Genomic DNA, 228,274 nt, shown 5'->3' with positions numbered 1-228,274 from the left:
GTGCGTTGGCGTGGCCGTGGCCCATGCCGTGTTCTTCCTTCAGGAACGAAACCAGCTCCATGTGCCTGGCCGGCAGACGCTCTTTGATGAGCGCCTGCCAGTGGCCGATGGGCTGGCCGTACTTCTTCTCGATGGAAGGGAAGTAGGACGCGGGGCCTTTCACTTTATCGGTCATGGACGATCCGTCCCTCAATCGTGTTCGCGGTCGCCCTGCCCCATGTAGAGTTCCGAGCCGGTTTCCTTGAAGACCTTGCTCATCTCTTCCATGCCCTTCTCCGCTTCATCGACGGATGCTTCCGCAGCGATGAACTGGTCTGACGGCTGGTTCTGCCTGGCGGCGAATTCGCGGACTTCCTGGCTGATCTTCATCGAGCAGAACTTCGGACCGCACATCGAGCAGAAGTGCGCGGTCTTCGCGCCTTCGGCGGGAAGCGTCTGGTCGTGGTACTGCTCTGCCGTGTCGGGATCGAGCGACAGGTTGAACTGGTCGCGCCAGCGGAATTCGAAGCGCGCGCGGCTCAGCGCGTCGTCGCGCACCTTGGCGGCCGGATGCCCCTTGGCAAGGTCGGCCGCGTGGGCAGCCAGCTTGTAGGTCACCACGCCGACCTTCACGTCGTCACGGTCGGGCAGGCCAAGGTGTTCCTTGGGTGTGACGTAGCAAAGCATCGCCGTGCCGTACCAGCCGATCTGCGCCGCGCCGATGCCGCTGGTGATATGGTCGTAACCCGGCGCGATATCGGTGACGAGGGGCCCGAGCGTATAGAACGGAGCCTCGCCGCACGCCTCGAGCTGCTTGTCCATGTTCTCCTTGATCTTGTGCATCGGCACGTGGCCGGGGCCTTCGATCATGACCTGAACGTCTTCCTTCCACGCACGCTTGGTCAGCTCGCCCAGCGTGTAAAGCTCGGCAAACTGCGCCTCGTCGTTCGCGTCGGCGATGGAACCGGGGCGCAGGCCATCGCCCAGCGAATAGGCAATGTCGTAGGCCTTCATGATCTCGGTGATGTCGTCGAAGTGCTCGTAAAGGAAGCTCTCCTTGTGGTGGGCAAGGCACCACTTCGCCATGATCGAGCCGCCGCGGCTGACGATGCCGGTAACGCGCTTGGCGGCCAGCGGCACATAGGGCAGGCGCACGCCCGCGTGGATCGTGAAGTAGTCGACGCCCTGCTCAGCCTGCTCGATCAGCGTGTCGCGGAAGACTTCCCAAGTCAGGTCCTCGGCAATGCCGCCGACCTTTTCCAGCGCCTGGTAGATGGGAACGGTGCCGATGGGCACGGGGCTGTTGCGCAGGATCCATTCGCGGGTGTCGTGGATGTTGCGGCCCGTCGACAGGTCCATCACGGTATCCGCGCCCCAGCGGATCGACCAGACCATCTTGTCGACTTCCGATGCCACGTCCGACGCCACGGCGCTGTTGCCGATGTTGGCGTTGATCTTGACGAGGAAGTTGCGACCGATGGCCATCGGTTCGGATTCGGGGTGGTTGATGTTGTTCGGAATGATCGCACGGCCACGCGCGATTTCGCTGCGGACGAATTCCGGCGTCACGTATTCGGGGATTTCGGCGCCCCAGTCCTGACCGTCGCGGACGTGATCCTTCATCATGGCGCGGCCAAGGTTCTCACGCTCCGCCACGTATTCCATTTCGGGCGTGATGATGCCCTTCCTGGCGTAGTGCATCTGCGACACGTTCATGCCCGCCTTGGCGCGCAGGGGACGCTTCACGACGTTGGGGAACGCGGGCACGCCGCCGCTGCGGTCGGGGCCGAGCTGGCCGTTGTCTTCCGGCTTCACCATGCGCGCGTCGTATTCCTCGACATCGCCGCGTTCCATGATCCACTGGCGGCGCAGCGCGGGCAGGCCGGCAGAGATGTCGATGTTCGCGTCGGGATCGGTGTAGGGGCCGCTGGTGTCGTAGACGCGGACCGGAGCCTCTCCGCTCGACGGTTCGAGGCTGATCTCGCGCATCGCAACGCGGCGGTTGCCCACGTAGATCTTCTTCGAACCACGGATCGGCCCGGTGGTTACGCCGATTTCGAGCTTGGAATTGATGTCGGCCATGAGGGGGTCAGCCTTTCTGCTGCTATGATACGGTGTTGAGGTGGAGCGCGCCCGCAACCGTCAGCACCACGCCGACGGCAAGGCTCACCACGGCCCAGCCGCGGTGGAAGACTGCAAGATTGCGCAGCCAGAAGTGGAAATAAATGTCCGAGAAGCCGACGACGACCAGCGCCTCCAGCATCATGATCCCGCCGATCACCCGCATGGCGATGGCCAGCAGGTCGGACGGCACCCACGGATTGACGAGATAGATCGCCGCGCCCGCCGCCAGTTCGGCAACGCCCGATATCATCTGCAGCGCGGGGCTGGCCTCCACCTCCTTGATCAGCGTCTGCCAGATACCCGGCTTGCGCAGCGATCCGACGGCGGCAAAGATGGCGAACAGGCCCAGCAGCATCGCTGTCCAGGCGGTGGCGTCGATAACAGGCATGACTTTCCCTCCTTCAATAGCATTGCCGCGCCGCTGTTCCGGGTAGGCTGGAGGGGGATAGCGCCCGGATTGGAATTATGGCGCGGTTCCCTTCCCTCCGCCCGGATTAACGGGTTCAGGTTCGACGGGTCGGATGGCGCTACCCATCCCTCTCAGCGAATAGCTCGCTCCCCGGGGTTCGCGGCGCAACCTAGGCGCAAGTTGCAACTTCGTCCAGCGGTGAACGCTGCACTTGCCGACTATTCCGGATCAATCCGCATTCCGCCGCGCGTGATGCACACGCCAAATGTCTGCTCGCGCGGCAGGTAGAGAAAATCGGCCTCGTCACAGAGGTCGATCACGATCTCTCCCATCGGCTGCCAGACATTATGAGGCATAGCCCGGTCGCGATAGAGCAGAACTGGACCGTGCCGCACCGCAAGCACTCCCTGTTGCGCGGCGACAGCACGATCCAGCCGTTCGAACTCGATGCGCGCTTGGTGTGTGCGTTCGTAATCAAACGGCCATTTCATCCAAATCGCAAGTGCCAGAAAGGGCAATACGCCCCAACGCAAATGCGTTGCGGCGATCGACAAGGGCAGTATCGCCGGCAACAGGTAATGCGGGTAATAGTTAGGGATGGCGAGAAAGCTCAGGATCGTAAAGCCGATCCATCCGCCGAGAAATGCCCGGTTTTTCGCCAGCAGCAGCCCACCGAACCCTGTGACAACCACCGGGAACGCTTCGATCAAGCGCTTCAGACCAAGCACTGGCGACTGCACATCGTTGTCGAGCGGAGCGCTGATCACGCAATCCCAGAATGTCTGCAAATGCCCGAGAAACGGAAGAACAGTCAATGCGAAGGGCAAACAGCCCAGGGCCACCATTTTAGGCATGTAACGCCATGGCCGCGTGCGCATCGCGTAGAGGCCCAGCCAGATACTTTCGAACACCGCGCTGTGCTTGATCGTGATTGCAATTCCGCACAGCACCATCGCCATTAGGACATGGCGGTCCCGGCGCACCATCAAGGCCGCGACGGCAATGAGCAGGTTGTAGAAGACAGGCGATTGTCCGCCGTTTCCGAAAACGAGGTTCAGCCCCGCCAGATAGAGAAAACCTCCCAGAACCCCGTACCGATCCGGACGGAACAGATAGATGACGACAGCCGTCGCCCCGGCAAATAGTGTGGCCACGATCTGGTAGCCGGCAGGTTGTTCGGTAACGAAGGTTATGAGGTAGTAGATGACAAACAGGCCGAACGGCTTGCGATCGTAAATATCGACGTAGGGCAACAGCCCGTCATGCATCTTTATCCCGACGAGGAGGTAGAAACTTTCGTCAGGTTCCAGCGTCGGATTGCCGAACGTGGCGTGGCGGACAAGAAAAGCGAAACCGAAAAGGGCCAGTACCGCCAGAAAATCGTTACGTCGCATGACGCGAATTAGATCGCGCGCGAACAATAACGCAAGTTTTGAAAACCGGTGCCTGCCCGTCAGAACACGTAGCCGATGCCCGCCAGCACCGCGAACTGGTTGTGGCTCCCCCGCATCGACACGATCGGCGTTTCGGCGGCGCTGTTCACCAGCCGTTCGTAGCTGATGGCGGCGGCGATGCCGAAGCCGCCGTTCCGGAAATTTCCGTCGAGGTCGATGCCGTAATAGGCTCTCGCGTCCCAGCTCTTCATCCCGCCTTTCGCGTCATAGACCGGCAATGCGCCGCCCGTTGCCGCGCTGCCTTCGGGCGTGATGGAGTAGTAGTAATCGGCGTATTTTCCGTCGTGCCAGCTGGTGCCGACCGACAGGCCCGCGCCCATCCCCTGCGACAGGGCGGTGAAGTAGGAAACCTGCGCGCTGATCGACTGTCCGCCGCCATGGCCGGAAATGTCCCACCGCGTCCCGCCGCTGAGCGAGATGGAATCGAGCGGGGTCAGCACGTTCTTTACCGAAACGCCCGCGCCAAAGCCCAGTTCGACAGTGCTTTTCAGCTTCGGCAGCAGATCGACGACGGCATCGTCGACCGATCCGGTGCGAACCTTGCGATAACGCAGGTCCGGCCCGAAAGAGACGTCGATGTCGCCGGGAAGATCGGGCATCACGTCAAGTTCGATACCGATGCCGCGCGTGGCGAAACCGATGCCGGATACTTCACCGCGCACCGCCCCGCCGAACTGGAAGCCGTAATCGTCGGACCCGTCGTAATCGGGCACATATCCCGCGCCCACGGCCACGATCGCGTAGTCCCCGTCGAAGGCATCGTCGAGGTTGGGCTGCGCAAAGTCGCCCGCCTGCGTATCGGAAGAGTTGGCGAATGCGGGCGTGGCAGCGCAAAGATAACCGGCAAGGGCCGCTGCAAGGGCGCATGATTTTGCCGCGTCCGGCCATACCGTCTGCCGGACTGTCGCGAAAATTCGGGCGGCATCGTTCAAGCGTTCGTCCCCATGTTACATCCTACCCCCAGCCAACGCTTGCGCGGCGGTCCCGTTCCGTGGGCAGGCATCGCCCGTTTACCGCGCCAGTGCGGTTCGCGCGGTACTGGAACGCTTGCACCAACCCGCAAGCCGTGCAAGCAGTCTGCCCGATGACGCAGCGTTTCGACATCGCGATAGCAGGCGGAGGGCTTGCCGGATCCCTGATCGCACTGGCGCTGAAGGCACGCCGCCCCGACCTTTCGGTGGTTATCGTGGAGGCGGGCGATGCGATCGGCGGCAACCACGTCTGGTCCTTTTTCGCCAGCGACATCGCCCGCGCAAACCGTACACTGGTCGATCCGCTGTGCGCCGCACGCTGGGACGGCGGCTACGAAGTGCATTTTCCGGCGTTTTCGCGCATGTTGAAGACGCCCTATCGCAGCGTCACTTCCGAAAATCTGGCCGCCGCCGTGGCAGAGGCATTGCCCGCAGACGCGATCCGGCTGCGCCAGTCGGTCAGCGGCGTGGAAGCAGGCGGCATCGCGCTTGACGATGGCTCCCGCATAGAGGCCGATGGCGTGATCGACGCACGCGGCCTTTCGCGCGACCTTTTGTCCAACCTCAACGGCGGGTGGCAGAAATTCGTTGGCGCAATGCTGGAATGCGACCGGCCCCACGGCATTTCCCGGCCAGTGGTGATGGACGCAACCGTCGACCAGCTTGACGGATACCGCTTCGTCTATGTCCTGCCCTTTTCCGACCGGCATGTCTTTGTCGAGGATACTTATTACAGCGACGCGCCGGATCTGGAGCGTAATGCCCTGCTGGACCGGATTGCCGCCTATGCCGATGCGCAAGGGTGGCAGATCGCGGCAACGACGCGGGTGGAAACGGGCGTCTTGCCCGTCGTCACCGGCGGCGATTTCGATGCGTTCTGGCGCACCGGCAATGCAGGGGTGGGCCGCGCGGGCGTGCGGGCGGGCCTGTTCCAGCCGCTGACCAGCTATTCCCTGCCCGATGCTGTGCGCTTTGCCAGTTCGCTGGCCGACCTGCCGAAGCTGGACAGCACCAGCCTTGCCCGCTTTTCCCGCCGCTATGCAGAGCGGCACTGGCGGCGCGGCATGTTCTATCGCACCCTTGCGAAAATGTTGTTCGGAGCTTCTGCCCCGCAAGAGCGTTACAAGGTGCTCCAGCGGTTCTACGGGCTTGACGAAAGATTGATTGAACGGTTCTACGCAGGCCTAAGCACGTTTGCCGACATGGCCCGCGTACTGGCCGGGAAACCCCCGGTGCCCGTAACGCGGGCCGCGATGGTGCTTGCCGGAATCGGCGCGCCGGGCGCACTGGAAGGAACCCGATGACCGACCCTGCACAACACCCTGCGCGCGCCGCCGTGATCGGCGCCGGATTCGGCGGCCTTGCCCTTGCCATCCGGTTGCAGTCCGCAGGGATTGCGACAACGGTGATAGAGGCGCGGGACAAGCCCGGCGGGCGTGCCTATGTCTGGAACAGGGACGGCTTCACGTTCGATGCCGGGCCGACCGTCGTTACCGATCCCGACTGCCTTGCCCAGCTTTGGCGGCTGACCGATCATGACATGGCGGACGATGTCGAGCTGATGCCGGTCATGCCGTTCTACCGCCTGCAATGGGATGACGGAACGACTTTCGACTATTCGAACGACGCGGCGAAGCTGGCGGCGGAAATCGACCGGCTGAACCCCGAGGATGTGGCCGGATATGCCGAGTTCTCCGCCTATTCCGAAGGGGTCTACAAGGAAGGCTACCTGAAGCTGGGGCACGTGCCGTTCCTCAGCTTTTCCGCCATGATAAAGGCCGCGCCCTCGCTGGCGAAGTACCAGGCATGGCGCAGCGTCTATTCCATGGTTTCCCGCTTCGTGAAGAACCCGAAGCTGCGCGAGGCGCTGTCGTTCCACACGCTGCTCGTCGGCGGCAACCCGATGACGACAAGCGCGATCTACGCCCTGATCCACAAGCTGGAGAAGGACGGCGGCGTGTGGTGGGCGAAGGGCGGCACCAACCGGCTGATCGCGGGGATGGTCAAACATTTCGAGCGGCTGGGCGGCACCGTGCGGCTGGGCGATCCGGTTTCGCGCATCGAAACGGTGGGCAACCGCGCCACCGGCGTCACCTGTAACAGCGGGTGGAGCGAGAAATTCGACGCGGTCGCCACGAATGCAGACCTTATGCATTCCTACCGCGACCTGCTTTCGGCCAACCGGCGCGGACCGGCGATGGCGAAAAGCCTTGCGAAAAAGCGGTGGAGCCCGTCGCTGTTCGTCGTGCATTTCGGGGTCGAAGGCGCATGGCCCGGTATTCCGCACCACATGATCCTGTTCGGCCCGCGCTACAAAGGGCTGCTGGACGACATCTACAAGTCCGGCGTGCTGCCGCGCGACTTTTCCATCTACCTGCATCATCCCACCGTCACCGATCCGTCGATGGCGCCAGAAGGGATGAGCACGTTCTATGCCCTTGTCCCCGTCGCCCACATGGGCAAGCTTTCGGTGGACTGGGACGTGGTTGGGCCGCAGCTGGAAAAACGGGTGCTGGACGAAGTGGGCCGCCGCCTGATCCCCGACATCCATTCGCGGATCGTGACGAAGTTCCACTATACACCCGCCGATTTCGGCACCGACCTTGCCGCGCACATGGGCAGCGCCTTCAGCCTTGAGCCGATATTGACGCAAAGCGCGTGGTTCCGCGCACACAACCGCGACGATGAGATCGGCAACCTCTATTTCGTAGGCGCGGGCACCCATCCGGGCGCGGGTATTCCCGGTGTCGTCGGTTCCGCGCGGGCAACGGCGCGGCTGATGATCGCCGATCTCGCTAAAGGCTGAACCGCACTTGCAGGACCGTTCGCAACTCGTTGCCCATGCCCGCGATACCATCGCGCGCGGATCGAAAAGCTTTGCCGCTGCATCGATGCTGTTCGACCGTACCACGCGCGAACGGGTCTGGCTGCTCTATGGCTGGTGCCGCGCTGCGGACGATCTTGCCGATGCGCAGGAGCTGGGCGGAGCGCTGGGCGACCAGTCCGACGCCGCCGCGCGCCTTGCCACCATCCGTGACAAGACCGCGCTGGCACTGGCCGGAAAGCCGAGCGGCGACGCCAATTTCGACGGGCTGGGCGTGATGGCGCGCGAATGCGGGCTGACGGCGGAGATGTGCGACGACGTGATCGCGGGGTTCGCGATGGACGCCGACGACTGGCGACCGCGCAGCGAAGCCGACATGCTGCAATACTGCTACCACGTGGCGGGCGCGGTCGGCGTGATGATGGCCAAGGTGATGGGCGTGCCCGACGGGGACGATGATACGCTCGACAGGGCATGCGACCTCGGCATCGCGTTCCAGCTGGCCAATATCGTGCGCGATTTGTGGGAAGATGACGCGGCAGGCCGATGTTACCTGCCCGTCGAATGGCTGGTGGAAGCGGACATCGCGCCCGGCCAGCACATGAAGCCGATGTACCGGCCCGAACTCGTCGCGATGGTCCATGATGCCTGCGCCATGGCCCGCGCTTACGAGGCTTCGGCCCGCATCGGCGCGGCGCGGCTGCCGCTGCGTTCCCGCTGGGCGATCCTGTCGGCAACCGGCATCTACGGATCGATCGCGCGCAAGGTGGAAGCCGCGGGGCAGCACGGCTGGGACCACCGCGCCTTTACCGGCAAGTTCGAGAAACTCGGCCACGTCCTCGGCGCAGGCGTAGCCTGCCTGCGCCCCGTGCCCCCCACTTGCGAGGAAGAGTCCAAGGGACGCCCCCTCACCCGCCGCGATTTCGCCGCCCGCGCGCGCATGGTTGCCCAAACCGCGGGCGCCGCTTAAAGCTGCGGCCATCATGGCAACGATCACCATCCTCAACGGCCCGAACCTCAACCTGCTGGGCAAGCGGGAGCCGGAGATTTACGGCCACGCCACGCTGGCCGACGTGGAAGCGCTGTGCCGTGACAAGTGCTCGGCGCTGGGCCATGAAGCCGCGTTCTTCCAGTCCAACGCCGAACACGAACTGATCGACGCCATCCACGCCGCGCGCGAAACCAGCGCCGCGATCGTCATCAACCCCGGCGCCTTCACCCACACCTCCATCGCGCTGCGCGATGCGCTGTCCGCATTCGACGGTCCGATTGCCGAAGTGCACATCTCGAACGTCCATGCGCGCGAGGAATTCCGGCACAAGAGCTATATTTCCGGCATCGCCACGGCGGTGATCTGCGGCGCGGGGATCGCGGGTTACGGCTTCGGGATCGAAACGGTCGCCGCGAAGCTCTAGTTTCTCAGGCGAGACACACTGACCCCGCCCGCGACCAGCGCGGCATAGGCGGCGGCCATCCACAGCGCGATACCGTCCACCGTTACCCAGACCAGCGCCCCCAGTGCGCCGCCCGCGACCAGTCCGCCCCACAGCAGCAGGTAGGGAAACCAGTTCCAGCGCGGCCCGCCGGTCAGTGCCTCCGCCACACGGATGCCCAGCTTTACCAGAGTGCCGGTCATGTACGTGATGCCGACGCGCACATCGCCGTCGACTTCAAAGGCAAGGTTCATCGCACCCATCGCGGACGCGATCAGCATCATGGCGACAAACCGGTCGGCCAGCGCGAACGTCGCCGCCGCCAGCATCAGCACCGCGGCCACTGCCACCAGCACCGCCGGCTCCTTCGCCGCAGGGCGAACGCAGCGCCGCAGCAGCGCGCCGCCCACCGTGCCGGACAGGAAAGACAGGATCAGCAGCAGCGCCAGCCCCACGGCCCGCGTCCCTTCGCCAAGGCCGACGCCCAGCCGCGTGGAATTCCCGCTCATGAACGACACGAAGTACCCGCCGCTGGACAGGAAGCCCACGGCATCGACATAGCCGGCAAGCCCGGCCAGAAGCACGGCGAGGATCCCTACATGGTGCGGGCGGTGCGGCATCGGGCAAAGGCTTAGCCGCGATAGCGGCCCATGCGCAATCGTGCGCGAAAGGTCCGTAATGGTGCCGCCTTCGTTACCGGACAGCGTCCACCGCTCCTAGAATGCCTGTCAGGCATTGGGGGCAGTACGCGCACATGGGCGGCAGGCGAAAGGCGATTGGCGGTTTGATCGCGCTGGCACTGGCGGCGGGCATGGCCGCGCCCGCCCTGCCCGCGCGCGCAGAAGATGCATCCCGCGAACGCGAAGTCGCGGCCATTATCGCCGGATCGGATCGCACCGCCGCGCCCGTGGCGCGCAATGTGGACAAGCTCTCTTTCGCATCGCTGGATGCCGACACTGCCGACATGTCGATTTCCGACCGGGGGGGATGGGGCATTCCTCTGCCTTCCATTCGCATTCCCGCCGGTCGGGCGCTCTCCGCGCTGGTCGTTCACGTGAAGCTGGCACCTGATGCCGACGATTTGCCCGCCGTGGCGACCGTCGCGCTGAACGGCCGCCTGCTGGCTTCACGCACGATCCGGCCCGGAGAGCGCAGCACCATCCGCGCCGCCGTGCCCGACGGGCTGGCCGCGACGGTGAACAACATCGACGTCAACGTGCTGACTCGCGAAAGGGTGGATGCAACGGGCCAGCCGGAGCTTCGCCGCATATCGCTCCTTCCCGAAAGCCATGCCGCCTTCGAAGCGGCGGGGGGAATCACCGACTTCAGCGACCTGCCCGCCGCCTTTGCTTCGGGTGTAACGCTGGTCCTGCCCGAGGTAATGCGCGGCAACGATGCGCAGATTGCCGCGCTGTCGCGCCTGCTGTCCGGCATGATCCCGCCTGCCGCGTCGATAACGGTGCGGTTTGGCGCGGTATCGGCGACCGGACCGCAAATCCGCGTGGCGGACCGCGCTCCGCCCGGCCTGAAAGCTCCGATTCCGATGGATCGCCACGATGCCCGCATCCGCGACGCGGAAGGGCAAACCCTGTTTTCCGGCGAGACCCTGGCGCGGCTTACCGTGGCACAGCTGCTGGACGATCGTGGCCATCCGGTGGTCTGGATTCGCCCCGGCACCGGTTTCGAACGGCTGGCCGACCTGCCCGCCGGGGCCGAGCTGTCCTATGGCGACGTTGCCCTGTTCGATGCGGGAAGCCGCGCCTTTGCCATGCATTCGCGGCGTGAACGGTTGGTGCGGATCGATCATGCTGGCGATTTCCACCCCGCCCGATGGCTCGATGCCAATCGCGCGTGGCTAGTGCTGGGCGCATGGGCGCTGGTGACGGCGCTGTTCGGCTGGCTGCTGCGCCAGACGCGCCGGGCGCGGCGCGAGGCTTCCCCCATCAAGGCAAAGGCGGACATTCATGCCTGACCTGCACGTCACCGATTCGTGGACCGGCGATCACCTCGTCGAACAGGGCATCATCACGCTGGACCAGCTGGACGGCGCGGCCATGCTCGCCCAGCGCTGGCAACTGCCGCTGACCGATGTGCTGATGTCGCGCAGCGTGCTGGACGGGCGGACGTTCTACGGCTCGCTCGCCGACCGTTTCGGCCTGTCCCACGTCGACCTGATGGACCAGCCGCCAGAACCCGCCCTGCTGCATGAGGACGAGGTGGACGACTACATGCGCGAGCTGACCGTGCCGTGGCGGCGCGGGGAAAGCGGGCGGCTTGTCGTCGCCACGGCGCGCCCCGGTCCGGAAGCGATGCTGCATATCCGCCGCCGCTATGGCAGCGCGGTCGATGTCGTCGTCACCTCGCGCCGCGCGCTGCGCCATGCGGTGCAGGACCGTTTCTCTGCCAGCTGGACCCACCGCGCGGTTTACGAACTGGACGAACGCGACCCGCAGATGAGCGCGCGCACCGTGTTCACGCCGTGGCAGCTTTTCGCCATGTGGATCGCGGCCAGCGCCTGCGCGGCGGGGGCCGTCGTCGCGCCGATCGCCACGCTGATCGCGCTGAACGCGCTGATGAGCGTGTTCTACCTCGGCAACTTCGTCTTCAAGGGTGTGGCGATCTGGGCCGGCGGGGTCGACCTTGCCGCCCAGCGCCGCGAAATCGATGCCGCCATCGGCCTGCTGCATGACGAGGATCTGCCGATCTACACCGTGCTCGTCCCCATGTTCCGTGAACCCGACGTGCTGCCGATCCTTGCCGCGGCGCTGCGGCGGCTCGACTATCCGGCGGCGAAGCTCGACATCAAGATCGTGCTGGAGGAAGGCGACACCGCCACGATCGATGCGGCCCGCGCCTTGCGGCTGGAAGAGATCTTCGAGATCGTCCTTGTCCCGCCGTCCCACCCGCAGACCAAGCCGAAGGCATGCAACTACGCCTTCCGCCTTGCCCGCGGCGAATTCACCGTGATCTACGATGCGGAAGACAAGCCGGAGCCGGACCAGCTGAAGCGCGTGGTGGCCGCATTCGCCCGCGCGCCGAAGAAGGTGGCCTGCGTGCAGTGCCGCCTGAATTACTACAACCGGAACGAGAACTGGCTGACCCGCCTCTTCACGCTCGACTATTCGCTGTGGTTCGATCTGCTGCTGCCCGGCCTGGAACGCATGGGCGTGCCGATCCCGCTGGGCGGTACGTCGAACCATTTCCGCACCTCGGTCCTGCGCGAACTGCACGCATGGGACCCGTTCAACGTGACCGAGGACGCGGACCTCGGCATCCGCATGACGCAGAAGGGCTATGCCACGAAGCTGGTGGAATCCACCACGTTCGAGGAAGCGAATGTCAGCGTGGGCAACTGGATCCGGCAGCGTTCACGCTGGATCAAGGGGTATATGCAGACGCTGCTGGTTCACATGCGGCGCCCCGTCCGATTTACGCAGCAGGTGGGGCCGATGGGCGTGCTGGGCTTTGTCATGTTCGTGGGCGGCACGCTGCTTTCGGGCCTGCTCAACCCGGTGTTCTGGGCCGTGTTCATCGTTTGGGCCGCGACGCAGGCGGCAGGGTTCGACATCTTCTTCCCGCCGGTGCTGCTCTATCTTTCGCTGTTCAACCTGCTGGCGGGCAACGGTCTCCTCATCTTCCTGATGATGCTGGCCCCGTTCCGCCGCAACTGGCTGGAACTGACGCCATGGGCACCGACGGTCGTGGCATACTGGGTATTGCTGTCGATTGCGGCGTGGAAAGGCCTGTTCCAGCTGGTGACCAATCCGTTCTATTGGGAAAAGACCGAGCACGGGCTTTCGAAACACACGGCCGGCGAACTGGCAGCAGCGCTGGAAACCAGCGGGGAAAGCGCATGAACGCCCGCACGTGGCCGATGCCGGAAGCCGGCCCTTCACTGCCCGATCTTGCCCCGTCGATGCGCGCGCCGGAACGGCAGGGCGACCTGTTCCGCCCGGTCTTCGTCCTCTCGCTGGCATCGGGCCTGCTTGCATTCCTGCTGCTGCTGGATGCGGGGGGCTATGCCTCGCTTTCCTCGCTGGAATTGTGGGGCCGCACGCTGCTGGCCGCTGACGGGGCGGTGCGTGCGCCGTCCGTCATCGCCGCCTTTCCGCCGCTGCCCTATCTTGCCGCGATATCCACGCAGCTTGCCCTGCCCGGTTTCGGACCGGTGTTGCTGCCGATACTGTCGGTGCTGTTCTTCGCGCTGATGCTGGCCGGCTGGTGCCGCGCGTTCCGGCAGGAAGGAATGCCGCGCGGCGCATCGCTGGCGGCGATCGGCCTGCTTGCGGCAAATCCGCTGATGCTGCGATCCGTGGCAGAGGGGCCGGGCTGGGCCGCGCTTCACGCCGGGATGTCGATGCTGGCCATCGGCCTGTTCAACTTACGCCGCAACACGCGGGTGAACGATGTCATCCTTGTCGCGCTGTCGCTGCCGGTGGTCCTACTGTCGGACCCGTTCGGGCTGGTCATCGCCTGGGCGGCCATCCCCGCCATCGCGCTGTGTGTGCCCGGTGCGCAAATGCGCCGGTCCCCCGCAGGGGTGATGATGACGCTGCTGTTCCCCGCCGCGTTCATCTTCCTTGGCTTTGCCTACTCCAACTGGATCTTCAACGGCGATCCGTGGAGCTTCCTTGGCGGACTGGACCGGCTTTCGGTCGCGCCGCCGCCGGGCCTTGCCGATCTCGGCCTTGCCGTTGCGGGGATGCTGGCATCGGCGCCGATCCTGTTCGCGATCCTCGTGCGCACGCGGCGGCAAAGCGGGTTGCGCCGTGCAACGCTGGCGGTCACATCCTGCGCATTGCTGGCCGCCGCGCTGGGCTGGCTGACGAAGCAATGGCCCTCGCCCGCGCAAGTCGCGTCGCTCGCCCTGCCGCTGGCGATGGCGGCGGCAACCCGCTGGCCGCGCAACCGGATGGGCGACGAAAAAGGCATCATCGCCCTGCTCGCGATGGGCTGGCTGGGCGCGGCATTCTTCGTGTGGAATGCGCCCGATGCGGAAAGCGAACGCCTGCGCGCCGCGCTGACCGGCGCGCCGATCGCGGCGGCGGATGCGGAGATGGCCGCACTCGGCCTTGCACTTATGGGGCAGAACGACGTGCTGTTCGATGCAGAGGCTGCGCCTGCCGCCATCGCCTATCGCGGCAATGCGGACGGCATCTGGGCGGCCAGCACTATGCGTTTCCGCCTTGCCGGAATGCGCCAGTTTGCAGGTGCAAAGGTGCAGGTAGTGCGCAGCAGCCGCGCGGCAACCGGGGCAGACGCGATGGGACGCACCTTTCCCGCGCTGCACGAACGCGGCCTGCCGGGATACCGGCTGCTGCACGACGGGCCCGACTGGCGGGCATGGATCAAAGAGGACGAGCGATGAGCAACCTGACCGTAGTTTCCACCGGCGAGAACTCTGCCAGGACCGGCCCGCGCATCCTGATCGTGGATGACGATCCCGATTCGGCGGAGATTACCGCACGCCTCATCTCGTCGGGCGGCAGCTACCGCCTGACTTGCGTGCACGATGCCGAAGCCGCCTATACCGCCCTGAAACTGGCGGACGATATCGATCCGGACAGCGCACGGGCATCGTTCGATCTGGTGGTGATGGACATCATGATGCCGGGCGTCGACGGGATAGAGGCAACCGCCGCCATTCGCACCACCCGGCGCGGCGCATCGGTGCCGATCCTGATGCTGTCGGGCCGCCGCGATCTTGCGCTGCTGGGGCAGGCGTTCATGGCCGGTGCCAGCGATTTCGTGGCCAAGCCGGTGGAGGCGGTGGACCTGCAGGCCCGCGTACGCACCCTGCTGCGGCTGAAGCGGGAGCAGGACCGGCGGCAGGCGCGCGAACGACAGCTGGTCGCATCGAACCGCGAACTGCAGCACGCCGTGATCGACGGAACGCTGTTCGATTCCGGCTGCGGATTGCCATCGCGCGCATGGGCCGAACTGGTCCTGCGCGATTGCCGCAAACAGGATCGCCCCGTTGCCGCCGCGCTGGTGCAGGTCGATGAACTGGATGCCTATATCAACCATCACGGCACCCGCGCTTCCGAAAGCCTGCTACGCGAAATCGCGGGGCGGCTTCGCGAAGTGCCCGCGCCGCTGTGCGCATCGATCGCGCTGTGGGACGATGGCCGCTTCCTCGTGCTCGCCCCCGGCCACCGCGATGCCGCGCGGCTGGGCGAACTGTGCGCGAACCTGCAACGCGCGGTGGAATATCCCGCGATACCCCACGGCAATGCCCTGCATCACGATCGGGTCAGGATCTCCACCGCCAGCGCATGGCGGCCGGCATTGCAGGCGGCGGACCTGCCATCGGCCCTGATCGCCAGCCTCGGCCTCGAAAATTTCCAGGGCCGGCGGCACGTCGAACTGGCGTGGGCCAGACCGGACTAGACCGAAGACTAGCGCCGCCTTGGCGCAGGAGTGGACGGCGCAAGGCTGGAGCGGGAAAACCGGATCGGCGTGCGGATGCCGGGGATGGCCTGCCCGTCGTCCCCCACGCTCTCGATCCGCATGCCCCGGCTGATCACCTGCGGATCGGTCAGCGCCTGTTCCACGGTGTTGATCGGCCCTGCCGGCACGCCTGCCTCCTCAAGCGTCGCGAGTATCCCGGCGCAGCTCCATTCCCGCGTTGCCGCCGCGATGATCGCGGACAAGTCCTGCCGGTTCGCGACGCGCAGGGCATTGGTGGCGAAACGCGGCTGCGCCTCCATCCCGATGACGGCACAGAAACGGGCGAACTGCGCGTCGTTGCCCACGGCAAGGATGAACCAGCCGTCGCTGGCGGGAAACGCCTCGTATGGTGCGATGTTGGGATGGGCATTACCCATCCGGCAGGGCGAGACGCCGGAGGTGAGGTAGTTCATGCCCTGATTCGCCAGCGTGCCGACCATCACGTCCAGCAACGCCATGTCGATGTGCTGCCCTTTGCCACTATGCTCCCGCTCTGCCAGTGCGGCCTGTATCGCGATCACGGCGTAGAGGCCGGTAAGGATATCGGCATAGGCGATGCCGATCTTCTGCGGCGCACCGTCCGGCTCTCCGGTCAGGTCCATCACACCGCTCATCCCCTGCACGATGAAGTCGTATCCGGCGCGCAGCGCATAGGGGCCGTCCTGCCCGAAGCCGGTGATGGAGCAATAGACGAGGCGCGGGTTCACTTGCGCCAGAGAGGCATGGTCCAGCCCGTATTTCGCCAGCCCGCCCACCTTGAAATTCTCGATCAGGACATCCGCTTCGGCGGCCAGTTCGCGCACGCGGGCCTGCCCCTCCGCAGTGCGGAAATCGACCACCTCGCCCCGCTTGCCGCGATTGGCAGCGTGGAAATAGGCGCCATCGTGCGTGCCATCGGGATACTCGACGAAGGGCGGACCCCAGCCGCGCGTATCGTCACCGTCCGGCCCCTCCACTTTCACGACTTCGGCACCAAGATCCGCCAGCACCTGCCCCGCCCAAGGGCCGGCAAGGATGCGGGCCAGTTCCAGCACCTTCAGCCCCTTGAGCGGCGGATCGTCCGTCAAAACGCCGGTATCCCGGTGATCGCACGGCCAAGGATCAGGGCATGGACATCGTGCGTCCCCTCATACGTGTTCACGGTTTCAAGGTTCACCATGTGGCGGATCACCTGATACTCGGCCGAAATGCCGTTGCCGCCGTGCATGTCGCGCGCCATCCGCGCGATGTTCAGCGCCTGCCCCACGTTGTTGCGCTTGATCACGCTGATCATCTCCGGCGCGAACGTGCCCTCGTCCATCAGCCGCCCGACGCGTAGCGAAGCCTGTAGCCCCAGCGCGATCTGCGTGACCATGTCGGCCAGTTTCAACTGGTAGATCTGTTTCGACGCCAGCGGCACGCCGAACTGCTTACGATCAAGACCATATTGCCGCGCCGCGGCAAGGCAGAATTCGGCTGCCCCCATAGCGCCCCACGAAATGCCGTAGCGCGCGCGGTTGAGGCAGCCGAACGGCCCTTTCAACCCTTCGGCATCGGGCAGCAGGGCATCTGCGCCGACTTTCACATCGTCCATAACGATCATGCCGGTGGTCGATGCCCGCAACGAAACCTTGCCCTCTATCTTCGGTGCCGACAGTCCCTTCATGCCCTTTTCCAGCACGAAGCCGCGGATCTTGCCGCCATGCGCCTCGCTCTTCGCCCAGACGACGAAGACATCGGCGAAGGGGGAGTTGGAAATCCACGTCTTCGATCCGTTCAGCACAAATCCGTCGCCATCCTTGCGCGCCACGGTCTTCATGCCGCCGGGGTCGGAGCCGGCATCAGGCTCGGTCAGGCCGAAGCAGCCGATCAGGTCGCCGCCGGCAAGGCCGGGCAGGTACTTGCGGCGCTGATCTTCCGAGCCATAGGCGTGGATCGGATACATCACGAGGCTGGACTGGACCGACGCCATGGAACGGTATCCGCTGTCCACCCGCTCGATCTCTCGCGCGATCAGGCCATAGGCGACGTAGCTGGCCCCCGCTCCGCCATATTCCGTCGGCAATGTCGCACCAAGCAACCCCGCCCTGCCCATCAGCGGGAACAGTTCGGGCGCGTCCACCTCGTTCAGGAAGGCATCGGTGACACGCGGTTGCAGTTCCCCTTGCGCAAAGGCTCGAGCCGCATCGCGGATCATCCGTTCATCCTCGTCCAGCTGGTCGTCCAGCCGGAAGGCGTCATCCCATGCGAAAGTCGGACCGGTTTCCATTATTACTTCTCCTCGTCAGTGGCATAACGCCAAATGGCAGCCACAACCAAGGGGAGAGATGCTGCAACTCCGCCGAAATGCCGCGCGTCGCAATGGCAACGACACGATCTGCGGCAACCCGCTTGCCAGCGGCGCAGACATTCCTGCACAAGGCGGGCAATCTGTGCCATGCGCACCGGCAGAACGGGCCATATCGAGGAGCAGTAATGTGATTTTCCATGTCGGCAGGCTTCGCAAGGCCGCATTTCTCGCCACGGCATTGTTAACCGCAGCCTGCACGGCGGCGGCGCAGGCTGCGCCCTATGTCATGTTCCGCGATCCATCGTGCGGATGCTGCCACAAATGGGCCGAACATGTCCGCGCCGGGCTGGATGCCGAAGTCACGGTGCGTGAAGACCTGCCGATGGAGCAGGTAAAGGCCGGAATGGGTGTGCCGATGGCACTGGTTTCGTGCCACACGATGCAAGTCGACGGCTACGTGATAGAGGGGCATGTCCCGGCCGAACAGATCGAACGCCTGCTGCGCGAAAAGCCGGAAGGAGTGAAGGGACTAGCCGTGGCCGGAATGCCGATGGGTTCGCCCGGCATGGAAATGGGCGACCATGTCGAGCCATACGAAGTCATCGCGTTCGGCGATTTCGGCACGCGGGTCTACGCCAGCTATCCGTAAGGGGCTGCATCAAGCGCCTGTCCCGCCGATGTCGGATGCGGTGCCGACCGAAGTGTTGGCTGGGGCGGCAGGATTCGAACCTGCGCATGGCGGTACCAAAAACCGCTGCCTTACCGCTTGGCTACGCCCCAACACGTTCGGCCATGGGAGGCCGGTGGCTGCATATAGCGCGACGGGCGCGGATGAAAAGGGGGCCTGTGCCGGAACCGCAATGGCGCTTGCATCGTTTTCGTGTCCATCATGGCAAGTCGTTCGGATCATTCGGGAAAACGCAGGCCCACTTCTGCCGGCCTGATCTTCGTCGATGATTCGCTTCCCGGCATCACCCGCAGGCGCTGCGGGCGGGGCTGGTCCTATCGCGATGCGCGCGGGCGCCGCATTGCCGACAAGGCAGAGATCAAGCGGCTGAACGCCATCGCCCTACCGCCCGCCTATACCGATGCCTGGTTCTGCCCGGCGGCCAACGGCCACATCCTTGCCACCGGCATCGATGCGCGCGGGCGCAAGCAATACCGATACCACCCGCAGTTCCGTGCCGAGCGGGAGAGCGAGAAGTTCGACCGCACCGTCGCTTTCGCCAAGGCCTTACCCCTGATCCGCGCGCGGGTTCAGGATGACTTGGCGCACCGGGGACTCGTTCGCGAACGGGCGATCGCCAGTGTCGTGCGCCTGCTCGATCTCGGCAGCGTGCGGGTGGGTAACGAAAGCTATGCGAAGCGCAATCGCAGCTTCGGCGCCACCACCTTGCGGCGCCGCCATGCAGAGATGAAGGGGCACCGCCTGATCCTGCGTTACACCGGCAAGTCGGGCAAGCAGCGCGAAGTGACCCTGACCGATCGCAGCCTGTCGCGCTTTGTGAAACAGGTTCAGGGCCTGCCGGGGCAGCATCTGTTCCAGTATCTGGACGACGCTGGCGAGGCGCATGCCGTACGGTCATGTGACGTCAACGAATACTTGCGCGAAACGATGGGCGCGGATTTCAGTGCCAAGGATTTCCGCACCTTCCACGGCAGCGTTCTGGCGCTGGCGACGCTGACGGACGGCGAAGGCGCATTGCCGTTAAAGGAAGTGCTGGCCGCCGTCTCGCAGCGGCTGGGCAATACGCCCGCCGTGGCGCGGCGCAGCTATATCCATCCCAATGTCATCGCGCTTGTCGACCGGCAGGAGGAATGGCGCCAGACGCTGGCGCTACCGCGCAAGACCCGGTGGCTCAGCCGGCAGGAAAGAGCCTTGATCGCGCTGCTTGAAATTAGCGAACAGCGCAAAGTAGCCAAAGCGGCGTAAGTTACCTCCAAAACGGATCATCGCGCATATTGTTGCTTGCGTCGCGAACCGGCCCTGAATATCCCTTGGTTGCTTCAGGGGGACATCAGTATACCAAAACTCGCGTCTAATCTGGTTCTTGCATTGGGACTGTTTCTGGCTTTGGGCCTTTCGGCCTGCGGCGGGCAAACAACCAAAGCGGACCAGGCGGCACAAAACGGCATTTTGATCATAGGCAACGGTGCCGATCCCAAAACGCTGGACCCGCACCTCCTCATCGGCATGCCGGAAGCGAACATCGTCAGTGCCCTTTCCGAAGGACTGGTGGTGCCCGATCCTGACAGCGTGAACGAAGTGCGACCCGGTGTCGCCGAACGCTGGGTCCATTCCAGCGACTTTCGCCGCTGGACCTTCCACCTTCGCAAAGATGCCAGGTGGAGCGACGGGACGCCGGTTACGGCGCAGGATTTCGTCTACGGCTTCCATCGGATGCTGACGCCCGAACTGGGCGCCGAAGGCGCGGACCTGCTTCACGTCATTCGCAACGCCCGAGCCTTCAACCGGGGGGAGATCGACGATTTCGGGCAAGTCGGCGTTGCCGCGCCCGATACGCACCGGCTGGAACTGACGCTTGAATATCCTGCGCCCTATCTCTTGCCGATGCTGGCCGGAACGAACTTCTTCCCGGTCAACCGCGCCGCGGTGGAGGCCGGGGGCGATATGGGCGACAGCCAGAACCGCTGGGCCAGCGCAGGCAACTATGTCGGCAACGGGCCGTTCCTGCTGAGCGAATGGCATGTGAACCGCTTCATCCTGCTGGAACGCAATCCGCAGTACTGGGACGCGGCCAATGTCGCGCTCAACGGCATCCGCTTCGTGCCGATCGAAGACCCTGCCGCCGAAGTCGATGCCTTCCTGAAGGGCGAACTGCACGTGACGCAGACAATACCGGAGGGTTCGGTCGCGGAATTGACCCGGACCCACCCTGACTCCGTCATGCGCGAAGACATGCTGGGTGCATACGTCTACACCCTCAACGTGCGCTCCCCGCCGTTCGACGACTTGCGCGTGCGCAAGGCACTGGCGCTGGCGATCGACCGCACGAGTCTGGTGAACGAGTTGAAGTCGGGGCAGAAACCGATCGGCGGGTTCGTGCCCCCCGGCATCCCCGGATACGACGCCGTGCCCGCCCCTGCCCCGAACCTTGCCGCCGCGCGCGAGCTGCTGGCGCAGGCCGGATATCCCGGTGGACGCGGCTTTCCGCGACTATCGGTGCTGGTGAACCGCTATCCCTTCCACGAAACTGTCGCCCGTATCGTCACCCGGCAATGGCAAGACGGGCTGGGCATCAAGGTCTCGGTTCAGGCCGAGCCGTGGAAAGACTATCTCGACAGCACCGGCGACGGCGATTTCCAGATCGCGCGATCCGGCTGGGTCGCGGGCTACTACGATCCCGGCACCTTCCTCGACATCATGGTGACGGACGGTCTCAACAACGAAAGCGGTTGGTCCGACCCGGCCTATGACGCCCTCCTCGCCAAGGCGCGGCAGACCGCGGACCGGCCAACCCGCCTTGCCCTGATGCGTGAGGCGGAGGACATGATGCTGGCGCAGCAGCCAGTTATCCCGCTGATGAACTATTCCCAAACCTACCTGCTCGATCCGCGGGTGAAAGGCTGGGGGAATTCCATAAACGGCAATCACGTGTACAAGTTCATTTCGTTTGCAACGAATTGACTTGATCGGGATTCGCATGACCACATACCTCGGCCGCCTGTTCATCGCCCTTGCGATGGCATTTGCGCTTGCCGCCTGCGGCAGCCGGGAAACGCCCGCCGACATCGGCGTGAAGGAAGGCATGCTGCTCACCGGCAACGGGGTCGAGCCGCGTACGCTGGACCCGCAGCTCAATACCGGATCGCCCGACGGCCGGGTTATTTCCGCGCTGAGCGAGGGTCTGGTCACGCAGCACCCGACCGATCCTTTCGACGTGATGCCCGGCATGGCCGAAAGCTGGGAGCATGACGACGATTACAAGACATGGACCTTCCATTTGCGCCCGGGCGCGAAGTGGAGCGATGGCAGCCCGTTGACGGCAGAGGACTTCCTCTACAGCTATCGCCGCGTGCTGACGCCGGCGCTGGGTGCGGAACTGGCCGAACTGTTCTACGGCATCCGCAATGCCGAGGGGTTCAACAAGGGGCAGATCGTCGACTTTTCCCAGGTCGGCTTTTCCGCCCCCGATCCACAGACTCTGGTGATCGAGACAGAGGCGCCGATGCCGCATCTGATCCAGATGCTGGCGACCTATACGTTCTATCCAGTACAAAAGGCGGCGGTGGAAGCGAACGGCGGAATGGCCGATCGCAACAACGGCTGGTTTGAACTGGGCAAGTACGTGGGCAACGGCCCCTTCGTGCTGAGCGACTGGAAAACCAACCAGTATATCGAGGTGAAGAAGAACCCGAACTACTGGGATGCGGCCAACGTGAAGCTGAACGGCATCCGCTTCTTCGCGATCGAGAACCAGAAGAGCGAGCTGAACGCCTATCTTTCGGGCCAGCTGCACATGACCAACACCAATTCGATTCCCGTCGAACGGATCGCGGACCTCAAGAGAAACCACCCGGACGAACTGAGAACCGATCACCAGCCGAACGCGAACTACTATGTCTTCAACATCGAGCGGGAGGCGCTGAAGGACGTGCGGGTGCGCAAGGCGCTGTCACTGGCGCTGGATCGCAAACTGCTGGTCGATCGCGTGTTGCTGGGCGGGCAGACGCCGACCGGTGGCCTCGTGCCGCTGGGTTTGCCCGGATACGATGCCGTTCCCGCACCTGCCGCCGATCCCGAACAGGCACGCAAGCTGCTGGCCGAGGCCGGCTATCCGGGCGGCAAGGGGTTTCCGCCGATGGAAATCCTGATCAACACGCTGGAGGCGAACCGCAAGCTGGCAGAGGCGATCCAGGCGATGTGGAAGCGCGAGCTTGGCATCGAGGTCGGCATCTACAACCAGGAATGGAAGGTCTTTCTCGATACCCGCAAGGCGCGTGATTTCGATCTCGCCCGGTCCGGCTGGTACGGCTTCTATCCCGGACCCGGCGCGTACCTGACACTGATGACAAGCGACAGCCCGAACAACGATACCGGCTGGTCGAACCCGCGCTACGACGCACTGGTGGCACAGGCGCTGGCAACCGGCGACATCGCCAAGCGCAACACCCTGTTCGGCGAGGCTGAGGGTATCCTGATGGCCGAACTGCCGATAATCCCGCTCTATTCCGGCGCGCAGAACTCGCTGGTCGATACCCGCGTCAAGCATTGGGGCCGCGACGGGGCCGGCGGCTTCAAGTGGGTGTCACTGGAAGAATAGGGCAAAGGGGCGCAGAAACGCCGCCCCTTCCTGCACGCCTCAGTCGAAGCGCTTTACCCAGCCGTGGCTGTCGGCGATTTCGCCGCGTTGGATGCCGGTCAGCTTGTCCTTGACTTTGCCGGTCAACTGACCCGGACCGCCGGTGCCGATGGTGAAGTCCAGATCGCGTCCGGCGACCCGGCCCACGGGCGTGACAACCGCCGCCGTGCCGCAGGCGAAGCATTCGACCAGCTTGCCGCTCTTCGCATCGGCTTCCCAATCCGCGATCGAATAGCGTTCCTCTGCCACGTCCAGCCCTTCCTCGCGCAGGAGCTCCAGCAGGCTGTCGCGGGTGATACCGGGCAGGATCGTGCCCGACAGGGGCGGAGTGATGACGCGCCCGTCATCGAACACGAAGAACAGGTTCATGCCACCCAGTTCCTCAATCCACTTGCGCTCTACCGCGTCGAGGAAGACGACCTGGTCGAAACCGCGCTCGATCGCTGCGGCCTGCGGCACAAGGCTGGCCGCATAGTTGCCGCCGCACTTGGCAGCGCCGGTACCGCCGGGCGCGGCGCGGGTATAGTCGCTCGACACCCAGATCGACACGGCAGGCGCGCCGGACTTGAAGTAGTTGCCGGCGGGGCTCGCGATCAGCAGAAACTTGTACTGCTTGGCCGGACGCACGCCCAGAAACGCCTCGTTCGCGAACATGAAGGGGCGCAAGTAGAGCGATGCACCCGCGCCTTCCGGAATCCAGCCGCCGTCCTTTGCCAGCAACGCCTCTATCGCGCCAAGGAACAGCTCCTCCGGCAGGTTCGGCATGGCCAGCCGATCGGCCGATGCGTTGAAGCGGCGGGCATTCGCCTCCGGCCGGAACAGCGCGGTCGTGCCGTCGGGGTGGCGATAGGCTTTCAACCCTTCGAAGATTTCCTGCGCGTAATGGAGAACCGCTGCGGCAGGATCGAGCATGATCGGACCGCGCGGACCGATGGTGGCATCATGCCAGCCCTTGCCCTCGGTCCAGTCGACGGAGACCATGTGGTCGGTGAACGCCGTGCCGAAACCGGGGTTCGCGAGTACTACCGCACGGTCCGCATCCGAAGTCGGTGCGGGGTGCGCAATCTCGCGGAACGCGATGGTATCGGCGGTGTTCGCCATGGTCTTCCTTGTCCTTTCAGGCATTGCTTGAAGGCAAGCCGGTTAGGCGTTCGGGCGGCGGCGCGCAAGACTTGTGAAAACCCCGCAGGTGCGATCAGACCCAACCTGTCACATGTGCAACAAGCGCGAATGCAGCGAGGATCGAAAGGACCGCGCCCGCCCCGCTCAACCACCGCATCCGGATGCGGGCGCGCCATGCCAGTACGTTGACCAGCGCAAATACGCCAAGGAAGACGAAGCTTGCCCCTTCCACCAGTTGCGCGATGCCGCCGATCACCGCCAGCACCATCGCTACGCCCGAAATCACCAGCACGCCCGCCCACGGCACATTGCGGGCATTGGTCCTGCCGAACAGGGCGGGAAGCTCGCTGTCCTGCGCGGCCGATCCGGCCAGTCGCGCGGTGGCGAAGACAGTGGCGTTGATGGCAGATGCGGTCGAGAACGCGGCGGCGACAGAGACGGCATAGAACCCGAAACTGCCCAGTGCGGCCCGTCCCGCCTCGGCCAGAGCGACTTCTTCCTTCGCCACGATTTCCGGCGCGCCGGCCAGCATCGTCGCCCCGATCGCGACGAGGATGTAGGTGACGGCAGTGGCAATGATCGCAAGGCTCATCGCGCGGCGGATCGTGCGCGGCGGGTCCTTCATCTCGTCATAGTCGTAGGAGAGGAGCTGGAACCCCTCGTAAGCCATGAACACCACGCCCACGCCCGCCAGCGCGCCCAGCGGTCCGATCGGATCGCCGCGTTGCAGGACCAGATCCTCCGGCGCCCAGTGCCACAGGCCAAGCCCCGCAAGGCCGAGCAGGATGACCAGCTTCGCCCATACGGCGACCAGTTCCATGATCGTCGCCTGTGTCGCGCCCATAAGGTTCACGCCCGCAAGGATCGCGATCGCGCCCAGCGCGCAGGCATGCGCCACCCAGCCCGGCGCGCCGAAGGCATTGGCCGCATAGGCCCCGAAAGTGAAACCGTAGACCGCGACCGTCAGCGTATAGCCGGCGATCAGCACCCACATCAGGTATCGGGCAAGGCTGACCTGCCCGATATCGCGCAGGAAGCCATACGACCCGCCCGGTTCGCCCCGCCGCACGGTCAGTTCGGCATAGGAATGGCCCGAACACCACGCGATCAGCCCGCCGATGAAGAAACTGGCCGCCGCCCACTCGCCCGCGACCTGGATGACGACGCCAAGGGTGGAGAATATCCCACCCCCGATCATGCCGCCAACGGCCATCGCCCATGCACCGGGGAGGCCGAGAGCTTTCCTAGCTTGGCGTTTGGGGCTCAAATTGCGCCTTAAACATTGAAAACAAAACGAAAAAATGTTATGAATGACTCGACCATAAAATAGTCGAGGACCGGATCAATGACCCTTATGCAAGCTACCAAAACTTTCGTGCGAAAGCTGAAAACCGCGAACGCAAATGCCCCCGTAGACTTCAGCAAACTTGCCCGGCTTACAAACTTTCTTCGAAAAGGTCGGGCAAGTTTGCTGAAGTCTACGGGAAGATAACGTTGCGTTGCTCCGAGTGTATCTTAACGCCGAACCTCGTCAAGAACAAACCGGAAACAATCCCCAACTCTCATACGAAAAAGGCGGCTCCCGAAGGAACCGCCTTAACCGTTTCACCTGCTTCGCGGCGATTACGCGTTCTCGCGAACCGTCTTGCGCTCTGCGATGCGGGCCGACTTGCCGGTGCGGCCGCGCAGGTAGTAAAGCTTCGCACGACGCACGACGCCGCGGCGAACCACGGTGATGCTGTCGATATTGGGCGAATAGAGCGGGAACACACGTTCCACGCCTTCGCCGAACGAAATCTTGCGAACCGTGAAGTTCGAACCCATGCCGCGGTTCGAACGGGCGATGACGACGCCTTCGTAGTTCTGCACACGCTCGCGCGTGCCTTCGACGACGCGCACGCCGACGCGCACGGTATCACCCGCGCGGAATTCCGGAATATCCTTGCCGAGCGACTGGATGGCTTCGGCTTCGAGCTGCTGGATCAGGTTCACTGGTCCAAGTCCTTTTTCTTTTGCCGCGCGCCAGAGGCAGACTGGGCCCGAGCGCCGACATGACGCTCCCAAAGGTCCGGCCTGCGTAACCGAGTATCGTCTTCGCTGCGTTGCTTGCGCCACGCCGCGATTTTTCCGTGATCCCCCGATCGCAGCACTTCAGGGATCATACGGCCCTCCCATTCCACCGGGCGGGTATAGTGCGGATATTCGAGGAGGCCGCTTTCGAACGATTCCTCGACTCCGCTGGAAGCCGCGCCCATTACGCCGGGAAGCAACCGAATGCAAGCGTCGAGCAGCAGGAGCGCGCCGACCTCTCCGCCGGACAGGATCACATCGCCGACACAGACTTCCTCGACATCGCGCCCTTCGAAGATCCGCTCGTCGAACCCTTCGAACCGTCCGCACAGGATCGTGACGCCCGGACCTGCCGCCAGTTCGCGCACGCGCGCCTGCGTCAGCGGCTTTCCGCGCGGGGTCATCGCCAGCACCGGCGCATCGGGGCTGATGCCGCGCGCATGGTCGATCGCGGCGGCCAGAACGTCCGCCTTCAGCACCATGCCCGCGCCGCCGCCCGCAGGCGTATCATCGACCGTGCGGTGCTTGTCAGCGGCGAAATCGCGGATCTGCACCGCGTCGAGGCTCCACGTCCCCGCCTCCATCGCCCGCCCTGCCAGCGACACGCCTAGCGGGCCGGGAAACATCTCCGGATAGAGGGTCAGGACGGTCGCGGCGAAAGTCATGTCCGCGCGGTTAGTCCAACAATGCGAAACTTGCTAGGTTGTTCGCCAGTGGCCTTGGGCGTGAGCGAGGGTGGCGCTGCCGCACGACCCGGCGCGCAGCGTGCTTGCGGCACGTGAGCACCGGAAGCGTGCGGAAGTGTCGTCCGCAGCCGCGCAAAAGGCCGCTGGCGGACAACCTAGCCGCCGCAACCGCCGCAGCCGCCACCCCCGCAGCCACCACCATCGGAAGAGCCGCAACCACCGCTGCCGCTGTCGGAACGCAGGGTGTGGAAACCGGCAAGGCTGGTCCCCGCCAGCACCGTCGTGCCGTAAAGCGCCACTGCCATGCCCGTTTCCTCTGCGCGCGGGGCGCGGCGCAGGCGATCCTTTGTCGCCCGCAAAGACGCGAGTTCGGACTTTGCCGAGCGCGTCGCGCGGTCCAGCTTGCCCAGCGATGCAAGCATCAGGATCGCGGCAATGGCCATCATGACGATCAGGAAGCCCACGTCCTCTTCCCGCGCCACGCCGACTTTCCAGCGTATCCAGCCGAAACCGAGCAGGAACAGGAACGGGACGATCGTCAGGAAACGGACCTGCAGCGCCTCTGCGCTATCCATGTAAATTCCGCGATCTGCCAGCCGTTGTTCGACTTGCGCGGCATGCCCCTTCAACACACGGCGAAGCCCGGACCAACGGCTGCGTGTGCCCGCGGCGATCACCGCCCGTTCGGCAGGGGTGGCATGCCCGCCCCGCTGTGCGACCGCGAACTGCCCCTTGGCGGGCATCGTCAGCATGCCGCTTGCCAGCATTCGGGCCGTCACCGCCTCTGCAAAGCGGTTCGGTCCGCCTGCCAGAATCGCGATCTCCTCCTCGTCGCGCAGGGTCGCGCGTTCGCCCTCGGGTCTCAGCCAGTTGGCGATCACGCCGCGCAGCACGATCGCCGCGACGATCAGCACGCCATAAAGGATCAGGAATTCCGTCGCGTCCCAGTCCAGCGGATTGAGGCCGTGCATGCTTCCCCCTGTTTCAGCCCGACAATTGCCAGGCCGCGATGATAGCGCCGACGAGTGCAAGAACAATGACCGGGATCGCAAGCCGTTTCGGCACGATCAGGTGGTCGCGCGGATGGACACGGCGGGCAAGCGGATCGCGATAGAGCCGCCGGTTCGCATCGGGCCAGATGTCGGCGGGAGATGGACCGAACACGCGTTCGTAACTGGCCAGCGTCTCCGCATATTGGCGGTAGTACCGGTCACGCTCCACCTCACCGCCCGCCGTGGGGCCGTGATGCAGCGGCATTTCAAGAACGTCAGGGCAGAAGCGTTGCCAGTAATCGCGGCTGTAGGTGAGGTGCAGGTGCCATGCCTGATCGACCGCATCGGACGGCGTCACCTCGTGCCCGGCACGCATGGCGAGATAGCAGAAGCGGCGATATTCATCGACCACGCGGCCGGCATGGGCCTCGCTCCACCCGTTTTCGCGGGCAAGGCGCTGTTCGAAGGAGAAAGCGGCATCGGGCGGGCCGACGCGGTATCGCGCCAGCCGCTGCCACAGCGGATCTTCGCGGTAATCGGATGCCCCCTCACCCATGCGGGCGGGATAGCAGGTGATCAGGGTTCGGCAAAGTCGGCAGTGACGGTCAGCGTGCCTTCATCCCAGCCGCTGACGGCTTCGGCATGCATCGGCACCATGAAAGTGCGCGGTTTGCTGCCTTCGGGCCGTTCGATCTCAATCACGTCGCCCGCGCCGTAGTTCTCTACCGCGATCACGGTGCCGAGCGGGGTGCCGTCTTCGGCCACGGCGGCAAGGCCGAGGAGGTCGGCGTGGTAGTATTCGCCCTCTGCCAGTGCAGGCAGGGCATCGCGCGGCACGGTCAGCAGGCTGCCGCGCAGCGCTTCGGCAGCGTTACGGTCGGCCACTTCGGCAAAGCGCGCGATGGCGCCGCCCTTGCCGTCGTCGCGGACTTTTTTCGGAGTGAGGATCTCGCTCTTTCCCGAAATGCCGAAGGCGCGGAACCCCTGCAGGGACTCCACGCCTTCACCGAAAAGTTTCAGCCGGACTTCGCCCGTCACGCCATGCGCGCCGGTGACTGCCGCCAGCGTGATCGGCGCTGGCGTGACGGTCTTGTCCGACATGAAAGATCAGCCTTCGGTCTTCTCTTCAGCAGCTTCCTCGGCCGGAGCTTCGGCAGCAGCTTCCTCTGCGGGAGCTTCTTCGGTCGCAGCTTCTTCAGCAGGTGCGTTGGCTTCTTCCTCGGCAGCCTTCTTGGCTTCCTCGGCTTCACGCAGCTTCTCGGCCTTTTCCTCGGCGCGTTCCTTGGCCTTTTCGCCCGGTTCGGCCTTCTTCGGGTTGTTACGGGCAGCACGTTCAAGGATGCCGGCGGCATCGAGGAAGCGGGCAACACGGTCGGTCGGCTGCGCGCCGACGCCCAGCCAGTAACGGACGCGGTCTTCGGTCAGCTGGATGCGCTTTTCATCGTCCTTGGCGAGCAGCGGGTTATAGATGCCGACCTGCTCCAGATACTTACCGTCGCGCGGGCTGCGCACGTCCGAGACGACGATACGGTAGTAGGGACGCTTCTTCGCGCCACCACGGGCGAGACGGATTGCAATTGCCATTGTTCGGTTACCTTTCGTTCAATTCGTATTCGTTCAAATTCGGTATTTTCGTGAGAATCATTTCTTGTTCAGCAGGTTGGCGAGATCCGGCGGAAGGCCGCCTGCGCCGCCGCCCATGCCGCCGCCAAGCCCCGGCATGCCGCCACCGGCGCCACCACCAAGACCCGGCATCGCGGCATCCAGACCGCCCTTGCCGAACAGGGCGCCAAGGCCCTTCAGCCCGCCCATCTTCTTGATCTGCTTCATCGCCTTGGACATTTCCTGGTGCATCTTCAGCACCTTGTTCACGTCCTGCACCTGCGTGCCCGAACCTGCCGCAACGCGCTTCTTGCGCTTGGCATTCAGCAGCGCGGGATTGGCGCGCTCCTTCGGCGTCATGGACGAGATGATCGCGTCCATGCGCAGCAGCACACGGTCGTCCATGCCGGACTGCGCCATCGCGGCTTTCGCCTTCTTCATGCCCGGCATCATGCCCGCGATCGCGCCCAGCCCGCCCATCTTGGTCATCTGCTGCAGCTGCATGCGCAGGTCGTCGAGGTCGAACTTGCCCGCCGCCATCTTCTTGGCGAGCTTTTCCGCATCCTCTTCCTTGACCGTGGCGGCGGCCTTTTCGACCATGGAGACGATGTCGCCCATGCCGAGAATGCGGTTGGCAACGCGCGAAGGCACGAACGGCTCGATCGCGTCCAGCTTTTCGCCCGTGCCGGCAAACTTGATCGGCTTGCCGGTCACGGCACGCATCGACAGCGCCGCACCGCCGCGGGCGTCGCCGTCCATGCGGGTCAGCACGACACCGGTCAGCGGCACTTCGCCGGTGAACGACTGCGCGACGTTGACCGCGTCCTGACCCGTCAGCGAGTCGACGACGAGCAGCACTTCCTTCGGCGCGGAGACGGCGGCAACCGCCTTCATCTCGGCCATCAGCGCTTCGTCGACGTGCAGGCGGCCCGCGGTATCGAGCATCAGGACATCGAAGCTCTGCAGCTTGGCCGCGGAAAGCGCGCGGTTGGCGATATCGACCGGCTGCTGCCCGGCGATGATCGGCAGCGTCGCAACGCCCGCCTGTTCGCCCAATACGGCAAGCTGTTCCTGCGCGGCGGGGCGATTGACGTCGAGCGACGCCATCATGACCTTCTTGCCCTCGGTCTCCTTCAGCCGCTTCGCGATCTTCGCGGTGCTGGTGGTCTTGCCCGAACCCTGCAGGCCGACCATCATGATCACGACCGGCGGCTTGGCCTCAAGCTCCAGCTTGGCCTGCGCCGCGCCGTCTTCTCCGCCCAGCATTTCGACCAGCGCGTCGTTGACGATCTTGACGACCTGTTGCCCCGGCGTGACCGAGCGCAGGACTTCGGTCCCAACCGCGGCTTCGGTAACCTTGTCGATAAACCGTCGCACGACCGGCAGCGCCACGTCTGCTTCCAGCAGGGCGATGCGAACCTCGCGCATCGCGGCGCGGACATCGTCCTCCTTCAGCGCTCCGCGACCGCGCAGCGAATCGAAGACGTTACCAAGCCGGTCAGACAGGCTGTCGAACATCGTTTTCTCCTCTTGCGCGCCGCTTGCGTGGCGCCAAAGTGTTCGGATCACGCGATAAAAGCGAAAAACGCCGGTGGGCGAAACCTCGCCGACCAGCGTGCCGCGTTATCACGGACCCATGGATTTGTGCCGGATGGACAGCCCCTGGGCCGCCTGTCCTGCCCGCGCCATTACCTGCGCACACCCGCTTTTGCAAGCGCGCGACTTTTTAAGCACCCGCATCAAGCGTTTAACCCGATGTTTAGAGCCATGGCCTAATCCTCGGCCAAAGGCCATTTCCGGCCACGCACGAAGGAACCCAAGGGCCGATGAGCGAGTCCGATCCAGGGCTTGAAAAAGAGGCAGCGCAAGCCGGGAAAGTGCTTCCCGGCGAGCGCGACATCATCGCCCTTGGCATCATCGCCGCCGCGCTCATCATGTTCGTCGGCCACGCCGCCGCCGCCGTGCCCGGCGTACTGCGCTTCATCGAAGGCAACGGCGACGGCCCCGCGGCCTACCTTGCCAGCGCGCTGCTGCTCAACACCGCGCTCATCCTGTTCGGCTGGCACCGCCACAACGAACTGATGAAGGAAATCCGTTCCCGCCGCAAAGCGGAGGAGCAGGCGCGCGAACTTGCCTTTACCGATCCGCTGACCGGATCGCTCAACCGCCGCTCGATCGGGCCGGAAGTCGACCGCCTCGTGGCCGAAGCGAAGAACAGCGGCAACGAACATGCCGCCGTCGCCTTCGTCATGCTCGATCTGGATCATTTCAAGCAGATCAACGACCTCAACGGTCACCGTGCGGGCGATACCCTGCTGGTGACGATGGCCGATCGCGTGCGCGACGTGCTGCCGGATGCGGCATGCCTTGCCCGCCTTGGCGGCGACGAGTTTGCCTGCGTCATCCCCTATGACGGGCGCGATGCCGCATCGATCGACCGGGTGGCCTGCGCGATCATTTCCGCCGCGCGCCAGCCGTTCGAAGTGGCAGGCGGAGAGCTGGCTGTCAGCCTGTCGGTCGGCATCGCCTGTTCCAGCGGCTTGCCCGAAGCCTGCGAAAGCGCGGCGGAGGAAATGCTGCACATGGCCGACATGGCGATGTACCATGCCAAGAAGAACGGCCGGAACCGCTACGACTGGTTCGAGCCCAAGATGGAACATGACCTGCGCAGCCGGGCCGAGCTGGAAAACGGCATCCTTGCCGGCATCACGCGGGGCGAGTTCGTGCCCTTCTACGAACAGCAGGTGGACATCGCGACGGGCGAGCTGACCGGGTTCGAGATGCTGGCCCGCTGGAACAGCCCGAACCTCGGCCTCGTCTCCCCCGACAGGTTCATCCCTGTGGCCGAGGAGTTGGGCGTCATCGCAGACCTTTCCGAAGGCGTGATCGCACAGGCCCTGCGCGATGCGCGCGACTGGGACCCGCGCCTGACACTGGCCGTCAACATCTCGCCAGTGCAGATGCGCGACCCGTGGTTTGCGCAGCGCCTGCTGAAGCTGATGGCCGAAGCGAACTTCCCGCCCGAACGGCTGGAGATCGAGATTACCGAGATGTGCCTGAACGAGAATATCGGCCTCGTCCGCTCGCTCGTCACCAGCCTGAAGAACCAGGGCGTGAAGGTCAGCCTCGACGATTTCGGCGTCGGCTATGCAACGCTCGCCCAGCTTCGCGCCCTGCCGTTCGACCGGATCAAGATCGACCGCCAGTTCATTTCCCGCCTTGCGCGCAGCGAGGATACCGCATCGGTCGTATCGACTATCGCGTCCATCGGTGAAGGCATGAACCTGCCCGTCACGGCAGAGGGGATCGAGAACGAATCATTGCGCGATTCGCTGCGCCGGATCGGCACGTTCAAAGGTCAGGGCTATTTCTATGGCCGGCCCGAAACCGCCGAACAGGTCCGCGCCCGCCTGCGCAGCGAGGCGCGCCTTGCCGTCGACGGACGCGAACGGCTGGCCCTTGCCGGCACGGACCTGCGCGCCGCCGGGGCCTGACCGGGGCGCTGACGGCGCGCGAAACAAGGTCGCCGGCACTGGACGCGCCGCCCTGCGGTGCATAGATGCGCAGCTATGCGTATCGCCTTTTCCAAGATGCATGGCCTCGGCAACGATTTCGTCGTGCTGGACGCGCGCGAGCATCCGCTGCCGCCGCTGACCGGCGATGTCGTCGCGGCACTGGCCGACCGGCACACCGGCATCGGTTGCGACCAGCTCGTGCTGATAGAGCCGAGCAAGGTGGCCGACTGGCGCATGCGCATCTTCAATTCCGACGGCGGAGAGGTGGAGGCCTGCGGCAACGCGACCCGCGCGGTCGGCCTGCTGATCGGCGGAGAGGTATCGCTGGAGACGCTGGGCGGCACGATCACCGCGCGGCCCGATCCGAAGGGCATTGCGGTCGACATGGGCGAACCGCGCTTCGGGTGGGACGAGATTCCGCTGGCCTATGCGATGGACACGCTGCGCATGCCCGTCGGCTGGCCGCTGGACGAGCAGGAACTGAGCCAGCCGGTCGCCGTGAACGTCGGCAATCCGCATGCGGTGTTCTTCGTCGATGACGCCTATGCCATTCCCCTTGCCGACATCGGCCCGGTGATAGAGACGGACCCGATCTTTCCAGAGCGGGTCAACGTCAACATCGCCGCCGTGACCGCGCGCGATGCGATCACCTTGCGCGTGTGGGAACGCGGTGCGGGCATAACCCGCGCCTGCGGTACCGGCGCCTGCGCCACGGCCGTTGCTGCGATGCGGCGGGGGCTGGTGGATCGCGAGGTTACGGTGAACCTGCCCGGCGGGCCGCTGGTGATCGCGTGGGGGCCGGACAACAGGATCACGATGACCGGACCGGCATCGGTCAGCTACACCGGATCGTTCGACTGGGGCGACTACGCTTGAGCGCAGCTGACGTCATGACGTCCGAAGTGATTACCTTGGGCTGCCGTTTGAACGCATCGGAAAGCGACCGCATCCGCGCCATGCTGGACGGGCGGACCGACACCGTCGTCGTCAATTCCTGCGCCGTGACGGAAGAGGCCGTGCGCCAGACCCGCCGCGCCATCCGCCGCTTGCGCCGCCGCCGCCCCGATGCGCGCCTGCTCGTTACCGGATGCGCCGCCGATATCGAAAGCAAGCAGCTGGCCGCCATGCCCGAAGTCGACGCGCTGGTGCCCAACACGGCCAAGCTGTCGCCCGAAAGCTGGGGAGCGGGCCACAATGCCGCCGCCCTTCCCCCGATCATCGCCCATCGCGGCGTCAGCACCGAAACGACAGCCCGCACCCGCGCCTTCGTCGCCGTGCAGAACGGATGCGACCATTCCTGCACCTTCTGCGTGATCCCGCAGGGGCGCGGGCAGAGCGTTTCGCTGACCGCGCCGCAAGTGCTGGGCGAAATCGCGGCGCATCTGGAACAGGGCGCGCCCGAAGTGGTGCTGACCGGCGTGGATGTGACAAGCTGGGGCCATGACCTGCCGGGTGCGCCGCGCCTCGGTTCGCTGGTGGGCGAAGTGCTGCGGGCCTTCCCGACGCTGCAACGCCTGCGCCTTTCCTCCATCGACGGTGCAGAGATCGACTGCGAACTGGAGGAGCTTCTCGGCGGAGAGGCGCGGGTCATGCCGCATATCCACCTCTCGCTCCAGCACGGGCACGACCTGATCCTGAAGCGCATGAAGCGCCGTCACAGCCGCGCCGATGCCATCGACCTTGTCGCAAGGCTGAAGGCACGCCGCCCCGATATCGCTGTCGGGGCGGACCTTATCGCCGGTTTCCCGACGGAGGACGACGCGATGCACGACGCGAACCTTGCCATCGTTCGCGAATGCGGCGTGGTTCACGGCCATGTCTTCCCGTTCAGCCCGCGCCCCGGCACGCCCGCCGCGCGGATGCCGCAAATCGATCCCGCCACCATCAAGGCCCGCGCCGCGACCCTTCGCGCCGCCGTTGCCGAAACCCGCGCAGCCTGGCTCGCCTCGCTTGTCGGTGAGAGCTTCACCGTGCTGGGCGAGAACGACGGCACCGGCCACACACCCCATTTCGCCTCCGTCCGCCTGCCCGACGGCATGCGCGGCGGCGACATCGCCCTCTTGCGCATCACGCGCGTCGAGGACGGATTGCTTATCGGAGAACGAGTATGAGCGAGAGCTGGTCGGACCGGCTTTTCGGAGGGTTCCGCAAGACGAGCGAGAAGCTGACCGGCAACCTTGCCGGCGCAGTTGGCTCCTTGGGGGGCGGAACCACGCGGCTGAGCGAAAACCAGCTGGACGAGCTGGAGGACGCGCTCGTCATGTCGGACCTTGGCCCGCGCGCCGCCATGCGCATCCGTGAGGCCATCGCCCAGCGCCAGTTCCCGCGCGATGCGGACGAGCGTGCGATACAGGAAGCCGTCGCCGCAGAGATTGCCGAAATCCTGCGCCCCGTTGCCAAACCTCTCGAAGTCACCGCTTTCCCGCGCCCGCATGTCGTGCTGGTCATCGGCGTCAACGGCAGCGGCAAGACCACCACGATCGCCAAGCTGGCCCACCTGTTTCAGGAAGACGACTACGGCGTGATGCTGGCTGCGGGCGACACGTTCCGCGCCGCCGCCATCGGGCAGTTGAAGGTCTGGGCAGACCGGCTGGGCGTGCCAGTCGTTACCGGGCCGGAGGGCGGCGACCCGGCCAGCGTCGTGTTCGACGGGGTCAAGGCCGCGACCGACAAGGGCAGCGACGTGCTGATCGTCGACACGGCGGGCCGGTTGCAGAACCGCAAGGAACTGATGGCCGAATTGACCAAGATCCGGAAGGTTCTGGGCCGTTTGAACCCCGAAGCACCGCATGACGTCGTCCTCGTCCTCGATGCCACGAACGGGCAGAACGCATTGCAGCAGATCGATGTGTTCAAGGAAGTCGCAGGCGTCACCGGCCTCGTCATGACGAAGCTGGACGGCACCGCGCGCGGCGGCGTTCTGGTCGCGGCGGCAGAGCAGTACGGCCTGCCCATCCATGCCATCGGCGTGGGCGAGAAGATCGACGACTTGCGCCCATTCGATCCCGACCTTGTTGCGCGCGTGATCGCAGGAGTCGCATGATGACCGACAAACCGGCACCGAAGAAGAAGAGCGGCTGGCTCAACATCGCGATCGATTACGGGCCGCTGCTCGTCTTCTTCGCGGTCTACAAGTATTTCAGCCCCGCAGAGGATGGCGACGCGATCGGTCAGGTGCTGGCGACGGTGAAGGGCACCGGCGCGTTCATCGTGGCCGCGCTGGTCGCCGTTGCCGTGTCGAAGTGGAAGCTGGGGCACGTCACCCCGATGTTGATGCTGTCGACCGCGCTGATCGTGTTCTTCGGCGGCCTCACCATCCTGTTCCAGGACCCGGTCTTCGTGCAGATCAAGCCGACGATCATCTACGTCGTTTTCGCAGTGGCGCTGCTGGGCGGTTACTGGCGCGGCAAGGCGCTGCTGAAATACCTGCTCGACGCCGCGTTCGAGGGGTTGTCCGACATTGGCTGGATGAAACTGTCGCGCAACTGGGGCTTCTATTTCATCGCGCTCGCCGTGCTGAACGAGGTGCTGCGCGCCACGCTGAGCTTCGAATCGTGGCTTGCTGCAAAGCTCTGGGTATTCCTGCCGCTATCGTTCCTGTTCACCTTTACCCAGCTGCCGATGATGCTGCGCGAAGGGCTGGGCAAGGAAGAGAAGGACGAAGCGGTGACGGAGCATCCGCCCGCCTGACCGGAACTTGCCACGGGTTATCCACTGCCCCACGGTGACATTTTGTAACAATTGCGCAAATGTCGCGCCGCGGGTCGCACCGGGACTGGCCAGATGGCCGGGGGAGTGGACATGGCAAAGCTGTTTGGAAACCTGCATCTCGTACTCGCGATCGGTCTGGTCGCGGCACTTGCGCTGATGGTGGCATTCGCGCCCAGCGCACCGATCGACATAAATTCCGTTTCGCGCTGGCTGCACCTGTTCTTCGGGGTGCTGTGGATCGGCCTGCTCTATTACCTGAACTTCGTGCAGGTGCCGACGATGCCGGCCATTCCTGCCGAGCAGAAAGGCGCGATCACCGGGCATATCGCACCCAAGGTGCTGTTCTTCTTCCGCTGGGCGGCGGCGCTGACGGTGCTGACCGGCCTCACCATCGCGATGGTCAGCGGCTATCTGGTCGAGGCGCTTACGTTCAGCGGCGAAGGCGCGGTGAACCTGATCGGCGCCGGCATGTGGATGGCGCTGCTGATGGCATTCAACGTCTGGTTCATCATCTGGCCGGCGCAGAAGAAGATCCTTGGGCTGGTAGAGGCAAGCGCCGAAGCCAAGGCCGCCGCCGCACCCCGCGCGCTGATCGCCAGTAGACTCAACACCCTGCTGTCGATCCCGATGATGTGGGCGATGGTCAGCGCGAATCTGGGCTGACGGGGCCAGACCGGAAGGGGCGCGCCGGACCGGACCCGGCGCGCCCCGTTTATTTGCGTAGGGCAGCCGTGGTCAGATCAAGGCCGCAGCGGCTGCAGGTCTTCGCGGGCCAGAACACGCTCCACATCCCGCGCATGAAGATGGACTTGCCGCATCGCGGACAGGCGATCAGCAGGCTGCGCACACCGAATGCGATCACCCATATCAACAGCAAGGGCAGGACGATCCAGTCCAGTGCCCCGCCGTCCGCAAGGCCCATGGCCGATGCCAGCAGGGGAATGCCCCAGACTATGAACAACCCGCTGCCAAGGCCCATCGCTATGTGCATGCGGCCGATTTCGTAGATGGTTCGATCGGTTCGATTGCTGATTGGCATCACGCCGGTTGGATGAACTATCGGCCGGAACCGATCAAGGACTCAACGACGACACCGGGATGTGGCCAAAGTCCACGTTGTAGGAGTGCCGTCTACAATGGCGCGAACCTACAGGCACGTTGCGAATCGATTTATCAAGATCTCAAGACAAGGAGATCGTATGTTCGAAGAGTTTCACACAATCGTGAGCATCGTGGCAAAACTGTGCGGCGCCGGCGCAGCTTGCGTGAGAGTTTACCTAACACTTTGCAAGTGGCGGGGGGTATTGGATGGGAAGACGGCCCCCGGGGATTATCGACATTCAGATGATGGCCTGCCGAAAATGGTGGGTTCGGGTGAACCGGAGCGCAGCGACCTCTACGGTCGTGAGCACCGGAAGCGCACGAAACCGCCGTTTGCAGGCGGTCAGGGCTGAATGTCGATGATCCCTAGATCCGGACTTGCGAGCCCAGCTCGACCACACGATTCGTCGGCAGCCTGAAGAATTCCATAGCCGTCGCCGCATTGCGCAGCATCCAGCTAAACACCTTTTCACGCCACAGCATCATCGCCGGCTTTTCGCTGGGCAACAGCGTCTGGCGCGACAGGAAGAAGCTGGTCTGCATCATGTCGAACATGCCGCCGCACTTGTCGATCAGCTTCAGCGCGGCCGGAACGTCGGTTTCTTCCATGAAGCCATAATGCAGCACAACGCGGTAGAACCCGTCGCCCAGATCCTCGATCTCCGCGCGTTTGGCCGCGTCGACATATGGCTCTTCCGCGATCTGCACCGTCAGCACCACCACGCGGTCATGCAGCACCTTGTTGTGCTTGATGTTGTGCAGCAGCGCCGAAGGGACCCCCGCCGTGCTGGATGCCATGAAGATGGCCGTGCCCGGCACGCGGGTGGCCGAATTGGCCGCGCTCTTGGCGAAGATCTCGATCGGCAGGGCAACCTCTGTCATGCGCTCGCGCATCAGCTTGCGGCCCTTGGCCCATGTCGTCAGCAAGGTGAAGGCAGCAGCGCCGACGAGCAGCGGGAACCAGCCGCCGTCGGGAATCTTGGTGGCGTTCGCGGCGAAGTAGGCGCCGTCGACCACGAAGAACAGAACGATGACAGGCACGGCCCACCACCACTTCCACTTCCACACCGCGAGCAGCAGCACGGCCATGAGGCAAGTGTCGATCACCATCGCGCCGGTGACCGCGATGCCATAGGCGCTGGCAAGATTGGACGAGTTCTGGAAGGTCAGCACCAGCAGGATCACCGCCACCATCAGCGCCCAGTTGATGAACGGGATATAGATCTGGCCCGCCTCGGTCTCGCTGGTGTGCAGGATCGACAGGCGCGGGATGAAGCCCAGTTGCATCGCCTGATGCGTTACGGAGAACGCGCCCGAAATCACCGCCTGGCTGGCGATAAAGGTCGCGGCCATGGCAAGGATGACGAGCGGCAGGCGGAAGATGTCGGGCGCCATGATGAAGAACGGGTTCTGGATCGCCTCTGCCGCTTCGGCCCCGGTCAGGCTGGTGACCATCGCGGCCTGGCCGAAATAGTTGATCAGCAGCGCGGGCATGACGAACCCGAACCACGACATGCGCAGCGGCCCGCGCCCGAAATGGCCCATGTCGGCATAGAGCGCCTCCGCCCCCGTAACCGCCAGCACGACGGAGCCGAGAGCGAGGAAGGCCAGCGTCTTGTCGACCATGAAGAACTGCAGCGCGTACCACGGGTTCAGCGCCACCAGCACGCCCGGATTGTAGGCGATCTGGATGAGGCCGAGCACCGCGAGGACGACGAAATAGAGGATCATCACCGGCGCGAACAAAGCGCCGACCTTGGCCGTGCCGCGCCGTTGCAGCAGGAACAGGAAGATCAGCAGCGCCAGCGCGATCGGGATAACCCAGACCTCGAACCGCTTTTCGACGACGGTTAGACCCTCGACCGCAGAAAGCACCGAGATCGCGGGCGTGATCATCGAATCGCCGTAGAACAGCGAAGTCGCCAGCACGCCCAGCAGCACCGTGATCCAGCCGTATTTCGACCGGCCGATATGCCGCGAGATCAGTGCGAGAAGCGCAAGGCTGCCGCCCTGCCCCTTGTTATCCGCGCGCATCAGGATGGTGACGTACTGGATCGCGACGACCAGCGTCATCGACCAGAAAATCAGGCTGACCACGCCAAGGATGTGCAACCGGTCCAGCGCCAGCGGATGCGGCCCGACGAACGTTTCGCGGAACGCATAGAGCGGGCTGGTACCGATATCGCCGAAAACGATGCCGATGGCGCCAGCCGCCAGCTTCAGCTTGGCGTTGGTGCGCTCGTCTCCGGTAACGGAATGACTCATCCGCGAATGGTGCCTTCTGCGACGGCCATGGTCCCAAGCCCTCCGGTAATCGGGGGACTTCCTCCGGCCAACGGGCGCTGGCGATTAGCAGTGCTTGTTCGCACCTGCAAGAAAAGCCGTTCGGCTGTCATGTTCCGGGGCGGTCGGACGCAGGGGAATCCGCCGTTTCCTGCTCCACCGGCACTGGGCCGGACGGCATCTGCGCATCGCCCGATGGAGCGCCGGTCGCAGGGGTCCGACCGTTCTGACCCCCCTGTTGCTGGGCAATGATCGCGTCGAGTCGCGCAAGCCGTGCGGCAAGGTCAGCCCGCCACGGTGCGTCTTCCTCTCCGGGCCGGTCCAGCAGCTTCTGCCAGATTGCGCGCGCATCCTCGAACTGGCCGGACTGGGCCAGCGCAAGGCCGGTGAAGAACGGCGGGCCGGGATGGTCGGGCGCGATGTCGGCCGCCTTCTGAAACGCATAGAGCGCGGCAGGCGTGATGATCCCGTCGGCATGGCCGACCAGCGCATTGCCCAGCGCCAGCCAGACATCGGGATCGTTCGGGGTCTTACGTGTCGCCCCGCGCAGCAGGGTTGCCGCCGCGCCGAACTGCCCCGCGCGGGCAAAGGCATCGGCAGTTATAAGGTAATTGCGCCCTTCACCGAATTCGTCGCCCATCGCGCGGCGCGCCTCGATCAGGGCGGCCTGACCCGATTCGGCGTTTTCACGCGGTGCGGTGGGAGAGCCGGGCTCTGACGGGCTGCCTTGCAGGGCATAGCCGGACAGGCCCAGCAGCAATGCGGCACCGGCAAATTCGCGCCCGCCGCGCGGCAGTTTCAACACGAAGACGAGCGCGGCGAAAGTCACGCCCGCCAGCACGAAAGCGATGGCCCAGCCCATCATGCCTGTTCCCCCGCCGGCGCATCGGGTCTGCGCACGAAACGCTTGCGCAAAAGCAACAGGGCCAGCAGCAGCAGGACCAGCGGCGCGGCGAACAGCGGCCATGTCAGCGTGGTCAGTTCCGGTTTGTAACTGACGTAATCGCCATAACGCTCGACCAGCCACGCGCGGATCGCTTCCGGCTCCTCGCCTGCCTTTATCCTCTGCCGCACCTGATTGCGCATGTCGCCCGCCATCGAAGCATCGGAATCTGCGATCGACTGGCTCTGGCATTTCAGGCAGCGCAGCGTTTCCATCAGCGCCTGCGCCTTTTCCTCCTGCGCCGGATCTTCCAGCTGGCGATAGGCATAGGGCGCGGGCGGCAACTGGTCCTGCGCCATGACGGGCGCGGCAAGCAACAGCGCGAGGAAGGCGATCAGGCGGGTCATAGCGGCTCTCTCGCCTTGTCGAACTCGACGAGGATGGTCTTCACGTCACCCTCCATGATCGGGCCGATGTGCTGGTAGCGGATGATCCCGTTGCCATCGATCACGAAAGTTTCGGGCACGCCGGACGAACCGATGCCCAGCTGCACTTCGCTGATATCGTCCTTGCCGATGCTGGCAAAGGGATTGCCATATCGGGCGAGGAAACGGGCGATATCCTGCTCCCTGTCGCGGATGGCGACACCGTCGATCGGCACCTGCACACGGCGCAACTCGTCAAGCTGCGGGGCTTCTGCGGCACAGGGCACGCACCAGCTGGCAAAGACGTTGAGGAGGCGCGGTTCGCCCTGCTTGAAATCGGCAGTGGCAAGGCCGGGCAGATCGGGCGTGGCGGCAGGCAGCGCGAATTCGGGCAGCGGTTTGCCGACCATCGCGCTTTCCACATCCCGCGCGGCAGGGCGGATCAGGCCGTTCATGACGAGTACGAAGAACCCGCCGAACAGTACCAGCGGCAGCCAGATGGCCCACTTCCTGCCCTTCGGCTTTTCGTCTGGCGCGCTCATTCCGCAGGCTCCGGCACGGCGCGGGAATGCGGGCGTTCGTCACGGCGCATGGCGATGCGGCGGCGCTGGTAGCCGCGGCGAATATCGCCCAGCACGCGGCCCAGCAGCGACAGCGCGCCGCCGAATGCGATCAGCAATCCGCCCAGCCAGATCATCGGCACGAACGGTTTCCACCACAGCCGCAGCTGCCAGCGCCCGTCCAGCCCCTCTTCACCGACGACCGCATAGAGCTGGCCGTTCCAGCGGGTCGACAGCGCCGATTCGCTTGTCGTCTGCGGCGGCTGGGTGAAGTTGCGCGATTGCGGGTGCAGCGTGACCGGCGCGCCGTCTTCGTAACGGGCGGTCATCGTCGCTTCCAGCGCGGTCCAGTTCGGGCCGGCGACCGGTTCGATCGCCGTCAGCTCGATCGACCATGGGCCGACCTCCACCACGTCGCCGACGTTGGCCGCGACCAGCTTCTCGGTAGAGAATGCACTCTCGCTCGCCATGCCGAACAGCGCGACGGCAAGGCCGAGGTGCCCGAACACCATGCCCCATGTGGGCAGCGGGGTGCGGCGCAAATCACGCCCGAGCAGCGGCAGGATACTCGCCACGCCCAACCCCAGCGACAGGCCGAGGCCGAGCAGCGGCAGCAACCCGATACCCGGTGCCAGCAGCACCGCGCCTGCCAGAAGCGCGGCGGTCAGCACCGCGGGTAGGATCAGTGCCTTGGCAATCCGGTCGAAACTGTCGCGCCGCCAGCGCAGCAGCGGGCCGACGGCCATCACTACGATCATCGGAATCGCGAACATCGCGCCCACCGGATTGAAGTAGGGCGGGCCGACCGAGACCTTGGTGTCGAACGCTTCCGTCAGCAGCGGATAAAGCGTGCCGAGCAACACGATGCCGAGGATCGCGGACAGCATGACGTTGTTGAACACCAGTCCCGCCTCCCGGCTGACGAGGGAGAACTGCTTGCCCTCACTCACCGTGCTGGCCCGCGCGCCGAACAGGGTGAGCGCGCCGCCGATGTAAATGGTCAGCAGCGCAAGGATGAAGGTGCCGCGTTCGGGATCGACGGCAAAGGCGTGAACCGAGGTGAGAATGCCCGAGCGTACGAGGAACGTGCCGACCATGGACATCGAGAAGGCGACGACGCCGAGCATGATCGTCCACGTGCGCAGCGCATCGCGCGAAGCGAGGACCGAGGCTGAATGCAGCAGTGCTGTCGCCGCCAGCCACGGCATCAGCGAGGCGTTCTCCACCGGATCCCAGAACCACCAGCCGCCCCAGCCAAGCTCGTAATAGGCCCAGTAGGACCCCGCCGTGATGCCGATCGTCAGAAAGATCCAGCTGCCCAGCACCCACGGCCGCATCGCGCGGGCGAAGGCGGGGCCGACCTCGCGCGTCAGCAGCGCGCCGACCGCAAAGGAAAAGGCCACCGAAAGGCCGACATAACCGATGTAGAGCGTGGGCGGATGGAAGGCGAGGCCGATATCCTGCAACAGCGGGTTGAGGCCGTTCCCTTCCGGCACCGGCGTCGGCAGACGCTCGAACGGGTTGGAGGAGAACAGCAGGAAGGCGTAGAAACCCAGCGATACGAAAGCCTGCGCCGCCAGCGTCGCGATCATCGTGCGTTCGGGCAGGCGCCGTTCGACCAGCGCGACGAGCGAGCCGGACAGGGCCATCACCGTCACCCACAGCAGCATCGAACCTTCGTGGTTGCCCCATGTGCCCGCCAGCTTGAAGATGAACGGCTTGGCACTGTGCGAATTGGCGGCGACCAGCAGCACCGAAAGATCGGTGCGGATGAACAGCCACATCAGCATCAGGAATGACAGGGCGACAAGCGGCCCCTGCACGATGGCGCTGGGGCGAACCACACCCGCGTATTCCGACGAACCTTCGCCGCCGCGCAGCGCCATGATGGCGGCAAACAACTGCAGCAGCGCCATAGCAGCGGCGAACCACAGCAGGGCAAGGCCGGCTTCCGCAATCATTGCGCGGTCGTTTCCGCAACCACGGCCTTGGCCTGTTCCTTGCTCATGTCTTCCAGTTCGCGCGGCATGTAATTCTCGTCATGCTTGGCCAGCAGGCTGTCGGCAACGAATGTGCCATCGGCATCGAGCCGCCCGTCGGCAACGACGCCGCTACCCTCTACGAACAGGTCGGGCGTGATGCCGGTGTAGCGGACGGGCACGGTTGCCTTCCCGTCGCCGACGACGAAGGCGACCGTCACGCCATCGGGCAGCGTCTGGATCGACCCTTCCTGCACCATGCCGCCCAGCCGCACCGCGCGGCCCGTTTCGGGCGGATCGGATGCGATGTCGCTAGGCACATAGAAATAGCTGGCCTGTCCGCGCAGGCCCCATATCGCCAGCAGCACCGCGCCGATCAGCACGGCAAGCGCAAGGACGACGAGCACCAGCCGCTGGTGCTTTGGCTTCATTGCAGTGCTCATTCCTGTCCCTTGGTTCTTTCGCCCCGCGCGGCATCGCGGCGGGCTTCGGCGCGGCGCATCGCGATCCAGCTCCACCCCGCCATGCCCAGTGTACCCACCACGCCTATGACATAGGCCGCGATGACGAAGGGCCAGTGGGATAGTCCCTCGCTCATGTCGTCACCTGTCCCAACGCTTCGCTGCGCATCGCACGGCGGCGCAGCCGCGCTTCCGCCTGGAAATCGGCGAGGATCGCGCGCATCCGCGCCAGCACGACCCCGCCGAACAGCAGCGAAAAGCCCAGCGCCGCGATCAGCAGTGGCCAGAGGAAAGCAGGGTCTATCGCCGACTTGCCCATCGTGATGCTGGCCGGCTGGTGCAGCGAGTTCCACCACACGACCGAGCGGTTGATGATCGGCACGTTGATCGCGCCGACCAGCCCGAAGATCGCGGTAACGCGGCTGCCACCGGTTCCGGCTGCGCCCACCCCGTCCTTCTGCGCCGCATTGGCCAGCGCGAGATAAGCGAAGTAGAGAAACAGCAGCACCAGCATGGATGTCAGCCGCCCGTCCCACACCCACCATGTGCCCCATGTCGGGCGGCCCCAGATCGATCCGGTGGCAAGGCAGATGGCGGTAAACACCGCGCCGGGAACGGCAGCCGCACGCGCGGCAATCGTCGCCAGCGGATGCCGCCAGACGAGTTCCACCAGCGAGGCAACAGCGATCGTCGTCCAGCCGCCCATGCCCAGCCATGCGGCGGGAACGTGGATGTAGAGGATGCGAACCGTATCGCCCATCAACCGGTCGGCAGGCGCGAAAAACAGGCCGTAAACCAGCGCCCCGCCAGCCAATAGCAAGCCGGCCACCAGCAGGAGCGGCGTCATCCAGCGTGCGAGGCGCAGGAACCGGGCGGGATTGGCGAAACCGTGCATATACCGTGGCTTTCGCCAACCGCCATGGCAGGGGCGGCGATGCGCTTCAAGTCAAAGACTCGGGTTCAATCGCCTCTACGCCGGATAATTGGCCCAATGGACGAGAGTTTTGCCGCCCTGCGGGCAGTTCAACGCCCGATTGCGCGCCTTGCCATGGCATCGGCAACGCGGTTGGCCGCTTCGCCGCTCGCCTCGCTCCCCACCCAGATCTGTTCAAGCCGATCGGGAATCTGCGCGATGCGGGCGTTCACGTCGTCGATGGTCGCAGACACCGATCCGTCGCGCGACAGGTATTCCACGGCGACCGATATGATACCGCCCGCGTTGATCACGTAATCCGGCGCCCAGAGGATGCCGCGCGCGTTCAGTGCATCGCCGTCGCCAGCCGTCGCCAACTGGTTGTTCGCCCCGCCCGCGATAACCGCACAGTCCAGCCGTGCGATCGTGTCGGCATTGAGGATCGCGCCCAGCGCGTTCGGGCTGAACACGTCGCAAGGCACGGTCATGATCGCATCGGCGTTGACCGTCTTTGCGCCCAGTTCGTCCGCCAGCCTTGCCGCGCGGGCCTGATCGACATCGGCCAGCGTCAGCACCGCGCCGTCCTCTGCAAGATAGCGGGCAAGGCCGGAACCCACACTGCCCGTGCCCTGTACCGCGACATGCACGCCCGCCATGCTGTCCTTGCCCAGCTTGTGCTTCACGGCCTGTTTCAGGCCGAGATAGATGCCGTGCGAGGTGAACGGGCCGGGGTCCGTGCCGACTTTCGATTCGCCTTCTTCTGCCGACAGGCCGGTGACGTGGGCGGTGCGGCGGTGGACGATGTCCATGTCCGCTTCGGTAATCCCGACATCTTCCGCCGTAACGTATTCGCCGCCCAGCTTTTCGACCGCGTCGCCGAAAGCGAGCATCATCTCTTCCGGCTTCGTGCGATTCGCGTCGGCAAGGATAACGGCTTTGCCGCCGCCCATGGGAAGACCGGCCAGCGCGTTCTTGTAACTCATCCCCTGCGACAGGCGCAGCGCATCGGTCAGCGCGGCGGCAGAATCGGCATAGTGCCAGAACCGCGTGCCTCCGGCCGACGGGCCGAGATGGGTGGAATGGATCGCGATGATGGCACGCAGGCCGCTGGCGCGATCATGGACAAGGGTGATTTTTTCGTGGTCGTCGAACGCAGGATTGTTCCACATGCGAAATCGCGCCGCCTCTTCCCGGTACAGACGTGGGAATGCGTGGATTTCGCCCCTGTCCGACAGTGAAAGCTGGGGCGACCGATGGGGTTCGAACCCACGACCTCCGGTACCACAAACCGGCGCTCTAACCAACTGAGCTACGGTCGCCACAAAGCCATTCTGGACCCTGTCTGATGACAGGAATGATGGCCTGTTTTCACTGCCGCAACCTCGCGTCAAGCGCTATCGGCGGCGGGCTGCGCCTGTTGCACAAGCGAGGCGATAAGGGAAGCAAAAAACGAACGGCCACGCGTGATGCGTAATATTATTACGCGGCCCTAATTCGCCTCGCCCCAGCTTCGCGCCATGACACGCGCCGGTTCGAGCTGCGCGTCGATCAATGCGCGTTCTTCCAGCACCACCGAGTCGACCCGCACAACCAGCTTTGCCTCGAACCAGCGGCTGGCAACGCCAAGCTGGCGAAGCTGCGCCGGGCCAAGCGGAGAACCGGAGCGGGCGAGCGGTGCGATCGCCTCGTTCAGCGTTGCCCATCCTGTTGCCGGACGCGCTTCCAGCAAGGCGCGAACCTGCTCTGCATTCAGTGTGCCGGGGGTCAGTGCGGTGACGAGCGGGGCCTGATCGGGGCGCAGGGTGTTGAGGTTGATGACCGCGCGTTCGCTGCCCGGCAATGCGCAGAGCCATGGCAGCAGGCGCTGGTACGTCGGTTCGTCCATGCCGCGCACGGCGCGCAGTTCCGACAGGTCGACGATGCGCTGGCCCGGCGTGCGATACGGCACGTCGAGCGTCTGGTAATAGCTGTCTTCCGCTCCGTTCACTTGCGGATCCTGATCGGCATCGATCCAGTCGGCCAGCGAATCGCTGACGATGACCGCCTTGTCGACCGGAACCTGCAGCGAATCCATGAGGCGGCGGAACTGGTCGAGCGAGGGGATGTTGAGGCGCGCACGCTCGCCTTCACCCACGACCAGCGAATTGACGTTGAAACAGTTGCCACGGTCGATCACGGTCACCGTCACACTGCCGCGCGACAGGGGCAGCGGCGTTTCGCTGTCCAGCAACCCGCCGGGATCGACCGTCCGTTTGCGATCGATCGCGACCAGCGCGCCAAGGCGGGAGGCGACGATGTTTTCCGCGCTCAATGCATAGAGCCGCGCCTGCGCCATCGCTTGCGAATTCGCGGCCAGCCGCGTGGCAAGGTTCAGCCGCTCCAGCATGACAGCCGCGATCACCGCCATCACGGCGACAAGCAGCAGCACCGACAGCAGCGCCGCGCCGCGATCTTTCGCGCGCATCCAGCTTTGCGACACGCGCCTCACTGGTAATTCGCCCCGACCAGCGCGACCACCCGCAGCGTCGTGCCGTCGTCCTGCGGCACCAGCAGTTCGACCGCGGTGGGCAGGTCCGTTGCGCGCTCGCTTTCCCAACGGTCCAGCCAGTTTCCTTCCGGCGCGCGAAAGCGCAGGCGCGGTGTGCCTGCAATGCGGAGCATCGGCGAAGGCTCCGGCGGGGTCGCGCCATCGGTAAACGGCAGGCCGACGCGAACCAACCGGTCGCCGTCCACCCGCCAGCTGACCCGCTGCAACGATGATCGCGCCTCGCCGGTCAGGTTGTCCCAGCCGCTGCGGGTCAGGTCGATCAGGGCCCCGTTAGCCCCCTGCTCCATCGCCGGATGGGCCGCGCCGTTTTCGTCCCGCACCGGCCTTGCGGCGGCTTGCGCAAGATCGGCCGTCCACACCGCGATGAAGCGGCGCTGGTCGGCGATCCGTTCTGTCACTTTCCGCCCGCCGATCTCCGCATCGACGGAAAAGCGCAGCAGCCCGATCGCCCCGCCCGCGATGACCGCGAACAGGACAAGCGCGACAAGCATCTCGACAAGCGTAAAGCCGTTGGCGCGGACGCGGGGCTTGCCTGTCATGACGGGGCGATCCGCAGAAATTCGTATGTGACCGCGCTCGATTCGCGACCCGGCGTCACTTCGCGAACGGAAAGCAGGATGCGGATCGTGCCGGGATATTCGGGCGGTGCTTCCACCACACGGTTCCACGCGAACTGGCGCCCGGCATTTTCCACCGCACCCGAATCCTCGCCCAGCGCGGGCGGCATCGGATCGGTCAGCCATTCGGCGGCAAGGTTCTGGGCCGTAACCTCGCGCAGCAGGCGCTGTTCCAGATCGGCGGTGCGCGCGATCGACTGCCCCTCCATCCGCATCAGCGTCAGCCCCGCCAGAGCAAAAACCGCCAGCGCGACCAGCAGTTCGATCAGGGTGAAGCCGTTCGGCCTTGGTTTACGGGGAGCCATCGTCGTCAGTTCGCAGACACGGCAACCTCGCCGTTGCGGCGCACGGTTACGACCATCGCGTTGCCGTCATGTGACAGGCGCAGGCGCAAGTCCTCGCTCGCCAGCCCCAGCGGATCGAAGACGACGCGGCGGTTGGCGGGCGCGCCCTCGCTACGCCCTTTCACCGCGGCGATCGTCCCGTCTTCCCAGTCCGCGGCGTCGAGCGTTCCGTCAAGCGGTGCCCACCGCCCGTCGACGCGGCGTTCGTAGTAGTAGCCCGCCGGACCGACGACCGTGGAAACCGATGCCGAAGTGGCGATCGCCTCGTCCCGCGCGGCCATGGTGCGGGCGGCGAATCGCTCGGCCTCCCGCCTCAGGTCGCCGCTGCCGTCGGGCATCGTCAGCACGGCCGCCCCCGCCATCAGCGCGATGACGAAAAGCACGACCATCAGCTCGACAAGGCTGAAGCCGTTGCGTGGCTTTCTACGGGTGGGGCGGGGCTGCATGGCGGGGCGCAGCTATGCGCCAGCGCGGTTCAGGCTGCAAGCGCCGTGCTGCATGGTTGGCGCGGGCGCGCGGATTGCCTATCTCCGCAGCCATGAAAGATCTGGACGAGCAGGATTTCGGCGAAACGGTATCGGCCCGGCTACGCGCCTGGCCCGGAATGCAGCGGGTGCCCTCACCCAAACTGGAACTGTTCACCCTGCGCGATTTCGTGCCTGCGGCAATGCGCAGCGAATTGATGGCGCTGATCGATGCGAACCGGCGGCCCTCGACCATCGCCGATCCCAACGGCGACGACTATTTCCGGACGAGCGAGACCTGCGACCTGTCTCCTGACGAACCCGTTGTGCAGGATCTGCGCGCCCTGTTCACGCAGCTTTCGGGCATCGACCCGCGCCATGCCGAACCATCGCAGGGGCAGCGATACGAAGTGGGGCAGGAATTCAAGAACCACACCGACTATTTCGAACCGTCAGGCGCCGACTACCAAAAGTACTGCAGCGTCGCGGGCCAGCGGACGTGGACCTTCATGGTCTACCTGAACGAACCGGAAGCAGGCGGGGCAACGCGGTTCAAGGTGGCGGGCAAGATGTTCCAGCCGGAAGCGGGGCGGCTGGTCTGCTGGAACAACATGCGCGCCGACGGATCGCCCAACGCCGCCACCCTGCATCACGGGATGAAAGTGCGGAAGGGCATGAAATACGTGATCACGCAGTGGTACCGCGAGAAGGAATGGAAGTGACCGGCACCGGGCGGTGCGGGATCAGTGCCCGCCCTTCCCGAACAGCGCCAGCACCTTGTGCAACGCCAGCGCGATGATCGCGCCCAGCACCAGGCCAACAATGGCCGAACCAATGGCATAAGTCAGCCAACCCAGCACGCCCGACAGCGCACCGGTGGCCAGTTCGACCGAATGCTGGAGCGTGTGCACCAACTCGGCAGGGCCGTGAACGCCCAATTCCTCCAGCCCGTGCAGCACGATGCCGCCGCCAACCCACAGCATCGCCGCCGTGCCGACGACCGACAGGAAGATCATCAGTTTCGGCATCAGCCGGATCAGGAACGCGCCTACCGACTTGGCCGCGGCGGACGTGCGATCGAGGAGGTGGAGGCCGATATCGTCCATCTTCACGATAAGCGCGACCGCTCCGTAGACCAGCACAGTAATGCCAATGCCCACCACGGCCAGCGCCACGGCGCGGATCAGCAGCGACTGGTCCGCCACTTCGTTCAGGGAAATGGCCATGATCTCGGCCGAGAGGATCAGGTCGGTGCGGATCGCGCCGGAAACACGCTGCTTCTCGAACTCGGCAACGTCGGTGATCTTGTCGTCCACCGTCTTGCCGTGCTTCGCGCCGCCCAGCTTCTCCATGATCTTTTCCGCCCCTTCATAGGACAGGAACAGGCCGCCCAGCATCAGGATCGGCGTGATCGCGATCGGCAGGAACTGGCTGAGCAGCAAGGCCGCGGGCAGCAGGATCAGCAACTTGTTGCGGAAGGAACCCTTGGTGATCTTCCAGATGATCGGCAATTCGCGCTGCGGGGTAAAGCCGGTGACGTAGGACGGGGTCACCGCCGCATCGTCGATCACGACGCCCGCCGCCTTCGATCCGGCCTTGGCGGCACCGGCGGCGACATCGTCCATGCTGGCTGCCGCCGCGCGGGCGATCAGCGATACGTCATCCAGAAGCGCGACAAGACCAGTGGGCAAGGGATTTCCTTTCGAACCGTAAGCAATGCAGACGGTTCGCCCCCGTCGCTTGTTCCCGAATAGCGGCCCGTCCCCCCAACGCAAAGGGCAAGCCGCAAACGAAAAGGGCGGCCCGAAAGGACCGCCCCGTTATTCGTACAAGCCGCGAAGGGATTACTTCTTGAGCTTGAGACCGCCGAAGCGCTGGTTGAAGCGGGCGACACGGCCACCTTCGTTGACCACGCGGTTGCCGCCAGTCCATGCCGGGTGGCTGGTGGGATCGATTTCCAGCGCCAGCGTGTCGCCTTCGCTGCCCCAGGTGGAGCGCGTTTCGAACACGGTGCCGTCGGTCATCTGCACCTTGATCATGTGGTAGTCGGGATGGGTATCGGCCTTCATGGCGGTATCTCCGTTGATGCTCCGGTTCCGACCGGAAACACGGGGGTTGTTCGTGAAAGCGGCGCGCTTAGCGGCGATTCCGCCAAAAAGCAAGCGAAGGGGCCGCTCCTGAAATAGTGCCGGAATTTGGTTCAGGGCGAGTCGAGGGTGGTGATCCGTCATGACCCGGCGCGCAGCGCACATCAGTACGTGAGCACCGGAAGCATGGCGAATCGCCTTCCGCAGGCCGCCATGAAGCGAATTACGGTGCTATTTCTCGATCATGGCGGTGAACTCGCACTCGCAAGTCACCGTATCGCCGATGGACGCGGTGCCGGCGAACTTGCAGATGCGGGCACGCTTGTGCACGAAGCTGACTTTCAGGTCGAGCAGGTGGCCGGGTTCGACCGGCGCACGGAACTTCGCGTTGTCGATGGCAAGGAAATAGACCAGCTTGCCCGAACCTTCGAGGCCCAGCGCCTTGACCGCGAGAAGCCCCGCGGCCTGTGCCAGCGCCTCTACCTGTAGCACGCCCGGCATGATCGGACGGCCGGGAAAGTGGCCCTGGAAGAAGTCTTCATTGAACGAGACGGCCTTGACCGCATGGATCTCCTTTTCAGGGTCCAGCGAAACCACCCTGTCGACCAGCAGCATCGGATAACGATGCGGCAGCAGTTCAAGAACCTTCGTCAGGTCAAAGCCGGTCTCGTCCATATGTGCCCCCTTGTCCCGACTTAGCGGCCGCCGGCGGCGGCAGCATTGCCTGCCTGTGCGGCCTGCGCTGCCTCGGCCTCGCGCTGGGCGCGCGGCTTCCAGTCAGCGGGCGGCACCAGCTGTGCCTGCGGGATCATGCGGTTCAGCTCGGTCAGAACGTCCTGGTTCAGGTTATAGGCCTGATCGGCAGCGACGACCGATGCCGGGTTCAGCACCAGCGTGATCTTGCGCTTCTGCTGGGCTGCGGTCATCGCCGCTTCCAGCTTGTCGCTGATCTGTTCGAGCACATAGGCGCGCGACAGGGCGACCGGCTGCAACATGCGGTTCAGTTCGGCTTCGCCCGACTGCTGGATGCGCTGGATCTGCTGGGCCTGCTGGGCCAGCGAAGCCTGGTTCGGCGAAGCGACCTGGCTGTCGGTCTGGTACTTGGTGACCAGCGGTTCCAGCTGGGCCTGAAGCTGCGCACGGCGGGCTTCGGCCGCGTCGAGCTGGGCCTTGTACGTCGTCGGGCGCTGCTGTTCGGCCAGCTTGAAGGCGGCCGAATTGGCGACGATGGCGTCGGGGTTGGCGATGGCGATGCCCGGCGCGACCTGCGCCGAAGCCGCGACCGGAAGCGCCACGGGCGCGGCAGCGGCCAGCGCGGCGGCGATAAGCTTGTGCGAAGTCTTCATCAGAATTGTGTTCCTACGTTGAAGCTGAAGGTCTTGGGATCGTCCCCTTCTTCCTTCAGCAGTGCTTTCGAGAAATCGAGACGAAGCGGACCGAATGGCGAATTCCAGCTGATACCCACGCCCACGGCGACGCGCGGCTTGGGTGTGTCCCCAAGGTACTCCTCGACATAAAGAAGGGTGTTTTCGGTAACGCCGTCCGCCGCGATCGGATTCGTCGTCAGCACACTGCCCGTGGTGTTACCTTCGTCGTCGGTCGAGGTGATCTCGGAATAGATATTGTTGACGACGGGATCCTTCAGCCCCCAGACCGCGCCGATGTCGGCGAAGATCGACGGGCGCAAGCCCATTTCGCGCGCGCCGGAACCGAGCGGGATTTCAAGCTCTGCACGGCCCTTGTAATACATGCGGCCGCCCAGCGCGTCGTCGGTCCAGTTGCTGCGATCCTCGCTCACCACCCCGTCGATCACGCGCTTGCGCACCACGCGCGGGCCGATGCCGCGGATGTCGAAGCCGCGCAGGTCCGGTTCGCCAAGGAAGAAACGGTCGGTCAGGCGAACATCGTCCGTGCCCTCTACATTCCGGTCCTTCAGCGACTTGATATAGCCACCCTCTGCCTGAACCGAGAAGATGAAGCCCTTCATCACGTCCCAGTACTTCGCGGCGTTGCCGCGAACACGGCCGTAATAGACGTCGCCGCCAACGCCCGCATAATCGACGTTGCCGACAATGCGCGTGCCGCGGCTGGGACGGATGCGGTTGTTGAGGTTGTCGAATACGAGGCTGGCGCCGATGATCGAGCTCGTCCGCTTGCCCAACGCGTCACAAAGGTAGCGTCCGGCAACCAGCGGATTACACTCAAACGTGCCGTCGTTGTCGAAGTCGGAGAAATACTGGCTGCCCAGCGTCACATCCTCAAGATTGAGGGTGTAGCGGCCGATCAGCGTCATGTATTCGCTGAGCGGGGTGCCAGCGCGGAGCGAGAAGCCGGTGGTGCTGTTCTCGTAAGTCCGGTTACGGTCGGAATTGAAGTAGTTGAAGCTGTTGTAGTCGCGCCGGTAGATGTCGGCACCGAACGAAATGTTCGAATCGAACATGTACGGTTCGGTAAAGCTGATCTGCGCCGACTTCGAATAGCGCGAATAATTGAGCGACAGGCCGACCGTCTGGCCACGCCCGCGGAAGTTGCGCTGCTGGATCGAGCCTTGCAGGATGAAGCTTTCAAGGCTGGAGAAACCGGCAGAAAGCTGCAGTTCGCCGGTCGCCTTTTCCTCGACGTTGGCGATCAGCTTCACGCGGTCTGGCGCGCTGCCCTGCGCCTGTTCGACCTCGAAGTTTTCCTGGAAATAGCCCAGCGAGTTGATGCGCGCGGTCGACCGCTTGACCTGCAGCGAATTGAACGCGTCGCCCTCAGTCAGGCGGAATTCGCGGCGCACGACCTTGTCCTGCGTCAGCGTGTTGCCGTTGATGTCGATCGATTCGACATAGACGCGCGGGGCGTTGGCGATGCGGAAGTTGACCGACATGGTCAGGTCTTCCTTGCTGCGCCGGTATTCCGGATCGACCTCGGCAAAGGCATAGCCGAACGCGCCGATCGTTTCGGACAGCCCCTCGATGGTGTTTTCCACCATCTCGGCGTTGTACCAGTCGCCCTGCTTCATCGACAGGCTCTTGGTCATGCGCTCTGAATCGAAATCGCGGATCTCGCTCTCGACCGTGACGTCGCCGAACTTGTAGCGATCGCCTTCCTCCACCACGTAAGTGATGATGAAGTCCTTCTTGTCCGGCGTCAGCTCCGCAACGGCGGAAACAACGCGGAAATCGGCATAACCCTCGGTCAGGTAGAACTGGCGCAGCTTCTGCTGGTCGAAGGCCAGCTTGTCGGGATCGTAGCTGGTGCCGCCCTTAAGGAACGAGAGGAAGCCGGTCTGCTTCGTCAGCATCTCTCCGCGCAGTTCGCCGTCGGAGAACTGGTCGTTACCAATGATGTTGATCTGGCGGACCTTGGACTTCGGCCCTTCCTTGATCTCGAACACGATGTCGACGCGGTTCTGATCCAGCGTGACGGATTTGGGCTCCACTGTGGCGGCAAAGCGGCCCTGCCGCTTGTACAGCTCGATGATGCGGTTAACGTCGGCGCGCACCTTGGAACGGGTATAGATCTGGCGCGGGGCGAGCTTGATCTCGGGATAGATCTTGTCGTCCTTGAGCCGCTTGTTCCCTTCCAGGATGATGCGGTTAATGATCGGGTTCTCGACCACCTGGATCACGACATTGCCGTCAGCCTCGCGGATCTTCACGTCAGAGAACAGCTCTGTCGCGTAGAGTTCCTTCAGCGCGGAGTCGGCCGCGGCAGCATCATAGACGTCGCCGGGGCGCATCTTGATGTAGGAAAGGATCGTCTGCGGCTCGAGCCGCTGTGCGCCGGCCACCGCGATCTGGCGGACGATCGTTGCCTGCGGCACCATCGGTGCGGGCTGCGCCGCATCCTCTGCTGCTACAACGTTCTGGGCCAGTGCGGGCGCGGGCACGAGAGCCGTACCGGCCAGCAGCGCCGCCAAGAGGCCCGCGTTCCGGCCATCCGGACGGATCAGTCCGGAGTTACGCTGCGATCCAAGTGCCTTTACGGCCATCCACGTGCCTTCCCGTACAAACATGCCCGCGCAAGTGCACGCGGGCTGCGGAAAAATGTCCCCGCCCTGCAGGCCCGTTGGCGGCCTGCCCCGGCGTGTCGTGCCCTGTGCCCGATGGCTGCTCCACTATCAACCCGAAGCCTGCGATTATCCGCGATTCCCGCCCGCAAACCGGCCATCGTCAGGCCATCGCGAGAACGCTGGCGCGATCAGAAATTGACGAGTGATGAAATGTCGAGGAGCGTCACGAATACCATCAGGCCCAGAACCAGTGCCAAGCCGGTGCGAAAGGCAAGGTCCTGACCCCTTGCCGACACCGGCCGGCGGCGGACCGCCTCGATCGCATAGAATGCGAGGTGACCGCCGTCGAGAACCGGAATTGGCAGGAGGTTAATGAATGCCAAGTTAATTGAAATCATGGCGACAAAAGCGATGTAGGCATACCAGCCCTGCACCAGCTGTTCGCCCGAGTATTTCGCGATCTTGACCGGCCCGCCCAATTCGTCGAGCGAGCGGCGCGCGGTGATGATCTGCCACAGGCCGATGGCCGACATCTTCATGATCGAAATCGTCTGCCGCGTACCTTCGGCCACCGCTTCGAACGGGCCTGCATCTTCTGTCCGCACCGCATCTGTCGCGATGCCGAGGCGGCCCATGCGGAATTCATTGCCGAAGCGATCGCGCTCGACATGGGTTTCCAGCTTCACATCGGCGGACATTTCGCGCCCGTCGCGCAGCCACACGATGCTGATCGTCTCTCCCGGATAGGGAATCACGTATTCGCGCACGTCGTCGAAACTGTCGATCTTCGTCCCGTCAACCGAAACGATGCGGTCGCCCAGGTCCAGCCCTGCGGCGGCGGCGGGCGAATCCTCGACGATCTCTCCGATGACCGGATCGGCCACCAGCTTGCCGAAGGCCATCGTGAAACCCGCGATGATCAGGATCGCGACCAGCATGTTCGTCAGCGGCCCTGCCGCCACGATCGCGGCGCGCGCACCAAGGCTCTTGGCCTGAAACGTCTGCCGGCGCTCTTCTTCCGGCAGGGACAGCCACTCGTCCGTCGGCTGGCTGGCAGGGTTCATGTCGCCGGCGAACTGGACATAACCGCCCAGCGGCAGCGCGGAAATCTTCCAGCGCGTGCCCCGCTTGTCGGTAAAGCCCCAGACTTCCTTGCCGAAACCGACAGAGAACGCCTCTGCCTTCACGCCGAACCAGCGGCCGACAAGGTAGTGGCCCAGTTCATGCACGACGACCAGTGGCGCAAGCACCACGATGAAGCCGAGGATGGCAGTGAAGAGATTGGGATTTTCGAACATCGTGTGCGTTTATGCCCTTCTCAGGCGCGAAGCAGAAGCCCCTCTGCCTGCCGGCGCGCTTCGGCATCGGCAGAGATTACATCCTCCAGAGAGGCGGGCGCGGGCGGAATGCCGCGGGCCAGCACTTCCTCGCACTGTGCCACGATATGGGTGAACCCGATCTTACCGGCAAGGAACGCGGCCACGGCCACCTCGTTCGCGGCATTCAGCACGGCAGGCGCCGCCCCGCCCGCCTGTGCGCATTCGCGCGCGACGCGGGTGGCGGGAAACAGCACTTCGTCCGGCGCACGGAAAGTGAGCGTGCCGATAGCGGCAAGATCAAGCGGCGCACACGGCGTATCCATGCGGCGCGGCCAGGCGAGCGCACTGGCAATCGGCACGCGCATATCGCTGGGGCCAAGCTGCGCCAGCGTGGAACCGTCGCGGTATTCCACCATCGAATGCACGATGGACTGCGGGTGGACGATGATGCGCAGCCGATCCAGCCCGACGGGGAAGAGGTGATAGGCCTCGATGAACTCCAGCCCCTTGTTCATCATAGTGGCCGAATCGACGCTGATCTTCGCGCCCATGTCCCAGTTCGGATGGGCCACGGCCTGCGCCGGCGTCGCGGCCTCTATCTCTGCGCGCCCGCAATCGCGGAACGGCCCGCCGCTGGCCGTCAGCGTGATCCAGCGGACATCGGCAAGATCTTCACCGTGCAGGCACTGGAAAATGGCATTGTGTTCGGAATCGACTGGCAGCAACGTCGCGCCGTGGCGGGCGACGGCGGCGGTCATCACTTCGCCCGCGCTGACCAGCGCTTCCTTGTTGGCAAGGGCAATGGTGCCGCCCTGCTCGATCGCGGCCATCGTCGGGGCAAGACCCGCGCAGCCGACGATGGCGGCCACCGTCATGTCCGCCCCGCGCGCCGCCGCATCGACCAGCGCCTGGGCCCCGCCAGCAGCCTCTATCCCCGATCCGGCCAGCGCATCGCGCAATTCCGGCAGGCAAGCCTCATCGCCGACGCCCGCCACTTGCGCATCGAACTCGCGTGCCAGTCGTGCCAGTTCGACCGCGCTGCAATTGGCCGTCAGCGCCACGACACGCCACTTGTCCCGCTCCCGCCGGATCAGATCCAGCGTGGACGCGCCGACAGAGCCGGTGGCGCCGAGAACCGAGATACTGCGCATCAGGAAGCTACCAGCGTCAGCAGGCCGACAAGGATGGAAACCGGCAGCAGCCCGTCGACACGATCGAACACGCCGCCATGGCCGGGGATCAGGGTAGAGCTGTCCTTCAGCTTGGCATGGCGCTTCATCCAGCTTTCGAAGAAATCGCCCGCCTGCGCCACGATGGCCAGTACCGCACCTGCCGCAAGGGCGGAAATCACCAGTTCAGGCCCGCCGAACACGACGAAATAGGTATCGTGAACCTCCGCCGCATTGTCGAACATGCCCAGTTGCCACGCATGGGTGGCCCACATGAACAGCAGCAACGCCACCGTCGCACCAACCACGCCGCCGCCCAGCCCCGCCCATGTCTTCGACGGGCTGATCGCAGGCGCGATCTTCGGCCCGCCGATGGTGCGCCCCGCGAAATAGGCGAAAGTGTCGACAAACGCCGTCACGAGGATCGCGAAAACCACCATCTGCGCGGGCATGTTGACCAGCAGCCACGCCGCTGCGCCCATGTAGAGCGCGCCTGCCAGCATCCAGACGAGCACTTTGCCCGTGCCCAGCGGCGTTTCCGCCGCCATGCGCCGCACGATGCGCTGCCATTCCCAGTATGCCGTGCCCGCGACGAGAACGACCAGCAGATCGAGCAGCCAGCCGCCGCGCCACAGGCAGAATGCGGCAACCGCGACCATGACGATGGCCGATCCTATACGCGTCGGCAGGTCGGTGTTGCGCGGCCCTTCCGGCCTGACATGACCCGGTTCGACCGGCCCCGGCGCTTCTGCGCCCGCCGTGTTATCGTCCGCCATAGCGCCGCTCCCGTCCCGCGAAGTGGTCGAGAGCCTCTGCAAAGTGCGCGGGCGTGAAATCGGGCCAGAGCACGTCGGTGAAATAAAGCTCTGCATAAGCCGCCTGCCACAGCAGGAAATTGGACAATCGCACCTCTCCGCTGGTGCGGATCAGCAAGTCCAGCGGCGGCATGTCCGCCGTGTCGAGATGGCGCGCGATCGCCTCCTCGGTAATCTCGCCTTCCGCCGCAGCGGCACGGGCCGCGCGCACGATTTCGGCCTGCGCCCCGTAATTGAGCGCGATGGCCAGCGTCGTGCCGGTATTGCCCGCCGTGCGGGTAACCGCGCCGTCGATCAGGGCCACGGCCTCCTCGTCAAAGGCGGAATGGTCGCCCACGATCTTCAGCCGGACGCCTGCCTCGGCGATCTCGTCCAGATCGTTGCGGATGAAATGCTTCATCAGCGCGGTAAGATCGGCAATCTCGTCTGCCGGGCGGCCCCAGTTTTCCGTGCTGAAGGCATAGAGCGTCAGCGCCTCTACCGGATTGTCGCGCAGGCTGCGTACAAGCGCGCGCACCGCCTCCACGCCCTTCTTGTGCCCCATCGCACGCGGCAGGAAGCGCTTCTTTGCCCAGCGCCCGTTGCCGTCCATGATGATGGCGACATGACGCGGGTTGGGGCGCGGCCCGCGCCCCCCGCGCGACCCCTGCGCCGCTGAAGGCGCAGCAGCGGTCACTGGCTCAGGATTTCCTTTTCCTTCGCCTCTGCGGCCTTGTCGGCCTCTGCGACGTACTTGTCGGTCAGCTTCTGGACCTCGTCTTCCGACCGCTTGCGATCGTCTTCGGAGATTTCCTTCTTCTTCTCGTCGTCCTTCAGCGCTTCCATCCCGTCGCGGCGCACGTTGCGGATCGCGATCTTGGCCTGTTCGGCATACTTGCCGGCCAGCTTGGCAAGATCCTTGCGGCGCTCTGCCGTAAGGTCGGGCATCGGCAGGCGCAGGGTCTGTCCGTCGATCATCGGGTTAAGGCCGAGGTTGGCGTGGGCAATGCCCTTTTCCACCGCGATCACGTTCGACTTGTCCCACACCTGCACCGACAGCATGCGCGGTTCCGGTGCGGAGACGGTGGCCACCTGGTTCAGCGGCATCATCGCGCCATAAACCTCGACCACCACAGGATCGAGCAGCGAGGTGTTGGCGCGACCGGTGCGCAGGCCCGAAAGATCGCCCTTCAGCGATTCGACGGCGCCGTTCATGCGGCGTTCGATATCGGCCTTATCGAATTTAGCCATGGTTCTTCCTCTCTGATGCGTCAGCTCGCGCCCGGCCCTGCCGTGCGCACGATGGTCTGGGTGCCTTCCCCTGCCAGCACGCGGGCAAGGTTGCCACGTTCGCGGATGGAGAAGACGACGATGGGAATTTCGTTATCGCGGCACAGGGCCACGGCGCTGGCGTCCATCACCTTCAGGTTTTCGGCCAGCACGGTATCGTAATCGATGGTGTCGAAGCGCGTCGCGCTCGCATCCTTTTTCGGGTCGGCGTTGTAGACGCCGTCGACGCTGGTACCCTTGAACAGGGCGTCGCACCGCATTTCGGCGGCGCGCAGGGCGGCGCCTGAATCGGTGGTGAAATAGGGCGCGCCGACACCGGCGGCAAAGATCACCACGCGGCCCTTTTCAAGGTGGCGTTCGGCGCGGCGGCGGATCACCGGCTCGCACACCTGGTCCATCTGGATCGCGCTCTGCACCCGTGTTTCCACGCCCAGCTTTTCCAGCGCGGACTGCATGGCCAGCGCGTTCATCACGGTCGCCAGCATGCCCATGTAATCGGCCTGCGCGCGGTCCATGCCCTTGGCTGCGCCCGCCATCCCGCGAAAGATGTTGCCGCCGCCGATGACGAGGCAGATTTCAAGGCCGGTATCGCGGGCCGCCTTCACCTCTCCGGCCAGCTTGGCGACGAAGTCGGTGTCGATGCCGAACTGCTGGTCGCCCATCAACACCTCGCCCGAAAGCTTCAGGAGGATGCGCTTGGTATCGGCGAGGAGCATGAAAGGGTGCGAGTCCGGTTTGGTTTGCGACTAAGCCCGCGTCCCTAGCGCGGCCCGCGCGCGGGGGGAAGGGGGAAGGGACCTCCCCGAATATGGTTTCGACGGTAATCCCGCCCGCGCCCCATCACTCCTCCCGGCTATCTACCAGATCCGCGACCAGCCACAGGATGCCGAGATTGATCGCCGGGGCCAGCAACGTCACGAAGAATCCAAACGTGTCGTCGCCTTCGAAGAAATGGTTCCACGGCAGGCCGAGCGGGATCAGGAACACACCCGCCAGCGGGTCAGGCTCCTGCCCCACCCAACCGAACGTACCGACAAGAAACAGGCCCAGCGCAATCACATAGGCCAGCGTGAAAATCCGGAACACCCACTTCATCGCAGTCCCCCCGAACTGCGCGACCCGATCGGCAGGATAGCGCAAACAAAGGGAATGCGCACGAAAAAGGGCGGGAAGCCGAAGCTGCCCGCCCTCTTCACGCGGCCGGTTGGCCGCGAAACCCTTGCGAAGGATCAGCCGCCGACGGCAGCTGCGACTTCTGCTGCGAAGTCGCTTTCTTCCTTCTCGATGCCTTCGCCCAGCTGGAAGCGGACATAGTCCTTCAGCACGATCTTCGTGCCTGCATCCTTGCCGGCCTGGGCAACGACCTGCTCGATCGGGGTCTTGTTGTCCATGACGAAGACCTGCGACAGCAGTGCGTTTTCCTTGGCGTACTTGGCTACGGCGCCTTCGACCATCTTTTCCTGCACGTTCTCCGGCTTGCCGCTTTCGGCAGCCTTTTCGCGGGCGATCGCACGCTCGCGCTCGATCACCTCGGCGTCGAGGCCCTCGGCGGTCAGCGCCTGCGGGAACGCGGCGGCGATGTGCATGGCCAGCTGCTTGCCCAGCGATTCCAAAACGTCGGCCGAAGCATCGGATTCAAGCGCGACGAGAACGCCGATCTTGCCGAGGTTCGGGGCAGCGGCGTTGTGCATGTAGGGGACGACGACGCCATTGGCGACTTCAACCGTCTTCATGCGGCGAACCTGCTGGTTCTCGCCGATGGTGGCGACATTGTTGGTCAGCTTGTCGGCAACCGTGCCGCCGGTCGGGTAGGCAGCGGCCTTCAGCGCCTCGACATCGTCGCCAGCAACGCCCAGCGCGACTTCGGTCGTGCTGCGAACGAAGTCCTGGAACTGGTCGTTCTTGGCAACGAAGTCGGTTTCCGAGTTCACTTCGACGGCAACGCCCTTCGTGCCCGAAACGGCAACACCGACAAGGCCCTCTGCCGCGGTGCGGCTGGACTTCTTGGCAGCGGCGGCAAGGCCCTTGGCGCGCAGGAAGTCTACAGCGGCCTCAAGGTCGCCGTTGGTTTCTTCCAGTGCCTTCTTGCAATCCATCATGCCCGCGCCGGTCTTCTCGCGCAGGTTCTTCACGTCAGCGGCGGTGTAAGCCATCGCGTCGTTCCTCTTTAAAATTGTCGTGCTGCCGGGCGGCAGCGTTTGCGGCCCGGCGCACTGAACAGCAAATCATGACATGCCCAAGACAAACGGGGGCGTGACGGTCACGCACCCCGTCGGGGCCGCAAGGCCTCAGGCAGTCGCTTCTTCGGCGGCCGGTTCGTCCATGGCGCCGATATCGGCACCCGAATCGACAACGCCCTTCTGGCCGCCCTGACGGGCTGCGTCGGCGATCGCGTCGCAGTACAGGCGGATGGCGCGCGAAGCGTCATCGTTGGCCGGAACCGGGAATGCGATGCCCGAGGGATCGACGTTGGTGTCGAGGATGCCGACGACCGGAATGCCCAGCACGTTCGCTTCCTTGATGGCCAGGTCTTCCATGTTGGCGTCGATCACGAACATCACGTCCGGAATGCCGCCCATGTCACGGATACCGCCAAGCGAAAGCTCGAGCTTGTCCCGCTTGCGGGTCAGGTCGAGGATTTCCTTCTTGGTCATGCCCGAGATTTCGCCCGAAAGCTTTTCCTCGATCGTCTTCAGCTTCTTTATCGACTGCGAGACTGTCTTCCAGTTGGTGAGCATGCCGCCCAGCCAGCGATGGTTGACGAAATGCTGGCCGCACGAAAGCGCTGCTTCGCGGATCGGGTCCTGCGCCTGGCGCTTGGTGCCGACGAACAGAACCTTGCCGCCGGCCTGCGTGGTGGCCGAAACGAAGTCGAGCGCGCGCTGGAACAGCGGCACGGTCTGCGACAGGTCGATAATGTGAACGCCGTTGCGCGAGCCGAAGATGTATGGCTTCATCCGCGGGTTCCAGCGGTGGGTCTGGTGGCCGAAGTGTGCGCCGGCCTCGATCAATTGCTGCATGGTGACGCCAGTGGACGCCATAAGTCATTCCTTTCCGGTTTGGCCTCTGGAAGACGGATGACCGAGGCAAGTGCCTGCGTGGCACCGGCCAAAGCACCGGGATATGTGCCTTCCATGTGGATTTGCCCGGAAGGAACGCGGCGGAATTGCCGAATCCCTACACGGACGAGCGGCCCCATAGCGGCCCTGCGCGGCAAAGGAAAGCCCTTGCTGGCCACGGCTGCGCGAACGGAATGCTTGACAATTTAGAACAAAAAGAGAACAACGCGAATCAGGAATTGTACCTGATGCTGTTCTTCACAGGGCGCGCTTCGAACTCGTGCTTTCCTTCATAGCGGAAGGAACGCTGGAACAAAAGGGGGTCATTGCCATGCTGTCGAGCCTGATTTCGGTCGCAACGCTGTTCTTCTTCGTCGCGGCTGCGATGGTCGCATGCGGATTGGTCGGCAGCCTGCTGTTCGATCTTCTGCCGGTGCTGCGCGACGGCGACGATCGCCTGCGCCACAATCTGGTGTTCCCGCAAGTCGCCGAACGGCCCGCCGTGCGCCAGCCGGCCCGGGTCTACCGGATCACTCCGCCCGCGCGTCCGGCGATGCGCGAAGCGCCGCTGCGCGCTGCCGCCTGACCTTGGCATAACGCAGCCAGCCATATGGCAGCAGCGCAAGGTACCCGATCGAGATCACGGCCAGCGTCCACCACGGTTCCAGAAACAGAAACGCGCCGAACAGCCCGACAACGGCAATGACCTCGATCCGGATTGAACGGCCCGGTTTAAGCGAAGTCCAGCTCAGCGTCGCAAGGTTGGAAATCATGAGGAAGGCAACCAGCACGACCCAGGGCCCGACCAGCAGGGGATCGCGGAAGATCCCTTCGCCCGTCGCTTCCCAAAGATAGAGCGGCAGAAAGGCAACCCCTGCCCCAACCGGCGCGGGAATGCCGGTCAGGAAGCCGGCGGACTTGTGCGGCTGATCCTCGGCATCGATATCGATCTGCGCGTTGAAGCGGGCAAGCCGCAACATGCAGCAAAGCGCCAGTGCCAGCGCCGCGAACCAGCCAAGGCGCGGCAGGTCCTGCAACGACCAGAGAAACAGGATGAGCGCAGGCGCGACGCCGAACGATAGCGAATCGGCAAGACTGTCGAGTTCGGCGCCGAACCGGCTCTGCGCCTTGAGCAATCGGGCGATGCGCCCGTCGATACCGTCGAGGCAGCCGGCGACCAACACGGCAAGGATCGCACGATCGAAATCGCCGCCGATCGCGAAACGGATACCGGTCAGCCCGATGCAGAGCGCCGCTGCCGTAATCGCATTGGGCACGACCGCCCGCATCGTCAGGCCGCGTGAACGCCTGCGCGGAACGGCCCTTTCGCCATGCATGACTCGCGGACCGACGTCACCGGGTTCGGCAAAACGGTCGTCGAGCGGCTCGTTCACAAGCGGATACCTTCCAGCATCGGCGCGCTGCCGATTTCCGCGATCACGGTTTCACCGGCGATGGTTTTCTGACCCTTGAGCACCTTGGGCTCGGTTCCGGCGGGCAGATAGATATCGACGCGGCTGCCGAAACGGATCAGACCCACGCGCTGTCCTGCGCCGACGATGTCGCCCGGCTTCACGAAAGGCACGATGCGGCGCGCGACAAGGCCCGCGATCTGCGTAAAGCCGATCTTCGTCCCGTCCTGCCGTTCAACCATGAAATGCTGGCGCTCGTTATCCTCGCTAGCCTTGTCGAGATCGGCATTGAGGAACTTGCCGGGGATATAGACAACCCTGCGCACCGTACCCGCGATAGGCGACCGATTGATGTGGACGTCGAACACACTCATGAAGATGGAAACCCGTGTGACCGGCTCGGTTCCCATGCCTGGCGAATCCGGTCCGTCGTCGAACTGCAGTTCCGGCGGCGGCGGCACTTGCGCGATCAGCGTCACCAACCCGTCCGCCGGGGCAACGACAAGGTTTTCCCCCTGCGGCACCACGCGTTGCGGATCGCGGAAAAACGCAAGCACGCCCAGCGTCAGGAATCCCAGCGGCCATGCAATCGTCTCCCACGCAAGGAACGCGAAGACCAACGCGGCGGCTGCGGTGATGAGGCCGAACTTGCGGCCTTCGGGGTGGATCGGCGGCCAGCTCCAGCCAGCGTCGCCACGCCCACGGTTATCGAGTATTTCTCCTGCCATCGCGGCTATCTAGGCGCTGACAGCAAGGGCGGCAAGGACAAGCGCGCAATGATGCGGCGGACAATTTCCTAGAACGAGCCCTTCACCAGCAGCCGAAAGATCGGTCCGATCAGGCGATCCCCACTCTCGCGAACCAGCACCGGATCCCGCAGGCGACGACCGTCCCACACCGTGCGTTCCAGCCGGTTGCGCGCGCCGGCGACATTGCCCATTTCGCCGCGAACGGTCATGCCCAGCACGTCCTTGTGCTCGGCAAAGACCTGCATGAAAACCGGACCTTCCCATTCCTCGCGCACTTCGGTCAGGTAATAACGCGGTCGTTCGCGCGAAGATTGCAGGGTCACGCCATAAGCGACGTCGGTGTTCGGAATGTCGTGCCGGAATTCCGCCTTGGCCGTATACCAGTCGTTACCGCTGATGTGGCGCTTCTCTCCCGAAAGGGGATCGCTAACCGAGCTATCCTCATAACTGACTTCCAGATCGAGCCTCGCGCCCTGCGCCCCCAGCGGAGCCAGTTCCAGCGTGCCCGTCCAGCGCGCGCCAAACTGGTGGGCACGCGGCAGGTTACCAACCGATTCTCCATCGTCGCCGATCGGGACGATGTCGATGATATCGTCGATCCGCCGCGCCCAGATGGCCATCCGCGTCTTCCCCCACTTGCCCAGCGAGCGTCCGCCCTCGACGTCGATCTCCCAGCTTTGCGGCGGCACGAGATCGGGGTTGCCGCTATCCTCACGGTCTTGCTGCAAGTCCTGTTGCGCGAGGAAATCGTAGAAACTGATCTGGCCCACCCTGCGGCGCAGTTTCAGGCTGAAATCCCATGCCTTATCCGGGCGCCACCCCAGCGTGATGCTGCCTTTGGGGCGCACGAAACGGCGCGTTTCCACCTCGCCGGTATCGCGGGATAGCTGCGAATATTCCGCACCGCCGTCGATCTGCAGGTCGAGCTTGGCAGAAAGCGGACGGCTCAGCGTCGCGATCCCTTCGTACCGTACCTCGTCGACTTTGCCGCTGCCCCCGGGGAAGTCTATTTCCTCGTAATCGCCATCTTCGAGCAGTGTGTAGAGCGAACCTTCCTGATCCAACGAGTTATAGGCGCGCTCCACCGAAAGCTGCCAGTTGTTCGCGCCGCTCTTCCATTCGTATTCGCCGCGCAGCACCGTCTCGCCGATCAGGCTGTCGCGCACGAACAACACGCCGGCATCGGGCGAACCGTCGCCAAAGCGCGATGTCTGCCACGTGTCGATCGGCTCGTCATCGAAATGCCTCAGTCCGATGAACTTGAACCGGCCGGGGCCGAGCCGGAATTCAAGATCACCGCTCATGTCGAACTGATAACCGTCGTTGACCTGTTTAAGGTCACGCTCGAACGGCATCGAACCGACAATCTGGCGATCCTGGTCAAGAGTCAGTTCGTACCAGTAGGGCGTGATCGCGACGGTCAGGTTGCCCTTTGAACTACCGGGTCCATCAACTGCAACCTGCCCCTGGATCTTGGCGAAATCGATGCCGATCTGCAGCACCTCCCGCCTGTTTTCGAGGAGTGCGCCATCCGGCCCGACGATCCGCAATGGCCCGCCAAACGCGCCCCGGCTGCCGTAATCTTCCACCGACAACGTGTAGTCGACCGGCCCGGCCTTGTCGGAATAGCTGACCTGCCCGCGAAACCAGAAGGGGCGGGCATAGTGCGCGCGCCATTCGGGATTCCACTCGAACTGGCCGACAGCGGCGCTGCGCTCTGCCAGCACGACGTTGGCGACCTGACCTGTCAGGCCGGCAATACCCAGCCCGGATGCGTCGCGAATCTCGATGCGCAGGACTTGTCCGGCGGTGATGCGCTGCAGTTCGCGCACTGCGCCGCCCGACTTGTTGGCGATGCGTTCGCCATCGATCAAAACATTTTCTGACGCTTCGCCAAGCCCCCGCTCCTGATCTGCCTCGCGGATCGAGAAGCCCGGCACGCGTTCCAGCATGTCATAGGCGGTGCGCGGACCGAAATGTTCGAAGTCGGCCGCCTCGAATATGCGGGCATCGCCCTCCACGCGCGCCTCAGGCGCATTGCCCTCGGTAGTTTCAGACATTTCGGCACAGGCGGGACGAGGCATGCAGCCCAGGCAGAGGGCAAGCACCCCAATCCAGCACAGTCGTCCATGCCGGTCATGTGCGCCGATAGCACCCCACGTCATACCAGTAGGAATAGTCGTGACCCTCTCCCTGCACCGCGCGACAAGATGCACGGCATCACCGTCGCCGTGTTCCGGACCTCCGCTTCCGGCCGCCACCCGACTTCGACCGGAAGCCGATCCTGTTCGACCAGCAACTTGTCACACTTGTAACCATTCAAGCTCAATTCGTCACAGGTTTTTCCGCGTCCTGCGGGCGGCTTTCGAGCAAGCCCGGCTCAGGTTGATCGGCAAGAACGACGGTGGTGGACAGTGATGGATTGTGGCCTGCGGCCACGTCTCCGCGGCGCTCCGGCTCCGAACCAACTTTCCAACTGCGTTCGAATACGTTGATTCACACTGCCGTGACAGCTGCAAGCTTGTGCTGTTCTGTCGGTGGCGGCGGTGGTGGACAGGGCTGGATTCGAACCAACGTACGCTTGCGCGGGCAGATTTACAGTCTGCTGCCTTTAACCACTCGGCCACCTGTCCACACCGGTGCCGCAAAGTGTCTGGAAAGCCACTTCTTCGAGCGGGGCAATGGTGCCCCGTCCGGCCGAGAGGCGCCCCTTTGGCGAAGCGGCGCTTGCCTGTCAATGGGGGTCATGGCTAGAGCGCTTGGAAATTGGAAAGGCAAAGCTGGCAATGGCGAAAAAGGGTGAAAAACGGGTTCTGCGCGGTCGTGCGGGCCGGATGCAGGGCGGACGCGGCAGCGGCCGTGCCTCCAAAGGCGCGGTGCGCCTGTGGGGCCGCCATGCGGTGACGGCGGCGCTGAACAACCCGGATCGTGACATCAACAAGATCTGGGCCGTGCGCGAAACGCTGGAAGAAATGGTCAACGCGGGAGAGATCGAGCTGCCCGAAGGCGTGCGCGTCGAATATGCCGACGGGCAGGATCTGGCCCGTCTCGTATCCCGCGATGCGCCGCACCAGAACATTGTCATCGAATGCGAGCCACTGCCCGAACTGTTTCTGGTAGACGTGGCCGAAGGCGATCCGGCAGCGCCCATCGTCGTGCTCGACCATGTGACCGATCCGCACAACGTGGGCGCGATCATGCGTTCGGCAGCCGCTTTCGGCGCGGCCTGCATCGTGACGCAGGACCGGCATGCACCGCCCGAATCAGGCACGCTGGCAAAATCGGCGTCGGGCGCGCTTGAAACTCTGCCGTGGATTCGCGTCGTGAACCTGTCCCGCGCCTTGGAAGAGATGGCGGAACTCGGTTACTGGCGCATTGGCCTCGACGGCGATGGCGAGGCCACGCTTGCCGAAGCCCTGCCGACCGGGCCTGTCGCGCTGGTGCTTGGCGCCGAAGGGGATGGCCTGCGCTATCAGGTCGGCCAGCACTGCGACCAGATCGCGCGCCTGCCGATCGCGGCTGCCGTCGAAAGCCTCAATGTCTCTAACGCAGCGGCCATTGCCCTTTACGCTTGTGCAATGCGCGGCCAGTAAGAACGGACGGGATCTTGAGGAGGGAACCATGGGGAAATCGTTCACGCTGAAGCGCATGGCATGCGCCATGCTTGCCGCATCATCGCTGCTGCTGTCGGGCTGCCTGCTGACGCCGGGCAAGTTCACGTCCGAACTGACGCTGAAGAAAGGCGGCGGTTTCGCTTACACCTACGACGGCGAAATCTCGATGATGGGCCTGACCCAGCTGGCGAAGATGGACGGCAAGCAGACCTTTGAGGCCGAGTGCTACGACGACGATTTCGAGGAAACCACCTGCACCGCCGAACAGGAAGCCGAACAGCGCGCCGAGTGGGAGGCCGAACAGGCCAAGGAAGCCGCGGAAAAGCAGCAGTTCGTAAAGATGATGGGCAGCCTCGATCCCTCCGATCCGGAAAGCGCGGAAAAGCTAGCCGAGACCCTTCGCAAGCAACGCGGGTGGAGCAAGGTCACCCATGTCGGGGAAGGCCTGTTCGTGGTGAGCTATGCGATCAGCGGCAATCTGACCCATGGTTTCGTTTTCCCGATGGTCGAGAAAATGCCGATGGTCTCTCCCTTCGTCACTGCCCTGCCCCGGGCCGACGGCAGTGTGCGGGTAGAGGCCGATGGCTTCGGCGGGGAACAGATGTCCGGCATGGGACCCGGCCTTGGCATGATGAGCATGATGGGTGCGGCCGGCAAGAAGGACGACGATGCGCCCGCCCCTGTCCTGCCGGACGGTACGTTCACGATCGTGACCGACGGACGCATCCTTGCCAACAACACCGACGAGGGGCCGGAAATCCTTGGCGGCGACATGCAGCGGCTGAGCTGGAAGGTCGATGTTTCGCGCAAGTCGGCGCCGATGGCGCTGATCGCGCTGAACTGATCGGCGAACATTTCGCGGGTCGCCGTTAACGGCGGCGACAACCGGGCAAAGAAAAAGCCGCGCGGGGCATCAGCACCGCGCGGCTTTTCATGCGACCCCGTTAAAGGGGGGTAACGACAAGCGCCTTAGTTGACGGCGTCCTTCAGGCCCTTGCCCGCCTTGAACTTGGGCTGGGTCGAAGCCTTGATCGTCATCGGCTCGCCAGTGCGCGGGTTGCGACCGGTCGATGCCTTGCGCTTTGCAACCGAGAACGTGCCGAAGCCAACCAGGCGAACTTCGTCGCCCTTGGCCAGCGAAGCAGTAATGGCATCGAAGACACTTTCGACAGCTTTGGTCGCGTCATTGCGCGAAAGACCGCTGGTGTCCGCCACGGTCCCGATCAGTTCGTTCTTGTTCATGTGACTTGAAACCCCCTTGATGGATCATTCATTCGAAATTTCGGGAAGCGAGACCGACGAGAACCGCCGGTTCGCAATCGCTGTTCGCGAGTTGCGGGAATGGAGACGTTTTTCCCTGCGCTGTCAAAGCCAAATTGCCGCAGGAACGGTTGATTTCCGCCCTTTTTAAGACAAATCGAGCTCGTAATCAGACCTGATGCGCAGCGATCTTCCAATCGCGCGCAACATGCCGCATCGCAACATCGGATCCGTTGCAGGCGCAACCGGTTCCCGTGTGCGATTCGAAACCCGTCAGTGGGCGGTCGGCGATACCTCGCCCGTGCCTTGAAGCGGTCCGGGCTGGCTGGCGATGTCGTCCTCCTCGCTCCACTCGATCGGGACCAGCGGTTCGGACAACGCGCGGGCCAGAACCTCGTCGACGTGGGCGACAGGGATGATCTCCAGCCGCTCGACGATGTTGGCCGGAATCTCGACGAGATCCTTCTCGTTCTCTTCCGGGATCAGCACCGTCTTGATGCCGCCGCGAAGCGCCGCCAGCAGCTTTTCCTTCAGCCCGCCGATGGCCAGCACGCGCCCGCGCAGGGTGACTTCACCGGTCATCGCAGTGTCGGCGCGGACCGGAATGCCGGTGAGCGTCGAAACTATGGAGGTGACCATGCCCACACCCGCGCTCGGCCCGTCTTTCGGAACGGCGCCTTCGGGCAAGTGGATGTGAATGTCCTTGCGGTGGAAGATCGACGGCTTGATGCCGTAGGCTGGCGCGCGCGCCTTCACGAACGAGAATGCGGCCTGCACCGATTCCGTCATGACTTCGCCCAGCTTGCCGGTCGTGCGCACCTGCCCCTTGCCGGGCACGGTCACGCTTTCGATCGTCAGCAGTTCGCCGCCCACCTCGGTCCATGCAAGACCGGTAACCGCGCCCACCTGGTTCTCTTCATCGGAAACGCCGTGGCGGAACTTACGGACACCCGCGAAATCGCCAAGGTTTTCGGGCGTGATGGTGACGGTTTCGACCTTGCCTTCAAGAATCTTGCGCAAGCTCTTGCGCGCCAGTCGCGCAACCTCGCGCTCCAGCGTACGGACGCCGGCTTCGCGGGTGTAGTACCGGATGAGGTCGCGAAGCGCGGGTTCGGTCAGTTCGAACTCGCCCTTCTTCAACCCGTGCAGTTCGACCTGCTTGTCGACCAGATGGCGCTGCGCGATCTCGACCTTTTCGTCCTCGGTGTAACCCTCCAGCCGGATGATCTCCATACGATCCAGCAGCGGCTGCGGCAGGTTCAGGCTGTTCGCCGTGCAGACGAACATGATGTCCGACAGGTCGTAATCGATTTCCAGATAGTGGTCCTGGAACTTCGCGTTCTGTTCGGGGTCCAGCACTTCGAGCAGGGCCGAGGCCGGATCGCCGCGGAAATCCTGACCCAGCTTGTCGATCTCGTCCAGAAGGAACAGCGGGTTACTCGTGCCCGCCTTCTTCAGGTTCGACACGATCTTGCCCGGCAGGGAGCCGATGTAGGTGCGGCGGTGACCGCGGATCTCCGCTTCGTCACGAACGCCGCCCAGCGACTGGCGCACGAATTCGCGGCCGCAAGCCTTGGCGATGGACTGGCCGAGCGAGGTCTTGCCAACGCCCGGCGGGCCGACGAGGCACAGGATCGGGCCTTTCAGCTTCTTCGTGCGGGCCTGCACCGCAAGGTATTCGACGATGCGGTCCTTCACCTTGTCCAGCGCGTAGTGATCGGCATCGAGCACTTCCTGTGCCTTGCCGATATCCTTCTTCAGCTTGCTCTTCTTGCCCCACGGCAGGCCAAGGAGCACGTCGAGGTAATTGCGGATGACCGTTGCCTCTGCAGACATCGGCTGCATCGAACGCAGCTTCTTCAGCTCCGACTCCGCCTTCGCCTTCGCTTCCTTCGAAAGCTTCGTACCCTCGATCTTCGCGGCCAGTTCGGCCAGCTCGTCGCCGCCTTCGTCACCGCCGCCCAGTTCGTTCTGGATCGCCTTCAGCTGTTCGTTGAGGTAATATTCGCGCTGCGTCTTTTCCATCTGCCGCTTTACGCGGCCACGGATCTTGCGCTCCACCTGCAGCACGCCAAGCTCGCCCTCCATGAAGGACATCGCCATTTCGAGGCGCTTGAGCGGATCGCGCTCGGTAAGCATCGCCTGCTTGTCGGAAACCTTCGCCGCGATGTTGGAGGCGACAGCATCGGCAAGGCGCGAGGCATCGTCGATCTCGCCCAGTTGTTCGCCCGCATCCGCCGACAGCTTCTTGTTCAGCTTGGCATAGTCGTTGAACTGTTCGACCACCTGCCGCATCAGGGCCGAAACCTCGGTCCCGCTGGCGGTGATCTCGTCCATCGGCTCTACCGCGGCGACCAGCATGGGGCCGCGTTCGTCAAGCGTGCGCATCGTGGCGCGGTGCTGCCCTTCCACCAGCACGCGAACGGTGCCGTCGGGCAGCTTCAGCAGTTGCAGCACGCTGGCAACGACACCCACATCGTACAGATCGTCGGAACCCGGATCGTCACAGCCCGGATCGAGCTGCGATACGAGCATGATGTCCTTTTCCCCCGCCATCGCGGCTTCCAGCGCCGCGACCGATTTCTCGCGCCCCACGAAGAGGGGCACGACCATGCCGGGAAACACGACAATGTCGCGCAGGGGCAGGAGAGGATATTCGTTCATATGCTTCTTTTCCGTCCAGGAAATACGATCACCGTGTCACCCTGATAGGATGATGGGGCCGGCACCGGTCAATCATCTGCCGCGCCGTTTGCGCCGATATGGGGGTTTTCTGCGCAACGACAAGCAATGTGCGTACCCGTCCGGTCAGAGGCCGAGCTTGGAAAGATCAAAACCGGGGGGAAGTCCGGCGCCCTGCTGCACGCGGGCCATTTCCTCGCCCGCCTTCTGGTCGGCGCGCCCGCGCGCATCGTTGAAGGCGGCCGTGATCAGGTCTTCCAGCATCTGCTTTTCGGACGGGACCATCAGGCTGTCGTCGATCGACACGCCGAGAATGCGGCCCTTTGCGGTGCAGCGGATCTTCACCATGCCGCCGCCCGACTGCCCTTCGACCTCGATCGCGTCGAGCGTGGCCTGCGCCTCGTTCATCTGCTTCTGGATCGTCTGGGCCGCGGCCTGCGCTGCCTGGATCATTTCTTCCATCGACTTCATCTTCGTATTCCTCGTGTGGGCGGGCGCTCAGGCCCGCCGGATTTCCTTGTCGGTTTCCAGCAGCTTCGCGTCGGGAAAGGCTTCCATGGCGGCCTTCACCATCGGCGAATTTCGGACGATGTCGGCTTCCTGCTCGGCCTCCGCCTTGCGGCGTTCCAGCACGGTAGGTGTACCCTCCTCGCCCGAAGGTGCACGTTCGACAAGCCAGCGTTCGCCCGTTGCGCGGTAGAGTGCGTCGCGCAGGTCCTGCCCCACGTCCTCGTTGAAACCGGGGGCGAGTTGGTATGTCAGGCTGCCGGATGCAAGGGCGACGACGCGCACCCAGTCGGTCATCACCTGCCCTACGCGCAATTGTCCCGCGGCCTCCACTTGCGCGATCAGCGCTTCCCACACCGGCGGCGGACCGGCCACGACCTGCGCGGCGGGTGCATCGACAGGTGCGGCAGGCGCGTCACCCGTGGCGGCAGGGGGCCGCGCGGCAATTTCATCCAGCTTGCGGATCAGGGAGCCGGGATCGGGCATGTCTGCGGCATGCATCACGCGCAGCAGCGCCATCTGCGCAGCCACGATCGGTTCGGGCGCGGTGCGTACTTCCTCGTGCCCTTTCAGTAGCAGCTGCCACAACCGGTGGACTTGCGCCGCACCCAGCTTCTGCGCCCAGCCGGCGATGGCCTCGCGCTCCTCCGCGCTGGGCGCATCGGCCTCGCCTTTCCCAAGCTGGCACAGCGCGATGCGATGGACGAGATCCATCTGCCCACGCATTACCGCTACTGGTTCGACACCCAGCGAATACTGCCGGTTCAGCACGTCGAGCAGTTCAACACCATTGCCGGAAATGACGGCTCTCAACAGCTCGCGCTGGACGCCCTTGTCGGCAAGGCCCAGCATCTCGCGGACCTGTTCGGCAGTAACGTGCGTGCCCTCGCCCGCGCTTGCCATGTCGGCATGGGCGATGGCCTGATCGAGGATCGACAGACCGTCGCGCACCGAACCTTCGGCAGCGGATGCCACCATGGCCAGCGCCTCGTCCTCCGCCGTCACGCCCTCCGCCTCGCACACGCGGGCGAAGTGTTCGCGCAGCATCGGCGCGGTGATGCGGCGAAGATCGAACCGCTGGCACCGCGACAATACCGTGACCGGCAGCTTGTCCACCTCGGTCGTCGCGAACAGGAACTTCACATGCGCCGGCGGTTCCTCCAGCGTCTTGAGGAGCGCGTTGAACGCGTTCCTCGACAGCATGTGAACCTCGTCGATGATGTAGATCTTGTAGCGCGCGGAAACGGCGGCATAGCGCACCGCCTCGATGATTTCGCGAACGTCGTCCACGCCGGTATGGCTTGCCGCGTCCATCTCGATCACGTCGATATGCCGCCCCTCGGCAATCGCGATGCAGGGTTCGCACTTCCCGCAAGGATCGATCGTCGGCCCGCCAGTCCCGTCGGGGCCGATGCAGTTCAGCGCCTTGGCGATCAGGCGTGCGGTGGATGTCTTGCCGACCCCGCGAACGCCGGTCATCAAAAAGGCATGGGCCAGCCTGTCGCGGCGGATCGCGTTGGCCAGCGTCTGGACCATTGCGTCCTGCCCGATCAGTTCGCCGAACGTCTGGGGCCGGTACTTGCGCGCCAGCACGCGATAGGGCTGCGCGGCTGTCGGCGCAGGGGCAGCGACAGGCGGGACAGCAGCCGCAGGCGGCGGCTGAGCAGGGGCCGGATCGCCGAACAGCGCGTTCTGGCCGGCAGCCTCAAGCTCCGCAGCGGTGGGCTTCGGGTCTTCGCCTTCAGGCTCCTGCGAGCCGAAAATGTCGGGTGAATCGGACATCGCTTGCCAATCTAGGGACCACTCACCCGCATGTCGAACCTGACGGCGGGTTGAATCCGCCGAAATCTGTGCGCGATCGCATGGCGCCGCAAAACACCCGGTCAGCCAAGGGCAGAAATCCAGCGATGCGAAGTGAAAAAGGAGCCGGGCGACCCGCTGCCATCCGTTGTGGCTGCTTCCTTCCGGACCTGACCAGGTTGGCGGACGCGAACGTCCACCCGACTCCCGATGCGCGATATGGCGATGTTCGCGGCCAATGACAAGCCCCGCCGGCATGTGCCGAACGGTCCCGCAACGGGACGCCCGTTACCACGTATGGTTACCGCGATTGGCCGGTTTCCGCGCGAGTGATAGGGATACAAACACGGTTTCGAAGGTTAATCGCATGATGAAAGAACGCATCCTTACCGCTCCGCTGATCGCGCTGGCACTGGCCACCACGCCGGTCATGCCCGCGCAGGCGGGATCTTTTGACGGGATCGATTTCGGCGATGATGCGGGCGATTTCGCGAATGACGGGGAATGCGACGACTTGCGCTTCACCGGCGAAGGGATGACCGAAACGCCGCTGCTGCCCGACGATATCTTTCGCGACGCCAGTGATTGCCGCGCCGCGTTCGGCACCGGCAAGATCACGCTCGCCCCGCTGTTCATCCGCCTGTCCGGCGAAGCGGAAATCATCTGGGGTGACGATACCAGCGACTTTGCCCGCGACGGGGAATGCGACGATCTTCGCTTCGAAGGGCCGGGCCTGACCGATACGCCGCTGATCGCGGAAGACATCGGCCACGACGCGACCGATTGCCGCGCAGCCTATAAGAAAGGCAAGATCACCTGGCGCATGGGGGCGATCAGCGCCCTTCTGTCGGACGCCGTGATCGCCTGATCCGGCGCAGCTGTTTAACGGAAATTGTCGGCGTAGGCCTGAAGCTTCAGGCGGCGGGGCGGCGTTGCCACAACGTGCGCCTCTATCCCGTATTTCGCGGCATAGGCTGCGGCCGCTTCGGCATCGGGGAAGCTCAGCTGAACCTGCTGCTGCGTATCGCCCGATCCGGCCCAGCCCATCAGCGGATCCGGCTTTTTCGCTTCGGCAGGCACGAAATCAAGCACCCAGTCGGACGTGCGGGCGCGGCCGGACTGCATGGCATTCTTCGGACGCTGGTAGATACGGGCAGGCATGTTTTCAGTGTCCCTCAAACGCCGGACGGGGCGCATCCGCGCCCCTTGGCTTCCTCGCAATAAGCTCGGGCGGCCATTCGGCCTTGCGGCTCTCGCTTCGCGGGCCGGATAAGCGATTCTCCTGCTTGGCTCAAGTGCGCAACGCCCTTCACGAGCCCTTGGCGAAGGCATTCTTGGTCTTCAGGCTGGGTTTTTCTTCCCACGGACGCTCCGGCCAGCGGTGTTTGGGGTATCGGCCCTTCATATCCTTGGCGACATCGGCCCAGCTGCCGCGCCAGAATCCGGGCAGGTCGCGCGTTGCCTGGATCGGGCGGCCCGCCGGGCTGGTCAGGTTGAGCAGGAGCGGCGTGGTGCCGATCATCGGGTGCGAATCCAGCCCGAACAGTGCCTGCACCCGCACTTCGACCGAAGGGGCACTCTCTCCCGCATAGTCGATGGCATGGTGGGTGCCGGCCGGGCTGGCGAATTCGCGCGGGGCCAGCCGGTCGAGCCGCTGGCGCGTATCCCAGTCGATCCGCGCGAGCACCGCATCTGTAACCGTGCCCTTGCCTATATCGAGATCGCGCCGACCGTGCAGCAGCGGCAACAACCAGTCAGCCGCGCTTTCGGCCAGCGCTTCCACGCCCAGTTCGGCAATATCGACATGCGCCGCGCGAGCCAGCAAAGCACGGGGTACGATGGCATCGATCCGGTCGACGGCCTTTTCCAGCAGAAGCGCGGCCACAGCATCGGGATCGGGCTTCGGGTCCGGCCCGCTGGCCAGCGTGATCGCGCCCAGCCGCCGTTGCAGGCGCGCCTCTACACGCCCTTCGCCATCGTTCCAGTTCAGAACCGAACGCCGCCCGATCCGGTCGGCGAAAAGGGCCTCGACCTCGGCTGCGCCCAACGATGCCGCCGCCGTGATCCGCGCGCCTTTCGCCTGACCCTGCGCATCTCCGATGGCAAGCCACTCCTCCCGCGCCAGTGGCGATGCCGGGTCCAGCGTGAAGCCGCGCCCCGATGCGGAAAGCCAGTTCTCCCCGCTCGCATCGCGGCGGCGGGCAACATTGCCGGGGATGGCCAGCGCCACAAACGCGACCGCACCGCCCCCGTCAGTTGCGCCACCGGCCAGTTTTTCGGCCCGCTTCGCCCAGCCGTCGGCCAGACGCCGCGCGGCATCGGCACGGCGGCCCCGCTCTCCATCCAGACGCGACAGGCGCTGCAAAAGGTCTTCCCCTCGCCCGCCAAGTCCGCGTTCCTGCAACAGCAGCGCCATGCGCGCGGCAATCCGTGCTTGCCCGGCCCGCGCGCCGAACAACACCATCGCGGCATGCACAGGGTCCATCGGCAGCTCGGACAATTGCTCGCCGAACGGGGTGATATGCCCCGCCTCGTCCAGCGCGCCCATCGCGGACAGCCGCTCCCGCGCACCGGAAAGCGCAGATGCGGGCGGCGCATCCAGCCACGGCAGGCGCAGCGGGTCCGCCTCTCCCCAACGGGCCAGCGACAATGTCAGCGGCGCAAGATCGGCGGTCGCGATCTCCGGCGGATCGAATTCCGGGCGGCCGGCATGGCCCGCCTCTTCCCACAGGCGATAGGCAACACCGGGGCCCTGCCGTGCGGCGCGGCCCGCGCGCTGGGCGGCGGCGGCGCGGCTGGCGCGGCGGGTGACAAGGTGGCTGGTCCCCGCCGCGATGTCGAATTCAGCATGGCGCGACAGGCCCGCATCGACGACGACCGATACGCCATCCAGCGTCAGCGAAGTTTCCGCAATCGCGGTTGCCAGAACGATGCGGCGGCGCCCTTCCGGATCTCGCCGGATGGCGAGCCGCTGCGCCGCCGGTTCGACTTGGCCGTGCAGGGGCAGGATCGGCACGTCCGGAAGTCGCTGCTCCAGCCGCTCGCGCACGCGTTCGATCTCGCCCACGCCGGGCAGGAAGGCGAGGATGTCGCCCTCTTCCTCGCGCCAGGCGGTCAGTACCGCGCTTGCCACTTGTTCGTCGGTCCGCTGCTCCGCCTTTGCGCCCAGCCATGCGATGCGCAGCGGCCATGCCTTGCCCTCGCTTTCGATGACCGGCGTGCCATCGCCCAGCAGGCGGGCAAAGCGGGCACCGTCGATGGTGGCGCTCATAACCAGAATGCGCAGGTCCTCGCGCAGCACGGCGCGGCTTTCGATGGCGAGTGCAAGGCCGAGATCGCTGTCGAGATGCCGCTCGTGCGCCTCGTCGAACAAAACCGCGCTCACGCCCGGCAAGTCCGGATCGGCGACAATGCGGTTCACGAAGATCGCCTCTGTCATGACGACGATGCGCGTGTCCTTGCCGACGCGGGTGTCCATGCGGGTGGCGTAGCCGACAGTCTCTCCCGCCTTCTCTCCCCGCATCTCGGCCATGCGTTCGGCGGCGGCGCGTGCGGCCACGCGGCGGGGGCTGAGGAGGAGGATCTGGCCGTCGCACCAGCCCTCGCCAATCAGCGCAGGGGCGACTGCGGTCGTCTTGCCGGCACCGGGCGGCGCGATCAGGACAGCGCCGGTCTGCCCGCTCAATGCGGCCAGAAGGTCGGGTAGGACAGCTTCGACCGGCAGGCTCATTGCCATACCGGAACTCAGAAGCGGCGGGAAACCGCGAACTGCGCCGCTTCGATCATCGCGGCCCGCGCCTCGTTGGCGGGGAAGCCGGAAATGGCGTCGATCGCGCGGTTGGCAAAGTGCTTCGCCCGTTCGCGCGTGTCGGCAACGGTGCCGTGCTTGGCGATCAGCGACGTGGCATGGGCCAGATCCTCGTCAGAGGAACGCTTGCCGCGCATCGCATCCTGCCAGAAGCTGCGCTCTTCCGCGTTGCCGCGCGCATAGGCAAGGATCACCGGCAGGGTCATCTTGCCTTCGCGGAAATCGTCGCCCTTGTCCTTGCCGCTTTCGCCGACTTCCGAATCGTAGTCGATCGCATCGTCCACCAGCTGGAACGCGATGCCGAGGTTGCGGCCATAATCGTCCAGCTTCTGTTCGATCGCGGGGTCGCGTTCGGCCACCACGGCGGCGATGCGGCAGGCGGCGGCGAACAGGGCGGCCGTTTTCGCGCCGATGATGGAAAGGTACTGTTCCTCGCCCGTTTCCACGCGGCGCTGGGCGGTCAGCTGGTCGACCTCGCCCTCTGCGATGATCGCGCTGGCGCCCGACAGGATTTTCAGCACCTTCAGGCTGCCATCCTCAACCATCAGTTCGAAAGACCGGCTGAACAGGAAATCACCGACCAGAACGGCGGCGGGATTGCCGAACACGACGTTCGCCGCCTGCTTGCCGCGCCGCATGTCCGATCCGTCGACGACATCGTCGTGCAGCAGCGTCGCGGTGTGGATGAATTCGACAGCCGCGGCCAGCTTGTGATGTCGGCTGCCTTCGTATTCCAGCAGCGCCGCGCTGGCCAATGTCAGCATCGGGCGCATCCGCTTGCCGCCGCCCGCGATCAGGTGGCCGGCGAGTGCCGGAATCAGCGGAATCTTCGACTGCATGCGATCGAGGATGATCTGGTTCACGCAGTTCATGCCGTCCGCCGTCAGGTCGAGGACAGGGGCCAGCGAAGGCGCGTTGCGGGGCATTTGATGTACGGTCGCGTTCACGCGCGACCGTTTGGGCGTTGCGGCGCATCATGGCAAGCCGTTTTCCGGCGATTCGACCAATATCACAGGGTATCGCCAGCGATCAGCGTTTGCGCGCAGCCGATCGCCTTTGCTAGGGCCTGCGCCCATGAACGGATCGAACGACACCATGGGCGAAAATACAGCAACCGGGCCGGATGGCGTGCTCGCAGGCTATCGCAAGAGCATCGACAATATCGATGCGGCGCTGATTCACATGCTGGCCGAACGCTTCCGCATCACCAAGGCGGTGGGCGAGTACAAGGCGACGACTGCCCTGCCGCCAGCCGATCCGGGCCGCGAGGCAAGCCAGATCGCGCGCCTGCGCAAGCTGGCGGAGGACGCCGATCTCGATCCGGAATTTTCGGAGAAATTCCTGCGCTTCATCATCGACGAGGTGATCCGCCACCACGAACGGGCACGCGGCGCCTGATCCTTCCGCCGGATCGAGTCGAGAGCCCGGTCAGTTCGTGAAAATCGCCTGCGCGGCGTAGAACAGCACCACCGTCACGGCGAGGAATACGATCAGCAGGACCAGCGCGCGGGTCTCGTCGTTACGGCCGTGGTGTTCCATCACCATCCTGCGGCGCGCTTCGGGCTGGCGCGAAGGGTGCGAACGGTTGCGGCGAGAGGCTGCTTCCGCGGCGAAGACGACCGATTCGGGGATCGGCTGCATGAACTGGCAGCCATATTCGTCGGTATCGCTCCACATCACTTGCGCCGTGGTCGATCCGATTTCGGGCAGTTCTACCTGCACCTTGTCGCCCACCCGCAACGAACGCGGGCTGCTGAGCAGCATGCCGGTGGTGGATAGGTTGAGCAGGGTCAGCGGATAGTTGCCGCCGTCGTGGGACGTGACAAGCCTGACCGGTACACGGTCCGCCCGGCGCTGATCCTGTACTTGAGCCATTGCCATGCCCACGTTTCCAACCCCTTCAAGTCGGCAATTCCAACCGGGGTTTACGCCAACAATATTAACGACCTGTAGCGACTTCGGCAAATCCGGGACGATAGCGGCGGCATTATGCGCTGGCGGTGCGCGGCAAGGACAATTCGATCAGCAGGCCGCCAAGGTCCTCGCTTTCACCAAGCGCGACCGAACCGCCATATATTTCAACGACATCCCGTACGATGGCGAGGCCAAGGCCGGTGCCCGGCTTGTTCGTATCGAGCCGCGCGCCGCGATCGAAAATTCGTTGCCGCTCTACTTCGGGAATGCCCGGTCCGTCATCCTCTATCCACACCTTGCACATCCGGTCTTCCGGCACGGCATCGACCGTCACGAAAACACTGCCGCCGCCGTATTTCGCCGCGTTCTCGATGCAGTTGCCAAGAATTTCGTCGAGGTCCTGCCGCTCCAGCGCGACGAGCGCGTCGCCTTCCTTTGCGCCCGCAAGGTCGAACCGTACATGCTGGTATAGCCGCGATACCGCGCGCTCCACCGCCTCTGCCGCTTCGCGCACATCCGCGCGGGCAAGGCCGGTCGCCCGTCGGCCCACGGCGCGGGCGCGGGCAAGGTGATGGTCGACCTGCCGCCGCATCGTCGCCGCTTCGCGCTGGACCAGCTGGTCGAGATCGGGGTCGTGCGCGGCAGCGGCATTGTTCAGCACTGTGAGCGGCGTCTTCAACGCATGGGCTAGATTGCCCGCATGGGCGCGCGCTTCTTCCGCCTGCTTTTCCGAATGGGCGAGCAGCGCATTCAGTTCCTCCACCATCGGCTGGACTTCCAGCGGCAGCGGTTCGGTCACGCGGTTCTCGCCCGTCAGGCGGATACGCTGGATCGCGCGGCGCACGCCTCGTAGCGGCGACAGACCGAGCCATGTCTGCAGCGCCGCCATCATGATCAGCCCGCCGCCCAGCACCACGAAGCTGTAGGCAAGGATAGAGCGGAAGCGGGCGATCTGCGCGTTCAGCTCCTCGCGACTGGCGGCGACAACGAACCACCACTGCGTATCGCTGCCCGGAAGCAGGATCGGCCGCTGCATCACGCGCAGCGGCTCTCCGCCGAACTGTCCGCTGTCGTAGACCATCGGCTCGACATGATCGGCAGGCTTCACCTGCAAGGTGCGATCCCACAGCGAGCGGGATGGAAAATCCTCGTGCCCCTCACCCGTGATCTGCCAGTAAAGGCCGGAGTTCGGTTCGAGGAAACGCTGGTCGCCAAGCGGGCGGGAGAAGAACACTTCGCCATCGGGGCCGATCTCTGCCGAAGCGACCATCGCCGTCAGCATGTATTCCAGCTGTTCGTCGAAATTGCGGGTAATGAGGCCCGACAGCGTGCGATCGAGGGCAAGGCCGCCGATCAGCAACAGGAACACGATCCAGCCGATCGCGATCAGCATCATGCGCCGCGACAGCGAACCGGTGTGACCGGCGCCCAGCAGCCTGTCCGGCAGCACCAGCCGGCGCGCGATGGTCAGGCGCCGTTTCGACAGGCGTGAGGCAGACGCGCGGGAGGAGGACGCAGCAGCGCCCTCTTCCCTTCCGGTCGCGTCCGGCTCAGCCGCGCGGCTGGTCGGCGGGGTCGTCGAGGCTGTATCCAAGGCCACGTATGGTCGTGATCACGTCCGCGCCCAGCTTCTTGCGGATGCGGGTGACGAACACCTCGATAGTGTTCGAATCGCGATCGAAGTCCTGATCGTAGATGTGTTCGATAAGCTCTGTGCGGCTGACGACCTTGCCCTTGTGGTGCATCAGGTAGCTCAGCAGCTTGTATTCCTGCGCGGTCAGCTTGACCGGCTCGCCGTTCAGAGTGACGCGGCCCGAACGGGTGTCCAGCCGCACGTCGCCCGCTGTCAGTTCGCTGGATGCATTGCCGGTCGAACGACGGATCAGCGCGCGCAGGCGGGCGATCAGTTCCTCTGTCTGGAACGGCTTGGCAAGGTAATCGTCCGCACCCGCGTCCAGCCCCGCCACCTTGTCCGACCAGCTGTCGCGCGCAGTCAGCACCAGCACGGGGAAATTGCGCCCCTCGCGCCGCCACATGCCCAGCACGGTCAGCCCGTCGATTTCCGGCAGGCCAAGATCGAGCACGACGGCATCGTACTCTTCGGTGGAACCAAGGAAATGGCCATCCTCGCCATCGGTGGACAGATCGACGGCATAGCCGGTCTGCTCCAGCGTGGTCTTGAGCTGGTTGCCCAGCGTCGGCTCGTCCTCGACAATCAGGATACGCATATGCTCTCCGTTCCCGCGGGCGCTCCGGTCATGATGGAGCCGCCCCTGCTCGTTCATCTACATGAACAGATGGGAGCAAGAAAAGGTCCACACAAGATGAACGAAAGGTTTTGCTCCATGGCAAGGCTGCAAATCGCGAGCCAGCGACCTTCCGGTGCTCACGTACTGAAGTACGCTGCGCTCCGGGTGCCGCCGTCTCCCGATTTTCGCCTTGCCCTAAACCAAAACGGCCAGAGTCAGGTTTACTTCATGACATTTATAATGCGCCCTGTCCGCGCGTCGACGTCGACAAAGACGACGCGGCCGTCGCGGATGAACTTCAGGCGGTAGGTATTGGCCACGAACTCGTCCATGCCCAGATAATCCATGCCCTTCATCTGGGGCAGGACGCGATTCTCGATCTGCCGAAGCGTCTGCACGTTACCGGCACGAAGCTCGCGGCGGGCATCGCCCTGCCCGTCCCGCTTATCGTTACCGGCCATGGCGGGCGAACCCGTTGTCGCTACGGCAAGCGCGGCGAGAGCGGCGAATACAGGGCGGAGCTTGCGCGTCATGATGCGATACTGCCTAGGCGGGATGCATTGAACAAGGCGTGAATAGTGCGTTGTGTCGCCGGAAAGCACAGCGGTGTTGCACGCCGGCGACACTTGCGCGGCATCAGCGGACCAGTTCGAACTTCATCGTCAGGCCCACGGTGGTGGCCACCTGCCCCGGCCGCGTCGGCGTCATGGGCGGGGGTGGCGGGGCGGCATTGGTCTGGATTGCCATCGCCCGGTCGTACATCGGCTGCGAATAGCCCATCGATTCCTCGATCGCGAGCAGGCGGACGTTCCCGTATCCGGCCATCCGCGCATATTCCCGCGCCTGCGCCATAGCCTGATCGAATGCCGCCTTACGTGCCTGCGCCTTGCGCGAGGTATCGTCGACAACACCCCATGTCGGCCCGTTCAGGTTGTTCGCCCCGGCTGCGACAAGGGCGTCGAGCACCGGCCCCACGCGTTCGAGATCGCGCAGTTCGATGCTGACCGTGTTGGTCGCGTCGTATCCGAGGAAGCGCGGCTGCTGTGTCGAATTGTTGTACTGGTATTGCGGATTAAGCGTGATGCCGCTGGTCTGGATCCGGTTGTCCGGCACGCCGAGCGCCTTCAGTTTCTTCAGCACGGCATCCATCTGCGTCGCGTTCTGCTGCATGGCGGCAACCGCGGTCTGGGCACGGGTTGTCACCCCGGCACCGACCATGGCCTTGTCCGGATCGCCCATCACCTGCTGCTGCGTCTGGATTTCCACGACGGGGCCATCAACATCCACGCCAACCTCAACAGCGGCGGAAGCGGGGGCACTGGCCATGATGGCGGGCAGGGTAAGGGCGGCGGCGGCAAGCAGGCGTTTCATGCGAGAGTTCTCCCAGGAGTTCCTTTCCGAACCCCCTGCAATTGCATCCGGTTCCCTGAACCATCGCTTGCGGCCTCGTTCACCCGCCGCGAACTTTCGATGCCGCGATTTCGCAAGGCGCCGGATGAAGGCTTTCATCCGGCTCGAAATCGCTCTAGTCGCGCGGCGACATGGCACAACCTCCGATCCTTTCATGGGAAGGCCTCGGCCTGCAGCAGGGTGGCGGCTGGCTGTTCGGCGGTCCCGACAGCACCACCGCATCCGGCGGCCTCGACCTCCACATCGGCCCGCGCGACCGGCTGGCGCTCATCGGCCGCAACGGCGCGGGCAAGACGACGCTGCTGAAACTGATCGGGAACGAGATAGAGGCCGACCGCGGCAAGCGTTCGATCCAGCCCGGCGTCAAGGTCGTGATGCTGGAGCAGGAACCCGATGTCGCGAAATACGAAACGCTGATGGATTACGCGCTGGCGGGCAAGGATGCGCCGGCGCAGTACGAGGTGGAAGCGATCGCCGGACAGCTCGGCATCGACATGACCCGCAACGCGAAAAGCGCCAGCGGGGGCGAGCGCCGCCGCGCCGCGATCGCGCGGGCGCTAGCGATGGAGCCGGACCTGCTCCTGCTGGACGAGCCGACCAACCACCTCGACCTCGGCGCGATCGACTGGCTGGAAAGCTGGCTCAACCGCTTCAACGGCGCCTTCGTGGTTATCAGCCACGACCGGACCTTCCTCACCCGCCTTACCAACGCGACCCTCTGGCTCGACCGTGGCAACCTGCGCCGCAAGGAAGTCGGCTTCGGCGGGTACGAGGCATGGGAAGAACAGGTCTATGCCGAAGAAGCGCGCGCAGCCGAAAAACTGGACGCGAAGCTGAAACTGGAAGCCCACTGGCTGCAACGCGGTGTCACCGCGCGGCGCAAGCGGAACATGGGCCGGCTGGAAAAACTGCACGAAATGCGCGCCCAGCGTGCCGCCATGATGTCGCCGCAAGGCACGGCCAAGATGGCGGTCGTTGCCGACGACACCAAGACCAAGTCGGTCATCACGGCGGAGCATGTCACCAAGTCGTTCGGCGACCGCACCATCATCAAGGACTTCAACCTTCGCATCCAGCGGCAGGACCGCATCGGCATCGTCGGGGCCAATGGCGCAGGGAAAACCACGCTGCTTAAGATGCTGACGGGCGAGCTTGAGCCCGACAGCGGCACGATCACGCTCGCCAAGACGCTGAACGGCGTGATGATCGACCAGCAGCGCAGCTTGCTCAGCGACGAGAAGCGGATGCGCGACATCCTGGCCGAAGGCGGCGACTGGGTCGACGTGCGCGGGGTCCGCAAGCACGTGCAGGCCTACCTGAAGGACTTCCTGTTCGATCCTTCGCTGGTCGATGCGCGGGTCGGCACGCTTTCGGGCGGCGAACGCTCGCGGCTCTTGCTCGCCCGCGAATTTGCGCGCACGTCCAACCTGCTGGTGCTGGACGAGCCGACCAACGATCTCGACCTAGAGACGCTGGACATGCTGCAGGAAGTCATCGCCGACTATGACGGCACCGTCCTCATCGTCAGCCACGACCGCGACTTCCTCGACCGAACGGTAACGATCACGCTGGGCCTTGACGGCAGCGGCTCTGTCGACGTCATCGCGGGCGGCTATGCCGACTGGGAAGCGAAGCGCAAGAAGCCAACCGGCTCACCGAAAGAGGCGAAGAAAAGCGCAACCCCGACGCCCCCTCCCCCGCCGCAGAAGAAGACGAAGCTTTCGTACAAGGACCAGCGCGACTACGACCTGCTGCCCGGCCGGATCGAGGAACTGGAAGCCGCGATCATCGCGGACGAGGAAGCGATGGCCGATCCCGATCTTTACGCCAGCGACCCAGCGAAGTTCGCAAAGCTCAGCAAGGCGCTGGAAGACAAGCGCGCCGAAAAAGACGCAGCCGAAGAACGCTGGCTTGCGCTGGCCGAAGAGGTCGAGGCGCTGGAGGGCTAGGGTGACAAAAGTGACACCCTGTCACCCGCGGCAATAAGCCTCAAACCCGCAGAAAACCGCCCCGTCCGCCCCTTAACGACAGGGTGACAGGTTGTGCGCAGACACCACAATGGCAAAGAACAGCGCGCATGATGACGGGTCCGGCTCGTGTAGGAAAATGGTTTTGCCATCGTTCGATGCAAACCCGAGTCCGTCACCCCGGCTTGACCCGGGGTCCAGCCTCCCTCCAACCCCACCCCATGAAATCGAATGAAAAGGGCGGCTGGACCTACATCATGGCCAACCGCTACCGCGGCACGGTCTACGTCGGTAGCTTCAAAAGCGCACGCTGATGCCGCCACTCAGTTCCCCTGCCCGGCCTTCTCCCGCGCAATCCATGCATCGACCCGTTCGGAAAGCAGGCTGAGCGGCATTTCGCCTTCCAGCAGGATCCGGTGGAAACGGGGCAGGCTGAAGTTTTCGCCCAACGCCCCCTCTGCCTTGCGGCGCTCTGCCACCCATGCGTTCTGGCCGATCTTGTAGCTGCACGCCTGACCCGGCCCGGCGCAGTAGCGTTCGACTTCGCTCATCGTCTGGTTTTCCGGATAGCCGACGGTCGATCCGAAATAGGCGATGCCCTGCTCCCGGCTCCAGCGTTTGGCGTGCAGGCCGGTGTCGGTCACCAGCCGCGCCGCGCGGTAGAGCCATGACTGCAGCGCGCCCGCTTTCTCGATACCTTCGTACATGCCCAGTTCGTCTGCGACCAGTTCGGCATAGAGCGCCCACCCTTCGGAATAGGAGCCGATGTACTGGTTGCGCAGCAGCATCGGCAAGTCGTCGTTCCCGGCGGTAAGACCGGTCTGCAGGTGATGGCCGGGCATCGTTTCGTGATAGATGATCGCGGGCAGCGAATAACGCGGCCAGTCGTTCACGTCATAGAGGTTGAGGTAGAACGTACCGGGCCGCGAACCGTCGGCAGCGGGCGGCATATAATAGCCAAGGCTGGCCCCCTGCTCGATCTCGACCGGAACGCGGCGCACTTCCACGGGTGTGGACGGCACGGTGTCGAAAGCCGGCTTGATCTGCTCCCAGCTTTTCGCGACCCGTTCTTCAAGGAAGCGCAGCAATGCGGCGCGCCCCTTGTCGCTATCTTCGAAAACCTGCCCCGGCTGGGAGTTCAGGGCGATCAGCCGCTCACCCGGCGTGCCTTTCGTCAGGCCTGCTTCCTTCAGGATCGGATCAAGCGCAGCCTCGATCTCGGCGACTTGCTCCAGACCGATGCGGTGGATTTCATCGGCAGGCAGACCGGTGGTGGTAAAATAGGCAAGCGCGCGATCGTATATCTCTTCGCCATGCGGTACGCGCCAGATGCCGTCGCCCTTGCGCGCCGTGCCCGACAGTTTGCGCAGCAAAGCCGCCTGACGCGACAGCGCAGGATAGACCTGCTCCTCCACGATCCGCGTCGCGCGTGCTGCCCAGTCGCCCGCAATCCCCTTTTCCTCCGCGCGGCTGGCAAGAGACCGGACAAGTCCGCTCTCTGCCGCTGCCTGCGCCAGCATCCCTTCGCGCTGCTGCGCCGCCTTTGCCAGTGCCCAGCCCGGTGCGGCATATCCGCGCGCCGCTTCATGACGCTGCAACTCGCTCTCGTCATCCAGCGCATAGCCATAGGCCGACAGGCGCGAGAGGTAGCTTTCCGCATCGTCGCGCGTTGCGATCGGGTGGATCGAGGCGAGAAAGTCCGGCACCCGTCCGGCGATCCCGTCCTGCTGCGATATCACATAGGGCGAATGGACATGCCCCAGCCCGAATTCGCGCCCCGTCAGCCGCGATTCCAGCTGGAAGCGCAGGATGCCTGCATGGACGGAGCCGGTTTCGCTCAGTTCACCCGTGTCAAAACCATTGAGCGCGGCCAGCATGTTTTCCGCATGGTTCCATTCCGCCACGCGTGCCGCCATCCCCGGAGAACCGAGGCGCGAACGGGCCCATGCGTTCGCGCCGGTATCGATGCCGAGCGAGGTCATCTCTGTCGGGTCGAGCCGCATGTCGCCCCACTGCACCTTGTCCATCAGCGCATTGAGCCGCGCATCTGCAGCAGTCTGTGGCGGGGTCGGCGCATCCGCCGCGATCGCCCGAAGCGGCCGGGCAGACAACCCGGCCATCGCCGTTCCAGCAGCCAGAAATGTCCTTCTTTTCATCGCATGACCCGTTCATTTCAGTTTCTGATGAAACCACCTACACGAAGTCTGGCGCGGCTCAACCCCTTCGCCCCACACCATGCTACCGGATACGATAGTATTGCGCGACCCTGTCGAGCGCGAGGCCCAGCACCAGCTTGCCGCTGCGCGCCGGCCAGCTGAGCGCCTTTTCCGCATCGGGCAGGCTCTCCCCCGCACAGGCGACGCGCCACAATACGTCCGACAGGCCCGGACCCGCCTGTGCTGTCGCTTCATCGAACCGCCGTTTCGCTGCAAGCTGGCGCTCGGACGGGGATAGCCCGGCATCTGGCCCGCCCTTCACGCGCACCGGGTCCCACCGCATCGTGATCGACGGGGCAAGCTGTGCGCGTTCCCAATCCGCGCGCAGCCGTTCGCCCGCATCGAACTGCCGGTCGGTCAGGTGCCCGCGCGCATGCAGCCAGCTTAGCGGGCTTTCGCGCAAGTTGACGGTAACGCTGCGCCCCCGCTTTGGCGCACCGCCCTTGTAACGGGCAGAGGTGCGGCGCGGCCCCTCGCTCGTCAATTCGCGGGTTACATAGTGCGCCTTGCGATCAGTCTGCCCGGCGGTGTCGTCCATACGCGAATCTCCCTCTTGATAAGTACAGAGGGAGCCTTGCGCCGGTTCGATCTTGTAGGAAAATAACACCATATAGGTTCGTGGGTAAAAGGACGTCAGCCATGATCAATCGCATCCGCGCCATTCGCAAGGACAAGGGCCTGACGCTGGCGGACCTTGCCGAAACCTGCTCTCCGCCCACGACGCCGCAAACGATCGGCCGGCTGGAAACGGGGATGCGGACGCTTTCCATCGACTGGCTGAACCGGATTGCCGCCGCGCTTGGCGTAGAGCCGGAAGCATTGCTGGCAAGCGAGAGCCGCGCCGCACCGATGGTCGTGGCGAGACTAGGGCATGACGGGGCGGAAGCATTGCCCAAACCGCGCGAAGCCGTGCCGCCGGATGTGCTGCTGGGCGAAGACGCGATGGGCGTGCTGGAAATCGATGTGGCGCAGGGCGAATACCGGCCCGGCGACCGGCTGTGGCTGCGCGAACTGGCCGTGGCCGACACGCAGCAGGCCATGAACCGCGACGTGCTGGTTCCGCGCCCCGGCGGGCGTTTCGCGTTCGGGCGGCTGATAGACCGCAGCGATCAGTTCGTGGCGATCCTGCCGCCCGGGGCGGGCCAGCGCCAACTGGTGGTGAAAGACCCGCCCTGGGTCGCGCAGGGTGTGATGCTGGTCAGGATGCTGTGATCGACTGACGCGAGTCGGTCAGGCGTCCTGCGCCTCGACCATCTTGCGCAGCACGGCGACACGCTGGCGCGCGTCTTCGTGGTTGCGTTCGGGGTGGTCGCGCATTTCGACCAGCAGGTTCTTCAGCTCTGCGGCATAGCGGTTGTCTTGTGCCATTCTCGGCCTCCTTTCCTTGGGGACCGAGAATAACACACATGCCCGGCATCAGGAAAACCGGACCGGCGCGCAGGAGGGGCAGGCCGCCCCTCAGACTTCGCCGCGGGCGATCTTTTCCTGCTTGTCCGTCGCCGACTCGGTCGGCACGAAACTGTCCGCATTGACCCGCAGCCAGATCAGGATCGGCGCCGCCATGTAGATCGACGAATACGTGCCGACAAAGATGCCGAACGCGATTGCCGCCGCGAACCCGAAAGTAGAGGCAGGGCCGACGAACATGAGCGCAAGCAGGACCATCAGCGTGGTCAGCGAGGTCATGACCGTGCGGGCCAGCGTCTCGTTCACCGACAGGTCGAGCAGCTCTTCCATCGGCATCTTGCGATACTTCTTCAGATTCTCGCGGATGCGGTCGTAAACGACGATCGTATCGTTCAGCGAATAACCGATGATGGCAAGGATCGCAGCGACAATGTTCAGGTCGAACTCCATCTGTGTCAGCGCGAACAGGCCCAGCGTCAGCGACACGTCGTGGACCAGCGCAAACAGCGCGCCGATGCCGAACTGCCATTCGAAGCGGACCCAGATATAGATCGCGATGGCGACCATCGCGGCCAAGAGCGCAAGCATGCCGGTTTCGAACAGCTCACCCGAAACCTTGCCGGAGACCGAATCGACACCGTCGATCCGCACGCCGGGATAACTGGCTTCCATTTCGCCGACGATGGCATTCGTCATCTGGTCGGCAAGGTTCTTGACCTGCGCCGCGTCCTCACCTTCGGGCAGGCGCATGCGGATCGAAACCTCGTTCGGCTGGCCGAAACGCTGGATGATCGGCGCGCCGTAACCAAGCCCGGCGATGTCGTCGCGCAGCTCGGCAACGGGTGCCTCGGCACTTTCCACGAAAGTCGCGCGGATCATCTGGCCGCCGACGAAGTCGACACCGAGATTGAGGCCGTTGGTCGCCACCGCGCCCCAGCTTGCCGCCATCAGGATCAGCGAGACGATGTAGAACGGCAGGCGCCAGCGAAGGAACTTCACATTGGTGTCGTCGGGGACGAGCTTCAGGAGTTTCATGCGTCCCTCCTCAGATATTCAGGTCGCTGGGGCGGTGTTTACGCAGGTAACCTGCCACCCACATGCGGGTCATCGTCACCGCGGTGAAGACCGAGGTCACGATACCGATGATGAGAACGATGGCGAAGCCGCGGATCGGGCCCGAGCCGAACAGGAACAGCAGCACGCCCGCGATCACGTTCGTGACGTTGGCATCGATAATCGCGCGCTGTGCCTCGCGGTAGCCGACTTCGACGGCCTGTACCACGCGACGACCGCGCCTGCGTTCCTCGCGGATGCGTTCGTTGATCAGCACGTTGGCATCGACCGCGGTACCGATGGTGAGAACGAAACCGGCAATACCCGGCAGGGTGAGCGTGGTGCCCAGCACCGCCATGATGCCAAGGATGATCAGCACGTTCAAAAAGATCGCGGCATTGGCATAGAGGCCGAAGCGGCCATAGCTCACGAACATGAAGGCTAGCACGGCCGTACCGCCGATCATGAGCGCGAGCACGCCCTTGCGGATCGAATCGGCGCCAAGGTCCGGCCCGACGGTGCGTTCCTCCACGACCTGAAGGTCGATCGGCAGTGCGCCCGAACGCAGCGAAATCGCCAGCGCATTGGCGCTGTCGACCGAAAAGCCGCCCGAAATCTGCGCCGATCCGCCAAGGATCGGTTCGTTGATGTTCGGGGCCGACAGCACTTCGCCGTCGAGGATGATGGCGAATGGCTTGCCGACATTGGCTGTCGTCAGCGCGGCGAACTTGCGTCCGCCTTCCTGGTTGAAGGTGATGTTGACGACGGGCGAACCGTTCTGGTCATAACCCTGCTGCGCATTGGTCAGCTGGTCACCCTGAATACCGCCCAGCCGCTTGACCGCGATCGATCCCTGCCCGCGGCCGTCTTCGGCAAAGGGAAGGATCTGGCTGCCCGGCGGCACGATGCCCTGCGCCACGTCGGACGGCAGCGCCGTCTGGTCGACGAGCTTGAATTCCAGCTTCGCGGTCTGGCCCAGCAGCGCCTTCAGCTTCTGCGGATCGTCAAGGCCCGGCACCTGCACGACGATGCGGTCGTCACCCTGCCGGATGATGGTGGGTTCGCGCGTGCCCAGTTCGTCGATACGGCGGCGCACGACGTCGGTCGCGGTATCCATCGCGTTTTCGACCGCCTGTTCAAGGCCGGCATCGGTCGGTTCGAAAATGAAACGCTGGCCGTCCACCACGCGGATCGTCCAGTCACGCTGGCCGGTGAGGCCCACGCCCTCTGTCATCGGCAACAGGATTTCGCGCGCGGCATCGACCTGCGTTTCCTGCTCCACCATGAAGGACAGGCGCCCGTCAGCGGTGGAGATGTCGCCGATCTCGATGGCGGGATCGGCCTCGCGCATAGCGCGGCGCACGTCCTCTTCCATCGCCTCGATCCGAAGGTCGCGCACTTGCGCGGTATCGGCTTCGAGAAGGATGTGGCTCCCGCCGGCAAGGTCGAGACCGAGGTTGATCTCCGGGTCCGGCAGGGCCGACGGCCACGGCTGGCCCGCCAGCATGGTGAGGGAAGGAACGGCCGCGGCCACGCCGATCAGCGTGATCGCCCACAGCCACAGGCGCTTCCAGCGCGGAAAATCGAGCATTCGCTAAGATCTCAGTCGTTGGCCGGGGTATTGCCGCCCGGCGGGATCACGTCGCCGATGGTGGAGCGCACGGCTTTCACCTTTACGCCCTGCCCCAGATCGAGATCGACGTAGTGGTCTTCCAGCTTCACGATCTTACCGACAAGACCACCCGCGGTAACCACGCGATCACCCTTTTGCAGGCCTGCGATCTTGGCCTGATGCTCCTTGTGCCGCTTCATCTGCGGACGGAACACGAGGAACCAGAAGATCACGCCCATCGCAAGAAGCGGCAGGATCTGGACCCATCCGGGCGGGCCGGCGGCAGGGGCTGCGGCGGCGAGAACGAGCAGGGAGCTGGACATGGGCTGCTTTCGTCTTGTTGAAGCGCTTTGAATAGGATCGATCGGCCGCCAGACAAGAGCGAAAGGATCAGGGGCAACCGGTCAAGCCCGCGCGCCTAGCAGCATTGCCCAAGGGTGGCAATGTGCGGCTGGACCGGACGGCGCGGGGATGCGCAAAGCCAGAAGACCGGAGGGCCTGCCCGAAGTCCGGCGGTGTATATGGCCGATGTATCCGGAAGAGCGAGCCGCTTAGCCCCGCCCGGAAGTTTCTCCGCATTGAAGATCATTCGAGTTGATCTTTGGAGAAACTGGTCGGGACGAGAGGATTCGAACCTCCGACCCCCACACCCCCAGTGTGATGCGCTACCAGGCTGCGCTACGTCCCGACCGGAGCGCGCCCTATAGGCGGGCATTTCCGGCATTGCAAGCCGCTGCGAACCGACTGTCGCGCGGCAAATTACGCAATGCGATTGCGGCCCCGTTCACTATTTCGCGCAGCTTAAACTTTCCGCAATTTCCCGTCCGTAGAACCGGCCGACGGTCGCGCGATCGGAGTGACGATGAAGGGCATAGTCTTCAACCTGCTGGAGGAGGTGGTTACCGCCGACCTCGGCGCCGATGCGTGGTTCGAACTTGTCGAGGCAAGCGCGGTCAGCGGCGTCTACACCTCCGTCGGCAGCTATCCTGACGAGGACCTCTACAAGCTTGTCGAGGTCGCCTCGCAAGGTCTGGGCCTGTCGCCCGACGAGATCCTGCGCGACTTCGGACGCAAGGCGATGCCGCTGCTGGCAGCGCGCTACGGCGCCCTGTTTTCCGGCCACGAACATTCGCGCAGCTTCATCCTGTCGGTGAACGACATCATCCATCCCGAAGTGCGCAAGCTCTATTCCGGCGCGGCCTGCCCGCATTTCCATTTCCAGCAGGGCGCGAACGGCAGGCTGATGGTCGGCTACCGATCCCCCCGCAACTTGTGCCAGCTGGCCCACGGCTTCGTGCACGGCGCGGCCGACCATTTCGGCAACGAGGTCGAGATCACGCACGACCTGTGCATGAAGGATGGCGACCCGATCTGTCGCATGGCACTGGAATGGAGCCGGTGAAGTTCGATCCCAAATTCGAACCGTTCGGCCAGCCGCCCGACAATACGGAACGGATCGCCCGGCTGGAACGGCAGGTGCTGCGCGAACGCATGGCCCGTATCGAGGCAGAGGCGATTGCGGAAAAGGGCCTGCGCGACCTTTATGAAAGCAAACAGCGCATCAGCCTGCTGCAGAAGATCACCGACATCGCGAACAAGTCGAACGAGGTGCACACCTCACTCGTTTCGGCATTGGCCGAGATATGCTGCACGCTCGGCTACGATTTCGGCAATGCCTACCTGATCGAGGGGGCGCAGCAGAGCGCCTGCGCCTGCGAGGCATGGTTCGCCGAGGACGAGACGGATCTTGCCCTGCTGGTCGCGGCATCGGGCAATGCCAGCTTCGATCGGGGCAAGGGGCTTCCCGGCACGGTGCTGGAAACGGGCCGGATGGTATGGACCCGCGATCTCGATTCGATCCCCGGCTGCACCCGCGCGCAACAGGCCGACGCCTGCGGCATGACATCCGCCTGCGCCTTCCCCGTCAGGGTCGAGACCGAGATCGTCGCCGTTCTGGAATTCTTCGCGCGCAAGCCCATCGTGGAATCGCCCGAACTCACATGGGCCATGCAGCAGATCGGCACGCAGCTGGGCCGCGTGGTCGAACGCCAGCGCGCATGGGCCCTGTTGCAGACCGCGCGCCACGACGTGCTGACCGGCCTGCCCAACCGGGCGATCCTTGCCGAACGCTCGGCCGCCGCCTTTGCCGCGCTGCCGCCGGACGGAAAGGGCCTTGCGATGGTCGTGCTCGACCTCAACGGGTTCAAGGCGGTGAACGACCGCTATGGCCACCATTACGGCGACCAGCTGCTGACACTTGTCGCCACGCGGCTGGGGCGGGCGGTGATCAGCTGGCAGGAAAACCGGATCGCCACGGTAAAGACGCTGCTGGCCCGTACGGGCGGCGACGAATTCGTCGTCATGCTGCAGGGTCTGGTCGACTGGCCCAACCTTGCCAGCCTTGCCGAGGCGATCCACGAATGCCTCTCCCCGCCGTTCCGCATCGGCGACCAGTCGGTAGCGGTCGGCGCATCGGTCGGCATGGCCACCAGCGACGATGGCCACGACAGTTACGACCGCCTGCTGCGCGACGCGGACCTTGCCATGTACGAGGCCAAGCGGCTGGGAGCGAGCCGGACGGTATCCTTCACCCCCGAACTCGGCCTTTCGGTGCGCCGCGCGCGCGAACTGAAACAGGAAGTGCGCGAGGCGGTCGCGAAGAAACAGTTCGAGCTGTATTACCAGCCGATCTTCAGTCTCGACGCCGAACACACGCTCTGCGGGTTCGAGGCGCTGCTGCGCTGGAACCACCCGACACGCGGTGTGCTGGGGCCTGACGAGTTCATAGACTGTGCACAGGACGCCGGCCTGATGACCGCGCTGGGCACATGGGTGCTGCGGCAGGCCTGCGAAACGATCGCGCGGATGCCGCCCCTGGCTGCGGCGCGTACGCCCCCGTTCGTAAGCGTCAATGTCGCGCCCGAACAGTTCCTCCAGCCCAATTTCGCCGACATCGTTCGCGGCATGGTGATGGAAACCGCGATCAGCCCTTCCCGCCTGAAGATCGAGATTACCGAGAATGTCGCGATCATCGATGCGCAAGCAGCAGCGGAAGTCCTGCGCACGATCCGCGCTTTCGGCGTACAGGCCAGCCTCGACGATTTCGGGACGGGATATTCCTCGCTCAGCTACCTGCATAACCTGCCGCTCGATTCGCTGAAGATCGACAAGAGCTTCGTCGCCTCGATCCACGAACCCAAGAGCGTGAATATCATTCGCGCCATCGTCGACCTTGCCCGCGATATCGACCTTGTCGTCATCGCCGAAGGGATCGAAACGAAGCACCAGGCGCAGGTGCTGGCCGGCTTCGGGTGCAAGCAGGGACAGGGATTCCTGTTCGGAAAGCCGCGCCCCGAATGGAACGTGTTCGGCCTTACCGCTGCCTGAGGCTGGCCGTACTGGCGATGCTGGCCGCGCGCTGCGGCAGAACCGCGGCGCCGACCGCCTGCCCGATCAGGATCAGCGCCGGCCCGTCGCCCAGCGCCGTCTTTGCTGCGATCGGCAGCAGGTCGAGGCGGGTCAGGAATTCGCCGCCGGTCGGCAGGCTTGCCTGTTCCACCAGCGCGCAAGGCGTATCGCCGGGAAGCCCCGCTGCGATGAGCCCTGCCGAAACGTGGGGAGCCGCTGCCTTGCCCATGTAAACCGCCAGCGTCGCCTGCGGATCGGCCAGCGCCGCCCAGTCGAGGTCCAGCACCTCGCCCGCGCGGGCATGGGCGGTGACGAACGTCAGGCGGCGGGCAAGGCCGCGCAACGTAAGGCTCATGCCCAGATCGGCGGCAGCGGCGCTGGCCGCCGTGATACCGGGACAGATCGAGACGCGGATACCTTCGGCGCGGCAGGCTTCGAGTTCCTCGTTCGCGCGGGCGAAGATGGCGGGGTCGCCGCCCTTCAGGCGCACGACCTTTTCGCCTTCGAGCGCGGCTTCGACGATCAGGCGGTCGATGGAGGACTGGTCCTTCGAATGGCGGCCCGAACGCTTGCCGACAGGCTCCATGCGGACATGGGGCGGGACCAACGCAAGAACGCCCTCACCCACCAGCGCATCGTAGAAGACCACAGTCGCCTCGTGGATCAGGCGTTCGGCCTTGCGGGTCAGCAGGTCGGGATCGCCGGGGCCTGCGCCCACCAGCCAGACGTCGCCATTTGCAAAGTCGGTCATTCCGCTGCCTCCGCCAGATCGGTTTCCCGCAGGATTTCGGCAAGTTGCGGACGACATGACCCGCAATTGGTGCCGGCATTCAGCGCCTTGCCGATGGCCGTGACGCTGGAAAGGCGCTGATCGGCAATCGCGGCAAGGATGGTGTTGAGCCCGACATCGAAGCACACGCAGACTTGCGGGCCGGGATCGGGCATCGCCTCTGCCGGACGCGCCGCCAGCAGTTCGGCGGTCGTCACGTCGCGGTCGCCAAGCTGCGACGCGATCCATTCGCGCGAAGGCAGGTCGCCGTTGCAGGTGACGAACAGCGCGGCGGCCAGCCGGCCATCGCCGTCCAGTGCGGCAACGCGCTTCATGCCGCGGCGGACGTCCTCGGCCTCCATGTACCGTCCGCCGGGCATGAGCGCATCGACCGGAGCCTCGCCATGGCCTGCCAGTTCGACCAGCCAGCCCTTCGCCTGCCGCGCCTTCGTCCAGTAGAGGCAGTCGGGAAGGTCGGGTTCGGTCGCCGAGACGAGAAACGCGCGCCAGTCGGGCGTTACCGCTTCGATGGCGGCGCCGCAGTCCTTGAAGCCGGGCTGGCCGGAGACGGGATCGACATGGGGCGCGGTCAGCCGGTTGCTGCGCCCGCCGCTTGAGAACAGGTCGCTCCAGTGCATGGGCGAGAAGATCGTGCCCTTCGCCTGACCGTCGGTCACTTTTGCGCGCAGGACGGTGCTGCCGCGCGGGCTCGAGATGCGGGCAAGGCCGCCGTCCGTGATGCCGAAACTTTGCGCATCGGCAGGGTGGATTTCGACCTGCGGCTCGCTGCGGTGGCGGGCAAGGCGGGCGGAAAGGCCGGTCCGCGTCATCGTGTGCCACTGGTCGCGGTAGCGTCCGGTGTTGAGGCGCAGCGGGAACTCCGGATCGACAGCCTTCGCCTCCAGCGGCGCCACATCGACCAGCCGCGCACGACGGTCGGGGAAAGAGAAGCCGGTTGCGAGCAGCGGTTCCGCCCCGCCCCAGCGGAACGGCGCAAGCGCATCGTATTCCGCGTCCGAAAGCCCTGCCTTGTCGGTGAGGTCGAGCTGCAACCCCCGCTGTTTGGCCAGCAGCGTCATCGCCGCATATTCGCGGAATACGCCGCCAACGCTGTTCCAGCCGAATGCATCGCCAAACCCCATCGCGGCGGCGACGTCGGCAATGATGCGCCAGTCGGCACGCGCTTCGCCTGCGGCTGGTAGGAATGCGCGCTGGCGGCTGACCATGCGTTCGGAATTGGTGACCGTCCCGTCCTTCTCCCCCCAGCCCAGCGCGGGCAGGCGGACATGGGCCAGCCGCGCCGTGTCGGTATCGGCCATGCAGTCGGAGACGACGACGAAATCGCACTTTTCCAGTGCCTCGCGCACGAAGCCTGCATCGGGCATCGAAACCGCAGGGTTCGTCGCCATGATCCAGATCGCCTTGATCCGGCCATCGTGGACCGCGCGGAACATGTCGACAGCCTTGAGGCCCGGCGCGTTGCACATCGCGGGCGCCTGCCAGAAATCGGCGACGGCGTTCCGCTCCTCCTCGGAAAAGCCGAGATGGCACGCCAGCGTCGAGGCCAGCCCGCCGACTTCGCGCCCGCCCATGGCATTGGGCTGACCGGTCATCGAGAATGGGCCCGCGCCCGCCTTGCCGATGCGGCCCATGGCGAGGTGCAGGTTGATGATCGCGTTGCCCTTGTCCGTCCCGCGCACCGACTGGTTCGATCCCATGGAGAATACCGTGATCATGCGCGGATGCGCTTCGACCATGTCGGCCAGCGCCGCGAAAGTATCGGGCAGGTCCTCGTACGAAGCGCCGTCGAGGTTATCCCAGAAACCTTCGGGCACGTTGCAATGCTGCGCGACAAAGGCTTTGTCCACCGCGCCGCGCGCCTTCATCTCGGCCAGCAGGGCGCGGAACAGCGGGATATCGCCATCAGGCGCAATCGCGACGTGGAGGTCGGCCTCTGCCGCGGTTTCGGTGCGGCGCGGATCGATGACGACGATCTTGGTGCCGCGTTCCTTGCGCGCCTTTTCGATCCGCTGCCATACGACCGGATGGCACCACGCGGTGTTCGATCCGACAAGGACGATCAGGTCCGCCTCGTCCAGATCGTCATAGGTCACCGGCACGTAGTCCTCGCCAAAGGCACGGTTATGCGCGGCGACCGCGCTGGCCATGCAGAGGCGCGAATTGGTGTCGATGTTGCCGCTGCCGATGAAGCCCTTCATCAGCTTGTTCGCGGCGTAGTAATCCTCTGTCAGCAACTGGCCGGAGACGTAGAAGGCGACACTGTCCGGCCCGTGCTCGGCAATCGTGTCGGCAAAGGTCCTGGCGACAAAGGCCGTCGCCTCTTCCCATTTTGCGCGCCGGTTGCCGATGAACGGGGTTGTCATCCGGCCTTCCTGCCCGACCGTATCGCCCAGCATGGTTCCCTTGACGCAGAGCCTGCCGTGATTGGCCGGATGCGCCTTGTCGCCCGAAATCACCACCTGCCGCGCCGCCGCGCTATCGCCGGTATCGGCAATGACGCCGCAGCCGACGCCGCAATAGGCACACGTGGTGGCGATCTTCGTCATCGTATCAGGCTCAGGCCGCGGCCTTGGGCGCTTCGTCGGCCGGAACCTGCGGGTTCAGCACCGCCTCGCGCAGCAGGAAGATGCGTCCGCCCTCCACCTTGGTGGGGATCGTGGGCACGCAACCGTCATCGCCGCCCAGCGCGCGGCCGGTTTCGAGGCTGATGTTCCAGTTGTGCAGCGGGCAGGCCACGACATTGCCGTGAACGATGCCCTGCGACAGCGGGCCCTGCTTGTGCGGGCACTTGTTCACGATCGTGAAGATGTCGCCCCGCATCGTGCGGAACACGGCCAGTTCCTCGCCTCCTTCTACCGGAAGCGTGCGGGCCGTGCCCGGTTCGATCTGCTCCACCGGGCCGATGTCGAGCCACTTACCAACACGCATTATGCAACCTCCGAAACGATCTGTAGGGGACGCACCTCGGCGAGGTGGCTGTGCAGGTCCGCGCGGTCGCCACCGGCGCGCTGCGCCCACGGATCGTCCTGCGAGAAACGCTGCGAATAGCGGAAGCGGCGAGCCAGTTCCTTGACCGTGTTGGGGTCGGAGAACAGCGCCTCCTTGAGCCAGTCGAGACCCTTGCGCTCGATCCACGGGGCGGTGCGTTCAAGGTAACGCGCATCCTCGCGGTAGAGCTGGATGAAGGCGGCGCAATGTTCCATTGCCTCGGCCTCAGTCTCCACCTTGCAGAGGAGGTCGGTGGCGCGGACGTGGATGCCGCCGTTGCCGCCGACGTGCAGTTCGTAGCCCGAGTCCACGCAGACGACGCCGAAGTCCTTGATCGTCGCTTCGGCGCAGTTGCGCGGGCAACCGCTGACCGCGATCTTGAACTTGTGCGGCATCCAGCTGCCCCAGGTCATCCGCTCGACCTTGATGCCAAGACCGGTCGAATCCTGCGTGCCGAAGCGGCACCACTCGCTGCCGACGCAAGTCTTCACCGTGCGCAGCGACTTGCCGTAGGCGTGGCCCGAAACCATGCCCGCGGCGTTGAGGTCAGCCCAGATGCCGGGCAAGTCTTCCTTCTTGATCCCGAACAGGTCGATACGCTGGCCACCGGTCACCTTCACAAGGCGGGCCTGATACTTGTCAGCCGCATCGGCGATGGCGCGCAGTTCGCCGGGCGTGGTGACGCCGCCCCACATGCGCGGCACGACCGAATAAGTGCCGTCCTTCTGGATGTTGGCGTGAAGACGCTCGTTCACGAAACGGCTCTTCTGGTCGTCGACGTATTCGCCCGGCCATGCGCAAAGCAGGTAGTAGTTGAGCGCAGGGCGGCAGGAGGAGCAGCCGTCGGGCGTGGTCCAGTGCAGTTCCTGCATGACCTGCGGGATTTCCTTCAGCTCCTTTTCCACGATCCGCGCGCGCACGTCGTCGTGGGTGAAGCTGGTGCACTTGCACATCGTCTTCGGCCCGCTTTCGACCGCGTCCTCGCCCAGCGTCAGGGCCAGCAGGCTTTCGACCAGGCCGGTGCACGACCCGCAGGATGCCGAGGCCTTGCACCCCGACCGGACCGTGTCGAGGCTGTGCGCCCCGCCGGAAATGCACGCGACGACCTGACCCTTCGACACGCCGTTGCAGCCGCAGATTTCTGCGTCGTCCGAAAGGGCGGCAACGGCGGCGTTAGGGTCCAGCGAGGCACCTCCGCTGGCAAAGGCCTGACCGAAGATCAGCGCCTCGCGGATGTCGGAAATGTCCTCCTCCTTCTTCAGGAGGTCGAAGTACCAGTTGCCGTCGGCGGTATCGCCGTAGAGCACGGCGCCGACGATCCGGTTGTCCTTCACGACGACGCGCTTGTAGATGCCGCGGCTGGCATCGCGCATGACGATGTCTTCGCAATCCTCGCCGCTGGTGAAGTCACCGGCAGAGAACAGGTCGATGCCCGATACCTTCAGCTTGGTCGAAGTGACCGAACCGCCATAGCCCGAGGGAGTGTCGGTGGCGTAATCGGCAAGGGAACGGCACATGTCCCACAGCGGTGCGACAAGGCCGTAGCAAAGCCCGCGATGCTGCACGCATTCGCCGACGGCAAGGATGTCGGGGTCGCTGGTGACCATGTGATCGTCAACGAGGATGCCGCGCTCGACATCGAGACCCGCTTCCTTCGCAAGACCGGTCGCCGGACGGATGCCTGCGGCCATGACAACGATGTCTGCCGGAATGACGGTGCCGTCTTCCAGCAGGACTGCCGAAACCTTGCCGTCCTTGCCGACGATTTCCTTGGTGTTGGCGCTGGTCAGGATGGTCTGGTTACGGCTTTCCAGTTCATGCTTCAGCAGGTAGCCCGCCGCTTCGTCGAGCTGGCGTTCCATCAGCGTCGGCATCAGATGGACGACGGTAACATCCATGCCGCGCAGCGAAAGACCGTGCGCAGCTTCAAGGCCGAGCAGGCCGCCGCCGATAACCACTGCGCTGCCGCCCTTTTCGGCAGCGGTCAGCATCTTGTCGACGTCGTCGAGGTCGCGGAACGTGACCACGCCGTCGAGGTCCTTGCCCGGAACCGGAATAATGAACGGGTCCGAACCCGTGGCGATCAGCAGCGTGTCATAGTTCTCGATCCGGCCCGAGCGCGTGATGACGTGCTTCTGCTGACGGTCGATGCCGACGACGGGATCGCCCGATACCAGCTGGATGTGGTTGTCATCGTACCAGTCCTGCCCGTTGATGACGATTTCCTCGAACGTCTTTTCGCCGGCGAGGACGGGCGAGAGCATGATGCGGTTGTAGTTCACCCGCGGTTCTGCGCCGAAGATCGTCACGTCAAAGCGGGTGCCGTCGCGGGAGAGGATTTCCTCCACCGCGCGGCAACCGGCCATCCCGTTGCCGATCACGACCAGCTTTCGGCCACGCGAAAGGACACCGGTGGTCCCCTTCATGTCTGGTGCTACGGTCACGTTCATTTGCGTCCTCGTGTGACGCGCACGCAAAGAAGCCGCCTCGTTCCATCAAGGGGTCGATCCCTCGAAGGTTCGGGCGGCTTCGTTGCCACGCAATGTTGAAAAGGGTTGCAGCGAATTGCTTGGTTACGCCCCACGATGGGCGGGGCAATCCGTGCCTTGGCCTGACTATAGGCGATTCGTGTGCGGCGCGGCAAGACGTTTTTGCATTGCAGCAAGGATTGACGGATCAATCCGCCGCCGCGCCGTGCATGTCACCAGCTCTTGTAGGGCAGGAACTTGCCGGTCATCACGACTTGCACGCGGTCGCCCTTTTCATGGACTATCTTGTTGATCTCCATATCGAAATCGATCGCGCTCATGATGCCGTCGCCGAACTTTTCCTGCACCAGTTCCTTGAACGCCTCTCCGAAGACGCCGGTAATTTCGTACCAGCGGTAGATGCACGGATCGGTCGGCACCTGCTGGGCGAAAAGCTTGGTCGGATACTCGGCCAGAACGATCGCGGCTTCGGCAGGAAGGCCCAGAAAATCGACGACCTTGCCCGCCGCATCGGGCAGCAGGGAATTCATGCCAAGGCAGGCGGACGTGCAGAACACTTCGGACAAGCCCGCCACTTCCGCGATCTCGGCCCATCTCACGTTCTTTTCGCGCATCGCGGCGCGGATCATCGTGGTTACGTCGGCTTTGGTCATCATCGGGCATTCTCCTGTGCTGAATGTTCGATCGGGTGGGCGAGAAACAGGCCGACATCCGGCCGCGTTAGGATCGAAAGCGCCAGCGCCACTGCCAGCACGAGCGCGATCAGCCGCCAGTCGCGCGCCGATCCACGCTCCATCAGCGGGCGGCTATCGGCGACGAGCGAATTGTTGGGATGGGCAAGATCGTAAGTGAACTCGCTCAACTCGTCATAACGCTTCGCCGGATCGATGGCGCAGGCCCGCGCGATGGCGGCGTCCATCCACGCCGGAAAGTCGGGCACCTTGTCGGCGATGGAACGGTATTTCAGCTTGCCCTGCGCAGTGACCGTCGTGGCATTGGCCACGCGCGGGCCATAGGGAAGCTCGCCCGTCACCAGCCGGTATGCGATGACGCCCAGGGAATAGATGTCGCTCTTCGCGCTCGCCCCCGCACCGCGATAGACTTCGGGGGCGGAGAACTGCACCGTACCGGCAAAGGCCGCCTCTCCCGCCGTGCCGGGTGCGATCTCCTCCAGCCCCGCAACTTCCACCGAACCGAAATCGATGATCGTCACCGTGCCGTCGGCGTCGATCATCACGTTCTGGGGCCTCAAATCACGGTGGACCATCTCCTTGCGGTGCAGCGCAAGCAGGCCGCTGGCGATCTGGCGCACGATGTCCCGCACGGTGGCAAGGTCCGGCTCCGGATTGTCGTGCATCCACTCGTCCAGCGTCTGCCCCGCCACATAAGCGGCGACGGAATAGACGAAACCGCGCGGGCGATTGGTTTCCGGCGGGGCCGAAAGCAGGTTCTGGTGCGAAACGCGGCGCATGACCCACTCTTCCAGCAGCAGCGCCGCCATCTGGCCCGCGTCTTCGCCATGTTCGGTGGACGGAACCTTGATCACGACTTTCCGGCCGCCAACGGTATCGCGGGCGAGATAGACATGGCTGCGTGCCCCGCCATACAGCCGCCGCAGGATGCGATAGCCTTCGAAAGTCTGCCCCGCCTCCAGATGCGGCGCGGGCGGCAGCGCACCCTGCCCGCCAACCAGATCGGCGACATCGCCGGAGGGAAGCTCCTCTATCCGCACGATCTGCGCGGTCAGGTTGTCGGTGCTACCGGCTTCGCGCGCGGCTTCGCAAAGCACCATCGCCGCGTCGTCCAGAGAGCGGGATTCGCCGACGATCCGTGCGATCTGCGACGCGGTCAGCGCCTCGCTCACCCCGTCGGTCGTCAGCAGGAACAGGTCGCCCGGCTGGACCGGAACCTGCCGGTAGTCGATCTCGACATGGCGGTTCACGCCCATCGCGCGGGCAAGGTAAGTCTGCCCCCCGCCCGCCGAAACGCGATGCGGTTCGGTCAACACTTCCAGGCCGCTCCCGACGATGCGGGCCACCTGCCCGTCGCCGACGTGGAAGATGTGGGCGCTGCGCGATTTCAGCACCAGCGTCGTCAGCGTGCAGATCATGCCCGCTTCGCGCGTTTCATCGGTCAGCGGACCGGCCTGGCGGTTCTGCGCGTACATCCAGCTGTTCGTGGCCGCGATCACCCGTTGGCCCGAATTCTGCACCGACCATGCGCCCGACGTGCAGTAATAATCGGACAGGAAGCTTTTCACCGCCGTCTGCGCCGCGGTCGCGCCCAGCTTGCTGGTGGAAATGCCATCGGCGATGGCGACGGCAATGCCCTTGGTGACGAGATCGTCGCCCACCGGCAGGAGCATGCCGTGAAAATCCTGGTTTTCCGGTTTCACACCGGCGGTCGAATATTGCCCGACTGATATGGAAAGCCTGCCGGTCATGACGCGGTGTGCATCGTGAAACGAATGGCGGGGAAGGCCGGTTCGGAACATCCGGACTTCCCCGCCAAGCTTCACGCTGCCCCCATCAGGCCGCGATCTTCAGGTCGGCCGGAGTGCGGCTCTTCGACGTGCGATAGTGCGTCGAGTAGAGCATCAGGCCGACGAAAGTCAGGCCGCCGACAAGGTTGCCGAGGACGACAGGGATCTCGTTCCAGATGAAGTAGTCGAGGATCGAGAAGTTGCCGCCCATCATCAAGCCCGAAGGGAACAGGAACATGTTCACGATCGAGTGTTCGAAGACCATGTAGAAGAACAGCATGATCGGCATCCACATGGCGAGGATCTTGCCCGAAACCGAGGTCGAAATCGTGGCACCGACGACGCCGCTGGCAACCATCCAGTTGCACATCATGGCGCGAACGAAGATCGTCAACCAGCCGGCCGCACCATAAGCGGCGTAGCCGACGGTCCGCTGCTCGCCCATCGTCGCGAACTTCATGCCGACCTCATTGGTTTCCGCGGCAAAGCCATAAGTCCAGTAGATCGCCATCATGACCGCGGTGGTCAGCGCGCCTGCAAAGTTGCCGGTAAACACCAGACCCCAGTTGCGGAACACACCGCCCCATGTGCAGCCGGGGCGCTTGGCCCAGACGGCAAGCGGACAGAGAACCATCACGCCGGTCAGCAGGTCGTAACCCAGCAGGTACAGCATGCAGAAGCCGACCGGGAAAAGGACGGCCCCTGCCAGCGGCTGGCCGGTCTGGACGTTGATGGTAACCGCGAACGCGGCGGCAAGGGCCAGCGTGGCACCGGCCATATAGGCGCGGACCAGAGTGTCCTTGGTGGACATCATGATCTTGGTTTCACCGGAATCGATCAGCTTCGGCACGAATTCCGAAGGGGCAAGGTAGGACATCGTCAGTACTCCTTTGCTTTCAGTTTTCAGTAGGCGAAGCTCACCTGGATCCAGAGCTTCTCGGTATCGGTGCCGACGGTGTCGGCGTTGTAGTTGGCGTACTTCACGAGGAAGGGATAACCGCCGAGCTTGAAGCCCAGCGTGGCATCCCATTCCTCGCCATAATCCGCGCCGCCGACATCACTTTCGAACTTGTGATAGGTGAGGCTGGCATTGAGCCCCGGCAGGGCCTTTACGCCGGTGAAGGCGTAAGCAAGCGTGCCGTAGTAATCCTGCAGGCCGGCACCCGGCGTGTTGAGGAAGACATCGGCAAAACCGTTGAACTTGTGCAGCGTTGCCATCGGCGTGGAAAAACCGATGCCGTTGGCGCTGCCGAGCAGTTCGTAGCCGCCCGTGAGCTTCAGCCCCTTGAACCCGACGCCCAGTTCGCCGTTGATGTAATCGGCCGAATAGGGGGCGGTGTGCCCCTTGTAGTCGCCCTGCTTGGCATAGCTGGCGACGAAGCTGACCGAGACCGGCCCCTTGATCGGCAGCTTGCCGCTGGCGATCGCGCCATAAGTCTGGCTGGACGGGGCCGCTTCGCCCAGATCGTAATCGAGCAGATAGGCAAAGGCGGTCAGGTCGATCCCGGCCACCTTCGCGCCCGCGTTCACGAAGACATGGTCGCCATCGAATGCGGTTTTCGCACCGGCATCCATGCCGAAGATCGTACGCTGCGAGTTCGAATAGGTCGCGTCGACATAGGCCGGACCAAACTTCACGACGCCGCGAACCGCGTCGAAAGTCTGGATGTTCTGGCGCCAGCCGACATGGCCCACGAAGCGATGGTTACCCAGCGCAATGGTCTGGCGTCCGACGGTGAGCGAACCGAACTTGCCCGCATAGCCGACCTGCAGCCGGTTCAGCTCAACGTTTTCCGGATCGGCGACGATCGAATAGGGTTCGTTGCCGATGTAGCCGTTATTGCCAGAAATGGTGTCGTTGTAGTCGTCGATGATGGCCAGCGTGCCTTCGGCTTCGGCAAGGAACGAGAAACCGCTCGCCTTGACCTCGAATCCGGCCTCCATGCCGAGAGTCAGTGCATCGGCGTTTAGGCCTGCGTTGTCCTGATCCACCCCTTCGTAACGCAGCACGCCGGAGATGATCGGATCGATGGTGACGCCATCGGCCACTTCGACCGGATCGCCCGCCTTGGCCTGTGCAGTTCCGCTGCAAGCAAGAGCCGCACCCGAAACAACACCAAGCAGAAGTACCTGTTTCCTCATTGCACGTTACCTCCATGTTGCCGGGCGTTTTGATCCCTCTTGACCCGGCAGGTCCCTGAACTGGTTGCGCAGCATCGTTGCCCGCGCGGATGTCGGTGAAAGGCGGGCAGCATCGCCCGCTTGTGTCAGGGCCGCGTGGGAAACGGGCGCCGTTGCCCGTCCCTGCCCCGCGTGACGGGGCGCAGCATGGTAAGTCGGACCGCGCGGGAAACGACGCGGCCCGAAACCGGAGCGTGAAGCCCCGGACGGCATCCTCTGGAAAGGGCCGCCTTTGCGGCTGACCCTGTAAGGCAGGCCGCTTGCGCAGCCCGTTGGTTCAGGCAGCCGTCAGCCTATGCGGCCTTGGCTACCGGACCGTGATCGTATTCGGCGAGGAAGTGCAGCACCTCCTGCCGGTAGTGGTAGAACTGCGGATGCTCCAGCAGCGCCTTGCGGTCGCGCGGGCGCGGCAGGTCCACCTCCAGAATCTTGCCGATCGTGGCGTTCGGCCCGTTGGTCATCATCACCACGCGGTCGGCCAGCAGGATCGCCTCGTCCACATCGTGCGTGACCATGATCGCCGTCACCTTGGTGCGGTTCCACACTTCGACCAGCACGTCCTGCAGGTCCCAGCGGGTCAGCGAATCCAGCATCCCGAACGGTTCGTCGAGCAGCAGCAGGCGCGGGGAAAGGGCGAAAGCGCGGGCGATGCCGACACGCTGGCGCATGCCGTTCGACATTTCCGCCGCCATCTTCTCCTTCGCATCGGCAAGGCCGACCCGGTCGAGATAGTAGTCGACGATATCGCGGCGCTCGGCACGGGATGCATGGGGGTACACCCGTTCCACGCCGAGCGCCACGTTCTGCCGCGCGGTAAGCCATGGCATCAGGCTGGGGGCCTGGAACACCACGGCCTTGTCAGGTCCGGCTGCAGAGATTTCGCGGTTGTCGAGCACGATGCCGCCGCCGCTGATTTCGTTGAGGCCCGCGGCCATCGTCAGAACGGTGGATTTGCCGCAGCCCGAGTGACCGATGAGCGAGACGAACTCGCCCTTGTTCATGATGAGGTTGAAATCGTCGACAACCTTCAGCGGGCCGTTGGGCGTGGGATAGACCTTGTCGAGCTTGAAGAATTCCAGATAGCGGTTCTCGACATTGGTCTTGCCCGCTTCCTGATAGGCCTTTGGTGGGGGTGCGAGATCCAGCGGGGTAACGCCCGGAAGCTGCGTTACGCTTTCGCCCACGGTCGAGCTTTGCGCGTTCAGCGTCGACAGGTAGTTCACGATCCGGCCGCGCAGGGCCTTGAAGTGTTCGTCGTCGTTCACCGCTTCACGGTCGCGGGGGCGGGCGACATCGACTTCAAAGATCTTGCCGATCCGGGCCGAAGGCGCAGGCGTCAGCACGGCGACGCGGTCGGCCAGCAGAAGCGCCTCGTCCACATCGTTGGTGACAAGGATGATGGTGCGCTTCTCTTCCTCGCGGATACGCTCGATCTCGTCCTGCAGCTTGGCGCGGGTAAGCGCGTCGAGGGCCGACAGGGGTTCGTCCAGCAGCAGGATTTCCGGCTCCATGGCAAGAGCGCGGGCGACAGAGACGCGCTGGCGCATGCCGCCCGAAAGCTGGGCGGGCTTGCGATCCATCGCATGGCCGAGGCCGACGAGTTCGACCTTCTGCTTCACCAATGCGGCGCGTTCTGCCCGCGAACGGTCCTTGTGAACGGCATCGACGGCCAGTTCGACGTTCTGCTTCACCGTCAGCCACGGGAACAGCGAGTAGGACTGGAACACCAGGCCGCGGTCGCGGTCCGGCCCGTCGATCGGCTGGCCCTTCAGCAGGATGCTGCCCTCGTCCGGCTTCACCAGACCCGCGATGGATGAGATCAGCGTCGTCTTGCCCGCGCCGGAGAAGCCGAGGATGGCGATGAATTCGCCTTCGGCCACGTCCAGCTCGATACCGCCGAGGACATCGGTCGTGCCGCCGGTCTTGCCGGTATAGCTCTTCTTCACGCCCTGAAGCGAAAGGATCGGCTGTTGCTGCATGGCGATACTCCCTTTCCTGTCGCGATCAGATCGTGCGGTTCTTGGAAACCAGCGCCTGCAGGCTCATCATGATGCGGTCGAGACCGAAGCCGATGAAGCCGATGACGACAACGGCGAACATGATGCGGGCGAGCGACTGGGAAGAGCCGTTCTGGAACTCGTCCCACACGAACTTGCCGAGACCGGGGTTCTGGGCGAGCATTTCAGCCGCGATCAGCACCATCCAGCCCACGCCCAGCGACAGGCGCATACCGGTGAAGATGTAAGGCAGCGAGGCAGGCAGAACGAGCTTGGTCAGCTTGGCAAAGGTGCCCAGCTTCAGCACGCGGCCCACGGCCAGCAGGTCCTTGTCGATGCTGGCGGTGCCGACGGCGGTATTGATCAGCGTCGGCCAGAGCGAGCAGAGCATGACGACAAGCGCCGAGATCACGAAAGCCTTGGGCAGCATCGGGTCCGCGCTGGTGATCATGGCGGAAATCACCATCGTCACGATCGGCAGCCATGCCAGCGGGCTGACCGGCTTCATGATCTGGATCAGCGGGTTGATCGCGGCGTTGAATTTCGGGGAAAGGCCGGCGGCAAGGCCGATCGGCACCGCGACGAGCGTTGCGAGGACAAAGCCCAGCGCCACCGTCTTCAGCGAGGTGAAGATCTGGTCCAGGAACGTCGGCGGACCCGCGTACTCGAAATTGCGGACGCCGGCGGCATTGCCCGCCGCGATCTGCGCGGCGTTGCGGGCATCCTGATCGGCGTAGAACTGTGCTTCGGCATCCTTGGCCGCCGACCATTCCCCGGTCAGGGCGATGCCCTGTTCGAACACTTCTACCGGGCCGGGAAGCGCCCCCAGCGAGGTATCGACTTGCGGTGCGAGCACGGCCCACAGCGCAAGAAAGGCGAGGATGCCGAGGATCGGGGCCACCAGCCCCTTGCCGAACTCCGCCGCCTTGGAGAGGGCGGGGTTCGGCTTCTTCGGATCGGCCGTAGCGACTTCCGCTTCCGGCACCGCGACCTTGCCCGCGACCGAGCCTGCTGCGGCTTCGATGACGGGGGTCTCGGCGTCATGTGCGTCTGCGAATACGGTTGCCATGATCGATAACTCCTGGGGGTACTTGTCTTACTTCACGCCAGCGGCAGTGACGGTCTGGCCCTGCTTCAGGCCGATCGGGAACTTTGCGAGGTAGGCGTTGGGCGTCTTGCCATCGAAAGTGATGCCGTCGATGAAACCGCCCTGTTCGCCGCGGAAACCGTCGGTTTCGGGAACGGAGCCGGCCGGGATCACGCCGTCTTCCACCAGCTTCTTCGCAGCGGCGAGGTAGAGGTCGGGGCGATAGACGGCCTTCGCCTGGTCGAAGTACCACTGGTCGGGATGGTCGGTCGGAATCTGGCCCCAGCGGCGCATCTGCGACAGGTACCAGACCGCGTCGGAGTAGTACGGATAGCCCGCGAACTTGTCGAAGAAGATGTTGAAGCCCGGCGCATCGCGGGTATCGCCCGGCGCGAACGTGAACTTACCCGTCATCGAAGCGGCGATCACCGCCTCGTCCGCGCCGACGTAGTTCGGCTGCGACAGGATCTTCACCGCTTCGGCACGGTTCGCGCCGTTGTCGGCGTCAAGCCACTGCTGCGCCTTGATCATGGCGCGCAGGATGGCCGCGGTCGTGGCCGGATACTTCTCGGCAAAGTCCTTGCGGATGCCGAAGACCTTTTCGGGGTTGTCGTTCCAGATCTCGTCGTCGGTGATGACGGGAACGCCGATCTTCTTCTGGACGGCGGCCTGGTTCCACGGTTCGCCAACGCAGTAACCTTCGATCGTGCCTGCTTCCATCGTGGCGGGCATCTGCGGCGGCGGGGTGACGGACAGCTGGACGTCGGCATCGACAACGCCGGACACGTCGCCATCGGTGTAGTAACCGGGGTTGAGGCCACCGGCGGCGAGCCAGTAGCGAAGCTCGTAGTTGTGGGTCGAGACCGGGAAGACCATGCCCATCTTGAACGGCTTGCCCTGTTCGTTGCGGGCCTTGACGACAGGCTTCAGCGCGGATGCCGAAATCGGGTGCTTCACCTTGCCGCCTTCCATCGGAAGGTCGCCCTTGATCTCGTCCCAGACCTTGTTCGAAACGGTGATGGCGTTGCCGTTGAGATCCATCGACAGCGGGGCGATCAGGTCGGCCTTGGTGCCGTAACCGATGGTCGCCGCGATCGGTTGCCCTGCCAGCATGTGCGCACCGTCAAGCTGTCCGCCGATCACGCCGTCGAGCAGGACCTTCCAATTGGCCTGCGCCTCCAGTTCGACGTTCAGGCCTTCCTCTGCGAAGAAGCCCTTTTCCTTCGCGATGGCGAGCGGGGCCATGTCGGTCAGCTTGATGAAGCCCAGCTTCAGGTTCGGCTTCTCGATCGCGCCGTCGACGACGGCGGCTTGAACCGCGCCTTCGCCCGCGCCTTCCGATCCGCTGGACCCGCAACCGGCCAGTGCGACCGACGCCAGCATGGCCATGACGACACCGCGCCGTTTAAAGGAAACTGCCTTGAACCCGGACTTGCTCATTGCTCTATCGATCCCCGTCAGGCGCGAAACGAAAAAAGCCGCCACGATCCCTCCCCGAACGGGAAGATCGGGCGGCATCGTTGCCACGCAATGTCTGCAAAAAACTCGCTGCGAGGGTTCTTGATCAGCCCCCCATCCTTGGGGAGCGAACCGTCTCGCTGCACAGTATGACTAAGCGATTCGTTGCACCTGCGTAAAGCGGTTTTTGCACCGCAGCACGAATTTTGTTTCAGGCAAGAGAGGCCAGATAGTCCTCAAGTCTTTCGGGATCAAAGGTTTTCCCGTCAAAGAATTTATCCGGCGACATGACCAGTGTACCCTGCTGCGCGCCCACGCCGAGCGGAGAGCCGATGCCGCCCTCCACTTTCGAGCTTGCGCCGGGCAGCGGGGAATCGCGACCGGCAAGCGCGGCGCGATAGACATCGGGGCGGAACACGCCCATCGCCTTCTTCGCCGCGTCCGGGTCGAAATGCGGCGCGTCCCAGCGCACCATCTGGGCATAGAGCCAGCCCGCCTGACTGACCCACGGGAAGTTCGCCGCTTCCCGGAACTGGAACATGAAATCGGGGAAGTGGACGATCTCGCCGCCCTTCACCAGCCGCAGCCTGTCTGAAATCGCGCGCAGGATAAGCTCCTTGTCCGCGCCCACGTAATGCGGGCGCGACAGGATGGCGGCGTTGACGTCCCAGTTGGCCGGATCGACGAAATGCTCGCCCGCCTTGCGCATGGCGATGATCAGCCGCTCGAACGAACCGCGCCGCTCCTCCAGCTTGGCGGTCGGCACGGCGAGGACTTTCTCAACGCCCCTGCGCCAGATCTGCGCCGTGGTCAGCACGATCCGGCCGACTCCGCGTTCGACAGCGACCGAATTCCACGGCTCGCCCACGCAGATGCCGTCGATCTCCCCCGTTTCCAGCGCATCGGCGGCAAAAGGCGGCGCGACGGTCACGATATCGACGTCGCGTTCGGGCTGCACCCCGCATGCCGCCAGCCAGTAGCGCAGCATGTAGTTGTGGCTGGAATGGCGGTGGACCACGCCGAACACCGGCTTGCGCCCCATCTGCGCCACCGTTTCGGCCAGCCGCTTGCCGACATCCGCCGCATTGCCAAGCCCGCCTTCGGGCTGGATCTTGCGGGCCAGGTCGTTCGACACCGTGATCGCATTGCCGTTGAGGCCCAGCACGAACGGCACCGACAGATCGCGCGCGGGCCTGCCGATGCCCAGCGTTGTCGCGATGGTCAGCGGGGCCAGCATGTGCGCGGCATCGGAATGGCCGTAAAGCAACCGGTCCAGCACCGTCGCCCAGCTGAGGTCGCGCACGAATTCGAGGTCAAGGCCCTGCTCGGCGGCAAAGCCGTGTTCCTGCGCAAGGATCGGCAGCGCCGCGTCTACCAGCGGCAGGAAACCTATTTTCAGTCGCTCGCTCAACGCGTTCCTCCCAGCAACTGGTCCGCCATTAGCAGCGCTTCGGCGACTTCGGCAATTCGCTTGCTAGATCGCATCGCCTGGCTGCGCAGTTCCTTGTAAGCTTCCGGTTCGGTAAGGCCGCGGCTGGTCATCAACAGGCGCTTCGCCTTGTCGACATTGGCGCGTTCGGCCAGTTGGCCGCGCGCTTCGGCAAGGTCGGTTTCCAGCCGCGAGAATGCGTTGAAACGCCGTACGGCAAGATCGAGCAGAGGCTTGATCCGCTGCTTGGCAAAACCGTTCACGACGTAGGCGGAAACGCCGGCGTCGACACTGGCGGCAATCGATTCCTCGTCCGATTCGTCGACGAACATGGCGATCGGCCGGGCCAGCGCCTTGCTGACGGCGAAGTATTCCTCCAGCACGTCGCGCGACGGGTTGCCAAGGTCCATCAGGACGATATCCGGATCGAACGCGGCGACGGCGGCGATCAGCCCGCGACGTTCGGTAATCACCAGCGTTTCGCAGTCGTCCATACCACCCAGACCTTCCTGGATGATGGCGGCGCGGGCCGCACTTTCGTCGACGATGGCGATACGCATGGATTGTGCAATGCAGCACGTTCCCAGCCAACGCAAGCGTCACGTGCGTTCAGGGTAGAGCCATCTCCGCTTTCACAGTTTCGTCGCCAGACCGTGCAATACCAGCGCCGGAAGGTTCCGGCTCTATTGGCTGGTTCCTCTTGGGGGAGATTGGAATATGGCAAGTCGATTGGCGCGCGCAGGCGCTATCGCACTGATGGCGGGTTGCGCCGCACTCGTTTCAGGGCCGGTTGCCGGCCAGAACGATCCGGGCAGCGACCCGACAGGCAAGAGCCAGCAGGGCGACGTGTCGGTCACCATTTACAACAACGGGCAGGCGCTGGTGCAGGATGTGCGCCAGCTGGCCATCGCGCGGGGGCGCAGCCGGATCGAGTTTCCCGACGTGTCCGCGCAGATCAGGCCGGAAACACTAAGCTTCGTGGCCGACGGCACCCGCATCGTGGAACAGAACTTCGATTTCGACCTGCTGACGCCGGGCAAGCTGATGGAAAAGGCGGTGGGCGAGACGATCACGCTGATCCGCACGAATCCCGCAACGGGCGCGGAAACGCGCGAACGGGCCAAGGTGCTGTCCGTCGCGGGCGGTGTCGTGGTGCAGATCGGCGACCGGATCGAGGTGCTGCGCGACGATGGCCTGCCGGTGCGCGCGGTATTCGATAAAGTGCCGGAAAACCTGCGCGCCCGCCCGACGCTTTCGGTGACGGTCGATTCCGGCACCGGCGGCAGGCGGCCCGTTTCGCTGCGTTACCTGACCCCCGGCCTTGGCTGGCAGGCGGACTATGTCGCGCTTTATGACGAGGCGAAGGGCACTGTCGACATGCAGGGCTGGGTCACGCTGACCAACAACACCGGCACGACTTTCGAACAGGCGAAGACCCTGCTGGTGGCTGGCAATCCGCAAAGCGAGAGCGTGCGCGGCAACCCGCGCTACGGTCGCGGCTATCCCGTGCCGCCCCCGCCGCCGCCGCGCGCCTATCGCGGCGACGTCGACAGCATGGGCACCGAAAGCGCGGATCGCGAGCGGCTGGGCGATTTCTATCTCTACCCGCTGGACGAGCGCACGACGATCGCCAACGCGCAGACCAAACAGGTCAGTTTCCTCGACACCAGCGGCGTTCCCGCATCGAAAATCTACACCCGCACCGTCGGCTGGATGCAGAGCGACAACGATCCAGTAAAGGCGTCGAGCGAGATTGCCTTCTCCTCGTCCCGCAATGGCGGCCTTGGCGATGCGCTTCCCGCAGGCACGGTGCGCTTCTATCAGCGCGATGCGCGCGGCACGCCGCAGTTCATCGGCGAGAACGCAATCGACCACACCCCGATGGGCAGCCGCCTCAGCCTCCGCACCGGCGATGCCTTCGACGTGGCGGTGGAAGCGACGGTCGTGAACCGCGTGAAGATTTCCTCAGAAGAGTTTGAGCGCACGTCGCGCTATCGCGTGATCGAGAACGGCAATGTGCGACAGGTCGAGGTGCAAGAGGCAAAGACCTTCTACCGCACCACGATGAAGTACCGCTTCACCAACGCGCGGCCCGTGCCGGTGAACGTCGAACTGGTGCAATCCGGACTGGACCACGGCTGGTGGAGCCACGATTTCCGCGTCGTGTCCGAACCGGTCAAGGGCGAGCAACTGAACGTCGACAGGCGCAAGTGGACCGTGCCCGTTCCGGCGAACGGCGATTACGAGATGACCGTCGTCTACGAAGCCCGTTATTGAGGGGCGATCCGTGCGGCGCATCCTGATCCTCCTGCTTTCGTGCGGCCTCGCGGCTCCGGCGGCGGCGCGCGATGTCGTGATGGCATCGGCGCCGGAGAAGATGTCGGTCACGGTCTATCGCGATCCGAACCGCGGCAACGACGCCATGAACCTTTCGTGGCTGAACGGCTTTGCGCTCGTCTCCGAAACGCGCACCGTCACGCTGCCCGCGGGCGAATCCACGATCCGTTTCGACAACGTGGCCGAAAGCATGGTCGCCGTCAGCGCCATCGTCACCGGCCTGCCCGGCGGTACGATCGAGAAGAACCGCAACGCGGACGTCCTCTCCCCCGCTGCACTGGTCGATGGCTCTTTGGGCAACCGCGTCACGATCACCCGCACCGATCCGGCAACGGGCAGGGAAACGAGCGAGCGGGCAAAGGTGATGACCCGCGCCGACGGCGGCATCGTGCTGCAAACGAGCGCGGGGTACGAGGCGGTACGCTGCGCCGGAATACCGGAAAAGCTGACGTTCGACCGCGTGCCCGAAGGGTTGTCGCCCAACCCCGTCTATACCGTCGACACCCGCAGCGAGAGTGGCGGGACGTATACTGTGACCCTGACCTACCTCGCCTCCGGCTTCGACTGGAATGCGCACTATGTCGCGACATTCGCCAAGGCAGGGCTGGAGCGGGAGCGCAAGTTGCGTCTCTCGGCCTGGCTGACGGTGGCGAACGGCAACGGGCAGAGCTTTGCCGATGCCGAGTTGCTGGCCGTGGCCGGCAAGCTGGAAGTGCGCAGCGATTATCGCGGACTGTCGCGCCCGCCGCGCGGGCAGCCGCTGCGCCTCACCTGCTACCCCATCGGCAGCACGGCGGCGGGTATGCCGGAGGGCAGCATCCTGTCACCCCCACCCGCCCCGCCACCACCGCCCGCAATGATGGCGCAGGAGATCGTCGTCACCGGCGCGCGCCGCGAAATGAAGGCGATGGCGGACGAGGCCGTATCCGTCATGGCGATAGAGGAAGCGCTGGGCGACCTGAAACTCTACCGCGTGCCGATGGCGGTAACGGTGGCGGCGAAGTCACAGAAGCAGGTCGCATTTCTCAATCTGGACAGTGTGGAGGGCGAACTGTTCCACCGCGCCGACTGTTCGCCGGATCACGGCCCGCGCGAACAATTGGCCGATGTTGTGATGCGCAGCCGGAACCTTGAAAAGAACGGCCTTGGCCGCGCGCTTCCCGCAGGCGGCGTCACTGTGTTCGAACCCAGCGCATACGGCCCGCTGTTGCTGGCGGAAGACGATGTCGAGGACTATGCCATCGGACAGGAAGTGGAGATCGGCGTGTCCGCTACCTCGCAAGTGAAAGTCACCTGCGCGCTCGGCCCGCGCGAGAACCCTGACGATTACGACCTATACGATGGCAAGGTCCACGCGCTGGAAGCCACCATCGTCAACGGCTCTGCCGAAGCCGCCGAAGTCGAGGTGCGCATCGGCAACCCCGGCCAATGGGAACTGACGAAGCCATCGCGCAAGGCCGCGATGCAGGACGGTTTCCGCATCATCCGTGTCCGCGTGCCCGCAGGCGGCGAACGCAAGCTGGCGTGGACCGTGCGCTACCCCGACTGACCGTTCATTCCACCGGAATGGCGGGGGACGTCTTGATATCCTCCAGCACGACGATCGATTTCACGTCGCGCACGCCGGGAATACGCACCAGCGTCTTCAGCGTGATCTGCGACAAGTGTTCGATATCCCGCGCGGTGACGTGCAGCAGGTAATCCATCTCCCCCGTCACCGCATGGCAGGCGATGACATAGGGGTTGTTCTTTATCTCGCCCTCGAACCCGTCGATGATTTCGTCGCTGTGTGCCTGCAGGTTGATGGTGATGTAGGCATCCAGAGGGAAGCCCAGCTTGCGCGGGTCCAGCCGCGGGGAATAGCCGGTGATGACGCCGTCTTCCTCCAGCTTCTTCAACCGTCTGCTGACCGGCGTGGCTGAAAGCGAAACCCGCTCCGCGATCTGTGCCACGGTCATCCGTGCATCTTCCTGCAGGGCGGCGATGATGCGCCGGTCAAAAATATCTAGAGCCATATTTTCGCTCAGTATGTCCCATGTTATAGTGAATCCATGCAGTGTGATGCATGATCGAGCGCGAATTTGCACGAACAAACCGGCGTCGCGATGATATTATGCGCACATGGAAAGACAGGCTACCATGAAGAAGCCCGGATCGGCACACAGCGATAACGAGTTGCGCGGCGATTACACGCAGGCCGCGCACGACTATACCGTCGCGCAGGATTGGGACGCCTATACGCCCGAAATGCACGAACGCTGGCGCAGGCTCTATGCCCGCCAAAGCATGCTGGCCGAACAATATGCCGCACCGGAATTCCTTGACGGGCTGCAGCGGCTGGACTGTTCCTATGGCGTGCCGCGCTTCGAATATGCGAACTCGGTGCTGGATCATGCCACGAAATGGCAGCTCGTCGCGGTCCCCGGTTTCATTCCCGACGAGGTGTTCTTCGAGCATCTGGCCAACCGGCGCTTCCCGGTGACGCGCTGGATCAGGGAAGAGAGGGAGCTCGACTATCTTGTCGAGCCGGACATCTTCCACGATTTCTTCGGCCATGTGCCGATGCTGCTTGACCCGCACGTCGCGGATTTCCTTGAACTGTATGGCAAGGCCGGTGAACGCGCGATCGCGATGAATGCGCTGCCGATGCTGGCGCGGATTTACTGGTACACGATCGAGTTCGGGCTGATCGCGACGCCAAAGGGTCTCAAGGCGTTCGGCGCGGGCATCGTGTCCAGTGCGGGCGAGACGGTGTTTTCAGTCACCGATCCGAACGTACTGCGCCTGAAATTCGATCCCGTGCGCATCATGAACACAGAATACAGGATCGACGATTTCCAGCCGAACTACTTCGTGCTGGACAGCCTTGGCCAGTTGCTGCGCGAACTCGTCGCGCTCGACTTCGGGCCGATTTACGAAACATGGCGTGACAAGACGCCGATCCCGCCCGGCACACTGCTGGAAGGTGAACGGCCATGGCACGGCAAGCTTGCGGAGAAACCGTCATGACCGACCTTTTCGAAAACCCCATCGGCCTTGACGGGTTCGAGTTCGTGGAATTTTCCGCGCCCGAAAAGGGCGTGCTGGAACCGGTGTTCAACGCGATGGGCTTTACCCGCGTGGCACGGCACCGGTCGAAAGACGTGGAGCTTTGGCGGCAGGGCGACATCAACCTTGTCACCAATTACGAACCGAAAAGCGCGGCCTGGTACTTCAGCCGCGAACACGGCCCGTCTGCCTGCGGCATGGGATTTCGCGTGCGCGACGCGCGCAAGGCCTATGCCGAACTGCTGGCGCGCGGGGCCGAGCCGGTGGAGACGCACACCGGCCCGATGGAACTGCACATCCCCGCCATTCGCGGCATCGGCAATGCGATCATCTACCTGACCGACCGCTATGATGACGGCGCAGGGTCGCTCTCGATCTACGACATCGATTTCGAGTACCTGCCCGGCATGGATCGCCATCCGGTCGGCGCGGGGCTGGCGCGGATCGATCACCTGACCCACAACGTCTACGGCGGCCGGATGGCTTACTGGGCCGACTATTACGAGACGCTCTTCAACTTCCGCGAAATCCGCTATTTCGACATCAAGGGCGAATATACCGGCCTCACCAGCAAGGCGCTGACCGCGCCCGACGGCAAGATCCGCATCCCCCTGAACGAGGAAGGCAAGAGCGGGGGCGGCCAGATCGAGGAGTTCCTGCGCGAATACAACGGCGAAGGCATCCAGCACATCGCCTTCATCTGCGACGATCTCTTGCAGACGTGGGACAGCCTGAAGGTCAGCGGCGTCCCCTTCATGACTGCCCCGCCCGCCACTTATTACGAGATGCTGGCTGAACGCCTGCCCGGCCATGGCGAGCCGGTCGGAGAACTCAAGTCGCGCGGCATCCTGCTGGACGGCACGACAGAGGGCGGACAACCGCGCCTGTTGCTGCAGATCTTTGCAGAGGCGACGATCGGCCCGGTTTTCTTCGAATTCATCCAGCGGCGCGGTGACGAAGGTTTCGGCGAAGGCAATTTCAAGGCCCTGTTCGAAAGCATGGAACGCGATCAGGTACGCCGCGGCACGCTGAAAGTGGACGAGACGGCCTAGCCACCGGAACATGGAACAGGACGGGGGCGTTCCGACGCATCCCCGCAAATGGCAGGCACGTGACCGAACGTGCCGCCATTTGACGCCGACGCGTCGGAACGCCTAGACGCCCACGGCGTTACTGCGGCAACCGCGCAGCCAGAGCCCCCTGTTACCCGGAGAAGCACGATCCTTTCCGTCCTCGACGTCGTTTCCATCATCCAGTCCGAGTTCGAGAAGATGGGCACCGGCCTGATCAAGGCGCTGCCCAATTTCGCCATCGCGCTGGTTGTCCTGATCCTCACGTGGATCATCGCCCGCTTCACCACCCGCATCGCCGATGCGATCACTGGCCGCACCAACCTGCGCGTCAGCCTGAAGGCGCTGGTCGAAACGCTGGTGAAACTGGCGATCTGGCTGATCGGCATCATGATCGCCGCCACGATCGTCCTGCCGGGGCTGGAGCCGAGCGGACTTGTCGCCGGGCTTGGCGTAGGCACTGTCGCCATCGGTTTCGCGTTTCAGGACATTTTCGAGAACTTCCTGGCCGGCGTGCTGATCATGCTGCGCGACCGGATGCAGATCGGCGATTCCATCGAAGTGGAAGGCATTCTGGGCAAAGTGGAGCATATCTCGCTTCGCGAAACGCATATCCGCCAGTTCACCGGAGAGCTGACGATCTGCCCCAATTCCATGCTGTTCAAGAACCCGGTCAAGATCCTGACCGAACAGCCGATCCGGCGCTGGGAAGTGGTGGTCGGCGTATCCTACGACACCGATCTAGAGCACGCGACCGAGGTTATCCGCCAATCGCTGGAGGGGCTGGAGGGCATTCCCGACGACAAGCCGATCGACGTGCTGGTACAGGCCTTCGGCGCCAGTTCCGTGGATTTCATGATCCGCTGGTGGTGCGGCGGCGCACCGCGCGACTTCTTCATCATCCGCGACGATATCCTGCGCCGCGTGAAGCGCGGGCTGGAGGATGCGGACATCGAGATCCCGTTCCCCTATATCACCCATACCTTCAAGGAACCGGTTCCGCTGCTGACCCGTCCGGAACAGGCGGGCGAGGAAAACTAAGGCGCGATCCATAACCGCAGCAGCCATGCCACCGCGCCAAGCACGGCGACACTGGCCGTCCAGATCGCGACAAGCCATGCGAGGCGCTTCCACAACGGCCCTTCTACCTGATCGGTCCGCCCGGGTTCTTGTTCCTGTTCGTTCATGACAGTTGCCGATTTTCCACCAGTAAGTGACCTACAAGAAGAATGGTCTGAAAAAAGCGTATTTCCTTCCTTAACGATTCGGTTAAGCAATGCCTCTTCACTTGGGAGTGGAAGTACACATGGGTCGCATTCATAATGGCGGCGTTATCGCCGCAGTCCTCGTCCTGTCCGCCTGCGGCGGTGGTGATGGTAGCAGTAGCGGTGGAGGCACAGGAGTAGGCGGCGGCACCCCCACGCCTACGCCAGGCGGCAGCCCGACGCCGTCGCCCACCTAAAGCACATACTCCGCGCTTACCGGCAATCAGGACTTCGCGCTGGCCTGCCAGGGCTACATCCAGGCAAACGGCGCGATTTTCCCCGCGCCGCCGGTACCGTTCGGGTCGGATCTTGCCGCCCTTGCCTTCGATGCGAGCGCGAACAGCTGGACGGTAACAGGTGAAGGTGTCAACCAGACATTCGGACCGGCCGACGCCATCACGCCGACCAATCCTATCTTCGAAGAACAGTACCTGATCTTGACGAACGGCCAACCCAGCGGAGGCATGACGATCGTCGCACCCGATCCGGGCGGATCCACGCTTCAGTATTCGCGCGTGCTTGCCTACGGTTTGTTCAACGGCAACTTCGGCGGGGTGGAAAACACGACTTGCGTGTTCGGCGTCCCGACGGAACCCGACGATGAACCCTCGACCTCTCCGGTAAGCTATACCGCCTTTGCCAGCGGCGGGTCGATCGTCCGCGTATTCACCGACGGCACCTTCGCAAGCTACACCGTTACCGGTTCGCAGGAAGCTATCAGCGTCGATCTCAACACCTACACGGTCGACATTACCATGCATCTCACCGGAACGCTGGGCAACAAATCTGCCTCCGGCTCCGGAGCGAGCGCCGAAACGACGGTCGATTTCGGGACCTTCACCGCCAACGATATCGAGATCAACGACGAGCCCTATTCGATCGGCGGCTTGTTCAACTATCAGGATTTCGACCTGCAGATGCCGTTCCAGGGCTGGTTCTTCGGGCCGAAGGGCAAGGAAATCGGCATTGCGGTCACTTACTTCCGGCCGAACGATCCCGGATACCGCGCATTCGGCAATATCACCGTGACCGCCAGTCGCTAGGCGCCACATGCGGGCGGGCGGCTCAATGGTAGCCGTCCGCCCCGACCTTGCCGCGAAACACCCAATAGGCCCACGCGGTATAGGCGATGATCAGCGGCATCGTGATCGCCACGCCCACCAGCATGAATACCTGGCTGCGGTGCGGTGCGGCAGCGTCCCAGATCGTCATGTCCGGCGGCACGACATCGGGGTACATCGTCAGCCCCAGCCCCGCCATGCCGAGCAGGAAGAGCAAGAGGCTTAGCAGGAACGGCGCGACTTCACGCCGCCGGGCTATGGCGCGCCACAGGGCAACGCCCGCGATGGCGGTCATGATCGGGATGGGCCAGGTGTAGACGATCTCCGGCGCGGTCAGCCACTTGTCGCGATATTCGGGCCGCAGGAACAGGTTGTAGAGCGAAACCGCCGCCATCAGCACGCCCGTCGCCAGCATGGCGCGGAATGCCAGCCTGAACGCATGGTCCTGCGCCGGCCCTTCCAGTTTCCAGATCAGCCATGTCGACCCCAACAACGCATAGCCCGCCGTGGTGCCGATGCCGGTCAGCAGGGTATAGGGTGTCAGCCAGTCGAACCACGATCCAGCATAGGCGCGGTTCGCAACCTCGATCCCTTGCAGCATCGCGCCAAGGATCATCCCCTGCGCCATCGCGGCGACCAGCGAACCGCCGGTGAACGCCGCATCCCACAACGCCCGATGCCCCGGATCGCGCCAGCGGAATTCGAACGCCACCCCGCGAAAGACAAGGCCGAGCAGCATGGCGATGACCAGCGGGTATGTCGCGGGCAGCAGCACGGCGTAGGCCAGCGGAAACGCCGCGAACAGGCCGCCGCCGCCCAGCACCAGCCACGTCTCGTTCCCGTCCCACACCGGCGCGATGGAATTCATCGCCATGTCCCGCTCCGGCCCGACCTTGAACGTCGGGAACAGCACCCCGATGCCCAGATCGAACCCGTCCATCACGACATAGGCGAAAACGGCGAAGGCGATGATGCCCGCCCAAAGGATCGTCAGGTCCATCAAATTGCTCCATCCGTCGGATCACTATCGGGCAGCCGCTCCGCATGGCCGGGATTTTGCGTCGGCCCCGGCGTGATGCCGGCGGTGCGGATCGGGCCTTTCATGCCACGCTTCACCCCGAACTCGTGCGGGCGCGGAGCCTTGCCCATCAGGTGCAGGACGTACCACGTGCCCATGCCGAAAACGGCGAAATAGATGACCACGAAGGCGATCAGCGATCCCGCCACGGCGGGCGCATCCAGCGGGCTGGCGCTGTCTGCCGTGCGCAGCAAGCCGTAAACGGTAAACGGCTGGCGGCCCACTTCGGTGGTGAACCAGCCCGCGATCACCGCGACGAAGCCCGACGGGCCCATCACCAGCGCCGCCTTGTGCAGCAAGGGCCAGTCGTAGAGCTTGCCCCTCATCCTTGCGAACAGGCTCCACAGCCCAAGGCCGAGCATGGCGAACCCGATGCCGACCATCACGCGGAATGCCCAGAACACGACGCCGACGGGCGGGTGATCCTCTGCCGGAATCGTGTCGAGGCCGGCCAGCGGCGCATTCGGATCATGCTTCAGGATCAGCGAGGAAAGCTTCGGAATCTCGACCGCGTATTTCACTTCGCCCGCCTCGCTGTCGGGAATGCCGAACAGGATCAGCGGCGCGCCGTCGGGGTGGCTTTCATAATGCCCCTCCATCGCCATGACCTTGGCAGGCTGATGCTCCAGCGTGTTGAGGCCGTGCGCATCGCCCGCAAATATCTGGATCGGCGCGACGAGCGCGGCCATCCACATCGCCATCGAGAACATCTTTCGCGCATGGGCGTTGCCCTTGTCCTTCAACAGGTGCCACGCGCCGACCCCGCCCACGGCCAGCGCGGTCGTCAGGTAAGCGGCGATCACCGTATGGACGAGGCGATAGGGAAAGCTGGGATTGAACACGATCGCCCACCAAGACGGGCCGGGCAGGAACTGTCCGTTCGCACCGATCTCGTACCCCGTCGGCGTCTGCATCCAGCTGTTCACCGACAGGATCCAGAAGGCGGAGATGAACGTACCCATTGCCACCATGCAGGTCGCGGCGAAGTGGATCTTGCGCCCCACCTTCTCCATCCCGAACAGCATGACGCCCAGGAAACCGGCCTCAAGGAAGAAGGCGGTCAGCACCTCGTAAGCCATCAGCGGCCCGATCACCGGCCCCGCCCTGTCGGAGAAAACAGCCCAGTTGGTGCCGAACTGGTAGGACATGACGATGCCGGAGACGACGCCCATCGCAAAGGCGACGGCAAATATCTTCAGCCAGTACTTGAACAGGTCGAGGTAGAGCGACTTGCCGGTCTTCAGCCACAGCCCCTCCAGCACCATGAGGTAGCTGGCCAACCCGATCGAGAAGGCGGGAAAGATGAAATGGAAGCTGACAGTGAACGCGAACTGCGCGCGCGCCAGCAAGAGGGCATCGAGACCTTCGAACAAGTAACTTCTCCGGTTTTCCTCTTCCCTACACGCCTGCGATCACAGGCAAAAGCGCATGATCCGCCATTGCGGTTGCATGCTACGCAAGTCCCAAGTCAGATCATGCCGCGCGCCCAGTCCGCCGTCTGCAACGGTGGCTCGCTGCCATCATCGGTGGCAAGCTCGGAAAAGGCCTTGTCCTGCGACAGGAACACACGGCCCGTAAGGTCGGTCAGGAGATGGCTACGTTCCAGCCGGTCCATCACCGGCCCCTTCACTTCGGACAAGTGCAGCCGGATGCCGCCGTCACCAAGCCGGTGGTTGATCGCCTCCAGGCTTTCCAGCGCCGATGCGTCGATCGCGTTCACCGCGCTGCACATCAGGATGACGTGGCGCAGTTGGGGCCGTTCGGCCACGCGTTCCAGCACGTATTCCTCCAGCCAGCGGGCGTTGAGGTATGACAGGTTCTCGTCGATGCGGATCGACAGGACGTGCGGAACGGTCAGCACCTTGTGCCGCTCCACATTACGGAAATGCTGCGTTTCGGGAACGCGGCCGACGATGGCGGCGTGGGGCCGCGATGCCTTCCACAGATAGAGCAGCAGGCCGACCAGAACGCCCGCGATCACGCCGGTTTCCACGCCCCAGATCAACGTCACCCCGATGGTGGCGGCATGGGCGGCAAGATCGCCCTTGGAATAAGTCCAGAGCTGCTTCGGCGTCTTCAGGTCGACAAGGCTGAGCACGGCAACGATGATCGTCGCGGCCAGCGTGGCGACGGGCAGGTTGAACAGCAGCGGGGTAAGGAACAGGGAGGCAAGCGCAATGCCGACGGCGGTATAGGCCCCGGCGGCAGGGGTCTGCGCACCGGCGTCGAAATTCACCACCGATCGCGCGAAGCCGCCCGTTACCGGATAACCGCCCGAAAAGGCACTGGCGATGTTTGCCGCGCCCAGCCCGATCAGTTCCTGGTCCGGCGCAATGCGCTGGCGGCGCTTGGCGGCCAGCGTCTGCGCGACGGACACCGATTCCACGAAGCCGATGACGGATATCAGCAGCGCCGGCACCCACAGCTGCGCGACGAGATCGGGATCGAGCGAGGGCAGCGCAAACGGCGGCAACCCCTGCGGCACAGCGCCGACCAGCTTCACGCCCTTGTCCGCAAGGCCGAGGGTGATGACGGCAAGGATCGTGACAGCCACGGCCACGACCGGCCCCGCCTTGGCCGCGATATCGGCCCCGCGCGGCTTCATCCCGAAACGGACGAGCATGGGCTTCAGCCCCTTGCGCACCCAGAACAGGAAGGCGGTCGCGGCAAGCCCGATCACCAGCGTATGGGGATTGGTATCGCCCAGCCCCGTGGCAAGATTGCCGAGCATTTCGGGCCAGTTGTCGCCCCCGCCCTTTATGCCGAGGATGTGCTTGAACTGGCTGGTCGCGATCAGCAGGCCGCTGGCCGTGATGAAGCCGGAAATCACCGGATGCGACAGCAGGTTGGCAAGAAACCCCAGCCGCAGGAAACCCAGCACGGCCAGCATCACGCCCGACAACGCGGCCAGCGTGATCGCGGCCGTCAGGTATTCGGGCGAGCCTTGTGCCGCCACCGCCCCCGCGGCGCTGGCCGTCATCAGCGAAACGACCGCGACCGGCCCCACCGCCAGCGTGCGGCTGGTGCCGAACACGGCATAGGCGACAAGCGGCAGGATCGAGGCGTAAAGGCCCACGACCGGCGGCAATCCGGCCAGCAATGCATAGGCAAGGCTTTGCGGGATCAGCATGATCGTGACGATGACCGCGGCCATCAGGTCGCTGCTCAGCGTCTCGCCATCGTAACGGCGGCCCCAGTCGAGGATCGGCAGGTAGCGGGAGAGCATGGCAGGGACTACCGGCCTAGCTCGCCACCGGCGTATCGGGCTTCACCAGCCACTCGTGCCCCTTCAGCATGCCGTTCCAGTAGACCCACGGCAGTATCTCGCTTTTCAGCAGCCACGACAGGCGGCGCGGGCGGGTGCCGTCGATCATCCACTTCGGGAAAGTGGGCAGCAGCTTGCCGCCATAGCCGAACTCGGCCAGCACGATCTTGCCCTTCTCCACCGTGAGCGGGCACGAGCCGTAGCCGTCGTAAGCCGCCACCGGCTCTCCGCCCGCCAGCACCGACAGGGCGTTCACAGCAACGATCGGCGCCTGCTTGCGCGCGGCGGCGGCGGTCTTCGCGTTGCCCATCGACCCCGCATCGCCAAGGCCGAAGACGTTGGCATAGCGTTTGTGGCGAAGGGTAAAGTCGTCGACCTCCACGAAACCGCTTTCCGCCGCCAGCGGACTGTCGCGCAGGAAATCGGGCGCGACCTGCGGCGGGACGACGTGGATCATCTCGAAGTCTTTTGTGACTTCGCCATTTGCGGTGGCGAACGTCGCCTGCTTAGCCTCTCCGTCCACGGCCACGAGGTTGGATGTGAAGTTGAGGCCGATGCCGTACTTTTCGACATATTCCATCAGCGCGGGGACATAGTCGGCCACGCCAAACAGCGACGGACCGGCGTTGTGGAACTCGACATCGATATCGCCCAGCACGCCCCGATCGCGCCATTCGTCGCACGACAGATACATCGCCTTTTGCGGCGCGCCCGCGCACTTGATGGGCATCGGCGGCTGGGTAAAGATCGCCCGCCCCGATTTGGTCTGTTGCACCAGCTGCCAGGTATAGGGCGCAAGGTCGTAGCGGTAGTTCGACGTGACACCGTGGCGGCCCAGCGTCGCTTCCAGCCCGGCGATCCTGCCCCAGTCCAGCTTGATACCGGGCGCAACGATCAGCAGTTCGTAGAAGAGGATCGCACCATCCTCCAGCATGACCGCGTTGTTGTCTGGATCGAAGGATTTCACCGCCGTCTTCAGCCACTCGACGCCCTTGGGCATCACGTCCTTCATCGCCCGCATGGTGACGGGCGCGCGGAAAACCCCGCCGCCCACCATCGTCCAGCCGGGTTGGTAATAATGCTCCGACTTCGGTTCCACGATGGCGATATCGAGCATGGGGGAACGCTTCAGCAGAGAGGATGCCGTCGCGATCCCCGCCGATCCGCCACCGACGATGACGATGGTGTGCCTGTGCTGCGTTGCCACTGGCTTCTCCGTTAATTCAGTATTGCGTTCAGCGTTCGGTGACGCGGAACAGCGCCATGCCTGCGATCATCGCGGCAACGAAGATCGCGGCGGGGCCGATATTGCTGGCAAGCGACGCAACGGCCGGCCCCGGGCACAACCCCGCAAGCCCCCAGCCCACCCCGAACAGGGCCGCGCCGCCGATCAGCTTCGCATCGATCAGCTTCGTGCCCGGCAGCGAGAATTCCTCGCAAACCACGGGGCGGTGCATCACCTTCTGAACCCGCCACGCGACGGCCATGACGACAAGCGCACCGCCCATCACGAAGGCGAGCGTCGGGTCCCAGTTGCCAAACAGGTCGAGGAAGCCGCGCACCCGCGTCGGGTTCATCATGCCCGACAGGGCAAGGCCGAAGCCGAAGACCGTGCCGGACAACAGAGCGATGAAGCCGCGCATCACCAGGCACCTCCGAACAGGTTGACCACGGCTACGGTCACAATGCCCGCCGCGATGAACGTGGCCGTGGCGATCAGCGAGCGCGGCGAGAGGCGGCTCATCCCGCAGACACCGTGCCCGCTGGTGCAACCGCTGCCCAGCCGCGTGCCGAAGCCGGTGATGAGCCCACCCGCGACGAGCCAGCCCCAGTGCGGCGCAAACGTCGCCTCGATCGGGCCGACGAAGATCATGAAGACCCCCGCTCCGACGATCAGGCCCGCCACGAACAGTGCCGCGATGGTCCACGGCGTACCCTTGGTCAGGCCGAGCGTGCGTGCGGTCATCCCGCTGACGCCCGCGATGCGCCCGTTGCCCAGCAGCATGATCGCCGCGGCAAGGCCGATGAGCAGGCCGCCGATCAGCCCTTCGACAGGCTGCGCGTCGGGAAAGGCTGCCAAAGAAAACGCGGCACCCATCACGACACCGGAGGCCGGCGAACCGCGTTCACCGGTATCTTGATATAGCTGACGCCGTTGTCTTCGGGATCGGGCAAGTGCCCGCCGCGCATGTTCACCTGCACCGAAGGCATGATGAGATTGGGCATCGCCAGCGTGCGATCACGGCTGGTGCGCATGTCGACGAACTCGTCCTCGCTCACCCCGTCCTTCACGTGCACATTATGGTCGCGTTCCTGCGCGACGGTTGTTTCCCACGCGAAGACGTCGCGGCCCGGCGCCTTGTAATCGTGGCACAGGAACAGCCGCGTTTCGCGCGGAAGGGAGAGCAGGCGGCGGATCGAGCGGAACAGCTGCCGCGCATCGCCACCGGGAAAGTCGGCGCGGGCGGTGCCGTAATCGGGCATGAAGATCGTGTCCCCAACGAACGCGGCATCCCCGATCAGGTAGGCCATGTCGGCAGGCGTATGGCCGGGAACGTGCAGTGCAATCGCCTCAAGGTTGCCGATGTGGAATGTCTCGCCATCGGTGAACAGGTGATCGAACTGCGATCCGTCACGCTCGAAATCGGTGCCGGCATTGAACATCTTGCCGAAGACATCCTGCACACGCACGATATCCGCACCGATGGCCAGCTTTCCGCCCAGCTTTTCCTGAAGATAGGGTGCGGCCGACAAGTGATCGGCATGGGCGTGAGTCTCTATCACCCATGTCACTTTCAGATTATTAGAAGTGATGTATTCGATAACGCGGTCTGCAGAGGCAAATCCGGTGGTGCCGGAAGCGGCATCGTAATCGAGCACCGAATCGATGATCGCAGCCTCTTTCGTGGCCGGATCGCTCACGACATAGCTGACCGTGAAGGTCGCTTCGTCGAAAAATCCCGCAATCGTCGGGCGCAGCGCCTTGTCGGCAAGCGTGCGTTCGACCTGATCGGTCGCAGCGGCAAGATTGGCGTCGGTGACGACGGATGACATCACATTCTCCTTATACAATTAATGTAAGTGTTAAAGAGATAGGCGTCAAGGGTTCAGCTTGTGCCGACATCATACCCCAAATCGCCCCTTTCCGCCGCCTCTTTCCGCAACCGGCAACCGGGGCTAGGGAATGGGGCATGACCCGCGAAGAACTGATCGCCCGCGCCCGCGCGGCAGCCCTGAAGGCCCATGCGCCCTATTCCGGCTTTCACGTCGGGTGCGCGGTGGAATCGGTAAACGGCGAAGTGGTGACGGGCGCGAACATGGAAAACGCCTGTTACCGCCTTGGCGTGTGCGCCGAACAATCGGCGCTGACCGCCGCGCAGCATGCCTTCGGCCTTGCGCAAGTGGCACGGATCGTGGTGGCGGGCGGCCCCTTGGTGGAAGGGGCGATTGCGGGCGCGGATACGGTCGCACCATGCGGCGGATGCCGTCAGGCGATCTACGAGGCGGCGGCGCTGTCGGGCCGCGATGTCGAAGTGGTCTGCGCCGCGGCGACGGGCGACGCGGTAACGGTATCAACTATCCGCGAACTGCTGCCCTCGGCCTTCGGGCCGGACGCACTGGGCTGATTACCAGACCGGCCCGTTCTGCGCGGCGCTGGCGGCGACCTCCAGCTTGGCCAAGGCCTCGTCGATCGTGTCGGCGCTCAACAACTGGTCGCGCCGCTTCCCGCTCATGAACCCCTCGTCGCGCACATGGTCGCAGAAGCCGAGGAACTTGTCCCAGTAGCCATTGGTGTTGAGCAGGCAGAACGGCTTGGCATGGTAGCCCAGTGCGTTCCACGTCCACGCCTCGAACAGTTCGTCGAACGTGCCGATCCCGCCAGCAAGGCACAGGAAACCGTCGGCCAGCTGCGTCATCTTGGCCTTGCGCTGGTGCATGTCGGCCACTTCATGCAGTTCGGTAAGGCCGAGGTGCGCTACCTCGTGGCTGACAAGGGCGGAGGGGATCACGCCGTAAACCCTGCCGCCCGCGCCCAGCACCGCATCGGCAATGGTGCCCATAAGCCCCAGCTTGCCGCCGCCGTAGACAAGGTCGATGCCGCGACCCGCCATGACCTTGCCCAGCCCGGTCGCGGCGGCGACGTGCGCAGGGTCCTTGCCCGGGGCCGACCCGCAATAGACCGCAAGGCGCTTGATCGCCGTCATCCGTGCTCTCCCGTTTCGAAACCCGCGATGGGCCGCGCGCCGACGTGGGTAATGACCGAAGCCGCCGCCCGCGCGCCATGTTCCAGCGATGCCCTGATATCCTCGCCCCGCACTTGCGCGGCCATGAAGCCGGCCGCGAACTGGTCCCCCGCGCCAGTCGTGTCTACGACTTCGGGCACGGGCGCTGCGGGAATCTCGATCTTCTCTCCGTTCGCGATGGCCATCGCGCCATGCGCCCCCTTGGTCAGCACCAGCGTCGGGACCTGCGGGCCAAGCTTCGCTATCGCCTCCGCCGGGGTTTCCACGCCCGCCATCAGGCATGCCTCGTACTCGTTGGCGAACAGGATATCGACGCCGCCGTCGGCCACCAGTCTGGCAAGGCTGTCGCGACGCCCGGGGAGCGCGATGGAATCGGACAGGGTGAACGCGATGCGCCGCCCCTCCGCATGGGCAATCTCTATCGCGCGGCGCATGGCTGCGCGCGGGGCATCCGGACCCCAGAGATACCCTTCGAGGAACAGGAACTTCGCGGCGCGAATCGCACCCTCGTCCAGCGCATCGACATTCAGGCGGTGGCTGGCGGCAGGATTGGTCTGCATCGTGCGTTCGCCATCGGGGCTGACGAGGATGAAGCAGCGCCCCGTCGGCGCATGGCGGATCGGCGGGGTGTCGAAGCGGATGTCCAGCGCATGCATGTGCGCGGCGAACAGCGTGCCCAGCCGGTCGTCTCCGGTCTGCCCGATGAAGCGGCAACGCGCACCCGCCGCCGCCGCGCCGGCCAGCGTGTTCGCCGCCGAGCCGCCGGGCACTTCCTCCACCACGCCGCTGCCCGCCATGGCCTGTGCCAGCGCCTCGGCCTCCCCATCGGAAAGCAGGCGCATCGTGCCCTTCGTCACGCCGCTGGCGTCAAGAAAAGCATCGTCGCGGCGCGCAAGAACGTCCACGATGGCATCGCCGAGCGCGACTATGTCGAGCGGTTCGCTGGCCATTGTAAGGGGCTGATATCCGGCTGATGAAAGGGAAAAGGCGGTTTCGTGAGCAACTAGGCGACGTGGAGCGCATGGTCAATCGAGACGGTGCTTGTCCTCTTCGCACAAGCCGTTATCGCTGGGCCATGAGCGAATCCGAGACAACCGCACCGCACACCCTGATGGCCGTACCCAAGGGGCTGTTCGCCCCCGGCCTTTTCGCACTGGCAGTGTTCTATGGCGGGATGGTGACGTTCGCGGGCGTTCTGGGCAACAAGCAGGTGGCGATGGGGCCGCTGGCGGTGGAGGCGGGGATGTTCGCCTTCCTGACTCTGGTGGCCGTTGGCGGGGCCGTATCCGAAGTCTATGGCCGCACGGTCGCAAACAAGCTGGTGCTGTGGGGCTTCGTGCCGATGGCCATCGCGCTAATGCTGTCGATCTTCGTGCTGTGGCTGCCGCCCTCGCCGGAAATGGACCCAGAAAGGCTGTCCGCGATCGAAACGGTGCTGGGCGCAACCCCGCGGATCTGGATGGCGGGGCCGGTCGCCTATGGCATCTCGCAGCTGCTGAACATCACGGTGATCACCGCGATCAAGACGCGGTTCGGCGGGCCGATGTGGCTGCGCGCTGGCGTGGCCGGAGCCATTTCGCAAGTTGTCGACACGGTCATCTTCATCACGGTCGCCTTCCTTGGCGTATTTCCGATCCTGCCGTTGCTGGCCGGCCAGATGCTTGCCAAGGTCATCCTTTCGATCGTGCTGATCCCCCTCCTCGTCACGCTGTTCGCGAACGGAGCGCGCAAGCTGGACGCGAAAGTCTGATCGATTTTTCCGAACACAGTGTCCTGATCAATGCAGGAAACCGATCATCTACTGCCGTGTTAATGGGGTGAATACCCGATACGAACACGACAGGAGAATTTTCGATGGGCGACAACACGAAGAAGGCGCTGGTGGATGGCCTCAACGGCCTGCTGGCGGATCATCTCGCCCTCTACCTCAAGACCAAGAATTTCCACTGGCACGTCACGGGGCGCGAATTCCGCGACCTGCACCTGCTGTTCGACGAACAGGCGGCAGAGATCTTCGCCAACGTCGACGTGATTGCCGAACGTGTGCGCAAGAACGCGGCCGATACGCTGACCTCCATCGGCTCAGTCGCGGCGAAGACCAAGGTGGCCGACGAGGACGATACCGCGCTGAAGCCGATGCAGATGGTCGAAAAGCTGCGCGACGACAATGCGGCGCTGGTCAAGTCGCTGAAGGAACTGAAGGAACTGGCCGGTGAGGCTGGCGACAATGCCACCGACGGTCTGATCGACGACTGGACCGACCAGGCAGAGGAACGCGTCTGGTTCCTCTCCTCGATCCTCGCGTAACTACAGCGTACCGCTAGCCGATAGGCCGACTCCCTCGGGCCGGCCGGTGAACCCCATATCCAGCAATGGCGCGCTGACTTCGACCGGAAGCCCCTTCAGGACGAGATCGGCGTGCCACGTGCTGTCCGGCACCAGCGTGAAGTGCAGGTGTTCTGTTCCGCTCGGCCCCTGCATGGGAACGACCAGCGCGCCATCCTCACACCGCGCGGGGCCTGACATCAGCGTTTCCGCCGGCAACATCGGGCCGAGCGAGGAGACGATGATGCCGAGATTGCCCGACGCCTCGACGCAGCGACCGGCGCGGCTTTCCATCGCGAAATCGGCAAACGTGATGGCGCGCACAGGAAGCGGGGCCATCCGACCGGCGAGCGACAGTTCGCCATTCGCCTCACGGATCGCGACCCAGCCTTCACCGCCGCGAGCCAATGCGTGGAACTCTGCCTCACCCGGCATGGCGGGGCGATCGAGAGCGAATTCGGCACGGGCCAGCAGCAACGGCAGCGGCTTCAGCCCGACATAGAGCGAGCCCAGCGGCAATGTGCCCGCCTGCAAGTCGCCCGCAGCGCCGGACCAGATGATGCCGTCTACTTCCTGCGCGGATAGCGATCCGGTCGTGTTCGCCGCGCCCAGCGCCAATCGCAGCGGCAGGGTCGCCACCAGCGTCAGCAGCACGAGCAGCAGCAGCACGATCTTGGTCGTGCGCGACAGCCGTCCGTCACGGATGAATATCCAGCGCCCGATCATTGTGCCGCCCTGCTCAAGGTCGCGTTCAGCGATACCGAACCGTCGGCGGCGGGCGTGATCGTCACCTGCTGCGCAACGATGCCCTGCCGTTGCAACATGTCGAGGAAGGCAAGCGCCGATCCGGGCGCTGCCGTCGGCACGATAACCACCGCGCTGCCGTTGCCGCGCGCCTCGTTCGATTGCAGGACCAGCCCCTCGCTCGCAGCCAGTTGCGCCACGGCTTGCGAGACGGGGCCACCTCCGCGCGCGGGCGGGGCGTTTTCAAGCTGTTGCAGGCCAGCCATCACGCGGCCCGCTGCCATCACCGCATCCCGGTGGCGGACATGGGCGGCATCGTGCGCCGCGCCCAAAGGCAGGATCAGGCCATAGACCAGCAGCAGAACGCCCGCGATCGCGGCGGCGGTGCCGACAAGCACCTGTTCGCGGCGGGTAAGCGCGACGTACCAGTCGCGAACGGGAGCAAACAGCGTCATGGCGCGCGCACCGTGATATCGGCGACGGTTGCGCCGGTTGCGTCGGGGGCGATCTGCGGCGGGACGGTGATGACCCAGCCATCGCGTTGCAGGGCGATCAGCATCTGGTTCAGCGCATCGCTTGTCGGTGCGGCGGCGCGGATAGCCAGCGTTCCGTCCGCTTGCCAGTTGAGGTTGCGCAAGCGGATCGAGGGATTGGGCTGCATCGCGGCGAAGACGGCGGGCGCGCTGTCGGCAAAGGCGACACCCCCTGCCCCGCGCCGCATCAGTTCCGAACGGATCTGCGTTTCCGCCGTGGCAAGATCGCCAACGCCGGGGAATTTTGCCTGAGCCGCCTCGATCGCGGCATCTTCCTGCGCAGCGGCATCGAGGTTCAGCTTCACCGTCTCCACCACGAAGTAGGCGAAGACCAGCAGGAGCAGCAGCAGCGCCATGCGGGCCAGTTGCTGCCAGTCGGGCAAGCGGAAATAGGATACGCGCGGGCGGGCATAGACACCCTGGCGAAGATCGAGTTCGGGCGCATCGAACTGGGCCAGCAACCGCCTGCCCAGTTCGTCGTCCGCCACGGCCACCGCTTCCGCACCGGGGGCAAGGACGGGCAAAAGCTCGGCCTCTCCCGCAAAGGCGGCATTGGGCGTGCGGGCCAGCGCCTGTCCGGCGATCACGCCTGTCGCGACTTGGCCGGATGCCGGTTGCGGCAACAGCAGCGCGGCGGGAAGCACGGCATCGGCGTCAAGGCCATTGGCAGCAAGTTCGGCCAGCCACGTGTCCATGTCGGACTTCGCCACGGTGGCCGAAAGCACGCTGCCGCCGTCTGTCGCGCCAGCGACGGCAACGTGCGTATCTGCCAGCGGCGTGCGCAGCCCCGGCGGGTCGAGCCGCGCTGCGGCCAGCGCCTGCGCCATCGGCATGTCGCCGCGCAGCATCTGGCGCACGGGGGCAAGGGCCGCGGGGGCAAGCGCGACAACGCGCCGGTCATCGACATCGCCCCAAGGCGCATCGTGGCCGGACGTGAAGCGATGCGGCGTGCCGAGTGCGCCATCCTCCACCCGCCACCAGCGCCATTCGCCTTGCGGATGTTCGGGCAACACGACCACGAGGCCGCTCGCGCCGGTTACGGGCGCGACTTCCTCAGCTTCGGGCCTGTCGTGGTTTAGCCGCAGCGCCATCTCAGATCAGCCAGTGATGTCCGCGTTGTCGCCGTCGCCGCCCGGTTGCCCGTCCGCACCCAGCGAGTAGATTTCAAACGGCTTCCCGTTCTGGCCGGGCGAGCGATACTGGTACGCACGGCCCCAAGGGTCCGTCGGCAGCGCCTTGATATAGCCGCCACTGCGATAATTCTGCGGCATGGCGAGGTTGGCGGGCGGGCTGACCAATGCCGACAGGCCCGCGCTTGCATCGGGGTAGCTGGCGTTGTCGAGGCGATACATCTCCATCGCTTGCGCCAGCGTGGCGATATCGGCCCCGGCCTTGACCTTCATCGCCTTGTCCTGGCTGGGCAGGACGTTGATCGCCACCACCGTCGCCAGCAGCGCGATGATGAACAGCACGACCATCAGCTCGACAAGGCTGAAACCGTTGCGGCGCTTCTTGCGCGCGTTCGGGGCGGTGGCAAGGTTAGTGTCAGTCATAGGTCAAAGTCCGGTAAGGTCCTGCAACTGCAGGATCGGGAGCAGAATGGCGAGGATGATGAGCGCGACGATCACGCCCATCACGATGATGATGGCCGGTTCCAGCAAGGCCATCGCGGCGGCGGTGAACTGCTGGAACTCACGCTCCAGATAATCTGCCGCGCGTTCCAGCATGTCGCCCAGCCTGCCCGCACTTTCGCCACTGGCGGCAAGGTAGACGAGCAGCGGTGGAAACGTCCCCGCCTCGCGCAGCGCGGTGGACAGCGACGTACCGGCGCGGACCTTTTCGGTGATCTTCTCCAAAGCCTCCCGCTGCACGGAGTTGGATACGGTGCGCGACGACAGTTTCAGCCCGTCGACCAGCGGCAGGCGGGCATCGATCATCGTGGCCAGCGTGCGGGCAAGCGCGGCGGCATGGACGTCGCGGATCAGCCGCCCGACAAAGGGCAGACGCAGCAGGAAACCGTCAAACCGGTACTTGAACGCGGGCACCGCCAGTGCGCGCAGAAATCCCAGCACGGCCAGCGCCAGCACGATGGCCAGCGCCCACCAGTAGGCCGACAGGAACTGCGAAAGCCCGATCACCGCGCGGGTCAGCAGCGGCAATTGCTGCGCGGCATTGTCGAACTGTTCGACGACGCGCGGGACGACAGAGATCATCAGCAGCATGACGACGCCGATGGCCATCAGCGACAGGATCAACGGATAGGCAAGCGCGGCCATGATCTTGGCCCGCGCCGCCGCCTGTTTTTCCAGCATGTCGGCCAGCCGTTCGGCGATAAGCGGCAAGCTGCCGCTCGATTCCCCTGCGGCGATCATTGCTCGGTAGATCGGCGGGAAGCTGGCCGGTTCGCGGCGCATCGCCTCTGCCAGCGGCAAACCCTCCACCACGCCCTGATGCACGTTGATCAGGATATCGCGCGCCTTGGCCTTTTCGGTCTGGCGGCTGATCGTGCGCAGCGCTTCTTCCAGCGGGCTGACCAACATGAGCGAGGCGAACTGCCGCGTGAACAGTGCCAGCGCCTTGGCACGCAGTTTCGGCGTCCGGCTCGGCAGCTGGATCGTGCCTGGCTTGGCAGGCGTAGCCTTCGCCGCGCCTTCCTCTATGCGCAGGACATGCCAGCGGCGGGTCGAAAGCTGCTCGCGCGCGGCGGGCATGCTCGCCGCCTCGATCGCGCCGCGCCGCTCCTTACCCTGAGGGTCGACCGCCAGATAGGACCACCGCGCCATCAGGAAACGACTGTCCCGTCATCGCGCCGCGCGATGCGCGCCGCTTCCTCGGGGCTGGTTTCGCCCGACTGGACAAGACGCTTGGCTGCGCGGACAAGCCGCGTGCCGCGCCGGTTGCCATTCTCGTCCTTGCCGAAGGCATAGTCGGCGACGTCTTCCTCGGACGCGTTGGCGTTGATCATGCGGCGGATCGTGTCGTCCACGCGCAGCGCCTCGAACAGGCCGATGCGCCCCTGATAGCCCGACTGGCCGCAAGCATCGCAGCCCACCGCGTGATAGACGGTACGGCCCGGCTTGATGTTCAGCATCTCTGCCAGTGCGGGATCGATCGGGCCTTCCTTGCGGCACGACTTGCACAGCCGCCGCACCAGCCGCTGCGCGATGACCGCGCGCAAGGTGCTGGCCAAAAGGAAGGGTTCGACCCCCATGTCGCGCATGCGGGTGATCGCGCCGACGGAATCGTTGGTATGCACGGTAGACAGCACGAGGTGGCCGGTCAGCGATGCCTGCACCGCGATGTCGGCGGTTTCCTTGTCGCGGATTTCGCCGACCATCACGACATCGGGATCCTGTCGCAGGATCGCGCGCAGCCCTGCCGCGAAAGACAGGCCGACCTTGGAGTTCACTTGCGTTTGCCCCACGCCGTCCACAGCGTATTCCACAGGGTCTTCCACAGTCAGGATATTGCGCTGCCCGTCGTTCAGCGTGCGCAGCCCCGCATAGAGCGTCGTCGTCTTGCCCGAACCCGTCGGGCCGGTGACCAGCACGATCCCGTTGGGCTCGTTAAGCGCCCGCTTCAGCACTGCCTCTGCATGATCGTCGAGGCCGAGTTCGGGCAGGCCGATGCCCGCATTGTCCTTGTCGAGCAGGCGCATCACCACCCGCTCGCCCGCGCGGTTGGGCAGGGTGGAAACGCGCACGTCGACCAGCTTGCCGCCCAGCGACAGGCCGATGCGCCCGTCCTGCGGCACGCGGCGTTCGGCGATGTCCAGCCGCGCCATGACCTTGATGCGGCTGACCAGAACCGGCGCGACATGCGGCGGCATGCGCAGCTTTTCCTTCAGCACGCCATCCTCGCGAAAGCGCACGACAAGGGCCTGCTCATAAGGTTCGATATGAATGTCCGACGCGCCTTCGCGCAGCCCTTGCGCGATAAGGCCGTTGATCAGCCGGATCGCGGGCGCGTCGTCGGCACTGTCCAGCAGGTCCTCCGCACTGGGCAGGCCATAGGCAAAGGCGTCGTCCGGTCCGTCGAAGCCAAGGCTGTCGGCATGAAGCGCACCGGTATCGCCATAGACTTCGCCAAGCAGTTTCTCGAACTCGGTCGCGGTTGCCATGCGCGGGGTCAGCGGACGGGCAAAACGGCGGCGCAGTTCGAGCAGGACCATCGGGTCCGCCCCTTCGCGCAGGACCAGCGGGACCGCACCGTCGATATCCTCGTCCGCAACGATCACGCCCCAGTCCCGCGCCTCTGCATAGGCCAGCAGCGGCGCGCCGGTGCGAGCGGCCGTACCGGCATCGGCCACGACGACATCCGCCGCGCCGGCCAGCGCGACATCGTCTGCCAGCGGCACTTCGCCGTCTGGCACCGTCTGTCCGGCATCGGGGGCGACGGGTTCGCTCATCGCCTTATTGCGCGGCTTCGCTAGCGGGCGTGATGATCACGTCTTCGGGCCGGCTCGGCATCTGCGGCGGGGCCGCGCCGAGGTAGTCGATGACCAGCTGGTCGATCGTCGGTTCGCGCTTGGGATCGAACTTGCGCTGCGCATCGCGGATCACGCCGTAACGGCGGGCCGTGACTTCCTGACGGTCGCGCTGCGTGCGCAGGATCGTCGGCCGGATGAAGACCATCAGGTTGGTCTTCGCATGGCTCTTCCCGCGCGACTTGAACAGTTCGCCGATGACCGGAATATCGCCGAGGATCGGGATCTTCTGGATCGTCTTGCGCTCGTTATCGTCCAGTAGGCCGCCCAGCACTATGATCTCGCGGTCGCCCACGGTGACGGTCGTCTTGATCTCGCGCTTGTTGATGATCAGCTCGTTGAAGTCGTTCGACACCGGCCCGGCTATGGACGAAACTTCCTGCCGCAGGTCCAGCCGCACTTCGTTCGATGCGTTGATCTGCGGCGTCACGTCCAGCTCGATACCCACGTTCTGGCGCTGGATCGTGCGGAAGGCATTGTCGAAGTTGCCCGACAGCGCCTCTCCGGTCGAAACCGGGATTTCCTGACCGAACAGGATGGAAGCGGCGACGTTGTCGTTCGTAGTGATGTGCGGCGTCGACAGGATGTTCGAATCGGTGTCGGCCTGGATCGCGTTGATCAGCGCGCCGAGATAACGGTCGTTGCCGATGGAGGTGTAGCCGCCGGTATAGCCGCCCTGCGCGCCCAGCGCAGCCGTTGCCGCGTTTTCGCGCAGCAGGTCCCCGACAGTCGAGGTCGTCGTGGTCGACACCACGCCGTCGCTGACGGTGGTGGTCGTGTTGTCGGTCGCATTGGCCAGCAAGCCGCCCGCGATGTCGAGGATGTTGGGCGCCACGTTGGAGAAGTTGGTAACGGCAAAGGGCATGTCCTTGCCGCCGATCAGGAACTGGACGCCCAGTTCCTTGGCCACGGTGTCCGAAACCTCGACGATGATCGCCTCTACCAGCACCTGGTCCTGCCGGATGTCTAGCTGGCGCACCAGCTCGGCCAGCCGCCGCTGCACGTCTACCGGCGCGGAAATGACGATTGCGTTGGCGCCGGGATAGCGGGTGATGACCGCCGTGCCGCGCCCGCCCGCAAGCTGGATCGCGCCGCTGCCGATGGAGCCGGTGTTGGCGCTGCTGCCGCCCGAAGGCAGGCTCATCGAACCGCTGTTGCCCAGCCCTGAACCGACGCTGGCATTGCTGCCCCCGCCGGTCGTGGCGGTAACCGTGCTGCTGCCGGCGGCAAGCGCGCCGCTGCCCGATCCGCCCGCGATCATTTCCAGCATGGGCACCATCGTGGCGGCGTCGGCATAGTCGAGCCAGATGACCTTCACTTCCGAACCGCTGGCCGCACGGTCGTCAAGCTCGCGGGCCATCGCGCCCAGCTTCGCCAGCGTTTCCTTGTCCCCGCGCAGCAGCAGCGAATTCGAACTGTCGACCGCCACGACGCTGGCCAGTGCCGAACCTTGCGCCCCGCTGGGCACCAGTTCGGTCAGCGCGGCGGCAATCTCGCGCGCGCCGGCATGGTTCAGCGCGATCATCGAAGTGCTGGAGGTATCGCGGTCGATCTGCTTCACCACCTGCCGCACGCGGCGCACGTTGTCGGCATAGTCGACGACGACCAGCGAATTGCCCGCCTGGTTGGCGGTGATCGAACCTTCCGGGCTGATCAGGGGCTTCAGCGTTTCGACCGCCTGCGCCGCCTCCACCGAACCCAGCCGGATGATTTCCGTCACCAGCGCATTGTCCGGCGCGCCTGCCGTGCCCATGCGGGTGGGCTGCGATGCCGCGTTCTGCGCGGGCTGGATGCGGAAGGCGCCATTGCCGATCGGCACGGCGACCAGCCCGTTGGCGCGCAGCGTGGCAAGGAACACCTCGAAATATTCGGAGCGGGACAGCGGGCGTTCGGTGACGACGGAAATCTTCCCGTTCACGCGCCCGTCGACGATGAATGTCCGCCCCGTAACCTGCGCCGCATCGGCAACGAAGGCGCGGATGTCGGCATCGCGCACGTTCAGCGCATATTGCGCCAGCGCGGGGCCGGGCACGGCCAGCGCCAGCAGCGGGGCCACAGCGATCCCGGTCACCAGCCGCCCAAAGACTTTCCGTTTCGTCATCTGCTTGTTCGGGCGCTTCATTCGGATACCAGTATGTTGAGCGGCACTTCGCGTCCGTTGCGGCGGACGGTCAGGCTGAGATTGGAACCGGGGCGGACCTGCCCCGCGAAATTGGCAAGATCGCCCTGCCCCGAAACGGCCTTGCCGTTGACGGAGACGAGCACGTCGCCGGCACGCAGTCCGGCACTGCGGAATGCCCCGCCATCACCCTTCGAAGTTACGGCGACGCCACCCTTGCCGGCCGAAAAGCCGATGCCCTGCTGCAAAGAGGATGCCGACACGCCCGAACTGGCGGGCGCGGGCGGAGGGGGCGCAACCGGCGGAGGCGGCGCGACGGGGTTGGTCGCGGCCGGTGCAACCGTGGGCGCAGGCTTCGACTGGTCGAGGTAGAGCAGTTCGGAACTGCCGTTCCGGCTCAGCGTCACATGGTCGAAGGCAACGGCGGAAAGCGTGACGCCCTCCATCACTTCCTCGCCGATGCGATAGACCATCTGCTCGCCCTCTGCCCCCGCGATGATCGCGGTGCCGCCGCCCGTGGCCGGGTTGACGCGGATGCCATAGACGGTGAGCGGCAGGTCGGTAATGACAGCGACGGTGCTGGCCGGCCCTGCGGCAACGGCGACATCGCGGTTGAAGGGATCGAAACCCGTCATCAAGGCGGAGCGCGCCGATTCGCCCATCAGGTTGACGCGCGCGGGCTTCCATTCGCCCAGCGGCGATACCGGCGTCACGACAATCCAGAACAGCTGGACGCCAGCCACGACGATACCGATGGCAAGAAGCCACCAGATGAGGTCGTGCAGGCCCGGCATCGAAAGCCGCGGCCCGCTCGCTTCGGCGCGAACGAATCGCAAGATAATATTCCCACCCGTCGGTTTCTGCGGCCAGAGGTTTATTGCCCCGACCCCGCTTGCACAACCGTTGCGCTTACAGGACCTTGATCGGCCACAAACGCCCCCATGTCGCAGAGATTTGACAAATTTATGTCAATCATTCGACTCACCGCGAATTGGCAGGCGGAGTGCCCCTCTTGCCACTCGCCAAACGGGCGCTCCGCCGCTAAGGCCCCTCGCCATGCTCGATGCGATCGACAGCCAGACCACCAATTCCTGCGACCAGCCGCTTGGCGGGCTGCGCGTGGCGCTGTTCAGCGGCAACTACAATTACGTGCGCGACGGCGCGAATCAGGCGCTGAACCGGCTGGTCGGATACCTGATGCGGCAGGGTGCTCAGGTGCGGACCTACTCACCCGTCGTCGACGAACCCGCTTTCGAACCGACCGGCCCGCTTGTGGGCGTGCCATCGATCCCGATCCCGGGCCGCGCCGAATATCGCTTCCCCCTCGCGCTGGCCGGCGCGGCGAAGGCGGATCTGGAGGCGTTCAAACCCACCGTCGTCCACGTCGCCAGCCCCGATGTCGTCGGCCACCGCGCGGTGACATGGGCACGGGCAAAGGGCATTCCGGTGCTCGCCTCCGTCCACACCCGGTTCGAGACGTACCCCCGCTACTACAACATGGCCTTTCTTGAGCCGGTGATAGAGGCAGGCCTGCGCCGCTTCTACAACCGCTGCGATGCACTGGTCGCGCCGTCCGAATCGATGGTGCGCGTGCTGAAAGAGCAGGGCATGAACGATGACGTCTCGCTATGGACGCGGGGCGTGGACCGCACGATCTTCCATCCCGACAAGCGCGACATGGCATGGCGCCGCTCGCTTGGCATCGCGGACGAAGAAATCGTGGTCGGCTTCCTTGGCAGGCTCGTCATGGAAAAGGGCCTCGATATCTTCGCCGACGTGATGAAGGCACTGCGCCAGCGCGGCGTTGCCCATCGCGTTCTGGTCATCGGCGAAGGCCCCGCGCGCGGCTGGTTCGCGGACAACCTGCCCGAAGGCGTGTTCGTCGGTCACCAGAGCGGGGCGGACCTTGGCCGCGCGGTGGCCAGCATGGATATCCTGTTCAACCCGTCCGTCACCGAAACCTTCGGCAACGTCACGCTGGAAGTCATGGCCTGTTCGCTTCCCGTGGTCGCGGCCATCGCGACGGGCAGCGAAAGCCTTGTCGCCGACGGCGTATCGGGAAGGCTGGTGAAACCCGGCGACGTGACCGGCTATGCCGATGCGCTGGAAGGCTACCTTGCCGATCCGGCGCTGGCCCGCGCACATGGCGCCGCCGGTGAAGCGCGCGCCAGCGAATTCGGGTGGGACCGGATCAACCAGGCCGTGGCCGACGCCTACTTGCGCCTGATCGCCGCGAAAGCCTGACGCGCCGGTTAGACTAAAACCCGTTTGGCGATCATCCGGCGCGTGTACCAGATCAGCGCCAGCAGCACCGCGAAGATGATCGCGGTGAACACCACCGCGAACGTCATGTCGCCCTGCCCCGGCAGCGGATCGATGAACCCCTCGATGGTCGTCACGATCAGGCCTACCAGCGAAACGAGAAACGCCGCGATGGCATGGCGACTGCGGGCCAGCAGCAGCAGCGATCCGATCACCGAACCCCATACGCCCAGCGCCCAGAACAGGTCCTGCCACCACGGCATCGCCGCGTAATAGTCGACGAGTTCATCGACAGACAGACCCATCCCTTGCGCCATCTGGCCAAGGTATGCGCGGTTTTCCATCTGGGTCTGCAGATAGTCGTATGCGCCGAACGCATTCCACAGCAGGCTGAGCACGGCGATGATCCAGAAGCTCGTCGGCGTCTTGATTCGCGTCGTATCGGACATGTCGCTTGTCCTCCTTCGCTTGTCTTCTCCGCACGCAACCTAGGCTGCCGGCCCGCCACTGGCAATTGCCGCGCCTGCCCCTAGATTGGCGTCACGACCATGGCCGACCTTTTCGCATCCGATTCCCCGTCCTCCACTCCTCTTGCCGCAGCAGGGGAAGACGCGCCGCTGGCAGACCGGTTGCGCCCGGCAACGCTGGCCGATGTCGTCGGGCAGGATCACCTGACCGGCCCCGAAGGCGCGATCGGGCGGATGGTGGCGGCGGGCCGGTTGACATCGATGATCCTGTGGGGGCCGCCCGGCACGGGCAAGACCAGCATCGCGCGATTGCTGGCCGATAGCGTCGGCATGCGTTTCGCGGCAGTGAGCGCGGTGTTTTCCGGCGTAGCCGACCTCAAGAAAGCCTTTGCGGAGGCGGAGGTGGCGCAAAAGGCGGGGCAGCGCACGCTGCTTTTCGTGGACGAGATCCACCGCTTCAACCGCGCGCAGCAGGACGGGTTTCTGCCCTTCGTGGAACGCGGCACGGTCACACTGGTCGGTGCGACGACCGAAAACCCCAGCTTCGCGCTAAACGCCGCACTGCTTTCCCGCGCGCAAGTGCTAGTGCTCGAACGGCTGGACGAAGCCGCACTTGGCGCACTGCTCGACCGCGCGGAGGAACTGGCCGGCCCGATGCCGCTGAACAGCAATGCCCGCGCCGCGCTGATCGCCAGCGCCGATGGCGACGGGCGCTTCCTGCTGAACCAGGCCGAAACGCTTTACGCGGCGAAGATCGACACGCCGCTCGACACCGATGGCTTGCGCAAGTTCCTGCAACGGCGATTGGCGGTCTATGACAAGGATCGCGACGGGCACTACAACCTGATCAGCGCGCTGCACAAATCGCTGCGCGGATCGGACCCGCAGGCCGCGCTCTATTACATGGCGCGGATGCTGACGGCGGGGGAAGAGCCGCTCTACGTCCTGCGCCGCCTTGTCCGGTTCGCCTCCGAAGACATCGGGCTGGCCGATCCGCAGGCGCTGGTCCAGTGCCTTGCCGCGAAGGACGCCTACGAATTTCTCGGCAGTCCGGAAGGCGAACTGGCCATCGTGCAGGCCTGCCTCTACCTTGCCACCGCGCCCAAATCGAACGCGGCCTACAAGGCGCAGAAGACAGCGTGGAAATCCGCGCGCGAAACCGGCAGCCTCGCCCCGCCGCAAAACATCCTCAACGCGCCAACTAAGCTGATGAAGGACATCGGTTACGGCAAGGATTACGCCTACGACCACGATGCCGAAGACGGTTTTTCGGGGGCGAACTACTGGCCGGAGGGGATGACGCCCCAGACCTACTATGCCCCCGTCCCGCGCGGGTTCGAACGGCAGGTGATCGAACGGCTGGAATGGTGGGAGAAGAAGCGGCGCGAGCGGCGGCGTTGAGCGGGTTGCGCCGGTTCGACTGGTTTGTTGCCATCGACTGGTCGGGCTCTGTGGGGCCCCGGCAGAAAGGTATCGCCATCGCGGTTGCCAGCGCCGACGGCGGAGCGCCGGTTCTGGCCGAACCGGACCGGGCATGGTCGCGAGAGGACGTGCTGACGCTACTGCGCGAAGACCTGCCCGACAATGCGCTCGTCGGCGTCGACCTCGGCATCTCGCTGCCTTTTGCCGATTGCGGCGCTTTCTTTCCCGGCTGGAACGACAGCCCCGCCGATGCCCGCGCACTTTGGGCGCTGGTAGACGATGTGTGCCGCGCCGATCCGCATCTGGCCGCCACCAGCTTTGTCGAACATCCTGACCTTGCCCGCTATTACCGCCGGCAGGGCGGGCTGGAGGGTGACCGTTTCCACGCGCCCGATGCCGCCCATCGCCGGGGCCGTTTCCGCGTAACCGAAACCGCGCAGGAAACGCTGGGGTGCAAGCCCTACTCCAACTTCAACCTCGTCGGCGCGGCGCAAGTCGGCAAATCGAGCCTGACCGGCATGCGCGTCTTGCACCGGCTGGACGGGCGGGTGCCGGTCTGGCCGGTCGATCCGCTGCCCGCGACGGGGTCTGTCATTGCGGAAATCTACACCGCCATTCCCGCCATCGCCGCCATGCGCGCCGCCGGCCGCAGCAAGATCCGCGACAGGGCGGATCTGGATGCTGCGCTGTCCGCGCTCGGCTCCCCCTGCCTTGGCGGTACCGGCCCCATTGACGACCATGCATCCGACGCGCTGCTCACCGCCGCATGGTTGCGCGAACGGTCCGCCGATGCGGCATTGTGGTCGCCGGCAGGGCTGACCGCGAAAATTGCGCGCACGGAGGGCTGGACCTTCGGCGCGCCGTAAGGCAATGGGCGGCAATAGACCGCAACGGTCACGCCGGCTTAGCTCAGTTGGTAGAGCACCTGATTTGTAATCAGGGGGCCACGGGTTCGAATCCTGTAGCCGGCACCATCCATACTCCGCATGGATGATGTGTTTTCCACCCTTACCGCTCCGCTACTTGAGGGGGGTGTTTTCCACCCTATCGATCCGCTGCTTGAGGGTGGGTATCCCCGTTTCACTCCGCCGCGAAAACCTCGTCCAGATAGGCGGCCACCCTGATCCCGGCCTGCTCTATGCGCAGTTCCGCCTTGGGCCGCCATTGCCATTGGTAGAAGTAGCCAAGGTCGCGCTTGTCCTCTGCCGGATAGATCGTGTCGCGCAGCACGATGCTTTCCGCGACCCAGACGGCGGGATCGGGGTTCCACCATGCGATCATCTGCTCCGGCGTCATCCGCCCTTCCAGCCGCGCGACATATTCGGTGTAGGACAGGCCATTGCCGTCGATCAGCTTGCTGTCCCAGACCGAGTGCAAATTGGCGCGCTCGCCAAACCACGTCACGGCAAAGTCATTGCCGCCGCGGTCGTCGCCCTTCCCGTTGTGGAGCGGCTGGTGCAGGTCGCCCACGAGATGGACGACGAAGCGCAGTGCCGTCGCCTTGTCCTCGCGGCTAGCATCCGGATCGCGCAGCGTTGCGGTGAACCGGCGCAGCGCGGTCATCGCGTCGCCTTCCTTCGGAGCATCGCTTTCGCGCCATTCGGGATGGCCGGTCACCGTGACATAGTGCCATGGCGTTGAAGTCTTTTGCCAGAACGGGTCCGGGTCGGAACGTTGCTCGTCAGGCCATGTCGAGGCTTCGGCCAGTGTCTCTCCCGCACCGAGAATCAACGCGATTTCCGCCGCCGTACGGCCGTTGACGTTGTCGGCGGCGATCTGGCCCACCATGCGGTGACCGGTTGGCCCCCATGCATGGGCGGGTGCCGCCAGCGTCAGGGAAAGGGCGAGCGTGATCAGGGCCTTGCGCATGGGTCATTCCTGCATCGGTAAAATCGGAAACGCAAACGGCGGCACCCCGTGGGAGTGCCGCCGTCCTTGTGTTGGCAAAACGCGAACGGATCAGAAGTCGTAGCTGACACCGATCTTCAGGCGCCAGACCGAAGCGCTGGTCTTGATCTCGTTGTCGCCTTCGAACCCGGTCGAGTTGAAGCCGCTGATGATGTAGCGACCCTCGCTGTCGATGCCGTCAAGGCTAGCCATATCCTGGAAGCCCGCGAAATTGCGGCGACGGCTGACGTTCCAGTCCCTGTCGAGGAAGTTCAGGAAGTTGTCGAACATCGCATAGACCTTCAGGCGGTCGTCACGTCCGAAGAAACGGCCCGGACCGGGCAGTTCCTGCGAGAACGCGAGATCGACATCGAAATACCAGTCGTTGTCGCAGGTGTTGCGGGCGATGGTCCTGCCAGCGTACTTGCTTGCGCAGCCCAGACCCTGCGTAAAGGCGTAGAGGTCGGCCACGGCATCTGCGTCCGAGTCGGGCGAGATGTTCGGATCGTCAAGACCTGCCGGGATGTAGAGCAGCGCGTTGTCGTTGCCCGAAGAGGAGTCGTTGAACACGCCGCCGCCGGTGAAGGTCAGGCTGTAGGGACGGCCCGAGCTTGCGACGAACGAAACGTTCAGGCGCGTCGCGAAATCGTCGAAGAACTCTTCCTTGAACGACGTGTTGACGCTGATGTTGTGCCGGTTGCCGTAAAAGCCGCGCGTAACGCCCGGGTTCTGCCGGTCGAAGGCGGCGACGTAGTCGTAGTTCGACGTTGCGGTCGAATTGTACATGTTACGACGGTCGTGACTGTCGGTGTAGGCATAGCCGAAGCTGAAATCGACCGAGCCACCGGGGGTGAACAGGCCGCCTTCGGTATGGCGCGACAGGATGAACGACGCGATCTGGCTGGTGTAGGCACCCGCGTTCGTCAGCATGATCTCGTCATCGCGTGAAGTCGCGAAGCAATCCGAAGTGACACCGCTCCATTCGATCGGGTTGCGCGAGACGAGCGTCGCGTCACACCCCGCGACGGTGGGATCGATGGCCGCATAGATGGGGCGACCGTCGATCGTGTAGCCGTTCAGGCCTTCCGATGCGTCGATCGTCTGCGACAGGTCGATCACCGACAGCGGGTTGCGATAACGGCTGTAGATATAATCGGCATTGATGTGCCAGCCGCTGAGGATGCCGCTGGCAGCGAAATCGATGTTCGACGCAAAGCCGAAGTTGGCGCGAAGCACCGTCGGCATCTTGATGTCGGGATCGATCGACTGCGTGTCGCCGAGACCTGCCGCGCCCTGCGCCGCTGCCGAGTCCAGCACACACTGCGGAATGCCGGTGAACTGGCCACCCTGCAGCACGTTGAGATCCTCGCCAGCGCAGGCCGCGTCGTTGCTGGTCGTCTGGCCATAGGACGCACCGTTGTTCTGATAGGCGTTGCCGAACCAGACCAGCGGATCGCCGCCCGAGAAGATACCGACACCGGCGCGCAGTTGCGCACGGCTGAACACCGCGAAATCGTCAAGATCGAACGTCGCCGCAAGGCGCGGCATCACGACCGGATCGATGTTGCTGAAGCTCGTATTGTTCGAGAAACCGTAACGCTCGACGAAATTCGGGTTCAGCTGCGGGTGGACGTTAGTGTCGTACCAGTCGACGCGTACGCCGGCGGTCAGCGTCAGCGCATCGGTCGCCTGCCACTCGTCCTGTGCAAACACCGACCAGATGTCGCGCTGGAACGCGGCGGATGCCGTGGTGACGTCGCCGGTCGGCGTGTAGCTGGCGAATGCACCGACCGTGCGGCCCGGAATGACGTTTGCCGGTGTGGTCGACGTCGAGTTCCGGGTGTCCGTACCTGCGGAAATCACCCCGTTCATCAAATCCTCGACATTGCTGAATACCAGCGTGCCGGTAGCATTGTAGACATAGAGGTTGTTGAGCGAGGCGCGGTTCAGTTCGGCACCGAACTTGAGCTGATGGCGTCCTGCATCAAGCATGCCGGCCACGCGGAACTGATCAATGTCGGTGGTCAGCGAGTTGGCAGAACGGTTGACGCCCGGGCCGGCAAGGATCGTGCCGTCGGGTCCGCTCTCGTTGTCGATGCCAACGATGATACGCGGCGTCGGGTTCGCGCCTTGCGCTTCATATCCACCGATCGGGTCCTGCGCGTCGGTCACTTCCGAACGCGAGTAGCGAACTTCGGTCGAGAACATGTCCGACCACTGCGAATAGAGACGGCCCGAGTAGTAGTCGGACGTCGTGCCGGAGTTGTAATAAGTGTTGAGACCGGTCAGCTGCGACGAGCTGGCCGACGTGAAGAAGTCGTCGGTCTTGACGGTGTTTTCCTCAAGCCGCTGGTAGGTCGCCTCGAAACGATGGTCGTCGGTGATCTGCAGGTCGGCACGCACGAAATAGCGGTCGTTCTCATAGGGAAGCGACGTCGCCAGCGGGCCGGTTTCGATGCCGTAAACGTTCGAGAGAATGTCCGAGACCTCGTTGAACTGGTCGAGCGAGATGGAGCCCAGTTCCTTGGCGTAACCTGCGCCGGTCGGGCCGAATTCCTGCGGACCTGCAGCTTCCTGGTGCTCGTATGCGCCGAACAGGAACAGGCGGTCCTTGATAACCGGGCCGGAGAGATAGAAGCCGTAACGCTTCTCGGGCTCGATCGCACCGACCGTCTCGTCGGCGACCTTCGTGCCGCGCATGCCGTTGTCCGAATATTCGAAGAAGCCGCCGAAGTGGTAGTCGTTCGAACCGGACTTGGTGACGACGTTGATCGCGCAGCCGGTGAAGTTGCCGTAGTCAACGTCGAAGGGCGCAAACTGGACCTGCGTTTCGCGGATCGCGTCGAACGGCAGCGGAGCCGACGAGCGTGAAGCAAAGCCGTTGTCGTTCAGACCGTAAACATCGCTCTGGCCGATACCGTCGACGGTGAAGGCGTTCGAACGGTCGTTGCCGCCAAGGCACGAGATGCGGTCCTGACCCGACAGGTCGTCACGCGCGAGGCTGACACGCGGGTCGAGGCGCAGGACGTCGCGGATGTCGCGATTGAACGTGGGGGCGGTTTCGAGCATCTGCTCGCCGAAGCTGGTGCCCGGGCCGACGGCCAGCTGCGTGACCTGCACGCGCGCGCCGCTGACGACGATGACGTTGCCGTCCTGCGCGGTCGGGGTCAGGCGGAATGTGAAGGCGGTGTTGCCCTGCAGGGTGATCGTCTGGTCGGGAAGGCTCTGGCCTTCATAGCCCGGCGCGGTGGCGGTGATGGTGTAGGGGCCGCCCGTCGTCAGCGAAGAAACGCGGAAGCCGCCTGCCGAGCCTGCCGTGGCGGTACGTTCGGCGCCGGTACGTTCGTCGCGGACGATGACGGTCGCGCCCGGAATGGCAGAGCCGTCTTCGGCCAGAACGGTGCCTTCGACACCCGATGTGATCTGCTGCGCCATGACGGTCACGGGAAACGCGACGCTGCCGGCGATGCCCGCCACCGATGCGGCGAGAAGGTATTTCAATTTCATCTGAACTGTCCCCACAGTTGGTCGATCCCGACGGACAACCCCTCGGTTCGAGGGGCCACCTAGATAGGCAATGCGTCGTTATTTTTTCTGTTTTGCGACTGCAATATGACAGTCTGCGGATAACCCTTCGGGACAGCCGATAGAAGACAGCTTAATCGCTGTTTTAACGTGAAAAATGAACTATTTACTGACACTTATGTAAAGTGTTGCTGCAACGCCACATGATGACGCTAAAATGATTTCGACTGTAACTTATTTGACAGAACGCTGACAGTTGACGCTGAAAACCGGTTCAACTGTCACATCAATCCGATCTCTTTCAGCCGAATGGCCAGGAAGTCATGCGCAGTCAACGAGTCGGGGTACTGGTCGGGATGGGCGTCGTCGATGCAGGACGGCAGCGTCTCGATTCTGAAATCGGGCCGGAAGTGCAGGAAGAACGGCATCGAATAACGCGAACGCGTCGCCGCCTCCCCCACTGGATTACGGACCTGGTGGATGGTGGAACGCAACCGGTCGTTGGTCAGGCGGCTGAGCATGTCCCCGATATTGACCGCCAGCGCGTTCTTCGGCGGCTGAACGGGAATCCACTCCCCCTTCTGCGACAGCAGCTCGAGGCCCGCCTCTTCCGCACCCAGCAACAGCGTGATCGTGTTGATATCGCCGTGCGGCGCGGCGCGCACCGCACCGTCCGCGTTCTCGATCGGGGGATAGTGCAGCAGCCGCATGACCGAGTTGCCTTTCTCTATCGTCGGGTCGAACCAGTCAGGCGCAAGGCCGAGATGGATGGCAATCGCGGTGAGGATACGCGCGCCCGCCTTTTCGAATTCGGCGTAGAGCGTCTCGAACGTCTCCTGAAAGCCGGCGATCTCATCCGGCCAGATGTTGGGCTGCATATAGGCTTCCAGCGGATCGCCGGCGGGCAGCGTGCGGCCCACGTGCCAGAATTCCTTCAGGTCCTTCTTGTCGTAGCCCTTGGCCACCTCTGTCTTGAACGGGGTGTACCCGCGCGCGCCGCCGCCACCGGCTATGAAATAGGCGCGCTTCACCTCTTCCGGCAGGGCGAAGAAAGCGCGGGACATATCCTCCGCCCGTTCGATCAGCGCGGTGTCGATCCCGTGGTCGGTAACGATGGCAAAGCCGAACTCCTCGAAACTCTCACCCAGTTTCGTGGCAAGCTGCGCCATCGGTTCGGTCAGCGATACGGCGGCGATCTGGTCGGTCATGGCTATGGTATCCGTTGAGAAATGTTCGGGCGTAGGTCGCCGCGGCTCAGCCCATGAAAAGCCCGGCCAGCGCCGCGCTCATCAGGTTGGCAAGCGAACCTCCCGCCAGCGCGCGCAGGCCGAGCTTTGCCACCACAGGCCGCTGGCCGGGCGCAAGCCCGCCGATCACCGCGATCTGGATGGCGATGGACGAGAAATTGGCAAAGCCGCAGAGCGAGAAGGTCACGATGGCCCGCGCCCGGTCGCTCAGCACTCCGCCTTCGATCTGGCCCAGTTCGATGAAGGCGACGAATTCGTTGAGCACGATCTTGGTGCCGAACAGACCGCCCGCGATGCGCGCTTCCTCCCACGGGATGCCCAGCAGGAACATGACGGGAGAAAAGACCCAGCCGAGCAGGCTCTGGAACGTCAGCCCCTCCAGCCCGACGATCGATCCTGCGCCCGAAAGCAACCCGTTGGCCAGCGCCACCAGCGCCACGAAGGACAGCACCATCGCGCCGACGGCAACGGCGATCTTCACGCCGGTCTGCGCGCCTTGTGCCGCCGCCATCAGGATGTTGGCGGGCTTTTCCTCGTCATCGTGCGCGTCGGGCACGCCTTCGACCGGTGCCTCGCCCTCCGCCGCATCGGACGGTTCGTCCAGATCGGGCATGATGATCTTCGCCATCAGGATGCCGCCCGGCGCGCTCATGAAAGCGGCCGCCAGCAGGTAGGGCAGGTACTGTTCGCCCAGCAGGGAGGCATAGGCGGCAAGGATCGTGCCCGCCACGCCCGCCATGCCCACGCACATCATCGTGAACAGGCGGCTGGGCGCAAGGCCGGCAAGATAGGGCCGCACGACCAGCGGGCTTTCCGACTGGCCGACGAAGATGTTCGCCGCTGCCGCCAGCGCCTCCACCCGGCTAATTCCCGTAACCCAGCCGATCGCACCGCCGACCCAGCGGATCACCAGCTGCATGATGCCGAGGTAATAGAGCACGGAGACGAGGCTCGCGAAGAAGATGATCACCGTCAGCGCCGCGATGGCAAAGCTGTTGCCGCCGATTTCGGGGCTGGCCAGCGGGCCGAAGATGAAGTTCGTCCCTTCCGCGGCATAGCCAAGCAGGTTGGACACGCCCCGGCTCATCGCCCCGATCACCGCCGTGCCCCATGGCGTGCGCAGGACGAGCAGCGCCATCAGCGCCTGCAGCGCAAAGGCCGCGCCGACGACCCGCAAGCGGATGCGCCGCCGCGCCGTCGACAGGGCAAAGGCGATCAGCAGGATAAGGGCGATGCCGGCAAGGCTGATCAACTGGTTGGGCATGTATGGGGAGCTTGTCTCGCGATAGGTGGAATATAGTCGCGACCGAAACCTTTAGACGCCTCTACAGTCCGCTGCCAAGCCAAGACTACGCTTGTCAGGAATCTGTCCACCGGGCACCAAGCGGGTGATCGCGCGTTCAATCGGCGATACCGGGATGATCCCAAGGGACAAGGGGGCACAATGGCCGCAGATCCGCACAGCGTTTGCGAGATTCTCAATTGTCTGGACGAAGTGGCCAAGGAACACAGCAAGGTCTCCGTCGAAAACGTGGTCGATGCCATCGGCAGCCGCAGTTACGGGCCGTTCCTGCTGGTCCCCGCATTGCTGGAAATCACGCCCGTCGGGGCGATCCCCGGCGTGCCGACGTTCCTTGCCGTCATCATCACGCTGGTCGCATTGCAGATGCTGTTCGGGCGCAAGCACATCTGGATACCCGGCTTTATCAGCCATCGTTCGGTCAGCGCCGAACGCGTCGAGAAGGCGAGCAGGAAGCTGCGCAAGATCGCAGCCTTTCTCGACAAGTGGTTCCACGGACGGTTGAAGGCGCTGACCCATGGCGTGCCGGTGCGGATCGCCGCGATCCTGATCATCGGCCTTTGCGCGACGGTGCCGCCGCTGGAGCTGGTGCCCTTTGCAAGTTCCGGCCCGATGATCGCGGTTGCCGCCTTCGGCCTTGCGCTGATGGTGCGCGACGGGTTGCTGATGCTGATCGCCACCGCGATGAGCCTTGCCGCATTCGGCATCGGCTTCACGATGATGGGCGGCAAGGAAAGCTCGGGCGGTTAACCGCGCCCGCGATAGGACGCGACGCCCTGATCCGGCACCCACAGGCCATCGGGCGCGGCGCCGGTTTGCCAGAACACGTCGATCGGAATGCCGCCGCGCGGATACCAGTAGCCGCCGATGCGCAGCCAGACCGGCTTCATCTCTTCCGCCAGCCGCTGGCCGATGCCCACGGTCACATCCTCGTGAAAGCCGCAGTGGTTGCGGAACGAGCCGAGGAACAGCTTCAGCGACTTCGATTCCACGATAGTCTCGCCCGGCGCGTAGTCGATGACGAGATGCGCGAAATCGGGCTGGCCGGTTACGGGGCACAGCGAGGTAAACTCCGGCGCGGCAAAGCGCACCATGTACAGCGAGCCGGCACGCGGGTTCGGCACATAGTCCAGCACCGCCGCTTCGGGAGAGGCGGGGAGCGCGCTGGTCTGGCCCAGATGAAGCGGGCTGATCGTTTCGTCGGTCATGAAAGGGGCTTTTGCACGCCGCCGCTGCTTGCTCAAGCCCGTAACGGCGCGCTATCGCTGCGGCAAAGGAGGCCCCATGGCTCAACTCGTTTCCCCCCAATGGCTTGCCGATCATCTGTCGGATGCAGGCCTCGTCGTGCTCGACGCCAGTTATCACTTGCCCGACGCCTGCCGCGATCCGGAAGCGGAGTATCGCGCCGGCCACATCCCGGGAGCACGCTTCGTGGGCTTCAAGACCATCGCGGACGGCTCCTCCGGCCTCGACAATACCGTGCCGCAGACTGCTGCCTTTGCCGCGCGCATGGCCGAACTGGGCGTGGGCGATGACAGCACGGTCGTGATCTATGACGACAGTCCGCACCATACCGCCGCGCGCCTGTGGTTCCTGTTGAAGATGTTCGGCAAGGATGCCGCGATCCTCGACGGCGGGTTGAATGCGTGGAAGATGCAGGCCCGCCCGTTGAGCCACGAGGTGCCCGCCCCTGCCGCCGCCACGTTCACGCCGCGCCGCGACGATGCCTTTATGCGGGACAAGGCGGCGATGCTGGCCAATATCGACAGCCGCGCCGAACAGGTCGTCGACGCGCGCGGTGCGGCCCGCTTTACCGGCGATGCCCCCGAAGTGCGCGCCGGACAGGCATCGGGGCACATTCCCGGTTCGCGCAACGTGCCGATCGCGGTGCTGTTCGAAGCGGACGGAACGATGAAACCCCTGCCCGATATAGAGGCGGAGTTCATCGGCGCGGGCGTCGATCTGGACCGTCCGGTGGTCACCAGTTGCGGATCGGGCGTAACGGCAGCGGTGCTGTCCTTCGCGCTGGCAAGGCTGGGCCGCGAAAGCGCGATCTATGACGGAAGCTGGAGCGAATGGGCCGCCGATCCCGCCACGCCAAAGGCAACGGGGCTGGCATAAGGTGGCAAAGGACGATCCCAACCTGAAATCCGGCACGAAAGTCGTGACCGGCGGGCGCAAGGCGGAATGGACGGGGCTGCCCGGCCAGTCGGGCCGCGTCGTCAATCCGCCGGTCTGGCGCGCGAGTACCCACCTTTACGAAGACACCGCCGCGCTGGCCGACATGCGCGGAAGGAACGAGGACGGCGTACTCTATTACGGCCGCAGAGGCGCACCGACGCAATGGGCGCTGTGCGATGCGCTGACCGCGCTGGAACCGGGCGCGTTCGGTACGATGCTCTATCCGTCGGGCGTCGCGGCCATCGCGGGCGCGCTGATGAGCGTGGTACGCCCCGGCGACCGGCTGCTGGTGACCGACAACGCCTATGACCCCACGCGCAACATGGGGCTAGGCCTGCTGAAGAATTTCGGCGTGGAGACGGTGTTCTTCGACCCGCTCGACGTGGATGCCTTCCGCGCGCTGGTGGCGGAAGGGGCGCAGGCCGTATTCCTCGAAGCGCCCGGCTCGCTTTCGTTCGAGGTGTGCGACCTGCCCGCGCTTACCGCCATCGCCAAGGATGCGGGGGCGTGGGTCATCCTCGACAATACGTGGAGCGGGCCGACCGGTCTTGCCGCTCTGGCCATGGGCATCGACGGCACCGTCAACGCGCTTACGAAGCATGTCGGCGGGCATTCCGACCTGATGATGGGCGCGGCGACAGGGACGGAGCGGCTGTACAAACGCCTGCGCCGCACCGCGCAGCAGTTGGGGCAGGTCGTCTCTCCCGACGATGCGGCACTCGCCCTTCGCGGCCTGCGCACGCTGGACGTGCGGCTGAAGCGGGAGAGCGAGAGCGCGCTCGCCATCGCGGAGTGGCTGGCCGAACGGCCCGAAGTTGAGGCCGTGCTCTGCCCGATGCTGCCCGGCGCACCGGGACACGACATCTGGAAGCGCGATTTTACCGGCGGCTGCGGGCTGTTCTCCTTCGTGCTGAAGACACCGGACCGCGATGCGCGCGCGCGGCTGATCGACGCTCTTTCCCTGTTCGGCATCGGCTATTCATGGGGCGGGTTCGAAAGCCTTGCCCTTCCGGTCGATCCGGCAAAGGACCGTTCGGTTGCGGCATGGCCGCCCGTGGGGGTGGACCCGGACTGCACGCTCGGGGTACGTCTGTCCATCGGGCTGGAGGATACGGGCGACCTGATCGCCGATCTGGCGCAGGCTTTCGAAAGGATGTGATGCACGCATGACCGTCGCTGCCGAAACTCCCGTGCCGGATGCAACCGCCAGCGACGCCGTCGCCTCCGTCACGGACAAGGTCGCGGCAACCGCGGCACAGGCGGCACAGGCAGTGCAGGACAACGACCCCCTGAAAGGCGCGGACCAGATCAAGGACGCCGTGGCCGAACAGTCGATGACGATCGCGCAGATCATCGAACATCTCGATTCGCTGGGCGTTACCGTTGGCGACACCCGCTTCTCCGTCTGGACCGCGCTGGTCGTGGTGATGGTGATCGCGGGCGTGATCGTCTTTGCAAGGCTGGCCAGCAAGGGCGCACACGCCATGCTGAAACGGATGACACGCCTGTCGCCGACGCAAAGCCTGTTGATGGACAAAGTGCTGACGATGGTCGTCTGGGCCTTTGCCATCCTGATCGGGATCGACCTGCTGGGGGTCGACCTCACCGCCTTTGCCGTATTCTCCGGCGCGTTCGGCCTTGCCATCGGTTTCGGCCTGCAGAAAACCTTCGGCAACCTGATCGCGGGGATGATCCTGCTGATGGACCGTTCGATCAAGCCGGGCGACGTGATCGCGGTTACCGACATGGCGGGGAACGAGACGTTCGGCCAGATCCGCAAGATCGGCATCCGCGCCATTTCCGTCACCACGCGGGATGAGCGGGAGTACCTGATTCCCAACGAGAACCTGATGATCAACCAGGTCGAGAACTGGTCGTTCTCCAGCCGCAACGTGCGTATCCAGGTGCCGGTCGGCGTCGGCTACCACAGCGACATCCACAAGGCCGAGGAACTGATGCTGGAGGCCGCCGCATCGTGCAAGCGCGTGCTGGAACTGCCCGCGCCCAGCGTGTGGCTATCGGGCTATGGCGACAGCTCCGTCGATTTCGTGATCCACTGCTGGATTCGCGATCCGGAACTGGGCGTGGGCAACATCCGGTCCGAAGTGCTGAAGAAGCTGTGGGACCTGTTCCACGAACACGATATCGAAATCCCCTTCCCGCAGCGCGACATAAACCTGCGCGGCAACGCACAGTTCGATCAGCTTATCGCCGCGATCTCGCAGCGGTTGGAAGAAAACAAGGCTGCGAAATCAAGCGATTAAACCATTTCCTCGCGCGGCTAAAGCCCAGCTAAGCCCCCGCCAAACCATTCTGGCTGGCCTTCGCAGCCGCGAAGGGCCATCTGCTCCACCATGTCGACACCCACGCAGCACACTGGCCGAGTCTTTCTCGTCGGCGCGGGACCGGGCGATCCGGACCTGCTGACCCTGCGCGCCGCCCGCCTGCTGACGGGTGCGAGGCTTGTCGTCCATGACGGCCTTGTCGAACCCGCAATTCTCGCCATGGCCCACCCGCAGGCGCGGTTGATCTCCGTCGCCAAGCGCCGTGCCCACCACACGATGCCGCAGGAAGACATCTGCGCCCTGCTGGTGCGCGAAGCGCTGGCCGGAAACGATGTCGTCCGGCTGAAGGGCGGCGACCCGCTGGTCTTCGGACGCGGCGGCGAAGAGGCGGAGGCCTGCCGCGCCGCGGGCGTCCCTGTCGAAATCGTACCCGGCATCTCCGCCGCCAATGCCGCCGGTGCCGCGGCGCAGATCGCCCTTACCCACCGCGATCATGCCAGCGTCGTCAGCTTCGTCGCGGGCCAGTGCAAGGGCCTGTCGGACCAGAACTGGTCGGGCCTTGTCGGTGTGGGCCGCACGCTCGTCATCTACATGGGCGTGAAGACCGCGCCCCAGATCGCCGAAAAGCTGATGGCCGACGGGCTTGCCCCTGACATGGCCGTCGCCGTCATCGAAAATGCCGCCCGCCCCGAAATGCGCGTGTTGCGCGGGGTACTGGCGAGCCTTCCCGAACTGGTCGAAGGCAACAAGGTCAAGAGCCCCGCGCTCATCGTCATCGGCGAAGTTACCCGCGAACGCGACGACGCGCTTTGCGCAATTGCAGTGAAAGCAGAACAATGAAGATCCTGACCGGAAACGACCTGAAGACAGGCGACGTGACCTGGTGGACCGGCGAAGGCTGGTCGCGCCACGTCAACGATGCAATCGACGTGGGCGACAAGGCCGACGAAATCGCCGCCCGCGAAGAAGCATCGCGCAACGTGCTCGCGCCCTATGCGATCGACGCCACCACCGACGAAAACGGCGTGCGCCCCGGCCACATCAAGGACCGCATCCGCGCCCTTGGCCCGACGGTCCGCCCCGACCTGACCCTGAAACCCGCCGACCCCGCCGCCGGCAACTGGGTGATCTGAGCCATGTACAAGTACGACAACTACGACCAGCAGATGGTCGACACCCGCGTCGAGGAATTCCGCGACCAGACCCGCCGCCGCCTGTCGGGCGAACTGCCGGAGGACAAGTTCCGTCCGCTGCGCCTGATGAACGGCCTTTACCTGCAGCTTCACGCCTACATGCTGCGCGTCGCCGTGCCCTATGGCACGCTGTCGGGCGCGCAGATGAAGGTGCTGGGCGACATCGCGGACAAGTACGACCGCGGCTACGGCCACTTCACCACGCGCCAGAACATCCAGTACAACTGGATCAAGCTGGAGGAAGCACCCGACATCCTGGCCGATCTGGCCAAAGTCGAGATGCACGCCATCCAGACCAGCGGCAACTGCATCCGCAACATCAGTTCCGACCATTTCGCCGGCGCCGCCGCAGACGAACTGATCGATCCGCGCCCCTATGCCGAACTGCTGCGCCAGTGGTCCAGCTTCCACCCCGAATTCTGCGCCCTGCCGCGCAAGTTCAAGATCGCCGTCATCGCATCTGACACCGACCGTGCGGCCATGCGCCTGCACGATATCGGCATCCAGATCGTGAAGAATGACGCGGGCGAAATCGGCGCTGCGTTCTACGTCGGCGGCGGCATGGGCCGTACGCCCATGGTCGCGCCCTGCATCAACGAATTCGTGCCGCTCGACTGGCTGATCACTTATTCGGAAGCGTGCCTGCGGGTCTACAACCGCTATGGCCGCCGCGACAACAAATACAAGGCGCGCATCAAGATCCTCGTCCACGAACTGGGCAAGGACGAATACACGCGCCAGGTCGAGGAAGAGTTCGCGCACCTGAAGTCGCAGGGCATCGAACCGCCGCTGGCAGAGCTGGAGCGGATCAAGCCCTACTTCGCAGACCCCGCATTCAAGGCGGGCCTGTCGGACGGGATCGACCGCAGCGATCCGGACTTCGCCCTCTGGGTCGACCGCAACACGATTGCCCACAAGGCCCCCGGCTACGTCAGCGCGGTCATCTCGCTGAAGCCCGTCGGCGGCATTCCGGGTGACGCCAGCGCGGACCAGATCCGCCTGATGGGCAAGCTTGCCACCGACTACTCGTTCGACGAGTGCCGCGTGACTCACACCCAGAACATCGTCCTGCCCCACGTCGAAAAGGCGCGGCTGAAGGAACTGTTCGACGTGCTCGACGCCAACGGCCTGTCGACCCCGAACCTCGACACGATCGAGGATATCATCGCCTGCCCCGGCCTAGACTATTGCAGCCTTGCCAACGCACGGTCGATTCCGGTCGCGCAGAAGATTTCCGAGCGTTTCGCCAGCACCGGCAAGACCGAAACGCTGGGCGAGCTGAAGCTGAAGATTTCGGGCTGCATCAATGCCTGCGGCCACCACCACGCGGGCCACATCGGCATCCTCGGCGTCGACAGGAAGGGGGTGGAAAACTACCAGCTCCTCCTTGGCGGCAGCGAGGCCGAAGACACTTCGCTGGGCAAGATCACCGGCCCCGGATTTGACGAGGACGGCATCGTCGACGCGGTCGAACGCGCGACCGACGTCTATCTCGCCAAGCGCGAGGAGGGCGAGCGTTTCCTCGATACTTACCGCCGCATCGGCATGGACCCGTTCAAGGAGGCGATCTATGGTTGAGCTTCTCCGCTTCCGCACTGACGAACCGAGCGAAAGCCCCGCCGTCACCGTCGACTGCTTTGGCGAACAGACCAATGCTGGCGCCGTCCGCATCGAACCGGGCGACGACGCTCGCGAACTTTTGCCCCATCTTGCCCACATCACCCGCGTGGAAGTGAACTTCCCCGTGTTCGGCGACGGGCGCGGCTATTCGGCGGCGCGCATCCTGCGCGAAGCCGGGTACGAAGGCGAAATCCGTGCCGTGGGCGATGTCGCGGTGGATCAGTTGGCGGCACTGCGCCGCTGCGGGTTCGACGCGTTCCAGCCGGACGTGCCGATGAACGACGCCGATGCGGATGCCGCGCTGGCCCGTTGGGACAATGTCTACCAGAAGACGACGGACGGCCGCGCGCCGATCTGGGCGCTTCGTCACGGAAACGCGAATGCCTGAAGCAGCCCGCCGCCTCGACCGTATCGACACCGCCCCGCGCTTCACCGCAGAAGACGCCGCCGCGCTCAACGCGCGCTATGCGGACGCTTCGGCGGAGGATATCCTGCGCGCGGTTCTGGTTGACGGTGTGGCCGGGCGCGTGGCGCTGGTTTCCAGCTTCGGCGCGGAAAGCTCGGTCCTGCTGCACCTTGCGGCAAAGGTCGACAAGGGCGCGCCGGTGCTGTTTCTTGAAACCGGCAAGCATTTTCCCGAGACGCTGGCCTATCGCGACCTGCTGGTCGAGAAGCTGGGGCTGACGAACCTCATCAACCTTACGCCCGATGCCGAGGCACTGGCGGCGAAGGACGAGAGCGGGTTGCGCTGGTCCTACGACCCCGATGGCTGCTGCGAGATCCGCAAAGTCATCCCGCTGGCCAAGGAACTGGCGGGCTACGACGCATCGATCACGGGTCGCAAGGCGTTCCAGTCGGCCACCCGCGCCGACCTGCCGATCTTCGAACTGGACACGTCCGACACGGCGGGCCGGTTGAAGGTGAACCCGCTGATCGGGTGGAGCCGCGACGACCTCCTCGCCTACATGGACGAGCAGGACCTGCCCCGCCATCCGCTGGTGGAACAGGGCTATCCCTCGATCGGCTGCATGCCCTGCACCAGCACCGTCGCGCCGGGCGAAGACCCCCGCTCGGGCCGCTGGCGCGGCTGGGACAAGACCGAATGCGGCATCCACCAGGTTCCGGGACTCACGCCGGATGGCGACCTGCCACCCGATTTCGATCCGGTGTTCTGAGGCTGGAAGGCAAACTGTCGGGAAAGATCCCCGACCAATGCCGGGCAGTTCATCTGCTGGGGCACGGCAAACGCTCCAGCACAAAGTAAACGATGCTCGCAATCGCGCTCGACAGCATGATCTCTTCCATCCAGGCGCTGGTCAGCATCCCGGTCGACACGATCAAAACATATGACGTCAGGCAAACGATGAAGGGGCCCAGCAAGCAAAGCAGCACCGTATGCCTGTCCACCCAAAAGCTGGCCCGCAGGATCAGCAAGAGCATGACGATCGAGTAGGGTGACGCGAGAACTGCCCCAATGAGGACCCCCTCCGGGATTCCGAGATACCAGCTGCCGCCGCCGATCATGGCTGATGCATATGTCGCCGAAACGCCCAGCCCTGCGTAAAGGGCGATAATGCTACGCCCGATCAATCGCCAACGCAGTGATATAGCAGACACGGTTTGAAATTACGTCGAATCGGGCCGGGTGGCAATCACATCCGCCGACGACGACCCCTGATCAGAGCCACCCCTCCGCCCGATACCACGCAGCCGTCGCCTTCAACCCTTCGCGCGTTTCAATCCGCGGCTGCCAGAGGCCCGCTGGCGGACGTTTCGCCGCATCGATGACCCAGTCCGGATGCACCATGTAGCTTGCGCGGTCAGGCGTCAGCTTCGCCTTCGCCCCGCGCAGCAGCCGGTCGACCCGCGCCGCGCCCTTGACCAGCGCGGCAGGCATAGAGAGCGGGATCACGCGCCGCCCCACGGCATCGCCGATGGCGCGGGCCATCTCTGCGTGGCGCCAGCCGCCTTCGCGCCCGTCGTCCGGTTCGTAAACCTGCCCCGCGTGCTCGCCCCCGTCCGTCGCCAGCGCCAGCAGCAGCGCGGCCAGATCGGACACATGGATCATAGAGGCGCGCCCTTCTGGCGGGAGCGGGACGACGCCCCACTTCGCCGTCTTGAACAGCTCGAACATCTCCGTATCGCGCGGGCCGTAGATCGCGGGCGGGCGCACGATGGTGCAGGCCAGCGAACTCTGCTCGACCGCCACCTCGGCCCCGAACTTCGACTTGCCATAGTCCGACAACATCGGTTCTCGCGCGGAGAGCGATGAGACGTGGACCAACCGGGCCGCACCTGACGCGCCCGCCGCCTCGACCACCGCCTTGGTGCCGGTGACGTTGCCCGCCACGAATCCCGCCTTGTCGGGCGCATTGACCACGCCCGCGACATGAACGACCGCATCCGCGCCTTCGCACAGCAGGGCCAGCGCATCGGTATTTGCCAGATCGCCGCGCACCCATGCCACGCCTTCGCGTTCGGGCTGGTCGCGGCGGGTCAGGGCGCGGACTTCGTGCCCCCGCTCCAGCGCAAGGTCCACCAGCGTAGAGCCGACAAAGCCCGTCGCGCCGGTGAGTGCGATTTTCATAGCAGGACCATCTGGTCGCGGTGGATCACCGCGCTGCGCGGGGCATAGCCCAGGACGCCCGCCTGTTCATCGGTGTGCCGCCCCATGATCGCGGTGCATTCGCCGGCATCGTATTCGGCCAGCCCCTTGGCCAGCGCCGCGCCGCCGGTCGAACGCACTTCGACAACATCGCCGCGCGCAAACTCGCCCACGACCTCGCGCACGCCCTTGGCCAGCAGGCTGCGGCCCGACAGCAGTGCCTTGGCCGCGCCGTCGTCCACCACCAGCGCGCCCTTGATCTTCATCCGCCCGCCAAGCCACGCCTTGCGCCCGGAATCACGGCGGCGCGGCACGAACAGGGTGCCGATATCGCGGTCAAGCGCGCGAGCCAGTGGCGAGGGGTAAGTGCCGTTGATAATCGCCAGCGCAATGCCCGCCCGCTCGGCGATCTCTGCCGCCTGCAGCTTGCTGGTCATCCCGCCGGAACCAAGGCCGGAGCCGGAACCGCCATCGGCCATCGCGTGGATTTCCGGCGTGACGCCGCGCACCAGCGGGATCATCTGCGCCGAAGGGTCCTTCGGGTTGCGATCGTACAGCCCGTCGATGTCGGACAGCAGCAGCACCGCGTCCGCCCGCCCCGCCTGCGCCACGCGCGCGGCCAGCCGGTCGTTGTCGCCAAAGCGAATTTCCTGCGTCGCGACCGAATCATTTTCGTTCACCACCGGTACCGCGCCAGCCTCAAGCAGCCGGTTCAGCGTGGCCGACGCATTGAGGTAGCGGCGACGGTCTTCCAGATCGTCCAGCGTCAGCAGCAGTTGCGCGGCGGTCAGCCCATGGTGCCCCAGCAGTTCGGCCCACAGACCGCCCAGCCCGATCTGCCCCACGGCGGCAGCGGCCTGCGCATCGGCAAGGCTGCCGCGCCCGCCCTTGGCCAGCCCCAGCCGCGCCGCGCCCAGCGCGATCGCGCCCGACGATACGACGATGACCTGCTGCCCGCGCGCCCGCACCGTCGCTATTTCCGCGGCAAGGCCCGCAAGCCATTCGCGGCGCGGCTGGCCGTTTTCGACCAGCAGGGCCGATCCGACCTTGATGACGACGCGCCCGCAAGCATCCGCGCGGGCAAGATCGGCAAGAGAGGCAATGGTTCCGGTCATGGCAGCCGCGCTTAGCCCAGCCGTGCGATTTGGAAAAGCGTCCTCAGAGCGGGGACCATGCCTCTGCGGCACCGTCCCCGTCTTCGTCATCCCCGTCCGCCGGGGGTCCTTCGCGTTCCGCGCCCTTGGTTTCGGTGCGCGTCCGTTCGGGCAGGTATTGCAGGACCGCGTCCATCAACTGTTCGATCCCCGCACCGGTCGCGCCGGATATGGCGAAAACCTCGTCCGCACCCGCTTCCTTCAGTTCGGCGGTGAAGCCTTCGACCAGTTCGGCGTCGGCAAGGTCCACCTTGTTGAGGGCAACGAGGCGCGGCTTGTCTTCCAGACCCTCCCCATATGCTTCCAGCTCTTCCTCTACGATGCGCATCGCTTCTGCCGGGTCCTGATCGTCGGTGCCGGAAATGTCGATCAGGTGGATCAGCACGCGGCACCGTTCGATATGGCCAAGGAAACGGTCGCCGATCCCCGCACCGTCCGCCGCGCCCGCGATCAGGCCGGGAATGTCGGCCAGCACGAATTCGCGCGACTTGTGCCGCACGACGCCCAGCTTGGGCACCAGCGTGGTAAAGGCATAGTGCCCCACCTTGGCCCGCGTGTTGGTGATGGCGTTGATGAAGGTCGACTTGCCAGCGTTGGGCAGGCCCACTAGCCCCACGTCGGCCAGCAGCTTCAGCCGCAGCCAGACCCACATCTCCTCACCCGGAATGCCCGGCTGGTGCTGGCGCGGGGCGCGGTTGGTGCTGGTCTTGTAACTGGCGTTGCCGCGCCCGCCCATGCCCCCTTCAAGGAAGACGACCCGCTGGCCGACCTCCGTAAAGTCGGCCAGAACGGTTTCGCGGTCGTCGTCGGAAATGATCTGCGTGCCCACCGGCACTTCGATCACCAGCGGCTTGGCGGATGCGCCGGTGCGGTCCTTGCCCATGCCGTGGCCGCCGCGCGACGCCTTGAAATGCTGGGTGTAGCGGAAGTCGATCAGGGTATTCAGCCCTTCGACCGATTCGAACACGATGTCGCCGCCGCGCCCGCCGTCGCCGCCGTCGGGTCCGCCGTACTCGACGTACTTTTCACGCCGGAAGGACACGGCACCGGGGCCGCCGCCACCGGACTTGATATAGATCTTGGCCTGATCGAGAAAATGCATGGGGCCGCCCTTAGTGCCCCACGGCGGTTTTAGCCAGCTTTTGCGAGCCAGTCGTCTATGCGGGCCCCCGTCCCCTCGGGCACATGCAGCCCCATCTTGCTGCGCCGCCAGAGAATATCGTCCGCCGTGCGCGCCCATTCATGGGCGACGAGGTAGTCCACTTCGGCCCGCGTCACGCCGCCTCCGAAATTCTCGCCAAGGTCGTCCATCGTGCTTGCGTGGCCCAGAATTGCCTCTGCCCGCGTGCCGTATGCGCGGGCAAGACGGCGCAGGAGATTGTGCGGCAAGTGCGGATAGCGGCGGGCAAGGCCGATGAGGTAATCCTCGAACGATGCGAAATCGCCGCCGGGGAATGTCGCCCCCGCCGTCCACGCCTTGCCTGCGCCCGGCAGGTCCATTTCGTCCAGCGCATGTTCGGCAAGGCGGCGGAACGTCGTGATCTTGCCGCCGAAGACGTTGAGCAGGGGCGCTTCCTCCCCCGCCCCGCGATCGAGGTCGAGCACATAGTCGCGGGTCACGGCAGAGGCGTTCTTTGCCTGATCGTCGAACAGGGGGCGAATGCCGGAATAAGTCCACGCGATATCGGCGCGCGTCGTCGTCTTCGCGAAATAGCGGTTGGCGGTATCGAGCAGGTAGTCGATCTCGCTATCCGAGATTTCCGCCTTTTCCGGCAGGTCAGCGCAGGGCACGTCGGTGGTGCCGACCAGCGTAAACTCCTGCTCGTAGGGAATGGCGAAAACGATGCGCCGGTCCGGGTTCTGCAACATGAAGGCATGGTCGCCGGGATAGAGGCGCGGCACGATGATGTGGCTGCCCTTGATCAGGCGCACCTGCCCCTTGGGCCGCGCGCCCGCGACATGACCGATAACCTCGCTCACCCAAGGGCCGGCGGTGTTGACGATGGCTCCGGCCTCCACCGTGCGCCTGAAATTGTCCGGGCCTTCAAGCTCGACCTGCCAGACGCCGCCCTCGCGCCTTGCCGACAGGAACTTCGTGCGCGTCAGCACCGTCGCCCCGCGCGCCGCCGCGTCCATCGCGTTCAGCACGACAAGGCGGGCATCTTCCACCCAGCAATCGGAATAGATGAAGGCGCGGCCCTTGCGCTCTGCCAGCCCTTCGCCCTGCGGCGCGCGGGCAAGGTTTACGGTCTCGGTCGGCGCAAGCCGCTTCCTGCCGCCGATATGGTCATAAAGGAACAGGCCCGCGCGCACCATCCAGCCGGGCCGCGGGCTCTGCGTCTGCGGCAGGACGAAGCGCAGCGGCCAGACGATGTGCGGCGCCATGCCCCAGATCCGTTCCCGCTCCTGCAGCGATTCGCGCACCAGGCGGATCTCGCCATATTCCAGATAGCGCAGCCCGCCGTGGATCAGCTTGGTAGAGGCGGACGAGGTGTGGGAGGCCAGATCGTCCTTCTCCACCAGCAGCACGGACAGCCCCCGCCCCGCCGCATCGCGCGCGATCCCCGCGCCGTTGATGCCGCCCCCGATGACGAGAAGGTCCACTTTTGCGGGCGTTTGCGGATTCTGTTGCATTGCACACAAGCCTAACGGTCTGAGCCGTCAGGTCAAAGGGGCAACCATGACGGGTTGACCTTGCCCCCGTGCATCTAGAGGCTTGGGGCATTGCAAATACCGGAGAAACGATGACTGCCAGCGGCCCCTTCATCCTCGCCATAGATCAGGGAACGACGTCAACGCGGTCCATCGTGTTCGATGCCAAGCTGGGCCGGATCGCGGCATCGCAGCAGGAATTCGAACAGTTCTACCCCCACCCCGGCTGGGTCGAACACGATGCGGAGGAGATCTGGAGCAAGACGCTGGAAACCGCGCGCGGCGCGATTGCCGAAGCGGGCGTTGCGGCCAGCGCGATCGCCGCCATCGGCATCACCAACCAGCGCGAAACCGTGGTCGTCTGGGACAGGAAGACCGGCACACCGGTCCACAAGGCCATCGTGTGGCAGGACCGGCGCACGGCAAGGACTTGCGAGGATTTGCGCGCCGAGGGCCACGAGGGGATGGTGCGCGAGACGACGGGACTGCTGCTCGACCCCTATTTCTCGGCCACGAAAGTCGCGTGGATTCTGGACGAGGTCCCCGGTGCGCGCGAACGGGCGGAACGCGGCGAACTGGCCTTCGGCACGATCGATTGTTTCCTGCTCTGGCGGCTGACCGGCGGCAAGGTCCATGCGACCGACGCCACCAACGCGGCGCGCACGCTTCTGCTCGACATCGCGACGGGGGAATGGAGCGACGCGCTGTGCGACCTGTTCCGCGTGCCAAAGGCGCTGCTGCCCCGCGTCGGCGGCAATGCCGAAGTCTATGGCGAGACGGACCGCGAGTTGCTGGGCGCGGCGATCCCCGTGGCGGGCATGGCGGGCGATCAGCAGGCCGCACTGTTCGGGCAGGCCTGTTTCCACCCCGGCATGGTGAAATCGACTTACGGTACCGGCTGTTTTGCCGTGATGAACACCGGCACGACGCCGCTACGGTCCGACAACCGGTTGCTGACCACCATCGGCTATCGCATCGGCGATGAAACGACTTACGCGCTGGAAGGCTCCATCTTCGTGGCGGGGGCGGCGGTGAAGTGGCTGCGCGACAGCCTCGGCATCGTCGAAAGCGCGGCGCATAGTGCCGATCTGGCCGCATCGATCGACCATAACGAAGGGGTCTACATGGTCCCCGCCTTCACCGGGCTTGGCGCGCCGCACTGGGATCCGCATGCCCGCGCATCGATCCTTGGCATGACACTGGGCACCACCCGCGCCCATATCGCCCGCGCCACGCTGGAATCAGTCGCCTACCAGACGATGGATCTGGTCGACGCGATGATCGCTGACGGCGCGCCCGCGCCCGATGTCATGCGGGTGGATGGCGGCATGGCGGCCAACGACTGGTTCTGCGGTTTTCTGGCCGACATGCTGGCAACGCGCGTCGACCGTCCGGCCGAGCTGGAAACGACAGCGCGGGGCGCGGCGGCGCTGGCCGGCATTGGCGCGGGTCTATTCCCCGATCTGGCCGCGATCGAGGCGATATCGAACTTCGACCGCAGTTTCGAACCGGGGATAACGGCGGAAGATCGCAAGGCCCATGCCGACGGATGGCACGCCGCGCTGGCCAAAGTGCTGGCGCAGCCGGAACGTCGGGAAGCGCCCGCCTAGTCCTCTTCACCGTCGCGGCAGGCGGTCATCATCACCACCGCGCCTTCGGCCCCGTATGCCCCGTGCAGCTGGACAATCGAAACATGGGCATGGGCGACCCCACCGCTGTTGCTGAGGAAGCCGACCCGCATTCGCTGCGGCGGGCCACCCTGCATCACCGTTTCCAGCCTGTCGCGGAAATCGACGCGCTGATCGCGGATTACGAGATCGGCGAGCGTGATGCCGATCAGGCGCTGTTCGTCCAGTTCGACCATGCTGCTGAAGGGCGCATCGATCCGTTCGATCGTCCCGCGCACCGAAAGGCGGACATAGCCGACCTCGCCATGAACGCTCATCGCCTCCAGAATGGAAGTCTTGACGTCGGCAAGGCGGTGGCGCTGCACATCTTCCGTGATGTCGCGGAACATCAGCACGTTGCGACTGCCCAGCGGAAAGGACTGAAAGCGCAACCAGCCGCCATCGTGGAATGGCGACGGGATGTCCGCCGCGCTCGGCTCTCCGCCGACCACGGTGCGGCGGGCGTGGACTTCCATCAGCGAACCAGCGACGGAAGGCAGCACATCGACCAGAAGCCGCCCGACAAGATCTGTCGCGGGTTTGCGGCAGACGGCCCCAGCGACGCGGTTGGCATATTCGATGCGCAGATCGTGATCGCAGATCATCAACGCCTCGTCGATCCAGTCGGCAAGGCCGATGAGGTCATCGCCGTTCGAACGCGTGGCCGTACCCTTGGGCCCGGTCAGTTCGCGATATTCCTCGATATCGATGAGAACGTGCGTTTCGCGTCCGTGGTTCGTGATGAACACCGGGTTCTTGCTCGCCACGTCACGCCAGTGGGAAAAGGACCGGACGACTTCTGCCGCCGTGGCCGTTACGGATGATACCTGGTTCATCGCGCCATCCTCGATATTGAGAAAATTCGCATGAATTTTCCCTGTTTTGGTAAAGCGGTCGGTACACCTTTGCGCAAAGGTCGCACACAATGACCCATCATCTATGCAATGTTAGCAGTTTGCGTTGACGATAGCCAAGCTCACATCGCGATTCATCTGAAAAATAGTATGTCACAATAATTACATGGATCGTTACAGTGCATGGATTGCCACTATAGGTTGTGGTTAAGAATAGGTTTTTTGTACTTTACTCAAATTTACGATGACAAATCGTTGACGTAAATTTTGAACCACAAACGTGATCCTTCTCCCTGTTGTCCATGTGCAGGGGAGATCGATATGCACACCAATCCGAAATTTGCTCGCGCCACATTTTACGCCGCCAGTGCTCTGGGGGTACTGGCCTTTTCGACATGCGCGCAGGCGCAGGCATTACAGCCGGCGGTCGACGTTTGCACCGGGATCAGCCTCGATCCTTCGGCCGTTACCGACATTGTCGGTGTTACTGTTCAACCGATCAGCAATATCGAAAACACGGTCAACAGCCTGATCGACCTGACGGTCATCCTGAACCCGCTCTTGAACCTGCCGGATCTCAACAGCGACCTGTCCTCCGTCCTCCAGTCCATCGCCGACGGAGACCAGATCGCGCTGACCGTGCTCGACACCGAAGGCAACCTGATCACGTCTTCCGATGCCTGCAACGTCGCGGCTGACGGCTACACACTGAACCAGGAGGCCGGTATCGCCATCGGCGGCAACGCCATCACCGGCCTTGGTGCCAATGGGCTGACCGCTTCGGCAGCCGAGATCGACGCCATTGCCCTTGGCAACAATGCGTCGACCGACGCGGGGGCATTCGGCGCAGTCGCCATCGGCACCGGCGCTTCGGTCACGATGGAAAACTCCGTCGCGATCGGCGCCGGTTCGATGGCGATCCGCGGCGCGGAAACCGACTACGTATCGCCCGGCCTTGCCGGCACGTGGTCGTCCGCCGGTGAATTCTCGGTCGGCGCTGTCGGGTCCGAACGCAAGATCACCAACGTCGCCCCCGGCAGCGAACTGACCGATGCCGCCACCGTCGGGCAAGTGCAGGGCGCGCTGGACGCCCTGGCCGCGCTGGACGACGCATCGGTGCAGTACGATGACGGCACTTACGCTTCCGTCACGCTGCTTGGCGCAAGCGGCACGACCATCACCAACGTCGCCGCCGGTACGCTGGACGCCGCCTCTACCGATGCGGTCAACGGGTCGCAGCTCTATGCCACCAACTTGCAGGTACAGGCGAATACCGACGCGATCGACGGACTGGATACCCGCGTTTCGCAGAACGAGACCGATATCTCCAACCTTGATGATCGCGTCACCATCAACGAAGGTGACATCGCCAACCTCGACAACCGTGTCACCATCAACGAGGGCGACATCGCTAACCTCGATGCCTCTGTCACCAATATCGACGCACGCGTGACGGACAATTCGACGGCGATCACCAACCTGCAGGTGCAGGTCGGCAATGTGCCGGTCACTTACGTCGACAATGCCACCGGCATGACGCCGAGCAGCACGCCGACCCAGACAGTCGCCTTCGTCGGCGCCACATCGGACCCTGTTCGCGTCACCAACGTTCAGGCGGGCACGCTTTCATCCACCTCGCTCGATGCAGTGAACGGTTCGCAGCTCTATGCGACGAACCAGCAGGTGCAGACGAATACCGACGCGATTGCCCAGAACACGCAGGACATCACCAACCTGCAGAACAACGTGTCGGGCAGCACGGTCGTCGCGATCCAGTATTCGGATGCCAGCGACCCCACCCACAGCAACGGCGGCACGATCACCCAGCACACCACGCTGGTCGGCCAGAGCGCGGACCTGCCGGTTGCGCTGCATAACGTGGCGGCCGGCTACCTCGCCAACGATGCGGTGAACCTGCAGCAGCTGCAGGACGGGATGGATGCGGCCATCGCATCGTCCAACGCCTATACCGATGCGCGGATCGCGGAACTCGGCTTCGACCTGAAGGACGTGCGCCGCTCGTCCTATGCCGGGACCGCCGGAGCGCTTGCCGTCGCGGGCTTGCCGCAAGTCATCGAAAGCGACGGGCGGATGATGGCCGGCGCCATCGGCCACTATCGCGGAGAGACGGCCTTCGCGCTGGGCTATTCCGGCGCGTTCAACGACGGGCGCGCGGTGTTCAAGTTCAACGGCACCGTCGACACCCACGGCTACGCAGGGATCAGCACCGGGGCGGGCTTCGCATTCTGAGCCGCGCCATGACACGATAAGAACCGGTGATACGACTGAGCCGCAGCTGGCGGGGGTTCCACCCATCCCTCGACCCTCCCGCCACCCGGGCAACCTCCGCGCCAATACAACGGCGCGGAGGATTTTCCTTGTAATCGCGGATATTTCGGCAAGAAGCGTCATGGCGGACCAAAGTGCAATGTCGATCGCCGCAGATTATGTGCGATGCAGGTCGTAACGGTTCGAGATATCGACTGGCTTGAGAGGAACATGATGCGATACGCCACAGTGATAACCCCTGCTCTCGCGCTGGCCCTTGCCGCCTGCTCGGGCGGTGAACAGGCAGAGCAGCCGGCTGCCGAGGAAACGAGCGCGACGCCGGAGCCGGTGGCAACCGGGACAGACGCGGCGATGGAGCCGGAAGGGACCGCAACGCCCGCGGCTGAAGCTACGCCGGAGGCGACCCCGACCCCCGAAGCCAGCAAGGAAGCCGCCGCCGAGCCCAAGGCCGAACCGAAGCCTGCACCGAAACCGGAACCGGTCGCTGTTGCCGCGGCCCAGGCGCCGGCCACTTTCGCGCGCTGCGCGGTGTGCCACACGGTTGAAAAGGGCGGCGAGAACAAGCTCGGCCCGAACCTGTGGGGCACTTATGGCAAAGCTGCCGGAGTTCACGCCGGTTTCAACTATTCCGACGCGCTCACCAATTCGGGCCTGACATGGAACGACGAGACGCTGGACGCATGGCTGGAAAATCCGCGCAAGCTGGTGCCCGGCAACCGCATGAGCTTCCCCGGCCTGAAAGACGCGGCCAAGCGGAAGGAAATGATCGATTACCTGAAAACGCTGCGCTGATCCGTTTCTTCCGGCTGCGGACAGCCGGACGACGGGAGAAGGGTCCGGACGCTCTCCGCCGGACCCTTTTCGCATGGCGGCTGTCGCGGATCAGGCTGTGCGGTAAATGCCCGGCTTGATGTCGGTAAACACGGCGACATCGGCCAGCACGCCCGGCGTGGCGGCACAGCACAGCGCACTGTCGATGGCCGCCTGGTCCGGGAAGTCCAGCGCAACGAGACAGGCGAATGGCTGCTGGTCGTCGACCGGCCATTCGATCGCGGCACCGCTCATGCCGGCAGGGCCCCACGCTTCGGCGACCAGCGCCATGTGTGCCCCCTCATAATAGGAGCGGTCGAACCGGCAGCCTTCGTGACGCGGGTAATAGACCATCAGCTTTGCCATGTGCGTTCTCCTTGGGCGGGCTTTCCTTGACGCGGCGATCTACCGTTCCGGAACGATGACCGGCTCGGCGATCACCAGTTCGTTGCTTTTGCGCCAGCCTTCGATCCCTTCGGCCAGCCACCAGATATTCGTCTGCCCTTGTGATGCCAGCCTGCGGGCCGCGTTCCAGCCCATCCAGCAATCGGTGCGACAGAACAGGATCACCGGCACGTGCGGATCGGTGCGGCGTGCACGCTCCACCTCTGCCACCAGCGCGTTCCACAGCGCGGGATCGGGTTCGCTGCGCCCTGCTTCGGGATGCCAGACAGCGCCCGGAATGGTCAGGTGCTCCTCGCCCAGTCGCCACTGGCCGGTCGATGCATCGCGAACGCCGCCCATGGCGGGCAGGACATCGATGAACAGCGCATCGCGCCCCGGCTGCAACAACAGCGCGGCGGGAAGCGCAAGGCGCGCGGCAGGGCGCGGATCGCGGTCCACCGGCGCGCGATAGCTGGCTGCGCGATAACCATCGGCGTCGAAATCCTGCGCGGCAGCCGGTGCGGCCATGAACAGGGCGCAGATCGCGGCCGATATTGTGCGGCTCCAGCATCTCATCCTGGATCTCTCCCCTCGGTCAACATCGCACCTCTGGCGTGGGACTATAGTGCAATGTGACCGTGACAAGCCGCTCGTTACATTGTGCTTTGGTCCCATGCGCATATACCGCGCCATACTGCCCGCGATGGCCCTGATCGCCTTGCCCGCAATGGCGCGAGAATCCCTGCCTGCCGATCCGTTGCAATCGCCGATGTGGGACTATCACGGGGCAAAGATTTTCGGCGATGACAAGGTGGTCTTCGACGACAGGGTGAAAGTGATCCTGCCGGTCATAGCAGAGGACCAGCACGTCGTTCCCGTGACCGTCGATGCCCGCGCGCTAGAGGGCGTACAGCGCATCGTCGTCTTTGCCGATCTCAACCCCATACCCGTCGCCATCGACTATCGCCCGCTTCATGCTGCACCCTTCGTTGCCACGCGCATCAAGCTGGACCAGCGCACGCCGGTGCGCGCCGCGGTGCAACTGGCCGACGGCACATGGCACGTCGCGGGCGGCTGGATCGATGCGGCGGGCGGCGGCTGTTCCGCCCCGCCGGTCAGCCGGGTGCGCGGCGACTGGGCGGATCACCTTGGCGAAATGCGCGGCGCCGGATGGGCCGACAGCAGCGGCACCCGCCTGCGCTTCGGTTTCCGCCACCCGATGGACACCGGCCTTGTCGAGAATATTCCGGCCTACAACATCGAGACGCTGCAAATCAGCGACGCGGACGGCGAGGAACTTGCCGCAATGACGATCTACGGATCGGTGGCCGAAGATCCCGCTTTCACGCTGGAAGTCGAAGGCAAAGGCGGCCCCGTCAGCATTGCCGCGCGCGATACCGGCGGGCTGGAATTTTCAGGGCGGATCGCACCGGCAAGCGGGTCAAATCCGAAACCATGATCGCCAGCCGCCGCCATATGATCGCCGCCACGCTGGCGGGCGGAACATTGCTTCCCGCCATCGCCCGTGGCGAGATTTTCGCATCCGGCTATCACCCGCAGGCAAGCCTGATCGCAGATGGCGTCTGGCTGGTGCGCGGCGCGGACGAGGCCATTGATTTCACCAACGGCGGCGCGATCGCCAACGCGGTGCTGATCGCAACCGATACGGGCACGGTGCTGATCGATCCCGGCCCTTCGCTCGCATATGGCAAGGCGCTTGCCGCCCTGTCGCGCAACGTGACCGGCATGGATGTCGCGCGGGTCTACATCACGCACCTCCACCCCGACCATTCCTTCGGCGCGGGCGCGTTCGATCCGGCGATCGTCCACGCCCTTCCCGCCACCCGCCACGATCTGGAAAGCGAGGGCAGCGGCTTTTCCGACGCGATGTACCGGATGCTGGCGGACTGGATGGCGGGCACCCACGTAGCCATACCGCAAGGAGACGTTGCGCCGGGCGAAGCGACGTTCGGCGGGCGCAGCTTCGAAATTTACGCGATGGACGGGCACAGCAACGGCGATCTCGTCATCCTCGACAAGGCTACCGGCACGCTGATCGGCGGCGACCTGCTGTTCCACGATCGCGCTCCGGCCACGCCACATGCCGACATCGCCCGCTGGCTAACCGCGCTGGACCGGCTGGAGGGCATTGCGCACAAGCTGCTGGTGCCGGGCCACGGCCCGCCCGATAGCGATGGCACGTCCATCGCGCAGACCCGCGACTGGCTGACATGGCTGCACGATTCGCTGCACGATGCGGTGCTGACCGGCAAGGACATGACCGAGGCTGGCGCGATGGCCATCCCCACCCGTTTCGCAGACCTGAAAGTCGCGCGCTACGAATTGCAGCGCAGCGTTTCGCACTATTACCCGAAACTGGAAGCGCAGCTGCTGCCGCGCATCGATTAGAGCATCCGGCGCAGCACCGTGTCCTTCAGCACGAAGTGATGCCGCAGCGCCGCGCCGATGTGCAGGACGATCAACGCAATGGCGATGAAGGCCATCACCTCGTGCCCTTCGTGCGCGATGCCGACCAGCGGGTTTTCCTTCGTGATCGCGAATTTCGGAATGTCGAACAGGCCGAACCAGTTCAGCGGGTACTTGCCCGCCGAAGAAAATATCCAGCCACTGAGCGGCAGGCCGATCATCAGCACATAGAGCAGCGTGTGGGTCGCATGGGCCGCGCCCACTTCCCATTTCGGCATATGCGCGGGAAGCGGCGGCGTGCGCGAAACGATCCGCCACGCCAGCCGCGCCAGCGACAGGGCCAGCACCGTCATGCCGATGGCCTTGTGCACCGGCATGATCTGGACCACGTCTTCCAGCGGTTCGTGCAGCAAGCCCCCTACGATATTGCCGATCAAAAGAACCGCGATGGTCCAGTGAAGGGCGCGGGCAACGGTGTTGTAACGCGCGATACTCGTGTTCAAGATGTCGGTCTCACAAGTTGAAGCCGATCCCCGCCCAGACTGTGCGCGGCGCGCCGAAATCGATCGAACCGCCCTGGTTGCGGGTCACGATTTCCTCGTCGGTGAGGTTTTCCCCGCGCAGGACGAACGAGATGCCTTGGGTCAGCGGAACGCGGGCATAGGCATCGAACGTGGTTGCGGATGGCATGGAGTTCTCTTCCAGGTCGTCTTCGAACTGTTTGCCGACATAACGAACCGTTGTCGAGAGCAGCCAGCCATCGGCCGGTTTCACCGCCAGCGTCGCGCCCGCCACCCACTTGGGCGTCTGCGCCGGGCGGTTGCCGTCGAAGCTGGTATCATCGGGACGCGGCACCGAATCGTGGGCGGTGGCATCGGTATAGGCCAGCGAACCGTTCAGGCTGACGATGCCGCGATCGATCCCCGCCGAAAATTCGATACCCTTGGCGCGGATCGAATCGATGTTCTGCCGCTGGCGCAGCGAATCCTTCACGATGGTGACGTTGGCGACCGCGTTCTTCACCTTGTTGTCGAAAGCCGTCAGCGACAACCGCACGCCCTCGCCCGGCGTCAGGTCGATACCCGCCTCGTACCCTTCCAGCTTTTCTGGGACGAGATCCGCATTGGCCTGTGTCGTCACCGGAAAGACGACGAAACCGCGATAAAGCTCGTTCAGCGTCGGCAGGCGCAGGCCGGTATAGGCTGCCGCGCGCAATTGCGCGATGTCGCCGATGTCGAACACCGCGCCGCCGCGAAACGATCCCTTCCAGCCCGACCGGTCGTCGTAACGGATATCCTGCTTCGTGTTTCCGGCAGCATCGGTCGTCTTGTAGAAACCGTCGCGAATGACATAGCGGTCCGCGCGCGCACCCGCCGTCAGCGTCAGCGCGCCAACGGTATAATCATCCTCCACATAGAGGCCCAGATCGCTGGTCGTGCCGCCCGCATTGCGGCGTTCGTTGATCGCGCCCGATGTGAAGATCGCCGTTTCGTAAAGCTCGCCATCGGACATGCGCCAGTCCGCGCCCAGCCGCAGCGTATGGGCATCGCCCACTGGCGGGCGCAGTTCGAACTTGCCGCCGATGCCGGTTGACGGCGTGTTGCGCTGGTCCAGCACGGGCACGAAGCGGGTGGAACTGATGACCACATTGGTGAAATTGCGCGCCTGCACATAGCCGAGAAGGTCAAACGCCCAGTCGCCGCGCCCCACGAAACGCAGACTGGCATCCTGCCCCTTACTCGACGAATCGGCCCCTTCGAAACGCAGCGTACGATTATCGTCGAAGATCAGGACATTGGCCTGCATCTCGACCGTGGCCGACAGGGGGGCAACCCCGCGCACCTGCCCCGACCAGCTGTCGTAACGCGCCCGCGCCGTGGCATCGACGCGCTGGTCGACCGGCGTCGTGTAGAAACCCTTGCCGTGATCCCAGCGGCCCGATGCAAGGACGTAACCAGCACCCAGCTTTTGCCCCAGCGTGGCGGAAAGCTCCGTCTCTCCGCGATCGTTGACAAGGCCCTGCCCCGAAACCCCTGCCAGCTGTTCGTATCCGGCGCTGGTCAGTTCGATCGTGCCCGCCAGCGCGCCCGCACCAAACGGGCCGGAACCGCCGCCGCGCGTGACCCGCGCACTGGCCAGCCGTTCGGGCGCGATGGCGCTGAACGGGATGTAGCCGAAGAACGGATCGGACATCGGCACCCCGTCCAGCAGGACGAGCGCGCGGCTGCTTGCATTGCCGCCCAGCGCCCGCAATGTCGCGCCCTGTGCAGAGGGGTTGGAAGAACGGCTGTCCGACCGGCGGAACTGCTGGAAACCGGCGATGTTGGACAGGGCATCCTCTATCCGGCCCGATCCGGTGGCGATCAGGTCCTCCCGCTCCAGCACGGTAACGTCATAGGCCTCCGTCGCCGGCGTTTCGGGCAGGCCTTTGCCATCCACGAAGATGGGTTCGCCGAAACGCACGGTGCCGCCATCGTCATCGCCTGCATCCTGCGCGAAGGCGGAAGGGGCGACAAGTGCGGCCGAGGCGGCCAGCGCGGCGAGTATCGATTGGCGACGTGGCATCATCATCCCTGCTTGTCTTGTTCTGGTGTTCCGGAAACACATTCGGCGGCCACGCTGACCGTGGCCGCCGACGTGGGGATAGAGGATGTAATCCTCTGGGGAAACGTCAGAAGAACATGATACCCCCAAGGGCGATCGCATCGCTTTCGGCCTTGTTGTCGTCATGCGCTTCGGATTTCGTGCGGATGTATTCGCCGATCAGCGTCACCCACGGCGTCAGGCCGTAACGAACCTGCCCGACCCAGCTGGAATTGGTGTCGACAAGGTTGGGGATCGCCACCGCATCGGCATCGTTGGCAAAGTCCAGCCGGCTTTCGCCATAGCTGCCGCCAACCGAGATCTTGCCGAAGGTCGCCATCGCCTGCAGGTAGAAACCGTCGCTGTCGCGGGTATTGCCCGAACTGTCGGCATCCAGCAGGCCCAGTGCCGTCGTGCCAAGGCCGCTGGCGGTGTACCAGTAGCCGACGGCGGTCAGCGGCCCGACAGAGAGCTTGGCGCCCGCGTCGATGCCCTTGCCGGTGTAGGAATCGCCGGTCACCATGTCATGCTTCTGGCTGATCGCGCTGGTCCACAGGTGCGTCGTCACCCCGCCGAAGCTGCCGTCATACGTGATCTTGCCCTGAAAGCCGGGGGCCTTCTGCGTTTCGGTAACGCCCAGCGTCAGCGACGTCAGCGGCTGGAACACGCCAACACTTGCCTGCACCCCGCCGAAGCTGGGCGTGGTATAGGTGATCTGCGGCTGGAAGTCGGTGTAGATATAGCCCGAACCGATGCGGCCCAGCGTGGTGTTCGACGGCGCAACGTTGCCGCCGGTAGGGCCGCTGGACAGCAAGGTGATGTCGTTCAGGATCGCGTCGGAACCGAACAGGCCGATGTCGCGGCCGATCTTGAACGTGCCCACGCCCTTGCGCCCGAAGGTCATGAAGGTCTGGCGGAAATCGATGCCCGCCGTCGTCAGGCCCTTGGGCTGGCCGGGGCTGTTCGCGCCAAGCCCGACCCACGAGTTCGAGTTGATGCCGGGATACATGCCGAATGTCGCGCCGACATCCCATCCGGCCTGCTGCGTGGACACGTTGACCACGAGGAAGCCGGGCAGAAGGCCGTTGCGGATCGCGCTCGATCCGGTGTCGGCGACGTTGACGATGCCGCCGGCGACGTCGGTGTTCGCACCCGGCGTCTGCGGATCGTCGTGAACGTAGAAGCCGTTGACGGAACCGGAAAACCTGATGGTGGCCGGGCCGACCTGCAGGCCGATGCCGCTATCGGTCATCTTCACCATCTTGTCGGGGTCGAAACTGGCGGGAACCGCTGCCTGTGCAGGCGCGGGCGTGGCCACCGCTTCCTTCGCTTCCTCGGCCAGCAGGGCCTGATATTCCTCGTCCGTCAGGATGCCTTTTTCGTGAAGCCGCTTCAACAGGCTCTCGCTCGACCCCGCGTAGGCGGGCGCTGTCGTCAAGGCAATGGCAATGGCAGCGGTCGCGCCGCGCAACATGATCCTGGAGATCATCGGTCTCCCCCTTCCTTTCTTTTGTCGTCGCCGGGTTCGATCCTCTGGCGACTGCGGGAAAGGATGCTGCGCACCAACGTTTGCGGATATTGGACTTTGGTTCTCGTACTTTGGGCCAATGCCGCCGCCGGACCCGCCATGTTGCGCAGCACGAGGCGCAACATGGCCACGGAATCAATGTGCGATGGCGACGCCCCAGGGCCCCTTGCCGCCGGGCACCTTGCCGGTGACTTTCATCGTGGCAATGTCGACGAAGGCGATTTCATCATCCGTACCGTTGGCCACGATCGCGGTGCTGTCATCGTCTGTAATGGCAAGGTGCCATGGCCGCCCCCGGCTGGCGACATAGCCGCGCACCTTGCGCGAAGGCACATCGACCACGGCGATATTGTCCGACCGGCCCAGCGCGATCACCGCCGTCTTCCCGTCGGATGTAAAGCGGATGCCGCAAGGCAGCACTTTATAGGCAGGGGCCCCGGGCGGCGCGAAGGATAGCGTCTCCACGATCTCGCGGCTCGCGACGTCGACGACGTGGACCGTGCCCGCCACTTCCGCAGCGATCCAAACTTGCGAACCGTCGGGCGTGAACTCGACATGGCGGGGGCGATAATCCGTCTCCATCTCTTCCACCACCTCGCGCGTGGCAAGGTCGATCCAGGCGACGGTATTGTCCTCCTCGCTCGTCACCAACAGCCACTTGCCGTCGGGGCTTTGCGCGATGCCTTCCGGCTCTTCGCCCACTTCGACTTGCCATGCGACGCGCCGGGTTTCGAGGTTAACCGCAGTTGTCGCGGCATCGTCCTCGTTGGCGATGAACAAGAGCGTCCCGTCCTGAGAGACGAAGAACTGTTCGGGATCGTTGCCCGACGGCAGCGTCGCGACCAGCGCGCCGGTTTTCGCGTCGCGAATCTCGACCGCGTTGTCCAGGCTGGCGCAGATCAGCACGTATTTGCCATCGCGCGTCAGCGTGATGCCGCGCGGCCGCCGGCCCACATCCCATGTCGCGATCACCTGCCGCGTGTCGAGATCGACGACCGTAACATCGTTCGACCGTTCGTTGCTGACATAGGCCGTCGCCCCATGCGCCGCGGGCGCAAGCAGCAGGCCAAACGCGATTGCCGCAGAGGCAAGGAGATGACGGTTTTTCATGGGTCTAGGTCTACCTGCGCCCTTGCCAGCGGCAATATTGTACCAAGGTTCAATGGGTCCGCGCAGCATCGGTCGCTATCTATGAAGGCAAGCAAGGGGGCTTGTTGGAATGCTGGCCCCCTGGGTCGTAGATGAGGATGCACTGATATGTCGAAACTGACCAGCAGGCTGGCGCTTGCCGCCAGCGCGATGGCCCTTGCCGGGCTTGCAACCACCCAGCTCATGGCACACGGCGACGTGACTCCCCAGGCCGTCGACACCTCTGCCCTCCCCGACGTCGGGGAAGAATGGCTGGAGCAAAACCCCTATTCCGGTAACGAGAAGGCGATCGAGATCGGCGCTTCCGCGTACAACCAGAACTGCGCACGCTGCCACGGGCTTCAGGCCATTTCGGGCGGCATAGCGCCGGACCTGCGCTACCTCGAACTCGGCCAGTCAGGCGATGAATGGTTCATCGAGCGTTACCAGCATGGATCGAGTCACGACGGCAAGGTCTATATGCCGCCGTTCGGCGAAGTGCTTGGCCAGAAGGCTGGCTGGGCAATCCGCAGCTGGCTCGAAACGCAGTACACGGACGAATAGGCCGATGGCTTACGGGCGCAGGGCCTTCATCGGCGGTCTCGCAGCATCGGCGGGAGCGCTGGCCCTGCCACGTTTCCCTTCCGCCGCGCCGCTTGCCAACGTGCGCGAACTGGGCGTGCTGCGCGTTGGCCTTTACGACAACAACCGGCCATGGTCGTGGGAAGAAGGCGGCAAGGTGCACGGCATCGATGCCGATATCGCCCGCGCGGTGGCCGAAAAATTCGGCGTGAGGACCGACCTTGCGCTGTTCCCCGCCGACGAGGAAGTTTCGGACGACCTGCGCAACGTCGTCTGGCGCGGCGGACTGCTCGGTTTCCGCAAGTGCGACGTGATGTTTCACGTGCCGTTCGACCGCGATTTTGCTGCGCAGCAAGACCAGGTTGCAATTCTTGCCCCCTATTACCGCGAAGGCTTCGGCGCGGCCTGCGGCGACGGGATGAGCGCGTGCGAGGGCGTGCCGACAGAGTTTCGCGGCAAGAAGCTGGCGGCCGAGATCGATTCGATTCCCGATTTCTACCTTATCGGGAATTTCGGCGGCATCCTGCGGCCCAGCGTTACCCATTACACAACCGGATACGATGCGGTCGCGGCGGTGAAGTCGGGCGAAGCGGACCTTGCCGTCGCCACCGACGCGCAGATCGAGGCGGCACTGGCCAACGCGCCCGGCGATGCCGGCAAGCGGCGCAAGGGACCACTGCCCGCGATGCTGTCGCCCGGCTGGGACGTGGGCATCGCGGTGGACGAAAAGAGCCGTTCCCTCGGTTTTGCCATCGAGGAAGAGATGGACGCGATGATGGCCGACGGGCGCATGGCGCAGATTTTTGCGCAGCATGGCGTGCAATGGCGCCCGGCTGCCGCCGTTGCGCCGGCGGGGTGATCAGGCAGCAACGTTCCTCGTTCTAAGGTGCAATTGCCGGTTGCGGGGGTCGGCCTACTCTCGGTGCATTACCAACGGAAAAACGGGCGCAATCCGCGTTCGCGATAATGACTTCGGTCTGACGAAGGAGGGAAGGATGAAGGGGCGTTTCAAAACTCTGGCCGTGACGCTCGCGGCTTCGTGCGCAACCATGGGCATGCCCGCGCAGGCGGACAACCATACCGGTCCATCGATGGCCGACATCATGAACGACGCGGAATCCACCGGCGACGTGCTGTCCTACGGCATGGGCCCGTGGCAGCAGCGTTATTCGAAGCTGGACAAGGTGAACACGCAGACCGTCAAGCGGCTGGTGCCCGTCTATGCGGCATCGCTCGGCGGGGAAAAGCAGCGCGGACAGGAAGCGCAGCCGATCGTTTACGACGGTACGATCTATGTCACCGGCTCGTACTCCCGCCTCTTCGCATTCGATGCGAAGACCGGCGAGAAAAAGTGGGAATACAACGCCCGCCTGCCCGATGGCATCATGCCCTGCTGCGACGTGGTCAACCGCGGCGCGGCGATCCACGGCGACAAGATCATCTTCGCCACGCTGGACGCGCATCTCGTCGCGCTCAACCGCGAAACCGGCAAAGTCGTGTGGAACAAGGAAATCGGCGACTACAAGGCCGGCTATTCCGCCACCGCCGCTCCGATCATCGTCAAGGACATGGTCATCACCGGCAACTCGGGCGGTGAATTCGGCATTGTCGGCGCCGTGCAGGCCCGCGACGTCAACACCGGCGAACTGATCTGGAACCGACCGACCATCGAAGGCCACATGGGCACGCTGCGCGGGGCCGACAACGGCATCACCGGCAAGACCAACGCCACCTGGCAGGGCGACCTGTGGAAGACCGGCGGCGGCGCGACATGGCTTGGCGGCACGTACGATCCGGGCACCAACCTCGTCTATTTCGGCACCGGCAACCCGGCGCCGTGGAACAGCCACCTGCGCCCCGGCGACAACCTCTATACCAGCTCCACCGTGGCGATCGATGCCGATACCGGCCAGATCAAGTGGCACTACCAGACCACTCCGCACGACGGCTGGGACTTCGACGGCGTGAACGAGTTCATTCCCTTCGATGCCACGATCAAGGGCAAGAAGATGCAGTTGGGCGCCAAGGCCGACCGCAACGGCTACTTCTACGTGCTTGACCGCACGAACGGGAAGTTCATCGGCGCGCACAAGTTCGTCATGCAGACGACATGGGCCGACGGGATCAATCCCAAGACGGGCCGCCCCAACTATGTCGCGGCGAACCGTCCGGGCGCTCCCGAAGCGGCGGGCAAGGGCTCGACCGTCTTTGCCAGCCCGTCGTTCCTTGGCGGCAAGAACTGGATGCCGATGGCCTATAGCCAGGATACCGGCCTGTTCTACGTGCCCTCCAACGACTGGGGCATGGACATCTGGAACGAGCCCATCGCTTACAAGAAGGGCGCGGCCTATCTGGGCGCTGGCTTCACCATCAAGCCCATCGCCGACGATCACATCGGCGCCCTGCGCGCGATGGACCCCAAGACCGGCAAGATCGTCTGGGAATACAAGAACGCGGCCCCGCTGTGGGGCGGCGTGCTGACGACGGGCGGCAATCTCGTCTTCACCGGCACGCCCGAAGGCTACCTGAAGGCCTTCGATGCCAAGACGGGGCAGGAGCTTTGGAAGTTCCAGACCGGTTCGGGCGTCGTCGGCTCACCCGTGACATGGGAAGACGGCGGCGAACAGTACGTCGCGGTCATGTCCGGCTGGGGCGGCGCGGTTCCGCTGTGGGGCGGGGAGGTCGCGAAGACCTTCAAGGAAATCAGCCAGGGCGGATCGCTCTGGGTGTTCAAGCTCTACAGCGAATAAGAGTACCGTGGTGGCCCGTCACGCATTTTCCCCATACGTTCCCCGGAACGTGACGGGCCGCCACCAACCAGCTATGCATATGCTGACAACTGCCTTGGCGAGAACGAGCATGAACGACGTGCCGGCACCCGAACGCGTCCTGATCGTCGATGATCATTCGCTGGTCCGCGACGGGCTTCGCACCATTCTCGAGGTCAGTTTCGCGAATTGCGAGATTATCGAGGCCGACAGTTTCGAACAGGCGCTGGACGAACTGCAAAAGGCGGACGAGGTCGATCTCGTCCTGCTCGATCTCAACATTCCCGACGTGAACCGCCTTTCCGGCCTGAAACAGCTTCGCGCCGATTTCCCCAGTACGCCCGTGGTGATGGTGACCGGGGTGACCGATCCCGTCATCATGCGCGACGCGCTGGCCGCGGGTGCAGCGGGCTTCGTGCCGAAATCGCTGAAGCGCGAAGCCATCGTCGATGCGCTGTGCCAGGTGCTGTCGGGCGAAATCTACCTGCCCGACATCGAAACGAATGCCGATGACGATGCCCGGCTGAAGGAAGACGAGGATATCCGCAACCGGATCGACAGCCTGACCCCGCAGCAACGCATCGTTCTGGGCTATCTCGTCGCGGGCCTGCTCAACAAGCAGATCGCCCACGAACTGAGTGTTTCGATGACGACGGTGAAGGCCCACGTGTCGGCCATCCTGCAGAAGATGAACGTCTTTTCCCGCACGCAGGCCGTGATCCTGGCCAACCGCGTCGGTTTCAGCGACTGATCGCCCCTATCCGATCCATGCATGAAAAAAGACGCGGGCCGTAAAACCCGCGCCTTCTCTCAAGAACGGTGCCGGAGCAGCGCGATGCTGCCCCGGCCCGAACATTTCTTGCAAAGCCCGATCTTACAGGCCGTCGACAGCCTTGCTGACGAGGACGTTGACCGCGACGCGGCGGTTCTGCGCCTTGCCGTATTCGCTTTCGTTGTCCGCAACCGGATCGGCTTCGGCCATGCCGGTCGGGGTCAGCATGCGATAGGGCTTCCAGCCGCAGGCCTGCTGCAGGTAGTTCACCACGCTTGCCGCGCGTTTTTCGCTCAGGATCTGGTTATATTCCTGCGGACCGTCGGCATCGGTATATCCGACGACGAGCAGCAGGGCATTGTCCATGCCTTCGGCCGTGTTGGCGGTGGCGCACAGGTCGTCCTTGGCTTCTTCGGTCAGGCCGTACTTGTTCACGGCGAAGTTCACGTTCGTCGTGGCCTTGATGTTGTACTGGTCAAGGTCGCCCATGCGGCCCTTCAGCGCTTCGGTCGCCTGTTCGTTGGACGTGAAGCGCTGGTCGGTGCCGTTGTGGATCATCGACGCGATCTTCAGGTCCTTCGACTTCATGTCGATCTTGCTGGCGACGTACTTGCCGTTCCACATCTTCGTCTCGACCGAAACGGGCATGCCGTTCATCAGCGACGTTGCCGGCTGGGTGCTTTTGTTCAGGCCAAGGAAACCGCCGGTCGCCTTGATCTGCGTATTGTCGTCAATGGTGATGACCGTGCGGTTGCCATCTTCCGTCGTCACCATCATCCGGTCGCCGCTGCGGGCGGAGATCACGCCGTCGATGTCGGGGCCATCGGTGAACACGGCGTCGGCCGGAATCCCGGTCTGGCCGTAAACGGTGGCATAGACGTTGTCCTGGCTGCCCTGCGCATGGGCAATGCTGCCGGCAACGGGTGCGGCCATCATGGCCATCGCCACCATGGACGCGGCGCTCTTCGACATGAACTTCATTCGGTTACTCCTTCGTGTCGCAGACAGCCGGTACCGCCGGATGGCGATATTTCAGGCAGCCGCCTCCCCCGATGGCGACATCTCCGGCTGCAGGGGCATGAATGCCCCGCATTGAAATGGTTCGGCAGGCCGGTGACTGTGTTTCCAAGACCGGTCCGCCAACTCGCCGTCATGGGTGTTGGGAAGCGCCTTGCTGATACATGAACACAGGCCCCCGAACCGGCCGGAACGGGGGTGGCAGGAGCGCGGGGTGCGACGAACCGTTGCAAAACGCATGAGGCCGTTCATCTGCCAGGGCAGGAATTCGGGCAGCTTTGCGTTAACCATGGAATCGGGCGGGATTGCGGCAGTCCGGTGCCGAAGCCATGAAAAATGCCGTTAGGTGGCGAAATGATTTTCCTACACCATGGCCGGGCATCACGATGTGCACGGCTCTTTCAAACCGTCCGTTTCAGGCCCCGTGGCAAGGGCAATGTGTCACCTGACGTCGCGAGTCTTCCGGCCCCGCATTCCTGCGCGGTTCGGCCCGTTCATGCGGGGTGACAGGGTGTCACCTTTGTCACCCAGTTTTCCAGTGCCTAACCGGTGAGATCCAGTTTCCTCAGGAAAGCGCGCAGCTGGGCAGGCTTCACCGGCTTGGTCAGCACCGGCAGCTCCTGCGCGGCAAGGCTCTGCTTCACTTCGTCGGTGCGGTCCGCGGTGATGACGATTGCCGGTAATGGCGCATCGGTGCATTTGCGCAGCCGGGCGATGGCCCGGTCTCCGGTCAGCCCGTCGTCCAGGTGATAGTCGGCGATAAGCAGGGCCGTGCCGTCCTTCACGCTGTTCACCACTTGCGGATCGTCGGGGTGGCTGCCGGTGACGACTTCCAGCCCCCAGTTTTCCAGCAGCACGCGCATCCCCTGCTGCACCTGCAGGTCGTTGTCGACGACAGTGACCGTGCCGCCCGCCGCACTCGCCGTCCGCCCCGTCGCCATGCCGCATTCCTCGCGCAGGGCAACCGGATCGGCACGCGGTACGCGGATCGTGAAAGTCGAACCTTCGTCGACTTGCGATTCCAGCGAGATATCGTGCCCCAGCATCACACCGGCCCGACGCACGATGGCAAGGCCTAGCCCCTTGCCCGGCGTCTTTTGCGTTTTTCTCAGGCGGCGGAATTCCTCGAAGATTTCCTCCTGCTTTTCAGGGGCGATGCCTGCGCCCGTGTCGGAGACGGAGATCGAGACAACATCGCCATCGACGCCGGCCGTGACTTTCACGCTGCCGCTATCGGTGTATCGGATGGCATTGGACACGAAGTTCTGCAGGATGCGGCGCAGCAGGCGCACGTCGCTTTTCACCCAGATGCCGGTCTCCGGAATTTCAAAACGCAGCCCGTCCTTGCGGGCCAGCGGCGCAAACTCGATCCGCAGGGCCGATAATATCCGGTCCAGCGCCAGCGGCTGCACCTCCGGCTGGATCGCGCCCGCATCAAGGCGGGATATCTCCAGCAGCGCTTCCAGCAGCTCCTCCACCGAATCGAGCGCCACCGCGCTTTGCCGGACAAGGCCGCGGTTGGTGGCCGCCAGCCGCCGTTCGGCCAGCGCCGAAACGAACAGGCGCGCGGCGTTCAGCGGTTGCAGCAGGTCGTGGCTGGCCGCCGCGATGAAGCTGGTCTTGGAACGATTGGCCTGTTCGGCATCGTTCTTCGCCTCGACCAGCTGGCGGTTCACTTCGCTGAGTTCGGCGGTGCGTTCCTCCACCCGCCGTTCCAGGGTTTCAGCCTGTTCGGTCAGGCTGCGCTGGAAACGGATGCGGTCGGTCACGTCGTCGAAGGCGTAGGCCATGCCCCCGCCCGACAGCGCGACGGAGCGGATCACGAAGTTGCGCCCATCCAGCATACAATCGGTGCTGATGCGCGGCCCCTTGCCGCTGCGCCATTCGATGGCATGGGCCTGATCCAGCCCGCGCTGCTTAATGCACCAGTCATTCAGCCGCTCGTGCGTGCCCAGCGCCTCGTGCAGGTTGTTGGTGATGCCCAGCATCCTGACCAGCGGTTCGTTCCACGCGATCAGGCGGCGTTCGTTGTCGAACAGGCAAGCCCCTTCGGACAGGGTATCGAGCGATGCCTGCAGCGCAAGGTTGCGGCTGGCCAGTTCGCGCGCGCGCTGCCGCGCATCCTCCGCCTTTACCGAGGTGATGTCGGTATAAATGCCGACAGTGCCGCCTTCGCTGGTGCGCAACTCGTTGATCTGCAGCCAGCGTCCGTCGGTAAGGAGCTGGACATGGGCACCCGATGCCTCCCGATGGCGAGCGACCCTTTCGCGCACCCATCGTTCGGGTGCGAGTTGCGAGCCCACGGTGCGTCCGCTCCGGGCGAGGCGTTCGGCAAGGTCGGTGAAGGTGGTGGTCTCGTCCACCCCGCCTTCGAACTCCGGCCATATCTTCAGAAATGCGCGGTTGAACATGATCAGCCGGTCGCTGGCATCGAAGATGGCGAACCCGTCGGACAGGCTTTCCACCGCATCGCGCAGACGCGCCCGCGCGGCATCGGCGTCCTCGTGCGCGGCGGTCAACCGGACATTGGTGTCGGCCAGCTTCTCCAGCGCCGCTTCCAGTTCGGCGGTGCGGTCACGCACCATCGTCTCCAGCGCGATGGCCTTTTCGAACATGGAATAGGAACCATCCATGTCGCTCGACCGCTCGACCCGGTCGATCAGCGCCTCGTTGATCTTTTCCAGCCTGCGCACCCGCTCACGCAGCACCTCCAGCTCCGCATCGCGCGGATCGCTGGCTGTCGCCGGGCTATCGGGCACTGCCTTCAACATCAGCGTCCCACCGCCAGTCCGGTGAAGGTCTGGTTCACATGCGCCGACCGGAACTGCTCGCCATAAGTGTTGAAGCCGACTACGCGCGCCTTGTCGTACAGTTCGGCGATCTCGCGCCCCAGCTGCCTGCTATCGCTGTCGATGCGGTTCAATACGCAATCGAAGGCGATGACATGGTCGACCTCACCCAACTTGCGGCGGACCTTGTCGAACATGCCCCGCATTTCCGCCATCCTGTTCTTCGCTTCGCCAATGGTCAGCACGACGCCGCGATCGATCGCGCAATAAAACGTAAGGCTGCCGTCCGGGTTCACCGACTGGATGGAGCGGACGTGATAGGCGCCACCGGTGCGCACCATCAGCGGATGGGTGGCGAAATAGGTCAGGTCCAGTTCCGCACCCGGATCGCCGATCAGCCGCAGATATTCCTCCGCCGCAGGCGCGGCATTGATCTCGAACACCGTGCGCGTCTCTGCATCGGCCTCTGTAATAACCATGCGCTGCGCGCCCGGTTCGTAGTAATTGGTCGAAAACACCTCGATCGGGCGGGACGAGGACAGGAGGCCGATAACCGCCGCATCGCGCCGGAACTTCCCGTCGAAGAATACACCGGTTTCGCGGAAGGCCAGGCCATCACCGCTCGATCCGCCGATCAGGTCGACATCGCCCAGCGCTTCCTGCGCCGTCATCGTCAGCAGTTCCTCTCTGTGGGAGAGCCCGTCGACAAGGAAGATCGCGACGTGGGACAGGTTCTCGCCAAGATCGTCCTGCGCTTTCCCGCGCGCCTTTGCCGCGAACTGGCGCACCGACTTGCGGGCCTCCTCCGGATCGAAACGATCGAGATCGCTGAACGAAACGAGCGACAGGTCGAACACGGAACGGGGAAAGCCGACGAAAACGATGCTGTCGTTGTCATAGCCGAGCGAACCGACCTCGCCCGCGCTGGTGCAGCCGAATAACAGGACATCGGGCAACCGTTCGGCCAGCGCGGCAGCCAGTGCCTCTCGCTCGTACCGATGGGAACAGAATACGAGCCCGCCCGCAAGCGGAACCGTGCCCACCGCTGCGGCGATCTCTCCGACCGCCATGGCCGGATCGCTGGCATGGGTCGATACGACGACGAGATCGCCGCCCCGCACATCGCTGCCAACTTGCGCATGGATTGCTTCCAACGCACCTCTCCTTCGGCTGCCCGCGATCACGAGCCGTGAAGGCCTGCGCCGCAAGTCTTGTCCTGTTCCGCGATCCTAGCAAGTCAGCCATTGGCGGCCAAGTGTGTCATGAATATCCCGAAAGCCGGCTTCAACCGGCCAGATCACTGCCGCGCACGGGTTGCCCCGTGGCATTCAGGGCCTCGACCTCCTCGTCGGTGAAAACGCGGCTGCGCACGATAAAGCGCACGCCTTCGGGTGCCTCAAGGCTCATGCCCGATCCGCGTCCGGGCACGACATCGATGGTGACTTGCGTGTGGCGCCAGTATTCGAACTGCGCTGCGCCGATCCAGACCGGCGTGTCTGCGACCAGCGTACCGAGCAGGATATCCTGCCCGCCGACACGGAACTCGCCGCGCGGGAAACACATCGGCGCGCTGCCATCGCAGCAACCGCCCGACTGGTGGAACATCAGCGGGCCGTGCATCCCGGTCAGCTTCCATATCCATTCCTCCGCCTCCGGTGTGGCGAGGATGCGGGCGGGGGCGGCGATCACGTTCATGCCCCCGATCCTACACCGCGCAGCGCAGACGCGCCAAGGCCGGGGCAGGCTTTCACCTGCCCCGGCCAGGGATGGCCTCGATACGTGCCGAAGCAGGTGCCGAGGTGGGAGGAGCGGTGCCCCGCTTCCGGCATCAGAAGAAGCCGAGAGCCTTCGGGCTGTAGCTGACCAGCATGTTCTTCGTCTGCTGGTAGTGTTCGAGCATCATCTTGTGGTTTTCGCGGCCGATGCCTGACTGCTTGTACCCGCCGAACGCGGCATGCGCCGGATAGAGGTGATAGCAGTTGGTCCACACGCGGCCCGCCTGGACGGCGCGACCAAAGCGATAGCAGGTGTTGGCATCGCGGCTCCACACCCCGGCGCCCAGGCCATAGAGCGTGTCGTTGGCGATCGAGAGCGCTTCCTCGTCGGACGAGAACTTGGTCACGGCAAGAACCGGGCCGAAGATCTCTTCCTGGAACACGCGCATCTTGTTGTGCCCTTCGAGCACCGTCGGCTGCACGTAATATCCCTCGGCCAGTTCGCCTTCCTGCATGAAGCGACCGCCGCCGGCCAGCACGTTGGCGCCTTCGTCCTTGCCGATGCCGATGTACGAAAGGATCTTTTCGAGCTGGTCGTTCGAAGCCTGCGCGCCGACCATCGTCGAGGGGTCGAGCGGGCTGCCCAGCTTCATCGCATTCACTCGGGCGATCGCTTTTTCCATGAACGCGTCGTAGATCGATTCATGCACCAGCGCGCGGCTGGGGCAGGTACAAACCTCGCCCGAGTTCAGGCCGAACATGGCAAAACCTTCGAGCGCCTTGTCCAGATAGTCGTCGTCTTCGCGCATCACGTCGGCGAAGAAGATGTTCGGGCTCTTGCCGCCCAGTTCCAGCGTGCAGGGGATCAGGTTTTCCGAAGCATACTGCATGATCAGGCGACCGGTCGTCGTCTCGCCGGTAAAGGCGATCTTCGCGATCCGCTTGTTCGATGCCAGCGGCTTACCCGCCTCGACGCCAAAGCCGTTGACGACGTTGAGCACGCCTTCGGGCAGCAGGTCGCCGATCAGTTCCATCAACACCATGATCGACATCGGGGTCTGTTCGGCAGGCTTCAGCACGATGCAGTTACCCGCAGCGAGCGCCGGTGCCAGCTTCCACACGGCCATCAGCAGCGGGAAGTTCCACGGGATGATCTGGCCGACGACACCCAGCGGTTCGTGGAAGTGATAGGCCACGGTGTCGTGGTCGATTTCAGAAATCGAGCCTTCCTGCGCCCGCAGGCAGCCTGCGAAATAGCGGAAGTGGTCGACACCCAGCGGAAGGTCCGCCGCGGTCGTTTCGCGGATCGGCTTGCCGTTGTCGATGGTTTCCACCAGCGCCAGCATGTCGAGGTTGTCCTCCATGCGCTGCGCGATCTTGTTGAGGATGTTCGCACGCTCGGTGGTCGAGGTACGGCCCCATGCATCCTTCGCCTTGTGCGCGGCATCCAGCGCCAGCTCGATGTCCTCGGCCGTGCCGCGGGCCACTTGGCACACGGGCTTGCCGGTCACCGGCGAAATGTTGTCGAAGTACTGCCCCTTCACGGGTGCGACCCACTTGCCGCCGATGAAGTTGTCGAAACGGTCGCGGATAAGCGACTGACCGCTGAACTTGCTGAGCGCCTGTTCCAGCATCTTGAATTCCTCCTCTCGCCAAAGACGTTCGAGAAGGACAATGCTCTCCCAGCCAACGCGCGCCAATTATACCTTGGGTCGATAAGAGGCATGGCAACGCGGCGGGCTGGGCACCGGCCACGACGGGCCCGCGCTTGCCCCCGTGCCATGAAAGCCTATGTTCCCTGGCGAGATAACAGCAGGAGAAACCGTGCCCCAGATCGACATCGGACGTATCGAGCGGGATATCAACGCCATCGCGCAATTCGGCTTCAACGAGGCCGATCGCGGCGTATATCGCCAGGGCTTCAGTGAAGAGGACATGGCCGCCCGCCAGTGGCTGCGCGACCGGTTCGCCGAACTGGGCATGACCCACCGGCTGGACGGGGCGGGCAATGTCATCGGACGCTGGGGACCGGACGACAAGCCGGCGATCATGATTGCATCGCATCTCGATTCCGTGCCCGCCGGCGGCATTTTCGACGGTGTGCTGGGCGTCGTTGCGGGCCTTGAGGTCGTGCGCGCCATGCGCGAATCGGGCATCGAACCGGCTTTCCCGATTGAGGTCATCGGGACGAGCGAGGAGGAGGGCCGGTTCGGCGGCATGCTGGGCGCGCAGGCGATGACCGGCAAACTGACCCGCGAATGGCTGGACACGGCCAAGGACGAACACGGCTTCGCGCTGAAGGACGCGATGAAGCAGGCCGGACTGGAACCTTATGATGCGCTTCACGCCTATCGCCGCCCGGACGAGATCCATGCCTTCCTTGAAATCCACGTCGAACAGGGGCCGGTGCTGGACATGGAAAAAACGACGATCGGCATCGTCGAGGGGATTTCGGGTGTCTTCAAGTGGAACTGCCGCCTGATCGGCAAGGCAGACCACGCCGGCACCGCGCCGATGAACATGCGGGCCGACGCGCTGATGGGCATGGCCGACTTCGCGCACGAGATCAGCCGGATCATCGACGAACACGGCACGGACAAGAGCCGCATCACCATCGGCCATGTCGCCTGCAAGCCGGGTTTCCCGCACACCGTCCCCGGCGAAGTCGATTTCACCATCGTCGGCCGCGACCTGGACGAAGGCGTGATGGAAGCACTGGCCGAGGCTTGCGAGCGCGTGCTCTCCTCGATCGCGCGGCGGCACAAGCTGCGCTTCGAGTATGAACAGATGAGCTGGCTGAAGCCTGCCTATTGCGATGCCGAGTTGATGGCCCTGCTGGAAGACAAGGCCAAGGCGCTGGACCTGTCATACAAGATCATGCCGTCTGGCGCTGGGCATGACGTGCAGTTCTTCTGCAACCACGCCAAGGCAGCGATGTTCTTCGTACCCTCCGTCGGCGGCGTCAGCCACGCGCCCGACGAATGGACGCACTGGTCGGACATCGAGCGCGGCTGCCAGTTGCTGCTGGAAGCGGTGATGGAACTGGCGGTGGAACAGGTACTCGCCTGATACAAAAACAAGCCCCGCCGGTTAATGCGGCAGACAGGAAATCGCGCCTAACCCATCGGCAAGGGGGTCGGGACACCTTTGCGACAGGTGTAATCGATGGCGACCCGTGCCCTGCTTCCCCTTTTCCTGATTATCTTTTCAGCCATGTCCGTGCCTGCCTTTGCGCAGCCCGGCGGATGGGGTCCCCCGCCCGGCAACTCTTACGGAAGCCGCCTCGAGCGCGACGCCCGCAGCGGACCTGACCCGCGCGAAGGACGAGTCGAAGCAGAGAGGTTCGTTGCCGACCACGCAGAGGCGCTTGGCCATGGCACCATGCGCATCGTCTCTCTGCCCGGCGGCAACGACGATGCGATGACCGCCGCCATTGTCGAGGCCGCGCTGGTCGATCAACTCGTGCGCGCCGGATATGACACGATGTCACCTGCTGACGAAGGCTCGCAAGTACTCGAAGTCCGCGTAATCCGCGATGTCCTGACCCCGGCGGAAGCGAAGAAGAAACCGGTCAGCGGCGAGATGACCGTCGGCGTCTCCAACCGCGGCTCGATGATGGGCATGGCCGTCGCGGTCGACCTCAGCGATCCGAAGAAGGCCCTGCTCTCGACCCGCATGGAACTGCGCATCCGCGAACGCGTCGACGGGCCGGTCCTGTGGGAAGGCCGCGCCATGCTGGCCAGCCGCGACGAAGACGAGAACTGGAACGAAGCTACAATCGCCAACCGCCTCGCCGCCGCGCTGTTCGAAGGTTTTCCGGCCTCAGCCCAGCGTGTAACGATCCGCGAGGCGGATTGAGTGAGGCACGCGGCCCCGTTTCAGTCGATCACACACCGGCGGCCAAATCCACGATCTGCCTGCAAGTCAGCCGTTCGTAGTGCAAGATGAGGCGGCGCAGCACCTCCGTCGTCATCGCCGCCCCTGCATGACTGCTGCCAGACATCGCGTCAGGAGGCTTCGGCTTCCTCGGCATCATCGATGTCCAGTTCGGTCTTTTCGGGCTCCGAAACCGGCGCTCTCTTCGAAACGTCGCTCACGACACCAGCCTTGGCCAGCCCTTCCAGCGAACCGCCGTCGAGGCCGAGTTCCTTCATCAACCCGTCTATGACCGGCGCCTGCGCGCGATAGGATAGCGCCGCACTCAACGCATCGCTGGCGAGGTTGCCGCCGCCCGGACCTGCCGCGACCGGCTTGCCGTCGGTGCCGCGGGCACCGGTGATGCCGTCGACCTGCACGATCTTGATCGAATCGATCGCTTCCAGCGGCTTCGCGCTTTCACGTACGAGGTCTGGCAGGACCTTGAGCAGCGCGAGCTTGGTCTGCAGCGAAACCTGGCTGTTGGACAGGATGTTCGCAGCCTCGTTCACCGCGCGCTGACCGGCAGCCTCGACTTCGAAGCGGACGCGATCGGCTTCGGCGCGAAGCTTCTCGGCCTCGGCCTCACCCTCTGCTTCAAGACGCGCGGCTTCGGCGCGGTTGCGGGCGGCGTCGCGCTCGGCCTCGGCCTCGACCTTCACCTTGATCGCGTCGCGTTCGGCAATCTTGGCCGCCTCGATCAGCTGGATACGCTTGTCACGCTCTGCCACTTCGGTCTCGCGGCTGGTGACGACCGATTCCTCGGCAGCCACCGCCTTAGCACGGGCCTCATCGGCATCGGCCTTGGCCTGGCTTTCCTCGCGGCTCTTGTTCTGGACCGCGATCTGCTGTTCCTGACGCGCGATCTCGAGAGCGCGCTGCTGGTCGATGCGAGCTTCCTCGACAAGGCGGTCAGCCTCGATCTGCTGGGCATCGACCTGCTTCTTCGCCTCGATCCGCGCGGCATCGGCCTCGCGGTTGCGCTCTGCCTGTTCGCGCGCGATTTCCGCGGCCTGACCCGCGCGGCGCACTTCGACCTCGCGCTCCTGCTCAAGCCGGGCATATTCCTGATCGCGCCCGATCTCGAAAGAACGCTGCGCCGCCTCCAGATTCTTGGTCTCCATCTGGACGCGGGTGTCCTGTTCGATATCGTTGCGAAGCTTCTTGCGCGCCTCGATCTGCTCGGTCAGCTTGGTCAGACCCTCGGCGTCAAAGGCGTTGTTGGCGTTGAAATGCTCGATGCTCGTCTGGTCGAGACCGGTGAGCGAGACCGATTCCAGTTCAAGCCCATTCATCGCAAGGTCATTCGACGACACCTGCTGCACCTTCTGGACAAAGTCGGCGCGCTGTTCGTGCAGTTCGTTCATCGTCATCCCAGCAGCGACAGAGCGCAGCGCATCCACGAACTTGCCTTCGACAAGGTCCTTCAGCGCCTCGGGATGCATGGTGCGCTCGCCCAGCGTCTGCGCGGCCATGGCGATGGCGTTGGCATCGGGCCGGACGCGGACGTAGAATTCGGCCTTCACGTCGATGCGCAGACGGTCAAGCGTGATCAGCGCGTCCTGGTTCTTGCGTTCGACCGCGAGGCGCACCGTGTTCATGTTCACCGGCATCGTTTCGTGCAGTACGGGCAGAACCAGCGCGCCGCCGTTCATCACGACCTTCTCGCCCCCGAAACCGGTGCGGACGAAGCCAACCTGCTTGGTCGCGCGGCGATAGAGCCGGGTGATGGTGAAAGCGATGATGAGCAGGACGGCGAGAACCGTGCCCGCGTAGATGGCAATCGTGATCAACTGATCCATGTGCGTACCCCCTTTAATACGTCAGCCGGAACGGTTCGGAACCGCCGATGGCAAAGAAAAGCTGTTCGTCGCGGCGGACGAGCATGACCTCGTCGCCCTCGATGAATTCGGATGCGTCCTCGTGCGGTTCGACCATCACGTTGTGCGCCTGACCGAACCGGTCGGTGACTTGCGCGCGCGCAGGACTGCCGCGCCGCGCGGTGCCGATCGAGATGGTACCGCGCCGGCCGAGCAGCTCATCGACCGACACGGCCGTCGTTTCGTCATGCGGCCAGATCCGGCCCAGAGGCCGTGCGAGCAGCGCCGTCACCGGCAAGCCGACGACGAACCCGATGGCCGCCGCACCTGCAGCCGGCAGCGGCGCGCCGAGCAGAGCGTCGAGCAATTCCTGTAGCGACAGGCCGAGCAGCCCGAAGAAGGCGCAGAACAGCGCGAGCCAGGCCACGAGCGGCAGCCTGTCCAGCCCGACGATGCTGGCAAGTCCACCAACTACATCGGCGGCGTGAGCCCCTTCGACATCGACGTCACCATCGAAATCAGGCCCGAAATCGCCCAGTCCGACCAGTTGAACGACGAGCAGCAATATAAGAAACGCCAACGCCACCGCGAACGGCGTGTTGTGTGGCGCAAGAATATCCATTTCCAACCCCTTTCCCTGATTGGAAAGATGGCAGGAAATTGTTGCATTTCATACGATAATCGGACGATCCAACGTCGATTTTCGACGCTGAACGCGAGCGATCACCCCTCGATCAGCTCGTCGATCGCATGCAGCGCGATGGCGTGGTTCAGGATGATGTCCTTGCGCGTATTCTGCGCATGGTCGTCGCTCTTGCGGTAATCCTCGATCGAGGCGCGCAGCTTGGCCTCGTCGAAAATGCCGTGCTCCGCGATCTCAGCGCTCGACAGCCACTTTTCGATCAGTTTGTCGATCTCGGCCGTCTTTTCCTTATCGGTATGCGCAGGCGGGGCCATGAACGCGAACTTCTCGCGCTTGTACAGCACTTCGGGAAGGACGTGCTTCATCGCCTCGCGCACGACCCACTTCTCGATACCGTCGCGGATACGGACATGGGGCGGGATGCGCAGGGCCAGTTCGGCAACGTGGTGGTCAAGGAAGGCCGGGCGGCTTTCGAGGGAGTTCGCCATGTCGACACGGTCGCCGCCCCAGTTGAGAATCTGGCCTTCCAGCATCGTCTTGATCCACGAATACTGGACCTTGTCGAGCACGTGACGCCCGTCGAGCATCTCGCGATCGAGACTGTAGGCGATGGCCGCCACCGGATCGTAGTCGCCCAGCTTGGCCTTGAACTCGTCCGACAGCAGCGGCTTCACCCGTTCGAGCACCAGCATCCACGGCTGGATCCAGCTGGGCGTGAAGCCCATGACTTCCTCGAACGCGGGGTGGCTGATCTGCTTTTCGGCCAGCACCGAACCGGAGAAGATCGCATTGCGCTTCTTCATGTCCTCGCCCGCCGCGGTTTCGGCATAAGCGGGATCGTGCAGGAAGTAGTCGGCCTTGAACTGGGCATAGCCGCCGAACAGCTCGTCGCTGCCTTCGCCCGTGATGACCACCTTGTAGCCAACCTTTCGCACGTGCTCGCTCATCAGCATCTTAGCGACGCCCAGCGTGTTGTAGAACGTGCGTTCGGAGTAATAGACCGCCTTCTCGAAATTCTCGCCGTAGAGATCGACGGCCTTGATCTTCAGGATGTCCTGATCCGCGCCGACCATCTCGGCCATCTCTGTCGCGATGTGCGCCTCGTCGTACCGATCGTCGTCGAAGCTGATGGTGAAGGCCTTCACCGGCGACTGCTGGATCGCGGCGGCCATGCCGAGGATCGAACAGCTGTCGATCCCGCCCGAAAGATAGCAGGCGACCGGCACGTCGGCCTCCAGCCGAAGGGTGATCGATTCCACCAGCGCGCGGCGCACGTTCTCGATATGCTCTTCATCGGGCAGGTCGTCGTGCTCGCCTTCCAGCGGGAACTCCGCGTCCCAGTAGCGGCGCTCTTCCACCTCGTAATCGTCGCCTTTCCGGCTGACGATCAGCATATGGCCGGGCTTCAGCGCGTGGATGTCCTCGAACAGGGTCATGCCCGGCACCATCACCTGCATCATCTGGTGCAGCTGCGCCTTGGGGCAGACGGTGCGCGGCACATCGGGGTGGGCGAGCATCGCCTTGATCTCGCTGCCCCAGAAGAAGCCCTTCTCACCCTTGTGGAAATAGAGCGGGCGAATGCCGAAACGGTCGCGCACGATGATCAGCTGCTGCTTCTTTTCATCGAACAGCGCGAACGCGAACTCGCCGCGCAGGTGGTGGACGAAATCCAGCCCGTGCTTGTCGTAAAGCTTCATCGCGATCTCGGAATCCGATCGCGTGTTGAACCAGTACCCGTCGGTCCGAAGAATGCCGCGAATGCGTTTGTAGTCGTAGAACTCGCCGTTGACCGTCAGCTTCAGGTGCGCCGTCCCGTCATCCTCGCGCCCGTGGATTGGCTGCGTCCCGCTGTCCAGTCCGATGATCGACAGGCGCGTGTGGATCATGGCGAGGCCGTTTTCCGGATCGTGCAGGAAACCGCGCCCGTCCGGCCCGCGATGAACCATGCGGTCGGCCATGGCCTCGGTATGGGCCTGCGTCTTGTCGTCGTAGTGGGGGCTCCACAGCCCGGCGATGCCACACATGGTTCGGTTCGTTTCCTGTCAGTCTAAAGGCCGCTGGGGCAATGAATTCAGGCGGAGATTCAGGCGATGAACTCTCTGGGCACGACATTGCGCACGCGCCCGAAAATGGCGAGCAGGAGCGCCTGACGCATCCAGACCGCGCCGTCCGCCTGATTGAAGTATAGGTTGTGCTGCGTATCATCGAGATCGGTGGACAGCTCGTCACCGCGCGCCAGCGGATGCAGGATCACCGTGTCCGGCTTCAACTGGCGTTCCTTCGACAAAGAGAACGAATCGCCGAAAAAGCGGTAGCCATCGCCAAGGAACGCGATGGCGTTCATGTAGACTACGTCGAGATACTCGAGGCTCTGTTCCAGATTGCGCGAGAAATCGATCCCGATCGGGCTGCCGTTCGTCATCTCGCGGATTTCGTCACCCAGCGGATCGGCCATTTCCGAAAATATCGTGATGTGATTGATATTTTCATGGAACAGCAGCGCAAGGGTGAGGAAGCTTTTCACCGTACGCATGTTTCCAGGCGTGCCGATAATGCCGAGGTTCAGGCGGAACTTTTCCGGCAACTTGCCGAATGCCAGTTCGGGCCGCCACTTCATCAGCGCGTACCAGTCGGCCAGCGCCTGCGTCGGGTGTTCATCCGATCCGTTGCCGCCGTTGATCAGCGGGATGCGCAGGTATTCGCACAAGTCCTGCACCGATTCCTGCGCCGTGTGCCGCATGACCACGACATCGGCATAGGAATTGAACATCTGCCCGATGTCGCGCATCGATTCGCCCTTGGCGACGCCGGTGGTCTTGGCATCGGCCACCGACAGCGTCTTGCCGCCAACATGCAGCATCGCGCTTTCGAAGCTGAGGCGCGTGCGCGTGCTGGGTTCGAAGAAGGCAGCGGCAAGGATCTTGTCCTCCAGCGCGCGGCCAGCCTCGAACTTGCGCAATTGCATGTAGGCGGCAAGCTTCGCCACCTCTCGCAAAAGCGGCAGGTCGAACTGCGCTGCAGACAGGATCGAGGCGTCGTGCAACCGGTCCAGCTGTTCAAGGTCCAGCTTGGGCGACTGTTCGATCAGCTTTTGCGGATCGGGGCAATTGCCCAGCCGGCCGGACTTGCGCAGCGGATCGGCGGTGTGATCGACCTGGCTTGCGGGAAGGATGGCGTTCACCAGATCTCTCCCGATTTTCCGTCACGCAGCAGCATGACGGCAAGGCCGATGCCCGAAACCGCACACCAGACGAGCGATCCGTAGATCAGCACTTCGAGGAATCCCGGGGAAAAGGTCATGCGTCCTCCTTGAGAACGGTCCAGTCGAACCGGCTCTTGCCCAACGCGGTGGCACCCAGCACCCAGATCATCGAAACGGCCGTTGCGATCAGCGTCGCGACGTACCAGCCGATGGCAAAGTAGCAGAAAAGTCCGACACCTGCACCCAGCACCATCGCGCCGACCGCGCCGGCGGTATTCGCTCGGCGCCAATAGAGCCCGGCGACGATCGGCCAGATCATCGATCCGACCAGCGGCCCGGCGAAAAACAGAACCGTTGCCAGCGTGCCGATGCGCGGCAGGCAGACCAGCCATGTCAGCAGGCCAAGGCCCAGCGTGATCCACTGCGCCGCTTTCTTCAGCGTCTCCACACTGGCCTGCGGATGCATCAGGCGGCGCCAGATATCCTCTGTCACGAGGTCCGATGTGGCGGCGAGGAGGCTGTCGATACTGGAGGCGAGTGAACAGAACACGACGATGAAAATGGCGACTGCCCCCATCGTTCCCAATACTTCGGCAACAACCAGCGGCCCCACCATGTCGGCACTGGGCACGGCAACGCCCAATGCGCCGGATGCCAGCGCGATGAAACCGGCGGCGACCGGGATCGGCAGCCAGACCAGCCCGCCCAACAGGAAAGCCTTGGAGGCAACGCTGTCGCGAAAGGCAAAGGCGCGGCTCCACCACACGTTGTTGTGGAACACCTCGCCCAGACCGAAGAGCAGGTTGTTGAAGATCGCCATGATCGCTGCGGGAAACAGCACGTCGAGCAGCGCTGGCTTCGTCGCGGTGAGGTTCGCGTGGATTTCAGCCACCGACACGTTTTGCAGCACGGCAAAACCGGTGACAGCGATGCCCACGATGATGACGAGCGACTGGATGAAGTCCGTCCCGATCACCGCCGTCAGCCCGCCACGCATCGTGTAGATGACGCAGACGCCAAGGATGACGCTCATCCCCCAGACATAGTCGATGCCGGCCAGCGCCTCCAGCAGGATGCCGCCCGCCATCGCCATGGAAACCAGCCATGTCAGCGAATAGAACAGTGTGAAGACAAGGAAGATCGCCCAGGCGACGCGGCCGTAACGCAAGCGGAAGAAGTCCCCGCTGGTATAACCGTTCGGCATCAACTGGCGGATGCGCTTTGCCATCGGGGCGAACAGCATCAGGCCGAATGCAGCCGTGGAGTAAGCCAGCATGCCCCAGATGCCGAGTTGCAGCGCGAATTGCGGCGCGAGCATCGTGGTATTGGACGTGATCCACGTTGCCGCCGCCGTCGCCGTGCCCAGCGCAAGGCCGACGTTGCGACCGGCAAGGGCGTGATCCTCGAAACTCTTGTTCCGGCGGCCCCAGTATATGCCAAGGCCGATCCACAAGGCGCTGAACGCGGCCAGCAGGATCCAGCCCACGGTGGGATCAAGAAAGACCTTGCTCTCAGTCATCGCGCGCACCCCGCAGGATCGCGCCGACAGTCAACAGGAAAACGATGGCGCCGATTGCCGCCAGCAACAGCGCCTGCGTCAGCGACTGGTGCCTGACTTCGACGACGAGCGGCTGGGCCTGCGCCCCGTCTGCACCGGTGAGGTCCAGCCGGTAGTCGCCTTCGGCAAGGCCGGAAAGGAACAGCGTATCGCCGCTGCCGCGATAGATGTCGCGGGCCGCTTCGCCGTCCTTGGTGAGGGTCAGGAGAACCTCGTCCCCGCCCGTCCACGCAACGGCGACCTGCCCGCTGTCGCTGGTTACCGGTCCGGGATCCGTGAATGCGGGGGCCGCATGGGCCGCCATGGGCGCGCACAGCGCGCAGGCGAGAAGGATCTTCGCAGCGAGAACACGCATGGAGAAGATCGGCCGGTCACATGCCCCCTGCATGCCCGGCCCGCTGGCGCTATTGGCGCCCAGCCGATTGCTTCGGTTACGAAAAAAGATCTGTCCTTGCCTGTCCTGCCGGCCGAACTGCCGGTTCCCTTGCGCCTTTCGGAAGTTGCGATGGGTCGCCCTATCAGGTTGAACCGCCCCTGTGAACCGCGCGTCCGGTCCCTAGGGGCAAAACGGTCAGGCGATGGCGTCGGCGATGACCGACCAGACCTCGTCCAGCGTGGGGGTATCGATGCAATAGGGCGGCATGACGTAGACCGTATCGCCCAGCGGACGCAGCAGCACGCCGGCCTCGCGGAAACGGGCCAGCAGGCGCGGCGCGAAATCGGAAAGATAACCCTCGCCGCCCGCGCAATCGAAAGCAGCGATGGTCCCGCACCGGCGCACGTTGCGAATGTCGTGCGTGGCGGCCAGCCGGTCCAGATGACGCTGTTGCGCGGCCGCCAGCGCGGTTACGCGTTCCATCACCGGCTCGTCGTGCCAGATCGCAAGGTTCGCGACTGCCGCTGCGCAGGCGATCGGGTTGGCGGTATAGCTGGAAGAGTGGAAGAACATCTTCGACCGGTCGGTGCTGTAATGCGCCTCGAACACAGGCTCGCTCGCCATCGTGACGGCAAGCGGCATCGCCCCGCCGGTAAGCCCCTTCGACAGGCAGAGGATATCGGGCACGACCCCGGCCTGTTCGCAGGCCAGCAAAGTGCCGGTGCGGCCCCAACCGGTCATGACCTCGTCCGCGATGAACAGGACGCCCGCCTTGGCGCAGATCGCCCGCATCCCGGCCAGAACTTCTGGCGGATACATCATCATGCCACCTGCGCCGAGAACCAGCGGCTCGACGATGAAGGCCGCGGCGCGGCTGTCGCAGGCAGCCTCCAGCGCATCGAATGTGGCCTGCTCGCACCCCGCGGCGGGGAATGGCACGCGCGTCACATCGAACAGCAGCGGTTCGTAAGCGCGGTTGAACACCCCGCGTTCGCCCACCGACATCGTGCCGATGGTATCCCCGTGATAGGAATGCTCCATCACGATGATCCGGTCGCGCGCTTCATCGCGGGCCATCCAGTAGCCGAGCGCCATCTTCAGCGCGACCTCCACACTGGTGGAGCCGGAGTCGGAGAAGAACACGCGGGTCAGCGCATCCGGCATGATCGCGCGCAGGCCCAGCGCCAGTGTTTCGGCCGGTTCGTGCGTCCATCCGGCAAAGATGACCTGATCCAGCTTCTCGGTCTGTTCGCGGATTGCGGCCATGATGCGCGGGTGGGCATGGCCGTGCGTCGTGACCCACCATGACGAGATCGCATCGATGATCCGCCGCCCGTCCGCCGTATAGAGGAAAGCGCCCTCACCCCGCTCGACCAGCGGGATCGGTTCCTGCAGGCCGTGCTGGGTAAAAGGGTGCCAAACAGGCGAGGTCATGGGCAAAAGTCTGCTGTTTCGAAGTTGTCGGCAAAGGCCCGCGCCAGTGCATCCGCGTCCAGCGGGTCGATCAGCGGCAACCGTCCGAGCCGTTTGACCTGACCGAGGTCGGCAATGATCGCTTCGCTGTCCTCCACCGCATCACCCACGAAGGCGACACCGAGAATCGGGACGCCGCGCGTGCGCAGCGCTTCTATCGAGAGCAGCGAATGGTTGATCGTGCCAAGCGCCGTGCGCGCGACGAGAACGACCGGCAGCTGCCAGCGGGCGAACTGGTCGGCAAACAGCCAGCGCCGGTTGATCGGCACCAGAACCCCGCCCGCCCCTTCGATCACCAGCGGGCCGTCGACTTCTGGAACCGCCAGCTTAGCCGGATCGATCTCGATGCCGTCGATTTCCGCCGCGATGTGCGGCGATGCGGGTGTGGCCAGATCGTGGGCAGAGGGCAGCGTGCGGGCACCGGCGAGTTCGGCCACGCGGTCGCTGTCACCGCGCCCGGCATCGTCGCGCCCTGCCTGCACCGGCTTCCAGTAGGTTGCGCCCAGCGCGCCCGTCAGCGCGGCGGCAAACACGGTCTTGCCGATGTCGGTATCGGTACCGGTGACGACGATCTTCGGTGCGGGTTTGTCGCCTGCGCTCATTCCGGCCTCCGGTAATGGCACGTCACGACTTCGTAAGTCACCGCCGATCCGCTTGCCTCGAACGCGGCCATCACCCGGCGCAGTTCCGACGGCGACAGCGGGCGGTGATTGCTGGCAGGGGTATGCGCGCCGATCGACTTCAACGATCGCAGGAACTCCATCGCGTTGCCATGGTGCTCCACCAGCCGTTCGACCAGCGTTCGTTCGTAGGCATCGGGATGCATCGCGGCCAGCGCCGCCACCGGCGCGAACCGCGGCGTGCCGGCGAACAGGCCCACTGCACGGTGCGCATCACGCCATTCAGCGAACGTGCCGGAAGAAAGTGTCGTGAACAGGCAATGGCCGCCCGGCGCAAGCGCGGCCAGCATCCGGCCAAGCGCGGCGCGCTGATTGTCGAACCACTGCATCGCAAGGCTGGAACAGATGAGGTCGTAGCCGCTGCCGGCGGCAATCCCGTGCTCGCCGTCCAGCACCGCGAAACGGCGCCCCCCGTCCTCGCCCAGCAAGGTCCGGCAGCGGTCGACCATGTCGGGCGAGATGTCCGTCACCAGCCAATCGCCGCGCAGGCCCCTGTCGGCGAGCGCACGGGTCAGGAAGCCCGTTCCACACCCGATTTCAAGGATGCGCGGGTTTTCCGGTAGCGACAGGGCGGCGATCCGGTTCGCCAGCCGTTCGGCCACCTTGCGCTGGATATGGGCGTGGTCATCGTATCCGGCGGCGGAGCCGAAGGCACGACCGATCCGTTGGCGATGCGCAACATTCATTTCACGCGATCCACTATCGAGCGAACCATCCCCGCGCAATGGTCCGGGTGCGTCAGGGGCAGCAAGTGCCCGCCGCCTGCAACCGTCAGTCGCTCCACCTCTCGTGCGCCGGCAAAGGCCGCATCGCGCATGGCGGGGGGCATGATGGGGTCGGCATCGCCTTGCAGGGACAGGATCGGCCCTGCGAATTGCGATGCCTCGCGCCCTCGGTCATCTTTCGCCAGAGCGTCGAGATCTTTCGCAAGCGCGGTCCCTGCAATGTCGCTCGCTGCCCCTTCCGCGCCGCAGCGGCTGCGAAAATCCGCAAGGGTCCGGGCCGGATCGTCGGCAAAGCGATGGCGCATCCGGTCCACCACGCGGGCCGGTACGCCGGGAAAGGTATCGTCGGCGGCGAACCGGTCGAACCCGTTTATGGCCACGATGGCAAGGCACTGCTCCGGCAAGTCGGCAAGGGCGCGCATGGTGCCGAAACTGTGAGCCACGGCAACCACCGGCCCTTCCACGGACAAGTCAGCCGGCGGCCCGAAATAGCCGCGTTCGGCAAAGGCATGGCTGAACATCCCCAACCTCTCCGCAACGTCGCCCCAGATGCCGGAATCGAAACCCCAGCCGTGCAGAAAAAGCAGCGTCAGCGGCACGGGGCGTTGCCGATCGCCGCAAGAAGTGCATCGACATCGCCCTGCGAATGGGTTGCGCGCAATGCGATGCGCAGGCGGCTGGTTCCGGCAGGCACGGTCGGCGGACGGATGGCCGATGCGATCATGCCCGCCTGCGCCAGCCGCTCGCTCAGCGCCATCGCGTCGTCAGCCTCCCCGATGATCGCGGGCACGATCTGCGTTGTCGATCCGGCGACATCGAAACCGGCCGCGCCCAGCCCGCTGCGTAGCCTGTCGCCAAGCGCGGCCAGGGTCGCACGCTCCGCATCCATGTGCGGCACAAGGTCCAATGCCGCATCGATCGCGCCCAGCACAGCAGGGGGCGGCGCGGTGGAATAGATGAAGCCGCCGCTGGCATTGACCAGATAGTCGCACAGCAGGCGGGAACCGGCGACATAGGCGCCGAAGCTGCCCATCGCCTTGCTGAACGTGCCCATCACCACGTCGATCCCGCCCCGAACCGTGGCGGAGAGTCCCGCCCCGCCGGGGCCGAGCACGCCCGTCGCATGCGCCTCGTCCACATAGAGGATGGCATCGCGCCGCCGCGCGATTTCGGCCAGTCGGGCAAGATCGGCACGGTCCCCATCCATGCTGAACACGCTTTCGGTCAGGATCAGGCGGGCCGGCGCATCGCCATGCCGTTCCAGCATCGCGTCCAGCGCGTCGAGATCGTTATGCGCAAAGCGGTGCTGGCGCACGCCCGATGCCGCCATCCCTGCGTGCATCGAATTGTGGTTCAACCTATCGGCAAAGACCTGCACGCCGGGCATCGCGGCCACCAGCGCGGGGATTACCGCCGCATTCGCCTGCCAGCCGGAGGCGAACAGCAGTGCGGCCTCCGTCCCCTTGAACGCAGCAATCTTCGCCTCAAGCGCGAGGTGCGCTTCGTGCGTGCCCGTCACCAGCCGCGATGCGCCCGATCCCGTGCCATGGCGCGCAGCCCATTCGCGCGAGCGTTCCACCAGTTCGGGACGAAGCGCGAGGCCGAGGTAGTCGTTGCTGGAAAAATCGACATATTCGCGCCCGTCGCGCACGATCCTGCCGCCCGGCGACATGGAGGCGGGGCGCAGCGTGCGCAGCAGGCCCGCCTCCCGCTTTTTCGCCAGCGCGCGTTCCAGAAAGGGCGTAATCAGGCTCATCGGCGCGCTTCTTGCCCTTTTCTCGGCGCTTCGCAAGGCACGCATTCCCGTCACAGGCCACATGCCGATTTCGCCTGCGGGGCTTGCGCACGGCGCGCAAACCTAGCACCGGTTTCCCGCACAGGGCCGGTTGCGGCTTTCAGGGAGGAACGATTGAAAATGACGGAAACACCGCTTGCGATGCGTTCGTGGCTGTTCGCGCCCGGTGACAGCGAACGGAAGATGGAAAAATGCGTGGACGGACCCGCCGACATCGCCCTGCTCGACCTTGAGGATGCCGTTACCGTCGATCGCAAGGACGCGGCCCGCACGATGGTGCGCGAATTCCTGCAAGGGCGGGAAAGCGGGCACGAACGCATCTGGATCCGCATCAATCCCGTGGACGGCCCCTTCGCGGTGGACGACCTTGCCGCGATCATGCCGGGGCGCCCCGGCGGGATCATGCTGCCCAAGGCCCGCGGACGGCACGATGTCGAACGGCTGGACCATTACCTGACGGCGCTGGAAGCGGCGAACGGCATCGAGCAAGCTTCGACAAAGGTCATCGCGCTCGTCACCGAAGTGGCCGAAGCGATGTTTACCACCGGCGATTATGCCGGCCTTCCCCGTCTTGTCGCCATGACATGGGGCGCCGAAGACCTTGCCGCCGACATCGGGGCCAGCACCAACCGCGGCCCTGACGGGAACTACGAGCCTACCTTCGAACTGGCGCGCAGCCTGTGCCTGTTGGGCGCGACCAAGGCCGGTGCTGTTCCGGTCGACACGATTCACGGCGATTTCCGAGATTTGGATGGGCTGCGCGATCGCGCCGCCCGCGTCAGGTCACAAGGCTATCGCGGCATGCTTGCCATCCATCCCGCGCAAGTCGAAATCATCAACGAGGCGTTCACCCCCAGCGAGGAAGAAATCGCCACGGCGCGCGAAATCGTGGACCTGTTCGCCGCCAACCCCGGCGTCGGCGCGATCGGGTACAAGGGCGGCATGCTGGACCGGCCATACCTCGTGCGGGCCGAAACGGTCCTGCGGCTTGCCGGGCTCGGCTGAACATCCCGGTCCTGCTTCCCGCTCGACAGGGCGAAGCCGGACCGCTAGGCCTGCCGTTCAGGTAACAGGGCGTTTTCATGAAACTGATCATCGGCAACCGCAACTATTCCAGCTGGTCGCTGCGCGGCTGGCTTGCGGCCAAGCAGTCCGGCCTCTCGTTCGAGGAAATCACCGTCAATATCAGCGGCGAGGAATGGGAAAACGCCAAGCGCGACTGGGACGATGTCCAACCCTCGTCCGGCAAGGTGCCGATCCTGTGGGACGGCGATGTCGTGATCTGGGACAGCCTCGCGATTCTGGAACACCTTGCCGACAAGATCGGCGGAGAAAACGGGCGCAACCGGTTCTGGCCCAAGGATCCGGTCGCGCGCGGGTTGTGCCGTTCGATGGTGGCGGAAATGCATTCCAGCTACCTGCCGCTGCGCCGCGCGATGCCGATGAACGTACGCCGCCGGATAGAAGGGCACGCGATTCCGGACGAGGCGAAGGCCAATATCATCCGCATCCTCTCCCTTTGGGCAGAAGCGCGCAGCCGCTTCGGCCACGGCGGGCCGTTCCTGTTCGGCACCTACAGCGCTGCCGACATATTCTACGCGCCGGTCGTCAGCCGCTTCATCACTTATGGCATCGGCGTCCCCGGTTTCGCGCAGGCCTACATGGAAGCCATGTGGGAGCACGACTGGATGCAGCAGTGGATCGCGGGCGCGGAGGAAGAGGAATGGAAGATCGAGGCTTTCGAGGTGGAAGCCTGATTTCCGGCCCGAATCTCGCACCTGCACCATACTTTCTTCGCACCTGCAGCAATTTTCTTTCCTCGGCCACGAAACCGGCGTAGGATAGCGCCGGATATGGCCTCGAACGGCCAGTGGATGAGGGAATTTGCCGAATGCCGACTGTTGCCATCGTCAGCCAGAAGGGCGGATCGGGCAAGACAACCCTCGCGCTCCATCTCGCCACTGCCGGTGCCTATGCGGGGAAGAAGACGATCGTGGTCGATACCGATCCGCAGGCGACGGCCGCCGCATGGGCCGACTGGCGTGGGGATTTCCTGCCCGAAGTCGTGACCAGCCCGCCCGCGCGCCTTGCCAAGGTCGTGGAAAAGCAAGTGAAGGCCGGGGTGGAACTGGTTGTAATCGACACTCCGCCCCATGCCGATGCCGCCGCGCGCGAAGCGATCAAGACGGCCGATCTGGTCATCGTGCCCAGCCGCCCCCGTGCCTTCGATCTCCACGCGCTGGAAGCGACGGCGGAAATGCTCAACTTCATCGGCAAGCCCGGTTTCGTGCTGATGAACGGCGTGCCCGCCCGCGCGACGAAGATGATCGACGATGCCAAGGCAAAGGCCGAAGGGCTGGGCCTGCAGATCTGTCCGGTCAGTTTCGGGGAACGCGCAGCCTTCCACCACTCGTCCGGCGATGGTGAAGTGGCGCACGAACTCGATCCGGCAAGCAAGGCCGCGCTGGAGGTCAACGAACTGTGGAAGTGGGCCTGCAAGCAGGTCGGCCTCAAGCCGGGCAAGGCGAAGGCCAAGCCCGTCTGATCAGCCGGCAGACTGCGCCAGCCATTCCCCGATCGCGCGGTTGAGCAACGCCGGCTCCTCTGCCGGCAGCATGTGGCCAGCACCCTCGATCACGCAAAGCGTCGCGCCGGGAATGGTCCTGGCGATATCCTCGTGCTGCGCGACGGGCGACCATTCGTCCTCGGCACCGACTATCACAGCCGTCGGACACGCGATAACGGGCAAGAGATTGTCCAGCGCGGGGCGCGCGAGCAAGGCATCTATCTGCGCCTCGAAGATGTCCTGCCCCGCAGTCAGGCACATGGCGCGAAGTCTTGCGACAAGCACGTCGTTTCCGCGATGGGAAGCGCCGATCATCGGCGGCAGCCAGCGGTCGACCAATGCGGCGAAGCCTTCGCGGCGACCCACGTCGCGCAGGGCAAGGCGCTTCTCCCGCTCTCCCGCCGCAACAGGATGTACACCGGTATCGACGAGGGCCAGCCGTGCGACGCGCTCCGGCGCCTTGCGCACGATTTCGAGCGCGATGCGAGCCCCCATTGAATGGCCAAGCAGCGAAACCTGCCCGGGCAGTTGAGCGATGACATGATCGGCCATCGCCTCGATCGTGCGCGCGCCGCCGTAAAACCCGCCGATCGCGCGCGCGCCGGGGAAAGCGGCAAGCTGGCTATCGAACATGTCAGGCCCGCAGATAAGGCCCGGCAGGATGACCAACGGCGCGTCCATAGCCAGCCGCGTCGTCACCGAAGGTCTGGCGCGGTAGTCTCGGTCTTGAGCATCTCGATCGCTTCGTCGAGGGTCATCACCTTCTGGTGCTGCTGGCCCAGCGTGCGGACGGCAACGGTGCCTTCCTCGGCCTCACGCATGCCGACAACCAGCAGGTGCGGGACCTTGGCGTGGGAATGTTCGCGCACCTTGTAGTTGATCTTCTCGTTGCGAAGATCGCTGTCGACGCGAATGCCTGCGGCCTTCAGCTTGGCGACCGCTTCGTTCGCATAGCCGTCGGCGTCGGACACGATGGTCGCGACCACGGCCTGTACCGGGGCGAGCCAGACCGGCAGGCGGCCTGCAAAGTGTTCGATCAGGATGCCGATGAAACGCTCGTAAGAACCGAAGATCGCGCGGTGGAGCATGACGGGGCGGTGCTTGCTGCCATCCTCGCCCACGTAAGTCGCGTCGAGGCGTTCGGGCAGGACACGGTCCGACTGGATCGTGCCGACCTGCCAGGTGCGGCCGATGGCATCGGTAAGGTGCCATTCCAGCTTGGGCGCATAGAACGCACCTTCGCCGGGCAGTTCTTCCCAGCCGTATTCTTGCGTAGCGAGGCCCGCTTCCATGACCGCGTTGCGCAGTTCGTCCTCGGCCTTGTCCCAGTCGGCATCGCTGCCGAACCGCTTCTCAGGGCGCAGGGCGAGCTTGATCGAATAGGTGAAGCCGAAGTCCTTGTAGACCCGGTCCGCCAGTTCGCAGAAGGCGCGGACCTCGTCGACGATCTGGTCTTCGCGGCAGAAGATATGCGCATCGTCCTGCGTGAACTGGCGCACGCGCATCAGGCCGTGCAGCGCGCCATGCGGTTCGTTGCGGTGGCAGCAGCCGTTTTCGTAGATTCGCAGCGGCAGGTCGCGGTACGACTTGATCCCCTGGCGGAAGATCAGGACGTGCGCGGGGCAGTTCATCGGCTTCAGCGCCATCCAGTCGGCGTCGCCGCTGACGATCGCGCCTTCGTCTTCCACGTTCGGCACTTCGTCGGGGATGACGAACATGTTTTCGCGGTACTTGCCCCAGTGGCCGGACTGCTCCCACTGGCGCGCGTCCATGACCTGCGGGGTCTTCACCTCGTTATAGCCGGCACCGTCGATGGCGCGGCGCATGTAGGCTTCCAGCTCGCGCCAGATCACGTAACCGTGCGGGTGCCAGAAAACGCTGCCGTGCGCCTCTTCCTGAAGGTGGAACAGGTCCATCTCGCGGCCCAGCTTGCGGTGGTCGCGCTTGGCAGCTTCTTCCAGACGGGTAAGGTGTGCGGCGAGCTGCTTCTTGTTGAGCCAGCCAGTGCCGTAGATGCGCGTCAGCTGCGCGTTCTTCTGGTCGCCGCGCCAGTAGGCACCGGCAACGCGCATCAGCTTGAAGGCCTGCGGATCCAGCTTGCCCGTCGAAGGCAGGTGCGGGCCGCGGCACATGTCGAGCCAGTCGTTGCCCGACCAATAAACGGTCAGTTCCTCGCCCTCGGGCAGCTCGGCAGCCCACTCGGCCTTGAAGGTCTCGCCCTCGGACGACCACTTGTCGATCAGCTGCTGGCGGGTCCAGACCTCGCGGGTGAGCGGCTTGTCGGCCTCGATGATCTCGCGCATCTTTTCCTCGATGGCGGGGAGATCGTCCATGGAGAACGGTTCACGCGAGGCGGGCGCCATCACGTCGTAGTAGAACCCGTCGTCGGTGGCAGGGCCGAACGTGATCTGCGTGCCGGGCCACAGCGCCTGCACCGCCTCTGCCAGAACGTGGGCATAGTCGTGGCGGGCAAGTTCCAGCGCCTCTTCCTCGTCGCGCGAGGTGACGAGAGCGAGCTGCGCATCGCCCGTGAAGGGGCGCGACAGGTCCACCAGTTCGCCGTCCACCCTGGCGGCGATGGCTGCCTTGGCAAGGCCGGGGCCGATCGCGGCGGCAACGTCCGCCGGGGTGGAGCCGGGCTCCATCTCTCGCACCGAACCGTCGGGCAGGCTGATCTTCAACAGTTCCGTCATCGTCTTTTCATCTCGAACTTGGCGTCGGGGCGGGCCATGGCACATGGCGGCGCGCAGGCAAAGAGGCGTCTGGCGTTTGCGGATCGGGAAAGGAGACGCCGCCCTGCCCGAACCATCGGGCGGCGGCGGCGAGCTGGCTAGCGCGCGACCGACCGCCCGGGGATAGTCCCGGTGGCGGTAGTGGTCGTCGTGGTCAGCGTGATGGCCATGGCCCTGCCGGTAGCACGGAGTTTTCTTCGAGTCACCACGCTCCGGCGTGACGGAATCTTCATATGCCTATGGCAATACCTGCCGCGATCGGCCCCGCCTTGACTTCGCCTTCGTCGGCGGGGAACGTGCAGGCGGGGTCATTGCACAGGGGTCGCACACCGCATGGACGATTACAGCGCGAACGCAGGGTCGGTCGATCGATGGAGCCCGCCCGCCGAAGAACAGTCGGCGTTCGGCTTTCATGGCACGTGGCGCGAATTTGCGCCGATCGCGTTCACAAACCTGCTGCTGATCGTGGTCACGCTGGGCATCTACCGCTTCTGGGCCAAGGCGCGGGAGCGGCAATACCTGTGGAGCCGCACCCGCTTTATCGACGAACGGCTGGAATGGACCGGCACCGGCAAGGAGCTGTTCGTAGGCGGCCTGCTGGTGCTGGCCCTGTTCCTGATCCCCTATTTCATCGCCACGCAAGTCGGTCAGGCAATGATCCTGCGCGGAGAGAAGGTGATCGGCGCGATCCTGTTCGTCGTGCCGCTGGTGGCAATCTTCTACCTGATGGGCGTCGCCCGGTTCCGCGCCATCCGCTATCGGCTAGGCCGCACCAACTGGCGCGGGATCCGTGGCGGCAGTGATGTTCGGGGGTTCAAGTACGGCTGGTCGTATATGTGGAAGACGATCGCCGGTTACGCAGCGTTCGGCCTTGGCGTGCCATGGTCGATGGTGAGCCTGTGGAACGAGCGCTGGCGGGCGATGAGCTTCGGACCGATGGAATTTCGCTGCAGCGCTGACTTCTCTCCGCTGATGAAGCGATACATGCTGTTCTATCTCAGCCCGTTTATCGCCATCGTCGGCATTGTGGCGATCATCGCCGCGATGGCGTTTGGCTTGCAGAGGGACGGAGGTTTTGACCCTGAAAATCCGTCGATTGGCTTCTTTGCGGCCTTCATCGTCGCATCGCTTCTCTTCTACTTCGTGCTCGGCTTCGTATGGCTGGCCTATTACGCCAAGTTTTTCCGCGTCGTTGTCGGTCACATGGAACTGGGCGGGCTGGAGTTCGAATTCGACGCCAAGACGTGGGACTGGATCAAGCTGGGCCTTGGCGACGTGGCACTTCTCGTCCTGACGCTGGGTCTTGGCTTCGTCTTCCTCGGCTATCGACACTGGAAGTTCTTCGTCACCCACATGCAGGCTTATGGCGAGATCAACGTCGATGATCTGACCCAGTCCACCACGCGCCGCGACAAGCATGGCGAGGGGCTGCTGGACGCGTTCGACATGGGCGCGATTTAAAGCATGGAACACGCATCCGTCCCCGCATTCTGGTACGACGGGCAGACCGCCCGCCGCCACGAAGGCACCGTCGAATGGAGCGGCGGCAATGATCTGCGCCTGCGCGGGCACGACGGCTCCTTGATCAACGTGCCGCTGGCAGACCTTGTCTTCGTCGAGCGCGGGGTTATGGACGGGTCCTATTCCCGCAAGGCGGACGACGGCTTCCGCCTCGCCTTTACCGGCACCGTGCCGGATGCACTGGCCGCGCGGCTGCCCGGCGGGCAGAAGTTCGGCAAGTGGATCGACGGGCTGGGCCTGCCCAAGGCAGCGGTGCTTTTCGCCGGCATCAGCGCCGCCCTGCTGGCGATCGTTCTTACCGCGCCGACATGGCTTGGCCCGCGCGTTCCGCCAAGCTGGGAACGCAAGATCGGCGATGCGATGCTGGGCGATATGGGCAACCGGCTGTGCCACACGCCGGAAAGCGATGCGGCGCTGAAGAAACTGGTCGAACGGCTCGATCCCGACAGGCCGATCACGCGCGTCGGCATCGCCAATATCGACATGGTGAACGCCGTCGCATTGCCGGGCGGGCAAGTGCTGGTATTCGACGGGCTGATACAAGAATCGGAGAATCCCGATGAACTGGCCGGCGTGATCGGGCACGAGATCGGCCATGTCCGCGAACGCCACGTGATGCAGGCCCTGCTGCGCCAGTTCGGCCTTTCGGTCCTGCTTGGCGGGATCAATTCCGACATCGGCAGCGGCATCTTCGGCGTCGCGGCGATGAGCTATTCGCGCGATGCGGAGCGGGAGGCGGATACTTTTTCGGCAAGCCAGCTGGAACGGTCGAACATCTCGCCCAAGGGCACGGCGGATTTCTTCGAATACCTGAAAGAGGAATCGGGCGGAGAGGGGCAGGAATGGGCGGGCTGGATCGCGAGCCACCCGATGCCCAAGGAGCGTGAGGAGATGTTCCGCAAGGCCGTGGTGAAGGGCCACGCCTACACGCCTGCGCTGAACAAGCAGGAATATACGGCGATCCGCGATGCATGCACCAACGATCCCGACGTCGAGGAATTCGACATCTTCTGATCGCCACCTACATAGGCGGGCATGACCGAACCCACGCTTCCCGAAATCGCCCGTTTCACCACCAGCGCGGGCCTGTCGCTCGCCTATCGCCACTTTGCCGGAACCGGCCCGCTGATCGTGTTCCTGCCCGGCTACATGTCCGACATGGCGGGCGGCAAGGCGACCGCCGTGATGGCAGACGCGATGGCGCGCGGACAATCCTGCCTCCTGCTCGACTATTCCGGCTGCGGCGAGAGCGAGGGCGAATTCGCCGACGGCACCCTGTCGCAATGGCGGGACGAGGTGCTGGCACTAATCGATCATGTCGGCGCGGGCGAACCCGTCGTTTTGGCAGGATCGTCGATGGGCGGTTGGCTGATGCTGTTGGTCGGGCTGGAACTGGCGGCCCGCCGCGGGCCGGAGGCTGTCCACGCGATCGTCGGCATTGCGGCTGCGCCCGGTTTCACGGACTGGGGCTATTCGGACGAACAGCGTGACACGCTGGAACGCGGTGAGGTGTGGTTCGAAGAGAATATCTACGGCCCCGATCCCACGCCCTATCACCCGAAGTTCTATAATGATGCCAAGGCACTACCCGCGCTGACCGACGGCATCGCCATCACCTGCCCCGTGCGCCTGCTGCACGGCCAGAAGGACCCCGACGTGCCGTGGGAACTGTCGCTGAAACTGGCCGATGCCGTGGCGAGCGAAGACGTGCGCATCCACCTGATCAAGGATGGCGACCACCGCCTGTCACGCGACAGCGACGTCGCGATGCTGCTGGCAACGGTGCGCGAGGTGGCGGCATGACGCAGTTCTCGATCCTCGATTTTATCTCGGTCGTCGAAGGCGGCACCGTTTCGCAGGCGCTGTACGAAGCGGCAAAGCTGGCCAGGCTTTCCGAAGACCTTCGCCTCCACCGTTACTGGATCGCGGAACACCACGGCATGCCCGGCATTGCAAGTTCGGCGGTGGCGACCTGCCTTGCCCATATCGGCCATGCGACAAGCAAGATCCGCATCGGGGCAGGCGGCATCATGCTGCCCAACCACAGCCCGCTGTTGATTGCCGAACAGTTCGGCACACTGGACGCGCTGTTCCCGGGCCGCATCGATCTGGGTCTGGGCCGCGCGCCGGGGGCCGATTCGCGCATCGGGCAGATGCTGCGTAAGGACCTGCATGCGGCTGCAGAGCGCTTCCCCAACGACGTGATCGAGCTTCAGGCACTGTTCGCAGGCGATGCGCGCATGCCGTTGCAGGCCTGCCCCGGCGCAGGTGCCGCGCCGGAAATCTGGCTACTCGGCTCCAGCCTGTTCGGCGCGCAGCTGGCCGCGCACCTTGGCCTGCCCTATGCCTTTGCCTCGCACTTCGCACCCGCCGCGCTGGACGAGGCGCTGGCCGTCTATCGCGAGAACTTCCGTCCGTCGGATGCGCTCGACAAACCGCACGTCATGGTCGCGGCCAATTGCTTTGCCGCCGACACGCGGGAGGAAGCGGAACTGATCGCCAGTTCGATGGACCAGTCGTTCGTCGCCCTGCGCACCGGCACCCCCGGCCGACTGCCCCCGCCCGTGCCCGGTTATCGCGACAGCCTGCCGCCCCATGTCCTTGCCGGACTGCAGGGGATGCGCAAGGTCAGTGCCATCGGCACGCGCGATGATGTGCGCGAAACGATCGCGGCACTGATCGCGCGCACCGGGGCGGACGAAGTTGTGCTGGCAGGATCGACTTTCAACCCCGTCGCGCGGCATCGCTCGCTGGAAATCGCGATGGATGCGCTGAACGGATTATAGGCCCGTACCGACGCACTATTCCTGCCAAATCGATTGAGAGGGGCTTGAACCTGCGCCACTCGGGCTTTAGCGCACCCACGGCGACTGGATGGGAGAGTCCGATGGAACATGTGGACGTGTTGATCGTGGGTGCCGGACACGGCGGTGCCGCCGTGGCGTTGGCCCTGCGGCAACAGGGTTTCGAAGGCAGTGTGACGATGGTCGGGCGCGAAAGCGAACCGCCTTACGAACGGCCGCCATTGTCCAAGGAATACCTCGCCCGCGAAAAGGAATTCGAACGGATCTACATCCGTCCGCCGCAGTTCTGGGCGGAAAAGGACATCAACCTCGCCCTCGGCACATCGGTCATCGAAATCGATGCGCAGGCTAAGGAAGCCACGCTGTCGAACGGTGAGAAGCTTGGCTACACCCACCTCGTCTGGGCAGCGGGCGGCGATGCCCGGCGACTGTCATGCGGCGGTGCCGACCTTGTCGGCGTCCATTCCGTGCGCACCCGCGCAGATGCAGACCGGATGATGGCCGAAATCGATGGCGGCGCGAAAAAGGCCGTCATCATCGGTGGCGGCTACATCGGCCTCGAAGCGGCAGCGGTGCTGCGCAAACTCGGTCTTGATGTCGTGCTGGTCGAGATGCTGGACCGCGTGTTGGCCCGCGTGGCGGGTGAAGAGCTTTCCCGCTTCTACGAAAAGGAACACCGCGAACACGGTGTGGACCTGCGGCTGGAAACCGGCGTCGACTGTATCGAAGGCGACGGCGAGAAAGTCACCGGCGTGCGCCTTGCCGACGGCAATGTCCTGCCCGCCGACATGGTGATCGTGGGCATCGGCATCGTGCCCAGCATCGGCCCGCTGATCGTTGCCGGGGCTGCCGGTGCCAATGGCGTGGATGTCGACGAATATTGCCGCACGACGCTGGACGATGTCTATGCGATCGGCGACTGCGCGGCCCATGCCAACGATTTCGCCGACGGTGCGGTCATCCGCCTCGAATCCGTGCAGAACGCCAACGACCAGGCCAAGACCGTGGCGCAAGCGATCTGCGGCGAGAAAAACCCGTACAAGGCGACGCCGTGGTTCTGGTCCAACCAGTATGATCTCAAGCTGCAGACCGTCGGCCTGTCGATCGGACATGACGATACGGTCCTGCGCGGCGATCCGGCTGCGCGCAGCTTCTCCGTCATCTACCTCAAGGAAGGGCGCGTCATCGCGCTCGACTGCGTTAACAAGGTGAAGGACTACGTGCAGGGCAAGAAACTGGTCGAAGGACGCGCGGTGATCGATCGCGACGTGCTGGCCGATGACAGCCTTGCCCTCAAGGAAATGGCGACGGCGTAACGCCCGCAAGGCGGGAGGCGGCCCAATCGGCCGCCTCCGCCACCACCGGATCGGCATCGGCCCGCAGCGGCTCCACGGCTTTCAGGAGTTTGCCGTCGCCGCTGTTGCCCGCCGCGATCAGGCAATTGCGCACGAACCGGTTCCGCCCGATCCGCTTGATCGGCGATCCGGAGAACAACGAGCGGAAGCCCGCATCGTCAAGCGCCAGCAATTCGTCCAGACGCGGCGCCACCAGTTCCGCACGCGGCAGGAACGCGCGGTTCGCCGCCGCGCTTTGCGCGAAGCTGTTCCACGGGCAGACGGCTAGGCAATCGTCGCAGCCGTAGATGCGGTTGCCCATAGCCTCGCGAAATTCGGGCGGTATCGGGCCCTTGTGCTCGATCGTGAGGTAGGAAATGCACCGCCGTGCATCCACGACACGCGGCGTGGGAAACGCATCGGTGGGACAGGCATCGAGGCAGCGCGTGCACGATCCGCAGCGGTCGGCATGGGTTTCGCCCGCCGGCAGGTCCAGCGTGGTGTAGATCGCGCCAAGGAACAGCCACGAACCATGTTCCCGGCTGACGAGGTTGGAATGCTTGCCCTGCCAGCCGATGCCAGCCGCCTGTCCCAGCGGTTTTTCCATGACCGGCGCGGTATCGACGAAGACCTTCACGCCCGCCTCGATCCCGGCCGCCTCCGCTTCCTCTACCAGCCAGCGGGCCACCCGCTTCAGCGCCTTTTTCACTACGTCGTGGTAATCGCGGCCCTGTGCATAGACCGAAATGCGCCCGACATCGCCATGCTCGGCCAGCGCCAGCGGATCATGGCCGGGTGCATAGCTCATGCCGAGGGCGATCACGCTCTTCGCCTCCGGCCACAAAGTCTGCGGCGCGGCGCGCTGGTCCGCGCGGTCGGTCATCCATTCCATGCTGCCCTGATGACCGCTTTCCAGCCATGTGTTCAGACCGGCCGACCTTGCCTTGTCCGGCCCCGCACCTGTAATCCCGACCGCGACGAATCCTTCCGATTTCGCCTGCGCGATCAATCTATTCCGTAATTCAGGCAGGACATCACCGGTCATATCGGGCATGAGCGTTAACCGGTTCTTGCGGGATTGTCGGGCATCGGGGGACGAATGTAAGTGCACATGGACATGACAGAAACCCCTGATTCATCGCAATTCGCATTTGCCGATCCCGTTGACGCCACGCCGACCGGCCCGCTGGCGATAGAGGCGCGCGATCTGGTGAAACGTTTCGACGGCACCATCGCGGTGGACGGCGTGGACCTTGCCGTGCCCGCCGGATCGATCTTCGGCATCCTTGGTCCCAACGGCGCGGGCAAGACGACGACGCTGCGCATGCTGCTTGGCATCATCGATCCCGACAGTGGCACCCGCCGCGTGCTGGGAAGCGAAAACCCGCACGCCATCGCCAACCGCATCGGATACCTGCCCGAAGAGCGCGGGCTGTACCCGGCGATGAAAGCGGTCGACGCCATCGCCTTTGTCGGCGCGCTGCGCGGATTGCCACGCGCGCAGGGGCGCAAACGCGGGCGCGAACTGCTGGAAGAACACGGGTTCGGCCATATCGCGGACCGGCAGATCCGCCAGATGTCCAAGGGACAGGCGCAGACGGTGCAATTGCTGGCAACGCTGGTCCATTCGCCCGACCTCGTGATTTTCGACGAACCGTTTTCCGGCCTCGACGCGATCAGCCAGGGGCGGCTGGAAAAGATGCTGCGCGGTCTGGCCGAAAACGGCACCACCGTGATCTTTTCCACCCACGTGCTGGCCCATGCCGAACGGCTGTGCGAACGGATCGCCATCATCGCGGGCGGCAAGGTACCGTTCCACGGCCTCGTTTCCACCGCGCGCGACCGTTTGCCGCCGCAGGTCCACCTCGAAACCCGCAACGTCGACGGCCCGTGGCGAGCCGCCCTGCCCCCCGGCACGGAACCGCAGATCAAGGCGACCGGCGGCGCGCTGTTCGATTTCAGCCTGACCGGAGAGGTCGAGCCGCTGCTTACCGCCCTGGTCGAAGGGCATGCGGGGATCGAGGCCCTTTCGATCGAACGTGCCGGCCTGCACGATGCATTCGTCGCGATTGCGGGCGAAGCGGCGGCACGCGCGCTTGAACAGGACGCCGAAGGAGTGGCCGCATGAGCACCCTCACCAGCAAGCCTTCTCTGGCGGACGGGGCGCGCCGCTTCTGGCGTTCGATCTTCGTGATTGCCCGGCGCGATTTCGGCGCGATTCTGTTCAGCCGCTCGTTCATCTTTTTCCTCCTCGGCCCGCTGTTCCCCGTATTCGTCGTCGCCATGGCCGGCGGCATCGGGGCGAGCGTGAGCGGCAAGATCAGCAAGCCGACACTGGGCATCGCGATGGAATCGGGCGAAACCGACGCCTTCCTCGCCGCGCGTGACAGGTTGGCCGGATCGGTGGCGCATCTGCCCGATACCTATGTGGTCATCCGCCTCAAGCCGGGTGAGAAAATCCTTGCCCGTTCCGCGCTCAACCGCGCCAAGGACGGCAGCCCCGTAGTCGCGCTGCTGACCGGAACGCTCGACCAACCGAAGCTGACAGGCCCGGGCGGCACCGTCGACATGTGGGAAGGACCGGTCGCGTTGATCGCTGCAGAGGCGCAACGGGGGGGCGCCACGCAGCTGCCCACCGTCACCATGGACAAAACGGTCAGCGCGCGGGCCGACACCGCGCGCAAACGCATCCGCACGGCACAGGCATCGCAGACGCTGCTCTTCCTGCTCACCATGCTGCTGGCGGGCATGGTCATGTCCAACATGGTGGAGGAAAAGGCGAACAAGATCATCGAGGTGCTGGCCGCCGCCGTGCCGATGGATGCGGTGTTCTATGGCAAGCTGATCGCCATGCTTGGCGTCAGCCTTGTCGGCCTCTCAGTCTGGGGCGCGGTGGGCCTTACCATCATGATGCTGGGTGGCGGCATCCCCACTTTCGCCGCGCCTGCCGTCGGCTGGCCGATGTTCGTGTTGCTGGGCCTCGTCTATTTCTCGTTCGCCTATCTCCTCCTCGGCTCCCTGTTCCTCACCATCGGCGGGCTCGCGGCCACGGTTCGGGAGGTTCAGACGCTGTCGATGCCGGCGACGATGCTTCAGTTATTGGTCTTCTTCTTCGCCAGCTATTCGCTTGGCGCGATGGGAGAGCCGATCGAGCTTGGCGCGATCTTCTTCCCGCTCACCTCGCCTTACGCGATGCTGGCACGCGCTGCCGTCGTGCCCGACTTGCTGCCCCACGTGGGTGCGCTCATCTGGCAGGTGCTGTGCGTCGCGCTCATCATCAAGGGCGGTTCGACCCTGTTCCGAAAGACGGTGATGAAGTCGGGACCTGCGGTTACGCGTTCGGGCTGGCTGGGCAAGCTGCGCAAGGGTTCGGATAGAGATCGGAAACCGGCCTAACCTGTCATGCGTTGGCCGTTCATCGCAGCCTCAGTGGCGGTTGGTTAGGGCTTTTTGCATGGGACAGCTTTCACGAAGGACAGTGCTGGAATTTCTCGCCGCCGGTGCCGCGCTGCCGCTGTTTTCGGCCTGCGCGAAGGGCGAGGCGAAGGGAAAGGCCTATCCGTTCAGCCTGACGGACGATCAATGGCGCGCCCGCCTGACATCGCAGGAATACCGCATCTTGCGCGAAGCGGGCACCGAACGGGCCTTTACCTCTCCGCTCGACAAGGAAAAGCGCAAGGGCACGTTCCTCTGTGCAGGTTGCGCGCATCCGCTGTTCTCCTCTCGCACGAAATTCGATTCGCGCACGGGCTGGCCCAGTTTCTATGCGCCGCTGAAGGGCGGGGTCGGCACGTCGACGGACTACAAGCTCGGCTATCCGCGAACAGAGGTGCACTGCGCCAACTGCGGCGGGCATCTTGGCCATGTCTTCGACGACGGGCCGCCACCCACCGGCAAGCGCTATTGCATGAACGGCGTGGCGATGGACTTCAGGCCCGCGTGAGGAAACATGGCTTTTCCCCGTTCGACATGGACGTTCCATATCGCTAAGGCAGAGGTATGACTGCCAATCCGGCCACACCGCTTCTAGATACCGTCGACACGCCAGAGGACCTTCGCAAGCTGGACCGCTCCCAATTGCGGCAGCTTTCGGACGAATTGCGTTCCGAGATGATCTCCGCCGTCGGGCAGACGGGCGGACACCTCGGCTCCGGCCTTGGCGTCGTCGAATTGACTACGGCGATCCACTATGTCTTTGACACGCCCACGGATCGCCTGGTGTGGGACGTTGGGCATCAGGCCTATCCCCACAAGATCCTGACCGGCAGGCGCGACCGTATCCGCACCCTGCGCCAGGGCGGCGGGTTGTCGGGCTTCACCAAGCGGAGCGAGAGCGAATACGACGCTTTCGGCACGGCGCACTCGTCCACCTCGATCAGCGCGGCGCTGGGCTTTGCCATCGCCAATAAGCTGTCGGGCAAGGCCGGCAAGGGCATCGCCGTCATCGGCGACGGCGCGATGAGCGCGGGAATGGCGTACGAGGCGATGAACAACGCCGAAGCTGCCGGAAACCGCCTGATCGTCATCCTGAACGACAACGACATGTCGATCGCGCCGCCGGTCGGCGGGCTGTCGTCCTATCTCGCGCGTCTGGTTTCCAGCGGGCAGTTCCTTGGCCTGCGCGAACTGGCGAAGAAATTTGCGCGGAAGCTGCCGCGCCCGTTGCACAATGCCGCGCGCAAGACGGACGAGTTCGCCCGCGGCATGGCCATGGGCGGCACATTGTTCGAGGAACTGGGCTTCTACTACGTCGGTCCGATCGACGGGCACGATCTCGACGCGCTGATCCCGGTACTGGAAAACGTGCGCGATGCCGCCGAAGGGCCGTGCCTGATCCATGTCGTGACGACCAAGGGCAAGGGCTATGCCCCGGCCGAGGAATCGGCGGACAAGTATCACGGCGTCGCCAAGTTCGATGTCATCACCGGCGAACAGAAAAAGTCGAGCGGCGGACCGCCGAACTACCAGAACGTCTTCGGCGACACGCTGGCGAAACTGGCCAAAACCGACAAAACGATCTGCGCCATCACCGCCGCCATGCCGGGCGGAACGGGGGTAGACCGTTTCGCGAAGGCACATCCCGAGCGGAGCTTCGACGTCGGCATCGCCGAACAGCACGCGGTTACGTTCGCGGCAGGGCTGGCGGCACAGGGAATGCGGCCGTTCGCGGCGATCTACTCCACCTTCCTGCAGCGCGCCTTCGATCAGGTGGTGCATGACGTTGCGATCCAGAACCTGCCGGTGCGCTTCGCGATCGACCGTGCGGGACTGGTCGGTGCGGATGGAGCAACGCATGCCGGTTCCTTCGACGTGACCTACCTTGCCACGCTGCCCAACATGGTCGTGATGGCCGCAGCTGACGAGGCGGAACTGGTCCACATGACTTATACCGCTGCCCTGCACGACAGCGGACCGATCGCCTTTCGCTATCCGCGCGGCGCGGGCACCGGCGTTCCGCTGCCCGAAACGCCGCAGCAGCTGGAAATCGGCAAGGGCCGCATCGTGCGCGAAGGGACGAAAGTCGCCATCCTATCGCTCGGCACCCGCCTTGCAGAGGCGTTGAAGGCCGCCGACCAGCTGGAAGCCAAAGGCCTGTCGACCACCGTCGCCGACTTGCGCTTCGCCAAGCCGCTGGACGAGGATATGATCCGCAAACTGGCGGCCAGCCACGAAGTTCTGGTCACGGTCGAGGAAGCGTCGATCGGCGGCCTTGGCGCGCATGTCCTGACTATGGCGAGTGACGAGGGCCTGCTGGATGCGGGCCTGAAGATCCGCACCATGCGCCTGCCCGATGTGTTCCAGGACCATGATGCGCCCGAAAAGCAGTACGACGAGGCGGGCCTCAACGCGCCGCACATCGTCGATACCGTGCTGAAGGCTTTGCGTCACAACAGCGCCGGTGTGGAGGAAGCGCGGGCCTGAGCCGTCGGTTCAACCGTTACGAAATGCCGAGTATGCGCCGTAACTCGCGACGCAGAACGGAACTACGAACGTAAGCGTGACGCGCCACCATACGATCCCGTCCAATGCCGCGATTTTGTCGCCCTGATTGATGGCGTTCAGGATCGAACCGACAATCAATGCCACCACGAGCGAGCGGACGCACTGCCGTCCGCTGAAGGTTTTGCGCAAGGCATCCCCTCTAGCAGCCATCACCCCCGCCCCGGATGAATCCCCGCCGCCTGCGGCTCGCCAAGTTCCTCCGTGCCGGCGATCTCCCGATCTTCCAGCGTATCCAGATGCATCCAACGCTTCACGATGGGGCTGAGCAAAAGCACCACCACGCCGATGCCGATCGTCCACCAACCGATCTGGCCATAGATCGACAGGGTCAGTTCCTTGCTCATCTCGCCGCTTTCGCCGCCGGTCGCCTCGCCGATCTTGCCCGCGACGAAGTTACCGACCGCAGTCATGTAGAACCACGCGCCCATGATGAAACTGCCCAGATGCAGCGGTGCCAGCCGGGTCATGGCCGATACACCCACAGGCGACAGACAGAGTTCGCCGGTCGTATGCAGCAGATAGATCAGGAAAACGAAAACAACGCTTGTCATCACCGCCGGATTCCCGGTGCCCGCTCCCCATGTGAAGACAAGGAAACCCGCGCCTACCTGAAACAGGGCGATGGCGAACTTGGCCGGAGTCGACGGTTCGAGCCCACGCTTGCCGAGAAATTGCCAGAGTGCTGCGAACAACGGCGCGAAGATCACGATGTAGATCGGGTTGATCGATTGGAACAGCGAGGTCGGCACGCCGCCGCGATCCACAAACTTGTCGGTGTAGAGCGATAGCGACCCGCCCGCCTGTTCGAACAGGCCCCAGAACACGGGGTTCAGCGCGATCAGGAACAGGATGGCGAAGATGCGTTCGCGCGGCTCTTTGGGCAGCTTGAACGCCTCGTAAAGGGTAAATGCCAACATGCCGACGCCGGTGATGATCAGCAGTGTCTGGATCACGTCCTGATACTGGATCAGGCCCCAGATCACCGCGACCGATGCGATACCCACGGCGTAGAGACGCATCTCCTTCGTTCTTGTCAGGACCGCCGGCGGCTCGCCCTGCCCCTTCAGCGCCGGCTTGCCGATGACGAAAATGATCAGCCCCGCAACCATCCCGATGCCGGCAAGCCCGAAGCCCCACGACCAGCCGATCGTCTCTCCCAAATAGCCTACAAGGATGGTGCCCAGCGCCGCACCGACGTTCACGCCCATGTAGAAAATGGTGTAGGCCGCATCGCGGCGCGTGTCGGTCAGCCGGTAGAGCTGGCCGACGATGACCGAGATGTTGGCCTTCAGGAAACCGGAGCCGACGATGATCAGCGCCAGCGCCAGCCAGAACACGTTGATCGCGAAATCGGCCTGCTTCACCGTGGGATCGGTCGCCCCCTGCATCCCTTCGTAAGCCATGAACAAGTGCCCGAAAGCGAGCACTATACCGCCGAACAGCACGGCCTTGCGCTGCCCCAGCCAGCGGTCTGCCAGATAGCCGCCCAGCACCGGTGTGATGTAGACCAACGAGGTATAGGCGCCGTAGATCAGGTTCGCCTTGCCGTCGTTGAACAGCCAGAATTTCGTGAGGTAGAGAATCAACAGGGCGCGCATCCCGTAATAGGAAAAACGCTCCCACATCTCTGCATAGAACAGCACGAAAAGGCCGCGTGGATGGCCCAGCACTTCTTCGCTTCGCCGAAGCGCGATGCCGCCACCGATGGCCAGCACGGCGAACAGGGCGACCGCTGCGATCGCGGCGATCCAGTCGCCTTCGTTCCACAGGCTCATGTCTTTCATCTGCTCGATCGCTCCTGGCTGTCCCCGCAAGCTGCGAAGACTTAACGCAGAAACCCGTCATGTGAAGTGGTTTGTTACATTTGTGACCAATTTCGCGCCGCGCCAGACAGGTCGCGAATCCTTGACCTGACCCGCTGTATTATGGCACTAGACCACCCATGCCGCGCCCTACCGGAACACAGGCGACACGCCCCGTCTATCTGCGCCTTCGCGACGAGATCGCGGCGGCGATCATCGACGGGCGCTATGCCGAAGGCGAATTGCTCCCCTCCGTTCGCGCCTTTGCCGCCGAACAGGGTGCAAACCCGCTTACCGTCGCCAAGGCGTACCAGCAGTTTCAGGATGACGGGCTGCTGGAAGTGCGTCGCGGTATCGGGATTGCCGTGGTTCCCGGAGCGCGGGGGCGACTGGTAGATACGGAACGCAAGCAGTTCCTGACCGAGGAATGGCCCGCAGTGGCCGAACGGATCCGGCTCCTCGATCTCGATCTTGCCGATCTGCTGGCCCGCAGCGCGGTTTCATGACAATCGGGCGACGATCACCCGATTTCGCGGAACCGTCCCAAAATCACATCATTTGCAATAGTTATTGCATGGCGCGGGTGCCGGTGGCACACTCTGCAACAGCTTTCGGACAACTGCGTTTTGGACAAGCGCACGCATTCGAAACCAGTGGCAGTTCCATCAGGGGACGGAAGGTTCTGCCAAGGGATATCGCCGTGCGCTCGGCGATAGCTGTCGAAGGGGGTCGCGCTCTACGGCAGGCGGGGTAGGCATGATTAGATCGGAATTGGTTCAGGCTCTGGCCGAGGAAAACCCGGAACTGCGTCCGGAAGAAGTGGAAGCGGTTGTTTCCTGCTTCTTCGACGCCATTGCCGAAAGGCTGGCGAACGGCGGTCGGGTAGAACTGCGCGGCTTCGGCGCGTTTTCTACGCGCGAACGCGCGGCACGCACCGGTCGCAATCCGCGTACCGGCACAACGGTCGACGTGCCAAGCAAGCGCGTCCCGTATTTCAAGGCCGGCAAGGATATGCGCGATCGGCTCAACGCCGACTGAGCGATCTCGCCTCGCGAAAATTCGAAGATTGCGAACCGCCCAGCGCTTGCCTAGTGGTGCGCGGCCCTGATCGTGCGCGACACTTGTTGCCAGGCAATGGGCGGACGTGGCGGAATGGTAGACGCCGGGGACTTAAAATCCCCTGATCTTTGATCGTGCGGGTTCGAGTCCCGCCGTCCGTACCACCTTTACAATCACTCAAACGCCAGACACGGCTGCCTCGTTCTTTCTTGGGAGGGGTCCGGTTGCCGCTGCCGAACACGGAATGCCCAAGAAGATCTGGCGCCTTTCCGTGTCAGCCATCCGGCTCACTTCTCCGCAATCGCCACCTGCAGTACGGGCATCACACGTGCCGGGCGATCGCACTGAGGACACAGCCGGCCAGCTTGCCCCGATGGCAGAGGCCTGTTAATCAAACAGCGCAATATCGTTGCCAAAACAGATGCACCTTGCAGGGCAGAGCGACACTATCGAACAGGTTACGCGCAAGGGGGAACGGACCAGAGCCAAACTGATCGACGCGACGATCAGAGAACTGGGGCATATTGGCTACGAAGCCACCTCGATCCTCCTCATCACCAAAACCGCCAAGGTCTCGAACGCCACGTTCTACCTGTATTTCAGGAACAAGGACGCGATCATCGACGCCGCGATCATAGAGCCGGCAGCGCAAATCCTGCGCCGGGTCTATGAGGTCGAGCAGGGCGAACCTGAGTTCCTGAAACGCATGCTGCTGGCGCTGCGATCATTCTTCGAGTTCGTTGTCGAGGATCCCCGCTGGGCAAGGGCGATGCTGGCGACCCATGCAGCAGTGCCCCGGTTACGGGAGCTGCTCAAAAGCCAGGGCAGCGGGATGTTGGACCGGGGGATAGCAAGCGGTCTTTTCGACATCAGGGGTACGGCATTCGAAGTCGATGCCATACACAGCGTTCTGATGACCGCGATCCGTCAGCAGATCGACGGTACGGCCGGTCCGGACGTGATTGACGAGTTCATCGATCTGACCATGCGGATGCTGGGTGTACGCGAGCCGGACCTCAAGCCGACGCGGTAACCTTTGGCCGATCGTAAGGCAGCGGCGACGGCTCTCCGCACGGCTGCCATTTGCCATCGCTTATCAACATAGGCTGGATGGCGGTGGCTCCCATGTGCCGGTCTTCCGAAAAGCGGACAGGCGGAAGGATGTCGGCGTCAATCTCGCCCGCGGTCTCGAACGCTGCCACCAGGCTTTCGCGTGTGATCGGGCCGTCGATGCGTTCAATGACATCGGTGAAGATCCTGGCGTGTGCAAAAGCAGTCATGGACAGGACATCGGGCACTTGTTCGGGGAAATATTGCGCCAATGCCTCGCGGTAGAGCGCTGCGACGGGGGCATCGGCATCCGGTGCAAGGATGGGGGCGGCATGGCCCTTCATGCCTTCCAGAAGGCCCTCGCCGATTTCCGCGATCTGGCGCGTCACGTTTGCGGCCCATGAATAGAGCGACAGGCGCACGCCGCGCTCTTTCAACACGGCCATCGCCGCAGTCAGTTCGGGCCAGTTGACGAGCACAATCACGGCATCGGGATCATGCGCCATGATCGCGTCCGCAAGCGCCTCCCCATCTGTCGAACCCAGCGGCACACAGACCGGCACAACGCTGCCACCGGCAAGGCCGACCGCGTGGTACCCTTGCTGCGCAAGCTCCGCCATTTCAACCGAGATTTCCGGATAGTCGGGATGGAATACAACGACCTTGCAATGCCCCTCTTCAGCCGCCCACTGCCCCAGTAAGTAACCGGATTCGTTGAACGGCGGCTGCACGCCGAACAAGCCCCGACGCACCGGATCGTACCACTGCTTGTCGCCCGCGAAAGGAAGCAGTAGCGGCAAAGCTTCCTGTTCAAGATAGGGCAAGGCAGCAGTCAGCTGCGGCGTACCGTTGGTGTTGAGCAAAGCAACGACGCCGTCTTCCTCGTTCAGCTTGCGGATGGCCCTGGCAGTGATTTCGATATCGTAGCCATTGTCCTCAACCAGAAGATCGATCTGGCGATCGCGCCGTTCGCAACGCGCGTTGTAGACATTGATCCATGCCGCTGTGCCGGCATGGATGCGAACACCGTTTTCGCGCAGCGCGGGAAGGCCCGAAAACGGCACGACCATGCCCACCTTGATCGGCTCAGGTGAATGTTCGGACATGGGCTGACGCATCCTCTCGTACTGTCACTTGGAAAATATTATAGGGATCTCATATTTATCCGGTCAATCCGGCGACAACGCTATCCTACGAAGGAATCACGAAGAGATTGACAGTCCCGGATATTATCTGGAATTGATTCTAAAAATAGGCGTATTCGGACATATCGGTTGATACACAGCTGATCGTTCGCTTCGGGAAAGGGCAGCTGATGGTAGATTTGAAAA

215 protein-coding genes, 6 tRNA genes, 1 other RNA gene and 1 riboswitch (2 of these 223 only partly in view) are annotated in these 228,274 nt (G+C 64.3%); of the genes, 78 read left to right on the top strand and 144 right to left on the bottom strand.

The window, feature by feature from the left end; translation table 11 throughout:
* From A7A77_RS06190 to A7A77_RS06170, 5 genes are all read right to left on the bottom strand, one after another.
* A protein-coding gene (locus A7A77_RS06190; protein WP_066555321.1) for a DUF4287 domain-containing protein crosses the window boundary here: on the bottom strand, positions 1-175 show its 5' portion. Its footprint begins 29 nt before the window's first position; 175 of the gene's 204 nt are visible here — the first part of the coding sequence; the start codon lies at positions 173-175; its stop codon lies beyond the left edge, outside the window.
* A gap of 14 nt (positions 176-189) precedes the next feature.
* A complete protein-coding gene (gene thiC / locus A7A77_RS06185) occupies positions 190-2,061 on the bottom strand; it encodes a phosphomethylpyrimidine synthase ThiC (protein ID WP_066555318.1) in 1,872 nt (623 codons plus the stop codon).
* Positions 2,062-2,083: 22 nt separating this feature from the next.
* Positions 2,084-2,491: a hypothetical protein gene (locus A7A77_RS06180; RefSeq protein ID WP_066555315.1), complete on the bottom strand. Its 408-nt coding sequence runs from the start codon at positions 2,489-2,491 to the stop codon at positions 2,084-2,086.
* Positions 2,492-2,565: 74 nt separating this feature from the next.
* A riboswitch (TPP riboswitch) is annotated at positions 2,566-2,675 on the bottom strand.
* Between the two features lie 55 nt (positions 2,676-2,730).
* Positions 2,731-3,906: a hypothetical protein gene (locus tag A7A77_RS06175; protein WP_066555313.1), complete on the bottom strand. Its 1,176-nt coding sequence runs from the start codon at positions 3,904-3,906 to the stop codon at positions 2,731-2,733.
* A gap of 59 nt (positions 3,907-3,965) precedes the next feature.
* Complete coding sequence (locus A7A77_RS06170) at positions 3,966-4,898, bottom strand: MipA/OmpV family protein (protein WP_066555311.1); 933 nt, start codon at positions 4,896-4,898, stop codon at positions 3,966-3,968.
* Between the two features lie 152 nt (positions 4,899-5,050).
* On the opposite strand from A7A77_RS06170, the gene crtY reads away from it, so the two are divergent.
* The 4 genes from crtY to aroQ are packed head-to-tail and all read left to right on the top strand — an operon-like array spanning position 5,051 to position 9,176.
* Entirely contained in the window at positions 5,051-6,241 is a 1,191-nt protein-coding gene (gene crtY / locus A7A77_RS06165) for a lycopene beta-cyclase CrtY (protein WP_066555308.1), read from the top strand.
* A complete protein-coding gene (locus tag A7A77_RS06160; RefSeq protein WP_066555305.1) occupies positions 6,238-7,743 on the top strand; it encodes a phytoene desaturase in 1,506 nt (501 codons plus the stop codon). The genes crtY and A7A77_RS06160 overlap by 4 nt, the downstream gene beginning before the upstream one ends.
* A gap of 7 nt (positions 7,744-7,750) precedes the next feature.
* Positions 7,751-8,731, top strand: a complete 981-nt coding sequence (locus tag A7A77_RS06155) for a phytoene/squalene synthase family protein (RefSeq protein WP_066555302.1) — start codon at positions 7,751-7,753, stop codon at positions 8,729-8,731.
* Positions 8,732-8,744: 13 nt separating this feature from the next.
* On the top strand, positions 8,745-9,176 hold the full coding sequence (gene aroQ, locus A7A77_RS06150; RefSeq protein WP_066555299.1) for a type II 3-dehydroquinate dehydratase: 432 nt from the start codon (positions 8,745-8,747) through the stop codon (positions 9,174-9,176).
* Here aroQ and A7A77_RS06145 read toward each other — a convergent pair.
* Complete coding sequence (locus tag A7A77_RS06145; protein ID WP_245638404.1) at positions 9,173-9,778, bottom strand: YoaK family protein; 606 nt, start codon at positions 9,776-9,778, stop codon at positions 9,173-9,175. The two genes, aroQ and A7A77_RS06145, sit on opposite strands and share 4 nt — an antisense overlap.
* A 137-nt stretch (positions 9,779-9,915) precedes the next feature.
* Here A7A77_RS06145 and A7A77_RS06140 point away from each other — a divergent pair, with 137 nt between their 5' ends.
* The 4 genes from A7A77_RS06140 to A7A77_RS06125 are packed head-to-tail and all read left to right on the top strand — an operon-like array spanning position 9,916 to position 15,584.
* Positions 9,916-11,166 carry a hypothetical protein gene (locus tag A7A77_RS06140; protein ID WP_156500451.1) on the top strand — a complete coding sequence of 417 codons (1,251 nt, stop codon included), beginning with the start codon at positions 9,916-9,918 and terminating at the stop codon, positions 11,164-11,166.
* Positions 11,159-13,051, top strand: coding sequence for a glycosyltransferase (locus tag A7A77_RS06135; protein WP_066555291.1), 1,893 nt, complete (start codon positions 11,159-11,161; stop codon positions 13,049-13,051). Before A7A77_RS06140 ends, A7A77_RS06135 begins: the two co-directional genes overlap by 8 nt.
* Positions 13,048-14,562, top strand: coding sequence for a hypothetical protein (locus tag A7A77_RS18145; RefSeq protein ID WP_066555289.1), 1,515 nt, complete (start codon positions 13,048-13,050; stop codon positions 14,560-14,562). The genes A7A77_RS06135 and A7A77_RS18145 overlap by 4 nt, the downstream gene beginning before the upstream one ends.
* Complete coding sequence (locus A7A77_RS06125) at positions 14,559-15,584, top strand: response regulator (RefSeq protein ID WP_066555285.1); 1,026 nt, start codon at positions 14,559-14,561, stop codon at positions 15,582-15,584. Before A7A77_RS18145 ends, A7A77_RS06125 begins: the two co-directional genes overlap by 4 nt.
* An 8-nt stretch (positions 15,585-15,592) precedes the next feature.
* Here the strand turns inward: A7A77_RS06125 and A7A77_RS06120 are convergent, their stop codons facing one another.
* Complete coding sequence (locus A7A77_RS06120) at positions 15,593-16,711, bottom strand: CaiB/BaiF CoA transferase family protein (RefSeq protein WP_066555281.1); 1,119 nt, start codon at positions 16,709-16,711, stop codon at positions 15,593-15,595.
* Positions 16,708-17,892, bottom strand: coding sequence for an acyl-CoA dehydrogenase (locus tag A7A77_RS06115; RefSeq protein ID WP_066555278.1), 1,185 nt, complete (start codon positions 17,890-17,892; stop codon positions 16,708-16,710). Before A7A77_RS06115 ends, A7A77_RS06120 begins: the two co-directional genes overlap by 4 nt.
* A 208-nt stretch (positions 17,893-18,100) precedes the next feature.
* Here A7A77_RS06115 and A7A77_RS17775 point away from each other — a divergent pair, with 208 nt between their 5' ends.
* Positions 18,101-18,562 (top strand): DUF411 domain-containing protein, encoded by a 462-nt coding sequence (locus tag A7A77_RS17775; protein ID WP_066555494.1) that lies wholly within the window; start codon positions 18,101-18,103, stop codon positions 18,560-18,562.
* A gap of 56 nt (positions 18,563-18,618) precedes the next feature.
* Here A7A77_RS17775 and A7A77_RS06105 read toward each other — a convergent pair.
* Positions 18,619-18,693 (bottom strand) — tRNA-Gln (locus A7A77_RS06105).
* 109 nt (positions 18,694-18,802) lie between these two features.
* Here A7A77_RS06105 and A7A77_RS06100 point away from each other — a divergent pair.
* The 3 genes from A7A77_RS06100 (at position 18,803) to A7A77_RS06090 (ending at position 23,198) form a co-directional block, all read left to right on the top strand.
* A complete protein-coding gene (locus A7A77_RS06100) occupies positions 18,803-19,846 on the top strand; it encodes a DNA topoisomerase IB (RefSeq protein WP_066555274.1) in 1,044 nt (347 codons plus the stop codon).
* A gap of 204 nt (positions 19,847-20,050) precedes the next feature.
* Positions 20,051-21,562: a peptide ABC transporter substrate-binding protein gene (locus A7A77_RS06095; protein WP_156500449.1), complete on the top strand. Its 1,512-nt coding sequence runs from the start codon at positions 20,051-20,053 to the stop codon at positions 21,560-21,562.
* A gap of 16 nt (positions 21,563-21,578) precedes the next feature.
* Entirely contained in the window at positions 21,579-23,198 is a 1,620-nt protein-coding gene (locus A7A77_RS06090; protein WP_066555493.1) for a peptide ABC transporter substrate-binding protein, read from the top strand.
* Between the two features lie 39 nt (positions 23,199-23,237).
* On the opposite strand, the gene A7A77_RS06085 is transcribed toward A7A77_RS06090, so the two are convergent.
* From A7A77_RS06085 to ffh, 9 genes are all read right to left on the bottom strand, one after another.
* Positions 23,238-24,338, bottom strand: a complete 1,101-nt coding sequence (locus A7A77_RS06085) for a branched-chain amino acid aminotransferase (protein ID WP_066555268.1) — start codon at positions 24,336-24,338, stop codon at positions 23,238-23,240.
* Between the two features lie 94 nt (positions 24,339-24,432).
* Positions 24,433-25,626, bottom strand: a complete 1,194-nt coding sequence (locus A7A77_RS06080) for an APC family permease (protein WP_066555266.1) — start codon at positions 25,624-25,626, stop codon at positions 24,433-24,435.
* Positions 25,627-25,982: 356 nt separating this feature from the next.
* Complete coding sequence (rplS, locus tag A7A77_RS06075; RefSeq protein ID WP_066555264.1) at positions 25,983-26,351, bottom strand: 50S ribosomal protein L19; 369 nt, start codon at positions 26,349-26,351, stop codon at positions 25,983-25,985.
* Complete coding sequence (gene trmD, locus A7A77_RS06070) at positions 26,348-27,094, bottom strand: tRNA (guanosine(37)-N1)-methyltransferase TrmD (RefSeq protein ID WP_066555263.1); 747 nt, start codon at positions 27,092-27,094, stop codon at positions 26,348-26,350. The genes rplS and trmD overlap by 4 nt, the downstream gene beginning before the upstream one ends.
* 176 nt (positions 27,095-27,270) lie before the next feature.
* Positions 27,271-28,086, bottom strand: coding sequence for a TIGR04222 domain-containing membrane protein (locus tag A7A77_RS06065; RefSeq protein ID WP_066555260.1), 816 nt, complete (start codon positions 28,084-28,086; stop codon positions 27,271-27,273).
* 13 nt (positions 28,087-28,099) lie between these two features.
* On the bottom strand, positions 28,100-28,663 hold the full coding sequence (locus tag A7A77_RS06060; RefSeq protein WP_066555255.1) for a glycine-rich domain-containing protein: 564 nt from the start codon (positions 28,661-28,663) through the stop codon (positions 28,100-28,102).
* Positions 28,664-28,683: 20 nt separating this feature from the next.
* Positions 28,684-29,208: a ribosome maturation factor RimM gene (gene rimM / locus A7A77_RS06055; RefSeq protein ID WP_066555253.1), complete on the bottom strand. Its 525-nt coding sequence runs from the start codon at positions 29,206-29,208 to the stop codon at positions 28,684-28,686.
* A gap of 6 nt (positions 29,209-29,214) precedes the next feature.
* Positions 29,215-29,691, bottom strand: coding sequence for a 30S ribosomal protein S16 (rpsP, locus tag A7A77_RS06050; protein WP_066555252.1), 477 nt, complete (start codon positions 29,689-29,691; stop codon positions 29,215-29,217).
* Between the two features lie 57 nt (positions 29,692-29,748).
* Positions 29,749-31,227 carry a signal recognition particle protein gene (ffh, locus tag A7A77_RS06045; protein ID WP_066555491.1) on the bottom strand — a complete coding sequence of 493 codons (1,479 nt, stop codon included), beginning with the start codon at positions 31,225-31,227 and terminating at the stop codon, positions 29,749-29,751.
* Positions 31,228-31,535: 308 nt separating this feature from the next.
* Here ffh and A7A77_RS06040 point away from each other — a divergent pair, with 308 nt between their 5' ends.
* From A7A77_RS06040 to A7A77_RS06015, 6 genes are all read left to right on the top strand, one after another.
* Positions 31,536-33,203: a putative bifunctional diguanylate cyclase/phosphodiesterase gene (locus tag A7A77_RS06040; RefSeq protein ID WP_066555251.1), complete on the top strand. Its 1,668-nt coding sequence runs from the start codon at positions 31,536-31,538 to the stop codon at positions 33,201-33,203.
* 75 nt (positions 33,204-33,278) lie between these two features.
* Positions 33,279-34,100: a diaminopimelate epimerase gene (dapF, locus tag A7A77_RS06035; protein WP_066555250.1), complete on the top strand. Its 822-nt coding sequence runs from the start codon at positions 33,279-33,281 to the stop codon at positions 34,098-34,100.
* Between the two features lie 14 nt (positions 34,101-34,114).
* Positions 34,115-35,335, top strand: a complete 1,221-nt coding sequence (locus A7A77_RS06030; protein WP_066555248.1) for a MiaB/RimO family radical SAM methylthiotransferase — start codon at positions 34,115-34,117, stop codon at positions 35,333-35,335.
* The gene (gene ftsY, locus A7A77_RS06025) at positions 35,332-36,267 is read left to right on the top strand and encodes a signal recognition particle-docking protein FtsY (protein ID WP_066555245.1); all 936 of its coding nucleotides are present in this window, start codon (positions 35,332-35,334) and stop codon (positions 36,265-36,267) included. Before A7A77_RS06030 ends, ftsY begins: the two co-directional genes overlap by 4 nt.
* Positions 36,267-36,914 (top strand): inner membrane-spanning protein YciB, encoded by a 648-nt coding sequence (locus A7A77_RS06020; RefSeq protein WP_066555487.1) that lies wholly within the window; start codon positions 36,267-36,269, stop codon positions 36,912-36,914. Before ftsY ends, A7A77_RS06020 begins: the two co-directional genes overlap by 1 nt.
* A gap of 111 nt (positions 36,915-37,025) precedes the next feature.
* Entirely contained in the window at positions 37,026-37,598 is a 573-nt protein-coding gene (locus A7A77_RS06015) for a urate hydroxylase PuuD (RefSeq protein ID WP_066555485.1), read from the top strand.
* A 49-nt stretch (positions 37,599-37,647) separates the two neighbouring features.
* Here A7A77_RS06015 and A7A77_RS06010 read toward each other — a convergent pair whose 3' ends face one another.
* From A7A77_RS06010 to A7A77_RS05945, 15 genes are all read right to left on the bottom strand, one after another.
* A complete protein-coding gene (locus A7A77_RS06010; protein ID WP_156500448.1) occupies positions 37,648-37,926 on the bottom strand; it encodes a hypothetical protein in 279 nt (92 codons plus the stop codon).
* Positions 37,927-38,402: 476 nt separating this feature from the next.
* Positions 38,403-40,301 (bottom strand): potassium transporter Kup, encoded by a 1,899-nt coding sequence (locus tag A7A77_RS06005; protein ID WP_066555239.1) that lies wholly within the window; start codon positions 40,299-40,301, stop codon positions 38,403-38,405.
* Between the two features lie 127 nt (positions 40,302-40,428).
* Positions 40,429-41,184, bottom strand: a complete 756-nt coding sequence (locus A7A77_RS06000) for a tetratricopeptide repeat protein (RefSeq protein WP_066555234.1) — start codon at positions 41,182-41,184, stop codon at positions 40,429-40,431.
* Complete coding sequence (locus tag A7A77_RS05995; RefSeq protein ID WP_066555228.1) at positions 41,181-41,609, bottom strand: cytochrome c-type biogenesis protein; 429 nt, start codon at positions 41,607-41,609, stop codon at positions 41,181-41,183. The genes A7A77_RS06000 and A7A77_RS05995 overlap by 4 nt, the downstream gene beginning before the upstream one ends.
* On the bottom strand, positions 41,606-42,169 hold the full coding sequence (locus tag A7A77_RS05990) for a DsbE family thiol:disulfide interchange protein (RefSeq protein WP_066555225.1): 564 nt from the start codon (positions 42,167-42,169) through the stop codon (positions 41,606-41,608). The genes A7A77_RS05995 and A7A77_RS05990 overlap by 4 nt, the downstream gene beginning before the upstream one ends.
* Positions 42,166-44,148 carry a heme lyase CcmF/NrfE family subunit gene (locus A7A77_RS05985; RefSeq protein ID WP_066555211.1) on the bottom strand — a complete coding sequence of 661 codons (1,983 nt, stop codon included), beginning with the start codon at positions 44,146-44,148 and terminating at the stop codon, positions 42,166-42,168. The genes A7A77_RS05990 and A7A77_RS05985 overlap by 4 nt, the downstream gene beginning before the upstream one ends.
* On the bottom strand, positions 44,145-44,609 hold the full coding sequence (gene ccmE / locus A7A77_RS05980) for a cytochrome c maturation protein CcmE (RefSeq protein WP_066555208.1): 465 nt from the start codon (positions 44,607-44,609) through the stop codon (positions 44,145-44,147). The genes A7A77_RS05985 and ccmE overlap by 4 nt, the downstream gene beginning before the upstream one ends.
* Positions 44,606-44,764: a hypothetical protein gene (locus A7A77_RS18140; protein WP_172799847.1), complete on the bottom strand. Its 159-nt coding sequence runs from the start codon at positions 44,762-44,764 to the stop codon at positions 44,606-44,608. Before A7A77_RS18140 ends, ccmE begins: the two co-directional genes overlap by 4 nt.
* The gene (gene ccmC, locus A7A77_RS05975) at positions 44,761-45,522 is read right to left on the bottom strand and encodes a heme ABC transporter permease CcmC (protein ID WP_066555204.1); all 762 of its coding nucleotides are present in this window, start codon (positions 45,520-45,522) and stop codon (positions 44,761-44,763) included. The genes A7A77_RS18140 and ccmC overlap by 4 nt, the downstream gene beginning before the upstream one ends.
* A 128-nt stretch (positions 45,523-45,650) precedes the next feature.
* Positions 45,651-46,709 carry a Glu/Leu/Phe/Val family dehydrogenase gene (locus A7A77_RS05970; RefSeq protein ID WP_066555200.1) on the bottom strand — a complete coding sequence of 353 codons (1,059 nt, stop codon included), beginning with the start codon at positions 46,707-46,709 and terminating at the stop codon, positions 45,651-45,653.
* Between the two features lie 73 nt (positions 46,710-46,782).
* Positions 46,783-46,859 (bottom strand) — tRNA-His (locus tag A7A77_RS05965).
* A gap of 170 nt (positions 46,860-47,029) precedes the next feature.
* A complete protein-coding gene (gspK, locus tag A7A77_RS05960) occupies positions 47,030-48,028 on the bottom strand; it encodes a type II secretion system minor pseudopilin GspK (protein WP_172799846.1) in 999 nt (332 codons plus the stop codon).
* The gene (gene gspJ, locus A7A77_RS05955) at positions 48,025-48,627 is read right to left on the bottom strand and encodes a type II secretion system minor pseudopilin GspJ (protein WP_066555185.1); all 603 of its coding nucleotides are present in this window, start codon (positions 48,625-48,627) and stop codon (positions 48,025-48,027) included. Before gspJ ends, gspK begins: the two co-directional genes overlap by 4 nt.
* Entirely contained in the window at positions 48,624-49,010 is a 387-nt protein-coding gene (gene gspI, locus A7A77_RS05950) for a type II secretion system minor pseudopilin GspI (protein ID WP_066555183.1), read from the bottom strand. The genes gspJ and gspI overlap by 4 nt, the downstream gene beginning before the upstream one ends.
* Positions 49,011-49,015: 5 nt before the next feature.
* Complete coding sequence (locus tag A7A77_RS05945) at positions 49,016-49,495, bottom strand: GspH/FimT family pseudopilin (protein WP_066555180.1); 480 nt, start codon at positions 49,493-49,495, stop codon at positions 49,016-49,018.
* A 92-nt stretch (positions 49,496-49,587) separates the two neighbouring features.
* Here A7A77_RS05945 and A7A77_RS05940 point away from each other — a divergent pair, with 92 nt between their 5' ends.
* Positions 49,588-50,235 carry a prolyl hydroxylase family protein gene (locus A7A77_RS05940; RefSeq protein WP_066555179.1) on the top strand — a complete coding sequence of 216 codons (648 nt, stop codon included), beginning with the start codon at positions 49,588-49,590 and terminating at the stop codon, positions 50,233-50,235.
* 21 nt (positions 50,236-50,256) lie between these two features.
* Here A7A77_RS05940 and A7A77_RS05935 read toward each other — a convergent pair whose 3' ends face one another.
* The 14 genes from A7A77_RS05935 to rpsB all read right to left on the bottom strand — a co-directional run bounded on the left by A7A77_RS05935 (position 50,257) and on the right by rpsB (position 63,210).
* A complete protein-coding gene (locus A7A77_RS05935; protein WP_066555176.1) occupies positions 50,257-51,204 on the bottom strand; it encodes a DUF808 domain-containing protein in 948 nt (315 codons plus the stop codon).
* Positions 51,205-51,357: 153 nt separating this feature from the next.
* Positions 51,358-51,582, bottom strand: a complete 225-nt coding sequence (gene rpmE / locus A7A77_RS05930) for a 50S ribosomal protein L31 (RefSeq protein WP_066555484.1) — start codon at positions 51,580-51,582, stop codon at positions 51,358-51,360.
* A 249-nt stretch (positions 51,583-51,831) separates the two neighbouring features.
* On the bottom strand, positions 51,832-52,275 hold the full coding sequence (gene fabZ / locus A7A77_RS05925; RefSeq protein ID WP_066555173.1) for a 3-hydroxyacyl-ACP dehydratase FabZ: 444 nt from the start codon (positions 52,273-52,275) through the stop codon (positions 51,832-51,834).
* A 20-nt stretch (positions 52,276-52,295) separates the two neighbouring features.
* Complete coding sequence (locus A7A77_RS05920; RefSeq protein WP_066555166.1) at positions 52,296-52,946, bottom strand: OmpH family outer membrane protein; 651 nt, start codon at positions 52,944-52,946, stop codon at positions 52,296-52,298.
* Positions 52,946-55,576 (bottom strand): outer membrane protein assembly factor BamA, encoded by a 2,631-nt coding sequence (gene bamA / locus A7A77_RS05915; RefSeq protein WP_082835954.1) that lies wholly within the window; start codon positions 55,574-55,576, stop codon positions 52,946-52,948. The genes A7A77_RS05920 and bamA overlap by 1 nt, the downstream gene beginning before the upstream one ends.
* 209 nt (positions 55,577-55,785) lie before the next feature.
* Positions 55,786-56,895, bottom strand: coding sequence for an RIP metalloprotease RseP (rseP, locus tag A7A77_RS05910; RefSeq protein WP_066555163.1), 1,110 nt, complete (start codon positions 56,893-56,895; stop codon positions 55,786-55,788).
* A gap of 20 nt (positions 56,896-56,915) precedes the next feature.
* On the bottom strand, positions 56,916-58,067 hold the full coding sequence (dxr, locus tag A7A77_RS05905; protein ID WP_066555161.1) for a 1-deoxy-D-xylulose-5-phosphate reductoisomerase: 1,152 nt from the start codon (positions 58,065-58,067) through the stop codon (positions 56,916-56,918).
* On the bottom strand, positions 58,067-58,861 hold the full coding sequence (locus A7A77_RS05900) for a phosphatidate cytidylyltransferase (RefSeq protein WP_082835940.1): 795 nt from the start codon (positions 58,859-58,861) through the stop codon (positions 58,067-58,069). Before A7A77_RS05900 ends, dxr begins: the two co-directional genes overlap by 1 nt.
* On the bottom strand, positions 58,848-59,492 hold the full coding sequence (gene uppS, locus A7A77_RS05895) for a polyprenyl diphosphate synthase (protein WP_066555159.1): 645 nt from the start codon (positions 59,490-59,492) through the stop codon (positions 58,848-58,850). The genes A7A77_RS05900 and uppS overlap by 14 nt, the downstream gene beginning before the upstream one ends.
* An 80-nt stretch (positions 59,493-59,572) precedes the next feature.
* Entirely contained in the window at positions 59,573-60,130 is a 558-nt protein-coding gene (frr, locus tag A7A77_RS05890) for a ribosome recycling factor (protein ID WP_066555151.1), read from the bottom strand.
* Positions 60,131-60,150: 20 nt separating this feature from the next.
* Positions 60,151-60,885: a UMP kinase gene (gene pyrH / locus A7A77_RS05885; protein ID WP_066555148.1), complete on the bottom strand. Its 735-nt coding sequence runs from the start codon at positions 60,883-60,885 to the stop codon at positions 60,151-60,153.
* A gap of 124 nt (positions 60,886-61,009) precedes the next feature.
* Positions 61,010-61,264 (bottom strand): hypothetical protein, encoded by a 255-nt coding sequence (locus tag A7A77_RS05880; protein ID WP_066555474.1) that lies wholly within the window; start codon positions 61,262-61,264, stop codon positions 61,010-61,012.
* Between the two features lie 134 nt (positions 61,265-61,398).
* Positions 61,399-62,322 carry a translation elongation factor Ts gene (gene tsf / locus A7A77_RS05875; RefSeq protein WP_066555145.1) on the bottom strand — a complete coding sequence of 308 codons (924 nt, stop codon included), beginning with the start codon at positions 62,320-62,322 and terminating at the stop codon, positions 61,399-61,401.
* A gap of 135 nt (positions 62,323-62,457) precedes the next feature.
* Positions 62,458-63,210, bottom strand: a complete 753-nt coding sequence (rpsB, locus tag A7A77_RS05870; protein ID WP_066555143.1) for a 30S ribosomal protein S2 — start codon at positions 63,208-63,210, stop codon at positions 62,458-62,460.
* A 298-nt stretch (positions 63,211-63,508) separates the two neighbouring features.
* On the opposite strand from rpsB, the gene A7A77_RS05865 reads away from it, so the two are divergent.
* On the top strand, positions 63,509-63,814 hold the full coding sequence (locus A7A77_RS05865; RefSeq protein ID WP_066555141.1) for a hypothetical protein: 306 nt from the start codon (positions 63,509-63,511) through the stop codon (positions 63,812-63,814).
* Here the strand turns inward: A7A77_RS05865 and A7A77_RS05860 are convergent.
* The 4 genes from A7A77_RS05860 to A7A77_RS05845 form a co-directional block, all read right to left on the bottom strand.
* Positions 63,759-64,565, bottom strand: coding sequence for a CDP-alcohol phosphatidyltransferase family protein (locus A7A77_RS05860; RefSeq protein ID WP_066555473.1), 807 nt, complete (start codon positions 64,563-64,565; stop codon positions 63,759-63,761). The genes A7A77_RS05865 and A7A77_RS05860 overlap by 56 nt on opposite strands.
* A 53-nt stretch (positions 64,566-64,618) precedes the next feature.
* Positions 64,619-65,368, bottom strand: a complete 750-nt coding sequence (locus A7A77_RS05855) for a phosphatidylserine decarboxylase (protein ID WP_066555138.1) — start codon at positions 65,366-65,368, stop codon at positions 64,619-64,621.
* A gap of 68 nt (positions 65,369-65,436) precedes the next feature.
* Positions 65,437-67,449 (bottom strand): TonB-dependent receptor, encoded by a 2,013-nt coding sequence (locus A7A77_RS05850; protein ID WP_066555135.1) that lies wholly within the window; start codon positions 67,447-67,449, stop codon positions 65,437-65,439.
* A gap of 487 nt (positions 67,450-67,936) precedes the next feature.
* Positions 67,937-68,022, bottom strand: a tRNA-Tyr gene (locus A7A77_RS05845).
* Between the two features lie 153 nt (positions 68,023-68,175).
* Here A7A77_RS05845 and rlmB point away from each other — a divergent pair.
* Together rlmB and A7A77_RS05835 are read left to right on the top strand one after the other, a co-directional pair.
* On the top strand, positions 68,176-68,982 hold the full coding sequence (gene rlmB / locus A7A77_RS05840) for a 23S rRNA (guanosine(2251)-2'-O)-methyltransferase RlmB (RefSeq protein WP_066555471.1): 807 nt from the start codon (positions 68,176-68,178) through the stop codon (positions 68,980-68,982).
* 28 nt (positions 68,983-69,010) lie between these two features.
* Positions 69,011-69,847 carry a hypothetical protein gene (locus A7A77_RS05835; protein WP_066555131.1) on the top strand — a complete coding sequence of 279 codons (837 nt, stop codon included), beginning with the start codon at positions 69,011-69,013 and terminating at the stop codon, positions 69,845-69,847.
* 125 nt (positions 69,848-69,972) lie between these two features.
* On the opposite strand, the gene A7A77_RS05830 is transcribed toward A7A77_RS05835, so the two are convergent.
* From A7A77_RS05830 to ffs, 5 genes are all read right to left on the bottom strand, one after another.
* Positions 69,973-70,245: an HU family DNA-binding protein gene (locus A7A77_RS05830; RefSeq protein WP_066555127.1), complete on the bottom strand. Its 273-nt coding sequence runs from the start codon at positions 70,243-70,245 to the stop codon at positions 69,973-69,975.
* Positions 70,246-70,536: 291 nt separating this feature from the next.
* Positions 70,537-72,927 carry an endopeptidase La gene (gene lon / locus A7A77_RS05825; protein ID WP_066555124.1) on the bottom strand — a complete coding sequence of 797 codons (2,391 nt, stop codon included), beginning with the start codon at positions 72,925-72,927 and terminating at the stop codon, positions 70,537-70,539.
* 144 nt (positions 72,928-73,071) lie between these two features.
* Positions 73,072-73,416: a YbaB/EbfC family nucleoid-associated protein gene (locus tag A7A77_RS05820; RefSeq protein ID WP_066555121.1), complete on the bottom strand. Its 345-nt coding sequence runs from the start codon at positions 73,414-73,416 to the stop codon at positions 73,072-73,074.
* 27 nt (positions 73,417-73,443) lie between these two features.
* Entirely contained in the window at positions 73,444-75,234 is a 1,791-nt protein-coding gene (locus A7A77_RS05815) for a DNA polymerase III subunit gamma/tau (RefSeq protein ID WP_066555118.1), read from the bottom strand.
* A gap of 134 nt (positions 75,235-75,368) precedes the next feature.
* Positions 75,369-75,463: signal recognition particle sRNA small type (ffs, locus tag A7A77_RS05810), an RNA gene on the bottom strand.
* 156 nt (positions 75,464-75,619) lie between these two features.
* Between ffs and A7A77_RS05805 the strand changes: the two genes are divergently transcribed.
* Positions 75,620-76,120 carry a hypothetical protein gene (locus A7A77_RS05805; RefSeq protein ID WP_066555117.1) on the top strand — a complete coding sequence of 167 codons (501 nt, stop codon included), beginning with the start codon at positions 75,620-75,622 and terminating at the stop codon, positions 76,118-76,120.
* 14 nt (positions 76,121-76,134) lie between these two features.
* Here A7A77_RS05805 and A7A77_RS05800 read toward each other — a convergent pair whose 3' ends face one another.
* The 3 genes from A7A77_RS05800 to A7A77_RS05790 all read right to left on the bottom strand — a co-directional run bounded on the left by A7A77_RS05800 (position 76,135) and on the right by A7A77_RS05790 (position 79,986).
* Positions 76,135-76,413 carry an NADH dehydrogenase ubiquinone Fe-S protein 4 gene (locus tag A7A77_RS05800; protein WP_066555469.1) on the bottom strand — a complete coding sequence of 93 codons (279 nt, stop codon included), beginning with the start codon at positions 76,411-76,413 and terminating at the stop codon, positions 76,135-76,137.
* Between the two features lie 148 nt (positions 76,414-76,561).
* The gene (hrpB, locus tag A7A77_RS05795) at positions 76,562-78,988 is read right to left on the bottom strand and encodes an ATP-dependent helicase HrpB (protein WP_066555116.1); all 2,427 of its coding nucleotides are present in this window, start codon (positions 78,986-78,988) and stop codon (positions 76,562-76,564) included.
* 8 nt (positions 78,989-78,996) lie between these two features.
* Positions 78,997-79,986, bottom strand: coding sequence for a polyprenyl synthetase family protein (locus A7A77_RS05790; RefSeq protein ID WP_172799851.1), 990 nt, complete (start codon positions 79,984-79,986; stop codon positions 78,997-78,999).
* 148 nt (positions 79,987-80,134) lie between these two features.
* On the opposite strand from A7A77_RS05790, the gene A7A77_RS05785 reads away from it, so the two are divergent.
* The gene (locus A7A77_RS05785; RefSeq protein ID WP_245638403.1) at positions 80,135-80,458 is read left to right on the top strand and encodes a chorismate mutase; all 324 of its coding nucleotides are present in this window, start codon (positions 80,135-80,137) and stop codon (positions 80,456-80,458) included.
* A gap of 30 nt (positions 80,459-80,488) precedes the next feature.
* Here A7A77_RS05785 and A7A77_RS05780 read toward each other — a convergent pair whose 3' ends face one another.
* From A7A77_RS05780 to A7A77_RS05760, 5 genes are all read right to left on the bottom strand, one after another.
* Positions 80,489-80,941 (bottom strand): PilZ domain-containing protein, encoded by a 453-nt coding sequence (locus A7A77_RS05780; protein ID WP_082835938.1) that lies wholly within the window; start codon positions 80,939-80,941, stop codon positions 80,489-80,491.
* A gap of 106 nt (positions 80,942-81,047) precedes the next feature.
* On the bottom strand, positions 81,048-82,370 hold the full coding sequence (locus A7A77_RS05775; protein WP_172799850.1) for a sensor histidine kinase: 1,323 nt from the start codon (positions 82,368-82,370) through the stop codon (positions 81,048-81,050).
* A gap of 154 nt (positions 82,371-82,524) precedes the next feature.
* Positions 82,525-83,202 (bottom strand): response regulator transcription factor, encoded by a 678-nt coding sequence (locus tag A7A77_RS05770; RefSeq protein WP_066555109.1) that lies wholly within the window; start codon positions 83,200-83,202, stop codon positions 82,525-82,527.
* Between the two features lie 242 nt (positions 83,203-83,444).
* Positions 83,445-83,756 carry a PepSY domain-containing protein gene (locus tag A7A77_RS05765; protein ID WP_066555106.1) on the bottom strand — a complete coding sequence of 104 codons (312 nt, stop codon included), beginning with the start codon at positions 83,754-83,756 and terminating at the stop codon, positions 83,445-83,447.
* A gap of 103 nt (positions 83,757-83,859) precedes the next feature.
* The gene (locus A7A77_RS05760) at positions 83,860-84,594 is read right to left on the bottom strand and encodes an SIMPL domain-containing protein (protein ID WP_066555463.1); all 735 of its coding nucleotides are present in this window, start codon (positions 84,592-84,594) and stop codon (positions 83,860-83,862) included.
* Positions 84,595-84,764: 170 nt separating this feature from the next.
* Here A7A77_RS05760 and A7A77_RS05755 point away from each other — a divergent pair, with 170 nt between their 5' ends.
* The gene (locus A7A77_RS05755) at positions 84,765-86,582 is read left to right on the top strand and encodes an ABC-F family ATP-binding cassette domain-containing protein (protein ID WP_066555102.1); all 1,818 of its coding nucleotides are present in this window, start codon (positions 84,765-84,767) and stop codon (positions 86,580-86,582) included.
* A gap of 341 nt (positions 86,583-86,923) precedes the next feature.
* Here the strand turns inward: A7A77_RS05755 and A7A77_RS05750 are convergent, their stop codons facing one another.
* A complete protein-coding gene (locus A7A77_RS05750) occupies positions 86,924-88,756 on the bottom strand; it encodes a DUF885 domain-containing protein (protein WP_066555099.1) in 1,833 nt (610 codons plus the stop codon).
* Between the two features lie 82 nt (positions 88,757-88,838).
* Positions 88,839-89,354, bottom strand: coding sequence for a DUF6456 domain-containing protein (locus tag A7A77_RS05745; RefSeq protein WP_066555096.1), 516 nt, complete (start codon positions 89,352-89,354; stop codon positions 88,839-88,841).
* Between the two features lie 101 nt (positions 89,355-89,455).
* Here A7A77_RS05745 and A7A77_RS05740 point away from each other — a divergent pair, with 101 nt between their 5' ends.
* Entirely contained in the window at positions 89,456-90,028 is a 573-nt protein-coding gene (locus A7A77_RS05740; protein WP_066555095.1) for a helix-turn-helix domain-containing protein, read from the top strand.
* Between the two features lie 18 nt (positions 90,029-90,046).
* Here A7A77_RS05740 and A7A77_RS17765 read toward each other — a convergent pair whose 3' ends face one another.
* The 5 genes from A7A77_RS17765 to A7A77_RS05720 form a co-directional block, all read right to left on the bottom strand.
* Entirely contained in the window at positions 90,047-90,184 is a 138-nt protein-coding gene (locus A7A77_RS17765) for a hypothetical protein (protein ID WP_156500446.1), read from the bottom strand.
* A 90-nt stretch (positions 90,185-90,274) separates the two neighbouring features.
* A complete protein-coding gene (secF, locus tag A7A77_RS05735; RefSeq protein WP_066555094.1) occupies positions 90,275-91,258 on the bottom strand; it encodes a protein translocase subunit SecF in 984 nt (327 codons plus the stop codon).
* 10 nt (positions 91,259-91,268) lie between these two features.
* Positions 91,269-92,867, bottom strand: a complete 1,599-nt coding sequence (gene secD, locus A7A77_RS05730) for a protein translocase subunit SecD (RefSeq protein ID WP_066555092.1) — start codon at positions 92,865-92,867, stop codon at positions 91,269-91,271.
* 11 nt (positions 92,868-92,878) lie between these two features.
* On the bottom strand, positions 92,879-93,211 hold the full coding sequence (gene yajC / locus A7A77_RS05725) for a preprotein translocase subunit YajC (RefSeq protein ID WP_066555089.1): 333 nt from the start codon (positions 93,209-93,211) through the stop codon (positions 92,879-92,881).
* A gap of 288 nt (positions 93,212-93,499) precedes the next feature.
* Positions 93,500-93,576, bottom strand: a tRNA-Pro gene (locus A7A77_RS05720).
* Positions 93,577-93,750: 174 nt separating this feature from the next.
* Between A7A77_RS05720 and A7A77_RS05715 the strand changes: the two genes are divergently transcribed.
* Both A7A77_RS05715 and A7A77_RS05710 read left to right on the top strand, forming a co-directional pair.
* Complete coding sequence (locus tag A7A77_RS05715) at positions 93,751-94,290, top strand: heme NO-binding domain-containing protein (RefSeq protein WP_066555087.1); 540 nt, start codon at positions 93,751-93,753, stop codon at positions 94,288-94,290.
* A complete protein-coding gene (locus tag A7A77_RS05710; RefSeq protein WP_172799845.1) occupies positions 94,287-96,275 on the top strand; it encodes a bifunctional diguanylate cyclase/phosphodiesterase in 1,989 nt (662 codons plus the stop codon). Before A7A77_RS05715 ends, A7A77_RS05710 begins: the two co-directional genes overlap by 4 nt.
* On the opposite strand, the gene cobA (A7A77_RS05705) is transcribed toward A7A77_RS05710, so the two are convergent.
* The 13 genes from cobA (A7A77_RS05705) to A7A77_RS05645 all read right to left on the bottom strand — a co-directional run bounded on the left by cobA (A7A77_RS05705) (position 96,262) and on the right by A7A77_RS05645 (position 113,757).
* Complete coding sequence (gene cobA / locus A7A77_RS05705; RefSeq protein WP_066555082.1) at positions 96,262-97,047, bottom strand: uroporphyrinogen-III C-methyltransferase; 786 nt, start codon at positions 97,045-97,047, stop codon at positions 96,262-96,264. The two genes, A7A77_RS05710 and cobA (A7A77_RS05705), sit on opposite strands and share 14 nt — an antisense overlap.
* Positions 97,044-99,632, bottom strand: coding sequence for a molybdopterin-dependent oxidoreductase (locus A7A77_RS05700; RefSeq protein WP_066555078.1), 2,589 nt, complete (start codon positions 99,630-99,632; stop codon positions 97,044-97,046). The genes cobA (A7A77_RS05705) and A7A77_RS05700 overlap by 4 nt, the downstream gene beginning before the upstream one ends.
* A 10-nt stretch (positions 99,633-99,642) precedes the next feature.
* The gene (gene nirD / locus A7A77_RS05695) at positions 99,643-100,014 is read right to left on the bottom strand and encodes a nitrite reductase small subunit NirD (RefSeq protein ID WP_066555075.1); all 372 of its coding nucleotides are present in this window, start codon (positions 100,012-100,014) and stop codon (positions 99,643-99,645) included.
* Positions 100,014-102,500 carry a nitrite reductase large subunit NirB gene (gene nirB / locus A7A77_RS05690; RefSeq protein WP_172799849.1) on the bottom strand — a complete coding sequence of 829 codons (2,487 nt, stop codon included), beginning with the start codon at positions 102,498-102,500 and terminating at the stop codon, positions 100,014-100,016. The genes nirD and nirB overlap by 1 nt, the downstream gene beginning before the upstream one ends.
* Positions 102,501-102,775: 275 nt before the next feature.
* Positions 102,776-103,219 carry a cyanase gene (cynS, locus tag A7A77_RS05685; RefSeq protein WP_216635552.1) on the bottom strand — a complete coding sequence of 148 codons (444 nt, stop codon included), beginning with the start codon at positions 103,217-103,219 and terminating at the stop codon, positions 102,776-102,778.
* On the bottom strand, positions 103,216-105,057 hold the full coding sequence (locus tag A7A77_RS05680) for a bifunctional protein-serine/threonine kinase/phosphatase (RefSeq protein WP_216635551.1): 1,842 nt from the start codon (positions 105,055-105,057) through the stop codon (positions 103,216-103,218). The genes cynS and A7A77_RS05680 overlap by 4 nt, the downstream gene beginning before the upstream one ends.
* Before the next feature lie 34 nt (positions 105,058-105,091).
* Positions 105,092-105,922 (bottom strand): formate/nitrite transporter family protein, encoded by an 831-nt coding sequence (locus A7A77_RS05675; RefSeq protein WP_066555067.1) that lies wholly within the window; start codon positions 105,920-105,922, stop codon positions 105,092-105,094.
* A gap of 26 nt (positions 105,923-105,948) precedes the next feature.
* A complete protein-coding gene (locus A7A77_RS05670) occupies positions 105,949-107,187 on the bottom strand; it encodes an alginate export family protein (RefSeq protein ID WP_066555063.1) in 1,239 nt (412 codons plus the stop codon).
* A gap of 332 nt (positions 107,188-107,519) precedes the next feature.
* Complete coding sequence (locus A7A77_RS05665) at positions 107,520-109,205, bottom strand: ABC transporter ATP-binding protein (RefSeq protein ID WP_066555060.1); 1,686 nt, start codon at positions 109,203-109,205, stop codon at positions 107,520-107,522.
* A gap of 25 nt (positions 109,206-109,230) precedes the next feature.
* Positions 109,231-110,292, bottom strand: coding sequence for an ABC transporter permease (locus A7A77_RS05660; protein ID WP_066555057.1), 1,062 nt, complete (start codon positions 110,290-110,292; stop codon positions 109,231-109,233).
* Positions 110,293-110,319: 27 nt separating this feature from the next.
* Positions 110,320-111,750 carry a CmpA/NrtA family ABC transporter substrate-binding protein gene (locus A7A77_RS05655; RefSeq protein WP_066555055.1) on the bottom strand — a complete coding sequence of 477 codons (1,431 nt, stop codon included), beginning with the start codon at positions 111,748-111,750 and terminating at the stop codon, positions 110,320-110,322.
* A gap of 229 nt (positions 111,751-111,979) precedes the next feature.
* The gene (locus tag A7A77_RS05650; protein WP_066555053.1) at positions 111,980-113,179 is read right to left on the bottom strand and encodes an ABC transporter substrate-binding protein; all 1,200 of its coding nucleotides are present in this window, start codon (positions 113,177-113,179) and stop codon (positions 111,980-111,982) included.
* Positions 113,176-113,757 (bottom strand): ANTAR domain-containing response regulator, encoded by a 582-nt coding sequence (locus tag A7A77_RS05645; protein WP_066555050.1) that lies wholly within the window; start codon positions 113,755-113,757, stop codon positions 113,176-113,178. The genes A7A77_RS05650 and A7A77_RS05645 overlap by 4 nt, the downstream gene beginning before the upstream one ends.
* A gap of 157 nt (positions 113,758-113,914) precedes the next feature.
* Here A7A77_RS05645 and A7A77_RS05640 point away from each other — a divergent pair, with 157 nt between their 5' ends.
* Positions 113,915-115,474 carry a DUF4139 domain-containing protein gene (locus A7A77_RS05640; protein WP_066555049.1) on the top strand — a complete coding sequence of 520 codons (1,560 nt, stop codon included), beginning with the start codon at positions 113,915-113,917 and terminating at the stop codon, positions 115,472-115,474.
* 10 nt (positions 115,475-115,484) lie between these two features.
* Positions 115,485-117,083, top strand: a complete 1,599-nt coding sequence (locus A7A77_RS05635) for a DUF4139 domain-containing protein (protein ID WP_066555046.1) — start codon at positions 115,485-115,487, stop codon at positions 117,081-117,083.
* Positions 117,084-117,087: 4 nt separating this feature from the next.
* Here the strand turns inward: A7A77_RS05635 and A7A77_RS05630 are convergent, their stop codons facing one another.
* On the bottom strand, positions 117,088-117,549 hold the full coding sequence (locus A7A77_RS05630; RefSeq protein WP_066555044.1) for an Lrp/AsnC family transcriptional regulator: 462 nt from the start codon (positions 117,547-117,549) through the stop codon (positions 117,088-117,090).
* 106 nt (positions 117,550-117,655) lie between these two features.
* On the opposite strand from A7A77_RS05630, the gene phhA reads away from it, so the two are divergent.
* From phhA to A7A77_RS05615, 3 genes are all read left to right on the top strand, one after another.
* A complete protein-coding gene (gene phhA, locus A7A77_RS05625) occupies positions 117,656-118,543 on the top strand; it encodes a phenylalanine 4-monooxygenase (RefSeq protein ID WP_281179987.1) in 888 nt (295 codons plus the stop codon).
* The gene (hppD, locus tag A7A77_RS05620; RefSeq protein ID WP_156500444.1) at positions 118,540-119,634 is read left to right on the top strand and encodes a 4-hydroxyphenylpyruvate dioxygenase; all 1,095 of its coding nucleotides are present in this window, start codon (positions 118,540-118,542) and stop codon (positions 119,632-119,634) included. Before phhA ends, hppD begins: the two co-directional genes overlap by 4 nt.
* Positions 119,635-119,703: 69 nt before the next feature.
* The gene (locus A7A77_RS05615; RefSeq protein WP_245638402.1) at positions 119,704-120,693 is read left to right on the top strand and encodes a mechanosensitive ion channel family protein; all 990 of its coding nucleotides are present in this window, start codon (positions 119,704-119,706) and stop codon (positions 120,691-120,693) included.
* On the opposite strand, the gene A7A77_RS17430 is transcribed toward A7A77_RS05615, so the two are convergent.
* Positions 120,690-120,839, bottom strand: a complete 150-nt coding sequence (locus tag A7A77_RS17430; RefSeq protein WP_082835937.1) for a DUF2474 domain-containing protein — start codon at positions 120,837-120,839, stop codon at positions 120,690-120,692. The genes A7A77_RS05615 and A7A77_RS17430 overlap by 4 nt on opposite strands.
* A 542-nt stretch (positions 120,840-121,381) precedes the next feature.
* Between A7A77_RS17430 and A7A77_RS05605 the strand changes: the two genes are divergently transcribed.
* The gene (locus tag A7A77_RS05605) at positions 121,382-121,960 is read left to right on the top strand and encodes a HupA family protein (protein ID WP_066555021.1); all 579 of its coding nucleotides are present in this window, start codon (positions 121,382-121,384) and stop codon (positions 121,958-121,960) included.
* 22 nt (positions 121,961-121,982) lie between these two features.
* Here the strand turns inward: A7A77_RS05605 and cydB are convergent, their stop codons facing one another.
* The 7 genes from cydB to A7A77_RS05570 all read right to left on the bottom strand — a co-directional run bounded on the left by cydB (position 121,983) and on the right by A7A77_RS05570 (position 129,375).
* Positions 121,983-122,978 carry a cytochrome d ubiquinol oxidase subunit II gene (gene cydB, locus A7A77_RS05600; protein ID WP_066555020.1) on the bottom strand — a complete coding sequence of 332 codons (996 nt, stop codon included), beginning with the start codon at positions 122,976-122,978 and terminating at the stop codon, positions 121,983-121,985.
* Entirely contained in the window at positions 122,978-124,429 is a 1,452-nt protein-coding gene (locus A7A77_RS05595; protein WP_066555015.1) for a cytochrome ubiquinol oxidase subunit I, read from the bottom strand. The genes cydB and A7A77_RS05595 overlap by 1 nt, the downstream gene beginning before the upstream one ends.
* A 95-nt stretch (positions 124,430-124,524) precedes the next feature.
* Positions 124,525-126,282 carry a SulP family inorganic anion transporter gene (locus tag A7A77_RS05590; protein ID WP_066555013.1) on the bottom strand — a complete coding sequence of 586 codons (1,758 nt, stop codon included), beginning with the start codon at positions 126,280-126,282 and terminating at the stop codon, positions 124,525-124,527.
* 16 nt (positions 126,283-126,298) lie between these two features.
* Positions 126,299-127,528 (bottom strand): NAD(P)/FAD-dependent oxidoreductase, encoded by a 1,230-nt coding sequence (locus A7A77_RS05585; RefSeq protein WP_245638401.1) that lies wholly within the window; start codon positions 127,526-127,528, stop codon positions 126,299-126,301.
* A 28-nt stretch (positions 127,529-127,556) separates the two neighbouring features.
* On the bottom strand, positions 127,557-127,964 hold the full coding sequence (locus tag A7A77_RS05580) for a DUF6691 family protein (protein ID WP_066555011.1): 408 nt from the start codon (positions 127,962-127,964) through the stop codon (positions 127,557-127,559).
* Entirely contained in the window at positions 127,964-128,419 is a 456-nt protein-coding gene (locus A7A77_RS05575) for a YeeE/YedE family protein (RefSeq protein WP_066555001.1), read from the bottom strand. The genes A7A77_RS05580 and A7A77_RS05575 overlap by 1 nt, the downstream gene beginning before the upstream one ends.
* Positions 128,419-129,375, bottom strand: a complete 957-nt coding sequence (locus A7A77_RS05570) for an MBL fold metallo-hydrolase (RefSeq protein ID WP_066554998.1) — start codon at positions 129,373-129,375, stop codon at positions 128,419-128,421. The genes A7A77_RS05575 and A7A77_RS05570 overlap by 1 nt, the downstream gene beginning before the upstream one ends.
* Positions 129,376-129,512: 137 nt before the next feature.
* Between A7A77_RS05570 and A7A77_RS05565 the strand changes: the two genes are divergently transcribed.
* Complete coding sequence (locus A7A77_RS05565) at positions 129,513-129,947, top strand: cytidine deaminase (protein WP_066554989.1); 435 nt, start codon at positions 129,513-129,515, stop codon at positions 129,945-129,947.
* Here the strand turns inward: A7A77_RS05565 and A7A77_RS05560 are convergent, their stop codons facing one another.
* Together A7A77_RS05560 and A7A77_RS05555 are read right to left on the bottom strand one after the other, a co-directional pair.
* Positions 129,948-130,517: an LOG family protein gene (locus A7A77_RS05560; RefSeq protein WP_216635553.1), complete on the bottom strand. Its 570-nt coding sequence runs from the start codon at positions 130,515-130,517 to the stop codon at positions 129,948-129,950.
* A 5-nt stretch (positions 130,518-130,522) separates the two neighbouring features.
* On the bottom strand, positions 130,523-131,515 hold the full coding sequence (locus A7A77_RS05555) for an adenosine kinase (RefSeq protein WP_066554982.1): 993 nt from the start codon (positions 131,513-131,515) through the stop codon (positions 130,523-130,525).
* A gap of 125 nt (positions 131,516-131,640) precedes the next feature.
* On the opposite strand from A7A77_RS05555, the gene A7A77_RS05550 reads away from it, so the two are divergent.
* Both A7A77_RS05550 and A7A77_RS05545 read left to right on the top strand, forming a co-directional pair.
* Entirely contained in the window at positions 131,641-132,315 is a 675-nt protein-coding gene (locus A7A77_RS05550; RefSeq protein ID WP_342668621.1) for a queuosine precursor transporter, read from the top strand.
* Positions 132,316-132,419: 104 nt separating this feature from the next.
* Positions 132,420-132,872 (top strand): Dps family protein, encoded by a 453-nt coding sequence (locus A7A77_RS05545; RefSeq protein ID WP_066554980.1) that lies wholly within the window; start codon positions 132,420-132,422, stop codon positions 132,870-132,872.
* On the opposite strand, the gene gspN is transcribed toward A7A77_RS05545, so the two are convergent.
* Genes gspN through A7A77_RS05505 form a run of 8 tightly spaced genes read right to left on the bottom strand, consistent with a single transcriptional unit; the run spans position 132,873 to position 141,608 of the window.
* Complete coding sequence (gene gspN / locus A7A77_RS05540; RefSeq protein WP_066554977.1) at positions 132,873-133,616, bottom strand: type II secretion system protein N; 744 nt, start codon at positions 133,614-133,616, stop codon at positions 132,873-132,875.
* Positions 133,613-134,089 carry a type II secretion system protein GspM gene (gene gspM, locus A7A77_RS05535; protein WP_066554974.1) on the bottom strand — a complete coding sequence of 159 codons (477 nt, stop codon included), beginning with the start codon at positions 134,087-134,089 and terminating at the stop codon, positions 133,613-133,615. Before gspM ends, gspN begins: the two co-directional genes overlap by 4 nt.
* On the bottom strand, positions 134,086-135,258 hold the full coding sequence (gspL, locus tag A7A77_RS05530) for a type II secretion system protein GspL (protein WP_066554971.1): 1,173 nt from the start codon (positions 135,256-135,258) through the stop codon (positions 134,086-134,088). Before gspL ends, gspM begins: the two co-directional genes overlap by 4 nt.
* A gap of 6 nt (positions 135,259-135,264) precedes the next feature.
* Complete coding sequence (gspG, locus tag A7A77_RS05525; protein WP_066554970.1) at positions 135,265-135,720, bottom strand: type II secretion system major pseudopilin GspG; 456 nt, start codon at positions 135,718-135,720, stop codon at positions 135,265-135,267.
* Positions 135,721-135,723: 3 nt separating this feature from the next.
* On the bottom strand, positions 135,724-136,950 hold the full coding sequence (gene gspF, locus A7A77_RS05520) for a type II secretion system inner membrane protein GspF (RefSeq protein WP_066554968.1): 1,227 nt from the start codon (positions 136,948-136,950) through the stop codon (positions 135,724-135,726).
* Positions 136,950-138,575: a GspE/PulE family protein gene (locus A7A77_RS05515; protein ID WP_082835936.1), complete on the bottom strand. Its 1,626-nt coding sequence runs from the start codon at positions 138,573-138,575 to the stop codon at positions 136,950-136,952. The genes gspF and A7A77_RS05515 overlap by 1 nt, the downstream gene beginning before the upstream one ends.
* A 4-nt stretch (positions 138,576-138,579) precedes the next feature.
* Positions 138,580-140,754 (bottom strand): type II secretion system secretin GspD, encoded by a 2,175-nt coding sequence (gene gspD, locus A7A77_RS05510; protein ID WP_082835950.1) that lies wholly within the window; start codon positions 140,752-140,754, stop codon positions 138,580-138,582.
* Positions 140,755-140,771: 17 nt separating this feature from the next.
* Complete coding sequence (locus A7A77_RS05505; RefSeq protein WP_156500442.1) at positions 140,772-141,608, bottom strand: type II secretion system protein N; 837 nt, start codon at positions 141,606-141,608, stop codon at positions 140,772-140,774.
* Between the two features lie 220 nt (positions 141,609-141,828).
* On the opposite strand from A7A77_RS05505, the gene A7A77_RS05500 reads away from it, so the two are divergent.
* The gene (locus tag A7A77_RS05500; protein WP_066554960.1) at positions 141,829-143,016 is read left to right on the top strand and encodes a glycosyltransferase family 4 protein; all 1,188 of its coding nucleotides are present in this window, start codon (positions 141,829-141,831) and stop codon (positions 143,014-143,016) included.
* A gap of 8 nt (positions 143,017-143,024) precedes the next feature.
* Here A7A77_RS05500 and A7A77_RS05495 read toward each other — a convergent pair whose 3' ends face one another.
* A complete protein-coding gene (locus tag A7A77_RS05495) occupies positions 143,025-143,483 on the bottom strand; it encodes a hypothetical protein (RefSeq protein WP_066554956.1) in 459 nt (152 codons plus the stop codon).
* A gap of 99 nt (positions 143,484-143,582) precedes the next feature.
* Here A7A77_RS05495 and A7A77_RS05490 point away from each other — a divergent pair, with 99 nt between their 5' ends.
* From A7A77_RS05490 to A7A77_RS05480, 3 genes are all read left to right on the top strand, one after another.
* A complete protein-coding gene (locus A7A77_RS05490) occupies positions 143,583-144,902 on the top strand; it encodes a replication-associated recombination protein A (protein ID WP_066554953.1) in 1,320 nt (439 codons plus the stop codon).
* Entirely contained in the window at positions 144,866-145,789 is a 924-nt protein-coding gene (locus tag A7A77_RS05485) for a hypothetical protein (RefSeq protein ID WP_066554950.1), read from the top strand. Before A7A77_RS05490 ends, A7A77_RS05485 begins: the two co-directional genes overlap by 37 nt.
* 32 nt (positions 145,790-145,821) lie before the next feature.
* Positions 145,822-145,897 (top strand) — tRNA-Thr (locus tag A7A77_RS05480).
* A 106-nt stretch (positions 145,898-146,003) separates the two neighbouring features.
* Here A7A77_RS05480 and A7A77_RS05475 read toward each other — a convergent pair.
* The 4 genes from A7A77_RS05475 to A7A77_RS05460 form a co-directional block, all read right to left on the bottom strand.
* On the bottom strand, positions 146,004-146,792 hold the full coding sequence (locus A7A77_RS05475) for a S1/P1 nuclease (RefSeq protein ID WP_066554947.1): 789 nt from the start codon (positions 146,790-146,792) through the stop codon (positions 146,004-146,006).
* 90 nt (positions 146,793-146,882) lie between these two features.
* Positions 146,883-150,317, bottom strand: a complete 3,435-nt coding sequence (locus tag A7A77_RS05470) for a TonB-dependent receptor (protein ID WP_066554944.1) — start codon at positions 150,315-150,317, stop codon at positions 146,883-146,885.
* 299 nt (positions 150,318-150,616) lie between these two features.
* A complete protein-coding gene (locus A7A77_RS05465) occupies positions 150,617-151,543 on the bottom strand; it encodes an isopenicillin N synthase family dioxygenase (protein WP_066554938.1) in 927 nt (308 codons plus the stop codon).
* 46 nt (positions 151,544-151,589) lie between these two features.
* The gene (locus A7A77_RS05460; RefSeq protein ID WP_066554933.1) at positions 151,590-152,846 is read right to left on the bottom strand and encodes a NupC/NupG family nucleoside CNT transporter; all 1,257 of its coding nucleotides are present in this window, start codon (positions 152,844-152,846) and stop codon (positions 151,590-151,592) included.
* A 180-nt stretch (positions 152,847-153,026) separates the two neighbouring features.
* Here A7A77_RS05460 and A7A77_RS05455 point away from each other — a divergent pair, with 180 nt between their 5' ends.
* Positions 153,027-153,632: an exopolysaccharide biosynthesis protein gene (locus tag A7A77_RS05455; RefSeq protein ID WP_066554929.1), complete on the top strand. Its 606-nt coding sequence runs from the start codon at positions 153,027-153,029 to the stop codon at positions 153,630-153,632.
* Here A7A77_RS05455 and queF read toward each other — a convergent pair.
* The gene (gene queF, locus A7A77_RS05450) at positions 153,629-154,090 is read right to left on the bottom strand and encodes a preQ(1) synthase (protein ID WP_066554926.1); all 462 of its coding nucleotides are present in this window, start codon (positions 154,088-154,090) and stop codon (positions 153,629-153,631) included. The genes A7A77_RS05455 and queF overlap by 4 nt on opposite strands.
* A gap of 76 nt (positions 154,091-154,166) precedes the next feature.
* Between queF and A7A77_RS05445 the strand changes: the two genes are divergently transcribed.
* The 8 genes from A7A77_RS05445 (at position 154,167) to A7A77_RS05410 (ending at position 161,336) form a co-directional block, all read left to right on the top strand.
* The gene (locus A7A77_RS05445; RefSeq protein WP_066555453.1) at positions 154,167-155,003 is read left to right on the top strand and encodes a sulfurtransferase; all 837 of its coding nucleotides are present in this window, start codon (positions 154,167-154,169) and stop codon (positions 155,001-155,003) included.
* Between the two features lies 1 nt (position 155,004).
* Positions 155,005-156,222 (top strand): cystathionine beta-lyase, encoded by a 1,218-nt coding sequence (metC, locus tag A7A77_RS05440; RefSeq protein WP_066554923.1) that lies wholly within the window; start codon positions 155,005-155,007, stop codon positions 156,220-156,222.
* A gap of 7 nt (positions 156,223-156,229) precedes the next feature.
* Positions 156,230-157,327 (top strand): mechanosensitive ion channel family protein, encoded by a 1,098-nt coding sequence (locus tag A7A77_RS05435; protein WP_082835934.1) that lies wholly within the window; start codon positions 156,230-156,232, stop codon positions 157,325-157,327.
* A 90-nt stretch (positions 157,328-157,417) separates the two neighbouring features.
* Positions 157,418-158,188, top strand: a complete 771-nt coding sequence (gene cobA, locus A7A77_RS05430) for a uroporphyrinogen-III C-methyltransferase (RefSeq protein ID WP_066554912.1) — start codon at positions 157,418-157,420, stop codon at positions 158,186-158,188.
* Positions 158,185-158,481, top strand: coding sequence for a DUF2849 domain-containing protein (locus A7A77_RS05425; RefSeq protein ID WP_066554909.1), 297 nt, complete (start codon positions 158,185-158,187; stop codon positions 158,479-158,481). Before cobA (A7A77_RS05430) ends, A7A77_RS05425 begins: the two co-directional genes overlap by 4 nt.
* Before the next feature lie 3 nt (positions 158,482-158,484).
* On the top strand, positions 158,485-160,119 hold the full coding sequence (locus A7A77_RS05420) for a nitrite/sulfite reductase (protein WP_066554906.1): 1,635 nt from the start codon (positions 158,485-158,487) through the stop codon (positions 160,117-160,119).
* Positions 160,112-160,549 (top strand): DUF934 domain-containing protein, encoded by a 438-nt coding sequence (locus tag A7A77_RS05415; RefSeq protein ID WP_066554905.1) that lies wholly within the window; start codon positions 160,112-160,114, stop codon positions 160,547-160,549. The genes A7A77_RS05420 and A7A77_RS05415 overlap by 8 nt, the downstream gene beginning before the upstream one ends.
* The gene (locus A7A77_RS05410) at positions 160,542-161,336 is read left to right on the top strand and encodes a phosphoadenylyl-sulfate reductase (protein ID WP_066554904.1); all 795 of its coding nucleotides are present in this window, start codon (positions 160,542-160,544) and stop codon (positions 161,334-161,336) included. Before A7A77_RS05415 ends, A7A77_RS05410 begins: the two co-directional genes overlap by 8 nt.
* Before the next feature lie 49 nt (positions 161,337-161,385).
* Here A7A77_RS05410 and A7A77_RS05405 read toward each other — a convergent pair whose 3' ends face one another.
* The 5 genes from A7A77_RS05405 to A7A77_RS05385 all read right to left on the bottom strand — a co-directional run bounded on the left by A7A77_RS05405 (position 161,386) and on the right by A7A77_RS05385 (position 166,554).
* Positions 161,386-161,685: a hypothetical protein gene (locus A7A77_RS05405; protein WP_216635550.1), complete on the bottom strand. Its 300-nt coding sequence runs from the start codon at positions 161,683-161,685 to the stop codon at positions 161,386-161,388.
* Positions 161,686-161,839: 154 nt separating this feature from the next.
* On the bottom strand, positions 161,840-162,748 hold the full coding sequence (locus A7A77_RS05400) for an NAD-dependent epimerase/dehydratase family protein (RefSeq protein ID WP_066554894.1): 909 nt from the start codon (positions 162,746-162,748) through the stop codon (positions 161,840-161,842).
* Entirely contained in the window at positions 162,745-163,881 is a 1,137-nt protein-coding gene (gene proB / locus A7A77_RS05395) for a glutamate 5-kinase (RefSeq protein WP_066554892.1), read from the bottom strand. Before proB ends, A7A77_RS05400 begins: the two co-directional genes overlap by 4 nt.
* A gap of 43 nt (positions 163,882-163,924) precedes the next feature.
* Complete coding sequence (gene cgtA / locus A7A77_RS05390) at positions 163,925-165,022, bottom strand: Obg family GTPase CgtA (RefSeq protein ID WP_066554888.1); 1,098 nt, start codon at positions 165,020-165,022, stop codon at positions 163,925-163,927.
* 29 nt (positions 165,023-165,051) lie between these two features.
* The gene (locus A7A77_RS05385; RefSeq protein ID WP_066554884.1) at positions 165,052-166,554 is read right to left on the bottom strand and encodes a glycerol-3-phosphate dehydrogenase; all 1,503 of its coding nucleotides are present in this window, start codon (positions 166,552-166,554) and stop codon (positions 165,052-165,054) included.
* 110 nt (positions 166,555-166,664) lie between these two features.
* On the opposite strand from A7A77_RS05385, the gene glpK reads away from it, so the two are divergent.
* Positions 166,665-168,182 carry a glycerol kinase GlpK gene (gene glpK, locus A7A77_RS05380; RefSeq protein ID WP_066554877.1) on the top strand — a complete coding sequence of 506 codons (1,518 nt, stop codon included), beginning with the start codon at positions 166,665-166,667 and terminating at the stop codon, positions 168,180-168,182.
* Here glpK and A7A77_RS05375 read toward each other — a convergent pair.
* Positions 168,179-169,075 carry a type II toxin-antitoxin system prevent-host-death family antitoxin gene (locus A7A77_RS05375; RefSeq protein WP_066554868.1) on the bottom strand — a complete coding sequence of 299 codons (897 nt, stop codon included), beginning with the start codon at positions 169,073-169,075 and terminating at the stop codon, positions 168,179-168,181. The two genes, glpK and A7A77_RS05375, sit on opposite strands and share 4 nt — an antisense overlap.
* 339 nt (positions 169,076-169,414) lie before the next feature.
* Here A7A77_RS05375 and A7A77_RS05370 point away from each other — a divergent pair, with 339 nt between their 5' ends.
* Positions 169,415-171,343 (top strand): YadA family autotransporter adhesin, encoded by a 1,929-nt coding sequence (locus tag A7A77_RS05370; RefSeq protein WP_066554861.1) that lies wholly within the window; start codon positions 169,415-169,417, stop codon positions 171,341-171,343.
* A 252-nt stretch (positions 171,344-171,595) separates the two neighbouring features.
* The gene (locus A7A77_RS05365; protein WP_082835949.1) at positions 171,596-172,174 is read left to right on the top strand and encodes a c-type cytochrome; all 579 of its coding nucleotides are present in this window, start codon (positions 171,596-171,598) and stop codon (positions 172,172-172,174) included.
* Between the two features lie 90 nt (positions 172,175-172,264).
* Here the strand turns inward: A7A77_RS05365 and A7A77_RS05360 are convergent, their stop codons facing one another.
* Both A7A77_RS05360 and A7A77_RS05355 read right to left on the bottom strand, forming a co-directional pair.
* On the bottom strand, positions 172,265-172,558 hold the full coding sequence (locus A7A77_RS05360; RefSeq protein WP_066554850.1) for an EthD family reductase: 294 nt from the start codon (positions 172,556-172,558) through the stop codon (positions 172,265-172,267).
* Between the two features lie 39 nt (positions 172,559-172,597).
* Positions 172,598-173,152: a rhodanese-like domain-containing protein gene (locus A7A77_RS05355; protein ID WP_066554847.1), complete on the bottom strand. Its 555-nt coding sequence runs from the start codon at positions 173,150-173,152 to the stop codon at positions 172,598-172,600.
* A gap of 97 nt (positions 173,153-173,249) precedes the next feature.
* Here A7A77_RS05355 and A7A77_RS05350 point away from each other — a divergent pair, with 97 nt between their 5' ends.
* Together A7A77_RS05350 and A7A77_RS05345 are read left to right on the top strand one after the other, a co-directional pair.
* Positions 173,250-174,035: a quinoprotein dehydrogenase-associated SoxYZ-like carrier gene (locus A7A77_RS05350; protein WP_066554844.1), complete on the top strand. Its 786-nt coding sequence runs from the start codon at positions 173,250-173,252 to the stop codon at positions 174,033-174,035.
* Positions 174,032-174,985: a quinoprotein relay system zinc metallohydrolase 1 gene (locus tag A7A77_RS05345; RefSeq protein WP_066554840.1), complete on the top strand. Its 954-nt coding sequence runs from the start codon at positions 174,032-174,034 to the stop codon at positions 174,983-174,985. Before A7A77_RS05350 ends, A7A77_RS05345 begins: the two co-directional genes overlap by 4 nt.
* On the opposite strand, the gene A7A77_RS05340 is transcribed toward A7A77_RS05345, so the two are convergent.
* From A7A77_RS05340 to A7A77_RS05325, 4 genes are all read right to left on the bottom strand, one after another.
* Positions 174,982-175,494, bottom strand: a complete 513-nt coding sequence (locus A7A77_RS05340) for a cytochrome b (RefSeq protein WP_066555448.1) — start codon at positions 175,492-175,494, stop codon at positions 174,982-174,984. The two genes, A7A77_RS05345 and A7A77_RS05340, sit on opposite strands and share 4 nt — an antisense overlap.
* A gap of 22 nt (positions 175,495-175,516) precedes the next feature.
* Positions 175,517-177,571 carry a TonB-dependent receptor gene (locus A7A77_RS05335; protein ID WP_425388543.1) on the bottom strand — a complete coding sequence of 685 codons (2,055 nt, stop codon included), beginning with the start codon at positions 177,569-177,571 and terminating at the stop codon, positions 175,517-175,519.
* Positions 177,572-177,674: 103 nt separating this feature from the next.
* Complete coding sequence (locus A7A77_RS05330) at positions 177,675-179,075, bottom strand: porin (RefSeq protein ID WP_066554834.1); 1,401 nt, start codon at positions 179,073-179,075, stop codon at positions 177,675-177,677.
* Positions 179,076-179,249: 174 nt separating this feature from the next.
* On the bottom strand, positions 179,250-180,224 hold the full coding sequence (locus tag A7A77_RS05325) for a PQQ-dependent catabolism-associated beta-propeller protein (protein WP_066554829.1): 975 nt from the start codon (positions 180,222-180,224) through the stop codon (positions 179,250-179,252).
* A 147-nt stretch (positions 180,225-180,371) separates the two neighbouring features.
* Here A7A77_RS05325 and pedF point away from each other — a divergent pair, with 147 nt between their 5' ends.
* From pedF to A7A77_RS05305, 4 genes are all read left to right on the top strand, one after another.
* Positions 180,372-180,806, top strand: a complete 435-nt coding sequence (pedF, locus tag A7A77_RS05320; RefSeq protein ID WP_066554826.1) for a cytochrome c-550 PedF — start codon at positions 180,372-180,374, stop codon at positions 180,804-180,806.
* Between the two features lie 4 nt (positions 180,807-180,810).
* Positions 180,811-181,683, top strand: coding sequence for a substrate-binding periplasmic protein (locus tag A7A77_RS05315; protein ID WP_066554823.1), 873 nt, complete (start codon positions 180,811-180,813; stop codon positions 181,681-181,683).
* Positions 181,684-181,819: 136 nt separating this feature from the next.
* A complete protein-coding gene (locus tag A7A77_RS05310) occupies positions 181,820-183,574 on the top strand; it encodes a methanol/ethanol family PQQ-dependent dehydrogenase (RefSeq protein ID WP_066554820.1) in 1,755 nt (584 codons plus the stop codon).
* 109 nt (positions 183,575-183,683) lie between these two features.
* Positions 183,684-184,343: a response regulator gene (locus A7A77_RS05305; RefSeq protein ID WP_245638400.1), complete on the top strand. Its 660-nt coding sequence runs from the start codon at positions 183,684-183,686 to the stop codon at positions 184,341-184,343.
* A 123-nt stretch (positions 184,344-184,466) separates the two neighbouring features.
* Here the strand turns inward: A7A77_RS05305 and A7A77_RS05300 are convergent, their stop codons facing one another.
* The 5 genes from A7A77_RS05300 to adh form a co-directional block, all read right to left on the bottom strand.
* A complete protein-coding gene (locus A7A77_RS05300) occupies positions 184,467-185,345 on the bottom strand; it encodes an OmpA family protein (protein WP_066554818.1) in 879 nt (292 codons plus the stop codon).
* A 578-nt stretch (positions 185,346-185,923) separates the two neighbouring features.
* Positions 185,924-188,152: a hybrid sensor histidine kinase/response regulator gene (locus A7A77_RS05295; protein ID WP_066554811.1), complete on the bottom strand. Its 2,229-nt coding sequence runs from the start codon at positions 188,150-188,152 to the stop codon at positions 185,924-185,926.
* A complete protein-coding gene (locus tag A7A77_RS05290) occupies positions 188,152-189,240 on the bottom strand; it encodes an FIST N-terminal domain-containing protein (protein ID WP_066555444.1) in 1,089 nt (362 codons plus the stop codon). The genes A7A77_RS05295 and A7A77_RS05290 overlap by 1 nt, the downstream gene beginning before the upstream one ends.
* A gap of 214 nt (positions 189,241-189,454) precedes the next feature.
* The gene (locus A7A77_RS05285) at positions 189,455-189,865 is read right to left on the bottom strand and encodes a DUF779 domain-containing protein (RefSeq protein WP_066554809.1); all 411 of its coding nucleotides are present in this window, start codon (positions 189,863-189,865) and stop codon (positions 189,455-189,457) included.
* Positions 189,866-189,998: 133 nt separating this feature from the next.
* Positions 189,999-191,519, bottom strand: a complete 1,521-nt coding sequence (gene adh / locus A7A77_RS05280) for an aldehyde dehydrogenase (RefSeq protein WP_066555443.1) — start codon at positions 191,517-191,519, stop codon at positions 189,999-190,001.
* A gap of 190 nt (positions 191,520-191,709) precedes the next feature.
* Between adh and A7A77_RS05275 the strand changes: the two genes are divergently transcribed.
* Both A7A77_RS05275 and A7A77_RS05270 read left to right on the top strand, forming a co-directional pair.
* Complete coding sequence (locus A7A77_RS05275) at positions 191,710-192,954, top strand: Zn-dependent hydrolase (RefSeq protein ID WP_156500438.1); 1,245 nt, start codon at positions 191,710-191,712, stop codon at positions 192,952-192,954.
* Positions 192,955-193,050: 96 nt separating this feature from the next.
* Entirely contained in the window at positions 193,051-193,743 is a 693-nt protein-coding gene (locus tag A7A77_RS05270) for a hypothetical protein (RefSeq protein WP_082835932.1), read from the top strand.
* Between the two features lie 149 nt (positions 193,744-193,892).
* Here the strand turns inward: A7A77_RS05270 and A7A77_RS05265 are convergent, their stop codons facing one another.
* The 12 genes from A7A77_RS05265 to bioF all read right to left on the bottom strand — a co-directional run bounded on the left by A7A77_RS05265 (position 193,893) and on the right by bioF (position 206,033).
* Positions 193,893-195,602 carry a flotillin family protein gene (locus tag A7A77_RS05265; RefSeq protein ID WP_066554803.1) on the bottom strand — a complete coding sequence of 570 codons (1,710 nt, stop codon included), beginning with the start codon at positions 195,600-195,602 and terminating at the stop codon, positions 193,893-193,895.
* Positions 195,603-195,615: 13 nt separating this feature from the next.
* The gene (locus A7A77_RS05260) at positions 195,616-196,242 is read right to left on the bottom strand and encodes an OB-fold-containig protein (RefSeq protein WP_066554800.1); all 627 of its coding nucleotides are present in this window, start codon (positions 196,240-196,242) and stop codon (positions 195,616-195,618) included.
* 101 nt (positions 196,243-196,343) lie between these two features.
* A complete protein-coding gene (gene asnB / locus A7A77_RS05255; protein WP_066554797.1) occupies positions 196,344-198,287 on the bottom strand; it encodes an asparagine synthase (glutamine-hydrolyzing) in 1,944 nt (647 codons plus the stop codon).
* Positions 198,288-198,346: 59 nt separating this feature from the next.
* Positions 198,347-199,444 carry an aspartate/ornithine carbamoyltransferase family protein gene (locus tag A7A77_RS05250; RefSeq protein ID WP_245638399.1) on the bottom strand — a complete coding sequence of 366 codons (1,098 nt, stop codon included), beginning with the start codon at positions 199,442-199,444 and terminating at the stop codon, positions 198,347-198,349.
* Positions 199,441-199,563: a hypothetical protein gene (locus A7A77_RS18450; protein ID WP_281179986.1), complete on the bottom strand. Its 123-nt coding sequence runs from the start codon at positions 199,561-199,563 to the stop codon at positions 199,441-199,443. The genes A7A77_RS05250 and A7A77_RS18450 overlap by 4 nt, the downstream gene beginning before the upstream one ends.
* The gene (locus A7A77_RS05245) at positions 199,560-200,984 is read right to left on the bottom strand and encodes a sodium:solute symporter family transporter (RefSeq protein ID WP_066554792.1); all 1,425 of its coding nucleotides are present in this window, start codon (positions 200,982-200,984) and stop codon (positions 199,560-199,562) included. Before A7A77_RS05245 ends, A7A77_RS18450 begins: the two co-directional genes overlap by 4 nt.
* Positions 200,977-201,411, bottom strand: coding sequence for a hypothetical protein (locus A7A77_RS05240; RefSeq protein WP_156500437.1), 435 nt, complete (start codon positions 201,409-201,411; stop codon positions 200,977-200,979). The genes A7A77_RS05245 and A7A77_RS05240 overlap by 8 nt, the downstream gene beginning before the upstream one ends.
* 183 nt (positions 201,412-201,594) lie before the next feature.
* A complete protein-coding gene (locus tag A7A77_RS05235; RefSeq protein ID WP_066554776.1) occupies positions 201,595-202,833 on the bottom strand; it encodes an adenosylmethionine--8-amino-7-oxononanoate transaminase in 1,239 nt (412 codons plus the stop codon).
* Positions 202,830-203,474, bottom strand: a complete 645-nt coding sequence (bioD, locus tag A7A77_RS05230; RefSeq protein WP_066554769.1) for a dethiobiotin synthase — start codon at positions 203,472-203,474, stop codon at positions 202,830-202,832. The genes A7A77_RS05235 and bioD overlap by 4 nt, the downstream gene beginning before the upstream one ends.
* Positions 203,471-204,238: a methyltransferase domain-containing protein gene (locus A7A77_RS05225; RefSeq protein WP_066554766.1), complete on the bottom strand. Its 768-nt coding sequence runs from the start codon at positions 204,236-204,238 to the stop codon at positions 203,471-203,473. The genes bioD and A7A77_RS05225 overlap by 4 nt, the downstream gene beginning before the upstream one ends.
* The gene (locus A7A77_RS05220) at positions 204,235-204,876 is read right to left on the bottom strand and encodes an alpha/beta fold hydrolase (protein WP_082835931.1); all 642 of its coding nucleotides are present in this window, start codon (positions 204,874-204,876) and stop codon (positions 204,235-204,237) included. The genes A7A77_RS05225 and A7A77_RS05220 overlap by 4 nt, the downstream gene beginning before the upstream one ends.
* Positions 204,867-206,033, bottom strand: a complete 1,167-nt coding sequence (gene bioF, locus A7A77_RS05215) for an 8-amino-7-oxononanoate synthase (RefSeq protein ID WP_066554763.1) — start codon at positions 206,031-206,033, stop codon at positions 204,867-204,869. Before bioF ends, A7A77_RS05220 begins: the two co-directional genes overlap by 10 nt.
* Positions 206,034-206,192: 159 nt before the next feature.
* On the opposite strand from bioF, the gene A7A77_RS05210 reads away from it, so the two are divergent.
* The 3 genes from A7A77_RS05210 (at position 206,193) to A7A77_RS05200 (ending at position 208,617) form a co-directional block, all read left to right on the top strand.
* Positions 206,193-207,077: an HpcH/HpaI aldolase/citrate lyase family protein gene (locus A7A77_RS05210; RefSeq protein WP_066554760.1), complete on the top strand. Its 885-nt coding sequence runs from the start codon at positions 206,193-206,195 to the stop codon at positions 207,075-207,077.
* A gap of 77 nt (positions 207,078-207,154) precedes the next feature.
* Positions 207,155-207,829 (top strand): glutathione S-transferase family protein, encoded by a 675-nt coding sequence (locus tag A7A77_RS05205; protein ID WP_066554758.1) that lies wholly within the window; start codon positions 207,155-207,157, stop codon positions 207,827-207,829.
* Between the two features lie 134 nt (positions 207,830-207,963).
* Entirely contained in the window at positions 207,964-208,617 is a 654-nt protein-coding gene (locus A7A77_RS05200; RefSeq protein ID WP_066554755.1) for a ParA family protein, read from the top strand.
* Here A7A77_RS05200 and A7A77_RS05195 read toward each other — a convergent pair whose 3' ends face one another.
* Both A7A77_RS05195 and thrS read right to left on the bottom strand, forming a co-directional pair.
* Positions 208,618-209,319, bottom strand: a complete 702-nt coding sequence (locus A7A77_RS05195) for an alpha/beta fold hydrolase (RefSeq protein WP_066554753.1) — start codon at positions 209,317-209,319, stop codon at positions 208,618-208,620. It abuts the gene before it with no gap.
* Between the two features lie 14 nt (positions 209,320-209,333).
* Positions 209,334-211,331: a threonine--tRNA ligase gene (thrS, locus tag A7A77_RS05190; protein ID WP_066554751.1), complete on the bottom strand. Its 1,998-nt coding sequence runs from the start codon at positions 211,329-211,331 to the stop codon at positions 209,334-209,336.
* 372 nt (positions 211,332-211,703) lie between these two features.
* On the opposite strand from thrS, the gene A7A77_RS05185 reads away from it, so the two are divergent.
* The 5 genes from A7A77_RS05185 (at position 211,704) to A7A77_RS05165 (ending at position 217,011) form a co-directional block, all read left to right on the top strand.
* Positions 211,704-212,831 (top strand): YjgN family protein, encoded by a 1,128-nt coding sequence (locus A7A77_RS05185; RefSeq protein ID WP_066554748.1) that lies wholly within the window; start codon positions 211,704-211,706, stop codon positions 212,829-212,831.
* A 3-nt stretch (positions 212,832-212,834) separates the two neighbouring features.
* On the top strand, positions 212,835-213,905 hold the full coding sequence (locus tag A7A77_RS05180) for a M48 family metallopeptidase (protein WP_066554745.1): 1,071 nt from the start codon (positions 212,835-212,837) through the stop codon (positions 213,903-213,905).
* Between the two features lie 21 nt (positions 213,906-213,926).
* On the top strand, positions 213,927-214,694 hold the full coding sequence (locus A7A77_RS05175) for an alpha/beta fold hydrolase (RefSeq protein ID WP_066554743.1): 768 nt from the start codon (positions 213,927-213,929) through the stop codon (positions 214,692-214,694).
* The gene (locus A7A77_RS05170) at positions 214,691-215,677 is read left to right on the top strand and encodes an LLM class flavin-dependent oxidoreductase (protein WP_066554741.1); all 987 of its coding nucleotides are present in this window, start codon (positions 214,691-214,693) and stop codon (positions 215,675-215,677) included. Before A7A77_RS05175 ends, A7A77_RS05170 begins: the two co-directional genes overlap by 4 nt.
* Positions 215,678-215,778: 101 nt before the next feature.
* Complete coding sequence (locus A7A77_RS05165) at positions 215,779-217,011, top strand: NAD(P)/FAD-dependent oxidoreductase (protein ID WP_066554739.1); 1,233 nt, start codon at positions 215,779-215,781, stop codon at positions 217,009-217,011.
* Here the strand turns inward: A7A77_RS05165 and queG are convergent.
* Positions 216,989-218,074 (bottom strand): tRNA epoxyqueuosine(34) reductase QueG, encoded by a 1,086-nt coding sequence (queG, locus tag A7A77_RS05160; RefSeq protein ID WP_082835948.1) that lies wholly within the window; start codon positions 218,072-218,074, stop codon positions 216,989-216,991. The two genes, A7A77_RS05165 and queG, sit on opposite strands and share 23 nt — an antisense overlap.
* Before the next feature lie 72 nt (positions 218,075-218,146).
* Here queG and A7A77_RS05155 point away from each other — a divergent pair, with 72 nt between their 5' ends.
* From A7A77_RS05155 to dxs, 4 genes are read left to right on the top strand one after another with little or no spacing between them, the layout of a single operon-like run.
* The gene (locus A7A77_RS05155) at positions 218,147-219,157 is read left to right on the top strand and encodes an ABC transporter ATP-binding protein (RefSeq protein ID WP_066555437.1); all 1,011 of its coding nucleotides are present in this window, start codon (positions 218,147-218,149) and stop codon (positions 219,155-219,157) included.
* Positions 219,154-220,425, top strand: coding sequence for an ABC transporter permease (locus A7A77_RS05150; RefSeq protein WP_066554734.1), 1,272 nt, complete (start codon positions 219,154-219,156; stop codon positions 220,423-220,425). The genes A7A77_RS05155 and A7A77_RS05150 overlap by 4 nt, the downstream gene beginning before the upstream one ends.
* Positions 220,426-220,483: 58 nt before the next feature.
* Positions 220,484-220,972 carry a peptide-methionine (R)-S-oxide reductase MsrB gene (msrB, locus tag A7A77_RS05145; protein ID WP_066554731.1) on the top strand — a complete coding sequence of 163 codons (489 nt, stop codon included), beginning with the start codon at positions 220,484-220,486 and terminating at the stop codon, positions 220,970-220,972.
* Between the two features lie 56 nt (positions 220,973-221,028).
* Entirely contained in the window at positions 221,029-222,951 is a 1,923-nt protein-coding gene (gene dxs / locus A7A77_RS05140) for a 1-deoxy-D-xylulose-5-phosphate synthase (RefSeq protein ID WP_066554730.1), read from the top strand.
* A 9-nt stretch (positions 222,952-222,960) separates the two neighbouring features.
* On the opposite strand, the gene nrtS is transcribed toward dxs, so the two are convergent.
* A complete protein-coding gene (gene nrtS / locus A7A77_RS05135; protein ID WP_216635549.1) occupies positions 222,961-223,161 on the bottom strand; it encodes a nitrate/nitrite transporter NrtS in 201 nt (66 codons plus the stop codon).
* A 20-nt stretch (positions 223,162-223,181) separates the two neighbouring features.
* Positions 223,182-224,816: a peptide MFS transporter gene (locus tag A7A77_RS05130; RefSeq protein ID WP_066554726.1), complete on the bottom strand. Its 1,635-nt coding sequence runs from the start codon at positions 224,814-224,816 to the stop codon at positions 223,182-223,184.
* A 158-nt stretch (positions 224,817-224,974) separates the two neighbouring features.
* Between A7A77_RS05130 and A7A77_RS05125 the strand changes: the two genes are divergently transcribed.
* The 4 genes from A7A77_RS05125 (at position 224,975) to A7A77_RS05110 (ending at position 226,926) form a co-directional block, all read left to right on the top strand.
* Positions 224,975-225,340 (top strand): GntR family transcriptional regulator, encoded by a 366-nt coding sequence (locus A7A77_RS05125; protein WP_066554723.1) that lies wholly within the window; start codon positions 224,975-224,977, stop codon positions 225,338-225,340.
* 250 nt (positions 225,341-225,590) lie between these two features.
* The gene (locus A7A77_RS05120) at positions 225,591-225,872 is read left to right on the top strand and encodes an integration host factor subunit beta (protein WP_066554721.1); all 282 of its coding nucleotides are present in this window, start codon (positions 225,591-225,593) and stop codon (positions 225,870-225,872) included.
* 100 nt (positions 225,873-225,972) lie between these two features.
* Positions 225,973-226,057: transfer RNA gene (locus tag A7A77_RS05115), tRNA-Leu, on the top strand.
* Positions 226,058-226,302: 245 nt separating this feature from the next.
* On the top strand, positions 226,303-226,926 hold the full coding sequence (locus A7A77_RS05110) for a TetR/AcrR family transcriptional regulator (RefSeq protein ID WP_156500436.1): 624 nt from the start codon (positions 226,303-226,305) through the stop codon (positions 226,924-226,926).
* Here the strand turns inward: A7A77_RS05110 and A7A77_RS05105 are convergent.
* Positions 226,910-228,049: an ABC transporter substrate-binding protein gene (locus A7A77_RS05105; RefSeq protein ID WP_066554714.1), complete on the bottom strand. Its 1,140-nt coding sequence runs from the start codon at positions 228,047-228,049 to the stop codon at positions 226,910-226,912. The genes A7A77_RS05110 and A7A77_RS05105 overlap by 17 nt on opposite strands.
* A gap of 209 nt (positions 228,050-228,258) precedes the next feature.
* On the opposite strand from A7A77_RS05105, the gene A7A77_RS05095 reads away from it, so the two are divergent.
* A protein-coding gene (locus tag A7A77_RS05095) for a nuclear transport factor 2 family protein (protein WP_156500428.1) crosses the window boundary here: on the top strand, positions 228,259-228,274 show its beginning. 515 nt of this gene lie beyond the right edge of the window; the window shows 16 of its 531 coding nt (coding positions 1-16); the start codon lies at positions 228,259-228,261; the stop codon falls past the right edge of the window.

The organism is Croceicoccus bisphenolivorans (genome assembly GCF_001634625.1).
Classification (GTDB): domain Bacteria; phylum Pseudomonadota; class Alphaproteobacteria; order Sphingomonadales; family Sphingomonadaceae; genus Croceicoccus; species Croceicoccus bisphenolivorans.
The sequence above is the reverse complement of the archived record's forward strand: the minus strand, read 5'-3'. Positions and strand labels throughout refer to the sequence as shown.

Coding starts and splice junctions, on each gene's coding strand:
- A7A77_RS05645 (WP_066555050.1), bottom strand. CDS start 113,757: ATGCGTATCGCCATCGTCGACGAAAGTGCGGCCCGCGCCGCCATCATC.
- crtY (WP_066555308.1), top strand. CDS start 5,051: ATGACGCAGCGTTTCGACATCGCGATAGCAGGCGGAGGGCTTGCCGGA.
- gspM (WP_066554974.1), bottom strand. CDS start 134,089: ATGACGCTGTTTGCTCCCGTTCGCGACTGGTACGTCGCGCTTACCCGC.
- hrpB (WP_066555116.1), bottom strand. CDS start 78,988: ATGGCAATGAGCCTGCCGGTCGAAGCTGTCCTACCCGACCTTCTGGCC.
- A7A77_RS05415 (WP_066554905.1), top strand. CDS start 160,112: ATGGTTGAGCTTCTCCGCTTCCGCACTGACGAACCGAGCGAAAGCCCC.
- A7A77_RS05665 (WP_066555060.1), bottom strand. CDS start 109,205: ATGCAGCAACAGCCGATCCTTTCGCTTCAGGGCGTGAAGAAGAGCTAT.
- A7A77_RS05785 (WP_245638403.1), top strand. CDS start 80,135: ATGAACGGATCGAACGACACCATGGGCGAAAATACAGCAACCGGGCCG.
- A7A77_RS05400 (WP_066554894.1), bottom strand. CDS start 162,748: ATGAAAATCGCACTCACCGGCGCGACGGGCTTTGTCGGCTCTACGCTG.
- A7A77_RS05700 (WP_066555078.1), bottom strand. CDS start 99,632: ATGACGAAGATCGCCACCACGTGTGCCTATTGCGGCGTCGGCTGCGGC.
- proB (WP_066554892.1), bottom strand. CDS start 163,881: ATGACCGGAACCATTGCCTCTCTTGCCGATCTTGCCCGCGCGGATGCT.
- A7A77_RS18450 (WP_281179986.1), bottom strand. CDS start 199,563: ATGACCTTTTCCCCGGGATTCCTCGAAGTGCTGATCTACGGATCGCTC.
- glpK (WP_066554877.1), top strand. CDS start 166,665: ATGACTGCCAGCGGCCCCTTCATCCTCGCCATAGATCAGGGAACGACG.
- adh (WP_066555443.1), bottom strand. CDS start 191,519: ATGCTGGAACAGGCGCTCAGCAAGTTCAGCGGTCAGTCGCTTATCCGC.
- A7A77_RS06020 (WP_066555487.1), top strand. CDS start 36,267: ATGACCGACAAACCGGCACCGAAGAAGAAGAGCGGCTGGCTCAACATC.
- A7A77_RS05130 (WP_066554726.1), bottom strand. CDS start 224,816: ATGAAAGACATGAGCCTGTGGAACGAAGGCGACTGGATCGCCGCGATC.
- A7A77_RS05300 (WP_066554818.1), bottom strand. CDS start 185,345: ATGAAGTTCATGTCGAAGAGCGCCGCGTCCATGGTGGCGATGGCCATG.
- A7A77_RS05245 (WP_066554792.1), bottom strand. CDS start 200,984: ATGACTGAGAGCAAGGTCTTTCTTGATCCCACCGTGGGCTGGATCCTG.
- cobA (WP_066554912.1), top strand. CDS start 157,418: ATGTCGACACCCACGCAGCACACTGGCCGAGTCTTTCTCGTCGGCGCG.
- tsf (WP_066555145.1), bottom strand. CDS start 62,322: ATGGCTTACACCGCCGCTGACGTGAAGAACCTGCGCGAGAAGACCGGC.
- ccmC (WP_066555204.1), bottom strand. CDS start 45,522: ATGCACGGTTTCGCCAATCCCGCCCGGTTCCTGCGCCTCGCACGCTGG.
- queF (WP_066554926.1), bottom strand. CDS start 154,090: ATGACCGACGAAACGATCAGCCCGCTTCATCTGGGCCAGACCAGCGCG.
- A7A77_RS17430 (WP_082835937.1), bottom strand. CDS start 120,839: ATGAACGAACAGGAACAAGAACCCGGGCGGACCGATCAGGTAGAAGGG.
- A7A77_RS05410 (WP_066554904.1), top strand. CDS start 160,542: ATGCCTGAAGCAGCCCGCCGCCTCGACCGTATCGACACCGCCCCGCGC.
- A7A77_RS06180 (WP_066555315.1), bottom strand. CDS start 2,491: ATGCCTGTTATCGACGCCACCGCCTGGACAGCGATGCTGCTGGGCCTG.
- A7A77_RS05285 (WP_066554809.1), bottom strand. CDS start 189,865: ATGAACGTGATCGCCGCCCCCGCCCGCATCCTCGCCACACCGGAGGCG.
- A7A77_RS05350 (WP_066554844.1), top strand. CDS start 173,250: ATGCGCATATACCGCGCCATACTGCCCGCGATGGCCCTGATCGCCTTG.
- A7A77_RS05820 (WP_066555121.1), bottom strand. CDS start 73,416: ATGAAGTCGATGGAAGAAATGATCCAGGCAGCGCAGGCCGCGGCCCAG.
- A7A77_RS06100 (WP_066555274.1), top strand. CDS start 18,803: ATGGCAAGTCGTTCGGATCATTCGGGAAAACGCAGGCCCACTTCTGCC.
- nirB (WP_172799849.1), bottom strand. CDS start 102,500: ATGAAGGGGACCACCGGTGTCCTTTCGCGTGGCCGAAAGCTGGTCGTG.
- A7A77_RS06010 (WP_156500448.1), bottom strand. CDS start 37,926: ATGCACATAGCGATGGGCCTTGGCAGCGGGTTGTTCATAGTCTGGGGC.
- asnB (WP_066554797.1), bottom strand. CDS start 198,287: ATGTGTGGCATCGCCGGGCTGTGGAGCCCCCACTACGACGACAAGACG.
- A7A77_RS06065 (WP_066555260.1), bottom strand. CDS start 28,086: ATGCACGGCCTCAATCCGCTGGACTGGGACGCGACGGAATTCCTGATC.
- A7A77_RS05475 (WP_066554947.1), bottom strand. CDS start 146,792: ATGCGCAAGGCCCTGATCACGCTCGCCCTTTCCCTGACGCTGGCGGCA.
- A7A77_RS05970 (WP_066555200.1), bottom strand. CDS start 46,709: ATGTGGAACAATCCTGCGTTCGACGACCACGAAAAAATCACCCTTGTC.
- yajC (WP_066555089.1), bottom strand. CDS start 93,211: ATGTCCAGCTCCCTGCTCGTTCTCGCCGCCGCAGCCCCTGCCGCCGGC.
- A7A77_RS05360 (WP_066554850.1), bottom strand. CDS start 172,558: ATGGCAAAGCTGATGGTCTATTACCCGCGTCACGAAGGCTGCCGGTTC.
- A7A77_RS05370 (WP_066554861.1), top strand. CDS start 169,415: ATGCACACCAATCCGAAATTTGCTCGCGCCACATTTTACGCCGCCAGT.
- A7A77_RS05295 (WP_066554811.1), bottom strand. CDS start 188,152: ATGTTGAAGGCAGTGCCCGATAGCCCGGCGACAGCCAGCGATCCGCGC.
- rpmE (WP_066555484.1), bottom strand. CDS start 51,582: ATGAAGGCCGATACCCATCCCGACTACCACATGATCAAGGTGCAGATG.
- A7A77_RS05715 (WP_066555087.1), top strand. CDS start 93,751: ATGAAGGGCATAGTCTTCAACCTGCTGGAGGAGGTGGTTACCGCCGAC.
- A7A77_RS05175 (WP_066554743.1), top strand. CDS start 213,927: ATGACCGAACCCACGCTTCCCGAAATCGCCCGTTTCACCACCAGCGCG.
- A7A77_RS05640 (WP_066555049.1), top strand. CDS start 113,915: ATGGCAAGTCGATTGGCGCGCGCAGGCGCTATCGCACTGATGGCGGGT.
- secF (WP_066555094.1), bottom strand. CDS start 91,258: ATGAAACTCCTGAAGCTCGTCCCCGACGACACCAATGTGAAGTTCCTT.
- bamA (WP_082835954.1), bottom strand. CDS start 55,576: ATGGCCGTAAAGGCACTTGGATCGCAGCGTAACTCCGGACTGATCCGT.
- A7A77_RS06085 (WP_066555268.1), bottom strand. CDS start 24,338: ATGGCGAACACCGCCGATACCATCGCGTTCCGCGAGATTGCGCACCCC.
- A7A77_RS06140 (WP_156500451.1), top strand. CDS start 9,916: ATGCCTGTCAGGCATTGGGGGCAGTACGCGCACATGGGCGGCAGGCGA.
- A7A77_RS05815 (WP_066555118.1), bottom strand. CDS start 75,234: ATGTCCGATTCACCCGACATTTTCGGCTCGCAGGAGCCTGAAGGCGAA.
- A7A77_RS05920 (WP_066555166.1), bottom strand. CDS start 52,946: ATGAAGACTTCGCACAAGCTTATCGCCGCCGCGCTGGCCGCTGCCGCG.
- A7A77_RS06060 (WP_066555255.1), bottom strand. CDS start 28,663: ATGGGTGAGGGGGCATCCGATTACCGCGAAGATCCGCTGTGGCAGCGG.
- A7A77_RS05120 (WP_066554721.1), top strand. CDS start 225,591: ATGATTAGATCGGAATTGGTTCAGGCTCTGGCCGAGGAAAACCCGGAA.
- A7A77_RS05790 (WP_172799851.1), bottom strand. CDS start 79,986: ATGCCCCGCAACGCGCCTTCGCTGGCCCCTGTCCTCGACCTGACGGCG.
- cobA (WP_066555082.1), bottom strand. CDS start 97,047: ATGACCGACTTTGCAAATGGCGACGTCTGGCTGGTGGGCGCAGGCCCC.
- A7A77_RS05185 (WP_066554748.1), top strand. CDS start 211,704: ATGGACGATTACAGCGCGAACGCAGGGTCGGTCGATCGATGGAGCCCG.
- frr (WP_066555151.1), bottom strand. CDS start 60,130: ATGGCTAAATTCGATAAGGCCGATATCGAACGCCGCATGAACGGCGCC.
- A7A77_RS05995 (WP_066555228.1), bottom strand. CDS start 41,609: ATGACCCGCCTGATCGCCTTCCTCGCGCTGTTGCTTGCCGCGCCCGTC.
- A7A77_RS05325 (WP_066554829.1), bottom strand. CDS start 180,224: ATGAAAAACCGTCATCTCCTTGCCTCTGCGGCAATCGCGTTTGGCCTG.
- A7A77_RS06175 (WP_066555313.1), bottom strand. CDS start 3,906: ATGCGACGTAACGATTTTCTGGCGGTACTGGCCCTTTTCGGTTTCGCT.
- A7A77_RS05345 (WP_066554840.1), top strand. CDS start 174,032: ATGATCGCCAGCCGCCGCCATATGATCGCCGCCACGCTGGCGGGCGGA.
- thiC (WP_066555318.1), bottom strand. CDS start 2,061: ATGGCCGACATCAATTCCAAGCTCGAAATCGGCGTAACCACCGGGCCG.
- A7A77_RS05745 (WP_066555096.1), bottom strand. CDS start 89,354: ATGGACGACACCGCCGGGCAGACTGATCGCAAGGCGCACTATGTAACC.
- A7A77_RS05500 (WP_066554960.1), top strand. CDS start 141,829: ATGCTCGATGCGATCGACAGCCAGACCACCAATTCCTGCGACCAGCCG.
- A7A77_RS05495 (WP_066554956.1), bottom strand. CDS start 143,483: ATGTCCGATACGACGCGAATCAAGACGCCGACGAGCTTCTGGATCATC.
- A7A77_RS05425 (WP_066554909.1), top strand. CDS start 158,185: ATGAAGATCCTGACCGGAAACGACCTGAAGACAGGCGACGTGACCTGG.
- A7A77_RS05830 (WP_066555127.1), bottom strand. CDS start 70,245: ATGAACAAGAACGAACTGATCGGGACCGTGGCGGACACCAGCGGTCTT.
- A7A77_RS05760 (WP_066555463.1), bottom strand. CDS start 84,594: ATGAAACGCCTGCTTGCCGCCGCCGCCCTTACCCTGCCCGCCATCATG.
- A7A77_RS05305 (WP_245638400.1), top strand. CDS start 183,684: ATGAACGACGTGCCGGCACCCGAACGCGTCCTGATCGTCGATGATCAT.
- A7A77_RS05550 (WP_342668621.1), top strand. CDS start 131,641: ATGAGCGAATCCGAGACAACCGCACCGCACACCCTGATGGCCGTACCC.
- A7A77_RS05155 (WP_066555437.1), top strand. CDS start 218,147: ATGACAGAAACCCCTGATTCATCGCAATTCGCATTTGCCGATCCCGTT.
- dxs (WP_066554730.1), top strand. CDS start 221,029: ATGACTGCCAATCCGGCCACACCGCTTCTAGATACCGTCGACACGCCA.
- A7A77_RS06030 (WP_066555248.1), top strand. CDS start 34,115: ATGACGTCCGAAGTGATTACCTTGGGCTGCCGTTTGAACGCATCGGAA.
- A7A77_RS05855 (WP_066555138.1), bottom strand. CDS start 65,368: ATGGCAGGAGAAATACTCGATAACCGTGGGCGTGGCGACGCTGGCTGG.
- A7A77_RS06000 (WP_066555234.1), bottom strand. CDS start 41,184: ATGATGGGCTGGGCCATCGCTTTCGTGCTGGCGGGCGTGACTTTCGCC.
- gspD (WP_082835950.1), bottom strand. CDS start 140,754: ATGACGAAACGGAAAGTCTTTGGGCGGCTGGTGACCGGGATCGCTGTG.
- A7A77_RS05420 (WP_066554906.1), top strand. CDS start 158,485: ATGTACAAGTACGACAACTACGACCAGCAGATGGTCGACACCCGCGTC.
- A7A77_RS05545 (WP_066554980.1), top strand. CDS start 132,420: ATGGGCGACAACACGAAGAAGGCGCTGGTGGATGGCCTCAACGGCCTG.
- A7A77_RS05990 (WP_066555225.1), bottom strand. CDS start 42,169: ATGAGCGCGCCAGACGAAAAGCCGAAGGGCAGGAAGTGGGCCATCTGG.
- A7A77_RS18145 (WP_066555289.1), top strand. CDS start 13,048: ATGAACGCCCGCACGTGGCCGATGCCGGAAGCCGGCCCTTCACTGCCC.
- A7A77_RS05765 (WP_066555106.1), bottom strand. CDS start 83,756: ATGACGCGCAAGCTCCGCCCTGTATTCGCCGCTCTCGCCGCGCTTGCC.
- cgtA (WP_066554888.1), bottom strand. CDS start 165,022: ATGCATTTTCTCGATCAGGCCAAGATCTATATCAAGTCCGGTGGCGGC.
- A7A77_RS05235 (WP_066554776.1), bottom strand. CDS start 202,833: ATGACCTCGCCTGTTTGGCACCCTTTTACCCAGCACGGCCTGCAGGAA.
- A7A77_RS05485 (WP_066554950.1), top strand. CDS start 144,866: ATGGTGGGAGAAGAAGCGGCGCGAGCGGCGGCGTTGAGCGGGTTGCGC.
- A7A77_RS05195 (WP_066554753.1), bottom strand. CDS start 209,319: ATGGACGCGCCGTTGGTCATCCTGCCGGGCCTTATCTGCGGGCCTGAC.
- A7A77_RS05490 (WP_066554953.1), top strand. CDS start 143,583: ATGGCCGACCTTTTCGCATCCGATTCCCCGTCCTCCACTCCTCTTGCC.
- bioF (WP_066554763.1), bottom strand. CDS start 206,033: ATGAGCCTGATTACGCCCTTTCTGGAACGCGCGCTGGCGAAAAAGCGG.
- A7A77_RS05580 (WP_066555011.1), bottom strand. CDS start 127,964: ATGCGCGGCTTCATCGCTCTGTTGTCCGGCACGGTCTTCGGCTTCGGC.
- A7A77_RS05670 (WP_066555063.1), bottom strand. CDS start 107,187: ATGAGGAAACAGGTACTTCTGCTTGGTGTTGTTTCGGGTGCGGCTCTT.
- A7A77_RS05290 (WP_066555444.1), bottom strand. CDS start 189,240: ATGGCGGTCGGAGAGATCGCCGCAGCGGTGGGCACGGTTCCGCTTGCG.
- trmD (WP_066555263.1), bottom strand. CDS start 27,094: ATGACTTTCGCCGCGACCGTCCTGACCCTCTATCCGGAGATGTTTCCC.
- A7A77_RS05750 (WP_066555099.1), bottom strand. CDS start 88,756: ATGAAAAGAAGGACATTTCTGGCTGCTGGAACGGCGATGGCCGGGTTG.
- A7A77_RS05405 (WP_216635550.1), bottom strand. CDS start 161,685: ATGATCGGCGGCGGCAGCTGGTATCTCGGAATCCCGGAGGGGGTCCTC.
- A7A77_RS05940 (WP_066555179.1), top strand. CDS start 49,588: ATGAAAGATCTGGACGAGCAGGATTTCGGCGAAACGGTATCGGCCCGG.
- A7A77_RS05435 (WP_082835934.1), top strand. CDS start 156,230: ATGACCGTCGCTGCCGAAACTCCCGTGCCGGATGCAACCGCCAGCGAC.
- ffh (WP_066555491.1), bottom strand. CDS start 31,227: ATGTTCGACAGCCTGTCTGACCGGCTTGGTAACGTCTTCGATTCGCTG.
- ftsY (WP_066555245.1), top strand. CDS start 35,332: ATGAGCGAGAGCTGGTCGGACCGGCTTTTCGGAGGGTTCCGCAAGACG.
- hppD (WP_156500444.1), top strand. CDS start 118,540: ATGACCGACCTTTTCGAAAACCCCATCGGCCTTGACGGGTTCGAGTTC.
- thrS (WP_066554751.1), bottom strand. CDS start 211,331: ATGACGGAACTGTTGAAGATCAGCCTGCCCGACGGTTCGGTGCGAGAG.
- gspJ (WP_066555185.1), bottom strand. CDS start 48,627: ATGACAGGCAAGCCCCGCGTCCGCGCCAACGGCTTTACGCTTGTCGAG.
- A7A77_RS05900 (WP_082835940.1), bottom strand. CDS start 58,861: ATGGCGGACGATAACACGGCGGGCGCAGAAGCGCCGGGGCCGGTCGAA.
- A7A77_RS05780 (WP_082835938.1), bottom strand. CDS start 80,941: ATGGCAATGGCTCAAGTACAGGATCAGCGCCGGGCGGACCGTGTACCG.
- gspL (WP_066554971.1), bottom strand. CDS start 135,258: ATGGCGCTGCGGCTAAACCACGACAGGCCCGAAGCTGAGGAAGTCGCG.
- A7A77_RS05270 (WP_082835932.1), top strand. CDS start 193,051: ATGGCGACCCGTGCCCTGCTTCCCCTTTTCCTGATTATCTTTTCAGCC.
- A7A77_RS05880 (WP_066555474.1), bottom strand. CDS start 61,264: ATGAAGTGGGTGTTCCGGATTTTCACGCTGGCCTATGTGATTGCGCTG.
- A7A77_RS05165 (WP_066554739.1), top strand. CDS start 215,779: ATGGAACATGTGGACGTGTTGATCGTGGGTGCCGGACACGGCGGTGCC.
- gspI (WP_066555183.1), bottom strand. CDS start 49,010: ATGGCTCCCCGTAAACCAAGGCCGAACGGCTTCACCCTGATCGAACTG.
- msrB (WP_066554731.1), top strand. CDS start 220,484: ATGGGACAGCTTTCACGAAGGACAGTGCTGGAATTTCTCGCCGCCGGT.
- A7A77_RS06135 (WP_066555291.1), top strand. CDS start 11,159: ATGCCTGACCTGCACGTCACCGATTCGTGGACCGGCGATCACCTCGTC.
- A7A77_RS05570 (WP_066554998.1), bottom strand. CDS start 129,375: ATGTCATCCGTCGTCACCGACGCCAATCTTGCCGCTGCGACCGATCAG.
- A7A77_RS05675 (WP_066555067.1), bottom strand. CDS start 105,922: ATGTCCTACCTTGCCCCTTCGGAATTCGTGCCGAAGCTGATCGATTCC.
- A7A77_RS05680 (WP_216635551.1), bottom strand. CDS start 105,057: ATGTTCCGAACCGGCCTTCCCCGCCATTCGTTTCACGATGCACACCGC.
- A7A77_RS05515 (WP_082835936.1), bottom strand. CDS start 138,575: ATGAGCGAACCCGTCGCCCCCGATGCCGGACAGACGGTGCCAGACGGC.
- dxr (WP_066555161.1), bottom strand. CDS start 58,067: ATGCGCAGTATCTCGGTTCTCGGCGCCACCGGCTCTGTCGGCGCGTCC.
- A7A77_RS05385 (WP_066554884.1), bottom strand. CDS start 166,554: ATGCAACAGAATCCGCAAACGCCCGCAAAAGTGGACCTTCTCGTCATC.
- A7A77_RS05755 (WP_066555102.1), top strand. CDS start 84,765: ATGGCACAACCTCCGATCCTTTCATGGGAAGGCCTCGGCCTGCAGCAG.
- A7A77_RS05330 (WP_066554834.1), bottom strand. CDS start 179,075: ATGATCTCCAGGATCATGTTGCGCGGCGCGACCGCTGCCATTGCCATT.
- A7A77_RS05445 (WP_066555453.1), top strand. CDS start 154,167: ATGGCTCAACTCGTTTCCCCCCAATGGCTTGCCGATCATCTGTCGGAT.
- rimM (WP_066555253.1), bottom strand. CDS start 29,208: ATGTCGGACAAGACCGTCACGCCAGCGCCGATCACGCTGGCGGCAGTC.
- A7A77_RS05105 (WP_066554714.1), bottom strand. CDS start 228,049: ATGTCCGAACATTCACCTGAGCCGATCAAGGTGGGCATGGTCGTGCCG.
- cynS (WP_216635552.1), bottom strand. CDS start 103,219: ATGATGACCAAAGCCGACGTAACCACGATGATCCGCGCCGCGATGCGC.
- secD (WP_066555092.1), bottom strand. CDS start 92,867: ATGCTCGATTTTCCGCGCTGGAAGCGCCTGTGGCTGTGGGCGATCACG.
- queG (WP_082835948.1), bottom strand. CDS start 218,074: ATGACCGGTGATGTCCTGCCTGAATTACGGAATAGATTGATCGCGCAG.
- A7A77_RS05555 (WP_066554982.1), bottom strand. CDS start 131,515: ATGGCCAGCGAACCGCTCGACATAGTCGCGCTCGGCGATGCCATCGTG.
- A7A77_RS06125 (WP_066555285.1), top strand. CDS start 14,559: ATGAGCAACCTGACCGTAGTTTCCACCGGCGAGAACTCTGCCAGGACC.
- gspG (WP_066554970.1), bottom strand. CDS start 135,720: ATGACTGACACTAACCTTGCCACCGCCCCGAACGCGCGCAAGAAGCGC.
- A7A77_RS05170 (WP_066554741.1), top strand. CDS start 214,691: ATGACGCAGTTCTCGATCCTCGATTTTATCTCGGTCGTCGAAGGCGGC.
- A7A77_RS05310 (WP_066554820.1), top strand. CDS start 181,820: ATGAAGGGGCGTTTCAAAACTCTGGCCGTGACGCTCGCGGCTTCGTGC.
- fabZ (WP_066555173.1), bottom strand. CDS start 52,275: ATGGACGAGACCGGCTTTGACCTGACGAAGGTTCTTGAACTGCTGCCG.
- A7A77_RS05125 (WP_066554723.1), top strand. CDS start 224,975: ATGCCGCGCCCTACCGGAACACAGGCGACACGCCCCGTCTATCTGCGC.
- A7A77_RS05365 (WP_082835949.1), top strand. CDS start 171,596: ATGCGATACGCCACAGTGATAACCCCTGCTCTCGCGCTGGCCCTTGCC.
- A7A77_RS06090 (WP_066555493.1), top strand. CDS start 21,579: ATGACCACATACCTCGGCCGCCTGTTCATCGCCCTTGCGATGGCATTT.
- A7A77_RS05460 (WP_066554933.1), bottom strand. CDS start 152,846: ATGCCCAACCAGTTGATCAGCCTTGCCGGCATCGCCCTTATCCTGCTG.
- gspF (WP_066554968.1), bottom strand. CDS start 136,950: ATGGCGCGGTGGTCCTATCTGGCGGTCGACCCTCAGGGTAAGGAGCGG.
- dapF (WP_066555250.1), top strand. CDS start 33,279: ATGCGTATCGCCTTTTCCAAGATGCATGGCCTCGGCAACGATTTCGTC.
- A7A77_RS05150 (WP_066554734.1), top strand. CDS start 219,154: ATGAGCACCCTCACCAGCAAGCCTTCTCTGGCGGACGGGGCGCGCCGC.
- A7A77_RS05200 (WP_066554755.1), top strand. CDS start 207,964: ATGCCGACTGTTGCCATCGTCAGCCAGAAGGGCGGATCGGGCAAGACA.
- rlmB (WP_066555471.1), top strand. CDS start 68,176: ATGGCGAAAAAGGGTGAAAAACGGGTTCTGCGCGGTCGTGCGGGCCGG.
- phhA (WP_281179987.1), top strand. CDS start 117,656: ATGGAAAGACAGGCTACCATGAAGAAGCCCGGATCGGCACACAGCGAT.
- A7A77_RS05260 (WP_066554800.1), bottom strand. CDS start 196,242: ATGGATATTCTTGCGCCACACAACACGCCGTTCGCGGTGGCGTTGGCG.
- A7A77_RS05985 (WP_066555211.1), bottom strand. CDS start 44,148: ATGATTGCGGAAGCCGGCCTTGCCCTGCTGTGGTTCGCCGCTGCTATG.
- A7A77_RS05265 (WP_066554803.1), bottom strand. CDS start 195,602: ATGGATCAGTTGATCACGATTGCCATCTACGCGGGCACGGTTCTCGCC.
- A7A77_RS05565 (WP_066554989.1), top strand. CDS start 129,513: ATGACCCGCGAAGAACTGATCGCCCGCGCCCGCGCGGCAGCCCTGAAG.
- A7A77_RS06115 (WP_066555278.1), bottom strand. CDS start 17,892: ATGGAAACCGGTCCGACTTTCGCATGGGATGACGCCTTCCGGCTGGAC.
- A7A77_RS17765 (WP_156500446.1), bottom strand. CDS start 90,184: ATGGCACAAGACAACCGCTATGCCGCAGAGCTGAAGAACCTGCTGGTC.
- A7A77_RS06015 (WP_066555485.1), top strand. CDS start 37,026: ATGGCAAAGCTGTTTGGAAACCTGCATCTCGTACTCGCGATCGGTCTG.
- cydB (WP_066555020.1), bottom strand. CDS start 122,978: ATGGACCTGACGATCCTTTGGGCGGGCATCATCGCCTTCGCCGTTTTC.
- A7A77_RS05945 (WP_066555180.1), bottom strand. CDS start 49,495: ATGCAGCCCCGCCCCACCCGTAGAAAGCCACGCAACGGCTTCAGCCTT.
- A7A77_RS06040 (WP_066555251.1), top strand. CDS start 31,536: ATGAGCGAGTCCGATCCAGGGCTTGAAAAAGAGGCAGCGCAAGCCGGG.
- A7A77_RS05850 (WP_066555135.1), bottom strand. CDS start 67,449: ATGTCTGAAACTACCGAGGGCAATGCGCCTGAGGCGCGCGTGGAGGGC.
- rpsB (WP_066555143.1), bottom strand. CDS start 63,210: ATGGCGTCCACTGGCGTCACCATGCAGCAATTGATCGAGGCCGGCGCA.
- A7A77_RS05655 (WP_066555055.1), bottom strand. CDS start 111,750: ATGAGCAAGTCCGGGTTCAAGGCAGTTTCCTTTAAACGGCGCGGTGTC.
- nirD (WP_066555075.1), bottom strand. CDS start 100,014: ATGCGTGTTGGTAAGTGGCTCGACATCGGCCCGGTGGAGCAGATCGAA.
- A7A77_RS05455 (WP_066554929.1), top strand. CDS start 153,027: ATGGCCGCAGATCCGCACAGCGTTTGCGAGATTCTCAATTGTCTGGAC.
- A7A77_RS05740 (WP_066555095.1), top strand. CDS start 89,456: ATGATCAATCGCATCCGCGCCATTCGCAAGGACAAGGGCCTGACGCTG.
- A7A77_RS18140 (WP_172799847.1), bottom strand. CDS start 44,764: ATGAGCGAGGGACTATCCCACTGGCCCTTCGTCATCGCGGCCTATGTC.
- A7A77_RS05375 (WP_066554868.1), bottom strand. CDS start 169,075: ATGAACCAGGTATCATCCGTAACGGCCACGGCGGCAGAAGTCGTCCGG.
- A7A77_RS05315 (WP_066554823.1), top strand. CDS start 180,811: ATGGCTTACGGGCGCAGGGCCTTCATCGGCGGTCTCGCAGCATCGGCG.
- A7A77_RS05860 (WP_066555473.1), bottom strand. CDS start 64,565: ATGCATGGCGAAAGGGCCGTTCCGCGCAGGCGTTCACGCGGCCTGACG.
- A7A77_RS05180 (WP_066554745.1), top strand. CDS start 212,835: ATGGAACACGCATCCGTCCCCGCATTCTGGTACGACGGGCAGACCGCC.
- rpsP (WP_066555252.1), bottom strand. CDS start 29,691: ATGGCAATTGCAATCCGTCTCGCCCGTGGTGGCGCGAAGAAGCGTCCC.
- A7A77_RS05590 (WP_066555013.1), bottom strand. CDS start 126,282: ATGCTCTCCCGCTACCTGCCGATCCTCGACTGGGGCCGCCGTTACGAT.
- pedF (WP_066554826.1), top strand. CDS start 180,372: ATGTCGAAACTGACCAGCAGGCTGGCGCTTGCCGCCAGCGCGATGGCC.
- A7A77_RS05470 (WP_066554944.1), bottom strand. CDS start 150,317: ATGAAATTGAAATACCTTCTCGCCGCATCGGTGGCGGGCATCGCCGGC.
- A7A77_RS05770 (WP_066555109.1), bottom strand. CDS start 83,202: ATGCGTATCCTGATTGTCGAGGACGAGCCGACGCTGGGCAACCAGCTC.
- A7A77_RS05575 (WP_066555001.1), bottom strand. CDS start 128,419: ATGGGTGCCGCGTTTTCTTTGGCAGCCTTTCCCGACGCGCAGCCTGTC.
- gspN (WP_066554977.1), bottom strand. CDS start 133,616: ATGATCGGGCGCTGGATATTCATCCGTGACGGACGGCTGTCGCGCACG.
- pyrH (WP_066555148.1), bottom strand. CDS start 60,885: ATGCTCCTCGCCGATACCAAGCGCATCCTCCTGAAGCTTTCGGGCGAG.
- A7A77_RS05205 (WP_066554758.1), top strand. CDS start 207,155: ATGAAACTGATCATCGGCAACCGCAACTATTCCAGCTGGTCGCTGCGC.
- A7A77_RS05805 (WP_066555117.1), top strand. CDS start 75,620: ATGATGAAAGAACGCATCCTTACCGCTCCGCTGATCGCGCTGGCACTG.
- A7A77_RS06005 (WP_066555239.1), bottom strand. CDS start 40,301: ATGAGTCATTCCGTTACCGGAGACGAGCGCACCAACGCCAAGCTGAAG.
- A7A77_RS05335 (WP_425388543.1), bottom strand. CDS start 177,571: ATGATGCCACGTCGCCAATCGATACTCGCCGCGCTGGCCGCCTCGGCC.
- A7A77_RS05775 (WP_172799850.1), bottom strand. CDS start 82,370: ATGATGCTGATCGCGATCGGCTGGATCGTGTTCCTGTTGCTGATCGGC.
- uppS (WP_066555159.1), bottom strand. CDS start 59,492: ATGGACGGCAACGGGCGCTGGGCAAAGAAGCGCTTCCTGCCGCGTGCG.
- A7A77_RS05835 (WP_066555131.1), top strand. CDS start 69,011: ATGGGGAAATCGTTCACGCTGAAGCGCATGGCATGCGCCATGCTTGCC.
- A7A77_RS05605 (WP_066555021.1), top strand. CDS start 121,382: ATGACGATCGTCGCACCCGATCCGGGCGGATCCACGCTTCAGTATTCG.
- A7A77_RS05630 (WP_066555044.1), bottom strand. CDS start 117,549: ATGGCTCTAGATATTTTTGACCGGCGCATCATCGCCGCCCTGCAGGAA.
- A7A77_RS05240 (WP_156500437.1), bottom strand. CDS start 201,411: ATGCAGGGGGCATGTGACCGGCCGATCTTCTCCATGCGTGTTCTCGCT.
- aroQ (WP_066555299.1), top strand. CDS start 8,745: ATGGCAACGATCACCATCCTCAACGGCCCGAACCTCAACCTGCTGGGC.
- lon (WP_066555124.1), bottom strand. CDS start 72,927: ATGAACGAATATCCTCTCCTGCCCCTGCGCGACATTGTCGTGTTTCCC.
- A7A77_RS06160 (WP_066555305.1), top strand. CDS start 6,238: ATGACCGACCCTGCACAACACCCTGCGCGCGCCGCCGTGATCGGCGCC.
- A7A77_RS05210 (WP_066554760.1), top strand. CDS start 206,193: ATGACGGAAACACCGCTTGCGATGCGTTCGTGGCTGTTCGCGCCCGGT.
- A7A77_RS05800 (WP_066555469.1), bottom strand. CDS start 76,413: ATGCCTGCCCGTATCTACCAGCGTCCGAAGAATGCCATGCAGTCCGGC.
- A7A77_RS05465 (WP_066554938.1), bottom strand. CDS start 151,543: ATGACCGACCAGATCGCCGCCGTATCGCTGACCGAACCGATGGCGCAG.
- bioD (WP_066554769.1), bottom strand. CDS start 203,474: ATGAGCGCAGGCGACAAACCCGCACCGAAGATCGTCGTCACCGGTACC.
- rseP (WP_066555163.1), bottom strand. CDS start 56,895: ATGTTCGAAAATCCCAATCTCTTCACTGCCATCCTCGGCTTCATCGTG.
- ccmE (WP_066555208.1), bottom strand. CDS start 44,609: ATGAGCACTGCAATGAAGCCAAAGCACCAGCGGCTGGTGCTCGTCGTC.
- A7A77_RS05355 (WP_066554847.1), bottom strand. CDS start 173,152: ATGAGATGCTGGAGCCGCACAATATCGGCCGCGATCTGCGCCCTGTTC.
- A7A77_RS05225 (WP_066554766.1), bottom strand. CDS start 204,238: ATGAATGTTGCGCATCGCCAACGGATCGGTCGTGCCTTCGGCTCCGCC.
- A7A77_RS05660 (WP_066555057.1), bottom strand. CDS start 110,292: ATGGCAACCGTATTCGCAGACGCACATGACGCCGAGACCCCCGTCATC.